The organism is Azonexus caeni, from assembly GCF_048146105.1.
Classification (GTDB): domain Bacteria; phylum Pseudomonadota; class Gammaproteobacteria; order Burkholderiales; family Rhodocyclaceae; genus Azonexus; species Azonexus aromaticus_B.
The window spans coordinates 1-191080 of record NZ_JBKJAD010000005.1; the positions used below are offsets into that span (position 1 = coordinate 1).

Genomic DNA, 191080 nt, shown 5'->3' on the forward strand with positions numbered 1-191080 from the left:
AGCGAGGGCGGTAAAAGGTAGCCGGTCTGGCGGTCAACAGGATGGAAACGGCTCATCTCTCTGGCTCGGTTCGGTTGGCTCGCTGCCATTATCCCATCAGGAAAGAGTTAGTCCGACAGGCTGCTAGCGCGGGGGACGTCCAACTTTCTCGACGACTTGCGTCGGCAACTATCCGGCCAGCCTCCCGCGGGAACGGAGAACTTCGTCGTTGGGCGCGACGTAGCGGTCACGGAAGGAAAAGTCGTTCTGAGAAATCGACTGATCGAACTGATTCAGTACACGCCCACTACCGAGAAAGTCCATCCCGAACCGATCCTGATCATTCCTGCCTGGATCATGAAGTACTACGTACTGGATCTGTCACCGCATAACTCGCTGATACGGTATCTGGTTGCGCAAGGGCATACGGTTTTTTGCATCTCCTGGAGAAATCCGGATGCTGAGGATCGAGATTTGGGCATGGATGAGTACCTGGAGTTCGGCCTGCATGCAGCGCTGGACGCTGTGACTTCCGTCGTCCCCGGGCATGGAGTCCACGCGGCTGGTTATTGCCTGGGCGGAACGCTACTGGCCATTGGTGCTTCAGCCATGGCGCGTGATGGCGATACGCGGCTGGTGTCGGTAAGCCTGCTTGCCGCACAGACGGACTTCAGCGAACCGGGCGAGCTGAGTCTTTTCATCAACGAGAGTCAAGTGGCGCTGTTGGAAGCCAGCATGGCTCAAACCGGTTATTTGACCTCCGACCAGATGAGCGGAGCTTTTCAGCTACTGCGTTCCTACGATCTCATATGGTCTCGCATGATTGACGAATACCTATTGGGCGATCGCCGGGCAATGACCGACCTGATGGCTTGGAATGCCGATGGGACTCGCCTCCCCGCGAAGATGCATTCGCAGTATCTCCGACGCCTTTACCTGAATAACGATCTCAGCGCGGGGCGTTATCCCGTCACGGGTCGCCCCGTTTCAGTGGGAGACATCGCTGTACCGGTGTTTTGCGTCGGCACTGCCTCGGATCATATTGCGCCTTGGCGCTCGGTTTACAAGCTGCATCTCCTGTCTTCGGCCGAGCTGACTTTCGTGCTGACCACTGGAGGACACAACGGCGGCATCGTGAGCGAGCCCGGCCGAGGTAACCGCCAATATCAAATCCATACCCGCGCGGCCGGTGATGGATACATGGCGCCGGATGAGTGGCAAGCGACGATGCAGACGCATCCGGATTCCTGGTGGCCCGCATGGTCGGCGTGGCTGCGAGAGCGTTCCGGTGATGTTGTTGCGCCTCCGCTCATAGGTGCTGAATCCAGTGGATACCCCACTGTTTGCGACGCCCCAGGGGAATATGTACGCAACTGAATAAGCGTATCCCGCGTCCGCTATTGCGACACGGTATACGCAATATCTGTTCGTCATCCCGTTCTACTCTGATAACTGGAGACATTCATGTACTCAAGAATCCTGGTTCCGCTCGACGGAAGTCCTACTGCCGATTTGGCGCTCCACCACGCTGCGGTGCTGGCACGCCTGAATGGCGCAACCATCGTCTTGCTGCACGTCATCGAGGAGATGAAGCACAGCAACGGCTTCGAGAGGCCGAGGATCTATATTGAAGAAGTGAGGCCGGGCTTCCTGGCGGCCGGGCAGAAGCTGCTGGACGAGGCGGCGCTGCGGCTGAGGCAGGAAGGCCTGGCGGTTGAGACCGTCCTTCTGGAAAGCAAGGGCGAGCGCGTCTCGGTGCTCATCGCTCAGCAGGCACTGACCACTCAATGCGAGTTGGTGGTGTTGGGTACTCACGGACGCCGGGGCGTGGACAGGCTGCTGATGGGAAGCGATGCAGAGCAGCTCGCTCGCATCGCACCAGTTCCGGTGATGCTGGTGCGCCAGCCCCAATCGGTCATTGCGACTGCAACCCCTGGGCAGGGTGGCACGCCAGCGTGACGAAGGTTCAGTCCACCGACCAAACTGAATGGAGGCTGAAAGTCGCAGCCCCCTTGCTGCTGCTATTGCTGAGCGCCTCCGCACAGGCCCAGTCCTGCCACCAGGACAACCCGCTGCGCTCAACGGGAACGCTCAATCTGCGGATCGACAACGACATGTTCGGCGGCATTGGACAAGACCAAGGGTACTCCAACGGGTTTCTCGCCAGTTGGGTTTCCCCCAACCTCGTGGACTATAGCGATGACCCTTGTCTACCGCGTCTCGTCCGTGGGCTGAATCGCTTTCTCACGATGCTCCAACCCCAAGGCTTCGACGAACAGAACATGACCATCGGCTTCGGGCAGATGATGTACACCCCGAACGACAAAACGCGCAGCGATCTCATCAAGGATGATCGTCCTTTCGCGGGCGCCTTGATGTTGAGCCTTGGCTATAACGCGAGGCGGGGCGATACGCTGCGCACTTCGCAACTCCGCGTGGGGGTGGTGGGGCCCTCCTCCCAGGCCAGGCAAGTCCAGAACTGGTGGCATGACACCGTCGGAGTGGACAGATTCAATGGCTGGAGACATCAACTGCGCGACGAACCCGTGCTGCAGTTGCTCCACGAACGCCGAACACGAGTCATCAGGCAAGAAAACGTCAGCGGTTGGGGTTGGGATCTGACCCGCCACTGGGGCGGCAGCTTGGGCAATTTCGCCACCTACGCGAATGTCGGCGGAGAACTGCGCTATGGCCTACGCCTGCCGGACGACTTAGGCACCGCACCGCTGCGCCCGGCTGGAGAAAACACCTCGCCCGTGCGTAAGACCGCTGGCAGCAACTGGAACGGGCACCTGTTCGTGGCACTCGACGGTCGCTGGGTTTTGCACGACATCACGTTGGACGGCAATACGTTCAAGTCCAGTCATAGTGTTGATAAACGGCCATTCGTGGCCGATGTGGGCTATGGCATCGCGATGACTCAGGGCAACTGGCGCATCGCGATAGCCCGCTACCACCGCACCCGCGAATTTCGTGGACAAAAGGAAATCCCGGTCTACGGAACGATCACCGTAGGACGGCGATTCTGATGCAGATCGATTCCTTGAACGCCATGCAAGCCACTCTGTTGCTGTTCATGACAAGAGCCTGGTTGCTTGTGGAGCTACCACGTCGACGCAGTACTGCCAATGCCGTCGTCATTAGCCAGTTGGCAAGGTGAACACAGCGAGCTGAACGATAAGGCACCCGCGCTCGATAAGAGACCAAGGACAACAAATAAGGAGATAAATGGATGCAACGACTCACCCTGGCCCTACCCGGCAATGAAGATCTGGCCCGCGGCATCGCGCAGGCATGCGGCAGCGAAGCCGGCCGCATCGAAACGCGCCGATTCCCCGATGGCGAGAGCTATGTCCGGTTGCATGGCGAACCTGCCGATCGGATCGTGGATGTGATTTGCACGCTGGCCCATCCTGATCCGCAGTTCCTGCTTCTGGCTTTTGCCGCTGACGCGGCGCGCGAACTTGGCGCGCAAGAGGTGAACCTGATCGCACCGTATCTGGCCTACATGCGCCAGGACAAGCGATTCCATGACGGAGAAAGCGTGACGTCGCGGTCCTTCGCACGTCTGGTCTCATCGACCTTCGACAAGCTGCTCACGGTGGATCCGCATCTGCACCGCTATCCGACACTATCAGCGGTCTACACGATCCCCACCATCACCTTGCATGCCGCACCACTGCTGGCCGACTGGATCGCGAATCATGTCGAAGAACCTTTGATCGTGGGCCCCGACGAGGAAAGCGAGCAGTGGGCCGGCGCCATCGCGTCCCGCATCGGCGTACCGCACGCTGTGCTTCGCAAGACACGCCATGGCGATCGCAGCGTGGACATCGATGTTCCCGACCTGTCGATCTGGCGCGGCAGAACGCCGGTGCTTGTGGACGACATCGCATCATCAGGCCGCACGCTCGCCGTCGCGGCGCGCAAGCTCGCCGAGCAAGGAATGCGCAAGCCGGAGTGCGTAGTGGTGCATGCCCTGTTCGCCGAGGATGCCTGGGCCCAATTGACACCGTTGTTTGCCCGAATTACGTCCACCGACGCAGTACCGCATCCGAGCAACCGGATTGGTCTCGCTTCGCTGATTGCCGACGCTCTCTCTAGCGGGAAAACCGATCCGCGAGGCTGATCTTTTTATCGATCCAACTATTTTCAAGGAGACCTGAAATGTCCTCTCAAGCTAACCTCGCAACCGATTGGCGTGCTGGTTACGGGCCCATCGCGCACAGGTCTGAAACCATCGAACGTATGCAGGCCCTAGTGCAACGTCTGGTCGCGCAAAGGCGTATAGCAGACGAAGCCTCGGCCCATGCGCTGCTGGCTGCAGCCGACCGGGTGGCCTGCACGGCCATGAGCGTAGTGGCGCATATGACCTATGCCCGGCGCATCGACCGAAGCGGCTGCCCACTGGGCTCCGATGATTTCAAACAAACGCCCGAAGGCCACACCGGCGGCTCGCTCAACATGGTGCCAGCCTTCGTGGGTTATCTGTTGGCCAACGCGCTGACCGGGACGACACGCGGCTGGCTCATGGGGCAGGGGCACTGCGTGGCCGCGATCGAGGCGGTGAACGCACTGACCGGCGATGTATCCGCCGCCCAGCGTGGACGCTACGACCGCAGCGAGGCGGGCCTGTCGCGTTTGATCGCGGACTTCTACTCCTATGCCATCGATAAGCAGGGTCGGCCCGCGGTACCGCTGGGTAGCCATGCCGGGCCGAACACGGCCGGCGCGATCTCCGAAGGCGGCTATCTGGGGTTCGCCGGGCTGCAGTATGTGCACACGCCGTTGCCGGGAGAAAGCCTGGTGGCATTCCTCAGTGATGGCGCTTTCGAGGAACACCGTGGCTCGGACTGGGCGCCGCGCTGGTGGCGCGCCGAGGACTGCGGCTTCGCCATCCCGGTCATGATTCTCAACGGACGGCGCATCGAGCAGCGCACCCAGATCGTGCAGGAAGGTGGCGCTACCTGGCTGGCCGAAGATCTGCGCCACAACGGCTTCGATCCCGTCATCGTTGATGGACGTGATCCGATGGCGATCGCATGGGCCATTGTTGAAGCCGAAGACACGCTGAGCGCCTTCGCCGCACGCTCGGATCGGCGCTATCCGGTCAAGCTGCCCTACGTGATCGCCGAGACGGAGAAAGGTTTTGGCTTCCCGGGCGCGGCGACCAATGCCGCCCACAACCTGCCGCTGAACGGCAATCCGCGCGAGGATGCGCAGGCACGCGAGGCCTTCAACGCAGGGGCTGCGGCGCTGTTCGTGCCCGAGAGCGAACTGGAAAACGCGCTCACCGTCCTTGCGAATCACGGCCAGAGCCAGCGCTCGCGCGAAAGCGAGCACCCCATGGCCCTACGCCATCCAGCGAGCCCTCATCTGCCGATGCCGGCCTGGGCGCCAACGGAGGTATCGGGCAGCGCCATGTCCGCACTGGACCGTTGGTTCGTGGAGCTGGTGCAGGCAAATCCACAGTTGCGCATCCGGATCGGCAATCCCGACGAACTGGCCAGCAACAAGATGGGGGCCACTCTGGCGCTGCTCAAGCACCGCGTCAACGTGCCCGAACCCGGCGTCCCGGAATCGACGGATGGCTCGGTGGTCACCGCACTCAATGAAGAAGCCGTTGCGGCCGCCGCCCTCGCCAACAAAGGGGGGCTGAACCTGATCGTCAGCTACGAGGCATTCGCGGTCAAGATGCTTGGATTGATGCGCCAGGAGATCATCTTCGCGCGTCGGCAGAAGGAGCTGGGCCAGCCGCCAGGCTGGATCTCCGTCCCGCTGATCGTCACATCCCACACCTGGGAGAACAGCAAGAACGAGCAGTCACACCAGGACCCGACCATTGGCGAAGCATTGCTGGGGGAGATGTCGGACACCGCACGCGTGTTGTTCCCGGTGGATGAAAACACGGCGTGCGCCGCGTTGCGAGCGGTCTACGCCAGCCGCGGCCAAGTGGCTTGTGTGGTGGTCTCCAAGCGCGACACGCCGAATCACTTCAGTGCCGCCGCGGCTCAATCGCTGATCGAGCATGGAGCAGCCCATGTAGCCGGCGATCCGTCCACCGCACAACTGCAATTCGTAGCGATTGGCGCCTACCAGTTGGAGGAAGCGCTCAAAGCCCATGCCCGCCTGGAGCACCATGGGCTTGCGTCGTGCATCACCGTGGTGGTCGAGCCCGGCCGTCTACGCATTCCGCGAGACGAACTTGAGGCCGCCTTCGTGCTCGGTGACGAATCCCTGCAAGCGCTCTTCCCGCCTCACCTGCCGCGCGTGTTGATAAGCCATACCCGCCCTGAGCCGATGCTGGGCGTGCTTCGCCGCATTGACAGCGGCCCTTCGAAGACGCGGGCTTTGGGCTACATCAACCACGGCGGCACCCTCGATGTGGCTGGAATGCTGATCGCCAATCGATGCACCTGGGTGGATGCCATCTATGCCGCTGCGCAAGTGACCGGCTGGAACAGTTCGCAGGCTGCTGCTGCCGCGACCGACGCGTGAATTTCAAGTGGTTCTGACACGGTCCGCAGTGACCGCGCCAGCTCCTGATTTCACAACCCACCAACAAGCGAGGAGACAACTTCATGCTCTCACTGACCAGCCTGGGCGGTGCCGGTACCGTCACCGGCTCCAAACACCTGATCACATATGGCAGTACCCGCATCCTGATCGACTGCGGACTTTTCCAAGGACTGAAGAACCTGCGCGAGCTGAACTGGCAGCATCTTGTCGTTGAGTCCAAGGACATCGATGCGGTTGTACTGACGCACGCGCACCTGGATCATTGTGGATATCTCCCCCGATTGGTGCTGAACGGGTTCCGCGGGAAGATTTTCTCGACGCCAGCCACACGGGACGTCGCCGAACTCATCCTGCTCGACAGTGCTTGGTTGCAGGAGAAGGATGCCGAGTTCGCCAACCGGAAGGGATTTTCCAAGCACAAGCCAGCCCTTGCCCTGTATCGGGTCCGAGATGCCGAACGCACGCTCTTGCAGTTCAAGCCCGTGCCACTGCATCAGGAGACGGTATTGCCGGGCGGTGCACGCCTGGTTCTACGCAGGGCCGGCCACATTCTTGGAGCGGCGACGGCGCAGATCGACATCGGCGGCAAGCGTTTGGTGTTCTCCGGCGACCTGGGCCGCTATGACGATGCGGTCATGCCTGATCCTGAACCCGTCACGGAAGCGGACTACATCATCATCGAGTCCACCTATGGCAATCGTCATCATGACCGTTCCGATGCCGTCGAAGCGCTAGGCGACATCATCGAGCGTACGACTCGCCGCGGAGGCACCGTAGTGATTCCCGCTTTTGCCGTAGGACGCGCGCAGTCGTTGATCTATGACCTATGGCTGTTGCGACAGCGCGGTCGGCTCCGCAACGTGCCCGTCTATCTGGACAGTCCCATGGCCACCAGCGCAACTGCGCTGCTGCACCGCCATGCCGACGACCACAAGCTCGCTCAACACGATTTCGAGACGGCATTCTCAGAAGTCACATACGTGCGCGACGTTGAAGAGTCCAAGGCGCTATCGGCGAATCGATACCCCAAGGTGATTATTTCCGCCAGCGGCATGGCCACCGGCGGCCGCGTGCTGCATCACATAGAAGCGTTTGGCGGTAGCCATCAGAACACGCTGCTGTTCTCTGGATTCCAAGCAGCAGGTACGCGCGGGCGCAAGCTGCTTGAGGGCGCTCGCGAAGTCAAGATCCATGGACGCTGGATGCCGATCAAGGCAGAGGTCGCCGAGCTTGCGATGTTGTCGGCTCATGCCGACAGCGATGAGCTGATGCGATGGCTGCGCGGCTTTACCAAGGCGCCGGAAAGAGTGTTCATTGTTCACGGTGAATCTGATGCCTCTGAGGCGCTGCGCGAACGTATCCAGCGCGAACTCAATTGGCACGCATCGGTGCCCATGCAAAACCAGGAGTTCGCCCTGTGAGTGCCCGCATCACGCCCCAGACACCCGCCTTGCAAGCATTGCGCATGCGACTGCATGCCCAGCATCAACCCGTCGTCTTGATGCGTACCGATTGCCATGTCTGCCGTGCCGAAGGGCTGGCACCGCGGTCACAGGTACTGATCATTGCCGGCGACCGCACTGTGCAAGCGCTACTGTACCAAATCGACAGCGATCTGCTCAAAACCGGACAGATCGCTCTGTCCGAGGCCGCCTGGGATGCCCTGGACATTCATGAGGGCGATCTTGTGCAGGTTCGGCATCCTCCGCTGCTCGAATCGTTGTCGGCCGTGCGTGCGCGAATTCACGGCCACCGACTGCAAACGACGGAGTTGCAGGCGATCGTCCGTGATGTGGTCGATGGTCGCTATACCGATGTCGCACTTTCGGCCTTCCTGACCGCAACGGCGGTACTGCCTCTGGATATGCAAGAGACCATCCATCTCACCCGTGCGATGGTCGATGTCGGGGATCACCTGCAATGGCAGGCTCCGATTGTTGTGGACAAGCATTGCGTGGGCGGATTACCGGGAAATCGCACCACGCCGTTGGTGGTTGCCATCGCCGCAGCCAATGGATTGGTGATGCCCAAGACCTCATCACGCGCCATCACCTCTCCCGCTGGCACCGCGGACACCATGGAAACGCTGGCTCCTGTAGACCTGGACCTGGATACGCTCAGAAAGGTCGTGGAGAAAGAGGGTGGATGCGTGGCGTGGGGCGGCGCGATGCACCTCAGCCCCGCGGACGACATCTTCGTGCGTATTGAGCGTGAACTGGATATCGACACGCAAGGACAACTGATTGCCTCGGTGTTATCCAAGAAGATTGCAGCAGGGGCGACCCACATCGTGATCGATATTCCGGTTGGGCCAACCGCAAAAGTCCGCAGCCGGGAAACTGCCGAGCATCTTGCGCATCACCTTTCGGAAGTCGCCGCGTCATTTGGCCTTGTATTGCGTTGCCTGTTTACAGACGGGAATCAGCCTGTCGGCAGAGGTATCGGCCCGGCGTTGGAGGCGCGCGACGTGTTGGCCGTATTGCGCAACGAGGCGGATGCGCCGCAAGACCTATGTGACCGCGTGGCGTTGGTGGCGGGCGCGGTGCTTGAGCTTGGCGGCGTCGCCAAAGAAGGGGAGGGACTTCGGTTGGCTCATGAGACGATCAGCAGTGGCCGCGCGTGGGAAAAATTTCAGAGAATCTGCGCGGCTCAGGGGGGATTTCGTGAGCCGCCCCAAGCTCTCTATGTCGAACCGCTTTTGGCAACCACTTCAGGCCGAGCAGTACACATCGACAACCGTAAGCTTTCTCGTTTAGCCAAATTGGCCGGTGCGCCTGAGAGTCCAGCCGCAGGGATTCAATTGCAGGTGCGCTTAGGTGACGAGATAACACGCGGACAACCATTGATGTTTTTGCATGCGCAAACCTCTGGAGAGATGGCCTATGCACTCGCATACGTACAAGGCATTGGGGACATTGTAAAGATTGAACCTTAGCGCCGTGGATAAACAGGGCTCTTGAATGCTCGGTCAAACACAGCCCGGCCTCTCGTTTGGAAAAGTTGAACGCCTACATCTCATGCTCAAGAACATATGAAAAAACATCGCTTAAAAGAAGTTTTCAACCTGCATCGCGTGGAGCAAACAGAAGGAGGTCGTCAGCGCCTGAATAGGAACATTGCTCATGGAACTGCGGCACCTGCGTTGCTTTATCGTTTTGGCCGAAGAACTTCATTTCACACGGGCGGCTGAGCGTCTTCACATTGAGCAACCTCCTCTGTCCCGCGCCATCAAGGAGCTTGAGGACGAGTTAGGCGCTGTGCTCTTCGACCGGGACCGCCGGGGCACCCGACTGACCGCTGCGGGTGCCGTGTTCCTGCAGGACACTCGCCGGCTATTCACCGTCCTGGAGCAGGCCCGCGAGAACGTCAAGGCTGTCGCGGCGGGCTTGCGAGGCAGCCTGCGCATCGCCGTATCCGACGGCGCGCTCGATCCCCGGCTGTCGGCGTTTCTAGCCCGTTGCCGTGCCGAAGAACCCGAGATCGAGATACGGATGTCCGAAGTGCCTTTGGCCGAGCAGTTGCGCGGCCTGCGCTCGGGCGACTTCTGCATCGGATTCGCTCATACCGCCGACGTCGGTGATGGCATCGTCGCCGAACCTATCTGGCAGGACCCGCTGGTGGTCGCCTTGCCAGCCCGGCACGCACTGCTCGTCCACAAGGAGGTTCCACTCCATGAACTCCGGGGGCATCCTCTTGTCCTGTGCGATCCCCAGGTGTGCGAAGGCTACTGCCGCGAGTTGGCGCGCCTCCTGCAGACCCAGGAACACAAACTGAATGTCGTTGAGGAGGTTTCCTCGCTGGACATGATGCTCACCTTGGTCGGTGCCGGCTACGGCGTGGGCTTCATGACGGCGACCAAGATTCCGGTCAGCCAGCGACCGGACGTGGTGATCCGTCCATTGGCGCTGGATACAGCCGTGATCACCACCTACCTGCTTCGACTCGAAAGCAGCAACTCATCGGCTTCGCTGGTGCGATTTATCGACCGCCTCCGGGACCCTTCGAGCGACTGACGCAACGGACCGCACCACTTAAGATTGGGCATCGGCACGAAGATTGCGTTCCGTTGCACTCATCAGCTCTGCCGCACTTATGCTGAGGGCAGCGGAGATTTTCAGTATCAATGCGAGCGTGGGCATGTGCTCCCCACGCTCGATCTTGCCCATATGCGAGCGAGCTATACCAGCCATGGACGCGAATTCATCCTGAGCGACTCCCTGCGCCAAGCGGGCAGCACGCACCGCTTGGCCGAAGGCCAGTGCCGGCTCGGCTTCATAGGTGGTTGTGCCAGGGGGGCGGCCCGGTTGAACGCTGCGCTTCTGCATCACCAGAAGCGTCGATCAATCGACCGAATTTAACCACGTTAAAGATATCTCTTTTGGCTATCATGGTGGCTCGCCTTTTTGATCCGATCGCTTTGTGGGGGCTCTCATGCACGACGCCACCAGCCAGTTTTCCTTTTCCAATTTCAGGCTTGCCATAGCGCCTGGCGTACCGTCATCGCATCTTTCGGCATTGCTTGCGTTGCAGCGTGCGGAAGAGCCGGAAGTCACCATTTCGTTTCATGAGGTCACAGCCGATGATTTGATTGCGGGACTTCGGGAAGGCCGCTACGACGCGGGCATGACGCTTGAAGGATCGAGCGATCCGTCGCTGAAAAGCCAACCTCTATGGACCGAGAACATGGCCGTCGCCATGCCGTTGCGCTTTCCCTTACTTGACCAGGCGAAGCTCACGATCGCCGAACTGTTGGACTACTCCGTCTTTCGCTGGCCTGCAGAGAATTGCCCTTTGCTGGATCAGCGGCTGCCTTCTCTTCCCGCGGTGAGTCAACAGAACATTCAGCGTGTCTCTTCCTTCGAGATGATCGCGCTATGGGTCGCTGCCGGCTACGGCGTCGGGGTATCCGCGCAATCGCGCATTGAGCATGCGCAGGGATGGGGCATTCACACACGGCCGCTGTCTGACGGACCCTACGAGATCGTGACCCACCTGCAGCGGCCCTGCGGACAAGCCGACGTTGTTTCAGAGCGGTTCGAGCGCAGAGCACTGCAGGTCGCCAAGAATGCTCCAACCTAGTCGAGTGCCAATGTCCTCGTTCTGCGTCTTCAGTTCAAGGTGCTACACGTGCATTAGGCATTCCACTCGCCAAGCAGCAGACATCACTCGCGCTCTATGACACGGAGCAGCGCCGTTCTACGCTTCGACATGGGGCCAAACGCCTTCGTGACCCCTTCAACGGGTTTCCCTGCCTGCAATGAGTCAAGGATGTCAGCCCAGTCCTGCATGATTACCTTGCGGGACTCCACAAACTTCGTGTGATCGTAGGGCGCGCGCGATGAGTCCTTGCTCTTTTTGGAATGAGCGAGTTGAAGATCGACCCGCTTCTCCGGATATCCCAACAGTCCAAGGATCGTCGTTGCGGTCGAGCGGAAGCCATGGGACGAAAACCGTCCGCCATAACCCATGCGCTTGAGTGCTTGATTGAGCGTCGTTGCCGACATCACTTGTCCCGGCTTTCTGTAGCTCGGGAACAATACTTTGCCGCCGCCAGTTAGAGCATGTAGTTCCCTAAGAGCGGCCACCGCCTGCCGTGACAGGGGAACCAGATGGGGGCGTCGCATCTTCATGCGCTCGGACGGAATCGACCACATGGCGTTGTCCAGGTCGAACTCTTCCCAGGAGGCCTTGCGCAGTTCTACGGTGCGCACGTAGGTCAAAGCCATCAGCTTGAGGGCGAGGACTGTCGTCTGGTAACCCCCTTCGTTGTCCACACGATTGAGAAAGTCCGGGATCTCTGCCCATGTCAACGGAGGGTTGTGGCGGACCTGAGGGCGCTTGACCAGTCCCTTGAGCAAGGCGGCAGGATCGTATTCGCAGAGACCTTGGGCAGCCGCATAACTGAAGATTTGCCCACACCACTGGCGGATGAGGATCGCCACAGTCTTCGCGCCACGAGCCGCCACATCCTTGATGATGGGGCGCAGATGTGGAGCCCTGATGCTGCTGATCGGCAACTTGCCAATCCGGGGGAAAACATCCTTCTCAAGGTAGCTGGTGACCTGGTTGGTGTAGTACTCGCTCCAGTGAGCATTGCTGACGATCCACTCCCGAGCAACGGTCTCGAACGTGCGTTCGTATGTGTCGGCCTGGAGGGCGATCGCCGCCTTTTTCTCCACGATGGGGTCGAGGCCCTTCTTGACCAACGCCTTTGCCCGGTCCCGTTCCGCACGGGCTGCCTCCAGCGTGACCTTTGGGTACACCCCGATTGAGTACACCTGTTCAGCGCCGCCCAGCCGGTAGCGGTACCACCAGAGCTTGGAGCCGTTGGGCTGAACGCGCAAAAAGAGGCTGCCTCCGTCCCGGAGTTGGTACACCTTGGGCCTGGGCTGCGCCGTTTCCACTTTGCGCGCCGAGAGAAGATTGAGTGCTGTGAGTGCCATGTGTATAACGCCTCCAGTTTGGCCCGTTACACACTCCATTACACACATGAGCACTGGATTTGTCCAGCTTTCAGAATCGCTCGATGGACGATCAACCCTTTAAAAACATAGACTTAGAGTTGTTCCATGGAGGTTGATAGACGCCAGTAGACCTCAATCGTAGTTATCGATCATCAATAACATGGCTGCTCCCTCAATCCATCCGCGTGTTCAGGCCCTGCTCGGCCAGTTCGGCGGCGCGCAGCACGGCGCGCGCCTTGTTCCGGGTTTCTTCCCATTCGGAATGCGGATCGGAGTCGGCGACAATGCCGGCGCCGGCCTGGACGTGCAGCTTGCCGTCCTTGACCACGGCGGTGCGGATGGCGATGGCCAGGTCCATGTCGCCGTTGAAGCCGAGGTAACCGACCGAACCGGCGTAGATGCCGCGCTTGACCGGTTCCAGTTCGTCGATGATTTCCATCGCCCGCACCTTGGGCGCACCGGAGACGGTGCCGGCGGGGAAGGTTGCCTTGAGCACGTCGACCGCATCCAGCCCTTTTTCCAACCGGCCTTCGACGTTGGAGACGATGTGCATCACGTGCGAATAACGCTCGATGACCATGCGTTCGGTCAGCTTGACGCTACCGATCTTGGCGACGCGGCCGCAGTCGTTGCGACCGAGGTCGAGCAACTGGGTGTGCTCGGCCAGCTCCTTGGCGTCCGACAACAGGTCTTCGGCCAGCGCCGCATCCTCTTCCGGCGAGGCGCCGCGCTTGCGCGTGCCGGCAATCGGGCGCACGGTGACGCGGTCGCCTTCCAGCCGCACCAGGATTTCCGGCGAGGCGCCAACGACGTGGTAGTCCTCGAAGTCGAAATAGAACATGTAGGGCGACGGGTTGAGGCTGCGCAGCGTCCGGTACAGCGCCAGCGGGCTGGCGTGGAAGGGCTTGGTCATGCGCTGCGACAGCACTACCTGCATGATGTCGCCGTCGGTGATGTAGTCCTTGGCCTTCTTCACCGCCTGCTTGAACGCCGCCTCGCCGAACACCGACACCGCCGGTTCCGAATGCGCCGGCTTTTCGGCGGGAATGGTCACCGGCTGGCGCAGCCCGGCGAGCAGTTCCTTGAGCCGGGCGCGCGCCTTCTGGTAAGCGCCGGGAAAGCCGGGTTCGGCATAGACGATCAGCGTCAGCTTGCCGGACAGGTTGTCGACGACGGCGATTTCCTCGGACAGCAGCAACTGGATGTCGGGCGTACCGATTTCATCCGGACGCTGGCTCTTGGTCAGCTTGGTCTCGATGTAGCGGATCGTGTCGTAGCCGAAGCAGCCGACCAGTCCGCCGAGGAAACGCGGCAGGCCGGTCGCCTCGGGCGCCCGGAAGCGCTTCATGTAGCTGTCGATGAAATCGAGCGGGTTGGCGTCGTGCTCGCGCTCGGCGATGCGGTTGCCGGTGAGCACCAGCACCTCGTGGCCGGTGACGACGATGCGCGTCGGCGACGCCAGGCCGATGATGGAATAGCGGCCAAAGCGTTCGCCGCCCTGCACCGATTCGAGCAGATAGGTGAACGGCCCGTTGGCGAGCTTCAGATAAATCGACAGCGGCGTGTCGAGATCGGCAAACGTTTCCAGCGTGACGGGAATACGGTTGTAGCCTTGCGCGGCGAGCGCGTTGAATTCGGTTTCGGTCATGGGATACCTCGGGTACGACAACGATGACGGGGTGCTGCAACTGGTTGCGCCGACAGACTCGGCGCCAGACGGGCGAGAGATTATGGACGCCAGGGGCGCCAACGAAGCTCGATGATCCAGTTGCGGGAAGCAGTCATTTGTCGTGAGGTCTAGAGAAGGCCCGGCCGGAGGCAGCGGGTGGAACGCAGTCTAGCGCATGCGCTTTGCCGCTGTCCACCCGGTCTCGCCTCAGACTTTGGCCAGTTCGCTGCGCAGGGCGGCGATGATCGAGTCGTAGCGGTGCGCGTCGCTGTCCTTGCCGGCGCCGTAGATGGCCGAACCGGCGACGAAGGCATCGACGCCAGCGCGGGCGATTTCGGCGATGTTGGCGGTGTTCACCCCGCCGTCGATCTCGAGGCGGATGCGCCGACCGCTGTCGCGTTCATAGGCGTCGAGTTTGGCTCGCGCCGCACGCGCCTTGGCCAGCGTGCCGGGAATGAACTTCTGGCCGCCGAAGCCGGGATTGACGCTCATCAGCAGGACGACGTCGAGCTTGTCCATGACGTAATCCATGTAATCGAGCGGCGTCGCCGGGTTGAAAACCAGGCCGGCCTGGCAGCCGGCATCGCGGATCAGCGACAGCGTGCGGTCGATGTGCTCTGAGGCTTCCGGGTGGAAGGTGATGATGTTGGCGCCGGCCTTGGCGAAATCAGGCACGATGCGATCGACCGGCTTGACCATCAGATGCACGTCGATCGGCGCGTCGGTACAGGGGCGGATCGCCTCGCAGACCAGTGGTCCGATGGTCAGGTTGGGAACATAATGGTTGTCCATCACGTCGAAGTGAATCCAGTCGGCGCCAGAGGCGATGACGTTGGCCACTTCCTCGCCCAGTTTGGCGAAATTGGCGGACAGAATGCTCGGTGCAATGACGAAATCCCTGGCTGACATGATGTTTCCCTGAAAACAAGAGACCAAATTATCCCATGAGCGCCCCCGACAAGTACCGCATCGAAATCATCCCTACCCCGCAGTTCATTCCCGAGCAGTCCGACCCCGACGACAACCGCTACGTCTTCGCCTACACGATCGCCATCCGCAACGTCGGCAGCGTGCCGGCGCAACTGGTGTCGCGTCACTGGATCATCACCGACGCCAACAATCAGGTGCAGGAAGTGCGCGGCCTCGGCGTCGTCGGTAAGCAACCATTGCTGCAACCAGGCGAGCGTTTCGAATACACCAGCGGCTCCTCGCTGACGACACCGATCGGCACGATGAAGGGCAGCTACCAGATGGTGGCCGAGGACGGCACGCATTTCGACGCCGAGATTCCCGAGTTCGTCCTGGCGATTCCGCGCGCGCTGCACTAAGGCGAAGCGGCCGCTGCCTGGTTCAAGCGCCCCAGGATGCTTGTCCAGGTTTGATCACCGCAGCACTCATGTGCCATTCCCGGCAGGACCAGCACTTCCGTGCCCGGCGGTAGCGCATGCAGCATTGCCGCGGGGGGTACATTTGTGTCGTTGGTACCGAATATCGCCTGCCGCAACACATCTGCGCGCCAGTGACGCAGCTTGGCAACATTCAAGGAACCGGCAAGCGGCGAATATCCGTGCAAGGCCGTCCAGCGCTCATGATCCAGTGGCGAAGCAAGCGTCACCACCCGCCGGACTTGCGGAACGCGCTCGGCGAGCAGCATGGCGAGGACACCGCCCCCCGAGTAGCCAACCAGACTGACACTGGCGATCGCCGGTCGACGCGCCAGCCAATCGGCAAGCGCATCAGCCATGGCCTGAACCACGCGCTCTGAATAACGCTGGCTGGTCCACCATTGCGGCGAGCAGACGGCATCGCCAACGCCGACGAAATAACAGGGGCGCCCCAGATATAGCGCAGCGCGCTCGTCCTGAACAAGGAGTTCAAGCGCCATGGGTTTGCGCGGGGTCGGGTCGGCGGCGACCACCTCGCCTCCCGCAACCCAGGGACGCCCATCACCTTCGATGTAAACATGAACGTGGCCACCTTGCTCGATCAGCCTTGAGCGCTCAAGCAGCAAGAGGCGAAACCCTTGCGCCGAAACGACTTCCTGACGCAAGGAAGCGCTGTCACGCAAGCTTTCGAAGCGGGCCTGCGAACCGGCACAACCGGCCACCAAACAACTGACCGAAAATGCCAGCAGAAAAGACAAAAAAGCTGGCGGGGTCGATCCCGCCAGCTTTTCTTTCAAAGGCGACACGGTTGCCGGATCAGAAGCTTTGCCGATACTTCAGTTCCAGCGTGTAATCGCGGTAGTCGCTATTCCCGACGACACCGTCGAGGTTGACGAAGAAGGAACGCTCGCGATCGATCTCCTTGCTGACACCGACCGCAACGCGACCATAATCACGCTGACCGTCCACGCCCTTCACCCGGAACACGGTGTTGGCCGGATCGGCAACGAATGCCGTGCGGATCGAGCGGCTATCGTTGCTGAACTCATGTTCCCAAGCCAGGCTACCATTGACCGACCAACCGTTGTTCAGCTTGCGCTCGGCGGCAAGGCCGAGCTCGGAAACCACGGAATCGATCGTGTTGTCTTTGTACAGAAGGGCCGGCGCGCCACCTTTTTCCCGATAGCCGTCAATCGCGACATTGGTGTAGTGCAACTGCCCGAAAGGCTTCAGGGTAGTCGCTTCGTTCAGGGCGATTTCCTTGGTCACACCAACCGAGAGATTCCACTGGTTGGCGTGCGTATTACCCGTCACCCCCACCCCGGCGGCGTTACGCTTGGTGTCGAGCGCCACCCGACCGTAACCGGCAACACCTTCCAGATACCACGAAGGAGAAAACTCGTAGGAACCATAGGCGGAAAGCATGTAGGTACTGGCGTCGGAACCGCTACCGGAAAGGCCGCTGACATCGGAGTCGGTATGCACATAACCGAGCGAGGCACCGAGCAGGAAGCTCTTGCTGATCTGCTTGTCGGCACCGATGGCAATGCTGTAAGTATCGGCACGATAGCCATTGACCCCATCATCGCGAGACTGGCGGGCTTCGCCGTAAGTTCCGCGAACGAAGAAACTGAGGTCGCTGGCCGAATCGGCACTCGCCCCGCCGCCATTCAAGCCGGCGCTGGCCTGCGCCGCATCGCTGATGTTGACGTTGTTACCGGCCAACGAAAGCCCGCCGGACGACGCGCGCAAGCCCTGGCGAACGTCGGCAATCCGGCTGAACAGGATGCGACGATACTGGGCGGCGCCGCGAACGATGGAGGAACGCGCGGCCAACAAGGTATGCGGTGCCATCTGATTGAGTTGCTTGAGCACAGCGGCGTTATTGCCGTTCGGCACCAGCGCTGAAAGCGACGACGACTTCAGCAAAGCCCCGCAAAGCGCCTTCGCCGGCCCGGTCGCGATGTTGCAATCGATCCCGACGACGGTACCCTGCCCTTGCGAAATCGCAGCGACGATCTTGGCCAGTTCCTGCGACAACGAACTCAATGCTGTCAGGTCATGATAGACGCTGCGCAATTGGTCGATATCCATTACCGTGCCGCCGGTCTGCAAGGATAGCCGCGTGTAATCGACCTCGGTCGTATCCCAATTAGGGACAATCGCGTACCCCTGAACCTTGGTCACCACCCCGGTAACCGGGTCCTTGACGAAAGCAAAGCCCGTCGCTGGATCTGCGCCAACGATGGCGATTGCTGCATTACCCTGGCTATCCGTGAAGCGCTGATTGACCACACTATGCAAAACGATGTGTTTCTGAGCCAACATCTGCTGCATTACGGCAGTATTTGCCGCAGCATTTGCATCGTAAATCGTCTGCCCTTGTGGCAAGCCCGTGGTAACCGGGGTACCGCTGGTGTCGATATCGCGATCCTCGTCGGTAATCATCAAGATTGAGGCCCCAGCGTTGTTACGGAATTGATAGTTACGCAACACGTAATCGATCATCCGGTAACCATCCTCGGTACCACCCGACGTGGCCAATTCCGGCGTCACCAAATTAAACTGGGAAGCAGACCCCCACACCGCATCGACACCGCTAGTCAGATTAAGATGCCGGTAAAGAGCGCTACTACTGGTTTCGCGCCCGGCTTCGCTGGCTGACGCCCCCTGGTATGCCCCCCCACCGAACCCACCCAATCCGTAACGGTTGACTGTCACGTTCTGAGTATTCAAAACATTGTCAAGGTTCTGGATGTACGAGCCAATGAACTGATTATGCTCTCCGGACATCGAGCCACTTTCGTCGATAGCAACCACCATGTCGATGGTGCTAGCGGCGTGGGCTGCCCCTCCCAATGCCGAAACCACCGCTGCACAAAGCAGATTACGCTTGAAACCCTTCATGAAGACTCCTCGATCAATGCAAAATATCACCGCCGAATAGCGACAGCCTCGGAAGATTTTTGCATTTATTTACATCTTGAACAAGACAGACGAAAGGCATAACGGATTTCAACGCAATGTTCGCAAATATTTGCAACACTTGACCGGAATGACCGAAACACGCTTGCTGAAACACAGCTACCGCCTGCTTACGCCGATCTACGACCTGGCCGTCGACCGGGCGACACGATCGCTGCGCCAGCACAGTCTGACCGGGCTTCCCGCAATGCCGGGCACCATCCTGCTCGCCGGGGTCGGCACCGGCCTCGATCTGCCCTATCTGCCGCCGCAGCACCGCTACGTCGGCATCGACCTGACCGGCGCCATGCTCAGGCGCAGCCTGCCACGTGTTGGCCGGCTCGATTTCCGTCCGGTGCAGGGGGACGTGCACCATCTGCCGTTTGCCGATGCCAGTTTCGACGCCGTCGTCGCCCACCTGATTCTGGCCGTGGTGCCACAGCCGGCGCTGTGCCTGGCGGAAATTTCGCGGGTGTTGAAACCGGGCGGCGAGGCGCTGATCCTCGACAAGTTCCTGCGCCGCAACCAGAAGGCACCGTTGCGGCGCCTGCTCAATCCGCTAGCGCGGCGTATCGCCACCCGGTTCGACGTGGTTTTCGAGGACTTGCTCGACGCCAGCCCCGGCCTCGCCCTGCGCGACGACCGCCCGGTCCTCGCCGGCGGCTGGTTCCGCCGCATCCGGCTGGTCCGGCGCTGAATCGTCGCCGAGGGCATCGGCGATCCACGCCTGGAGCAGCGTCCAGGTGATGGCCAGAACCACCGGTCCGACGAAGATGCCGATCAGGCCGAAGCCGAGCATGCCGCCGATGACTCCGGCAAAGATCAGCAGCAAGGGGAGATCGGCGCCGCGCCGGATCAGCATCGGGCGCAGGAAGTTGTCGAGGCTGCCGACGATCAGGCTCCACACCACCAAAAACACCGCCCAGCCGGTATCGTCCATCCAGAACAGCCAGCCGGCAGCCGGCAGCAGGACCAGGACCGGACCGACCTGGGCGATGCACAGCAGCAGCATAACCGCCGACAGCAGGGCGGCAAACGGCACGCCGGCCAGCGCCAGGCCGAGGCCGCCGAGCACCGTCTGGACCAGCGCGGTGACGCCGACGCCCAAAGCCACGCCACGGATCGCCTGACCGGCCAGGATCACCGAATTCTCGCCGCGCGCACCGGCCAGGCGGCGGCCGAAACGGCGCACCAGACGCGCCGCCGGTTCGCCGCCGGAATACATGATGGCGGCGATGGTGACGATCAGCAGGAACTGCACCAGCATGCCACCCAGGCCGCCGACCTGACCGAGCACCCACTTGCCGGTATCGGCGGCATAGGGCGTGACCTGGGCGATGATGCCATCGGTGCCGCCAGCGGCCAGTTGCGCCCACAGCCCGGCCAGCGTGGCACCGACCAGCGGCAGTTCGGCGATCCAGCGCGGCAGCGGCGGCAGGCCGTTGGCGATCAGGTGATCGGCGAGCGCGGTCAGGGTGCCGGCGTTGCCGGCGATGGTATCGACCGCCAGCCACAGCGGCAGCACCAGCAGCAGCAGCATGGCCAGCGTCATCAGCGCGATTGCCGGCGCCCGGCGGCCGCCGAAACGCGCTTCGAGCACCAGGAAACCCGGCCAGGTGGCGACGACGATCATCGCCGCCCACACGCCGGCGGCCAGGAAGGGCCGCAGCACCCACAGCGACAGGCCGCCGAGGCCGACGACAAAGAAGATGGCCAGCGTGTTGCGCGTCAGGTCGCGGTGGATGTCGCGCATCGCTTACGAGCGGTAGTCGGCGTTGATCTTGACGTAGTCGTACGAGAAGTCGCAGGTGTAGACCTTGGCCGCCGCGTCGCCGCGCCCGAGGGCGACACGCACGGTGATCTCGGCCTGCGCCATCACCCGTGCACCATCGGCTTCCTGGTAGGCGGCGGCACGGCCGCCGTTTTCGGCAACCAGCACGTCGTCCAGCCAGACCTTCACGGCATCGACATCGAGGTCGCTGATACCGGCATAGCCGACGGCGGCGAGGATGCGGCCGAGGTTGGGGTCGGAAGCGAAGAAGGCGGTCTTGACCAGCGGCGAGTGGCCGATGGCGTAGCCGACCTGGCGGCATTCCTCGACCGTTTTTCCTCCCTCGACGGCGACGGTGATGAACTTGGTCGCACCTTCGCCATCGCGGACGATGGCCTGCGCCAGCTCGACCGACACGGCAACGATCGCCGCCCTGACCTCGGCCCAGCCGGCGTCGCTTGCCGCTGCGAAGCTGGCACCCGACTGGCCGGTGGCGATCATCACGTAGGAATCGTTGGTCGAGGTGTCGCCATCGACGGTGATGCAGTTGAACGAAGCGTCGGCCGCTTCCTTGACCAGCTGGTCGAGCAGCGGCTGGGCGATGCCGGCGTCGGTGGCAAGGAAGCCGAGCATGGTCGCCATGTTCGGCCGGATCATGCCGGCGCCCTTGGAAATGCCGGAAATCGTGATTTTCCTGCCATTGACCTCGACCACGCGCGAGGCCGCCTTGGCCACGGTGTCGGTAGTCATGATGCCGTGCGCGGCGGCGTGCCAGTTGTCCGCCTTGAGGTCGGCGAAAACCGCCGGCAGGCCGGCCTTGATGCGCTCGACCGGCAGCGGTTCGAGAATGACGCCGGTGGAGAACGGCAGCACCTGTTCCGCCGCCACGCCGAGCAGTTCGCCGACCGCCTCGCAGGTCTGGCGGGCGGTCTGGCGGCCGGGTTCGCCGGTGCCGGCGTTGGCGATGCCGGTGTTGATCACCAGGGCGCGGATTTCCTGGCCGTTGGCCAGATGCTGGCGGCACAGCTGGACCGGCGCCGCGCAGAAACGGTTCTGGGTGAACACCCCGGCCACCGTGCAGCCAGCGTCGAGGGCGACCAGCGTCAGGTCGCGGCGGTTCTTCTTGCGGATCTCGGCCTCGGCGACGCCGAGACGGACGCCGGCCACGGCGTGAAGTTGATCGGCGGTCGGGGTGGCGTAATTGACGGGCATGGTAAGGGCTCCAACAGCATCAAGGCACCGCGAAGGGTGCCTTGGATCGGGTTACTCGAATTTCAGGACAGCTTGCCGTGACAGTGCTTGTACTTCTTGCCGGAACCGCAGGGGCAGGGGTCGTTGCGCCCGACCTTCGGCCCGTTCTCGACCGGCTGGTTCACCTCGCCGCTCTCGTCGGCGAGGGCCTCGTCGTAACCGGCATGCTGGTACTTGACGTTGCTGACATCGGCATGCGGCGCGGTTTCCTCGACGTCTTCCGGCGAGCGGATCTGCACCGTGAACACGACGCGGGTGACCTGGGTCCGCACCTGGTCGAGCAGGGTCTCGAACAGCTCGAAGGCTTCGCGCTTGTATTCCTGCTTCGGGTTCTTCTGCGCGTAGCCGCGCAGGTGGATGCCCTGGCGCAGGTGGTCGAGCGCCGCCAGATGCTCGCGCCAGAAGGAGTCGAGACTCTGCAGCATGACGTTGCGTTCGAACTGGCGGAAGGTTTCGCCGCCAACCATTTCGACCTTGGCCTGATAGGCCTGGGCCGCGCCTTCAAGGATGCGGGTGAGGATTTCCTCGTCGGTCAGCGTCGGCTCGGCCTTGACCCAGTCGGCGACCGGCGGCGCGATCAGCAGATCGGCCGCGAGTTCCTTCTGCAGCCCGTCCAGGTCCCACTGCTCCTCGACCGATTCGGCCGGCACATGCTTGCGGAAGATGTCGGCGATGACACCGTCGCGCATCGCGGAAATGGTTTCGGCGATATCTTCGGTTTCCAGCAGCTCGTTGCGCTGCTGGTAGATCACCTTGCGCTGGTCGTTGGCGACATCGTCGTATTCGAGCAGTTGCTTGCGGATGTCGAAGTTGCGGGCCTCGACCTTGCGCTGCGCCGATTCCAGCGAACGGGTGACGAGCGGGTGCTCGATCGCCTCGCCTTCCGGCATCTTCAGCTTGTCCATGATGCCGCGCAGGCGCTCGCCGGCGAAGATGCGCAGCAGCGGATCGTCGAGGCAAAGGTAGAAGCGTGACGAACCGGCGTCACCCTGGCGACCGGCACGGCCGCGCAACTGGTTGTCGATGCGGCGCGACTCGTGGCGCTCGGAACCGATGATGTGCAGGCCGCCGGCGGCCAGCACCTGGTCGTGCACCTTCTGCCACTCGGCCTTCATCTCGGCGACCTTGGCCTCGCGGGCTTCCGGCGCCAGCGACTCGTCGCCGCGAACGGCGTCGAGCAGCTTCTCGACGTTGCCGCCGAGCACGATGTCGGTACCGCGACCGGCCATGTTGGTGGCGATCGTGATCATCCCCGGGCGGCCGGCCTGGGCGACGATCTCGGCTTCGCGGGCGTGCTGCTTGGCGTTGAGCACCTGATGTGGCAGCTTTTCCTTGTCGAGCAACGACGACAGCAGTTCCGACGACTCGATCGAGGTGGTACCGACCAGCACCGGCTGACCGCGCTTGGCGCAGTCCTTGATGTCGGCGATGATCGCCGTGTGCTTCTCGTCGGCGGTCTTGTACACCAGGTCGTTCATGTCCTTGCGCACCATCGGCCGATGGGTCGGGATGACGACGGTTTCCAGGCCGTAGATCTGCTGGAACTCGTAGGCTTCGGTGTCGGCGGTGCCGGTCATGCCGGCCAGCTTGCCGTACATGCGGAAGTAGTTCTGGAAGGTGATCGACGCCAGCGTCTGGTTTTCCGACTGGATGGCGACGCCTTCCTTGGCCTCGACCGCCTGGTGCAGGCCGTCCGACCAGCGGCGACCGACCATCAGGCGACCGGTGAATTCGTCGACGATGATGATCTCGCCGTTCTGCACCACGTAGTGCTGGTCCTTGTGGAACAGCGTCAGCGCGCGCAGGGCGGCGTTCAGGTGGTGCATCAGCGTGATGTTGGCGGCGTCGTACAGGCTGCTGCCTTCGGCCAGCATGCCGGCGTCGGCCAGCAGTTGCTCGGCGTGCTCGTAACCGGCTTCGGAGAGATGGACCTGATGGCCCTTCTCGTCGACCCAGTAGTCGCCCTCGGCGTTTTCCTCGGCGGCGCGCGACAGTTGCGGCACGACGCTCTTCATCCGGACGTAGAGGTCGGTATGGTCGTCGGCCTGGCCGGAGATGATCAGCGGCGTACGCGCCTCGTCGATCAGGATCGAGTCCACTTCGTCGACGATGGCGTAGCCCAGGCCGCGCTGCACGCGCTGCCCGGCGCTGTAGACCATGTTGTCGCGCAGGTAGTCGAAACCGAATTCGTTGTTGGTGCCGTAGGTGATGTCGGCGGCGTAGGCGGCCTGCTTGGCCTCGTGGTCCATCTGCGACAGGTTGATGCCGACGGTCAGCCCGAGGAAACGGTGCAGGCGCCCCATCCATTCGGCGTCGCGACTGGCCAGGTAGTCGTTGACCGTGATGACGTGCACGCCCTTGCCGGAAATCGCGTTGAGGTAGGCAGGCAGCGTGGCGACCAGGGTCTTGCCCTCGCCCGTGCGCATTTCGGCGATCTTGCCGTAGTGCAGCACCATGCCGCCGATCAACTGGACATCGAAGTGGCGCATGCCGAGCACCCGCTTGCCGGCCTCGCGGACGACGGCAAAGGCTTCCGGCAACAGATCGTCGAGCGCTTCGCCGGCGCCGTACCGCTGGCGGAACTCCGCCGTCTTTGCCTGCAACTGCGCATCGGACAAGGCCGCGATCTGCGGCTCGAGCGCATTGATGCGCTTGACGGTCTGCGAGTATTGCTTGATCAGCCGGTCATTGCGGCTGCCGAAAATCTTTTTGAGTAGGCCGGATATCATCGCACTGGAATGGATTCTTGCGCCGACAGGCGCAATGGAGCCGGGATTCTAGCATGCCCGCCGGGAGCGACGGGCAGCACAGCATCGTACCGGCAAGATCGGGGTCAGCGCCGCTTCAGGCTGGCAAAATGCTCGCCCCGCTTGAGGAAGCTGGCCGGGTTCTGGGGCACGCCCAGCATGCGCACCTCGAAGTGCAGATGTGGCCCGGAGGAACGCCCGGTACTGCCGACGGCACCGATATTCTCGCCGCGGCGGACGATCTGCGACTCGGTGACCTTGATTTCGGAAAGATGGGCGTAGCGGGACAGCAGGCCCTCGCCGTGGTCGATATCGACCATGTTGCCGAACTCAGGGTGAAAGGAAGCCGCGACGACCACACCATCGGCGGCGGCCAGCACTGGCGTACCGGTCGGCGCGGCGAAATCCAGGCCATCATGGCGCGAACGCAGGCCGCTGAAAGGATCGTTGCGGTAACCGAAACTGGAACCCATCAGCGCATTCCTGACCGGCAGCGTCGTCGGCATCAGCCTTTCCTCGACCCGCTTCTCAAGCAACTTGAACTCCATGAAGCTGAGGTCGTCGGCCTTGCGATCGACTTCCGCGGCCAGGCGCTCGATTTCCTGCTGCAGTTCACCGGCCGACAGGGGCGCCGGGATGAACGGCCCACCCTGCCCCGGCTTGGTTTCGGCGGCTACGGCCGGACTCTTTTTGATCCCGGCGAGATCGGAGACGCGATTACCCAGCGAATCCAGTTGCAGCAGGCGCCCCTGCAGTTCACCGAGGCGGGTGGCCATCATGTTCAGGTTATTGGTGATGTAATTGCGTGTTTCCCGATTTTCCTGCTGCTGGATCGAAACCAGGACCCGCTCGACGATCGGCAGCCGGAAATGCAGCGACATCATCGAGAACAGCACCGACGACGAGAGGACAAGAAGCAGGAAAACAGCCACCGCGGCAAACACGTGACGGGGCATAATGGTGATCGTGCGCGCCGATTTCAGATGGCGCGAAACCAAGATGATCTGCACGTAACCTCCTATGTACAAAGCGCCGCAAGACTACCTCGACGCCGATGCTGCCGCGGGCCGCATCATGGCCCATGCCCGACTGCTGATGAAGCTGTCCAGCCAATTCGACGCGGTCGCCCCCGCCGCCCTGCGCCATGCCGCGCATGTCGCCAACTACAAGTCGGGGAAGCTCGTTATCCACGCCGATAACGGCGCGGTCGCCGCCAAGATCCGCCAGATGCACCGGCGGCTGTGCGACGAGTTATCCAAGAAAGCGCCCGAGTGTAGCGACATCGAGGTAAAAGTTCAACCTCGACAAAATCTCGACCGATCAAGCACTTCCACGATCAAGCCGATTTCCGGCGCGGCGGCGGCGACACTCGCCAGGACGACGGCCGCCCTACCGCCGGGGCCGTTGCGCAGCGCGCTGGACAGCTTGCTGCAGCGCGCTGCTAGACAGGAATGATGGCCAGGCGCTCGACGAACATCAGCGCGAAGACGAGCAAAGCGAACAGGATGCCGTAACGCAGCAGGCGCCAGCTGAAGGCGAGATATTCGCGGCGCCCGGTGAAGGCGTAAAGGACGACGCCGACCCCGACGGCGATGACGAGAACGACTGCCAGCAGGCGCAGCAGCCACATCGCGGTGTCAGGCGGTCTGCGCCAGCCAGCGCGTGACGCCTTGCGGCACGCTCGCCGACTCGGGAAAACTGACCAGTTCCCAGGCTTCCTGCTGCTGCAGGAGGGCGCGCGCCAATTGGTTGTTCAGCGCGTGACCGCCCTTGTGCGATGCATAGGCAGCAAGCAGCGGATGACCAAGCAGGTAGAGGTCGCCGACCGCGTCGAGGATCTTGTGCTTGACGAACTCGTCGCCATAACGCAGTCCGTCCTGATTGAGGACGCGGAATTCGTCGAGGACGATCGCGTTCTCCAGTCCGCCGCCCAGCGCCAGACCGTTCTCGCGCAGGTATTCGACTTCCTGCATGAAACCGAAGGTGCGCGCCCGCGACACTTCGCGGACATAGGAGTGTTCGGCGAAATCGATTTCCGCCTGCTGCGCCGAACGATCGATCGCCGGATGGTGAAAGACGATGGAAAAGCTCAGGCGATAGCCGTCGTAGGGCTCGAAGCGCGCCCACTTGTCGCCGTCGCGGACTTCGATCGGCCGGGTGACGCGGATGAATTTCTTGGCGGCATTCTGTTCCTCGATGCCCGCCGACTGGATCAGGAACACGAAGGGCGCGGCAGAGCCATCGAGGATGGGCACTTCCGGCGCATCGAGGTCGATCCAGGCATTGTCGATGCCGAGGCCGCAGAGCGCCGACATCAGGTGTTCGATGGTGCCGACCTTGACCCCGTCGCGCTCCAGGCAGGAACACATGCGGGTGTCGCCGATCAAGACCGCCTGCGCGGGAATATCGACTGGTTGCGGCAGATCAACGCGACGAAAGACGATGCCGGTGTCCGGTGCGGCCGGGCGCAGGGTCAGATTGACCTTGACACCGCCGTGCAGACCGACGCCCGAGGCATGAATGACCGTCTTCAGCGTGCGTTGCTTTAGCATGTTGGCAAGTGATTGAAATTACTGGGGAAGGCGGCGCATTCTAACACAATGCGCCGCCGCCCTTTTCAGAGAGAGCTTTTGTTACAGGTCAATCCGCCTGCTTGCGCAGGAAAGCCGGAATGTCGTAACGATCGACCCCGCTGTTGGCCAGCGCCTCGACGGTGACGTTGCGCTTCCTGACCACGGCCGGCACATCGGCAATCTGGTTGTAGTCGATCGCCGCGCCGCTGGTGAAGGAAACGGCATCGTGCGTGCCGGTGGCAACCGCCTCGACCATCGGCGTGTTGATCACTTCGAAGCTCTGGCGCTTGGCCGCTGCCTGGCCGAGGCCGGTGGCGACGACGGTGACGCGCAGCGCATCGCCCATCAGTTCATCGTAGACGGCGCCGAAGATGATGTGCGCGTCGTCGGCGGCGAAGGCCTTGACGGTATTCATCACCTCGTTGACTTCCTTCATCTTCAGGTTGCCCTTGGCGGCGGTGATGTTGACCAGCACGCCGCGCGCGCCGGACAGGTTCACGCCTTCGAGGAGCGGCGAGGCAACGGCCTGCTCGGCAGCGATGCGCGCCCGGTCGACACCGGCCGCAGCGGCCGAGCCCATCATGGCGCGGCCCATTTCGCCCATCACCGTGCGCACGTCTTCGAAGTCGACGTTGACCAGGCCCGGGTAGGTAATGATTTCAGCGATGCCACCGACCGCGTTCTTCAGCACGTCATCGGCCGCCTTGAAGCAGTCGTCGACGTCGGCGTCGTCACCCATGACTTCCATCAGCTTGTCGTTGAGGATGACGATCAGCGAATCGACGTGCTTGGAGAACTCGGAAATGCCGGCTTCGGCCGACTTCATCCGCTTGCCGCCTTCGAAGCTGAACGGCTTGGTCACCACGCCGACGGTCAGGATGCCCATTTCACGGGCGATCTCGGCGACCACCGGAGCAGCGCCGGTACCCGTGCCACCGCCCATGCCGGCGGTGATGAAGGCCATGTGGGCGCCGGTCAGCGCTTCGCGAATCTCGTCGCGGTGCGCGTCCGCCGCCGCCTTGCCGGCTTCCGGCTTGGCGCCGGCGCCCAGCCCGGTCTTACCGAGCGACAGCTTGCTCGACGCGGCATTGCGTGCCAGCGCCTGGGCGTCGGTATTGGCGGCGATGAATTCAACGCCGTTCACTCCTTCGCGGATCATGTGCTCGATGGCATTGCCGCCGGCACCGCCCACCCCGAACACCTTGATCACGGTGCCGAGTTCCTCTTCCTTCTCGATGATTTCAAACATGACGACCTCCTCTGAAAAGACTTTTCAACAAACAATCAGAAATTCTTGGAAAACCACTGCTTCATGCTGGAGAAGACATCCTTGATGCCCTGCTTCTCCTGAATCTTCAAACCGCGCTTGCGCTGCGCCTGCGCTTCCAGCAGCAGGCCGAAAGCCGTCGAGAAACGCGGGTTCTGGACGACGTCCGACAGACTCGCCTCGTACTTGGGATTGCCCAGGCGGACCGGCATGTGGAAGATTTCCTCGCCGAGGTCGACCATCCCCGGCATCACGCTGGCGCCGCCGGTGAGGACGATGCCCGACGACAGCACGTCCTCGAAACCGGCACGACGCAGTTCGTGCTGAATCAGCTCGAACAACTCTTCGACCCGCGGCTGGATCACGTCGGCCAGCGCGCGGCGGCTCAGCTTGCGGCTCGGCCGGTCGTCCACCCCGGCGACGTCGAGGTTCTCCGAAATGTCGGCGAGTTGCGCCAGGGCGCAGCCGTACTTGCACTTGATGTCCTCGGCTTCGCGGGTCGGCGTGCGCAGCGCCATGGCGATGTCGTTGGTGATCTGGTCGCCGGCGATCGGGATCACCGAGGTGTGACGGATCGCGCCCTGCGTCCACACGGCGATGTCGGTGGTACCGCCGCCGATGTCGATCAGGCAGACACCGAGATCCTTCTCGTCCTCGGAAAGGACCGCGTAGCTGGAGGCGAGCGGCTGCAGCACCAGGTCATTGACCTCCAGGCCGCAACGGCGCACGCACTTGACGATGTTCTGCGCCGCCGACACGGCACCGGTGACGATGTGCGTCTTCACCTCCAGGCGCATGCCGCTCATGCCGATCGGCTCGCGGATGCCGTCCTGGCCGTCGATGACGAATTCCTGGGTGAGGATGTGCAGGATTTCCTGCTCGGCCGGGATCGGCATCGCCCGCGCCGTCTCGATCACGCGTTCGACGTCGGCCTGCGTCACTTCCTTGTCCTTGATCGCCACCATGCCGTTCGAGTTGAAGCTCTTGATGTGGCTGCCGGCGATCCCGGTGTATACGTGGCTGACCTTGCAGTCGGCCATCAGTTCGACTTCCTGGATGACGCGGCTGATCGTGTGCACCGTCTCCTCGATATTGACCACGACCCCCTTCTTCAGCCCGCGCGAATCCTGCGAGCCCATGCCGATCACGCTCAGCCGTCCCTCGTTGTCGATATCGGCGACCAGCGCGACGATCTTCGACGTTCCGATATCCAGGCCAACCACCAGATCCTTGTTGTCCCTGCTCATAGTCTTACTTTCCCTTCCCATCGCCCGCGACCTTCATCGCGAAACCATTCGGATACCGCAAATCCACGACCGCCGGCAGCACCGGCAAATTCCCGACCATCGTCGGATAAACCTCGACAAACCGCTGCAGGCGCGAGCCCACCGTGAATTTCGGATGCTCGCGCCCGACTTCGATGCGCATCCCGTTGCCCAGGCAGACCTGCCAGGCCAGGCGCGGCGACAGACTGACCTGCACCGGCGTCTCGCCGATCGCCGAAAAACTCTTGCCGAAGCTCACGAATCGCTGCAGGACTTCCTGGGCAGTTCCCGGCGGGCCGACCAGCAAGGGCAAGCGCGCCATCTCGCTTTCCGGCAGCAGGGCGGCGAAGACCTCGCCGTGGCTGTTGACCATTTCCGCGTAGCCCTCGCCCCAGCGCGCCACCGGTTGATGCTCCTCGACCCGCACTTCCAGTCCGGCCGGCCAGATGCGCCTTACGTACGCCTTGCGCACCCAGGGCAGTTGCTCGAGCGCGACGCGCACGGCTTCCAGATCGAGGCTGAAGAAGTTGCCGCGCAGCGCCGACGGCAGCACCTGCTCGATCTCGCCGCGGCGCACATGCGCCAGCGGCTCGACGAAAACGACCTGCTTGACCGGCAAGGACGGCACCCGCACCACCCAGACCGCGCCGGCCGCCAGCAAGGCGGCGGCGCCGACCAGCAGCAGCAGGTCGGCGATCGCGTTGAGGAGTTGCGGTTTGTGCCACATTCATTGTCTCAGTCGTTGGCCGCCAGTTCGAGGACGCGGCGCACCAGCGCGGCGTAGTCCATGCCCGCCGCCCGGGCGCCCATCGGCACCAGCGAGTGGTCGGTCATGCCCGGCGCGGTATTCACTTCCAGGAAATAGTGCTTGCCGTCTTCGTCCATCAGGAAATCGACCCGCCCCCAGCCGCGCCCGTCGAGCATGCGGAAAGCTTCCAGTGCCTCGGCGCGTATCTGCATTTCCTGCGCTTGCGGCAGGCCGCAAGGACACAGGTAGCGGGTGTCGTCACGCTTGTACTTGGCTTCGTAGTCGTACCAGTCAGTCGCTGGCTCGATCTTGATGATCGGCAGCACCTGGTCGCCGACGATGCCGACCGTGTATTCGCCGCCCATGACGCCCTTCTCGGCAATCACCAGCGGGTCGTGGCGGGCCGCCTCGGCATAGGCGGCCTTCAACTCGCCCGGCGCCTTGACCTTGGTCACGCCGATCGACGAACCCTCGCGCGCCGGTTTGACGAACAACGGCAGACCCAGTTCTTCCTCGATTTCGGCGAAATCGGACGCCGCGTTGAGCAGCGCGTATTCCGGGATCGGCAGACCGGCCGCCTGCCACATCAGCTTGGTGCGGAACTTGTCCATGGCCAGCGCCGAAGCGAGGACGCCGGAACCGGTGTAGGGAATGTGCATCACTTCGAGCGCGCCCTGGATCGTCCCGTCCTCGCCGTGCCGGCCGTGCAGCGCGATGAAGGCGCGGTCGTAGCCTTTCAGGGCGTCGAGCGGCTGCTCGGCGGGATCGAAGGCGTAGGCGTCGATGCCCTGACCCTGCAGCGCGGCCAGCACGCGCGAACCGCTGTTCAGGGAAACCTCACGCTCAGCGGAGGTTCCGCCGAAGAGGACTGCAACCTTGCCGAAGTCGCTCATTTGCCTTCCACCAGTTTGCCGGGTACCGCGCCGATCGAACCGGCACCCATGGTCAGAACCACGTCGCCATCTCGGGCGACATCCATGATCGTTTGCGGCATCGCCGCGATCTCTTCGACGAACACCGGCTCGACCTTGCCGGCAACGCGCAGGGCGCGCGCCAGGGTACGGCCGTCGGCGGCGACGATGGGCGCCTCGCCAGCGGCGTAGATTTCGGCCAGACACAGCGCGTCGACCGTCGACAGGACCTTGACGAAGTCCTCGAAGCAGTCGCGGGTGCGCGTGTAGCGGTGCGGCTGGAAGGCCAGCAGCAGGCGACGACCGGGGAAAGCACCGCGGGCGGCGGCAAGCGTCGCCGCCATCTCGACCGGGTGATGCCCGTAGTCGTCGACCAGCGTGAAGCTGCCGCCGGCCGGCAGGGCGACTTCGCCGTAGCGCTGAAAGCGCCGGCCGACGCCCTTGAATTCGGCGAGCGCCTTGACGATCGCCGCGTCGCTGACGCCGACTTCGGTGGCGACGGCGATCGCCGCCAGCGCATTGAGCACGTTGTGCATGCCCGGCGTGTTGAGCGTGATCTCCAGACGCGACTCCGAACCGTTCACGCGGACACAGGTAAACCGCATCTGCGCCCCGTCGGCAACGACATTCTCGGCGCGGATGTTGGCATCCGGCGACAGGCCGTAGCTGACGATCTGCTTGCTCACCTGCGACATGATCGCCCGCACATTGGCGTCGTCCGCGCAAAGCACGGCGACGCCGTAGAACGGCAGGCGGTTGAGGAAATCGACAAAGGCGCCCTTGAGCCGCTCGAAGTCGTGGCCGTAGGTTTCCATGTGGTCGGCGTCGATGTTTGTGACCACCGAAATCACCGGCGACAGGAAGAGGAAGGAAGCGTCGGATTCATCGGCCTCGGCCACCAGGAAATCACCGCTGCCCAGCCGCGCGTTGGCGCCGGCGGCATTCAGGCGACCACCGATGACGAAGGTCGGGTCGATGCCGCCTTCGGCCAGGATGCTGGTCACCAGGCTGGTCGTCGTCGTCTTGCCGTGCGTGCCGGCGATGGCGATGCCACGCTTCAGGCGCATCAGCTCGGCCAGCATCTGCGCCCGCGGCACCACCGGGATGCGCTTGTCGCGGGCGGCGACGACTTCCGGGTTGTCTTCCTTGACTGCCGTCGACACGACTACCGCGTCGGCCCCGGCGATGTTGTCCGCGGCATGGCCGATAGTCACCCGCACGCCCTCACCTTCCAGACGGCGCGTCGTCGCGCTGGCGGCAATGTCGGAACCGCTGACCGTATAGTCGAGGTGGGCGAGCACTTCGGCGATGCCGCTCATGCCCGAGCCGCCGACGCCGACGAAGTGGATGTGTTTGACCTTGTGTCTCATTTGGCTGCTTCGATACAAAGATTGACCACGTCCAGCGTGGCGTCCGGCTTGGCCAGGCTGCGGGCCTTCTCGGCCATTTCCAGCAACTGACTGCGCGAATAATTGCGGATCAACGCCACCGCGTCCGGCGTCAGATCGCGCTGCGGCAACAGGAAGGCGCCGCCGACATTGACCAGGAAACGGGCATTGGCGGTCTGATGATCGTCCACCGCATGCGGGAAGGGCACCAGGATGCTGGCCACGCCGACCGCCGCCAGTTCAGCGATGGTCAGCGCGCCGGCGCGGCAGATCACCAGATCGGCCCACTCGTAGGCACCTGCCATGTCCTCGATGAAAGGTACGCAGTGCGCCTGCACGCCGACCGCCGCGTAGGCCGCCTTCAGGGCATCGATGTGCTTCTCGCCGGCCTGATGGACGATCTGCGGCTGCTGTTCGGCGGTAAGCCGCGACAGGCCTTGCGGCACTGTCTCGTTGAGCGCCTGGGCGCCCAGGCTGCCGCCGATCACCAGGAGGCGCAAGGCCCCGTCGCGACCGGCGAAGCGCTCGGCCGGCGGCGCCACGGCGGCGATTTCCGGACGCACCGGATTGCCCAGCCAGACGCCTTTCTTCAGCACCTCCGGGAAGCCGCTGGCGATGCGATCGGCAACGCCGGCCAGCACCCGGTTGGCCAGTCCGGCGACCGAATTCTGTTCGTGCAGTACCAGCGGCACGCCGCTCAGCGCCGCCATCATGCCGGCCGGGAAAGTGATGTAACCGCCCATGCCGAGCACCACGTTCGGCTTGACCTGGCGGATCGCCTTGAGGCCCTGCCAGAAACCGCGCAGGAGATTCACCGGCAGCAACAGCTTGCGCGCCAGCCCCTTGCCGCGCAGCGCGGAAAAATCGAGCCACACCATCTCGAAGCCGTGCTGCGGCACCAGTCGTGCTTCCATGCCCTGCGGGTTGCCCAGCCAGACCACGCGCCAGCCGGCGTCACGCATCTTGTGGGCGACAGCCAGGGCGGGAAAAATATGGCCGCCGGTACCGCCGGCCATGATGAGGATGGTTTTAGACATGGCACCCCCCTTCGCATTTGGCGCCTGCGGTTTGCCACAGCCTGTTTTGTCTCCGGCCGCGCTGCGCGCTTAACTTGCTGCGCAAGTTAGCCTGCGACGAAATCGCCAAGCACGGATTTTGGCTACGGCCGGGCTGCGCCCTTAACGTGCTGCGCACGTTAGCCTTCGCCGAAACAGGCAACGCGAACGTGGTCATAGTTTTCCACCTCTCATGAGTTGCCTGTTTTCCCAGTCAACCCGAAGCAGGATCGCCAATGCCACGCAGTTGGCGAGGATGCCCGAACCGCCGAAGCTCATCAGCGGCAGGGTCAGGCCCTTGGTCGGCAAGAGGCCGACGTTGACGCCCATGTTGATGAAGGACTGGACGCCCAGCCAGATGCCGATGCCCATCGCCACCAGCGCCGGGTAGAGACGGTCGAGCTGCACACACTGGCGGCCGATGGCGAAAGCGCGCTGGACCAGCACGGCGAACAGGGCAATCACGGTCAGGACGCCGACGAAGCCAAGTTCTTCGGCAATCACCGCGAGCAGGAAATCCGTGTGCGCTTCCGGCAGGTAGAACAGCTTCTCGACACTGGCGCCGAGACCGACGCCGAACAGTTCGCCACGGCCGAAGGCGATCAGCGAGTGCGACAGCTGATAGCCGCGGCCGAAGGCATCGGACCACGGGTCCATGAAGCCGAAGATGCGGTCGCGCCGGTAGGGCGAGACGATGATCATGATCGCGAAGGCGATCAGCAGGCCGACGATCAGCAGCACGAACATGCGCGCCTTCAAACCGCCGAGGAAGAGGATGCCCATGGCGATCGAGATGATGACGACGAAGGCGCCGAAATCCGGCTCCTTGAGCAGCAGGATGCCGACCAGCGCCATCGCCCCGAACATCGGCAGGAAGGCCTGCTTCAGGTCGTGCATGACGTTGATCTTGCGCATCGTGTAGTCGGCGGCGTAGAGGACGGCGAACAGCTTCATCAGCTCCGACGGCTGCAGGTTGGCGAAGCCGAGCGGCAGCCAGCGGCGGGCGCCATTGACGTCGCGGCCGATGCCGGGAATGAGGACGATCGCCAGCAGGACGACGCCGACCAGGAAAAGGACGGGCGCATACTTCTGCCAGGCGGTCAACGGCAACTGGAAAGCGACCGCGGCGGCAACCAGGCCGATGCACAGGAAGATCGCATGGCGGATCAGGTAGTAGGCCGGCTGGTGGTTGGTGAAACGGCCGGCCTCGGCGGTGGCGATCGATGCCGAATAGACCATCACCAGGCCGCCGAGCAGGAGCAGCAGCGCCGACCAGAGCAGGGCGTGGTCAATCTCCGCCATTTGCTGGCGCGGCGAGTTGAGCGCGGAGAGCATCACGGCTGCAAGCCTCCGACGGCGTCGATGAAGGCCTGCGCCCGGTGCGCGTAGTTGCGGTACATGTCGAGGCTGGCGCAGGCCGGCGACAGCAGCACGCAGTCGCCCGGCTCGGCGCGGGCGGCCAGCCAGCGCACGGCGGCGTCCATGTCGCCGACGATGACAGTCGGCACGCCGCAGCCTTCGATCGCCATGCCGATCGCCGCTGCGTCGCGGCCGATCAGCGCCACCGCGCGGCCATGCGCGGCAAGCGCCGCCTTCAGCGGCGAAAAGTCCTGGCCCTTGCCGTCGCCGCCGAGGACGATGGCGACCTTGCGCCCCATGCCCTCGATCGCTGCCAGCGTGGCGCCGACGTTGGTGCCCTTGGAATCGTCGACATAGAGCACGCCGCCGATCTCGGCTACCGTCTCGACGCGGTGCGGCAAGCCGCGGAATGCCATCAAGGGTTCGAGCAGGCGTTGCGGCGCGACACCGACCGCCTCGCCCAGCGCCAGCGCCGCCATTGCGTTGGCGACGTTGTGCAGGCCGGAAAGCTGCAGGTCGGCAGCGGCGACCAGTGCTTCCTTGCCGCGCACGATGGCGCCGTCGACATAGCCGTAATCGACCGCGCGCGGTGCCGGCGACAGGCCGAAAGTGACCATCTTGCGCCCGCAGCGGCCGTTGGCCATCGACCAATCGTCGTCGCGGTTGAGGATCATCGTTCCCTTGCCCTGGAAAACGCGCGACTTGGCGGCGGCGTAATTGGCCAGACTACCGTCGTAGCGGTCGAGGTGATCCTCGGAGATATTGAGCACGGTCGCCGCCGCGGCGTTCAGGTGATGCGTCGTTTCGAGCTGGAAGCTCGACAGCTCGACGACCCAGACCGCCGGCAGCGTCCCGGCGTCCTGCGCATCCATCAGCGCGTCGAGTGCCGACGGCGAGATGTTGCCGCAGGCAATCGCCGGCACACCGGCGCCGTTGAGCAGGTGGGCGGTCAGCGCGGTGGTCGTGGTCTTGCCGTTGCTGCCGGTGATGGCGACAATCCGCGAGTCGGGCACCTGTTCGCGCACGCCAGCGGCGAACAGTTCGATCTCCGAAATCAGCGGCAGGCCGCAAGCAGCGATGGCCGGCGTCGCCTTGGCGACGCCCGGCGACAGGGCGACCACTTCGCAGCCGGCGAAGGTGGTGGCGGAAAAGGCCCCGGCGAGCAGTTCAGCACCCGGCGCGACGGTTTGCAGTGCGTCTACGTTGGGCGGATTGTCGCGCGAGTCGGCGACGCGCACAAACGCGCCCTGGCGATGCAGCCACTTGGCCATCGCCAGTCCGGACTCGCCGAGTCCGATCACCAGAACGCGTTTGCCCTTGAGTTCCATCAGCGCAGCTTCAAGGTTGCCAGCCCGATCAGGACCAGCATGATGGTGATGATCCAGAAGCGGACGACAACCTGCGTCTCCTTCCAGCCCGTTTGTTCGAAATGGTGGTGCAGCGGCGCCATGCGCAGGATGCGCCGACCCTCGCCGTATTTCTTCTTGGTGTACTTGAACCACGACACCTGCAGCATCACCGACAGCGTCTCGACGACGAAAACGCCGCCCATGATGAAGAGGACGATTTCCTGACGGACGATGACGGCGACCGTGCCCAGCGCGGCACCGAGCGCCAGCGCGCCGACGTCGCCCATGAAGACTTCGGCCGGATAGGCGTTGAACCACAGGAAGCCGAGCCCGGCGCCGGCAATCGCGCCGAGCAGGATGCACAATTCGCCGGCCCCCGGCACATAGGGAATCAGCAGGTACTTGGCGTATACCGCGTTACCGGTGACGTAGGCGAAGATGGCGAAGGCCGAGGCGACCATCACCGTCGGCATGATCGCCAGACCGTCGAGGCCGTCGGTCAGGTTGACCGCGTTGCTGGTGCCGACGATGACGAAATAAGTGAGGACGATGAAACCGACGATGCCCAGCGGATAGGCGACGCTCTTGAAGAACGGAACGATCAGTTCGGTCTGCGCCGTCGACGTCGCCGAGAAGGCGAGGAAGAGCGCCGCACCGGCGCCGAGCACCGACTGCCAGAAGAACTTCCAGCGGCTGGCCAGCCCGTTCGGGTCACGATAGACGACTTTTTTCCAGTCGTCGTACCAGCCGATGATGCCGAAGCCGAGGGTGACGACGAGCACCGTCCACACGTACTTGTTGGACAGATCGCCCCAGAGCAGCGTCGTGACGCCGATCGCGATCAGGATCAGCACGCCGCCCATGGTCGGCGTTCCCGACTTGACCAGGTGCGTCTGCGGACCGTCGGTGCGCACCGCCTGGCCGATCTTCTTGGCCGCCAGCCAGCGGATGACGCCGGGGCCGGCGATGAAGGAAATGACCAGCGCGGTCATCATCGCCAGCACGGTACGCAGCGTGATGTAGTTGAAGACATTGAAAAAGCGAATGTCCTGCGCCAGCCATTGGGCAAGTTCCAGAAGCATCAGTGGTTCCCCCCGGTAGCGGCGGTGGCGGCCAGTGCATCGGCCACCCTTTCCATTTTCATGAAGCGCGAGCCCTTGATCAGCACCGTGGTGTCCGGACCCAGTTCCTTGTCGACGGCCGCCAGCAGCTTGTCGATATGGCAGAAGTGACGGGCACCTTCGCCGAAGTTGCGCACCGCCTGCTGGCTGGCCTCGCCCAGCGCGTACAGGCGATCGATGCCCTGGCTCTTGGCGTAGCCGCCGATCTCGTCGTGGTATTGGCCGCTGGCCTCGCCGATTTCGCCCATGTCGCCAAGCACCAGCAACTTGCGGCCGATGGTGGCAGCGAGCACATCGATGCCGGCGCGCACCGAATCCGGATTGGCGTTGTAGGTGTCGTCGAGGATTTCCGCGCCCTTGCGGCCAGCGCGCCGTTGCAGCCGCCCCTTGACGCCGGCAAAGCTGGACAGGCCCTCGGCCACCGCGGCCAGCGGCACGCCGGCAGCCAGGCAGGCGGCAGCCGCGGCCACCGCATTGCGCGCGTTGTGACGACCGGGAATCGCCAGCGTGAACTGGATCGCGCCTTCGGCCGCGGTCAGGGCGAGGGAAATTTCCAGGCCGTGCTGGTACACGTTACCGTGCACGTCGGCCGGATGGTCGATGGCGAAACTGCGCACGCGGCGGCCGCCGGCCATCTCACGCCACAGCGCGGCGTAGCCGTCGTCGGCGTTGATCACGGCGATGCCGTCGGCGGGCAGACCGGCGAAGATGCTGCCTTTCTCACGCGCCACTTCGTCGAGGTCGCCCATGCCCTCGAGATGGGCGCGCTGGGCGTTGGTGACCAGCGCCACGCTGGGCGCGCCGATGCCGACCAGGTAGCCGATTTCGCCGGGCCGGTTCATGCCCATCTCGATCACCGCCGCGCGGTGCCCGGCATTGAGGCCGAGCAAGGTCAGCGGCAGGCCGATGTCGTTGTTGAAGTTGCCGCGCGTCGCCAGCACCGCGTCGCCGAAGGCGGCGGCGAGGATGGCGGCGATCATTTCCTTGGTCGTCGTCTTGCCGTTGGAACCGGTGACGGCGATCACCGGCAGCGTGAATTCGGCCCGCCAGGCCTGCGCCAGACGACCCAGCGCGAGCCGCGTGTCGGCGACGACGATGGCCGGCATCCCGGCCGGCAGGCGGCTCTCGTCAGCCACCAGCAGCGCTGCGGCGCCGGCGGCAACGGCGGCGTCGAGGAAATCGTGGGCATCGAAGCGCTCGCCGCGCAAGGCAACGAAAAGCTGGCCGGCGGCAACCGCCCGGGTATCGGTGGACACACCGCGCACAGCGACGTCGGCGCCGCACAGGCGACCGTCGACGGCTGCGGCGACACGGGACAAGGACCAGTTCAGCATGCTTCCTCCTGCGGGGCAGAGCGTCCGGCCAGCGCCGCACGGGCCTGGGCCAGATCGGAAAACGGCAGGCGTTGGCCGGCGATTTCCTGATAGTTTTCGTGTCCCTTGCCGGCCAGCAGCACGACGTCGGCGACATCGGCGACGCTCACGGCGCGACGGATCGCCGTCGCCCGGTCGGCTTCGATTTCCGGTCTTTCCATGCCGCCGACGATGTCGGCGATGATCGCCGCCGGCGCCTCGCGGCGCGGGTTGTCGCTGGTGACGATGACGCGATCGGCACCGGCTTCGGCCACCGCGCCCATCTGCGGACGCTTGCCCGGATCGCGGTCGCCGCCGCAACCGAAGACGACGACCAGGCGGCCACCGCGCGCATCGGCCACCGGGCGCAACGCGGCCAGGGCGTTGTGCAGGGCATCCGGGGTGTGGGCGTAATCGACAACGACCAGCGGCTCGCCGCTGCCACCCAGACGCTCCATCCGCCCCGGTGGCGGCTGCAACTCGGAGAGACGGCGGCCGACCTCGGCCGGCATCACGCCAGCGTCGTGCAACACGGCGGCGACGGCCAGCAGGTTGGAGACGTTGTAGGCGCCGACCAGCGCCGTGTCGACCTGGGTCCGCCCATTCGGCAGGACGAGGTCGAAGCGCTGACCGCAAGGCGTGTCGACGCGGTTCTCGGCGCGCACCAGCGCCGGGAAATCACGCCGCGGCGGCTGCGCTGAATAGCCGATGACGCGCATCGCCGTCGTCTCGCGCATCAGGTGGATGCCGAATTCGTCGTCGAGGTTGATCACCGCGGTACGCAGGCGCGGCCAGAGGAAGAGCTTTTCCTTGGCGGCGGCGTAGGCGGCCATGTCGCCGTGGTAGTCGAGGTGATCGCGGGTCAGGTTGGTGAACACCGCGACATCGACGCGGGCGCCATTCATCCGCCCTTCCTCGATGCCGATCGAGCTGGCTTCGAGGGCACAGGCGGCCGCCTTGCGGGCACGGAAGTCGGCCAGGTAACGCATCAGCGTCGTCGCCTCGGGCGTCGTGAAGCCGGTTTCCTCCAGTTGCTCGGGAAAGCCGGCACCGAGCGTGCCGATGATGGCGCAGAGGCGGGGGTAGGCGTGGGCGATGCACTGGCTGATCGTCGTCTTGCCGTTGGTGCCGGTGATGGCGATCAGCGACAGCCCCTCGCTCGGATGACCGTACACGGCATGCGCCAGCGGACCAGCCAGCTCGCGCAGCGCGCCGACTTCCAGTTGCGGCACCGACCACGCTGCGTTCCACGCGAAGTCGCCGCCAGCCTGCCAGAGGACGGCGACGGCGCCGCGCGCCAGGGCATCCGGGATGAAACGCCGACCGTCGGCGAGATCGCCAGGATAGGCCAGGAAAAGATCGCCCGGGCGCACCTGGCGGCTGTCGTCGGCAACGCCGCTCGGCGTCACGCCGAGGCTTTCCAGTTGATCGAGCAGGGCGCGCGGGCTCATCACAGGCGTCCCTTTCCGTCATTCGTGGTAGCCACCTGCAATGGCGCATCCGGCGGCACGCCGAGCGTGCGCAGGGCACCGGCCATTACCTGCGCAAACGCCGGGCCGGCAATCTGGCCGCCGTAATACTGTTTGCCGCTCGGCTCGTCGATCATCACGGCGACGATCAGCCGGGGATCAGAGATCGGCCCGATGCCGACGAAGGAGGCGATGTACTTGTTGGCGTACACGCCACCTTCCAGTTTGTGCGCGGTGCCGGTCTTGCCGCCGACCCGGTAACCCGGCACCGCCGCCTTCGGCGCGGTGCCGCCGGGCTGCACGACCAGTTCGAGCATGGCCCGCATTTCGCGCGCCGTCTGCGCCGAGAACACCGGCGTACCGCGCACCACCGGCGCATCGACGCGCAGCAGCGACACCGGCACCAGATCGCCGTCGCGGGCGAATACCGAGTAGGCTCGTGCGAGCTGGATCAGGCTGAGCGAAATGCCGTGCCCGTAGGACATCGTCGCCTGCTCGATCGGCCGCCAGTTCTTCCACGGCCGCACCCGACCGGCGGCTTCACCCGGGAAACCGAGCGCCGGCTGGCGGCCGAGGCCGAGGCTGTCGAACATTTCCCACATCGACTCACGCGGCAGGCTGAGGGCGATCTTGGTGGTGCCGACGTTCGACGACTTCTGGATCACCTGGGCGACGGTCAGTTCGCCGTTGGCGTGGGTATCGCTGATCACCGAGCGGCCGACGGTGATCCGTCCCGACCCGCAGTCGATCAGCGAATCGTAGCGGTACTTGCCCTGTTCCAGACCAAGCGCGACGGTGAATGGCTTCAGCGTCGAGCCGGGCTCGAAGGTGTCGGTGACCGCGCGGTTGCGCAACTGCTCGCCGGACAGCTTGGCGCGATTGTTCGGGTTGTAGGTCGGCCAGTTGGCGAGCGCCAGCACTTCGCCGGTACGCGTATCGAGAACGATGATGCCGCCGCCCTTGGCTTCATGCTCGGCCACCGTCGCCTTGAGGTGGCTGTAGGCGAGGTACTGGATCTTGGCATCAATGGCCAGCGCGATGTCGCTGCCATCGCGCGGCGGCCGGGTGGCGCCGACATCCTCGATGATGTTGCCGCGGCGGTCGCGGATCACCGTACGCGCCCCGGGATGACCGCGCAGCGACTGCTGGAAGGCCAGCTCGACGCCTTCCAGGCCCTTGTCGTCGACGCCGGTGAAACCGACCAGATGCGCGGTCATCTCGCCCGACGGATAGTAGCGGCGGTATTCCTTTTCCTGGTGCACGCCCGGCAGCTTGAGCGCCCGCACCTGCTCCGCCACCTGCGGCGGCACCTGGCGCTGCAGGAAGACGAAGGTTTTTTCCGAGGCCAGGCGGGCGTCGAGTTCGCGCGGTTTGAGTTCGACCAACGCGGCCAGTTGGCGCTTCTGTTCCGCGTTCATGCTCCGGGCGTCGGCCGGGATCGCCCAGATCGAGCGCATCGGCGTGGATACCGCGAGCATGTCGCCGTGGCGGTCGGTCACCTTGCCGCGCGAGGCGGAAATCTCGATATCGCGCAAATAGCGCGAATCGCCTTTTTCCTGGAGAAAGTCGTTGTTGATCACCTGCAGGTAAAAGGCGCGCAGCAGCAGCAGCAGGAAAGCCACCATCAGGAGCAGGCCGACCATGCGCGAACGCCAGCCCTGCAGCGCCAGTTGCAGCAGCGGACTCTCGGTATAGCGGTGACCGCGTTGCGGCCGACGACGGACGACCATCAGCGCCCCCCCGCCGGTGCCGCCGCCACCGGCGGCAATACCATGTGCAGACGCTCACGCGCCGTCTTCTCGATGCGCGGATGGGTCGCCCAGGTGGACATCTCGATCTGCAACTGACCGAACTCGATGTCGAGTTGGCGCACTTTTTCCTGTTCCGCTTCCAGCGCCTGGAACAGCTTGCGTCCGCGGTGCTGGGCGGTGACCACGGCGAGTGCACAGACGACGACGATGAAGAGCAGGACGAGATTGACGCGGAACATCACAGCTTCTCCGCCACCCGCATCACCGCGCTGCGCGCACGCGGATTGGCCGCGACTTCGGCAACCGAGGGTTTGACCGCCTTGCCGATCAGACGCATCTTCGGCGGCGGCAGCTGGTCAGCGCGCAGCGGCAGGCCCTTGGGCAAGGCATCGGCAGTCGATTGGGCGCGCATGAAGTTCTTGACGATACGATCTTCCAGCGAATGGAAGGCGATGACCACCAGCCGACCACCCGGTTTCAGCAGATCGAAGGCCTGCGGCAAGGCTACCTCCAGCTGGCGGAGCTCTTGATTGATATGAATCCGTAGAGCTTGAAAGCTGCGCGTCGCCGGGTCCTGCCCTGGCTCACGGGTGCGCACGGCCTCGCGTACGAGGGCAGCGAACTGGCCTGTCGTGACAATGGGCTGTTCGACCCGAGCAGACACAACCTTCTTTGCAACCTGGAAAGCAAACCGTTCTTCGCCATAATCCCTGATAACCTCCGTTATTTCTTTCAATTCGGCCCTAGCCAGCCACTCCGCCGCCGTTTCGCCACGCGTCGTATCCATCCGCATGTCGAGCGGCGCATCCTGGCGGAAGCTGAAGCCGCGCTCCCCATCGTCGATTTGCGGCGACGACACCCCTACATCAAACAACACCCCATCCACCGCCGCCACGCCGGCCTCCGCAGCCGCTTCGGCCAGTTCGCCGAAAGCGCGGTGCACCAGCCGGAAACGCGGGTCGGCAATCGCCGAGCCGGCCTGGATCGCCTGCGGGTCACGATCGAGCGCGACCAGGTGGCCGTTCCCCCCCAGCGCTTCAAGAATGCGGCGACTGTGGCCACCACGACCGAAGGTCGCGTCCACGTACACGCCGTCTTTCTTGATTGCCAGGGAATTCACCGCCTCTTCGAGCAGCACCGTGACATGGGCGCCGCCGGAACTCACAGGACAAGGTCCCCCAGTCCCGCCGGCAGATCGCCGGTCAGCGCCTCGGCCGCCAGATCGTTCTGTTGCTGCCAGCCGGCTTCGCTCCAGATTTCGAAATGACTGCCCATGCCAACCAGGTACACCGTCTTTTCCAGTTGCGCGTAGGTGCGCAACTCGGGTGCGACCAGCAGGCGCCCGGCGCTGTCGGGCTCCTCGGTCCGCGCATTGCCGACCATTACCCGCTTGATTGCGGCCGCCCGTGGATCAAGGCTGGACGCCTTGAGGATCTGGTCGCGGATCGGCTGCCAGGCCGGTGCCGGATAAAGCAGCAGGCAACGATGCGGGTGCGCGGTCAGGACCAGCGACCCGGCGCCGGCCGCGAGCAGGGCGTCACGATGCCTTGCCGGAATGGCAAGCCGCCCTTTCGCATCCAGACTGAGCGCCGTAGCCCCCTCGAACATCCCCGTTTACCCACTTTTCAACACGTTTTCCCACTTTAGAGCATGCACTGATGGGCGTCAATAGAAAAACGGGGAATTTTTTCTTACGCAACAATGACTTACCGGGATTTTTGAAGACAAAATGCTGGGCAAAAAAGACTTAAAAATCAATGCACGAAAAACGTTAGTTAAAGTTAAACATTAGGAGTTTGCCCGGCAAGCCCAAGCCATCACGATGACATTTCCTGTGCGGCAAAAGCGGCATGAAAAAACGGCACATCGCTCCCCATCAGGGAACCATGTGCCGCCTGTGGCGCCCGTCGCCGAGGGCGCGTAAATGCCTTTACTTCTGCTGGCTCAAACGCTGCTCGAGCACGTTGAGCGGCACCGCGCCGGGCACCCTTTCGCCGTCGGCGAAGATGATGGTCGGCGTACCGGTGATATTTAGACGGCGACCGAACTCCAGGTTCCTCTTGATCGCCGTGGTATCGCAGTTATCCCGACCGCCCGGCGTCTTGCCGTCAATGATCCAGTCGTTCCAGACCTTGGCGCGGTCAGCCGAGCACCAGATCTGACGCGATTTCTTCAGCGAGTCCTCGGACAGGATGGGATAGAGGAAGGTATAGACGGTGACGTTTTCCAGCTTCTGCATGTCCTTGGCCAGACGCTTGCAATAGCCGCAATTGGGATCTTCGAAGGTCGCCAGCACCCGCTTGCCGTCGCCGCGCACCTGCTTGATCGCGCGATCGAGTGGCAGGTCGCTGAACTTGATCGCCGTCAGCTTGCGCAGACGCTCCTCGGTAATGTTGCGGTTGGTCTTCAGGTCAACCAGGTTGAGCGCATGCTGGGAACGGATCAGGTCGCCGCCGATCAGGATCGCCGTGACTTTCTCGTCGGTGTAGAAAAGATTGCCGTCGGCGTAAATTTCGTACAGCCCGAAATAACCGGCCTTGGTCACGCTTTCGACCTTGACCCCGAGCCGGGACTCGATGGCTTTCTGGATTTCGGCTTCATTCGCCGAACAGGCCGTCGAGATCAGCAAAAACAATACGGTGGACCAGGCCTTCAGCAACATCAAACTCTCCTAGAAGCCCCCAAGGGCGTAACGAACGAGGACACTCTTTGCGACCGGCAAACGGTTCGTAAAGTTCAGCCCCAGGTTGCGCAAGGGCCGCAACAGCGGCGATGGCGCGGCAAAAAGACGACGCAGCGCATCGGTGGTCGTCTGCATCAAGGTGATTTCCTCACGCCGCGCCCGCTGATAGCCCTGCAGGAAGCGCAGATCACCGATGTCTTCCCAGGCCTTGCTGGCCAGCAACCGATCGGCGAGCGCCTGCGCATCCTGGAAGCCCAGGTTGATACCGTGCCCCGACAGCGGATGGATGCCGTGACCGGCATCGCCAACCAGCGCCAGGCGCCGGGCGACTATTTCCGGTACCCGCATCAGGCGCAGCGGGAAAGCCTGCGCCGGGGTCAGCAGATCAAGCTTGCCGAGAACGCCGCGGCCGGCCAGCTCGACGCGCTCGCAGAGCGCTTCGGGCGACAGCTGGCAGAGTTCGTCGGCCAGCGCATCCGGCGCCGACCAGACGATCGACATGCGCTGCCCGGGCAAGGGCAGGTAAGCCAGCACCCCGTCATCGCCGAACCACTGCCAGGCGATGTTGCGGTGCGGCCGATCGGTCGCGAAGTTGGCAACGACGCCCTTCTCGCCGTAGTGCCGGTTGTGCGCCGGCAATCCGGCCGCTTCGCGAACCCAGGAATCGCGCCCGTCGGCGCCGACCAGCAGTGCCGCCGACAGGGTTTCGCCATCAGCCAGTCGCAACACCGCGACCTCATCGCGAAATTCCAGCGCCGCAGGTTTCTGCCCGATGAATAGCGCCAGGTTGGACTGACGCTTCAGGCCTTCCCACAACTCGCAAGCGACCAGCGACGATTCGAGAATGCACCCGAGATCGGCAACCCCCGTCTCATACGCGGAAAATTCAAGCGCCCCGCCGGCATCGCCAAACACCTTCATCGCCGCAATCGGCGCGATGCGCTGCCGATCGAGATGGCGCCAGGCGCCGATCGCATCGAGGAAGGCGACGTTGGCCGGACTGACCGCGTAGATGCGTGCATCCCAGCCATCTGGACGACGCGGCGGCTGCGCCTCGACCAGGGCGACGCGCAGCGCACTGTCGCGCAGGGCGAGCGCCAGACTGGCGCCGGCCAGACCGCCGCCGACAATGATCAGATCAAAATGCTGCATGCCTGCCCGGACAAAAAGTCTGGGTGTGAATCACACCGCTTCGCCACCGCCGGGCTTGCCTCCCTGGCGCGGCCGACGATTGTTCTTCGAACGCGGCCGATGCTTCTTCTGCGCCGCCGGGGCTGCAGCATTGCCAGGCTTGTTCTGGCGCGGTGCGTTATGACGCGGCTGCCCACCGCCACCGCCTGGTACCGGGCTGCCGGAAATCCGGTTGCCCGGCGCCAGCTGGATTTCCAGCTCGATGATTTCATCCCACTGTTCATCGCTGCGGTCACGCTCGGGAACCGACAACAGTTCGCGCAAGCGGCGCTTCAGGTCAAGCGGCTGGAACTCGGGCGGCTGCTCTTCGACGACGGTCTCGGGAAGCTCGGCATCGACGGCAGGCTCGGTTTCTTCTATCTGGGTATCGCTGTTCGGATTGTTCATTGCAAAGTAAAAAAGCGGAGTCCGTCAAAGACGGCCCCCGCATGTGGTGAGAGCTCGGTTATTTTTTCTTGCCGCCTTTTTTCGGGGCAACGGCCGCCTTGAAAGCCGTACCGGCAGTGAACTTCGGCACGACGGTGGCCGGAATCTTCAGAGTCGCACCGGTTTTCGGATTCTTGCCGGTACGGGCCGCGCGCGGCGCCGACTTGAACGTACCAAATCCGACGAGCGTTACCGACTCGCCCTTGGCAACAGCCTGGACAACCGCGCCGACGATGGCCGACAACGCCTTGTCTGCGGCCGCCTTGGTAATACCAGCTTCTTGTGCAGCAACTTCGACCAGCTCCGATTTATTCATCTAAGTGCCTCCTAGTTACCCAATCAAGTTAAGAAAACCGGCCGTCTGAACGGCAGCGGACTTAAAGTAGCACACCTTTTTCACTTCGTGTTGCCCGCCCGGCCTTAATCTGCGCCATTCGAGAGGGATTTTTGCATGCGGGATACGTTTCCCGGAAAATGTCGCATCGCCGCTTGGCGACAGGACATAGCACTCAACTATGTACTATATTTAAGCAATCAATTGGAACAATCACCACCCCGGTTCTAAGATCACCCCGGTCGTCATAACCAACCTCAAGGAGAAACCCATGTCCATCATCAATACCACGATCAAGCCCTTCACCGTCCAGGCCTACCAGGACGGCAAGTTCATCACCGTGTCCGATGCCGATCTGAAGGGCAAGTGGTCGATCTTCTTCTTCTACCCGGCCGACTTCACCTTCGTCTGCCCGACCGAACTCGGCGACATGGCCGATCTGTACCCCGAATTCCAGAAGCTGGGCGTCGAAGTCTATTCCGTCTCGACCGACACCCACTTCACCCACAAGGCCTGGGCCGACGCTTCCGACACGATCAAGAAGATCAAGTACGTCATGCTCGGCGACCCGACCGGCACCGTCACCCGCAACTTCGACGTCATGATCGAATCGGAAGGTCTGGCGCTGCGCGGCACCTTCGTCGTCAATCCGGAAGGCGAGATCAAGGTCGCCGAAATCCACGACCTGGGGATCGGCCGTGACGCCTCCGAACTGCTGCGCAAGGTCAAGGCCGCCCAGTACGTCGCCTCGCACCCGGGCGAAGTCTGCCCGGCCAAGTGGACGGAAGGCGCCGAAACCCTGAAGCCGTCCCTGGACCTCGTCGGCAAGATCTAATTCCCGCTGCCAGCAGTAACGAAAGACGGCCCGGCGCCAGCCCGGCCGTCTTTTTTCATTGGGCGACCAGGCGCCACAATGAGGTCACTTCGGCGGCGCGCGCCGCGTGCAGCGGATCGTCGCGATCCTGCGCCTTGCCGTGCCGCGGCCGGGTGTCGAGGCGAGCGGCGACGCGCAGGCCGGCGGCGGCGATCCAGCCTTCCAGTTCGCCGGGCGCGCGCAGCCCCAGATGTTCGGCCAGATCGGACATGATCAGCCAGCCCTCCCCACCCGGGCTCAGGTGTGCCGCCAGTCCAGCGAGGAAGCCGCGCAGCATGCGCGACTCCGGGTCGTAGACCGCGTACTCGACCGGCGAGGTCGGCTGTCCCGGCAGCCAGGGCGGATTGCAGACGATGAGCGGCGCCCGCCCCTCGGGAAAGAGGTCGGCCTCGACGATGCGCACCTGTTCGCGCAAGCCGAGTCTTTCGATGTTTTCCGCAGCGCAGGCCAGCGCCCGCGCTGCCATGTCGGTGGCGACGACCTGCAAGCCGCGCCGGGCGAGCACCGCCGCCAGCACCCCGGAACCGGTGCCGATGTCGAAGGCCAGTGCGCAGCCCGCCGGCAATGGCGCGCGGGCGACCAGGTCGACGTACTCGCCGCGCACCGGCGAGAAGACGCCGTAATGCGGGTGGATACTGCCGCCGACGGCGGCCACCGGGACGCCCTTCTTGCGCCATTCGTGGGCACTGACCGCGGCCAGCAGCTCGCGCAGGGCCACCACGCTGTTGCTGCCGTCCGGCTTGCCCCAGGCTTCGCGGCAAGCATCGCGCACGTCCTGGGCGCGGCGCAGCGGGAGCTTGTAATCGGGGCCGAGCGGCACCAGCAGACGGGCGAGCAGCGCGGCACGCTGGCCCTGCGTCGCACGATGGCGGGTGAAGGTCTCCAACGGCGTCGCCGCCGGCTGGCAGCGGAATTGCCGCTCGGCGCGCTGCGTCAGCGCCTGCAGCAGGCGCCGGGCGCTCGGCCAGTCGCCGCGCCAGAGCAGGGTTTCGCCGGCCAGCAGGCGGGACCAGGCGAGATCGGCGGACAGCGACTCGTCGACCACATCGACCGCAGCCGGCGGCGGCAGGCCGGCTTCGGAACGCCAGCGCGCGCTGCGCGGCCGGCCGGCATCGGACCAGGAGATTCGGGGCGGGCTGATTTCGGACATGGCGCATTGTAGGCCAGCCGCTTGCCCTTACAATCCTTCCACCCCAACCCGCCGGACCCCGACCATGCGCTTCTCAGGCACCGACACCTATGTCGCCCCGCGCGACCTGACCCTCGCCGTCAATGCCGCCATCGCCCTGCAGCGGCCGCTGCTGATCAAGGGCGAGCCGGGCACCGGCAAGACCCTGCTCGCCGAGGAAGTGGCCGGCGCGCTCGGCCTGCCGCTGTTCCAGTGGCACATCAAGTCGACGACCAAAGCGCAGCAGGGCCTTTACGAATACGACGCCGTCTCGCGCCTGCGCGACTCGCAACTGGGCGACCCGCGCGTCGCCGACATCGCCCACTACATCGTCCCCGGCGTACTGTGGCAGGCCTTCGAATGTGCGACGCCTTCGGTGGTGCTGATCGACGAAATCGACAAGGCCGACATCGAATTTCCCAACGACCTGCTGCGCGAGTTGGATCGCATGGAGTTCCACTGCTACGAGCTGCAGAAGACGATCCGCGCCCGCCACCGGCCGCTGATCGTCATCACCTCGAACAACGAGAAGGAACTGCCCGACGCCTTCCTGCGCCGCTGCTTCTTCCACTACATCAAGTTCCCCGACCGCGAAACGATGCAGCGCATCGTCGCCGTGCATTTCCCGACCCTCAAGCAGGAACTGCTGCGCGAGGCGCTGGAAGTCTTCTTCGAGCTGCGCGAGGTGCCCGGCCTGAAGAAGAAGCCGTCGACCAGCGAACTGATCGACTGGCTCAAGCTGCTGCTGGCCGAGGACATCCCGCCCGAAGCGCTGCGCGCCAAGGACGCCAAGGACGCGATCCCGCCGCTGCACGGCGCGCTGCTGAAGAACGAGCAGGACATCCACCTGTTCGAGCGGCTCGCCTTCATGGCGCGGCGCAAGGCCCCCTGAAACCGCGATGCTGGTCGACTTCTTCCTGCACCTGAAGGCGCGGCAGATTCCGGTGTCGACGCAGGAACTGCTGGCCCTGCTCGAAGCGCTGCAGGCGCGCCTGGTCGGGCCGGACATCGACGACTTCTACCTGCTCGCGCGCACGCTGCTGGTCAAGGACGAGAGCCATTACGACCGCTTCGACCGTGCGTTCGGCGAATACTTCAAGGGCATCGAGCAACTGCCCGGGCTGGACGCCGAGATTCCCGAAGACTGGCTACGCCTGGCGGCACGCCGCCACCTTTCCGAAGAAGAACGGAAAAAGCTCGAACAACTGAGCTACGAGAAGATCTTCGAGCGCCTGCGCGAGCGCCTCGCCGAGCAGAAGGAACGCCACGCCGGCGGCAACAAGTGGATCGGCACCGGCGGCACATCGCCTTTCGGCCACGGCGGCTACAACCCGGCCGGCGTACGCATCGGCGGCGACTCGGCCGGTAACCGGACGGCGATCAAGGTCTGGGAACAGCGCGCCTACCGCAACCTCGACGACCAGGTCGAACTCGGCACGCGCAACATCAAGGTCGCCCTGCGCCGGCTGCGCCGCTTCGCCCGCCAGGGCGCGGCGAGCGAACTCGACCTCGACGGCACGATCGCCGGCACCGCCCGCAACGGCGGCTGGCTCGACCTGCACCTGCGGCCGGAACGCCACAACGCGGTCAAGGTGCTGCTCTTCCTCGACGTCGGCGGTTCGATGGACGATCACATCCAGGTCTGCGAGGAACTGTTCTCGGCCGCCCGCGCCGAATTCAAGCACCTCGAACATTTCTACTTCCACAACTGCGTCTACGAGCACGTCTGGCGCGACAACCGGCGCCGCCACGACGAACGCCTGTCCACGCTCGACCTGATCCACACCTACGGCCGTGACTACACCTTGATCTTCGTCGGCGACGCGACGATGAGCCCCTACGAAGTGGACCACCCGGGCGGCAGCGTCGAACACTGGAACGAGGAAAGCGGCGCCGTCTGGCTGCAGCGCCTGGTCGCCGCCTGGCCGCGCGTCGCCTGGCTCAACCCGGTGAACGAGGAATACTGGCAATACACCCCGTCGATTGCCGCGATCCGCCGCCAGATCGGCGACGAGCGCATGTTCCCGCTCACCCTCGACGGCCTGGAGCGGGCGATGCGCCGGCTGACCAGCGCGCGCGGCTGAAACGGAAGAATCTGATGGAAAGCCGGCCGATAAGCCGGGTTCTGTTCCCCTCTTGCGAGGTTCGGCAATCATTCCTCTAGGCCTGCCGTCACCGACAGGCTCAAGCAACCTACCCGGAAGCAGCGCGGGCCACGCCTCAGCTTCCCTATTTGGTCTTGCTCCGGATGGGGTTTAGCGTGCCGTCGAACGTTACCGCCGACGCGGTGGGCTCTTACCCCGCCGTTTCACCCTTACCTGCCGGGTTGCCCCGACAGGCGGTCTACTCTCTGTTCCACTTTCCGTTGCCTTGGGTCTTGCGACTTATAGCACCCAGCCGTTAGCTGGCATCCTGCCCAATGGAGCCCGGACTTTCCTCCCGACACTTGCGTGTCCAGCGATTGCCTGGCCGACTTTCCGCGGCGGATTATACGTGGGATCGGCGCTCAGCTGGTTTCGCCGTCGGTTTCGACGACGATGTCGCGCACCCAGGCGCTGCGCCGATCGACGCGCGCCCGGCGTTCGCTCAGCACGAGCCCGGCGGCCGTCCGGAAGGGCGGCGTGGTGACGGGGGAGCGCCGGCGATCAAGACGGCGACGTTCGGAGGAAGTGGGCTGTTTCATGGCTGGCGACGCGAAGGATTGGGTAGTCATGAGAATATCATGAGCCCGCAAACAAGCTCAATCGACCGGCAGGGCGCCGCGATCGACCACCTTGCGCAGCACGAAACTGGTGTGCACGCCGGTCACTCCCGGGATGCGCGTGATCTTGTTGAGCAGCAGGTCCTGGTAGGCATCCATGTCGCGCACCACCACTTTCAACTGGTAGTCGGACTGCTGGCCGGTGATCAGCAGGCATTCGAGAACTTCCGGTATGCCGCCGATCGCCGCGTCCAGGTTGGCGAAGCGCTCCGGCGTGTGCTGGTCCATCGAGATGCCGATCAGCGCCATCAGGCTCAGCCCGAGCTTTTTCGCATCGAGCTGGGCGCGGTAGCCGGCGATGATGCCCGCCTCTTCGAGCGCCCGCACCCGGCGTAGACAAGGCGACGGCGAGAGGCCGATGCGGTCGGCGAGATCCTGGTTGCTGATCCGCCCATCACGCTGCAGGACGGCAAGAATTTCCTTGTCGTAGCGATCCATCTGAATAACGTTGCTCATAAACTCACCATCGCGCAATTTTCTGCCAAAACACAGCAAAATCATGCCACAAAACGCAAGCACCTGCCGCACAGTCTTGCGTAAGATTTCGCCATCGCAAACGTTTTCCGGAGCCGCATCATGGCGCAGCAAAAATCATCCAAGTACACCGCTTTCCCGCCCGTCGGCCTCACCGACCGCCAGTGGCCGAACCGCGTCATCACCCAGGCGCCGATGTGGATGAGCACCGACCTGCGCGACGGCAACCAGGCCTTGTTCGAGCCGATGAACGCCGACAAGAAGATGCAGATGTTCCAGACACTCTGCGCCATCGGCTTCAAACAGATCGAGGTCGCCTTCCCGTCAGCGTCGGAAACCGAGTTTGGCTTCGTGCGCCGCCTGATCGAGGAGCAGCACATCCCCGCCGACGTCACCATCGAAGTCCTCACCCAGGCGCGCGAGCACCTCATCCGCCGCACCTTCGAATCCTTGAAGGGCGCCAAGCAGGCGATCGTCCATGTCTACAACGCGACCTGCCCGAGCTTCCGCGATTTCGTCTTCGGCATGAGCAAGGCCGAGGTGGTGAAGATGGCGGTCGACGCGGTCAAGTTGATCAAAACGCTCGCCGAACAGATGCCGGAAACGAAGATCACCCTCGAATACAGCCCGGAATTGTTCACCGCCACCGAACTCGACTTCGCCAAGGAAGTCTGCGACGCGGTCACCGCCGCCTGGGGCGCGACGCCGGACAACAAGGTCATCCTCAACTTGCCGACCACGGTCGAGATCGCCACACCCAACATCTACGCCGACCAGATCGAGTGGATGCACCGCAATCTCGCGCGCCGCGACAGCGTCATCATCAGTCTCCACCCGCATAACGACCGCGGCACCGCCGTCGCTGCCGCCGAACTCGCCTTGATGGCCGGCGCCGAGCGCGTCGAAGGCTGCCTCTTCGGCAACGGCGAACGCACCGGCAACGTCGACCTCGTGACGCTCGCCCTCAACATGCACACACAAGGCGTCGATCCGCAACTCGATTTTTCGGACATCAACGCCGTTGCCCGCACCTACGAACACTGCACCCAGCTCCCGATCCATCCGCGCCACCCATACGTCGGGGATCTCGTTTTCACGGCCTTCTCCGGCTCCCACCAGGACGCCATCAAGAAGGGGTTTGCCGCTCAAAAGGCGGATGAGACTTGGTCAGTGCCCTATCTCCCGATCGACCCCGCCGACGTCGGCCGCTCCTACGATTCGGTGATCCGCGTCAACAGCCAGTCGGGTAAGGGCGGCATCGCCTACCTGATGGAGACCGAGCACGGCGTGCTCATGCCGCGCCGCCTCCAGGTCGAGTTCTCCGGCGTCGTCCAGAAGCACACCGACACGCACGGCGGCGAGGTCAACGCCGACGACCTCTGGCGCCTCTTCGCCGGCGAATACCTCGACGCCGAAACCCCGGTCCGCTACCGCGAACACCACCTGTTCGAGCACGGCAGCCAGCAGGGCATCCGCCTCACGGTGGACATCGGCGGCACGCCGCACATCCTGAGCGGCGAAGGCAACGGTCCGATCAACGCCGCCATGCACGCCTTGCAGGGCGCCGGCATCGAAGCGCAGGTGCGCAGCTATGAGGAACGTTCGATGGTGCCGATGGGCGAGGACGGCAATGCTCGCGCCGTCGCCTTCATCGAGATGGCGGCCAACGGTCGCGGCGAACGCTACGGCGTCGGCATCGACAGCAACATCGTCACCGCTTCGATCAAGGCCTTGATCAGTGGCGTCAACCGCCTCGGCGTCAACGCCCTCGACGCCGCCGCCTGAGCCGGCCAGGCGCTTGCCTCGGCATGGCAAGCGCCTGAATTTCCGGGACTTTCCTTGTCATCGTGGGCTTGGCGGCGTAGAATCCCGCCTTTGCCGCCGCCCACCGGTGACAGATTTCATCGTTCTGCCCGCGTAAATGCCGCCCCCTGCCGCCTTCGCCACGCGAAACTCCGGCAAGCCGAAACGCCCATTTCCTCGTTGCAAAGCGCCTTCCAACCGCCCGTCCGCACGGCCTTGTGCCAGCTTGCGCGACGTGCCGTAACCAATGGAAACGCATGGTTCGCATCCAGTTTGCGATCGACCTCGACTACGCATTGAATGCTCCCGGCGTGGATTTCGTCTTCAACATCCACGCCGCCCAGACCCCCAGACAACGCATCGTCAGTGAAAGCCTGCAACTGACTCCGACGCTGGCGCCGACTATCGTCACCGAACCGCACACCGCCGCCCGTTTCCTGCGGCTCCACGTCGACAACGGCCCGTTGCACGTCGCGTACCGGGCCACGCTCGACATCGACCTGCATCTCGGCGACCCGGACCACATCCCGGAAACGCCGGTCAACGAACTCCCGCTGGACGCACTGGCCTACATCTACCCCAGCCGCTACTGCCAGTCCGACCGTCTGGCGATGCTGGCGATCAGCGAGTTCGGCCATCTCCCCAAAGGCTACCGCCGCGTCGAAACGATCTGCCAGTGGGTCAACCGGCATGTCACCTTCCGCCCGGCCACCAGCAGTTCGACCACCTCGGCGATCGACACGCTGATCGGCCGGGTCGGCGTCTGCCGCGACTTCGCCCACCTGATGATCGCCATCTGCCGCGCCCTGAACATCCCGGCGCGCTTCACCACCGGCATCGACTACGGCGCCGACCCGGCGCTCGGCCCAACCGATTTTCATGCCTACGTCGAGGTCTTCCTCGATCAGCGCTGGTACATCTTCGACCCCTCGGGCACGGCGATCCCGATGGGTTTCGTGCGCATCGGCACTGGCCGCGACGCCGCCGATGTCTCCTACGCGACCATTTTCGGTAGCGTCAACTCGCCGCCGCCGCTGATCTCGATCAGCGCCCTTACCGAACCCGGACAAGCCTGGCAACTCCCGCAGCGCTGTCCGCAAGCCCTGTCGACCGATACCCCGGTCGCAACGCAGTCCGCCTGCGCAACCCACTGAAGGAGAATACCGCTTGGCCAAGGAAGAACTACTTGAAATGATGGGCGTCGTCGAAGACGTCCTGCCCGATGGACGCTTCCGCGTCACCCTGGAAAACGGCCACCAGATGGTCGCCTACACCGCAGGCAAGATGAAGAAGCACCACATCCGCATCCTGCTCGGCGACAAGGTCAGCCTTGAACTCTCGCCCTACGACCTGAGCAAGGGCCGCATCACCTTCCGTCACCTGGAAACCCGCAGCGGCAGCAGCGCCCCGCCGCCGCCCCGGCGCCGGCACTAAAACCGGTCTCAGCAATCCACGGGACGCCGCTTGCTTAGCGCGAATACGCCTTAAGCCGCGCCAAGTCTCCCGTCACTCCTCCTCGTCGCCGGCCGCCCCCGGCTTCTCGGCGACGAAGGCGAGTTCGCCGTTGCGCACGCGAAAGGCCCCGCGCAACTCGCCCATGCCATCCGCCGGTTCCTCCTCCAGCCGCGCCCAGGCTTCGCAGGTCCGCGACTCCGTGGCATACATGCGCTTGCCGACCTGGACGATGAAGGCGCCGGACGGCACCTGGTAGATCGTCACCCGCGTCTTGTCGGTAGCCGCCCCCAGACTGTGGCGACGGGTGCAGGCCGGCATGCGCGAGACGACCAGGTAGAGATTGACTTTCTTGTCCCAGAACACCGGTTGTTCGCGTACCAGCGTCAGCGTGTGCTCGCGCGTGCCGTCGATCTGCCACGAGGCACGGTCGTCGACGCAGGCACTCAGCACCGGCACAGCAAGCAGGGCTAAAAGCAGGGCACGCAGACGCATGGTCGGATTCCTCAGCGCATTTTCCAGGACAGCGACTCGCCCGCGCGCAGCGGAACGATGTCGTCGGTACTGATGTAAGGATAGCTTGCCGGCACCGTCCATGTCTCCTTGACCAGCGTGATGCTGTCGGTGTTGCGTGGCAGGCCGTACCAGTCCGGGCCGTGGCAGCTGGCGAAACCCTCCAGCTTGTCGAGCGCGCCGGCCTGCTCGAAGGCTTCGGCATACAGCTCGATCGCGGCATAAGCCGTGTAGCAACCGGCGCAGCCGCAGGCCGCTTCCTTGGCACCCTTGGCGTGCGGTGCCGAGTCGGTGCCGAGGAAAAACTTCGGGTTGCCGGAAATCGCCGCCGCGACCAATGCCTCGCGGTGCGTCTCGCGCTTCAACACCGGCAGGCAGTACCAGTGCGGGCGCACGCCGCCCTGGAAGATCGCGTTGCGGTTGTAAAGCAGGTGATGGACGGTGATCGTCGCCGCGACGTTGGCGGCGGACGAAGCCACGAACTCGGCGGCGTCCTTGGTCGTGATGTGCTCCATCACCACCTTCAGCTTCGGGAAACGCTGCGTCAGCGGCAGCAGCACGGTGTCGATGAAGACCTTCTCGCGGTCGAACAGGTCGACCGCCGGATCGGTGACTTCGCCATGGACCAGCAGCGGCAGGCCGACGCGCTCCATCTCGGCGAGCACATCGTAGGCCTTTTCGATGGCGGTCAGGCCGGCGTCGGAATTGGTCGTCGCGCCGGCCGGGTAGAGCTTGACTGCCTTGACGAAACCGGACGCCGCCGCCTTGGCGATCTCGCCCGGCTGCGTGTTGTCGGTGAGATAGAGCGTCATCAGCGGCTCGAAAGCCAGGCCGGCGGGCAGCGCGGCGAGGATGCGCGCACGGTAGGAGGCAGCCAGTTCGACCGTGGTCACCGGCGGCTTCAGGTTGGGCATGACGATGGCCCGGCCGAACTGGCGGGCGGTATGCGGCAGCACGGCGGCGAGCGCTTCGCCGTCGCGCAGGTGGAGGTGCCAATCGTCGGGGCGGATGAGGGTCAGTTGCATGGTCTTCTCTCGGTGGTTTGCGCAATTTTAGCAGCGCCGCGCGCCAGCGACGGCGGCCGTTTGCGCCGCCCGTCCCGCCTATTCCCCGGCCAGCACCGCTGGCAACGCCTTCTGTCCCGGCGGCAGCGGCGCCCCGCCGTCTCCCCGGACACGGCGTATCCAGATTTCGGCAACCCGCTCGGGATGGCGACGGCGGACCCAGTCGTAGATTTCCGGATCGCGCTCGCCGTCGTCGCCGACCAGGACAAAGCGCACCCAGGGCAGGCGTTCGAGGATCACCTCGATCTGCCGCGTCTTGTAGGCGAACTGGTCGAACAAGGGGTCGCTGCTGGCGTCGTCGGTGACCCGCTTGGTGATCAGGACGCCTGCCGGAAAACCGTTGCCGGCCAGGAATTCGTCTATCGTCTCGAACAACTGCCGGGGCGACGCCGACAGGTAGAACAGCGGCGCGCTCGCCGGCTGTGGGTTGGCGGCCAGCGTCCGCGCATAGAGCGCGGCCATGCCGGGAACCGCCTGCCGCTGCGTCGAATTCTTCAGGAAACTGTTGGCCAGCAGGCGGGGCTTGCTGGTCACTTCGGAGACCAGGATGGTGTCGTCGAGGTCGGAAATCATCCCCAGCCGGTTCGCCTGCGGCACCACCAGCAGGCGCCCGCGACCGACGCCCTTCGCGCTGCTGGCGGCGATCTCGTGCCAGCCCGCCGGCAAGACCTGCGAAGTCTGCAGCCGGAAATAACCTTCATCGTCGGTGCAGGTCCGCATGCTGGACTCGCCGACCGTCAGGTCGACCGGTACCCGCTTGCGTTCATCGTTGATCCACAACCGGAAATTGCGCCAGAGATTGCGCAGCCGACCATCGTCGGCGGCCGCCAACGGGCCGTCGCGGCTTTCGACGACGCGCCCTTCGATGGTCAGCGATACGCCGTCGCCGTAGGCCGGATAGACGCTGACCCGGTCCGCCCCGGCCGCCGCCGGCAAGGCGCACGCCAAGGAGAGCAGCCAGGCAAGGGCAAGGCGCCGGATGCCGCCGACGCTCGGCGCGAAAATCCCCGGCCGCCGCTTCACGCTCCCGCCCGGACGATCTCGAGAATGGCGCGCGCCGCCTGCGGGCGGGCCAGCTGGCCCTGGCATTCGCGCATGCGGGCAAGGCGCGCCGGATCGTCGAGCAGGCGGCGAATCTTGTAGACCAGCGCCGCCGTATCGACCGCTTTCAGCGCGCAACCGGCTTCCAGCAGGGTGTCGGCGTTGCGCTCTTCCTGGCCGGGAATCGGCGAGACGACGATCATCGGCAGGCGCATCGCCAGGCATTCCGAGGTGGTCAGGCCGCCCGGCTTGGTGATCGCCAGATCGGCCGCCGCCATCACGCGCTCGATGGTGCGCGTGAATCCCTGCGGATAGACGCGGCCCGGATGGCGGGCGGCGACCGCGCCGAGGCGTTGCAGCAAGTCCTCGTTGCGCCCGGCCAGGGCAACGATCTGCACCGCCGGGAAAGCCAGCGCCGCCTGCTCGGCCAGGCGGTCGATGCCGCCGACGCCGGCGCCGCCGGACATCATCAGCAGCGTCGGGCGCGCCGGATCGAGGCCGAGTTCGGCAGCGGCCGTCGCCCGCGCCGGCGGGGTGGCGAACTGCGGCATGATGGCGATCCCGGTGACGTGGATTTGCTGTTCCGGGATGCCGCGGGCGGCCAGGCGCACGGCAACTTCCTCGGTGGCGACGCAATAGCCGGCGATGTGCGGCTGCAGCCACAGGCCATGGACGTCGAAATCGGTGACGTTGATCCACACCGGCGGCGTCGGCAGGCCGGCGGCGATCCGCCGCGACAGCAGTTCGGCCGGCAAGAAATGCGTGCACACGATGGCGTCGGGCGCGACACGGGCGATCTCCGCGTCGAGGCGACGGGTATTGAGGCGCTCGACGTGGCGCCGCGCCGAATCCAGCCAGGAACTGCTCGGCGGATGATCGGTGCGCTCGTAGAGATAGGCCCACAGTTGCGGCGCCTTCTCGACCAGCTTGATATAGGCGCTGCCGTAGAACTTGCGGAAACCGTCGGAGACCAGGTCGAGCACGTCGAGATGGCTCAGTTCCAGTCCCGGCATTTCCTCGCCGGCGGCGCAGATTGATTGCGCGGCGCGGACATGGCCGGCACCGGCGGAGACACTGAGAACGAGAATGCGCATGCGGTTCTGGCCGGGACAGCCGGCGACGGTCGGGAAAGCGGTCGATTCTGGCAGTCGCCGGCGCGCCCTGTCAATGCATCCGGAATAAGCCGCTCAGTCCGCCGCCTTCAACGCCAGCGCGCGCTCGTAAAGGGCGTTCTTCGCCTCGCCGCTGATCGCCGCCGCCAGCTTTGCCGCCTGTTTGGTGCCGAGGCCTTCGTCGAGCAGCAGGCGCAGCACGCGCTCGCCTTCGCCGCTGGCGGCGTCGGCCGGCGCACCGGAGACGATCAGCACGAACTCGCCGCGCTGACGGTTGGGGTCGGCCTTGAACCAGTCGAGGGCGGCGGACAACGGCAGCGCGTCGACGTTCTCGAACAGCTTGGTCAGCTCGCGGGCGACGACCAGCGTGCGCTCGCCGAACGCGGCGGCCATCTCGGCGACGCTGTCGAGGACGCGGTGCGGCGCCTCGTAGAAGACCAACGCGTAAGGATGCCCGGCCAGTGCCGCGAGCGCCTGCTGGCGCTGGCCGGCCTTGCTCGGCAGGAAGCCGTAGAACAGGAAATGCTCGTCGGCCAGCCCGGCCGCCGACAGCGCGGTGGTCGCCGCGCACGGGCCGGGCAACGGCACGACCTTGCAGCCGGCGGCGCGGACGGCGGCGACGATGCGCGCGCCGGGGTCGGAAATCCCCGGCGTACCGGCATCCGAGACCAGGGCGACGGCCTCGCCGGCCTGCAATTTGGCGACGATGCGGGCGGCGGCTTCGTGTTCGTTGTGCTGGTGCGCCGGCAGCGTCCGGGCGCGGGCGCCGAGCTGCTTCAACAGCGGCGCGCTGTGCCGGGTGTCCTCGCAGGCAACCCAGGGCACGGCACGCAGGACTTCCTCGGCCCGCCGCGTCAGGTCGCCGAGGTTTCCCAGCGGCGTCGGCACGACGTACAATGCCGCGATCAATTCGTTTGTCATTTTCGGCGATGCAGGCAAAAACCAACGATACCACCGTCGCCCGCGGCCGCGAAGCCGAGAGCGAAGCAGCAGCCTACCTGGCGGGACGCGGCCTGCGCCTGCTCGAACGCAACTTCCGGGTGCGCGGCGGCGAAATCGACCTCATCATGCAGGACGGGCCGACCGTCGTCTTCGTCGAGGTACGCGCCCGCAGCCGCAGCGATTTCGGCGACGCCGGCGCCAGCATCGACGCCTTCAAGCAGGGCCGCATCGTCCTCGCCGCCCGCCACTGGCTGGCCCGCCACGGCGAATGCGCCTGCCGCTTCGACTGCGTGCTGATCGACGACGGCCGCCTGCGCTGGCTGCGCAACGCCTTTGCCGGCGACCATTGAAGCGACGCCGCACCGGCACGCTGAGGTAAAATCATGAGCCGATCATCTGAAAGAAGCCGTTCCATGGATTTGATTGCCCGCGTCGCCCAGCATTTCGAGGACAGCGCCCAGACCAAGCTCAACGCCGTCGACGCCCTCTCGGCGCCGATCGCCGCCGCCATCGAGACGCTGACCGGCGCCCTGCTCGAAGGCGGCAAGATCCTCGCCTGCGGCAATGGCGGTTCGGCGGCCGACGCCCAGCATTTCGCCGCCGAACTGGTCGGCCGCTTCGAGGCCGAACGCCAGGAACTGGCGGCGATCGCGCTGTCCACCGACAGCTCGATCCTGACCGCGGTCGGCAACGACTACGGTTTCGCCCACATCTTCGCCAAGCAGGTGCGCGCTCTCGGCCACGCCGGCGACGTGCTGCTGGCGATCTCGACCTCGGGCAATTCCGGCAACGTCATCGAAGCGATCAAAGCCGCCCACGAGCACGACATGCGCGTCATCGCGCTGACCGGCAAGGGCGGCGGCGAAATCGGCGAACTGCTCTCCGACGCCGACATCAACCTCTGCGTGCCGGCCGACCGTACCGCGCGCATCCAGGAAACCCACCTGCTGATCATCCACTGCCTGTGCGACGGTATCGACGCACTGCTCCTAGGAGTCGAATGACATGAAGAAAACCCTGCCCCTTTCCCTGCTTGCCCTCGCCCTGGCGCTGCCCGCGTTGCAGGGCTGCGTTCCCGCCGTCGTCGCCACCGGCGCCGCGGTCGGCGTGATGAGCATCCACGACCGCCGCAGCACCGGCACCCAGACCGACGACGAGACCACCGAATGGCGCGCCGCCGGCCGTGTTCCCGACCACATCAAAGCCGCCTCGCGGATCAACTTCACCTCGTACAACCGCCGCCTGCTGATCACCGGCGAAGTGCCGAATGCCGAAGCCAAGGCCACCGTCGTCGCCGAAGCGCGCAAGCTCGAAGGCGTGCGCGAGATCTACGACGAACTGACGATCGGCGCCAAGGCGACGCTGGTCAACCGCAGCAACGACAGCTTCATCGATTCCAAGGTCAAGGCCCGCCTGGTCGATAGCAACCAGATTTCCGCCAACCACATCAAGGTCGTCACCGAAAGCGGCGCCACCTACCTGATGGGACTGGTCAACGAGCGCGAAGCCAAGGTTGCCGTCGCCGTCGCCCGCACCACGGCCGGCGTGCGCAAGGTGATCAACCTGCTCGAAGTGCTTTCCGACGAGGACATCCGTCGCCTCGACGAGCAGGCGCTGGGCGCCCGCAAGGCGCCGCCGAACAGCCAGGCGCCGGTGGAAACCCGCTGACGTCAGGCTGACCGTTCCCGCCGACCGGACCACAACATGAACCTCGAAAAAGTCGTTTTCGGTTTCTTCATCGTCCTCGCGGCGACGCTCAACTTCGGCTTCTTCATCGGCGACATCGACCGCCCCGAGCTGCACCACGTCTATGAACTGGCGGCGGCACTGGTCGTCAGCCTGATCGCCACCGCGCTCAAGTTCGGCGACCGCACGCAGATCGGGGCCATCCACCTGGCGACCAGCCTGGTCGCCGACCTGCAGTTGATCGCCGCCGCCGTCACCTGGGGCATCGCCGTCCATGTCACCGGCGAAGGCATGACCGCCTCGGTGACCTCGAGCGTCGTCTCGCTGTCCGGCGGCGCGCTGTTCGCCAACATCGTCTCGGTCATCCTGCTCATCGTCGAAACCGTGATGCTGCGCCGCTGACGCGGAGGCAACGGTGCGCAACAACACCTTCTTCCTGGTCCTGCGGCGCATGCGCGCGCCGATCATCGCGCTGATCGTCATCTACGCGATCTCGGTCGTCGGCCTGACGCTGGTTCCCGGCATCGATGCCGCCGGCCGGCCGGCGCCGCCGCTGTCCTTCTTCCACGCCTTCTATTTCATCAGCTACACGGCGACGACCATCGGCTTCGGCGAGATTCCGAACGCCTTCTCCGACGCCCAGCGCTTCTGGGTCATCGTCTGCATCTACCTGTCGGTGGTCGGCTGGTCGTATTCGCTGGTCACGCTGATCGCGCTGCTACAGGACAAGGGCTTCCAGAACACGCTGACCGCCAACCGCTTCATGCGCCGCGTCCGCCGGCTCAAGGAGCCGTTTTACCTGGTCTGCGGCTGCGGCGAGACCGGCAGCCTGATCTGCCACAATTTCGACCGCATCGGCCAGGCTTTCGTCGTCATCGAAAAGGACGAGCTGCGCGTCGAGGAACTCGACCTTCTCGACTTCAAGACCGACACCCCGGCGCTGGCCGCCGACGCCAGCCTGCCCGACAACCTGCTGCTGGCCGGCCTGCAGCACCCGAAATGCCGTGGCGTGCTGGCGGTGACCAACGACGAACAGGCCAACCTGGCGATCGCCATCGCCGTCCGCCTGCTCGCCCCCCGGCTGCCGGTAATCGCCCGCGCCCGCAGTGCCTCGGTCGCCGCCAACATGGCCTCGTTCGGCACCCACCACATCATCAACCCCTTCGAGCGTTTCGCCGATCACCTCGGCCAGGCGATCACCGCCCCCGAACGCTTCCGCCTCGTCGAACTGCTGACCAGCCTGCCCGGTTCACCGCTGCCGCAACCGCACCGGCCGCCGCGCGGCCACTGGATCGTCTGCGGCTACGGCCGCTTCGGTCAGGCGGTCGCCGCCCGCCTGCGCCAGGCCGGGCTCACCCTGACCGTCGTCGACCCCACCGCGCCCGGCGGCGACGAGCGCATCGTCGGCGACGGCACCGAAGCCGCCACCTTGCGCGCCGCCGGCATCGAGCAGGCGGTCGGCATCATCGCCGGCAGCGACAACGACGTGAACAACCTGTCGATCGCCGTCACCGCCAGCGAACTGCGGCCGGCGCTGTTCGTCGTCACGCGCCAGAACCAGGCCGCCAACAACGCGCTGTTCCAGGCCTACGGACCGGAATTCGCGATGGTGCCGAGCCACATCGTCGCCCACGAAAGCATCGCCATCCTGACCACGCCGCTGCTCAGCCGCTTCCTCGCCGCCCTCGACCGCCGCGACGAAGCCTGGTGCCGCGCCCTGGCCGGCCGCCTGCAGGAAATCGGCGGCGACCGCACGCCGACCGTGTGGAGCATCCGCCTCAACGCCAGCGAAGCGCCGGCCGCCCGCCAGGCGCTGATGCACGGCCGCCCCTTCCGCCTCGGCGCCATCCTGCGCGACGCCAATGATCGCAGCAGCACTCTGCCGCTGAGCGTCCTGCTGATCGACCGCAGCGACCGCATCCACCTGCTGCCGGACGACGACTTCGAACTCAACGCCGGCGACCACCTACTCCTCGCCAGCCACCTCGGCGCCCGCCGCCGCCTCGAACTGGCGCTGCAGAACCTCAATGAACTGGCCTACGTGCTGGACGGCGAGACCCGCCCGTCCGGCGCGCTGTGGCGCATCCTCTCCCCTCGCCAGAAACCGCTGCCATGACCGATCCCCTCGCCCAGGCCCGTGAGCAATTCCTGCGCGGCGTCGCCGCTTTCGAGGCGGGCGACGATCTGGCCGCCCGTGCCGCCTTCGTCGCCGCACTGACGCTGGCGCCGGGGCGGCCCTCGGTGATGGCCAACCTGGCGACGACCCTGCTCCGGCTGCGCGACTTCGCCGCCGCCCGCGAACTGCTGCTGGAAATCGCCGCCGTCGAGCCCGACAACCGGGAAGCGCGCGTCCAGCTCGGCCTCTGCGAGGAAGCCCTCGGCCACTGGGCGGCGGCCGCCGCGGCGCTGGAAAGCGGCCTGCCGGCGACGGCCAGCCCGGAGCTGTGGCTGGTCTGCAGCCACTGCCATGGCCGGGCCGGCAATCTGCCGGCGGCGCTTGCCGCGATCAACCGCGTCCTCGCCCTGCTTCCTGAGCACGCGGAGGCGTGGAGCACGCGCGGCGGCCTGCTACGCGAACTCGGGCGGCTGCCGGAAGCCGCCGACGCCTACCGGCGCGCGCTGGCGCACGGCGGCGACCCCGAACTCAACCGCTACTACCTGGCCGCCGTCGGCGGCGACGCCCAGCCGGCGACGACGCCGAGCCACTACGTGCAGGCGCTGTTCGACGACTACGCGCCGGACTTCCAGCAACACCTGGTCGACGGCCTGCGCTACCAGGGCCACCGCCGGCTGATCAAGCCGCTGCTGCAGGCCGGCCGGCGCTACCCGGCGGCGGTCGACCTCGGTTGCGGCACCGGTCTCTGCGGCGAACTGCTGCGGCCGCTGGTCGACGCCATCGACGGCATCGACCTTTCCGCCGCCATGCTCGAACAGGCGCGTGGACGCGGCATCTACCGCCACCTCGAACGCCACGAGCTGAACGCCTATCTCGCCGCCCGCACGACGCCGGCCGACCTTTTCGTCGCCGCCGACGTCTTCGGCTACATCGGCGACCTCGCCCCGGCCTTCGCCGCCGTCCGCCGCCTGCTCCGGGCCGGCGGCTGCTTCGCCTTCACCGTCGAGCAACTGCTAGATGGCGGCGACTACACGCTGCAGCCCTGCCTGCGCTACCGGCACAGCGAGGACTACGTGCGCCGGCTGGCCGCGCAGCACGGCTTCACGATCCGCGAGCTGGCCGTCGACACCCTGCGCCACGACCAGGAAACGCCGATCCCGGCGCTCTACGTCTACCTCGCCTGAACGCCGAGCAGCCAGTCCGGCAGGGCGGTGCTCAGGAAGGGCAGCAGCGACAGCGTCAGCGCGCCGAGGAAGATCGCCAGCACCGCCGGCAGCACCGAGACGGCGATCTCGCGCACCGGCTTGCCGAACATCGCCGCCGAGAAATACAGGTTCATCCCGGCCGGCGGGCAGAGGAAGCCCATCTCCAGGTTGGCCAGGAAGATGATCCCGAAATGCACCGGGTCGATGCCGTAGGCGAGCGCCACCGGCAGCAGCAGCGGCACCAGGACGACGATCGCCGCGTAGATTTCCATCAGCGCCCCGGCCAGCAGCAGGAACAGGTTCAGCGCGATCAGGAAGCTCCATTTGTCGGGCAGCAGCGCCTGCACGCCGTCGATCGCCAGATCGGGGATGCCGGCATCGACCAGGTAGTTGGTCAGGCCGAGCGCCATGCCGAGGATCAGCATGATGCCGCCGATCACCTGCGCGCATTCGACCAGCGCCCGCCCGACGCCGCGCGCGTCGATCTCGCGCAGCAGCAATGACTGCGTGAGCAGCGCATAGGCGGCGGTCAGCGCGGCGCTCTCGGTCGGCGTCGCCCAGCCGCCGACCAGCGAACCGACGGCAACGACCGGCGCCAGGATTTCCCATTTCGCCGCCCAGGCGGCACGGCGGGCGGCGGCGAAATCGACCCGGCCGACCGCGCTCGTCGGCGCCAGCCCGTCGCGCTTCAGGAAACCGCCGACCAGCAGCAGGAAGACCACCATCACCAGCGCCGGCAGCAGCCCGGCGAGGAACATCGCGTTGATCGGCACGCGAGCGATGATCGCGTACATGATCAGCGGCACCGACGGCGCCAGCAGCACGCCGAGCGCGCTGGCGCTGGTCACCAGGCCGATGCCGCGCCGTTCGGGAAAGCCGGCGCCGACCAGCAGCGGCAGCAGCAGGCCGCCGAGCGCCAGGATGGTGACGCCGCTACCGCCGGTCAGCGCGGTGAAACCGGAACAGAGGACGGCGGCGGCGATCGCCGTGCCGCGCGCACCGCCGCCGAACAACGCGGTGAACAACGCGCCCAGGCGGGCCGCCGCGCCGGTGCGGGCGAACACCAGACCGGCCAGCGTGAATAGCGGCAAGGCCGGCAGCGAAGGATTGACGGTGATCTGGTAATGGCTGAGCGGCACCGCCGCCAGCGGCTGGCCCTCGCTCCAGAACAGCGCCAGCGCCAGGCCGCCGAGCACGGCGAAGACCGGTGCGCCGCACAGCAGCAGGAGCAACAGGGCGCCGGCGAACGGCCACAGCGCCAGCACGCTGCCGTCGTAGTGCCCGGCAAACCACCAGCCGAGCGCCGGCAACGCCCCGGCGGCGAGCCAGCGCCAGTTCGCCGCGCCGGCTAGGCGGCCGGCGAGACGGACGCCTAGCAGCAGGAAGCCGGCCGGCAGCGCCGCCATGAACCACCAGCCCGGCACGCCGTAGGCGATGGCGCGCGGCACCGCCATCTCGGCGACGACGAAGGTCCAGCTCGCCTGCGCCAGCATGCCGCAGACAAGGCCCGCGGCGAGCGCCGCGTAGGCTTGCGCGGCCCGGCGCAGGCGGGGATCGGCGGCGGCTGCGAAGCCGGCGCCGAGCGAACTGAGATGGCCGCCGCGCTCGGCGACCAACGCCCCGGCCATGGCCAGGACAAGACCGGCGTGCTGCACGAAGACCGGCGCATTGGCGATGCCGACGCCGAACAGCGGGCGCAGGACGATCTCGAGCAGCGGCAGGAGCAGCATCAACGCCAGCGCGCTGGCTGCCAGCCCGGCCTCGCCGCGCCGCATCACGTTGGCGAACACTTACTTCCTGCCGGCGCGATAGTTTTTCAGGTGGCCGACCACTTCGTCGAAGGTCGCCGCCGGCACCAAGGTGCCACGAATCTGCGGATATAGCCGGCCGGCAAGCGCCTCCCAGGCCTGGCGTTGCGCGGCATCGGGCACGTTCACCGCGAGCCCGCGCTTCTGCATCGCCGCCACCGCCGCGTCGACTTCCTTGCGCGCCTGGGCGCGGATTTCGGCGCCGGCCTTGGCGCCGGCCTCGCGCACCGCCTGCTGGGCGGCCGGGCTCATCGCGTCCCAGGATTTTTTGGTGACGATCAGCGCGCCGACGATGGGCGCCCAGTTGAGGTCGAGCATGTTCGGCGCGCTGGTGTAGATCTGCGTCGCCAGCGCGAAGTAAGGCGTGGACGGCACGGCGTCGATCATCCCGGTCTGGATCGCCGGCAGGATGTCGGCGGTTTCCAGCGGCACCGGCGTGTAGCCGAGCCGCTTCATGATTTCCTGCTGCTCGGCCTCGCCACCCCAGGCGAAGAACTTCATCGACTTGTAGTCGTCCGGGTGACGCGCCGGCTTCTTCGAGAAGAAGCGCACCCAGCCGGCGTCGCCCCAGGCGAGCACGACGAAGCCCTGGTCGAGGAATTTCTTCTCCATCGCCGGCCGCATCTTCTCGCGCACGTAATCGACCTCCTCCCAGCTACGGAACATCAGCGGCATCGCCTGCAAGGCGGCGATCGACGGTTCGATCTCGCGCAGCCCGACGACCGACAGCAGGCCACCCTGCAACTGGCCGATGCGCATGCGGCGCACCATGTCGGTCTCGCCGCCCTGGCTGCCGTCCGGGAAGACCAGGTACTTGCCGCCGCCCTGCGCCGTGCGCCAGGCTTCGCCGAGCGCCATCAACTGGCGGTGGTAGAGCGAGTTCTTGGGCGCCAGCGTGCCGATGCGCAACTGCTGCTCCTGGGCACGCAAGGGCGTCAGGGCGAGCGCCAGCAGGCCGAGCAGGACGAGGAATTTCTTCATGGGGTCTCCGGGTCAGAAGAGGTCGGGCGAACGTTCCAGTTGCCAGGCGGCGCGCCGGCGCATCACTTCGTTCTGCAGGGTGCGCGGACTGCCGGCCGCGTCGCGCACGGCGAGCGCCTGGCGCAGCAGGGATTCGAAAGCGCTGCGGTCGCCGGCGGGCAGCGCGATGGCTTCCGCCTTGGCCAGGAAGACGCCGGCGCTGTGCCCGGCGGCGCGGGCAATTGCGGCGTCGAACCAGCGCGCCGCCAGCGCCTTGTCGCCGCCGGGGCGGGCCGCCTCCAGCGTCGCCCGCAGGCTGCCGATGGCGCCGTCGCCCCAATCCGGGTCGGCGGCTTCGGCGAGCGCGGCGAGTCGGACGACCAGCGGTAGGTCGGCGACGATTTCCGGGTCGTCCTTGGCCAGCGCGATCCAGCTCCCCCAGGCGGCGGCCGCCCAGTAGGCGAGGCCAGCGTCGGCGCCAGTCAGCACTGGCGCCGTGGCAGGATCGGCGAGCGCCGCCAGGAATCCGGGATGGCGGCGTTCGAGCGCGTCCAGCGCGTGGCCGCGCGCCCGCCGGTAAAGCCGGGCGGCGCGTTGCCGCAAGCGCTCGGCGGCGGCGCTGTCCTGCGCCTCGACGCGATCCGCCGCAAAGGCGACGAAGGCGTAGGTGTATTCGGTCATCCGTGCCGCGACACTCTCAGCCAGCGCGGCGTGGCCAGGCTGCTGGGCGAGCACCGCTTCCGACAGCTTCAGGTAGAAGGGCGCCGCGTCGCGCGCCAGCTCGGGGTCGTCCTCGGCGCCTTGCGCCTGCCCGGCCAGTTCGTCGGCCAAGCTGGAAACCACCAGCGCCCGCGGCGAACAACCGGCCAGCGCCAACAACAGGCAGCCAAGGAGGCAGAACGAAAGGCGGCGGTAGGACGGGGAAGGAGCGACGGCGGAAGTCATCGCGGCAGCCTAGCCGGGCGATGTTACGACGCCATGACGACTGTAACAGTGCGTACCTGTCGCCCAGCGGGACGGCGATCCACGGCACAATGACCGCTCCTTGTCACGCCCGCCCCGCGATGTCCCAAATCCTGCCTCTTTCCGCCCTGCTCCTCGGTGTTGCCTTGCTGCTCCTCGGCAACGGCCTGCTCGGCACGCTGCTCGCCGTGCGCGGCGGCATCGAGGGTTTCGACAGCCAGACCCTGGGCGCCATCGGCGCCATGTATTTCGTCGGTTTCCTGGCCGGTACTTACCTCGGGCCGCGCATGATACGCCGTGTCGGCCATGTCCGCGCCTTCGCCTTCTTCACCGCCGCCATCGCCTGCGCCGCGCTACTCCACGAATTGCTCGCCAATGCCTGGGTCTGGGGACTGCTGCGCCTGGTTACCGGGATGGCCATGGTCGGCCTGTACACCACCGTCGAAAGCTGGCTCAACAGCCACGCCGCACCGGCCCAGCGCAGCCGCATCTTCGCCACCTACATGGCGGTCAACCTGGGCTCGCTGGCGCTGGCCCAGCAACTGCTGCACTGGGGCGACCCGGGCGGCCACGTCTTGTTCGCGCTGGCTGCGCTGTCCTTCTCCGCCGCCGTGATGCCGGTGGCGGCGACCCGCCTGGCCCAACCGGTGGTCGAGGAAGTGCAAGGCATCGGCCTCGCCACCCTCTACCAGCGGGCGCCGGTCGCCTGCGCCGCCGGTCTGCTCTCCGGCTTCGCCCAGGGCGCCTTCTGGGGGCTGGCGCCGGTCTGGGCCGACACCAGCCAGCTCGGCCACGCCGGCGTCGCCTGGTTCATGAGCATCGCCATCGTCGGCGGTGCCGCCTTCCAGTGGCCGATCGGCGTTCTTACCAATCGCCTCGACCGCGGCCATGTGATCAGCGTCATTGCGCTGATCGCCGCCCTCTGCGCCGGCGGCCTGCTGCTCGCCGCCGAACACGGCTTGTCGCTGGTGCTGGCGGCGGCTTTCGCCTACGGCGGTTTCGCCTTCGCCATGTACCCGCTGGCCGTCGCGCGCCTGATGGACCGCCTGGAAAAGCCCGAGATCATCGCCGGCAGCGGCAGCCTGCTGCTCCTGCACGGGATCGGCGCCAGCCTCGGCCCGCTGCTCGCCGGTACCCTGATGCACCATTTCGGCCCGCCGGCGCTGCCGCTCTGGTTCATCGCCATCCAGTGCCTGCTCGCCGTCACCGCCTGGTGGCTGGCCGCCCGCGCTCCCGCCGACATCGCCCAGCAGACGCCGCTGACGCCAATGGAGCGGACGACACCGGGGGTCATCGAGATGCTCGAGACGGAAACCGGCGCGCCAACGCGCTGACCGCACCGGGCGAGCCGCCAGGCGGCCGGGAGCGGCGGCGCGCAATCACGCCGGAAAAGCGGCGAGGCGTTGACCGCGGCTTGCCGGCGGCTCAGGCGGCCGCTGGCGGCGTTTCCGCCAGCAGGTGCAAGGTCCGCGTCGGGAAGGCGATTTCGGCGCCGTGCGCGGCGACGATGGCGGCGATCCGGAGCAGGATGTCCTGCTTGATCACGTGGTAGTCCACCCAGACCGTGGTCCGGGTGAAGGTATAGACCAGGATATCGACCGACGACGGCCCGAAGGCGTCGAGATTGACGATCATTGTCTGCGACTGCTCGATTTCCGGATGCTCCTGCAGCATGCGCCGGATTCCGGCGACGATGCCGTCGACCGCCGCCATGTCGTCGTAGCGGACACCGATGTGCTCCTTGATCCGGCGATGGCTCATGCGCGACGGATTCTCGACGGCAATCTGGGTGAAGATCGAGTTCGGCACGTAGAGCGGCCGCTTGTCGAAGGTGCGGATGCGCGTCAGCCGCCAACCTATGTCCTCGACCGTCCCTTCGAGTTCCTTGTCCGGCGAACGGATCCAGTCGCCGACGGCAAACGGCCGGTCGAGATAGACCATCAAGCCGCCGAAGAAATTGGCCAGCAGGTCCTTCGCCGCGAAGCCGACGGCGATGCCACCGATCCCGCCGAAGGCGAGAACGCCGGAAATCGAGAATCCCAGGCTCTGCAGGCCGACCAGCACGGCGGTGATCAGCACCGAGACGCGCAGCAACTTGCCGATCGCGTCGACCGTCGTCCGATCGACGCCCTCGCCGCGATCAATCTGCCGCTGCACGATGGCGCCCTGCATGTTGCCGATCAGCCTGACCAGGAACCAGGTCAGGCAGGCAATGACGCCGATCGTGCGCAGCGGATCGATGGCGTCGAACAAGGCGGCGTCCGCCTCGCCCTGGACGATGCGCGCGGCAAAGCTGAGACCGACGATCCAGGCCAGCAGCGGCAAGGGGCGGCGAGCCGCGTTGACCAGCGCCTCGTCCCAGGGATTGGCGGTTTGCGCGGTGCGAGCGGCAAGCCGGTCAAGCAGCCGACGCAGCAGGAAATTCCCGATGGCAACCAGCGAGACGACCAGGAAGACCTGCAGCGCCAGGTTCAGGGTGGTGTCGCCGCCGGTCAGGCGGCCCAGCCAGAAGTCAAATTTTTGCATCTCCGAAAACCTCGTGACGAAAGGAAAACAGCCTGCCATCGCCAGATGACAGGAATCGCCGGCTCAACGCGCGGCGCTGGCGGCGGCGACCGCCTCCAGAAACTCCCGCCCCCAACGCTCGACATCGTTGTGGGAGACGATCTCGTTGAGGCCGCGCAGACGCGATTCGCGCTCGACCGGGTCCATCTCCAGCGCCTGCCGCAGGCGTTCGCGCAGATCGGCCGGATCGTGCGGGTTGGTGAGCAGCGCGCCGTGCAGTTCGGCGGCGGCGCCGGCAAATTCGGAGAGCACCAGGACGCCGCGCCCGCCGCTCTGCTGCTGGGTCGCGACGTATTCCTTGCAGACCAGGTTGAGCCCGTCGCGCAGCGGCGTGATCCACATCACGTCGGCTTGCGCGTACCAGGCGACGACCTCCTCGAAGGGTAGCGGGCGGAAGAAGAAACGGATCGGCGACCAGCCCACCTCGGCGTACTGACCATTGACCCGGCCGACCGCCTGCTCGATCTGCAGTTGCAGCTCGTCATAGACCGTCATCTCCTTGGCGGCGGGAACGCAGACGACGACCAGCGAGACCTTGCCGCGCAGTTGGGGGTTGCGCTCCAGAAGATCGCCGAAGGCGCGGATCTTTTCCAGCGTCCCCTTGGTGTAATCGAGGCGCTCGACCGACAGCACCAAGCGCTTGCCGGCGAACTCCCGGCGGATCGCCTCCCGCCGCCCGGGCGTCTGCGGGTGCTGCAGGGCGCTGCCGATGCGCCCGAGATCGAGCCCCACCGGATGCGCGCCGAGACCGATCTGACGGCCATGCACCTCGATCCGGGTGGTCATCGTCTCGAGACCGACGGCGCAACCGTAACTCAGGTAACGCGGCGTGCAGGAGCGCCGTTCGAGCACCCGCAGCGAAGCGACACCGGCGGCGACATCGACGAAATTCTCCGCCTGGCGGGGAATGTGGAAGCCGATGTAGTCGCACTGCAGCAGGCTGCCGACGATCTCCCGGCGCCAGGGCAGGACGTTGAAGGCGTCGGCCGACGGGAAATAGGTGTGATGGAAGAAAGCGATCCGGAGGTCCGGCCGCAGTTCGCGCAGCGCCGCCGGCACCATCCACAGGTTGTAGTCGTGCAGCCAGACGGTCGCGCCCTCGGCGGCTTCGGCGGCGGCGCGCTCGGCGAACTTGCGATTGACGGCGAGGAAAACCTGCCAGTCCGCCTCGCGAAACACGGCGCGCTCCCAGAAAGTATGCAGGGTCGGCCAGAAGGCTTCCTTGGAGAAACGCTTGTAGAAGACGTCGACCTCGTCCCTCGACAGCGCCACGCGTGCCGCGCGCAGGCCGGGATAGGACTGGGCGTCGATCGTCGTATGCACTTCGAACGGCGGGTCCGCCGCTTCGTCATGGATGCTCCAGGCCACCCACGAACCGCGCTGCCCGCCGGCGAAGAAGGAAAGCAGCGTGGGAATGATGCCGTTCGGTGATTTCGGCCGGCGCTGCACGATGCGTCCGTTGATCCGGTGCTCCTCGTAAGGCAGTCGGTGATAGACCATCACCAGCTCGGCCCGTCCCCTTTCGGCGGCGACGCTTTCCGCATCGAGATAGCCGGGCTTCAGCAGCGAGAAATGCAGCACCGCTTCGAGGATGCCGCCGCACCCCGGGTCGCTGGCGTGATAGGCGTTTTCCAGCTCGCCGGTGGCGGCAAGCAGCGCCGGCTCCGAGTCGCCGACGCAGACCCCGCGAAAGCCCGCCTCGAACATCGCCAGATCGTTCAAGGTGTCGCCGGCAACCAGGACCTCGTCGGGGTCGACCCCGAGCAGTTCGACCAGCGCCTTCAGCGTACTGCCTTTGTTGACGCCGGCGGGCAGCAGGTCGAGATAGCGGCTTGCCGAATGCAGGACCTCGCAGCCGAGCCCACGAGCCGCCTCGACCAGCGCCGGAGTCACCACGTCGCGCTGACAGAAGTACGAACAGCGCCGCTGCTGCGGCACCTCCTGGCGTTCGAGTTCGGGAAAGGCCTGCATCGCCCCGGCGACCGCGCGTTCGCCCGGCCAGCGCCGGTCGATGGCGGACTGGATCGGCTGCACCGGCTGTAGCGAGCCGCCCTCGACGACGGTGGCGCCGACATCGCAGATGATGTAGTCGGGGGTCGGCACCAGCGGATCGGAGAGCAGCGGCATCACCGCTTCCAGCCCGCGCCCGGTGACGAAGACGAGCTGGATGTCCTGACTGCCTGCGACGAGTTGGTACAGGGTCTGGCGCTGCTCCGGCGCTCCGCCAAGAAAGGTTCCATCGAGATCTGTTGCCAACAACATCGTGCACTCCCGGACGCCCCCCGGAGCGGCAAGACCACAGGACATCGAAAATCAGCTTACCCCCGGATGAGGGCAAGGCAAAACATTTGAAACCAATGTATAGACAAACCGCAATTGACGAAGGTACAACAATATCGCATTGATTACAATGCTTTTTGCCAAAAAGCGCGCATCGAAAGCGCACACAATTACTTTTGTTGCAAATGTATTTTCGGCAATGGGAACGCCGTTCTTCCCCAGGAAGCGCCGACAGCATCCCGCTCGACAGACCCCAGGCACGACGCGAAATCGCCCGCGCCGCCAACGCTTGCCGGCGCGCAGCACGAGCGCACCCGGGCGCGGCGCAGACTGCCCGCCGCGCTACAATGCGCCCCATGAACTACGCCGCCCCCGCCTTCGAGACCAAGATCTGCGCACCGGACCAATTGGCCGCGCGCGCCGCCAAACTACCCCGGCCGCTGGTGTTCACCAACGGCTGTTTCGACATCCTGCACCGCGGCCACGTCACCTATCTGGCGCAGGCGGCCGCCCTCGGCGCCAGCCTGGTGGTGGCGCTCAATACCGATGCTTCGGTGAAACGGCTGGGCAAGGGCGACGAACGCCCGGTCAATGCGCTGGAGGATCGGCTGGCGGTGATGGCGGCGATCGACTGCGTCGCCCTCGTCACCTGGTTCGACGAGGACACGCCGCTGCAGCGCATCCTCGACTGCCGCCCGGAAGTGCTGGTCAAGGGCGGCGACTGGCCGGTAGATAAAATCGTGGGGTGCGCCGAAGTGCGCGGCTGGGGCGGGACGGTGCATTCCATCCCGTTCATCCACCAGAAATCGACGACCGCCCTGCTCGACAAGATCCGTCGTCTGTAGCGCCGCTCAGGCGCCGAGTGCCGCCTTCAGCGAGGCGACTTCCTCTTCCGATTCCTCGACGATGCTGGCCAGGGTGTCGGCGTCGAACAGCGATTCGAGCATCGAGGTATCGACTTCGCCGTCGTACTCCGGATCGCGCCAGCGCGAGGTGCGGTTGGCAATCTTGTTGGCGACGTAGAGGACGTCGGACAGGGTCTTGATTTCCTTGATCTCGCGCGGCGTCTCGTGTTCCTGGACGGCAAGCAGCACCGACTCCGGCGAACCGAGCGCCGAGAGCAGCGCGTGACCGATGCTGTCGTGCCAGCCGGCGAGCAGCGCGTGCAGCTCCGCCTTGTCGGCAACCAGTTCGGGGAAGCCGGCAGCGCGCGACATCAGGTAGAAGACGCCGATATCGTGCACCAGCCCGGTGAACATCGCCTCGTCGCCGTTGATCTTGGCGATCTTGCGCGCCAGCACGCGGGACAGCGCGGCGACGTGCGCGGTGTGTTCCCAGAGGCGGCGCGAGATGTCCTCGAACGGCTTCATCTGCTTCGAGCACAGCAACTGCTCCATGGCGACGGCGAAGGAGACGGTACGTACCGCCTCCATGCCGACCCGGATGATGCCGTTCTTGACGTCGGCGATCTCGCGCCCGGACGGATTGAGCGCCACCGAATTGGCCATGCGGATGATCTTGGTGCTCATCAGCGGCTCGGCGCCGACCAGCTTGGCCAGCTGCTCGACGTTCAGGTTCGGGTCCTTGAGCGCGCTGCGAACCTGGAAAGTGATGTCAAGAAAGGTCGGGAAGGTGATTTCCTTGCCCGACAGATCCCTGGCGATGTCTTCGAGAATCTTGAAGGTGACGGCCTTGCTCATGCGCGCTTGCCCCTGGCAGAAAAATCAGAACGGAATATCGTCGCCCAGATCGTCGAACGACGGCTTCGGCCGGTTCTTCGGCGGCGCCGGCGCGTAATCGGTCGGCTCGTCGTAACCACCGCCGCCACCGCCAGCGCCCTGTGCCGCCGGCGCGCCCATGCCCTGGCGCGAACCGAGCATCTGCATTTCGGTGCATTCGATTTCGGTGGTGTAGCGATCCTGGCCGTCCTTGTCCTGCCACTTGCGAGTCTTGATGCGGCCTTCCAGATACACCTGGGAGCCCTTGCGCAGGTACTGGCCGGCGATTTCGGCGAGCTTGCGGTAGAAGACGACGCGATGCCATTCGGTGATCTCGCGCTTGTCGCCGGTGTTCTTGTCCTTCCAGCTTTCCGTCGTCGCCAGGCGGATGTTGCAGACCGCGTCGCCGCTCGCCGTGTAGCGGGTTTCCGGATCGGCACCCAGGTTGCCGACGAGAATCACCTTGTTGACCGATGCCATCGTTATCGTCTCCTAAACAGTTTGGCCCGCCGGCGCCGCGCGCCGCGGGAATTTCATGGTGGCGGCGACCGCCAGCCAGAGCAGGGCGAGCACCGCGCAGGCGGAAAAGACAGCATTATCGCCGAAATGCTGCGCGATGTACCCGCCCAGCGCACCGCCGACGAACAGGCCGACCGCCTGGGTCGTGTTGTACACCCCGAGCGCCGCGCCCTTGGCCGCCGCTGGCGCGGTGCGCGAAACCAGCGAGGGCAGCGTCGCTTCGAGGATGTTGAAGGCGACGAAGAAGAGCAGCAGCCAGACGCCGAGCGCCAGCAGGCTGTCGCTGAACAGGAACAGTCCGCCCTGGACCAGCGCGGTGAGCCCGACCGCCGCCAGGAACACCGGCCGCATCTGGTCGCGGCGTTCGGCGGCGATGATCGCTGGCACCATGAAGGCGAAGGAGGCGACGACCGCCGGCAGATAGACCTTCCAGTGCTCGGCGGCGGCCAGCCCGCCGCGGTGTAGCAGCGCCTGCGGCAGGACGACGAACATCGCCATCTGGATCATGTGCAGGGTGCCGATGCCGAAATTGAGCTTGAGCAGCGCCGGATCGGCCAGCACCTTGCGCAGCGGCAGCTTGACGTGACCGGCCGGGCGCGGCACCGCCGGCACCGTCTTCAGCAGCAGGCCGATCGCCGCCAGCGCCAGCACGCCGGTCAGCACGAACAGGCCGCTCAGCCCGACCCAGCCGTAGAGCAGCGGCGCGCCGACCAGCGACAGCGCGAAGACCAGGCCGATCGACGAACCGATCATCGCCATCACCTTGGTCCGGTGCTCCTCGCGCGTCAGGTCGGCGGCGAGCGCGGTGACCGCTGCCGAGATCGCCCCCATGCCCTGCAGCACGCGGCCGGCGATGACCCAGTGCAGATCCGGCGCCCAGGCGGCGACGAAACTGCCGACGGCGAACAGCAACAAGCCGGTGACGATCACCGGCTTGCGTCCGACGAGGTCGGAAGCGATGCCGAAGGGAATCTGGAAGAGCGCCTGCGTCAGGCCATAGGCGCCGAGCGCCAGGCCGACCAGCAGCAGGTTGCCGCCGCCGGGAATGCTCGCCGCGTGCGCGGAGAACACCGGCAGGATCAGGAACAGGCCGAGCATGCGCAGGGCGAAGATCGAAGCCAGCGAAGCGCCGACGCGACGTTCGGCGGGGCTCATGCGGTCGGAAATGGCGGACATGGGAATTTGTTGCAATGCAGCGAGGAAAACGAGTTTAGCAGGTTTGCCCCGGCGCGGCCGCTGCCCCTACGCAAGGCCTAGGCCATAGGTTATAGTCGCGCCTTGTTGTTGTCATTATTGGCCAACGCTTTCACGATCGGGAGGGATCATGAGCAAGAAGAACAGCATCGGCAGGCAGGGGATTGCCGCCGGACTCGTCATTGCAACGCTGGGCTCCACTGGCTGCGGCAGCGCGACTCGGGTGTTCGATCCACCGCCGCCGCCGGCGATGGAGCAGGACGCCCAACCGCCGGCGCCGGTCACCGCACCGGCTGTTGCACCGGCTGTTGCACCGGCTGTTGCACCGGCTGTTGCACCGGCTGTTGCACCGGCTGTTGCACCGGCTGTTGCACCGGCTGTTGCACCGGCTGTTGCACCGGCTGTTGCACCGGCTGTTGCACCCGCTGTTGCACCCGCTGTTGCACCCGCTGTTGCACCCGCAGCGGCAACCCCGGCAGCGCCCGCCGTCGCCGCGACCGTCGCCCCGCCGGCCGTCGCCAGCGGCGCCCCGGCCAGTGCCACGCCCGCCACGGCAGCGCCGCCCCCGGCTGCCGCCCCCGCCGACCGCAGCCTGCAGGACTTCGTCGATGGCTGGCGCGATGCCTGGGTCGCCCGCGACGTCAACGCCTACTTCAAGCACTACTCCCCGGAATTCAAGGGGCAGGCAAGCAGTGCCGCAGAGTGGCGCAGCGCCCGCCAACGCGTGATCGGCCGCGCCGGGCAGATCGAATTGCAACTTGGCAAGCTGGAAATCCGCCGCGAAGGCGACGACCGCGCCTGGCTGACTTTCGAGCAGCGCTACAAGACGCAGTCGTACACCGATTCCGGCATCAAGCAGTTGCAGTTGCGCCGGGTCGCCGGGAAGTGGCAGATCGAACAGGAAGTGTTCTCGACCGCCAAGCCCTGACCCCAGCGGAAAGCTGTACATTCATACAGCCTTCCGTGCAAGACGCGCCGCTTTTGCGTATAGTTCCCGCTTCGTCCCAACCCCAGGTAGACCGGCGATGGAAACTCTCCGCATCCGCGGCGCCCGCACCCATAATCTCAAGAACATCAACCTCGACCTGCCGCGCGATCAGTTGATCGTGATCACCGGCCTGTCCGGTTCCGGCAAGTCCTCGCTGGCTTTCGACACGCTCTACGCCGAAGGGCAGCGCCGTTACGTCGAATCGCTGTCGGCCTACGCCCGGCAGTTCCTGCAGTTGATGGAAAAGCCCGACGTCGACCTGATCGAAGGCCTTTCGCCGGCGATTTCCATCGAGCAGAAGGCGACCAGCCACAACCCGCGGTCGACCGTCGGCACCGTCACCGAAATCCACGACTACCTGCGCCTGCTCTACGCCCGCGCCGGCACGCCCTACTGCCCGGACCACGACCAGCCGCTGGAAGCGCAGACGGTGTCGCAGATGGTCGACCATGTGCTGGCGCTGCCCGAGGACACCAAGCTGATGATCCTCGCCCCGGTGGTCGCCAACCGCAAGGGCGAGCAGCTCGATCTGTTCACCGAACTGCGCGCCCAGGGTTTTGCCCGCGTGCGCGTCGACGGCACGGTCTATGAGATCGACGCCGTGCCCAAGCTGGCCAAATCGACCAAGCACACCGTCGATGTCGTCGTCGACCGCCTGAAAGTGCGCGAGGACATGCGCCAGCGCCTCGCCGAGTCCTTCGAGACCGCGCTGCGCCACGCCGACGGCCGCGCCGTCGCGCTGGAGATGGATTCCGCCAAGGAACACCTGTTCTCCGCCAAGTTCGCCTGCCCGGTCTGCTCCTACGCCTTGCAGGAGCTGGAGCCTCGCCTCTTCTCCTTCAACAACCCGATGGGCGCCTGCCCGAAGTGCGACGGGCTGGGCGTCATCCAGTTCTTCGATCCCAAGCGCGTCGTCACCAACCCGGCGGCGTCGCTCGCCGGCGGCGCCATCCGCGGCTGGGACAAGAAGAACCAGTTCTACTTCCAGATCATCGAATCGCTCGCCGAGCATTACGCCTTCTCGGTCGACACGCCCTGGCAGGAACTGCCGGACAACATCCGCCAGCTGGTGCTCTACGGCTCCGGCAAGGAAGCGATCAACTTCCGCTACGCCAACGAGAAGGGCACCCGCTTCGACCGCAGCCATACCTTCGAAGGCATCATCCCCAACCTCGAACGGCGCTACCGCGGCAGCGACTCCAACGCCGTGCGCGAAGAGCTGTCGAAATACATCAGCAACTCGACCTGCCCGCACTGCAACGGCACCCGCCTGCGCGTCGAGGCCCGCCACGTGCGCGTCGGCACGCTGACGCTGCACGAGATCAACCGCCTGCCGCTGGGCGAGGCGCGCAATTACTTCAACTGCCTGCAACTGCCCGGCCACAAGGCGCAGATCGCCGACAAGATATTGAAGGAAATCACCGCCCGGCTGACCTTCCTGATCGACGTCGGCCTCGATTACCTGTGCCTCGAACGCTCGGCCGAAACGCTGTCCGGCGGCGAGGCGCAACGCATCCGCCTGGCTTCGCAGATCGGCTCCGGGCTCACCGGCGTCATGTACGTGCTCGACGAGCCGTCGATCGGCCTCCACCAGCGCGACAACGACCGCCTGCTGCAGACGCTCCGTAACCTGCGCGACATGGGCAACACCGTGCTCGTCGTCGAGCACGACGAGGACGCCATCCGCACCGCCGACTACGTGGTGGACATCGGCCCCGGCGCCGGCGTGCACGGCGGCTCGGTGGTTGCCGAAGGCACGCCGGCGCAGGTCGCCGCCAACCCGGCCTCGCTGACCGGCGCCTACCTGTCCGGCCTGCGCGAAATCGCAGTCCCGCAGAAACGCCGGCAACAGAACCCGGACAAGCAGTTGCAGGTGGTCGGCGCCTACGGCAACAACCTGCGCGACGTCACGCTGGAACTGCCGGTCGGCCTGTTCACCTGCGTCACCGGCGTTTCCGGCTCGGGCAAGTCGACGCTGATCAACGACACGCTCTACGCCGCGGCCGCCAAGCACCTCTACGGCTCCACCGCCGAACCGGCACCGCACCAGGAAATCGTCGGCCTCGACCTGTTCGACAAGGTGATCAACGTCGACCAGTCGCCGATCGGCCGCACGCCGCGCTCCAACCCGGCGACCTACACCGGCCTGCTGACGCCGATCCGCGAACTGTTCTCGCAGGTGCCGGAATCCCGGGCGCGCGGCTACGGCCCGGGCCGCTTCAGCTTCAACGTCAAGGGCGGGCGCTGCGAAGCCTGCCAGGGCGACGGCATGATCAAGGTCGAGATGCACTTCCTGCCCGACATCTACGTGCCCTGCGACGTCTGCCACGGCAAACGCTACAACCGCGAGACGCTGGAAATCCAGTACAAGGGCAAGAACATCCACGACATCCTCGGCATGACCGTCGAGCAGGCGCGCGAGTTCTTCGACCCGGTGCCGGTGGTCGCCCGCAAGCTGCAGACCCTGGTCGATGTCGGCCTCTCCTACATCACCCTCGGCCAGGCGGCGACCACGCTGTCCGGCGGCGAGGCGCAGCGAGTCAAGCTGGCGCTCGAACTGTCCAAGCGCGACACCGGCCGCACCCTCTACATCCTCGACGAACCGACCACCGGCCTGCACTTCGCCGACATCGAACTGCTCCTGAAAGTGCTGCACCGCCTGGCCGACCACGGCAACACCATCGTCGTCATCGAACACAACCTCGACGTGATCAAGACCGCCGACTGGATCGTCGACCTCGGCCCTGAAGGCGGCGGCGGCGGCGGCCGCATCCTGGTCGCCGGCCCGCCGGAACAGGTCGCGAAATGCAAAGCCAGCCATACCGGCCGCTTCCTCAAGCCGCTGCTGGAGAAAAAATGATCAAGCCAACAGCCACTCAAGGGCTTGCATTTGTACGGGAATCCCGCACAATCCAGCCATGCGCACGGTAGTCGAAACACCGACCTTTCAGCGACAGGCCGGCAAACTCTGGTCGGAAGAGGAAAGACTGGAATTCATCGACTGGATTGCCAGCAACCCACTGGCCGGCGATGTCATTCCAGGAGCCGACGGCGCACGCAAAGTACGCTGGAGCCGAGCAGGCTCCGGCAAATCCGGCGGGGTTCGGGTGATCTACTTCAACCTGACCGACGCAGAAGTGGTATTACTGATCGCAGCATATGCAAAGGCAGAACGAACCAACATGACCCCTGCCGACATCAGAAAGGTCGTTTGAAATGGACAAGAAAATGGACATCGAGCGTGTAGCCAGCGCCATCGAAGCCGATGCCGGCGAAGCCTTACCCGACCTGCGCCAGGCACTCAAGGAAGCACAAGCCGGTATCGGCCGCGTCACCACGCCGGCGCAAATACTGGTGCGCCAGGCCCGGGAAAAATCCGGCCTGACTCAAGCCGCATTCGCCGAACTGATTGCCACACCGGTAGCGACACTCCGCGATTGGGAACAGGGCCGCTTCGTCCCTCCAGGTGGGGTGCTCTGCCTGTTACGTCTGATCGAAAAACATCCCGAACTCACCCGCGAACTGGCCGCCTGAAAGCAACATAATGAGTGACTACAAGGAATTCAAAGGCAAGCAGGGCATCGTTCGCCTGATCAACGCCCTCGGCTATTCGCGCGACGGCCTTGCTTCGGCCTGGAAGAACGAAGCCGCCTTCCGCGAGGAAACCCTGCTCGCCGCCGTTGCCATCCCGCTCGCCATTTTTCTCGGCCAGACCGGCGTCGACCGCGCGCTACTGATCGGCAGCATCCTGCTCATCCTGATCGTCGAAATCCTCAACTCCGGCCTCGAAGCCGTGGTCGACAAGGCCTCGCCGGAAAAGCACGAACTTGCCAAGCGCGCCAAGGACATGGGCAGCGCCGCCGTGCTGCTGTCGCTGGTCAATGCCGCCGTGATCTGGGCCTGCGTGCTGTGGCCGGCGGGATGATCCCGCAAGGGAAATAACCGGAGTCACCCCCTGCCAACGGAGGTCGCCGAATGGAGCGGATCAAGCTGAGCCAGGCCTTCACCCTGATCGAACCGGGACCGGTCGTTCTGGTGACAACGCAGGACGGCGAAAAACCCAACATCATGACCATTTCCTGGACCATGGTCATCGACTTCAGCCCGCGCTTCGCCATCACCACCGGCGCATGGAACCACTCCTACGCCGCGCTGCGCAAAACCGGCGAATGCGTGATCGCCATCCCGACCGTCGATCTCCTCGACCAGGTGGTCGGCATCGGCACCTGCTCCGGCGCCGACACCGACAAGTTCGCACGCTTCGGGCTGACCCCGGCAGAAGCCAGCCAGGTCGCCCCACCGCTGATCCGCGAATGCCTGGCCAACATCGAATGCAAGGTCATCGACATCGTCGAACAACACAGCATCGTCATCCTGGAAGGACTCGTCGCCCACCTCGACGGCACACGCCAGGAAAGGCGCACGCTGCACGCGGTGGGCGACGGCAGCTTCATCGTCGACGGGCAGCGCCTGGAACGCAAGCAGATGATGGCCGCCAAACTGCCGCCAGGCCTTTGATCCGCTCGCCGGCCGCGCTAACATCGCCGCTTTCATGCCGATGTCAAACCAAGGAGCGCAAGCGTGGCACACGACCTGAAAGCTGCGCCGAGCGGGGCACGAAGCATACCCGGTGATCGAATGGCAAAGCCCGCCCTGCCCCACCTCGCCCTCGCCGCGCTGCTTGCCGCCAGCGGCAGCAGCGCGCTGGCCGAACCCGTCGCCTGCCCGCCGAGCATCACGGTCAGCGAAACCCTGAGCGGCGCCGCCCCGGAACCCTGGACCGCCCGCTACGACAACACCAGCCGCAAGCTCGCCGGGGTCGGTTTTTTCGACGGCCACCCCGACGAACAAAGAAGCCTCGCCCCGAGCACCGACTCCACCGGCAGCAGCCCCGTCGCCACCTGGAAATTCGGCAGCAACCCGACGCCAGTCTGGCTGAGCTGCCGCTACCAGGACAGCGCCGTCACCCTGACACGACCGCTACCGGCCTACCGGGAATGCCGCGTTACGCACGGGCCGTGCGGGATCGTCCGGTTGATTGAGTGTCGGTGATTCGGCTGATTCGGTAATTCATCGCGTTACAGATCTGCCGCCCAACGTTCGAGTTAGCCATCAGGCAGGTCATTTCGATGGCATGGAAATAGGGACAAAACCGCCATCGTTGGCGCCACGAACGTACCTTCCGGCAGGGACTACCTTAACGCCAGCACTAGTGAGATGCACAAAGATGCGCTCGGCTCTCCCACTTTCACCAAGACCGAAACTGACAACCACCTTTCCTAATTCCGAGGCAAGATGAATTTGACGGAGATGACCAAGATTCCCGTAATGAACGAGGGCGGCAGACTCAATACGGGAAAGGGGAATAGAAAGCTCCTTTTTGAATTGGTGCATGCCATTGCGGTTCCAAGTGATGAACGATATTGCACTGCGTGTAAGGACCACATTGCAGGGCTCAAGATCTGCCACTTGCGACCCGGACGACGTTACGCCAAATAGGGCTCCATCCGAGAAAGACACCTCGGAGCTTTCGATTGCCATGGCCGAGAGTGCGCGCGAATCTAGAGGAGGAGAATCGGATGGAACGCTTGCGCAGGCAGACAAGACAAGAAGGCTTAGTAGAAGGATCGGGCGCATAGTCTGATGGCTAACGTTCGACGTAACCGGCGACCGGAGGCCGCAGGCCGGAGGGAACCTGCCAGCGTAGCTGGCAGGGCGTCCGGTTGGCGGAGGGGTTGGGCCTCTGGTGGTTGAACGAGCCGCGATCAGCCATGAAGTAAACGCTCCATAAGGTCGGCGCCTAACCGTCGCGGGCCAAGGCGGTGGGGGTTGTCACTCGCAGCCTCGCGGCAAGAGGCAAGGAACAATTCCCCGACAGAGCCCGCAGATGAGAGACCAAGTGCTTCTCGCACTTCGAGGCAAGCAGATGCGCTCTCGAATAGAGCTTCGCCCTGAGGAGAAAGCAGGTGCGGCGCAAGGCCGTGCGGGTTGAAGCGGGAATTGAAAAAGATGTTTTCGCCGGAAGCGACCACTTCGGGAAGTATTTCAATCAACGACTCACGAAGATTGTGTTCTGCCCTCTGGAGCAACTTTTCACCTTCGGCTTGACGGTCTCGTTTCATTGCGGAGTGGGCATGCGGGAGATCATGTGTCGAGAGCGGATTTCAAGAGGCCCAACAGTTATTCACGAGCAGAAATGTCCGGGTCATTACTAATAATACGGACACGATTGGATCGCTCGTAAGGCTTTGAATGACATGGAGACTATCCGAAGCCGGTCTCCTTATCAATCTAGCAATCATACGGACAGACCCAACGTCCGCTATGCGACACTTTCGTGAGAGACAGCTTGTGATCGCGGGTTGTCATTGATATCCGAAGCCTCAAAGGCTATTTTGGCCGACCGCCTGCCCGTTCCTCCCTGATCCAAACGGTATTTCATTATTCGCCGCCTCCGCTCGCACAGCGTCATTCCAGCTCAACCAGCCGCCCCTGCAACACGAACCACACCGCCAGCCTGAGCGGTAGCGGGTCGTCGGCGAACAGCCTGGCGTAGCGTTCGAGTTGCGGGCGGAAGCCTTCGGCGCGGGCGGGGAGTTCTTCCAACGGGGCGTGCACGGTCTTGTAGTCGACGATCCAGCGGGCGCCGTCGGCGATGAAGACGCGGTCGATCACGTGTTGCGCCAGGCTGTCGCCGTCGCGGCTGGTCCACGCCTGTTCGGCGGCGGCTTCGGGGTGGGCGGCGAGCAGCCAGCGGCCGGTTTCCGAGCTCAGCGTCGTGCTCAATGCCGCCTGCGCTTCGGCGGCGCCGCTGGCGGCTTCGTCTTCGGCAAAGCCGCGCGCCTGCAGCCAGCGCTGCCAGCCGGGGAGCAGGCTCGGCAGGCGGTCGACGGGCCAGGCGGCGAGGCCTTGTTGGGCGATCAGTTCGAGGCAGCGATGGACCAGGGTGCCGACGGCGATTTCCAGCGTGTGCGCCGCTTCGTCCGGCAGTGCCGCCGGGTTGTCGGCGCCGCGCGGGGCGGCGGATGGCGTGGCGAGGATATCCGGGACGGCCGGCGCGGCGAGACGCAGCAGCGGCGGCACGAAGCTGGCGGCATCGATGCCGACAGAGGTATCGCCGGTGATCGGTTCGGCGCCGGCAAAAAGCGGCTGCACCTGCGGCCAGAGGAGTTTGAGGAAGCTGCCGGCGGGCGGCTCGCGCAGGCCGTCGTCGGTTTTCTCCGAGACGGCGGCGATGCCGATCAGGTGCAGGCGGCGGATGGCGCGAGTGGCGGCGACGTAGAGCAGGCGCTCGGTTTCGTGCGCGTTGCGGCTGGCTTCGAGGCGACGCAACGTGTCGTACAGCGTCGGCCCGCTGGCGGCTTCGCCGCGTGCCCGCAGCGGCGCGACGAGCAGGCGCTCGCGGCCATCGGCGCCGAGCACTTCGTCCCACAGCAGCAGCGCGCTGTCGCTGCCGCCGGTGTCGCGGTGCAGGCCGGGGACGATGACGGTATCGAACTCCAGCCCCTTGGCCTTGTGGATGGTCATCATCTGCACGGCGTCGCCGAGCGGATCGGCCGGCGCGTAGAGTTCGGCGGCGCGGGCGGCCAGGGTGTCGAGGTCGAGGCGGCCGGCGGCGGCGAGTTGTTCGAGCAGATCGAAGAAGGCTTCGACATCGGCCAGCGCGGCGGGCTGATCGAGGCAGTGCGGCCCACCGAGCATCAGCCAGACGCCTTCAAGCCAGCGCCGCGGCGGCTGGCGGTCGCGTTCGGCCAGCGCCAGGGCAAGCACGCCGCGCAGGTGGAGCAGGCGCTGGCGGCCGTCGGCGCTGAGCGCAGCGAGGCGGTCCGCGTCGTGCAGCAGTTGCCAGACCGTGCGTTCGCTGTCGCCGGCGGCCAGCGCGTGCAGGTCGGCCAGGGTGAGGCCGCACCACGGGGCGCGCAGCACGGCCAGCCAGTGCACGCGGTCGGCGCGGTGGATCAGCGCGCGGTACAGGGTGAGCAGGTCCTGGACATGCTGGCGCTCGGCCAGGCCTTCGATCTCGACCGCCTGGAAGCGCAGCTCCGGAGCGCTGCGGCGCAACTCGCCGACCAGCGCGTCGAGGTGGCGGCGGGCACGGACCAGGATGGCGACCTTGCCGTCCGGCTCGGCGCGGCGGGCGGCCTGGATCAGGTCGCGGGCGAGGCGCGCCTCGGCAGCGCCACCGTCGCCACCGGCGCCAACCACCAGCGGGTGCACGCTGACGCCGCTGTCGGCGAGCGGCTCGCGCGTCGCCGCCGATTCGGCGTAGCGCACGGCGCCGGCGGCGGCATCGTCGGCGGGCGGGAAGATGGTCGGAAAACTGGCATTGACCCAGTCGACGACGGCGGGGTGCGAGCGGTTGTTGCGGAACAGGCGCAGGTGTTCGAGGCGCAGGTCGCCGATGCCGCGTTCGCGCACCTTGAGGAAGAGGCCGACGTCGGCCTTGCGGAAGCGGTAGATCGACTGCATCGGGTCGCCGACCACGAACAGCGTCCGCCCGTCGTCCGGCGTCCAGCCGCGCATCAGCTTCTCGAGCAGGGCGACCTGGGTCGGGCTGGTGTCCTGGAATTCGTCGACCAGCAGGTGGCTGATCCGGTAGTCGAGCGCCTGCGCCAGGTCGGTCGGCGCCTCGTCGTCGCCGAGCGCCAGGCTGGCGCGGGCGGCGATCTCGATGAAATCGACCTCGCCGGCCTCCTGAAAGACCAGCCACAACTGGCCGGCGGCAAGACGCAGCAGGCGGGCGAAGACTTCGACGGTGGCCCATTCGGCGTCGGCAAAGCGCGGCGACGGCAGCGCCGCCAGCCCGGCCAGCGCGTCTTCCAGCCCGGGCACGGCGGCCAGCTCGGCGAGCAGCGCGACCATCGCCTGCTTCGCCTCGGCAAATTCCTTGCCGGCCGGGAAGCCGACGTTCTTGTTGAGCGCCTTGCGCAGCGTCCCCTCGCCGGTCAGCAGCAGGCCGGCCAACGCCTGCCAGGCGGGCAGGCAATCGAGGTCGGCGGGCAGCGGCTCGCTCCAGTCGAGCAGGGCCGGGAAAACTGCCGGCACATTGCTGGCGGCGAAACGCGCCAAGGGCATCAGGCGCGTCTGCCAGGACGCGTCGAGCAGCACCGCGGCGCGCCTGAGATCGGCGGCGAACAGCGCGGCGAAACCGGCTTCGACCTCGCCGCGCGGCAATCCGCCGTCGACGCGGGCGGCGTGCTGCAGCCACTGGTCGCGCCGGCCGAGCATGTCGACCAGCAGGCGTTCGAGGCGGCCGGCGTCGTTGTCCATTGCCGCCAGCGCGGCGGCCACCACCTCGGCGTCGGCGTCGCCGGCTTCGACCATTTCCAGCGTCCGGCGCGCCGCCAGCGCGTAATGCGCTTCGGCGTCGTCGGCGACGCCGGGCTGTGCGCCGAAGCGCGAGAGGAAAGGCATCTGCCGGGCGAGCGAGGCGCACAGCGCGTCGAGCGTGGTGACGCGCAGGCGGCCGGGATGATCGAGCAGGCTCCAGCCAAGTTCCGCGTCACGGGCCAGGACAGCGAGCGCCCACTTTCGTGTCGCCGCCTTGTGCTCTGGCAGATCGACCGGCGCGGGCTGGGTGGCGGCGGTGAGGCTGCCGAGGATGCGGTCGCGCATCTCGGTCGCCGCCTTGTTGGTGAAGGTCAGCGCCAACACTTCTTCCGGGTGGTCGACGGTGGCCAGCAGGCGCAGCGTGCGCTGCGTCAGCAGCTCGGTCTTGCCGGCGCCGGCCGGCGCCTCGACGATGAAGGAGGCGAGGTCGAGCGCCCGCTGGCGGGCGGCTTCGTCTTCCTGCAGGCGGTCGAACTGCGCCATCTCAGGGCGCCTCCGCCGGCAACGGGCGCGCCAGGCGCCGGATGTCGCCGAGACGGCGGGCCCAGGGCTTGGCGGCGCGCAAGCTGGCCGGCACTTCGCCGAGCGCCTGGCTGGCCGCCGCGGCGCTGGGGAATTGTCCATAGAGCAGGGCGTACCAGCGCTGCCCGCCGCGCTCGAAGGCAAGCAGGGCGACCGGCCGTTTCCAGGCGTAGCGCGCCGCCAGCGCGCGCACCTCGGCCTCGCTGCTCGACGCGAACACCTGCAGGCTCGCCGCCTCGTCGCCCAGCGCGCGCCAGCCGGCATCCTCGGTCAGCGCCCGGGCGATGTCGGGCAGGTCGCCGGCCGGCGCCGCTTCGGCCACCGGGGCGGCAACTGGCGGTCTGGCCTTGGGCGCTGCGCCCGGCTCGGGCGCGATCCAGCCGGCGGCCTGCGCCTCGGCCAGGTTGCTGGCGGCTCCCTGGTGGCCCTGCGCCGCGGCCCGCTGCCACCACTGCGCCGCGCCCTTGATATCGTAGGCGTACATGTGCAGGTAGTTGCCGAGCTTGAACTGGGCTTCGGCGTGGCCGCCTTCCGCCGCGCGCTTGAGGTAGAACAACCCCCGCCGGTCGTCGCGGGCGACGCCGAAACCGACGAAATGTTGCTGCGCGAGCTGGTAGTCGGCAGCCGGATCGGCGACGGCGGGGTCGGCGCCGAGCACCGGCAGAGAGGAAAGCATCAGAAGGCAGGCGGCGAAAGCCAGGGAAGAACGCATGCGAAAAAGCGGCGCGAAGCCGGAATGCTGAAACACGCGACATTGTAGGGCGTGTTCATCGCTAGCTGCTGAAGACAGTTCGACGCCTCTCCCTGCGGGCTTCGCCGTGACGAGCAGGACGCGGTGCTACAATCTTTTGCACCGCAGCAATCGCCTCCGGATACCGCCATGCACCCTCGCCTGATTCTCGCCGAACTGGAAGAACACCCACTCCGTCACCGGCTCAACAATGAATTCCACGCCCGCCCGGCGACCGCGCTGGCCGGCGCCGTGCTGATCTCGCACCTGGTCTTCAAGCACAGCGCGACGACCGTCGCCGCCGAACGCGAAAACCTGTCGAAACTTTGCCAGGGGCACGTCTGCAACGCCATCGACAGCTCGGAATCACACCTGATGATCGAGACCGGCGCCTTCCGCATGCGCTGGGAGCTGCATACCGAGTTCTCGACCTACACCTTCTTCCGCGACCTGAATTCCGACGAAACTCTGCCGGCCGACGCCACCGCGTTCGACGCGGTGCATCCGGAATGGTTGTCCGGCATTCCCGGCAAACTGATCGTCGCCACCCAGGTCGAAGTCCGGCCGGCCAGCGAGCTGTCGCCCGACGCGGTGCTCGCCGGCCTGACGCCGAGCGGGCGCACGCTCGGCGGCGCCCGCGTCGCCGACGACGCGGCCTGGGTGTTCACCGACTTCAAGATCGACAACGGCTTCTCGCGTTTCCTGGTGATCAACGAGAACATGACGCAGCGCCAGACCGGGCGCACCGTGCAGCGCCTGGTCGAGATCGAGACCTACCGGATGATGGCGCTGCTTGGCCTGCCGATCGCCAAGGAGGTCGGCGCCTGGCTGTACGGCGGGGAAAAACGGCTGGCCGAACTGATGGAACGGATCGGCCAGGCGAAGACCCCGGAAGACGAACGCGACGTGCTCGCCTCGCTGTCAGCACTGGCTGCGGAAGTCGAAAATTCGGTGGCCCGCACCACCTTCCGCTTCGGCGCCTCGCGCGCCTACCACGGCCTGGTCAGCCAGCGCATCGAGGAACTGCGCGAAACGCGCATCCCCGGCCTGCCGACGCTCGACGAATTCATGCAGCGCCGCCTACTGCCGGCGATGAAGACCTGCGAGGCGATCAGCCGCCGCCAGGAGGAGCTGTCCGGCCGGGTTGCACGCAACAGCCAGCTCCTGCGTACCCGCGTCGACATTGAACTGGAGCGGCAGAACCAGGAACTGCTGACCCAGATGAACCGCCGGGCAAAACTGCAGTTGCGCCTGCAGGAAACGGTCGAGGGGCTGTCGGTGGTCGTCCTCACCTACTACGGTTCGCAACTGATGCAATACCTGGCCAAGGGCACGAAGGAAGTGCACCACCTCAACACCGACGTCATCACCGCCGTTTCGATCCCGCTGATCGCCGGCCTCGTCGCCTGGGGCACCCGCCGCATGCGGCGCAAGCTGGCGGCCGAGGAAGCCGCCGGCTGAGCCCGCTTCAGGCTGCCGCCAGGGCCGCGCGCAGTTGCTCGAAGACCACCGGCTTGGCGAGGAAGCCGGTCATTCCCGCCGCCTCGCACTGGGCGCGATCCTCGGCGAAGACGCTGGCGGTCAGCGCGATCACCGGCACCGGCCGACGCTCGTTGTCGCGCTCCCAGGAACGGATCTGGCGGGTCGCGGCGAAGCCGTCGAGGACCGGCATATGGCAATCCATCAGCACCGTCTCGTAGGCGTGCGGCGCCGCCTGCACCGCGGCCACCGCCGCCGCCCCATCGCCGACGCTGTCGTGGGCGACACCCAGCTTGTCGAGCATGGCTTCGACGATGCGCCGATTGACCGCGTTGTCCTCGACCACCAGCACCCGCGCCGGCAAGCGGTCGGCGGCGCTGGCGCCAGACTCGGCCGCCGTCGGCAACGCCTCGGCGCTCGCTTCGAGGACGATCTCGAACCAGGCTCGGGTTCCGATGCCCGGCGTGCTGTCGATGCCGACCTCGCCGTCCATCAGGTGGGCCAGTCGGCTGACGATCGACAGGCCGAGCCCGGAGCCACCATAGGCGCGGGTCGAAGAGGTGTCGACCTGGGTGAAGGGGGTGAACAGCCGCGCCTGCGCTTCCGAGGGAATGCCGATGCCGGTGTCGCAGACCTCGATGTGCAGGCGGACCTGGTTGCCCGCCTGGCGGAAGGAAGCGATCACCTCGACGCCGCCGCGCTCGGTGAATTTGAGGGCGTTGTGGATCAGGTTGGACAGCATCTGCCGAACCCGCACCGGATCGCCGAGGCAAGCCGGCGGCTCACCTTCCGGCCATTGGCCGACCAGCGTCAAGCCGCGGCGGACGGCGTTTTCGGCGTACAGACGCAGGCTGTCCTTGACCAGCATGCCGGGCAGGAAAGACTGGCGCTGCAGCAACATGCGGCCGGCCTCGACCTTCGACAGGTCAAGGATGTCGTTGAGCAGGACAAGCAGGGTTTCGCCGGATTCCATGATGACCCGGGCGTAATCGAGACGTTCGGCGTCGCTCATGGTCGGCGACTGCAGCAGTTGGGCCATGCCGAGGATGCCGTTGAGCGGCGTCCGGATTTCGTGCGACATCGTCGCCAGGAAACGGCTCTTGGCGACGTTCGCCGCCTCGGCCGCCTCGCGTGCTGCAACCAGTTGGCCGACGCGGTCGGCCACCGTCTGCGACATGACGTTGAAGGCGGCGCCAAGCTGACCAAGGTCGTCGCGCCCTTCCGGCACCCGCGCCGGCGTCAGGTTGCCCTCGGTGACGGCACGGCTGGCCGCCATCAGCGCGCCCAACTGGCGCGTCATCAGGAAACCGATCAACATCAGCAGCCCGGCCGAGAGCAGGAGCTCGCCGAAGGCGATCAGCATGCCCTGGCCGGCCAGGCTGTTGCGGGCCTTGATGATCGGGCCAAGGTCGATGCCGAAATGCAGCATCCCCAGTTGCTGCCCGGCCATCACGATCGGGCTGACGACGTCGAAGGTCGGCGGCACCTCGCTCTGGTCAAGGACGAAATCGGCGTCGCCCACCGGCAGCGGCGTCTCCGGCTTGATGCCGCTGGCGGCCAGGCGCCGCCCGGCGGCGTCGGTCACCGCCAGGTAGCGCAGGCTGCGCGTCGCCCGGCTTTCGTCGAGCACCGCCTGCACCGTTTCGTAATCGTCCTGAGCGAGCGGCGCCACCAGCGCCGCCTGCAGCACCGGCGCGAGTTGTTCGCTGTAACTGCGCGCCTGCTCGCCCATGTGGGTATGCAGCAGACGCAAGCTGTTGCTGACCAGCAGGAACAACATCGTCGCCTCGACCAGCAGCGCCAGCACCAGCAACTTGCCGCGCACCGTGCGCAGCATCGGCAGGCGGAATTCCATCAGCGTTCCCGCAAAGCCTGGCGTACCTCGTTCGCGTAGGGCGCCATTTCCAGCAGTTCGCGGTCACCGATGGCGCGGTAGCCGCCCAGGCGATAGCGTTCGAAATAGGCGCGGGCTTCCGCCGTTGCCGCAAACGCCCACAGCGCATCGAGGATTTCCGCCCGACGCCGGGCCAGACGCGGCGCCAGCAGGTAGACGCGGCCGGCCAGCGGCAGGCTTTCGGCGAGCACGCGCAGACGCTCGCGCATCTCCGGCTTGAGGTTCTGGAAATTGGCCAGCGAGACCGTCGCCGCCGACGCTTCGCGGCTCAGCACCTGGTGCACGGCGCTGTCGGAAGCGCTGACATAGCGCAACTGGACGTCGCGCACGTCGTTGCGGTGCAGCCAGTGCGTTCCCCACAGCGTCACCAGCGACGACGGCGACAATCCCATCACCGTCGTCCCGGCGAGGTCTGCCGGCTGGCGATAGGCGCTGTCGGCGGCAACCACCATCAGTGCCTTGAAATCCGCCTGGTAGGTGAGTAGCGGCAGGAAGCGCGCGTCGCTCTGCAGCAGGTAAGCCTGGTGGCCGGTGGTGATCGCGAGGTCGTAATTTCCGGCCAGCGCGCGCCGGGCGAATTCGGTGAAGTCCGGCGCGGTGACGATTTCCACCGGCTGGCCGAGACGCTCGACGAGAAAGTCGCGCAGCGGCTGGTACATCTGCAGGATGACGCGTGCGCTCGAATGCGGCGCGACGCCGATGCGCAGCACGGCGGGGGCTGCCCGGGCCAGGCGCAAGGCCAATGGCGCCGCCAGCATGCCGAGCAGCAACGATCGTCGGTTGATCATCGCCCCCTCCCGGCGCGTATTGCCAATTAATCAAAAATGCCAAAAACGAATGCCATGATACCGCAGACTGCCCCCGCCGGCACTGGCGGCAGCGCTCCGGGGCAGTGGTTTATAATCCGCTTTTTGCTTTCGGGACCACGACCGTGACCGCTCCGCTCTTCGCCTCCTCCATCACCAGCCTGCCGCTGCTCTCCAAGGGCAAGGTCCGCGACATCTACGCGGTCGACGCCGACAAGCTGCTGATCGTCACCACCGACCGCCTGTCGGCCTTCGACGTCATCCTGCCCGACCCGATCCCGAAGAAGGGCCAGGTCCTGCAGGCGGTGGCGAATTTCTGGTTTGCCAAGCTCGGCCACATCGTCCCCAATCAGTTGACCGGCATCGATCCGGAATCGGTCGTTGCCGAAAATGAACGCGAGCAGGTGCGCGGCCGCGCCGTCGTCGTCAAGCGCCTGAAGCCGCTGCCGATCGAGGCCGTCGTCCGCGGCTACGTGATCGGCTCCGGCTGGAAGGATTACCAGGCGACCGGCGCCATCTGCGGCATCGCCCTGCCGGCCGGTCTCAAGCTGGCGCAGAAGCTGCCGGCGCCGATCTTCACGCCGGCGACCAAGGCCGAAGTCGGCGATCACGACGAGAACGTCTCCTTCGAACAGGCCGCCGCCAACTGCGATGCCACGCTGAATGCCGCCCTCGCCGGCACCGGCAAGACCGGCGCCCAACTCTGCGGCGAAGCGCGCGACGCCGCCATCCGCCTCTATCAGGAAGCCTCCGAATACGCAGCAACGCGCGGCATCATCATCGCCGACACCAAGTTCGAGTTCGGCATCGACGCCGCCGGCACCCTGCACCTGATCGACGAGGCGCTGACCCCGGATTCGTCGCGCTTCTGGCCGGCCGACCAGTACGCCGAAGGCAGCAACCCTCCGTCCTACGACAAGCAGTACGTGCGCGACTACCTGGAAACCCTGGACTGGAACAAGAAGGCGCCGGGACCGGCGCTGCCGGCGGAAGTCGTCGCCCGCACCAGCGCCAAGTACGTCGAAGCCTTCGAGAAGCTGACCGGCCAGACGCTGTAAACCGGGCACGGGCCGGGAACCTCCGGCCCTTGCCAATGGTCTGAAGGGGTGTCCGCATCGTTCAGGAGTTCGACATGCACGCCCCTTCAAGCTTCCACAGTTTCGGGCACGACCTGCCGGCGATTCGCCGCGTCGATGCCCGCGCCCCCAGCCGCTGGCTGGAAGCCGGCTGGCAGGACATCCGCCGGACGCCGATCGCCTCGCTCGCCTACGGCCTGCTCTTCGCGCTGGGCGGCGACCTGATCATCCTTGCCCTGCTCGAACACCCGCACCTGCTGGCGCTGTCGATTTCCGGCTTCTTCTTCGTCGCGCCGCTGCTCGCCGCCGGCCTTTACGAGCTGAGTCGCGCCAGCGGCAACGGCGAAAAGCCGATCTTCGTCGAATCGCTGCGCGTCTTCCGCCACAACTTCCAGTCGCTGGCGCTGTTCGGCCTGCTGCTGGCACTGATCGCCACGCTCTGGGAACGTTTTTCGGCGATCTCCTTCGCGCTGCTCGGCGCCACCTCGGCCAACTCCGCCAGCGTCTATCTCAACGAACTGCTGTTCTCCGGCGAACACCTGCTCTTCAGCCTGACCTGGCTCGGCCTCGGCGCGCTGCTCGCCGCCTTCGTCTTCGCGCTGACCGTGGTTTCGGTGCCGATGATGGTCGACCGCGACTGCGACCCGGTGACCGCGATGGCCACCAGCCTGCGCGCGGTCGTCGCCAACCCCGGCCCGCTGGCGCTGTGGGCGCTGCTGATCGTGATCCTGACGCTGACCGGCTTCGCCACCCTGCTCTTCGGCCTGGTCGTCCTCATGCCGATGCTCGGCCACGCCTCGTGGCACGCCTACCGCGAGCTAGTAGAATAGACCGCTTGACGCCAAACACGGGGCGGCAGCGACCGCCCCTTTTTCTTGCCCCCGCGAAAACCATGACCGCCAACAATCCCCTGCTCGATTTCACCGACCTCCCCCGCTTCGACCTGATCCAGCCGGAACACGTCAAACCGGCGATCACCCAACTGCTGGCCGATGGCCGCGCTCTGGTCGACCGCCTGACCGCCGACAGCACGCCGGCCACCTGGGCCGACTTTGCCGGTGCCCTGAGCGACGGCCTGGAAGGTTTCGGCCGCGCCTGGGGCGTCGTCGGTCACCTGCATTCGGTCAACGACGTGCCGGCCTGGCGCGAGGCCTACAACGAGATGCTGCCGGAGGTGTCGCGCTTCTACACCGAGCTCGGCCAGAACCTGAAGCTGTTCGACAAGTACCGGGCGCTGAAGCAGAGCCCGGAATACGCCACGCTCTCCGCCGAACGCCGGAAGATCGTCGATAACGAGATCCGCGATTTCCGTCTCGGCGGCGCCGAACTGCCGGAAGACCAGAAACCGCGCTTCCAGGCGATCATGGAAGAGCTGTCGCAGCTTTCCGCCAAGTTCTCGGAAAACATCCTCGACGCGACCAACGCCTTCGCCGAAATCGTCACCGACGAGACGCTGCTCGCCGGCCTGCCCGACTACGCCAAGGACGCCGCCCGCGAAGCCGCCGAAAAAGCCGGTGTTGAAGGCTGGAAATTCACCCTGCACGCGCCGTCCTACGGCCCGCTGATGCAGTACGCCGACAACCGCGAACTGCGCGCCCGCATGTACCGCGCCTACGCCACCCGCGCCGCCGAGATCGACAACGGCTACTCGAAGCCGGAATGGGACAACGGCCCGATCATGAAGCGCCTGCTCGAACTCAAGGCAGAGGACGCGGCCATGCTCGGCTTCAACAACTTCGCCGAAGTCTCGCTGTACACCAAGATGGCCGACACGCCGGCACAGGTGCTCGACTTCCTGCGCGACATGGCGAAGAAGGCCAAGCCCTTCGCCGAGAAGGACATCGCCGAACTGAAGGCCTTCGCCAAGGACGAACTCGGCCTGACCGACTTCCAGCCCTGGGACGCCGCCTACGCTTCCGAAAAGCTGATGCAGGCGCGCTACGCCTTCTCCGAGCAGGAAGTGAAGCAGTACTTCACCGAACCCAAGGTGATCGCTGGCCTGTTCACGGTCATCGAGAGCCTGTTCACGGTCAAGGTCAAGGAAGACAAGGCGCCGGTCTGGCACGAGGACGTGCGCTTCTACCGCATCGAAACGCCGGCCGGCGATCTGGTCGGCCAGTTCTACATGGACCTTTACGCCCGCGAAACCAAGCGCGGCGGCGCCTGGATGGACGAGGCGCGCTCGCGCAAGCGCGCCGCCGACGGCATCCAGAAGCCGATCGCCTACCTCAACTGCAACTTCGCCCGCCCGGTCGGCGGAAAACCCGCGACCTTCACGCACGATGAGGTGATCACCCTCTTCCACGAAACCGGCCACGGTCTGCACCATCTGCTGGCGCGCGGCGAGGAACTGGGCGTTTCCGGCATCCACGGCGTCGAATGGGACGCCGTCGAACTGCCGAGCCAGTTCATGGAAAACTACTGCTGGGAATGGGATGTGCTGCAGGGAATGACCGCCCACGTCGACAGTGGCGAGCCGCTGCCGCGCGCCTTGTACGACAAGATGCTGGCGGCGAAGAACTTCCAGAGCGGCATGATGACCGTGCGCCAGCTCGAATTCTCGATCTTCGACATGCGCCTGCACTACGAGCTTACTGGCAAAAACAGCGACCCCGCCGGCAACAAGACGGTGATGGACCTGCTTGACGAAGTCCGCCGCGAGGTCGCCGTCCTGATCCCGCCCGAGTGGCACCGTTTCCCGAACAGCTTCTCGCACATTTTCGGCGGCGGCTACGCGGCCGGCTACTACAGCTACAAGTGGGCGGAAGTGCTGTCGGCCGACTGCTACGCGGCCTTCGAGGAAGCCGGCGATCCGTTCGACCCGGTGGTCGGCCGGCGTTTCCTCGAGGAAATCCTGTCGCGCGGCGGCGAACGCCCGGCGCTGGAGAATTTCAAGGCCTTCCGCGGCCGCGAACCGAGCCCCGACGCACTGCTTCGTCATAGCGGTATGATTGCTGCCTGATTCCGCTCGGAGAGGCCCATTCATGTCCAGACTTCTCGTTCTCTGCCTGCTGCTGTGCTGCGCCGGTGCCCAGGCGCAGGCTTATCGATGGACCGATGCGCAGGGGCGCACGGTGATTTCCGACGAACCGCCGCCCGGTCAGGCGCGCAACGTCGAGAAGGCAGGCGGCAAGGCGCAGGCGGACGACGGCCTGCCCTTCGCCACCAAGCTGGCGGCGCAGAAACATCCGGTGACGCTGTACACCACCGCCGACTGCATCGACGAATGCCGCCAGGCGCGCGAACTGCTGCAGAAGCGCCGGGTTCCCTTCACCGAGACGATGGCGCAGACAGCAGCCCAGTTCGACGAACTGAAGGCGCTGGTCGGCGACACCTTCGTACCGTCGCTCAAGGTCGGCCTCCGTTCCTTCCGCGGTTACAACGGCGCGGCCTACGACAACCTGCTCGACCTCGCCGGCTACCCGCCGCTGCCCGGGAAAAAACCTTGAAGATCGCCTCGTGGAACGTTAACTCGCTGAAGGTCCGCCTGCCGCACCTGCTCGACTGGCTGGCGGAAGCGACGCCCGACGTCGTCTGCCTGCAGGAACTCAAGCTTGAGGACGCCAACTTCCCGCGCGCCGAAATCGAGGCCGCCGGCTACCACGTCGCCTTCTCCGGGCAGAAGACCTACAACGGCGTTGCGCTGCTCGCCCGCTCGCCGATCGAGGACGTCGTCTGCGGCAACCCGCATTTCCCGGACGAGCAGAAGCGCCTGATTTCCGGCACTGTAGATGGCGTACGCGTCGTCGGCGCCTACATGCCGAACGGCCAGGAAGTCGGCTGCGACAAGTATGAATACAAGCTGCGCTGGCTCAACGCGCTGGCCGAATGGCTGGACGGCGAACTGCGACACTCCCCGCAACTGGCGCTGTGCGGCGACTACAACATCGCCCCCGACGACCGCGATGTGCACGACCCGGCACGCTGGCGCGACTGCATCCTGGTTTCCGAACCGGAGCGTGCCGCCTTCCGCCGCCTGCTGGCGCTCGGCCTGTGCGACAGCTTCCGCCTGTTCGAACAACCGGAAAAGACCTTCTCGTGGTGGGATTACCGGATGCTCGGCTTCCAGAAGAACCTCGGCCTGCGCATCGACCTGATCCTGCTCTCCCAGCCGCTCGCCGACAGATGCACGGCAGCCGGCGTCGACCGCGCGCCACGCAAGCGCGAACGCCCGTCCGACCACGCCCCGGTCTGGGCAACACTCAGTTGAGCCAGACAGCTTCCAGCGTGGACCGCGCCACCCTGCTCGGTCTCTATCCCGCCCTGGCCAACCTGCCGCCGGCCCGGCTCGACCGCCTGCTGCAGCCGTCGGCACTGTTCCAGCTTCCCGCCGGCGCCTGCGTCTTCTCCGAGCATCAGCCCTGCGCCGGCTTCCCGCTGCTGCTCGACGGCAGCATCAAGGTCGTCAAGCAGGCCAGCAGCGGCCGCGAACTGCTGCTCTACCGGGTCAGCCCCGGCGGCTCGTGCATCATCTCCTCGTCCTGCCTGCTCGGCCACACCGACTACAACGCGCGCGGCATCGCCGAAACCCCGCTCACCCTGCTCGCCCTGCCGGTCGGCGAATTCGGGCGGCTGCTGGTCGAGCACGCGCCGTTCCGCGATTTCGTCTTCCACCTGTTTTCCGAGCGCATCGGCGAACTGATGCAACTGGTCGAGGAAGTCGCCTTCGCCCGCCTCGACCAGCGCCTGGCCAAGCTGATCCTGGCCCGCCAGGCCGATACGCTGAACATCACGCACCAGCAACTGGCCGACGAACTGGGCAGCGTGCGCGAGATCGTCAGCCGCCTGCTCAAGGGTTTTGCCGCCCAAGGGCTGGTCAGCCTCGGCCGCGAACAATTGACGGTGATCGACCGCGACGGCCTGAACAAGCTTGCCGCTGTGTGACCCAGGTTACATACTGCGTGGCGCGGCGCGGCTAAATTGGCACCGTCCACTCACCTCTTGGAGAACACATCATGAAAAGCAATGTTGGCGGCATCGACAAAATCCTGCGTATCGTGGCCGGCATCGCCCTGATCGCCTGGGCGCTCACCGGCGGCCCGGTCTGGGCCTGGATCGGCGTCGTTCCCCTGGCCACCGGCCTGATGGGCTGGTGCCCGCTCTATCCGCTGATCGGCCTCAATACCTGCCCGCTGAAGAAGGACTGAGAGACTTCCGCCCCAAACGAAACCCGCTACGGCGGGTTTTTTATTTTGCCGTCAGCCCCTGGAGAACTGCGGCCAGTTGCCTGAGCGCTATTGCCATTTCCTCCGGCGTGTAGGCTGCAAAGCCCATCAGAAAGCCGGGGCAGCCGCCGCCACCAGCGGATAACGGGCTCAGCCCGAGCAGTTCGATGCCCGCCCGCTGGGCGGCGGCGACCGCCGGCGCCTCGTCGATGCCGGCACGCAGGAAGCAGGGCATCTGCATGCCACCGGCTGGCACTTCTGCCGTCACGAAATCGCCCAGGTGTTCGTCGACCAGGCGCGCCAGCCGATCGCGGCGGGCGGCATAGACGCTGCGCATGGCGCGCACGTGGGCGCCGAAATGCCCGCCTTCGATGAAACGCGCCAGGGTCAGTTGGGCGATCGTCGCGTTGTGGCCGTCCTGCAGGCTGCGCGCCACCGTCATCGGTGCCACCAGCGCCGGCGGCAGCAGCATATAGGCGATGCGCAGGCCGGGAAACAGGGATTTGGTGAAGGTACCGATGTAGATCGTGCGCTGCTCGTCGTCCAGCCCCTGGACGCAGGCGGTCGGCTTGCCGGCGTAGTGGAATTCGCTGTCGTAGTCGTCCTCGATGATCCAGGCCTGCTGCCGGCGCGCCCAGTCGATGACGCCCAGGCGCCGCGCCAGGCTCAGCGTCGTGCCGCTGGGAAACTGGTGCGAGGGAGTCAGGAACACCGCCCGGGCGTTCGCCACCGCGTCCAGGTGGCCGACCTGCATGCCGTCGCCGTCCAGCGGAATCGGCACGCAGTCCAGACCGGCTGCGTCGAAAGCCTTGCGGGCGCCGTGATAGACCGGGTCCTCGACGCAGATGCGCTCGCCGACATCGAGCAGCACCGTGGCGCACAGGCTCAGGGCCTGCTGCGAGCTGGTCAGCACCAGGATGCGCTCGGGCGCGGCGCGGGCGCCCCGTTCCAGGTTGATGTAGTCGGCAATCGCCCGGCGCAGGCTTTCCATACCCTGCGGGTGGCAATGGGCCAGGGCGCGCGCGCCGTGCTCCTTCAACACCAGGCGCTGCAGGCGCTCCCAGACGGGCAGCGGGAAATTCCGGGTTTCCGGAATGCCCGGGGCAAAGGGGCGGGCGGTCAGCGATTCGCGCACACCGCCGCCGGCCAGCATGGCGCTGCCGCGCTGGCTGAGCGCCGCCGCCGCCGGCTGGCCCGGCCGCGATGACGGTGGCTGCCGCGGCACCCGCAGCGCCTGCGCCGACACGAAACTGCCGCTGCCGACCCGGCGCTCGATGAAACCTTCCGCGTGCAACTGGCCGTAGGCCGCTTCCACCGTGTCGCGCGACACCCCGAGCGATCGGGCCAGGGCCCGCGAGGCCGGCAGGGGCCGTCCGGCATCGAGGGCGCCGTCGAGGATCAACTGGCGGATCGCCCGCTGGATGCGCACATGCCGGGGCAGGGCCTGGTGGGCAGGGTCGCCGAGCCAGGCTTTGACCGATTCGAGTTGGGCGTGGCGGAACAATTGGCCGGGTATCCAGTGATTAATTGGCGGGATTCGCCCGGCCATTCTAGCGCTATAACTGGGACTTTCCAGGCGGATCGTCGATCCCCTTTTTTTCCGGAGCCGTCCCATGAGTCCATCGCCCTCGCCACTACGCCTCAACGACCTCACCCACCCCGTCGTCGCCGCCCTGATCTCGGTCATCGTCAATTACGGCGGCACCTTCATCCTGGTCTTCCAGGCCGCCCAGGTGGCCGGCCTCAGCCCGGCGCTGACGGCGTCGTGGGTGTGGTCGATCTCGATCGGTGTCGGCGTCACCGGCATCATCCTGAGCTGGCTGGCCCGCGAGCCGATCATCACTGCCTGGTCCACGCCGGCCGCCGCCTTCCTGGTCACCGCGCTGGCGGTCACCCCCTACGCCGAAGCGGTCGGCGCCTACCTGATCTCGGCCGCCGCCTTCGTCGCCCTCGGGCTGTCCGGCTACTTCGAGAAGATAATCCGGCTGATTCCCCAGGGCGTCGCCGCCGGCCTGCTCGCCGGCATCCTGCTGCAGTTCGGCGTCAAGGCCTTCGCCGGCCTCAGCGTCGATCCGCTGCTGGCCGGGCTGCTCATCGTCGCCTACGTGGTGCTCAAGCGCTTCACCGCGCGCTATGCGGTGGTCGGCATCCTGGTGCTGGGGCTGGGTTTCCTGCTGTTGCAGGCGCGTGTCGATCTGTCCGGACTGGAATTGCGGCTGGCGGCGCCGCTGCTCACCGTCCCGGCGTTTTCGCTGAACGCCCTGCTCAGCGTCGCCCTGCCGTTGTTCCTGATCACCCTCACCGGCCAGTACATGCCGGGCATGCTGGTGCTGCGCAACGACGGTTTCCGGACCAGCGCCAACCCCATCGTCACCATCACCGGGCTGGGTTCGCTGCTGATGGCCCCCTTCGGCTCCCACGCCTTCAACATCGCGGCGATCACGGCGGCCATCTGCACCGGCCGCGAGGCCCACGAAGATCCGGCCAAGCGCTGGCTGGCCGGCATCGCCGCCGGCGTCTTCTACATCCTGGTCGGTGTCTTCGGATTGACCCTGGCCGCCGTCTTCATGGCCTTTCCCGCCACCTTCATCACCACCCTGGCCGGGCTGGCCCTGCTTGGCACCATCGGCGGCAGCCTGACCAACGCCCTGGCCGATGCCAAAACCCGCGAAGCGGCGCTGATCACCTTCGTCGCCGCCGCCGCCAACATCACCCTGCTCGGCATCGGCGGCGCCTTCTGGGGACTGGTCATCGGCCTGCTCGCCCACGCCGTATTGAACGGCCGTCTGCCCCGGCTGTCGCGCCGGGCGCCGGCCTGATCGGCAGCAACCCGCCCTAGCCGATCGAGGCGGTCCGAGGCAGCACAAAACCGTCCAGTTTGTAACGCGAATGGCGGCCGGGATGACCCGGACCGCCATTTCATTGGTTCATTCGGAATTTACCCAGCTTATGGCGCATTGCATGCGCAACCTTACGCCATAACCAGGCCATCGCGCTTCATGTGGCGCAGCAAAACCGGAGCAGGAAATCGCAAGGCGGGGAAAGCATCAAGCGTCGGGCGCGCGGCGGCCGGCTTCCCAGAGTTGCAGGGCGAGCTTGCGCTCCTCGCCCCAGCGGTAGTTGCCGCTTTCGCCGCTGTCGCGGATCACCCGGTGACAGGGAATCAGGAAACCGATGTCGTTGGCCGCCAGCGCCGAGCCGACCGCGCGCTGGGCGCGCGGCGCGCCGATCCTGCCGGCGAGTTGCCCGTACGACAGCACTTCGCCCGGCGGCACGCGGATCAGGGCTTCCCAGACCTTGAGCTGGAAGTTGCTGCCGCGCAGTTGCAGGTGCAGCGGCACGCCGCTCACCAGTTCGCCGAAGATGCGCTGTAGCATGGCCGCTGCCCCTTCGTCCGAACGCCGCATTGCGGCGCGCGGCCATTCCTCGGCCAGGGTGGCGAGCGAGGCGGCGCCATCGTCGCCGATAAAGGACAGATGACAGATGCCGCGCCCGTTCCAGGCCAGGAAGGCGATCCCGAACGGCGTCGGGCCGCTGCCATAATCGAGGGTGACGCCCTCGCCGCCGCGCTGGATTTCGCCCGGCGTCATTGCCTCGCCGACGATCATCAGGTCGTGCAGCCGGCCGTTGCCGCTGAGGCCGGCGTCGAGCGCGACGCTCAGCGTATCGGCGGCAGCGCGCAGGCGGCTGCGGGCGTATTCGCGGGTCAGGTGCTGGACGAAGCGCTTCGGCGAGATGCCCGCCCATTCGGCGAAAACGCGCTGCAGATGGGCCGGGCTGAGGCCGACGACGGCGGCCAGTTCGGCCAGCGTCGGCTGGCTGCGCGCGTGGCGGCGCAAATGGACGATGGCCCGGGCGACGATGTCGTAATGGCGGCAGGCGGTGGCGAGATCGTTCATGACGTTTTCTCCCGCTGGCCGATGCCGGTGACCAGCGCGGTGCCGGCGAGCACGGTGAGGCCGCCGACCAGGGTATGCCAGCCGACCTGCTCGGCGAGGAAGACGACGCCCCAGAGGACGCCGAACAGGGGAATCAGGTAAGTGACGGTCAGCGTGCGCACCGGGCCGATTTCGGCGACCAGCCGGAAATAGAGCAGGAAGGCGACGCCGCTGCACAGGACACCGAGCGCAACCACTGCTGCCAGCACACCAGGTGGCGGCATCTGTTCAGGCAACGGCGAAAGCAGCGCCAGCGGCGCCAGGTAGAGGGTTGCCGCCGCCAGGTTGCCGAAAGCGCCGGCGTGTGGTTCCAGATTGCCGATCCGGCGGGTGTACTGGCTGGCGATGCCGTAGCAGACGGCGGCGCCGATCCCGGCCAGGACGGCCAGTCCGCCGCCGGCCGGCAGGGCGCCAACCTCGACCCCGGCGAGCAGCGCGACGCCGGCAATGCCCAGGGCGAGACCGCCCAGCACGCGCGGTTCCGGCCAGCTACGGGCGAGCAGGGCGCCGATCAGTGCCGCCCAGATCGGCGCCGTGGCGTTGAGCACGGCGAGCAGCGAAGCCGGCGTCAGGCGCGCGGCGTAGGCGAAGAGCAGGAAGGGCAGCGCCGAGTTGAGCAGGCCGAGGACCAGGAAGGCGCGCCAGTTGGCGCGTAGCGCCAGCGGCCGGCGCAGGATAAGAGCGACCGCCCACAGGAAGAGCGCCGCCAGCCCGACGCGGAAGAAGACCAGCCAGGCGGCGCCGAGCACCGGCGCGGCGATGCGCATGAAGAGGAAGGAAGCGCCCCAGATCGCGGCAAGCAGGACGAGGCGGAACAGGTTGGCGGAGGACATGGGCCGCAGTATGGCAGCGCCGGCAAGCGGCGCAATCCGATTCTTGCGCCGCCGTTCAGCCGGCCAGGAAGTTGGCGATGCGCACGTAGTCCTCGACCGGCAGGTCTTCCGGGCGCAGCGTCGGGGCGATGCCCAGGGCGGCGAAGCCGGCGTCGTCGAGGATGCCCTTGAGGTTGTTGCGCAGCATCTTGCGGCGCTGGGCGAAAGCGGCCTGAACCAGCGTCGACAGGCGTTCCGGATTCTTCGCGGTGAGCTGCTCCGGGGGTTTCGGGATCAGCCGGACCACCGCCGAATCGACCTTGGGCGGCGGGTCGAAGCTCTCCGGCGGCACGTCGATCAGCCACTCCAGCCAGAAGCTGTACTGCAGCATCACCGACAGCCGGCCGTAGTCGGCGCAGCCGGGTTCGGCGACCATGCGCTCGACGACTTCCTTCTGCAGCATGAAGTGCATGTCGCGCACCTGCTGGCCGTAGCTGGCGAGGTGGAAAAGGAGCGGCGTCGAGATGTTGTAGGGCAGGTTGCCGACCAGGCGCAGGTCGCTGCCGATGCTGGCGAAGTCGAAGGCGAGCGCGTCGCCTTCGTGGATGGCAAGGCGCTCGGCCGGATGCTGCTTTTTCAGGCGGGCGATCAGATCGCGGTCGATTTCGACGACGTGCAAGCGGTCGACGCGTTCGAGCAGCGGCACGGTGATGGCGCCGAGGCCGGGGCCGATCTCGACGACGGTATCGCTGCGTTTGGGATCGATCGCCGAAACGATGGCGCCGATGATGCCCTGGTCGATCAGGAAGTTCTGCCCAAAACGGCGACGTGGAATATGTTTCATCAGTGGTCGCCGTTTCAGAGAAGGCTAACGCGCCGCAGGCGGGTTATGCCGGAACTAAAACGTTTGCGGGCGACGTGTCCCTTCATTGCTGCTTCCTTTGTGCCATGCGCGCCGCTTCGCTGACCGCGGCGAACAGGCTGCCGGGGTCGGCCTGGCCGGAAGCGGCGAGGGCCAGTGCGGTGCCGTGGTCGACCGAGGTGCGGATGATCGGCAGGCCGAGCGTGACGTTGATGCCGTTGCCGAAGGTGGCGTACTTGAGCGCGGTCAGGCCCTGGTCATGGTACATCGCCAGCACGGCGTCGCCGCCGGCGAGCACCGGCGGGGTGAACATGGTGTCGGCGGGGTGGGGGCCGGAGAGTCGCAGGCCTTCCGCGCACAGCCGGGCGAGCGCCGGTTCGATGATGTCGATTTCCTCGCGCCCGAGGTAGCCGCCCTCGCCGGCGTGCGGGTTCAACCCGGCGACCAGGATGCGCGGTTCGGCGATGCCGTACTTGCCGCGCAGATCGGCGTCGACGATACGCAGCGTGCGTTCGAGCAGGTCTGCGGTAATCGCCGCCGGCACGTCCTTCAGCGGCAGGTGCGTGGTGGCCAGCGCGACGCGCAGCGGGCCGCGATCGGTGTCGCCGGCGAGCATCATCACCACCAGCGGCGTGCCGGTTTTTTCGGCGAGGTATTCGGTGTGGCCGGTGAAGGCGACGCCGGACTCGTTGATCACGCCCTTGTGCACAGGCGCCGTCGCCATCGCGGCGAATTCACCGGACTGGCAGCCGGCCAGCGCGCGATCGAGCAGGGCCAGCACATAGCGGCCGTTGGCGGCGTCGAGAACGCCGGCCTCGGCCGGCGCGGCGAGCGGCAGATGGATGAGGTCGAGCGTGCCGGGTGCGGCCGGAACAGCGGGTTCATAGTCGCGCAGGACGATGTCGAGGCCGAGTAGTCCGGCGCGTTGGCGCAGCAGATCCCGATCGCCGAGGACGACCGGACGACCGACGCCGGACCAGCCGGCAAGCTGCAGGCAGAGTTCGGGACCGATGCCGGCCGGCTCGCCGCTGGTGACGGCGATCACCGGTAGGATCATTGTTGCTCCAGGCGGTTTTCGACGTAGGTACGGTCGCGCAACTGGCGCAACCAGTCCTGGTAGGCCTCGTCGAGCTTGCGCTCGCGGATCGCCTGGCGGGCGACCGAACGCTGGCGCTCGGAAGATACGTCGCGTTCGCGGCGCTCCATGACCTGGATCAGGTGCATGCCGAACGGCGACTTGATGACCTGACTGAGTTCGCCGGGTTTCAGCGCGTCCATCGCCCGCTCGAAATCGGGCACGGTATCGCCCGGATTGAGCCAGCCGAGGTCGCCGCCCTTGGCGGCGGAACCGTCCTGGGAAAAGATGCGCGCCTGCTCGGCGAAGTCCATGCCATTGACGATGCGTTCGCGCACGGTTTCCAGGCGATGGCGGGCGTCGGCTTCCGACATCACTTCGTTGGTCCGGATCAGGATGTGACGGGCGTGCGTCTGTTGCACCGAGGCCGGCTGGTTGGCACCGCGCCGTTCGACCAGCTTGACGACGTGAAAGCCGGCCGAGGAACGCAACAACTCGCTGACGCCGCCAGCTTGCAGCTTGCCGGCGGCTTCGGCGTAAAGGACCGGCAGGCGGTCGAGCGGCCGCCAGCCGAGGTCGCCGCCCTGCAGGGCATCCGGAGCATCGGAGAAGGCGGCCGTCAGTTCGGCGAAGTTTTCCCCGGCGCGCGCCCGGGCCAGCGCCAGTTCGGCGCGCTGACGCAACTTCTGCAATTGTTCCGGGGTCGCCGATTCCGGCGCCCGCAACATGATGTGCGCCAGCCGGTACTCGTCGCCGCCGCCGTTGGCCGCCTGGTTGGCGAGGTAGTTCTCGATCTCGGCGTCGGAAACGGCGAGGCGGCTCTCCACCTCGCGCTCGCGCAGGCGGGCCATGATCATCTCGCCGCGGATTTCCTCGCGGAATTCGTCGTAGCCGATGCCGTCCTTTTCCAGCGCGACGCGGAACTGGGGCAGCGTCATGTTGTTGTTGGCGGCGATGCGGCCGATCGCCTGGTCGAGCTGGGCGTCGTCGATGCGCAGGCCGCTTTCCTTGGCGTAGGCGAACTGCACCTGCTCCATGATCAGCCGTTCGAGCATCTGCTTTTCCAGCACGTCCTGCGGCGGGATCGGCGTGCCCTGCTTCTGCAACTGGCGCAGCGCGACATCCAGACGCGAGCGCAGTTCGTTGCGGGTGATCGCGCCATCGCCGACGACGGCGACGATGTAGTCCGCCTCGACGGCTTCCGCCGGGGCGGCCTGAGCGGCCGGAACGAACAGCGAACACAGGGAAAGGAAAAGGATGAGGGTCTTGGACATGGTGGTCATGGGTTGGCGATCAGGTTGCCGTCGACGGGCAGTTCGTTGGTTTTACCATAACCCGGGATGCTACGCCGCAACAGACCGAGCGGATTGGAACCGATACTGGTGAAGTCCTGCAGTTCGAGCTGCAGGTAATAACTGGTGTTGGCTTCGCCGGAAGTCGCCGCCAGACGCTGCACGACGCCGCGCATGGCCCAGCAGCCGGCGTTGTATTCGAGGCCGCCGATGGTCTCCAGGGTCTGGTGGTCGCGCAGCGAGTAGTTGAAGCGGCCGACCGCGTACCAGCGCGGCGCCAGCGGCCACTGGCCGGCGAGGTCGACCTGGTCGACGACCGACTTGTTGGTCAGCGGATCGCGCGTATAGCGGTAGCTCGCCGACAGTACCTTGCCGTAATCGGGCTGGAAGCGGACACCGGCCGAGAAGCGGTCGTTGGTACGCGCCTCGTAGTTGTATTCCCAGGTCGCCTCGGCATAGGTCTTCGGCGCGACGAGGCCGGTGACCGAGGCGATCAGGTTGGAGAAATTGTCCGGCCGCGAGGTCTCGCCGGGCAGGGTGACGCGCTGCTTGGCAAAGTAGTAGCGCTGACCGATCATCGCCTTGAAGCGCTCGGCACCGGTTGTGCCGTCGAGGATGCGGGTGGTCAGTGCCGCTGTCAGCTGGTGGGCGTCGTTGATCCGGTCGTAGCCGCTGTAACGGTTTTCGGAGAAGACCTGGGCGAAGTTGAAATCGGACAGCGCGGTGTCGAAGACCGGAATCTCGCTCTGGTCCTTGTACGGGATGTAGACGTAGTAGAGCCGCGGCTCCAGCGTCTGCAGGAAACGGTGACCGAGGAGGTCGAGGTCGCGCTCGAAGACAGTGGTGGCATCGAGCGAGAAGGTCGGCAACACCCGCGTGATATTGTCGGAGCCGCCGCCGTTGAGCGTCGCCCGGTCGATCGCGTAGCTGCTCATGTGCAGGCCGAGCTTGGGCGTGATCTGGTAGGCGGCGCCGATCACCGGGTAGCTCAATTGCGGATAGAGGACGAAACGGTCGCCGCGGTCCTTGTTGGCGTGATCGTCGTGGGTGAAACGCGAATACTGGCCGAGCATCGTGAAGTCGAAACCCAGCAGGTCCGGCTTGTAGCCGAGCAGATTCAGTTGCGGCTCAAGGAAGTAGGGACGGGCCACCGGATTGGCTGCGTCGGGCTGCAGCGTCTGGTAGCGCAGCACCTGCAGCGAGCCCTGCCACCACGGACTGGGCGCGTAATTGAGCGAAGCCCGCCGCTCGAGCTGCACCTGCGAGGTCTGCAGCAGGCGCGACGACATGTCTTCCCAGTAGGTGTCGTCGGAAACGCCGTTCCAGTTCAGGGCGCCGGTGAGGTCGTCGGTGAAACGCTGCAGGTGACGGATCGAGTAAGCGTAACGGCGAGTGTGATCGCTCGCGTCGTCGCCCAGGTACTCGCCGCGCCACTCGCCCTCGCTGCGCTCGCTCAGGTAACGCGTTTCCAGGCCAAGCTGGGTGCCGCGCTTGCTCATGTAGCGCGGATAGAAGGTGGCGTCGTAGTTGGGCGCGATGTTCCAGTAGATGGGCAGACTGATGTCGAGACCGGTCTTCGTCGACTGCTTGAACGACGGCGTCAGCAGGCCGGAACGCCGCTGGCTGTTCATCGGGAACCAGGCCTTCGGCGCGTAGAACAGCGGCACCCCCTTGAACCACAGCGAGGCATCGCTGGCGTTGCCGTAGTTCTCGTTGTAATCGAGGTCGATCTCGCCGGCCTTCAGGTACCAGTCCGGTGACGCCGGCTTGCAGGTGGAAAAGGTGCTGTTGTCGAGGCGCATGCGGTTCTCGCCGGCGAACTCGATACGTTCGGCGGTGCCCTGCGCAGTGATCTGGCGCGGCGCTGCCTGCTCGGTCGGCAGACCATAGACGTTGGCGACATTGAGCATCATCGGCGCGCCACTGTTGGCGCCGCTGACACTGGCCACGGTGACGACGTTCTGGTTGGTCTCGTAGACGCGGCTGGCGACCTCCTTGGTCACCGAATACCGCGATTCCTCGGCGAAACCCAGCTGGTCCGACAACTTCATGCGCAGGTGCGTCGTCTCGATCTCGGCACCATCCTGCAGCAGCACGACCTTGCCGCTGGCATCGACCTCGTCGTCGAGCGGCTTGTAGGTCAGGCGGTCGGCACGCAGTTCCAGGCCCGACTTGCGCAGTTCGACATTGCCTTCGGCAACAGCCAGTTCAGAAGCTTGACCTTCCAGATGATCGGCAGTGAGGAAGAGCGGCAGCGGATCGTCAACGCTGGACAGGGGCACCAGACCGCCGGCAGCGGCCAGCTTCGGAGCCGTCTTGCGCCTCGCCAGCAGGTTGAAACGCTTCTCCAGACGCAGCGGCACGGCACCGATGGCTGCGGCAGCGCTTTCGGCCTCGCCCGTGTTCGCCTGGGCGAACGGAACGCCGGCAAACAGGCAACAGACCAGCGCGGCAATCGGACGTCGGGAAAAACCAGTCATCGGGGCATTCTGGAGGTGCCGGGACCGGAAAGGCCGATGCCCGGGTGTTAAAATCGCGCCATTTTACAACGAACATTCCCCTACTCGATGTCGCGCGATCAACTTGTTACCGACTGGGTTGCCAGTCGCTTCCCCGGGCAGTCCGTCTCCATCACGCCGGCTTCCGCCGACGCCAGCTTCCGCCGCTACTTCCGTCTGAGCTGGCCGGACGGCAGCACCCGCATCCTGATGGACGCGCCGCCGGAAAAAGAAGACTGCAAGCCCTTCATCAAGGTCGCCGGCCTGCTCGCCAAGGCCGACCTGGCGGCACCGCGCATTCTCGACCAGGACCTCGAGAACGGCTTCCTGGTGCTCACCGACCTCGGCCGCATCGGCTACCTCGACGCCCTCAACGCCGATCTCTCGCTGGCCGACCTGCTGATCCGCCCGGTGCTCGACGTGCTGGTCAAATGGCAACTGTCGTCCACCGCCGCCACCCTGCCGCCCTACGACGCGCCGCTGCTGCGCCGCGAACTCGACCTCTTCCCGGAATGGTTCATCGGCCGCCACCTCGGCATCGAACTCGACGCCAACGACAAACTGATGCTCGACCGGACCTTCAAGTTCCTGATCAACTCGGCGCTCAACCAGCCCAAGGTCTTCGTCCATCGCGACTTCATGCCGCGCAACCTGATGGTCGTTGAAAGCGCGCAGACGCTAACGCCGGGCATCATCGACTTCCAGGACGCGGTCTACGGCCCGATCACCTACGACATCGTCTCGCTGTTCCGCGACGCCTTCATTTCCTGGGAGGAAGAGCAGGAAATCGACTGGGTCGTCCGCTACTGGGAAAAGGCCCGCGCCGCCGGCCTGCCGGTGCGCACTGACTTCGGCGCTTTCTGGCGCGACTACGAACTGATGGGCCTGCAGCGCCACCTCAAGGTGCTCGGCATCTTCTGCCGCCTCAACTATCGCGACGGCAAGGACAAGTACATCGCCGACCTGCCGCGCTTCATGACCTACGCCAAGAAGACCGCCAGCCGCTACCTGCAACTGAAACCGCTGCTCAACCTGCTCGACCGCCTCGACGGCCAGACCGAGCAGATCGGCTACCGCCGCTAAACGCCGATGAAAGCGATGATCCTCGCCGCCGGCCGCGGCGAACGCATGCGGCCGCTGACCGACCACACGCCGAAACCGCTGCTTGAGGCCGGCGGCAAGCCGTTGATCGTCTGGCACCTGGAGAAGCTGGCCGCCGCCGGTTTCCGCGAAGTGGTCATCAACCACGCCCACCTCGGCGAAAAGATCGAAAACGCGCTGGGCGACGGATCGCAGTGGGGACTCAGTATCGCCTACTCCCCGGAACCGCCGGGCGCACTGGAAACCGCCGGCGGCATCGCCCGCGCCTTGCCGCGGCTCGGCAACTCCCCCTTCCTGGTGGTCAATGGCGACGTCTACTGCGACGTCGCTTTTCCCGCCTTCGCCGGTCGCGCCTGCCCGCCCGGCGGCGCCCGCCTGCTGCTGGTCGACAACCCGGCGCACCACGGCGGCGGCGACTTCTCGCTGAGCGGCGAACGGATCGTTCCAGCCGATGGTGAGCAAACACTCACCTACGCCGGCATCGGCGTCTTTTCGCCGGCCATGTTCGACCATGTGCCGGCCGACCAGCCGATGAAGCTGCGTCCGCTGCTCGACGCGGCGATTGCCGCCGGCACGCTGACCGGGGAACGCCACGCCGGCCGTTGGGTCGACGTCGGCACACCACAACGGCTGGCCGAGCTGGATACCGAATTGCGCGCAGCACAGGCAGATTGAATTCCAATAGCATGGCGCTTTCAGCCCCTGGAGGAATGCCGCGATGACCGACTCACCCGTTTCCCGCCAGCACCACGCCAGCTTTGAAGGCCTGCGCCAACTCGACGACGCCGGCAACGAATACTGGCTGGCCCGCAAACTGGCAACAGCACTGGATTATTCGCAATACCGACACTTTCTTCCCGCCATCGAACGCGCCAGGATAGCCTGTGAACAAAGTGGCCAAGCTCCTTCCGACCATTTTGAGGATGTCCTCACAATGGTCGACATCGGCTCGGGGGCAAAACGGCAGATCGAAGACATCCGCCTCTCCCGCTATGCCTGCTACCTGATCGTCCAGAACGGCGACCCCTCGAAGCCGGTCATTGCCAACGGCCAGACTTACTTTGCCATCCAGACCCGCCGCCAGGAACTGGCGAACGACACCGCCTTCGGGCAACTGAGCGAAGACGAGAAGCGGCTCGCCATCCGCAACGAACTCGCACAACACAACAAATACCTTGCTGCCGCTGCCGCCGAGGCCGGCGTCGAAAGTGGCCTCGACTTCGCCGTTTTCCAGGACCATGGCTATCGCGGCCTGTACGGCGGGCTCGGTGCCAAGGCCATCCACGCTCGAAAAGGCTTGAAGAAAAGCCAGAAAATCCTCGACCACATGGGCAGCACCGAGCTGGCCGCCAACCTGTTCCGCGCCACGCAAACCGAGGAGAAATTGCGCCGCGACGGGGTCAAAGGCAAGCAGGAGGCGAACCAGACCCACCTCGCCGTCGGCCGAAAGGTGCGCGAGACGATCAGGGAACTCGGCGGTACCATGCCGGAAGACCTGCCGACGCCCGAGCGCAGCATCCAGCAAATCGAGACCGCGCAGCAAAGAATCACCAAGAAAGACAACGACTGAATGACTCACGCCCACTTCATCGCCCGCCGCCGGCGCCTGCTGCAGACCATAGGCGACGGCGTCGCCATCATCCCGACGGCGCCGGAGGTCGTGCGCAACCGCGACGCGCACTATCCCTACCGTTTCGACAGCTACTTCTGGTACCTGTCGGGCTTCCCGGAGCCGGAGGCGGTGATCGTGCTGATCGGTGGCAAAAAACCGAAGTCCATCATGTTCTGCCGCGACAAGCACGAGGAACGGGAAATCTGGGACGGTTACCGCTACGGTCCGAAAGCAGCGAAGACGGCCTTCGGCTTCGACGCCGCGTATTCGATCGAACAACTGGACAAAAAACTGCCCGAACTGCTGGTTGACCGCGACACGCTGTGGCACGCCGTCGGCCACGACGAGGTCTGGGATGCGCGCATCGCCAGGGCGCTGAACGCGGTGCGCGCGCAGGCCCGCGCCGGCAAGCGGGCGCCGCGCGCGATCCACGACCTGCGCACCGAACTCGACGCCATGCGCCTGCTCAAGGACGACGCCGAACTGGCCACCATGCAGCACGCCGCCGACATCGCCAGCGCCGGCCACGCCCGCGCCATGCACGCCTGCCGGCCGGGCATGGCCGAGTACGAGCTGGAAGCCGAACTCTCCTACGAATTCCGCAGACGCGGCGCCGACGGCCACGCCTACACGCCGATCGTCGCCGGCGGCGCCAACGCCTGCGTGCTGCATTACGTCGACAACAACAAGCTCCTGAACGACCACAGCCTGGTGCTGATCGACGCCGGCTGCGAAGTCCAGGGCTACGCCGCCGACATCACCCGCACTTTCCCGGTCAATGGCCGCTTCACGCCGGCCCAGAAGGATGTCTACGAGATCGTGCTGGCCGCCCAGGCCGCCGCCATCGCCGCCACCGCGCCCGGCCGCCACTTCATGGAAGCGCACGACGCCGCCGTGCGCGTGCTGACGCGAGGCCTGGTCGATCTGAAACTACTGACCGGCGACATCGACACCCTGATCGAGAAGGGCGACTTCCGTCGTTTCTACATGCACCGCACCGGCCACTGGCTCGGCCTGGACGTGCATGATGCCGGCGAATACAAGATCGGCAACGACTGGACGACGCTGCAGCCGGGCATGACCATCACCGTCGAACCCGGCCTGTACATCCGCCCGGGCGCCGACGTGCCGGCGGCGCTGGCCGGCATCGGCATCCGCATCGAGGACGATGTGCGCGTCACACCATCCGGTTGCGCGGTTTACACCACGGCGCCGAAGACGGTTGCCGAAATCGAGGAGGTGATGCGCCATGACTGAACCCGTCGCAACCGTCGATACCCTGATCATCGGCGCCGGCCCGGTAGGCATGACGCTGCAACTGGCGCTCGCCGCCGGCGGCCGGCAAGCGCTGCTGCTCGACCGGCGGGCGCCAGCCGCATTGCAGGCCGACCCGCGCGCCCTGGCGCTGTCGCACGGCGCCCGCGAACTGCTCGAACAACTTGGCGGCTGGCCGACGCGGGCGGCGACACCGATCGAGACGATCCACATCTCGCAGCGCGGCGGCTTCGGCCGCACCCTGATCGACCGCGCCGAACATGACCTGCCGGCGCTCGGTTACGTCGTCCGCTACCGCGACCTGGCCAGCGCGCTGGCCGCCCGTCTGGCCCCGGACGCGCTGCGCGCCGAAGTGGAAATCCTCGCCATCACGCCGGACCGCGACGGCGTCACCGTCGCCCTGCGCGAACAGGGCGTCAGCCGCCGTCTGCGCGCGCGCACCCTGGTACACGCCGAAGGCACGCCTTGGGACGACCCGAGCACCTTGCTCGGCGACTACGAACAGCATGCGGTGATCTGCGAAGTGACACCGACACCGGGCCACGGCCGGCGCGCCTGGGAGCGCTTCACGCCGGACGGCCCGCTCGCCCTGCTGCCGCTGGGCGACGAATACTCGATCGTGTTCACGCTGCCACCGGCCAAGGCCGACGCGGTGATGGCGCTCGACGACAAGGCCTTCATCGCCGCCCTCGAAACCCAGTTCCAGCGCGGCCTGCGCTTCGCCAAACCGGGACCGCGTAACCGCTTCCCGCTCGCCCTGCGCATGCGCGAGACGCTGGTCAGGGAGCGCGAAGTCTGGGTCGGCAACAGCGCCCAGACGCTGCACCCGGTATCCGGCCAGGGCTTCAACCTCGGCCTGCGCGACGCCTGGCAGCTGGCCGAAGTGCTGCTCGACGGCGACGATCTCGGTCGCTACCCTGGCCGGCGCCGCCTCGACCGCCGCGGCGGCGCCCTGTTTACCGACCAGGTCGTGCGCGCCTTTTCCAACGATTTCCCGCCCCTGCGCGCGGCGCGCGGCCTCGGCCTGCTTGCCCTCGACCTCTGCCCGGCGGCACGTCGTTTCGTCGCCCGGCGGATGATCTGGGGCGCCCGCGCCTGGCCCTGAAACCATCGCGCCAGACCGGGCGGAATGCCGCGGCGGCGGGAAATTCGGGTTAAAGTTCGGGCTGCCCGTCACCGAAGCCCCGCATGAACCCCAGTACCGCCTGGTTTCTCGCCTGCCGCCCGAAAACCCTCACTGTATCGCTGTCGCCGGTACTCGTCGGCACCGCCATCGGCTGGCATGAAGCCGGACACCTGCTCTGGCTGCCGCTGCTCGCCGCGGCGCTCGGCGCGGCGCTGATCCAGATCGGCACCAACCTGTTCAACGACGTCGGCGACTACCTGCGCGGCATCGACCGCCCGGGGCGCTTCGGTCCCCGGCGCGCCACCGCCGAAGGCTGGCTGACGCCGGCCGCGGTGCGCGTCGGCGCCTGGATCAGCTTCGCGCTGGCCTTCCTCTGCGGCGTCTATCTGGTCGTCCATGCCGGCTGGCCGATCGTCGTCATCGGCCTCTGTTCGCTCTACGCCGGCTGGTCCTACACCGGCGGACCGCGGCCGATCGCCTACGGCCCGTTCGGCGAATTCTTCGTCCTCGTCTTCTTCGGCATCGTCGCCGTCGGCGGCAGCCACTACCTGCAGGTACCGGCCTGGTCGGCGCTCGCCCTGCTCGCCGGTAGCCTGCTCGGCCTGCACGCGGCGGCGGTGATCACCGTCAACAACTACCGCGACCTCGACACCGACCGCGACGCCGGTCGCCGCACGCTGGCGGTCCGCCTCGGCCGCCCCGCCACCTGCCGCCTCTACATCGCGGAAATGTTGCTACCCTACCTGCTGCTCGCCCTGCTTGCCGCACCGCTCGGCGCTTACGCCGCCCTGCCCCTGCTCACCCTGCCGCTCGCCCTGCTGCTCTGCCGGCGCTTTCTCGGCACGCCGCCCGGCCCGGCCTTCAACGGCATCCTCGCGGCCACCGCGGCACACCAACTGGGTTTCGCCGCGCTGCTCGCGCTGGCTTTCATCCGCCCCTGACCCTTCGCTCTGCCAGGAGACCCCATGACCACCGACATCGAAGAAATCCACCGCGCCATGCGCGAAGCCGACTGCCTGGCGACGCCGGCCGAAGTGAGCGCCGCGCTCGACCGCATGGCCGGCGAGATCACCACCGCGCTGGCAGACAGCAACCCGCTCGTGTACACGGTGATGAACGGCGGCCTGATCTTCGCCGGCCGGCTGCTGTCGCGCCTGCACTTCCCGCTTGAGACGTCCTACCTGCACGCCAGCCGCTACGGCCAGCAACTGAAAGGCAACAGCCTGCTCGACTGGCGCGTGCGGCCGACCCAGGACCTGAAGGGGCGCACCGTGCTGGTCCTCGACGACATCCTCGACGAAGGCCACACACTGCAGGCGATCTGCCAGCACCTGCGCGACGAAGGCGCCGCCCGCGTGCTGACCGCAGTGATGGTGCACAAGGTGCACGACCGCAAGGCCGTGCCCGGCATGCGCGCCGACTTTTCCGGCCTCGACATCGCCGACCGTTACCTGTTCGGCTGCGGCATGGACTACAAGGGCTACTGGCGCAACGCGCCGGGCATCTACGCGCTCAAGGGGCACTGAGCGGGCGGCTCAGAACTCTACGGCGAGGCTGGCGCCGACGCCGTGTTCGCGGCGCCCGGCAGCGAATTGCCCGGTGTAATCGATCCCCAGCCTGGCCGTCGGCGACAGCGTCACCCGCAGGCTGGCCGCCACGGCCAGCGCATTGCGCGCCAGCGGCACCCCGGCATTGACGAAACGCGCTCCGCCGGCGAAGGCCAGGCGGCTTTCCGGCGTCAGGTCGCCGGCCGCATGCTGCCAGGCCAGACTGGCCGACCATTGTCCCTTGCTTGCGCCCAGTTCGACATCCTGCGCGGCGCGCAGCCCCAGCGAGCCAGTGGCAACCGATTCGCTGCCGGCACGCCCCGCCAGATTGAACGCGCCGCCGCCCTTTTCGCTGAACGCCTCGCGCCGTAGACCGGCGAAGGCCAGGTCGGCAAACGGCGCCAGCTGCGTCCGGCCGGCGGCGAAGTCGTAAGCCAGTTCGCCGAAGACCTGCCAGTCGTCGGCCGTGTAGTGAGCGCTTGCACTAGCCTGCGGCAGATGGCGCCGCGTGGTCAAGGCGTGGTGTCCGTAGCCCGCGCCAAGACGCAGGCCCAGCTTGCCCCGGCGCGTCCCGGCATGGACCCCGAGCCGGTAGCTGCCGGTATCGGCACGGGCGTTCACCGTCCTGACGCCGCCGTTCTCGTGGCCGACCAGGAAGCCGAGCGTCCAGCCAGCGTCGAGCAGGCTGTCGCCGCCGACGAAAAAGCCGTCGCCATCGTTGTCGTAGCCGGCGGCATTGCCATCGCCGTCAGCCCGGCCGCGCCGCCCGTACACTTGGCCCCAGGTGCGCGGCGCGCTCGCCGACTGCGTTTCGACCAGACGCAGACGATCCAGCGCCGCATCGCGCTGAACCTGACCGGCGGCGAGCAATACGCCGCCGGCGGTCGGGTGGATGTCGCCGGAGAGCGCCGCGAACAAGGGGCCGGCGACAAAACCGGCGGGTGCGGCCAGCACCTGCGCGTACAGCGGATTGGCCGGCGCCAGACTGTCGATGCCGGCGGCGGTCTGCCGCTCGTTGAAGTTGCGCCCGGCGCTCGCGAAGGGCAGACGTTCGATGTCCAGGGTGACGCGGTCGGCGGCATAGCTCAGGCGGGGCCGGAAGAAGGCATAGGGCGACAGCGCGCCGGCGAACTGCCCTTCGATGCCGCCCCCGGCGCTCAGGAAGGTATAGGCATGCCGACCGGCCGCGGCGGCGACGAAGGTCTCCAGCGCGGCGCCGGCGTCCGCGGCCTGCACGCCGACCTGTCCGCCGGTCAGGGTCGCCTTGCCGGCCACCGCCAGGAGATCGGAACGCCCATCGCCGCTGATTTCGACGGCGAGCAGCGAGCCCGACTCGAAGCGCGCGTCGCCGGCAACGCTCAGGGTACCGATCGACGCCCCCGGCGCCACCGTGCCGCCGGCCTGCGCCAGCAGCGAGCCGACCCGACCGTTGCCGCCCAGGATGCCCTGGCCGTAGACCGCAACGGCACCGCTCAGCGCGCCATCGACGCGCAGACGCCCGGCCTCGACCCGGGTTTCGCCGCCGTAGCTGTTGTTGCCGGTCAGCCGCAGCTCGCCGGCACCGCGCTTGGTCAGGCCGTTTTCATAGGTCGCGGCGAGCAGGCTGGCGATCCGCGCTTCCTGGACGAGGTACTCCTGCGCCAGCCCCTGGACCTTGGCCGCCGCCACTTCCCGGGCCAGCGTCTCGTCGTCCGGATAACGGCTGGCGAGGAAACGCTCGAAGCGCGCCAGATCGGGCCCCAAGGGCAACCAGGCCTCGATCTTGCCGTACTCCTTGACGATCGTCGAAGCCAGCGGATCGTTCTCGACCGCTGCCAGCGCCGTCCAGAAGCCGGCGTAGGGCGGCGTCGCACGCGCCACCATCAACTGCCGGGCAAGCACCCTGGCCTGGCTCGCCAGCGGTCGATATTCCACGTAAAGGCGTTCGCTCAGGCTCGCGGTATCGACGCTGGCCCAGCCGTTTCCCCACCCCATGTCGATCTTGCGTTGTCGCCAGGCCGCAATCTCCACCTGCGCTTCCGCCTGACGCTGGCGCAGCGCGGCATCACCGATGTCGTTGGCCCAGACATCGAGCGTGCCGGCGGGCAGCTCGGCGACCAGGCGGCTCATCAACTGGCCGGGACCGTCCATCGCCTTCTGCAGGTCGATCAGCCCCCAGCCGTAGACTTCGTCGACGCCGGGCGCCCCGAGGTCGCGCGCCGTCGTCTTGAGGATCTGCGCGAGATCGCCGTTGGCAAGATAGGGATAGCGCCCCTTCAAGACCCCGATGGCGCCGGAAACGAAGGGGCCGGCCATCGACGTGCCGCTTAACGCCTCGTAGGCGGCAAGCGGATCGCGTACCGGATCGCCGGCATGCAGCCCCGAGATGTCGCCGGTCGCCACCGAACTGTTGATGGCGCTGCCGGGCGCGGCGACGCAGTAATACCTGGTGTAGCCGCAGATCGTCGAAAAACCGCTGGCCTGCAGGCCGCTGGCGGTACGCGCCAGACTCATCGTCGTGATCCAGTTGTTTTCGATCCCGGGAACGAAGCTCGCCAGACCGGCCATCGCATCGGGCTGCTGGCCGCTTTCGTTGCCGGCCGAAAACTCGACGACGATGCCGCTGCGCGCCGCCTGCAGCGCGCCGTCGTAGGCGCCGCCGGCCGGCGTCCCGAGCAGGGACTGGATTTCGAGGAACTGCTTGCCGGCATCGACGAACTGCCAACCGCCGCCCCAGGTGATGCCGATTCCCCAACTGTTGGTGATGACATCGACCCGGCTGTCGATCATCGCCCGCCAGGCCGCCAGGTAGGTGCCGCCGTCGTTGCCGCGGACGATGCCGTCCTCCGGTCCGGGATCGCCGACGTCGGCGGCGAAGATGCGCCCGGCGAAGGCCACCCCCTGCATGACGCCGGGGCGACCGGCGACGGTGTCGCGGTTCGCCGCCGCAATGCCGGCGACGTGCGTGCCATGCGTGGCAATCCCGCCATAGCCGTTGATATAGAGTTGCCCGTCGTAGACGAAGGGTTCGCCGGCGCGGAATGGCAGATAGGGGTCGTCGTAGGTACGGATGCCGCGTGTGGTGATGAAGCTCAGCTTGGGATCGCCGGCAACGCTGGCGGCAAATTCGGGATGGGCGTTCCATACCGGCTGGTCGAGCACGCCGATGCGCGCGCCCAGGCCGGCGTAACCCTGAGCATAGGCGTATTCGGCACGAATCGCGGCGAGGCCCCAGTTGCCGTTGAATTCGGCATCGGCCCGCCAGCTTGCCGCTGCCTGCTCGCGATCCGCGCTCAGACTGCCGTCGGCGGCGTGCCAGGATTGGGCGAGCGCCGCCCGCGCCGGCAGCAAGCCGGCGCAGACCAGCAGCAGAATGCCGGTCGATCGGTAAGCACCGCGCAGACCTTGCCCCCGAGCCGCTATTTCCGCAGACATCATTTCCCCTTTTGCTTCCGCCATCCGGCCCTTGCCGACATTCCCCGATGCCTGGTGCGCCGCTCCCGGCGACGACATTACCATGGCATTGCCGGGCGCCGCCACCGGATAGCACTGTGCCAGGATAGGCCGCGACGAAGATCCCGGCATGCCGGCAAACGCCGGCAAGTCCGAAACTGACTATTTTTTAGGCAGCGATTCAGCTATAATCCGCCCCTTCCCCGTTTGTCCCGCCCCCGCCCGTTCGCCCATGGATTTCGTCGGTTTCACCCTGCGCAACAATCTCTTCGTTGCACCCATGGCGGGTGTCACCGATCGCCCCTTCCGCCAGTTGTGCAAGAAGCTGGGCGCCGGACTGGCGGTGTCCGAGATGGTGACCTCGAACTCGCTGCTCTACGGCAGCGCCAAGACGCTGCGCCGGGCCAACCACGTCGGCGAAGTGGCGCCGATCTCGGTGCAGATTGCCGGCGCCGACCCGCAGATGATGGCCGAAGCGGCGAAACACAACGTCGATAATGGCGCCCAGATCATCGACATCAACATGGGCTGCCCGGCCAAGAAGGTGTGCAACGTGATGGCCGGTTCGGCGCTGATGCAGGACGAGCAACTGGTCGGCCGCATTCTCGACGCCGTCGTCGCCGCCGTGCCGAATACCCCGGTGACGCTGAAATTCCGCACCGGCTGGAACCTCGCCAACAAGAACGCGCCGACCATCGCCCGCATCGCCGAGAGCGCCGGCGTGCGCGCCGTCGCCATCCACGGCCGGACGCGCTGCCAGCAATACACCGGCGAAGCCGAGTACGACACCATCGCCATGGTCAAGACGCTGATCCGGATTCCGGTAATTGCCAACGGCGACATCACCACCCCGGAAAAAGCCAGATACGTCCTCGACCACACCGGCGCCGACGGCGTCATGATCGGCCGCGCCGCGCAGGGCCGCCCCTGGCTGTTCCGCGAGATCGAACACTATCTGAAGACCGGCGAGCACCTGCCGCCGGCCAGCGTCGCCGAGATCCACGGCATCCTCCTCGCCCACCTCGAAGACCTTTACGACTTCTACGGGCTGGAAACGGGCGTCAAGGTCGCCCGCAAGCACATCTCCTGGTACACCAAGGGACTGGTCGGTTCGGCCGCCTTCCGCCGGGAGATGAACACCTTGCCGACCATCGAACAACAGAGGCAGGCGGTCGACGAATTCTTCCGCCACCAGGCTGCAGCAGGGGAACACCTGCATTACGAAACGACGGACCATCAGGATAGGGAGGCGTTGGCAGCATGAGCCAACATGACTTGGGGCGGTGCGTGATCAACGCACTGGAGCAGTATTTCCGGGACCTCGACGGCGAGAAGCCGGCGGCAATCTACGACATGGTCCTGAAGAGCGTCGAAAAGCCGATGCTTGAACTGGTGCTGGCCAAGGCCGGCACCAACCAGACGCTGGCGGCGGAGATGCTGGGCATCAACCGCAACACGCTGCGCAAGAAACTCACCGAACATCAACTTCTGTAAATCGCCATGACCATCAAGCAAGCGCTGATTTCCGTCTCCGACAAGACGGGTGTACTCGAATTCGCCCAGGGCCTCGCCGCGCAAGGCGTCAAGCTGTTGTCCACCGGCGGCACCGCCAGGATGCTGCGTGACGCCGGCCTCGCCGTCACCGAAATCGGCGACTACACCGGCTTCCCGGAAATGCTCGACGGCCGCGTCAAGACGCTGCACCCGAAGGTGCATGGCGGCATCCTCGCCCGTCGCGACCTGCCGGAACACCTGGCGACCATCGCGGAGCATGGCATTCCGACCATCGACCTGGTCTGCGTGAACCTCTACCCGTTCGCCGCCACCATCGCCAAGGCCGGCGTGACGCTGGCCGACGCCATCGAGAACATCGACATCGGCGGCCCGGCGATGGTCCGCTCCTCGGCCAAGAATTACGCCGGTGTGGCCATCGTCACCGATCCGGAAGACTATGCACCGTTGCTTGAAGAAATGCAGGCCAACGGCGGCGCCCTGCAACTCGGCACCCGCTTCAACCTGGCCAAGAAGGCTTTCACCCACACCGCCCGCTACGACAGCATGATCGCCAACTGGCTGACCGGCCTCGACGCAGGCGCCGAAGCCCAGCCGGAAGCCGCCGCGCCGATCCCGGCCGTCTTCCCGGCCAAGCTGCAACTGGCCTTCGACCGCGTCGAAACCCTGCGCTACGGTGAAAACTCGCACCAGTCCGCTGCCTTCTACCGCGACACCAGCGCCCTGCCGGGCAGCATCGCCAATTACACCCAGTTGCAGGGCAAGGAACTGTCCTACAACAACATCGCCGACTCGGACGCCGCCTGGGAATGCGTCAAGGCCTTCGAAGCCCCGGCCTGCGTCATCATCAAGCACGCCAACCCGTGCGGCGTGGCGGTCGACAGCCAGTTGCTGCGCGCCTACGAAAAGGCCTTCCTGACCGATTCGACCTCGGCCTTCGGCGGCATCATCGCCTTCAACGGCGAAGTCGGCATCGACATCGTTGAAGCCATGAACCAGCGCAAGCACTTCGTCGAAGTGCTGATTGCCCCCTCCTTCACCGCCGAAGCCAAGGCCGCCCTGGCCGCCAAGGCCAACCTGCGGGTGCTGGTCGTGCCCCTGGGCCGTGATCTGAACAAGCTGGAACTGAAGCGCGTCGGCGGCGGCCTGCTGGTGCAGACCGCCGATGACTTCACCGCCCAGGTCAAGGACCTGAAGGTGGTGACCAAGGTGCAGCCCACCCTGCGCCAGATCGAAGACCTGCTCTTCGCCGAGCGCGTCGCCAAGTTCGTCAAGTCCAACGCCATCGTCTTCTGCGGCGGCGGCATGACCTTGGGCGTCGGCGCCGGCCAGATGAGCCGCGTGGACTCCACCAAGATCGCCTGCATCAAGGCGCAGAACGCCGGCCTCGAACTGAAGGGTTCGGTCGTCGCTTCGGATGCCTTCTTCCCGTTCCGCGACGGCCTGGATGTGCTGGCCGAGGCCGGCGCCAAGGCGGTCATCCAGCCGGGTGGCTCGATGCGCGACGAGGAAGTCATCGCGGCGGCAGACGAACACGGCATCGCCATGGTCTTCACCGGCGCCCGCCACTTCCGCCATTAATTTCGTTCTCGGTACGCCCGTGACTTTGTCGACTTCGCCTTGCCGTGCTGATAGCACTGTCTGCGGCTCGTCTTCGCGTCACGAGCGCCCCGTGAACGAAATCACGCTCTGGTATAACAAGGAAAAACCATGAAACTACTGGTTATCGGCTCCGGCGGTCGCGAGCACGCCATGGCCTGGCGCCTGGCGCAGACGCCCGGCCTGCAGAAGGTTTACGTCGCGCCCGGCAACGCCGGCACGGCACGCGAGCATGAACTGGAGAACGTGAATATCACCGATCCGGTGGCGCTCGCCGATTTTGCCGAGCAGAACAAGGTGCACCTGACGCTGGTCGGCCCCGAGGCGCCGCTGGCGGCCGGCGTGGTCGATATCTTCCGTGCCCGCGGCCTGAAGATCTTCGGCCCGACCAAGGCGGCGGCGCAGCTCGAATCCTCCAAGGATTTCGCCAAGCGTTTTATGGCCCGCCACAACATCCCGACCGCCGGCTTCGAGACCTTCTCCGACGTCGCCGCTGCCCACGCCTATGTGGACAATCGGGGCGCCCCGATCGTCATCAAGGCTGACGGCCTCGCCGCCGGCAAGGGCGTCGTCGTCGCGATGAGCCTCGACGAAGCACACGCCGCGATCGACGACATGCTGTCCGGCAACAAGCTGGGAGTGCAGCACAATGAGGCCGGCGCCCGCGTCGTCATCGAGGATTTCCTCGACGGCGAGGAAGCCAGCTTCATCGTCATGGTCGACGGCAAGAATGTCCTCGCGCTGGCCTCTAGCCAGGACCACAAGCGCATCTTCGACGGCGACCAGGGCCCCAACACCGGCGGCATGGGCGCCTATTCGCCCGCCCCCTGCGTGACGCCGGAAGTGCACGCCAAGGCGATGCGCGAGATCATCCTGCCGACGGTACGCGGCATGCTCGCCGACGGCATCCCCTTCACCGGCTTCCTCTACGCCGGCCTGATGATCGGCAAGGACGGCTCGGTCAAGACGCTGGAATTCAACTGCCGCATGGGCGACCCGGAAACCCAACCGATCCTGATGCGCCTCAAGTCCGACTTCGTCAAACTGCTCGAGCACGGCATCAACGGCACGCTCGACCAGATCGAAGCCGAATGGGACCGCCGCGTCGCACTCGGCGTCGTGCTCGCCGCCGCCAACTATCCGGAAACGCCGAAGAAGGGCGACGTGATCGTCGGCCTGCCCAAGGGCAACAGCTTCGGTGACGACTGCCACGTCTTCCACGCCGGCACCGCCGACCAGGACGGCCAGGTCGTCACCAACGGCGGCCGCGTGCTGTGCGTCACCGCGCTCGGCGAAAACGTCAGGCTCGCCCAGAAAGCCGCCTACGAAGCCGCCGCCCAGATCAGTTGGGACGGCCTGCAATACCGCAAGGACATCGGCCACCGCGCGATCAGCCGCTGAGCGCGGTTGCCGTCAGCAAACCGGCATCGGGGCTGCTGCCCGGATGCCGGTTTTTTTATTCGCTTTGCGGGTATTGGCTTTTCTGAAGCGCTGTTTTCCGCTGTTGGCCGGCGGGCTGCCTTGGTTTCTGACGCGCCGTTTTTCTTCCCGGACGGACGGGCGTTTGGTTTTCTGAACCGCTGGGTTCCGCGCCTGACGCGCGGGCGTACTTTTTCTTGTTTGGCCAAGAAAAAGTAGCCCAAAAGAAGGCCACCCCCAGGTCGGCGCCGGGCTACGCCCGGTCCCTTGCGCTACTCGGCAGTCCGGGCGGCTGGCTAAACTCGCCGCTACGCGGCTCAGACAACGCCAGCCGACTTCCCCCGGACCGCCTGCGTTGCTCAGCGCCTCTCAGGGGGACCCCGAAAAGCGTCTCTGCTGCACGGCCAAGGTTTAAACCCTGTTTGTTTCCGTTCCGCTCGGTTTTCCGGGCCCCTTGGGAGGCGCCGAGCAACGCAGGGCCTGGCGGATAAAGGGCGAGCACTGTCTGAGCCGCGCAGCGGCGAGTTGCGCAGCCCCCGCCAGGTCCGAGTAGCGCAGGGGACCCGCGTAGCGGGCGCCGACCTAGGGGTGGCCTTCTTTTTGGCTACTTTTTCTTGGCCACGCAAGAAAAAGTACGCCCGCCGGTCAACGGCGGAAAACAGCGGTTCAAAAACCAAACACGCCCACCAGTCAGAAGCGGACAACAGCGGTACGAAACCCTGAACGCCAGGAAATAACCGGGAAAAGCTGCGCCCGAACGAGCCGGCGGCCAAGAACTCAGTCAAACGTCCGCAACGACAAACTCACCGAAAGCTGCGCCCCGACCCAACCCAGCACCGCCCCGACCCCGGCCAGCGCGCCGATTTCGGCGAGCGTCGGGGCGTGCAGCGCGAAACTGGCGCCGTAGAGGGCGGCGAGTTCGCCGACTGGACCGGCGAGCAGGCGCAGGGCGCCGATCACCAGAGCGGCGGCGAGCAGGCCGCCGAGGGCGCCCTGCAGGGCGCCGAAGTAGTAGAAGGGACGGCGGATGAAGGCGTCGGTGGCACCGATCATGCGCGCCACTTCGATTTCCGCCGCCTGGGCCATGACCTGCAGGCGGATGGTGTTGAAGGTGACGGCGATCAGGCCGGCGCCGAAGAGGCCGGCGAGCAGCAGCAGGGCCAGCTTGCCGAGGCGCAGGAAGGCGTCGAAGCGTTTGATCCAGGCGGCGTCGAGCTGGACGTGGGCAACCCTGGGCCAGTCGGCGAATTCGGCGCGCAGGGCTTCCAGGGTTTCTGGCGAAGTATCGCGCGGTTCGACGATAAAGGCGTCGGGCAAGGGGTTACGCGGCAGGCTGGCGACGATTTCCGCCATGTCGCCGTTTTCCTTGAGCCGACGCAACGCTTCGTCGCGCGGCACGAAGGTGGTGCGAACGCCGGGCTGGGCACGCAGGCGCTGCTCGATCTCGGCGACTTCGGCCTTGCTGGCGCCAACTTCCATGAAGACGCTGACCTGCTGCACGGCGCTGGCGTCGCGGCCGAGGTCGCGCAGGCTGTCGAGGGCGACGTAGCCGAAGGCGGGCAGGGTCAGGGCGATGCCGATGGCGAGGAGCGACAGCAGGGTGTTGAGCGGTGCCGCGAAGAGGCGACGGAGGGCCCGCCCGAAAGCGGCGCGATGCTGCGACAGCCAGCGTCTCATACGACTCTCCCGTGATCGAGGCGCAAGGCGTTGTCGCCGCAGTGTTCGACCCAGGCCTGGTCGTGGGTGGCGACGACGACGGTGACGCCGACGCGATGGAAGTCGGCGAACAGGTCGCGGATGTCCTGCGCCGACTCGCGGTCGAGGTTGGCGGTGGGCTCGTCGGCGAGCAGCACGGTCGGCCGGTTGACGACGGCGCGAGCAATCGCCAGGCGCTGCTGTTCACCGCCGGAGAGGGCGATCGGGTGAGCTTTCTCGCGTGCCAGCAGGCCGACCTTGTCAAGCGCCGCCTGGGCCCGGCGCACCGCCTCACGGTACGGCAGGCCGGCGATCTGCAGCGGCAGCAGCACGTTGTCGAGGGCGCTGCGGTCGAAGAGCAGCTTCTGGTCCTGGAAGATCAGCCCGAAGTGGCGGCGCACGTAGGGAATGGCGCTACGGCGCAGGGCCGACAGGTTCTGCCCGTTGACTACCAGGCTGCCGGAGGTCGGCCTTTCGATCGAGGCGATCAGCTTGACCAGCGTCGTCTTGCCGGCGCCGGAGTGGCCGGTGATCAGCACCAGTTCGCCGGCGCGGATCTCGAAGCTGACGCCGTGCAGCGCTTCGAAGCCGCCCGGGTAACGCTTGGTCAGTTGGCTGGCGACGATCATTGGTCGAACAGGGCATCCACGAAATCGCGCGCCGAGAAGGGGCGCAGGTCGTCGATCTGCTCGCCGACGCCGATGAAGCGGATCGGCTTCGGGCATTGCCGGGCGATCGCCGCGACGACGCCGCCCTTGGCGGTGCCGTCGAGCTTGGTCAGGACGAGGCCGGTGACGTTGACCGCCTTGTCGAAGGCCTTGACCTGCTGCAGCGCGTTCTGGCCGATGTTGGCGTCGAGCACGAGCAGGGTTTCGTGCGGGCCTTCCGGCTCGACCTTCTGGATCACGCGGCGGACCTTGGCGATCTCGTCCATCAGGTGCAGTTGCGTCGGCAGGCGGCCGGCGGTATCGGCCAGCACGATGTCGATGCCGCGGGCGCGAGCGGCCGACACGGCGTCGAAGATGACCGCCGCCGGGTCGCCCGATTCCTGGGCAATCACCGTCACGTTGTTGCGCTCGCCCCAGGTCTGCAGCTGTTCGCGGGCGGCGGCGCGGAAGGTGTCGCCGGCGGCGAGCAGCACGCTCTTGCCCTGGTTCTGGAAGTACTTGGCGAGCTTGCCGATCGACGTCGTCTTGCCGGCACCATTGACCCCGGCGATCATGATCACGTAGGGTTTGTGGGTACTCACATCGAGCGGCTGCTCGAGCGGTGCCAGGGTAGCGTACAGCGCGTCGGAGAGCGCCCGCTGGATCGCCTCGGGCGTTTCCAGCTTGTCGCGCTTGGCCGCCTTCTTCAGTTCGTCGAGCAGGTGGGTGGTCGCCTCGATACCGACGTCGGAAGTCAGCAGCAGGGTTTCGAGTTCTTCGAGCAGTTCGTCGTCGACCTTGCCGCGCGCGAAGATCGACTTGAGCTTGCCGCCCCATTGGGCGCGGGTCCGGGCCAGGCCCTTGAACAGGCGTTCGCGCCACGAGGGAGCGGCCGCGACCTCGGCCGGCGCGGCGGTCTTGGCGTCGGGCGCGGATTTTTTCAGGAAACTGAACATGGGTGTTAAGGTCTCAGGCCTTGCTGACAGGCGGACAGTCAGCCGTTAAGATGCCGTCCGGATCGATGCAGAAACAGCGCTGAATTCTAGCAGAAAGCCCCCCTCCCCATGACCCTGCGACACCTCATCCCCTTTTTGCTTGCCCCCTGGCTGCTCGGCACAGCCCTCGCCAATCCCTACGAAACGACGCTCGACAACGGGCTGCGCGTGATCGTCAAGGAAGACCGGCGGGCGCCGACCGCCGTGCACATGGTCTGGTACCGGATCGGCAGCATGGACGAGGTCGACGGTCAGTCCGGCGTCGCGCACGCGCTCGAGCACATGATGTTCAAGGGCACGCCGAGCGTCGGCCCGGGCGAGTTCAACCGCCTGGTGGCGGCCGCCGGCGGTCGTGACAACGCTTTCACCAGCCGCGACTATACCGCCTACTTCCAGCAGATTCCGAAGGAGAAACTGGGCGAGATGATGCAACTCGAAGCCGACCGCATGCGCCACCTCAATGTCGATCCCAAGGAATTCGAGCAGGAAATCAAGGTCATCATGGAAGAGCGCCGCATGCGCACCGACGACGACCCGGACGCCAAGCTGTTCGAGCAGATGAACGCCGCCGCCTTCCTCGCCCATCCCTACCGGCGGCCGATCATCGGCTGGATGGACGACCTCCAGAACATGACCGCGGCCAACCTGAAGGCCTGGTACGACACCTGGTACGTGCCGAACAACGCCTACGTCGTGGTCACCGGCGACGTCGACCACAAGGCGGTGTTCGAACTGGCCCGCCAGCATTACGGCGCACTCGAGGCGCGGCCGCTGCCGGCGCGGCGCGGCATCGTCGAGCCGCGCCAGGAAGGCGCACGGCGGATCACGGTCAAGGCGCCGGCCGAGCTGCCGTCGCTGATCCTCGCCTACAAGGCGCCGATCCTGCGCGACCCGAAGCAGGACCGCGACCCCTACGCGCTGGAAATCCTCACCGCCATCCTCAACGGCCACGACGCCGCCCGCTTCAACAAGAAACTGGTGCGCGAGGACAAGGTCGCGTTGTCGGCCGGCGTCGGCTACGACAGCACGGCACGCGGCCCGGGCCTGATCTTCCTCTACGGCACGCCGTCGGAAGGGCGCAGCGTCGCCGAGCTGGAAGCCGCGCTGCGCGCCGAGATCGACCGCATCCGCCGGGAGGGCGTCAGCGAGGCCGAGCTGAAGCGGACGCGCGCCCAGTTGATCGCCGGCCAGGTCTACAAGCTCGATTCGATGTTCGGCCAGGCAATGGAAATCGGCCAGACCGAGGCGGTCGGCCTGTCCTGGAAGGACGTCGAGACGATGCGCGAACGCCTGCAGCAGGTCAGCGCCGCCGACGTGCAGGCGGTGGCGAAGAAGTATTTCGACGACGACGGCCTGACCGTCGGCATCCTCGACCCGCAAGCCCTGGACGGCAAGCCGCGCCGCCCGGCCGTCGCCACCCGTCACTGATGAAACCCGCCATGAAACGACTGCTCACCGCCGCCTTCACCCTGATCGTTGCCGCCGCCGCGCAGGCCGGCGTGACCATCGAGCAATGGACCACCGGCAACGGCACCCGGGTCAATTTCGTCGCCGCGCCGACCCTGCCGATGCTCGACGTGCAGGTCGATTTTGCCGCCGGCTCGATGTTCGACCCGGCAGGCAAGTCCGGCTTGGCCGCGCTGACCCGCGGCGTGCTCGACCTCGGCGCCGGCGCCCGCGACGAAACGGCGATCGCCGAACAGCTCGCCGACCTCGGCGCCCAGCTCAGCGGCAGCGCCGACACCGACCGCGCCAGCGTCACCCTGCGCACGCTGACCACCAAGGACAAGCTCGATCCGGCGCTGGCCGTGCTGCGCGACGTACTGCACCAGCCGCATTTCGACGCGGCGATCTTCGAGCGCGAGAAGGCGCGCACCATCGCCGGCCTCAAGGACGCCATGACACGCCCCGACAGCATCGCCGGCAAAGCCTTCTGGGAGGCGCTCTACCCCGGCCACCCCTACGGCCGCCAGGCGTCGCCGGAAAGCGTCGCGACGCTCAGCCGCGACGATGTCGCCGCTTTCCACGGCCGCTTCTACAACGCCGCCAACGCGCAGATCTCGCTGGTCGGCCAGCTGACCCGGCAGCAGGCGGAAGCGATTGCCGAGCAATTGAGCGCCGCCCTGCCCGCCGGCACGCCGGCCGAACTGCCGCCAGCGCCGGCAGCGGCCCGCGCCGCCGTCAGCGCGATCGGCCATCCGGCCAGCCAGGCGCACATCTACCTCGGCCTGCCGGCGATCGAACGCGGTCACCCCGACTACTTCCCGCTGCTCGTCGGCAACTACACGCTCGGCGGCGGCGGCTTCGTCTCCCGCCTGGTCAAGGAAGTCCGCGACAAGCGCGGCTTCGCCTACAGCGTCTATAGCTACTTCGCCCCGCTGCGCCAGACCGGCCCCTTCCAGATCGGTCTGCAGACGCAGCGCAAGCAGGCGCGCGAGGCGATCCGCGTCGTCCGTAGCGTGCTCGGTGAATTCGTCGCCCAGGGTCCGAGCGAGGAAGAACTGGCCGCCGCCAAGGCCAACCTCAGCGGCAGCTTCCCGCTGCGCCTGGACAGCAACGCCAAGCTGCTCGCCAACGTCGCAGCCATCGGCTTCTACGGCCTGCCGGCGGATTACCTCGAGCGCTACCGCGAGAAGGTCGAGGCGGTCACCGCCGCCGAGGTCAAGGCCGCCTTCGCCCGCCACGTCGTGCCGGGCAAGCTGGTCACCGTCACCGTGGCCGCCGATTGAACACGGTCCGCATCGTCGGCGGCGAACTGCGCCGCCGCGTCCTGCGCTTTCCCGACAGCGAAGGCCTGCGGCCGACGCCGGACCGCGTGCGCGAGACGCTGTTCAACTGGCTCGGCCAGGAACTCGACGGCTGGCACTGCCTCGACCTCTTCGCCGGCAGCGGCGCCCTCGGCTTCGAGGCGGCGTCGCGCGGCGCCGCCCGCGTCGTGATGATCGAGAAAGCACCGCGCGTCCTCGCCGCGTTGCGCGAAAACCACGCCCTGCTCGGCAAGCCGCCAGCGATCGAGTTGCGCCGCGACGATGCGCTACAATACCTCGCCTCGACCAAGGCCAGCTTCGACCTCGTCTTTCTCGACCCGCCCTACCACCAGGGCTGGCTGGAAAAACTGGCACCGAAGCTGGATGCCATCCTCAAGCCGGATGGCGCGCTGTATGCCGAGGCGGAACATCAGATCGAATCGCTAGGCGAGTGGCGCACGGTGCGCCACGGCAAGGCGGGCGGCGTCCATTACCACTTGTTGCGGCGAGCGACCGATTGAACAAACTGAACCACCGCGTAGCGATCTACCCCGGCACCTTCGACCCGATCACGCGCGGCCACGAGGATCTCGTGCGCCGTGCCGCGACGCTGTTCGACAAGCTGATCCTGGCGATCGCCGAGAGCCCGTCCAAGCAGCCGCGCTTCACGCTGGCCGAACGCGTCGAGATGGCGCACGAGGTAGTCGGCGATCTGCCCAACATCGAGATCGTCGGCTTCAACACGCTGCTCATGAGCTTCGTCCATGAGCGCGAGGCGAAGGTCATCGTGCGCGGGCTGCGCGCCGTGTCCGACTTCGAATACGAATTCCAGATGGCCGGAATGAACCGCAGCCTCTACCCCGAGGTCGAAACGGTATTCCTCACCCCCGGCGAGCAATACATGTTCATTTCCGCAACGATGGTAAGGGAAATTGCGCGACTGGGCGGTGATGTAGGAAAATTCGTCCATCCTTCAGTAGAAAAGCGCCTGCGGGCAACAACCACTGCTTAAACGAGAGAGGAACAACTGACATGTCCCTGATTATTACGGACGAGTGCATCAACTGCGACGTGTGCGAACCGGAATGCCCGAACGAGGCGATTTCCCAGGGTGACGAAATCTACGTCATCGATCCGGGCAAGTGCACGGAGTGCGTCGGTCACTACGACGAACCGCAATGCGTGCAGGTCTGCCCGGTCGATTGCATCCCCAAGGACCCGGCCCACGAGGAAACCGAGGACCAGCTCTGGGCCAAGTACGAGAAGCTGACCGGCAATCCGCGTCACTGAGCCCAGGCGGCGCCGGCCCGGCGCCCCCCTGAAACGCCCGCCACCGTCGCGGGCGTTTTCTTTTGTGGCTGGCGGTTCAGCGCACCAGTTGCGGGGCGCCGCAGGAAAGATCGAAGGTGGTGACGTCGGCGATGCCGATCTGGATGCCGAGCAGCGACAGGACCGGCGCAATCAGGCTGTCGAGCAGCGCGAAGACCGGCGTCAGCAGCGTGATCAAGGCCTCGACTACCTCGCCCAGGCCGAGCTTGATGCCGAGCAGTTCGACGTCGAGCACCGCCCCCATGCCGGAGAGCAGGATCTCACCCAGGCCGGCGGTCGTCAGCCCGTGGATGCGCTGCGTGTTGCTGCCGTCGAACGGGCCGGTGAATTCGAGGTCGCCGCTGGCGCCGGGCAGGTCGACCTGCAGCCGTGCCGTCGCCTTGACCAGGCCCAACACGTTGAGGATGGTCGCCGGGGTCACCGTCGCCGCCACCGAGCGGTTGGTCATCGCGTCGGGATTGACGTTGCCGACGTAGGCGCGCACCGCGCTCGACGCGGCGCCGACCTGGACGATGCTGGCGTCGCGCGGATAGCGGCAGTCGATGTCCTTGAGCCAGGCCTCGCCGGCGCCGATTTCCAGGTAGAGCGGCAGACGCACCAGGCCACCGAGCAGTTCGCCGACCAGCAGGTCGAGCTTGAGCCGCCACTGCGCGGTATGCACCGAAGTCCGCCAGTTGCCGCTGGCGTCCTGGCCGGCCGGACCGATGGCGATGCCGGGCGATTCGATCATGGTCAGCGCGGCGTCGAGCTTGACCAGCCCCGGCAGGTCGATGCCGAGCACCGGGATGTCGATGAAGTGCTCGCGGTTGGCCACCTGCGCCGCCAGCGTCACCAGTTGCATCAGGTTGATCTTGGCTTCCGCCGCCTGGTTGCCGGGCGCCAGGTCGACGTTGATCAGGTCGGAAAGCTTCAGGTTGAGGTTGCCGTCGGCCCGCAGGGCCAGCAGGTCGAGCGTCTGCACGACGGTGGCGTCGAGGCCGAGGATGCTCGAGCGTTCGAGCGCGCGCGCCGACAGTTCGAGCAGTTCGCCGACGGTCAGGTCGAGCTTGAGCAACTCCTCGACGGTGCCGACCGACCCGACCACCTTGACCAGGTCGAGCAGGCGGATCGAAGTATTGACCAGCCCCTGGTAACCAATCGCCGACAGGTTGAGCGAGGTGTTGAGCAGCTTGCCGAGCAGCGCGTTGAGCAGCACCGATTTCTCGGTATCGATGTCGAGCAGCGAGGTGCCGACCGACAGCGCGGCGATGTCGTTGCGCATGGCGACGGCGCTCGCCGTCACCTGCCGGCTGCCGAGCATGAAGAAATACGGCTGCTGCGTCGTCACCGTCACCTGCACCGCGTTGTATTCGGCGGCGCTGCCGCCCGGCGTGAATTCGCGGGCATCGACGTCGTAGTGGCCGAGCACCGTGCCGAGCGTGTTCTGCTGGGCACCGGGCACCGGGAACTGGTTCAGGGCGGCGGCGTCGAGGGCGATCGCCTGCGCCGCGGCGAGGTTATTGACCGCCGACAGGGCGGCGGTGTCGGCCACCGTCTGCAGCTCGCGGCGGGTATTGAAGAGACTGCCGAGATCGACCGCCAGCAGGGCGGCACCGATCACCATGGTCAGCGCCACGGCGGCCATGACGCTGACCGCGCCGCGCTGGGCGCGCGCTGCCCGGGGCAGTGCTCTCATCGGAAGTCTCCGCCGCTGCTTCAGCGCGAAGTACCGACCGCGGCGGCAGTCGCCGGCTGGTCGATCTGGCCAACCGTGGTCGGCTTCTTGAAACTGTCGAGGTAACGCTGGTAGTTGCGGCTGGCAACCTCGCCCTGCACCGGTTGCAACTGACCGGCAGCGAGCCCGGAACGCTGCAGGTCGAGCAGGGCCTCGGTGGAGGCGCCGATGGCGATCTTCGCCGGTGCTGCGGCCGGCGCCGGGGCTTCCTCGTCGGCGGCGAAAGCCGGCGACAGTAGCAGCCCGCAAGCGATGGCGAGCAGCGATTTAGGGTATTGCATTGCGTCTCTCCTTGAGCGCCCGATGCGCCAGGCAGGCCTTGACGTAGCCCTGCAGCAGTTCGAACGAAAGGGGTTTGGAAAAAACCGTGATTTCCGGCGACAGACCGCCGCGTGCTTCTATCTCTTCCGGCTCCATGCCGCTGACGACGACGACGTTGAGGCCGCTGAGCACCGGGTCGGCGCGCAGCACCTTGATGATCTCGAAACCATCAACGCCGGAAATGCGCAGGTCGGTAATCAGCAGGTCGGGCGGCCGGCGGCCGATTTCGACCAGGGCTTCGAAGACGCTGCTGACAAAAATGAAACGGACCGGCAATTTCCACGCCGGCAGCGTCAGCCGGTAAAGCTGCAGCATGTCCTCGTCGTCCTCGAGCACCAGCACCGAGAACTCGCCGCTGTCGTTGGCCGCCGGATCGGCTGCCGGCGCCGGCGTCGCGGTGTCGCCCAGGCGTTCCTTGATCAGCGCCTGCACCGAGCTGAGCGGCAGGCGACGGTGGCCGCCGTCGGTCTTCCACGCCTTGAGGACGCCGGCTTCGACCCAGAGCTGAACGGTGCGCAGCGAGACGTGCAGCATTTCGGCCGCCTCACGGGTGGTGCAGAAGACTTCCGAGCCTTCGGGACTATTGAGTTTTCGCTGTTTATTCATTTTGTCTCGATTACCGTGGTTGATCGGTTGAAATTGGGGCTAAAACGCCAAGGCTTTCAATATTAGCGTCATTTCACCATTTCCACGCGATCGCCGTCGGTAAGCGGCTTGCCGGGTTCGCCGCCGGCCCGGCCCATGCGAACAGCATCGCTGCGCACCGAGGCGCGCTGGGCCTCGGCGAAACCGTGCTTGTCCATCAGTTGTTCGGCGCGCTCGCCCTGCCCTTCGAGCAGCAGGTAGAGCGCCAGATTGGCGGCGACCTGGCGGTTGTCCGGCGCCAGTTCGGAAGCCTTGAACAGGTTCAGGCGGGCGGCGGCGCGCTCGCCGCGCAGCAGTTGCAGGTAGCCGAGATCGTTGAGGATGCGCGCGTCGATCGGCGCCAACCGGGCCGCCTCGCGCAGCGACGCGGAAGCCTGCGCCAGATCGCCCTCGGCGGCGGCGATCAGGCCGAGGCCGTGATGGGCGCCGGCCGACGTCTCCTGCTCCAGCAGGCGCCGGTAGCAGTCGCGCGCCTGGGCGTAGTCGCCGGTGTGGCGCAGGGCGTCGGCGCGCAGCAGGAGCGCCCGGCGGTCTTTCGGCCAGCGCTGCTCGAACAGGTCGAGGTGGGCGAGCGACGCGTAATAGAGGCGCTTTTCCTGCATGCTGGCGATCAGCTCGAGGTAGAAGTCCGGGTTGTTCTCGTCGCGCCGCGTCTCCGTCGCCGTTTCGCCGGCCGGCGCCGGGTTCTGGGCGAAGGCCGGGGCCGCCAGCAGACAGGCGAGACAGAGCAGCCAGTGCAAGTGTTTCATGCCATGCCTCCCAGGGCCTTGATCACCGAAACGAAACCCGGCCCGGCGGTGACGATGATCAGCGCCGGCAGCAGGAAGAGAACCATGACGATGACCATGCGCGTCGCTAGCTTGCCGACGTATTCCTGCATCTGGAAGCGCTTGCGTTCGGTGAGACGTTGCGAGAACTGGCGCAGCGGTTCCTGCACCGCGGCGCCGTAGTAGTCGGTATGGCAGATCAGGGCGACCAGTTCGCTGAGGTCGTCGACGTCGAGCTGGCGGGCCATCAATTGCAGCGCCTCGCCGCGCGTGCGGCCGCTGCGGATCGACAGGCTGACCGCGCCCAGCTCGTTCGACAGCACTGGCAGGCCGAGCCGGGAATCGCCGGCGAACAGCGTGATTGCCTGCTCGAAGCTGATGCCGACGCTGTGCATCATGCGCAGGAAATCGACGAACACCGGCAGCTCCTCGGCGAGCAGCGTCATCCGCCGGTGCGCCAGGTAGCGCAGCAGGAAGCGCGAACCGAGGAAGACCAGGATCGCCAGCGCCACGCCGCGCAGGCCGTCCTGCAGGCTGCCGGCGAGCAGCGCGTAGCCGCCGAAACCGAGCAGCACGGCGAGCAGCGTCAGCCAGCGCGCGCTCTGGAAAAAGACCAGCGCGTGCAGGCCGCGGTAGCCGGCCTGGATCAGCAGGCGGCGGTCCTCCGAATCGCTCTCGCTGCCGGCGGCGCCGGGCAGGCGTCCGGAGAAGAGGAGGAGCAGCTTCTCGGCCAAGCTCAGTTCCTCGGCCTCGCGGATAGCCTCGCTGCCTTCGCCGGCCGGCGCCAGCATCTGGTCGAGACGGGCGAAGCGGCGCTGGCGCAGGATCTTGCGCTGGGCGGCGAGGAACAGGCCATAGACCAGCCCGCCGACACCGAGGACGGCGAGGGCGACGCTGGCGGCGACCAGCCAGGGCAGAAGGGCGGCGTCCATGCTCAATCGATCCTCGCCATGCGGAACAGCAGCGCCATCCCGGCAATCTGCATGGCCAGCGCGCCGAGCAGGATCTTGCGGCCGAACGGGTCGATCCACATGCCGAGCAGGTAGCCCGGGTTGGAAGCCAGCGTCAGCATCGCCACGACCACCGGCAGGGCGCTCAGGATCCACGCGCTGGCCCGGGTTTCGGCGGTCATCGCCTTGAGTTCCTGCTGGCTGCGGCGGCGTTCGCGCATCGTCGTCGACAAGCGTTCGAGCACGGCGTGCGCATTGCCGCCGTAGCGGATGCCGAGGTGGAAGACGGAAGCGACGAAACCGAGTTCGCGGATCGCGTAGACGTCGGCCACCTGCATCATCGCGTCTTCCAGCGACTGGCCGGCGCGGGTGCGCAACAGCACCTGGCGGGTGATGGTCAGCAGCGGGTCGTCGCATTCCTCGCTGGCGTTGCGGAACGCCAGTTCAAGGCTGCAGCCGACGCTGAGGATGCGCGACACGCTCTCCAGGAAGACCGGCAACTGGTCGACCACCTGCTGCCGGTAGACAGCGATCCGCCACTGGACGAAGCTCCACAACAGGAAGGGATAGACGATCAGGATGCCGGCCAGCGCGTAGGCAAAGCCGAACAGCAAGTCGCCGAACAGGAAGAGGACGACGCCCGGCGCCAGCAGCGCGCCATAGACCAGCGGCGTTTCCGGCAGCCCGGCGCGCTGCAGGTAACGCTCGAACCACGACGGAATCCAGCCGCTCGCCGCCACCGGCGCCTTGCCGTCGAACGGCGCCTCGTGGCGGGCCAGCACCTCGCTCAGCCGCCGGCCACCGCCCGGAGCCCGCCGCACTGCCCCGCCGAGGAGGACGAAAGCGGCGGCCAGCAGGCAAAAGCTGGCGGCGAGGACGAGCCAGACCAGGTCAGGCACCGTTGCCTCCCGGCCGGCCGGCGAAGGCGGCGTAGCGTTTCAGTTTCAGCGACTGCGGCTTCCAGCCGGTGACGAAAGTGCCGTCGCGGCCGTTGGCCGCGGGCTCGAAGCGGAACAGCTCCTGCATGGCGACGACTTCGTCCTGCATGCCGGTGATTTCGCTGATCGACATCACCCGGCGGGCGCCGCTCGGCAGGCGGGCGAGCTGGACGATCAGGTCGATGGCGCCGACGATCTGCCGGCGCAGGTTGAACTCGCTGCCCTGCCAGCCGCCGAAGTGGAGCAGCATTTCCAGGCGGTGCAGGCATTCGCGCGGTGAATTGGTGTGGATCGTCGACATCGAGCCGTCGTGGCCGCTGTTCATCGCCTGCAGCATCTCGACCGCTTCGCCGCCGCGTACCTCGCCGACGATGATGCGGTCCGGGCGCATGCGCAGGCTGTTGCGCAGGAGGTCGCGCGGCGTCACTTCGGCGACGTTCTCCAGCCCACCGGGGCGCGATTCGAGGCGGACGACGTGTTCGTGCAGCAACTGCAGTTCGGCAGCGTCCTCGATGGTAATCACCCGCTCGCCCTCGCGGATGTACTGGGCCAGCATGTTGAGGAAGGAGGTCTTGCCGGAACCGGTGCCGCCGCTGATCAGGATGTTGCAGCGCATTTCGGCGGCATGCGCCAGGAAATCGAGCATTTCCTGGTTGAGCGTGCCGTAGGCGAGCATGTCGGAAGCCTGCAGCGGCTTGCTGCGGAACTTGCGGATCGACACCACCGGCCCGTTCAGCGACACCGGCGGAATGATCACGTTGAGCCGGCCGCCGTTGGGCAGGCGGGCGTCGACCATCGGGCTGCCTTCGTCGACGCGGCGACCGAGCGGCGCGATCATGCGCTGGACGATGCGCATCAGATGCCTGTTGTCGATGAAGCGGACGCGGCTCTTCTGGAGCAGGCCGTTCTTCTCGATGAAGACTTCCTTGTAGCCATTGACCAGGATGTCGGCGACGGCGTCGTCGTTCATCAGTTCCTGCAGCGGGCCGAGGCCGGTCAGTTCGTCGTTCAGTTCCTTGACGATGACCTGGATGTCGGTGACGTTGAGCGGTACCCGGTTGGCGGCGACGAAATCCTCGACCTCCTGGGCGACGAAACGCTGGGTGACGTGCGGCGCCCAGGTCGCGAAATCGACGCCGAGTTCCTCGATGCGTTCGACCAGGCGCTGGTGCACCACCGCCTTGATGTCCTGGAATTCGTCGGACTGGCGGAAATCTCCGCGCGGGTCGCCGCCGAGGGCGAAATCGAAATCCATGCCGTCAGCCTCCGATCAGGCCCTGCAGGCGCCGCCGCCAGCCGCCGCCGCTCGGCATGGCAGCCGCCGTGCCGCCGCTCTCGCGGGCGGCGAGGTCGCGCAACACGTTGACGTAGGGGTCGTTGGGCGCCAGCTCATAGAGCAGCTTGCCCTGGTTGGCACAGGCGATCAGCCGCTCGTTGCGCTGCGGCAGGTCGGCGACCCAGTGCAGTTGCAGGTGCTGGGCGAGCTGCGCCGAACTCATTTCGATGCGCGTGTCGTACTTGCCGGTGAGCAGGCCGATGCGTTCGGTCTCGACGCCGCGCTCGCGGAAACTGGCCAGCATCTGGCGCGCCGAGAAGACCGAGGCGATGCTCTGCTCGCTGATCAGCAGGGTGCGGTCGCTGACGCCGAGCGCGTAGAGCAGCAGGTCGGTGCCGGCGAAGCCGCCGAGATCGACGACCACCACCTTGAAGTAGGACTTGAGCAGGCTGAGCAGCGTCATCGCGTCGACCGGCGAGACGTCGCGCAGCTCGGCCAGGTTCTGCGGCAGCGAGAGTAGCGAGAGGCCGCTCTTGTGGTGGGCGAAGGCCGAGTTGAGCAGGGCGTGGTCGAAGCGGCGCAGGCTGCGCACGGCGTCGCAGAAATTGAAATTGACCTTGGTGTCGAGGTAGAGCGCGGCGTCGGCGGCCGGGAAGCCGAAATCGAGCAGCAGCACCGGCTCGCCGGGCATCACTTCCTGCTTGAGCAGCAACGCCAGATGCACCGCCGCCATCGAGGTGCCGACGCCGGGCCGGGCGCCGAGCAGGCTGATCATGGTGCCGCTCGATTGCGCCGGCAGTTGCGGCGACTGAGCGAGCACCTGGCGCAGCGAGCGGCAGATGATTTCCGGTGCCGACTGCAGCTCGACGAAATCGCGGGCGCCGGCGCGCATCGCCTCGATGATCAGGCTGTTGTCGGCGCGCTGCGCGAAGCCGATGATCCACAGCCGCGGATAGACCGACAGCAGCTTGCCGGCGAGATCGGCGGCCTGCGCCAGCCGGCTTTCGGCGAATTCGATGAAGACCACGTTGGTCCCCATCGAACCGACTAGCTGGACCAGGACGTCGCTGTTCCAGTGCAGCCAGACCGACACCCCCTGGCTCTGTATGGCTTCGCTGAGCGCATTGAAATGAGCTTCGTGCTCGGTCACCACGATGAAGCGTTGTTCCATGCCTGTTCTCCGTCGGCTTACTTGGAAAATCCGGTGTAGCGGGTATTCACATCCTGATCGGACAGCAGCCAGTCGCGCCACAGCCCGGATTCGCGGTTCGCCAGTTCCTCGCCCGGCATCGGTCCGAGGTCGGTGCCCGCCGCCAGCGGCCGCACCAGGCGCGGCGTGACGATGAACAGCAGTTCCTTGTCCTCGCGCGACAGGCTGATGCTCTTGAAGAAGGCGCCGAGCAGCGGCAGGTCGCCGAGGCCGGGAATCTTGTTCACGTTGCGCATCATCGCCTGGCTGACCAGGCCGCCAATGACGAAGCTCTCGCCGTTGCCCAGTTCGATGCTGGTGGTCGCCCGCCGCGTGCTCAGGCTGGGGACGCTGACGCCGTTGATGGTGATGCCGTTCTCGAAGTTGAGGTCGCTGACTTCCGGCGCCACGGTGAGCGCGATGCGGTTGTCGGCGAGCACGGTCGGCGTCACCTGCAGGCGGATGCCGTAGGGCTTGTACTGGATCGTCGTCTGCCCGAGCGCCTGCGGCACCGGCACCGGGAACTCGCCGCCGGCGAGGAATTCCGCATCGCGGCCGCTCTGCGCGACCAGCGTCGGCCGCGCCAGGGTACGGGCGAAGCCGTTGCCCTCGAGGACGCTGACGACGCCGAGCAGGTTCTTCTTGGCGTTGCCGACCAGCAGGTTGAGCGCCTGGTTGATCGGCAGTTCGGCCTCGGTGCTGATCGCGCCGTTGCTCATCTGCACCTTGCTCAGGCTGCCCGGCGCATAGCTGCCGAAGGTGAAGCCCGACTTGTTGGAAAGGATGCTGAGACCGGCCTTGTTGAGGATCTTGCGGCTGAACTCGACGACCCGGACGTCGATCTGCACTTCGCCGCCGAAGCTCATCACGCTGCGGTCGACCACCGCCGGCTTGGCGTCGCCGGCACCGTGCGCCGCGTACTCGCGAGCCACCGCCTGCGCTGCCAGATCGCTGGCGGTGCCCGAGAGCACGCTGAGGTCGCCGGCCGCCTTCAGCTGCAGTTCGCCGGCGCCTTCCGGCGGCAGCGCCACCGCCTTGTTGACGCGCAACGGGTAGCGGTCCGCCGTCTTTTCGCCGCGCTGCCAGACCATCAGCGTGGTGACGCCGGGCTGGTTGCCCTGAATCACGAACTGGCGGTTGCCGATCACCTTGACCGCGGCCACCGCTTCATTGCCGACCGCCAGCCGGCTGACCGTCTTCGGCGTATCGACCAGGCGCTGCCCGCCGGCGGCAAGCTCGATCTCGCCGCTCGCCGGCAGGGCCTCGGCGACGGCGGCCGGAGCGATCAGCAGCGCCGGCAACGCCAGCGTCAGGCTGGCAGCCAATTGAAGGTAGCGGAAACTCGTCTTGTTCATTGCCCAGCCCCATTCCGATTACTGACCTGCACGCTGGTCTCCTTGAGCCCGTGCATCACCTTGACCGTCGGTGCCGGCGCCGCCGGCCTGCCCGCGACGCCGGCCGACGGCTTGGCCGGCAGCGGGACGGCGCCAACCTTACCGGCCAACTCGCGCAGGCTGAGCGCCTGCGCCGGCGCCGACAGCAACGCGGCAGGCGCCGCCTGGCCGGGCGGCGCGGCTTCCGGCGCCGCCGCCGGGGCGGCATCGAGCGGACGCAGCGCGAGCAGCAGGCGGCCGGCTTCGGCGGCCAGCGCCAGCCGTTCGACATCGGCCAGCGGCACGGCGAGGACGGCGGTACGCGGCGTCTCGGCGACATTGCGCATGGTGCTGCCGGTCTTCTTCGCTTCCGGCGCGTCGAGCCCGCCGAAAGCCAGGATGCGCAGTCCGGACAGCAACAGGCGGGCCTGGCTGTCGGCGATTTCCTCGTTGTTGCGGCGGAAGGTGGCGAAGACATCGACCAGATCGCCCGGCGCCAGCCGGTTGCCGACGGCGACCACTTCGTCCACCTTGATCGCCACCGCCCGCTCGCCGGGCTGCAACTGTTTCAGCGACGGCGTCGCCGGCCCTTCGATGCGTTCGGCAAGCAGCGGCTCGCCGGCGGCGAGGTCAACCGGCACGGTCTTGCCGAGCACCGCCTCGACCGCCGCGTAGCTGCCGGCCGGGCGCGACGGGAAGGCCATCAGTTGCAGGTGTTGCGCCGTCAGCAGCGTGCCGGCGGGAATCCGCTGCGCGGCCACCACCACCTGCTGCATCGGCGCCGGCTGCTGCGCCGCCATGTCCTTGCTGAGCACCCATGCATACGCCGCCAGCCCGATGGCCGCGACGATCAGCAATGCCCCCACTATCCTTTGCGTCTTGCCCAATTTGCCTTACTCCCTGAGGACTCCAAAGCAATCAATAAACCGCGTCGAGCTGTACCATGGCCTGCCCGGTCAGCCGTTCCGGCAGCGCGACCCCCAGCGCCGGCAGCGCCGGGACCAGCGGGTTGGCGGCGTAGTCGTAGGCCAGCTCCACCTTCAGGCAGACGTAAGGCGTCGCTGCGCAGAGCGCCGCGCTGACCTGCGGTTCGGGAGCCTTGTCGCCGAGCCAGGCGAGGCTTTCGGCGGCCACCGTGCGCGCCAGATCGACGCGCGCCGTGACGCCGCCGACATCGCGCACCGCCGCCCGCGCCCCTTCGTTGGCGGCCTGTACCAGGGAGTGCTTGACGGCAAAGATGACGCCGTAGGCGACGATGCCGTACATGACGATGAAAAACAGCACGAACACCAGCGCGAACTCGATGACCACCGCCCCGCGCTGGGCATTCCGACCAGCCCTCTGCGACACCATGCACTCCCCCGACTACGGCAGCACGGACCCGAGATCCAGCCACCCCCACAACTGCGGCAGCAGCGCCACCGCCAGACAACTTCCGTAGGGAATTCGCCCCCGCAACACACCGGCCACCCGAACTCCCGGCAAACCGCCCGGCTGCATCAGCAGCAAGGCCAGCCCCCCGGCCAGCAGCGAGCCGTACAACAAGGCCCCGGCCAGCAGCGGCAAACCGCCCAACCAGCCGATGACGGCCAGGAACTTGACGTCTCCCGCCCCCATCCAGCCCGCTGCATACAGCGGCAGGAAACAGAACAGCGCCGCCACCGAAGCCACTGCCGCATCGAGCGGCGAACCGCCGAAAGGCATTGCGCCGCGTACTGCCAGATGCACCACCCCGAAAGCAAACCCGAACACCAGCCAGGCGTTCGGCAAGCGCCGGTGACGCCAGTCGGCAAAGGCCAGCGCCCCCGCCCAGAAACTCAACAACAATTGCGCAGCCAGCGACACGCGTCCGCTCTCAAGAAACGGGCGCGACGCCGACGCCGGAACGATCCATCAGGGCAGGGCGTCCTTGATCGAATCGAAAACTGCTTTGAGCTTGGTACCGACGTCGGTAACCGAAAGAATGATCGCCACGGCGATCAGGGCGGCAATCAGCCCGTACTCGACAGCGGTTGCACCTTCTTCATCTTTAACGAATTTCTTGATCGAATCCCACATGACACGCTCCATAAAATTTTCAAAAAAATATGATTTATTAATTTGCCGCAATTATTCTCTTTCCGGCTTGATTGTCAAGCCCCGACCTCCTTGAGCAGTTGTGCCGGACTGAAGGGTTTCACCAGGTAACGATCCGCCTGCGCCTGGTAGCCGCGTTCGATGTCGCTTTTCTGGCCGCGGGCGCTGACCATGATCACCCGCGTCGCCCGGGTCAGCGGGTCCTGCTTGATCGCCTGACAAATCTGGTAGCCATCGACGCCACCGGGCAGCATGACGTCGAGGATCAGCACGTCCGGCTTGAAGCTGCGCGCCGCCAGCAGCGCCTCCATGCCGTTGGCGACCTCGCGCAATTCGACGCCGAGCGGCTCCAGGGTCAGGCGGATGAGCAGGCGCAGGTCGGCCTGATCCTCGACGATCAATACCCGTTGCAATGCCTTCACCGTCCGCTCCCGCCAGATTCGCCGAGAGCGTCGGCCGCCGGCAGCCAGAGGACGACGGTCGTCCCTTGCCCGGGCGCGCTGACCACCTCGACATCGCCACCGAAAACCGCCATGTATTCCTTGACCAAGGACATGCCGAGACCGGAACCGAGGATGGCGCCACTCGGATCGGCGCGGTAGAAGCGCTCGAAGATGCGTGCGCTCTGCTCCGGCGTCATGCCGATCCCCGGGTCGCTGATGGCGACGCCGATGCAGGCGCTTTCCGCCTCGCCGCGGCGCAGCGCGTTGACCCGGATGACGCCGCCGCCCGGCGAATACTTGACGGCATTGCTCAGCACGTTGATCAGGCACTGCTGGAACTTCTCGGCGTCGATCCTGACCTTGGGCAGATCCTTCGGCCAGTCGAACTCCAGCTTGTGGGTCGGCGCCGGCACGTACTGCGCGGCGACCGCGTTGAGCACGACCGGGGTGATTTCCTGGACCTGCATCTTGAAACTCTTGCCGCCGCGCGCCTCGATCCGCGACAGGTCGAGCAGCTCGTTGACCAGGTTGATCAGGTTGCGCGTCTGGCGATGGATGCGCTCGAGCAGGTCGCGCTGCATCGCCGGCTCGAATTCGCGCGACAAGAGCAGCTCGGAGAAACCGAAAATGCTCGCCATCGGCGTCCGCAGTTCATGCGCCGCGGTCGACAGGAAATCGCTCTTCATCCGGTCCACCTCGCTTTCGCGGGTGATGTCGCGCAGGTAGATGACGCGACCGTGGATACCGCCGGCACCGTCGGGGATCAGCCGAGCCAGCCAGCGGATCACCGTCTTGTGCGGGCGTTCGAGCTGGAGCAGGCCGTCGGCGCCCTCGCCGACTTCGGCGAAACCCGGCGAGCCACCGCCCAACTGGGCGATGTGCAGGTCGAGTTCGGCCAGCGGCCGACCGACCACCAGCCCGGCCGCCAGGCCGGTCATGCCGGCGAAGGCGGGGTTGACGAAACTGACCCGCCCCTGTTCGTCGGCGAAGACGAAGCCATCCGGCCCCAGGGTGAGGATCGCATCGCGTTCGCGGTTGCTGCGCAGCAAGGCCGCCTCGCTCGCCTTCTGCGCCGCGATGTCGCTCAGAACGCCGGCGGCCGACGCCGCGCCGGCCGCCGGCGTGGCCCGCAGGTACAAGGCGAACCAACGCCAGGCATCGTCGCGGCAGCGCAGGCGCAATTCGCAGGAAAGATCGCCGGCCGCCCCGTCGGCCAGCGCGGCAAAGAAAGCCGAGACACTGTGACGCTCATCGTCGTGCACGAAGCTGGCCAGTGTCTTGCCCAGCGCCTCGTCCATGCTGTGCCCGGTCAGTTCCTGCCAGGCCGGGTTGAGAAAACTCAGCCGCCCGGCGACATCGCTGCGCAGGATTACCTGCGTCACCCCTTCCACCACCGAGCGGTAGGCTTCCCGGCTGCTCAGCAGCTCCGCCTGCGCCGCCTTGTGCGCCGAAACGTCGGCCAGCGCGCCGATCATGCGCGACACCCGGCCGCCGTCGTCGCGGCTGGCGACGCCGCTCTGCTGCACCCACAGGTAGTCGCCGCGCTTGTGCCGCAGGCGGTGCTCGCAGAGGAAGATTTCACTGTGCCCCGACAGGTGTTCGTCGAGCGCCGCCGTGACGCGCGCCAGATCGTCGGGATGGACCCGCGTCAGCCAGGTCTCGGCGTGTCCCGGCGTCTCGTCCTCGGCAAAGCCGAGCAGGCTCTTCCAGCGTGGCGAGTAATAGATGCGGCCGCTGTCGAGCTGCCAGTCCCAGACCCCGATGTCGCAGCCCTGCAGGGCGATGCGCAGGCGTCCCTCGCTGTCGGCCAGACGCCGCCTTTCCTCGGCCAGGCGTTCGGCCGCCCAATCGACGCGCTGCGCCAGCCGGCCGAGCGGCGCCCAGGGCGCCAGCCCGGTGCGCGCCGCCGGATCGCCGTCACCGAGCCGCTGTAGCACCCGCTCGATCCTGGCCGCCCGCCAGAACACCACGCAGCAGAAAAGAACGAACAGGACGAGGAGCAGGAGGCTGGTGATCATTGCATCAGGATAAGACAAAGCTGCCGCTTCGTGCACTTCACCCTCGGCCAGCGCGGCGACGGCATGCATGGGGAAGAGCGCCAGCGCGGCACGGACGAAACAGCGCCATCGCCGCAGCAAATTTTCATTTTTACCGCTTACCGTGCGCAATTTCACGAAAACCCCTAGAGCAAGATTGCAATTCCGCATAATTTGATTATCATGTCGCAACAATTTGCATTGTGCATTGTTTGTACTGTTTTTGAAACTCAAGTATGCATAACTGCAAAACAGAATTGTCTACGGGCAATGCATGCCACCCGGTGTGGCGTTTTTCAATCAGTCAAGGAGTAACAAACATGGCAATTCAAGAACTTGGCAAGACCGAAATCGAAGCCGTCTCTGGCGGCACCCTGACCCTGGACCTGCATGCCGACGTCGGCAGCCTCCTGGGCGGCCTCCTGGGTCCGGTCTTCAGCCTCGTCGGCGGTCTGGTCGCTCCGACCTTCAGCCTGGTTGGCGGCCTGCTCGGCGCGGTCACCGGTCTGCTCGGCGGTCTGCTGAGCCGCTAAAAAAACAATTTCACCAGTTTTCGTTCAACACAAGGAGTAGCAACGTGGCAATTCAAGAACTCAGCAAGACTGAAATCGCTGCCGTTTCCGGTGGCGCCCTGGATCTCGGCGGCCTGCTCGGCGGCATCCTGAATCCGGTCCTCGGCCTCGTCGGCGGCCTGCTGACCCCGGTGCTCGGCCTGGTCAGCGGCCTGCTCGGTACCGTCACCGGTCTGCTGGGCGGCCTGCTCGGCGGCCTGTTGGGCAACTGATCGGGTCATTTCGACCTGACGAAAATCCAAGGAGTAACAACATGGCAATTCAAGAACTCAGCAAGACTGAAATCGCAGCCGTTTCTGGCGGCGCTCTGGATCTCGGCGGCCTGCTCGGCGGCATCCTGAACCCGGTCCTCGGCCTGGTCGGCGGCATCCTTGCCCCGGTGGTCAGCCTGGTCAGCGGCCTCGTCGGCACCGTCACCGGCCTGCTCGGCGGTCTGCTTGGCGGCCTGTTCGGCGGTTCCTGCCAGTAATCCGCCCGGGCAGCGCGAGGCGGATCCCTGAACGACCTGCCATCTCCCGCCTCGCGTCTGCTCTCCCGACAGCTTTCCTGACCAATTCCCGGCGCCTTCAGTGGCCTCGATTTCGGCCGTCCCGAAAAATCCCAACAGCATCCAGCGCCAACCGAATTCATTCAGCATGGCCAACCAGCCCCTGTTCCGACGCGCCGCGCTCGACGCGCAAAAACCCAAGTCCTGCGGCGAAATCCTGCTCGTCCGCCCACTCAGCTACCGCCTGTTGAGCCTGGCCGCCCTGGTGTGCACGCTGGCCATCGTCGCCTTGTTCACCTGGGGCAGCTATACCAAGCGCAGCAGCGTCACCGGCCAGCTGGTACCAAGCGCCGGCCTGTTGCGCATCTATCCGCCGCAGACCGGCATCGTCGGCAAGAAGCTGGTCGCCGAAGGCCAGTCGGTCAAGGCCGGCGACACCCTTTACCTGATTTCCAGCGAGCGCCAGAGCAGCACTCTGGGTTCGGTCTTTGCCAGCGTCAGCGAGCAGCTCGGCGCGCGCCAGGAATCGCTGACCCGCGAACTCGAACGCACCCGGCAGCTGCAGCGCGAGGAACAGGAAGGCCTGACCCGGCAGGTGGCGGCGCTGCGCAGCGAACTGGAGAAGATCGACAGCCTGCTCGAAGGCCAGCGCGCCCGCGTCGCCCTGGCCGAGGAAACCAGCGGCCGCTACCAGTCGCTGCTGGAGCAGGATTACATCTCGCGCGAACAGCGCCAGCAGAAGCGCGAGGAACTGCTCGACCAGCAGACCCGCCTGAAAAGCGTCGAGCGCGAGCAGATTGCCCTGCGCCGCGAACTCGGCACCCGCCAGGAAAGCCTCGACGCCTTGCGCTTCAAGCACGCCAACCAACTGGCCCAGATCGAACGGGTCATTTCCTCGACCAGCCAGGAGCTGAGCGAAAGCGAGGGGCGCCGCATGCTGGCGATCACGGCGCCGATCGACGGCACCGCCACTGCGGTGATCGCCGAAGTCGGCCAGGCGGTCGATGGCCGGCGCCCGCTGCTCAGCATCGTCCCCGCCGGCAGCCAGCTCGAAGCGCAGTTGTACGCGCCGAGCCGGGCGGTCGGCTTCGTCCGCCCGGGCGCCCAGGTACTGATGCGCTACCAGGCCTATCCCTACCAGAAGTTCGGCCACGCCCGCGGCACCGTCGTTTCGGTGGCGCGCACCGCGCTGCCCGGCAGCGAGATTTCCAGCCTGCTGGCGCCGGGCGCCGAAGCCCAGGGCAGCGAGCCGCTCTACCTGATCAGCGTCGCCCTCGAACAGCAGAGCATCAATGCCTACGGCGTCGCCCAGCCGCTGCAGGCGGGCATGCTGCTCGAAGCCGATGTCCTCCAGGAAAGCCGCAAGCTCTACGAGTGGGTGCTCGAACCCCTGTTCAGCCTGAGCGGCAAGCTCTGATCGTCCGTCACCTCACTTCCGGTCCCCCATGTCCTTCCTCGACAACGTTTCCTTCGGCCTGCGCCGCAAACTGCCGCTGATCCTGCAGACCGAGGCGACCGAATGCGCGCTCGCCTGCATCGCCATGGTCGCCGGCTACCACGGCCTGCGCACCGACCTCGCCACGCTGCGCCGCATCTTCCTGGTCTCGATCAAGGGCAGCACGCTCGGCCACCTGATGCAGATCGCCCACTCGCTGAAGCTGACGACGCGACCGGTCAAGCTGGAACTCGAAGACCTGCCGCAACTGCGCCTGCCCTGCATCCTGCACTGGAACTTCAACCACTTCGTCGTACTCAAGGCGGTCGAGCGCAACACGGTGACCATCCACGACCCCGCCTTCGGCCTGCGCAAGCTGAGCCTCGACGAGGTTTCCGGCCAGTTCACCGGGGTTGCCCTGGAACTGTGGCCGAACCCCGAGTTCAAGCCGCTCAGCTTCCGCCAGCGCATCCGCCTGCGCGACCTGCTCGGCCACGTCACCGGGCTGTTCCGCTCGCTCGGCCAGATCCTGCTGCTCGCCGTCTCGCTGGAAATCTTCGCCCTGGTCAGCCCCTTCTTCCTGCAGTGGGTGATCGACAACGTCGTCGTCTCCGGCGACCGCGACCTGCTGACCACGCTCGCCCTCGGCTTCGGCCTGCTGATGCTGCTCCAGCAGGGGATCGGCACGCTGCGCTCGTGGGTCATCATGCACATGTCGACGACGCTCAACCTGCAATGGCGGGCCAACATCTTCAGCCACCTGCTGCGCCTGCCGGTCGATTACTTCGAGAAACGCCACCTCGGCGACGTCGTCTCCCGCTTCGGCTCGATCGACGTCATCCAGAAGACGCTGACCACCGCCTTCGTCGAGGGCATCCTCGACGGTCTGATGACCGTCGTCACGCTGGTCATGATGTTCATCTACAGCCCCTCGCTGGCGTGGATCGCGGTCGGCGCCATGGCGCTCTACGGGATCGTCCGCTGGCTCTGGTACCGGCCGCTGCGCAACGCCACCGAAGAACAGATCGTGCATGCCGCCAAGCAGCAGAGCCACTTTCTCGAGACGGTGCGCGGCGTGCGCAGCATCAAGCTCTTCCAGCGCCAGGAGGAGCGCCGCTCGACCTGGCTCAGCCTCCTGGTCGACCAGATCAACGCCGATCTGCGCAACCAGAAGCTGCAGATCTTCTACCGCCTGATCAACGGCATCCTGTTCGGCGTCGAGCGCATCCTGGTCATCTGGCTCGGCGCCAGGCTGATCCTCGACGGCAACTTCACGGTCGGCGCGCTGATGGCGTTTTCCGCCTACAAGGACCAGTTCGATTCGCGGGTCAGCGCCCTGATCGACAAGCTGGTCGACCTCAAGATGCTGCAACTGCAGGGCGAGCGCCTGGCCGACATCGTCCTTGCCGAGCCCGAAGCAAGCGCGCCGCCGCTGCCGGCGACGGCGCGGCAAGCAACGCCGGAAGCCTCGATCGAGCTGCGCGGCCTGCGCTACCGCTACGCCGACGGCGAACCCTGGGTGCTCGACGGCATCGACCTGCGGATCGAACGCGGCGAATCGGTCGCCATCGTCGGCCCGTCCGGCTGCGGCAAATCGACGCTGATCAGCGCCATGCTCGGCATCCGCACGCCGAACGAGGGCGAAGTCCTGGTCGGCGGCGCCAGCGTCGCCCAGGTCGGCTTCGAGGCGCTGCGCGGCATGGTCGGCACCGTGCTCCAGGACGACGTCCTGTTCGCCGGCTCGATCGCCGACAACATCAGTTTCTTCGACCCCCGCCCGGATTTCGCGCGGATCGAGGAATGCGCGAAGCTGGCGGCGATCGACGACGACATCCAGGCGATGCCGATGGCCTACAACACGCTGATCGGCGACATGGGCGCCGCCATCTCCGGCGGCCAGAAGCAGCGCGTCCTGCTCGCCCGCGCCCTCTACAAGCAGCCGGCGATCCTCTTTCTCGACGAGGCCACCAGCCATCTCGACATCTCCTGCGAAAAGCGGGTCAACCAGGCGATCAAGCGGCTCAACATCACCCGCGTCATCGTCGCCCATCGCCCGGAAACCATCGCCAGCGCCGACCGCGTCATCGTCCTCGACGCCGGCCGCGTGCTGCGCGACCTGCCGGCGGCGCAGCTCGACCTCGGTCGCATCGCCAGCGGAGGTGGCTGGTGAGCCTGCGCCGACTGACCGGCCTGCTCGCCGGCATCGCCCTGGCCGGCGCCGCGCTGGCAGCAGCGCCCGACCCGTTCTCGACCGAAGCGCGCACCGCCGCCAGCGCCAGCCGGGCGCTGGGCGACGAGGCCGAAACCAATCCCTGCCAGTTCGGCCCGCTGCCGACGCCGCTCGAACTCACCGAAGCGATCGAACGCGCCCTCTGCCAGAACCCGCAGACCCGCGCCGCCTGGGGCGAAGCGCGCACCCAGGCGGCCCTGCTCGGGGTCGCCCGCGCCGCCTACCTGCCCAGCGTGGCGGCCAGCGCCAGCTATCTGGCGCAGAAATCGAGCAGCGCCTACGAGGGCAAGTACGAGGTGCTCGACGCTGAAACCCGGCCACGCACCCGCGCCGGCAGCCTCAAGCTGAGCTGGACGCTGTTCGATTCCGGCCTGCGCGCCGCCAACACCGACCAGGCCAGCGCCCTGCTCGACGCCGCCAACGCCAGCCACGACCTCACGCTGCAGCGGGCGCTGCTCGACGCCGCGCAGGCTTATTTCGACGTCCAGATGGCGCAGGCCCTGCTGCGCGCCGCACAAGCCGCCGAGACGGCGGCCGGCAAGAGCCACCAGGCGACCGAGGCCAAGTACGCGGCCGGTGTCGGCGCCCTGACCGACAAGCTGCAGGCGGCGGTCGCCCTGTCCGATGCCCGCCTCAAGCGGGTCACCGCCGAAGGCGAGCTACAGAACGCGCTGGGCAGCCTGGCCACCGCCCTCGGCCTGTCGCCGGACACGCCGCTGCGTCTGCCCGAACGGCAGGTCGCGCTGCCCGGCCCGGCGCCGCGCAGCGTCGGCGAGCTGTTCGAGGACGCACGCAGCCACCATCCGGCGCTGCTTGCCGCGCGCGCCGAACTGGAAGCGGCCGAAGCGCGGGTCCGCGCCACCCGCGCCGAAGGCCGGCCGACCCTGGTGTTTTCCGCCGAAGCCAGCGAACGCCAGCAGGACAAGCACATCCCGATTTCCGGCTACCCGCCGACCGGCGCCGTCTTCCGCGACAGCGCGCTGGGCATGCAGCTGAGCATCCCGCTGTTCGAAGGCTTCGGCCGCGGCTACAAGGTGCGCGCCGCCAGCAGCCAGGTCGAGGTCAGGGCGGCCAAGCTGAACCAGCTCGAACAACAGGTCGCGCTTGAGGTCTGGAAGAGCTACCAGGCGCTGAACACCCGCCAGGAACACATCGCCGCCGCCAGCACGCTGCTCGACAGCGCGCGCCGTTCGTTCGAGGTCGCCGAAGGGCGCTTCCGCGCCGGCGTCGGCAACATCCTCGAACTGCTCAGCGCGCAGAGCGCCGTCGCTTCCGCCGAACAGCGGCGCATCGAAGCCTACGCCGGCTGGCAGGGCGCCCGCCTGAAACTGGCGGCAAGCATCGGCCGGCTCGGCCTGTGGGCGATCAGGTAAGCGGCGACGGCGCGGCCAGCGCCAACTGGTTGCGGCCGCGGTGCTTGGCCTCGTACATGGCGGCGTCGGCGCGCTTGAGGACGGCGTCGACGCTCTCTTCCGGGGCCCCGGAAAACAGCGTCAGACCGATGCTCGGCGAGCTGTCGTAGCTGCATTCGCCGAGCCGGTAGGGCTGGCCGAGGGCAAGCAGGATCTTGTGACCAACCGCCTGCGCGTGCTTCATGGCGACCTCGTCTTCCGCCGAGAGCAGCGGCAACATGACGATGAATTCGTCGCCGCCCAATCGGGCCACCGTATCCATCCGCCGCACGCAGGCCTGCAGGCGACGCCCGACCTCGATCAACAGCAGGTCGCCGCAATCATGGCCGAGGCTGTCGTTGAGTTCCTTGAAGCGGTCCATATCGATGAACATCAGCGCGCCGAGCGAGGCCTGGCGGCGGTTCTGGACGATCGCCTGTTCCATGCGGTCGACCAGCAGGCGGCGGTTGGGCAGGCCGGTCAGGGTATCGAACAAGGCCAGCCGCCGGTATTCCTCCTCCAGCCGCTTGCTCTCGGAAATATCCTGGAAGGCGCCGACCAGGCGCAGTGCCGTGCCATCTGCCGCGCGCTCGACCACCTTGCCGCGATCCATGACCCACAGATAGTTGCCGCTGGCGTGGCGAATCCGGTATTCGAGGGCGAAGGACGGCGCCCGCTCCAGGCAGGCAGCGAGAGCGGCAGCGTGCGCCGGCCGGTCGTCGGGATGGATCAGCGAACTGACGGAGGTGATTTCGTGCTCGTGCGCGGCTTCGTCCAGCCCCAGGATGCGGCTCCAGGCGATGTTGTGGCGGGCCGTCGCACTGCCCACTTGCCAGTCCCAGATGCCTTCGCCGGTGGCGTCCATGACGTGGCGCAACCTTTCCTCACTGTCGCGCAGCGCCAGTTCGGCCGCCTTCTTGGCGTCGATGTTGCGGTAGGTACCGACCAGCGACTGCCGATTGCCCGACTTGCCGTAGATGTTGAACCACTTCCAGCCGCCCTTCAGCGTGCGCAATCGGACGTCGGCCTCGAAGGCCGGGCGCTCGCCGGCCAGGTAGGCCGCCCGCGCCTGCTCGATGACGGCGCTGCAATCGGCGTGCGCCAGTGCCGCCCAGCCGGCAACCTCGCCCGCCGCCTCGCCGTTGGCGCAGCCCAGCGGCTCACTCCAGCCGGCGGCGACGCGCACCTGGTCGCTCGCCAGATCCCAGGACCACAGGCCCTGGTCGGCGCCGGCCAGGGCCAGCGAGAGATGACGCTGCAGGCGGACGCGATGCAGGATGTTGGCGATGCGCAAGCGCACCAGGTTGGGCTTGAACGGCTTGGTGATGTAGTCGTCGGCGCCCATTTCCAGCGCGCTGCACTCGCTCGCCAGGTCGTCCATGGCGGTCAGGAAGATCACCGGCGTGCCGTTGAACGACGGCAGCTTCTGCAACTCGGCCAGGGTTTCGAAACCGTTCATTCCCGGCATCAGCAGATCGAGCAGCACCAGGTCGAAACGCCGCTGCGGGAAGATTTCCAGCGCCTGTGCCCCGGACTCGGCGGTCACCACCTCGTAATCGATGCCGAGCGCCATCTCCAGCAATTGCAGGATGGCCGGCGTGTCATCGACCGCCAGCACGCAAGCCTTCTCGTCATCAAGCAGGAGGTTTCTGAAAGGCACGCTCGCTCCGCTACCTGAAAAATGAATTAACGCCGCAAAACTGATACGTCATACTAAAGGCGAGTCAGGGCAAAACTCAAGCTCTGCGTGAGCGGCCCGAACAGGTCTTCAATTAGACCGCCGTATAGCGGCACCCACTGACAGACCAGAATCAGCAGCGCAAGTTTCAGGACCAGTCCCGGCAGGTAGTGGCTCAGCCAGACGCTGGCCGGCGCGGCCGCGCAAGCCGTCGTTCGCCGGCGATAGAGACCGTGCAAGGGAGAAGGGGCGAAGGTCTGGTGGTTCTTGAGCATGATCTTTCCTTTACATCAACACGTTGGAAAGACCATCACGCGAGCGCCCGCTGGAGTTTTCGGGCAGGTCCCGGCAGATGGCCGAGATCTTGGGCTGGGCAACCCCGCTATCTGACAAGCGCCAGACCGGAGGCTTTGCGTCCCTGCGTCGCCGCAGGTTTGCCGTTGATCACGACTGCATCCTAGATCGCAAATACAAGTACGTCAACTACTTTTATCGTTTATTCGATTAATAATCACAAAAACAACATCCAGCATTCCGCTGCTTGCCAAACGAATAAAATGAAACTTGGTTTTCATGTATGGCATTTAATTGATGTATACGTATAATTTGAAAACACGACTTTCAATTAACTCTGACTGCAACTTCTTTCCTCGTCAGAGCAAGCCCCAGCGCGCAAGGAGTTCAAGCCATGTCAGCCGCCATCAGCATCGCCAAAGCAGCTTCCGTCACCGGCCAGGTTTTCGCCATCTCGCCCGACGGCAAGGTTCGTCCCTTGCACCCCGGCGACCCGCTCTTCCCCGGCGAGAAGGTGGTCACCGCGCGCGACGCGCAAGCCGTCGTCAAACTTGCCGACGGCCGGGAAATCAGCCTGGAGCGCAGCGAAAGCCTGCAACTCGACGGCGACGTCGCCGGCAACAGCAGCCAGGACGACAGCGCAGTGGCGGCGAACAGCCCCGGCGCCCGCGAACTAACGGCGGCGCTCGCCGCCAACCGGCCGCTCGACGACCTGCTCGACGAGGAGGCCACGGCCGCCGGTGAAAGCGGCGCCGCCAGCGAAGGCGGCCACAACTTCGTGCAGTTCCAGCGCATCGTCGAGAGTATCGGCAGCAGTGACTCCGCCTACCGCTTCGGCGCCGGCGACCGTTACGCCCTCGCCGAGCGCCAGAACGGCGACCTGACCCCGGCCGAGCCGGACACCACGCCGCCCAACGGCGGCGCCGCGCCGACCGTGACCATCGTCGAAGACGCCAACAACGACGGTTTCATCAACCGCGCCGAACTGCAGGGCGACGTCGACATCCGCGTCGCCTTCGACGGCAAGCTGGTCGATATCGGCGACACCGTCCGCGTCAATGCCAACGGTCTCATCATCGACGTCGTCGTCAACGCCCAGGACAAGGCCAACGGCTACGTCTCGCTGAGCGTCCCGCCGACCGCCCATGGCAGCACCTTGACCGTCGAGGCGGTGATCCTCGACCCCGCCGGCAACAGCACCCTGCCCGGCCAGGACAGCGCCAAGGTCGACACCAGCAACCTGCAGGGCCTCGCGGTAACCATCGTCGAGGACGCCAACAACGACGGCTTCATCAACAAGGCCGAACTCAGCGGCAAGGTCGACATCCGCATCGACCTGCCGCCCGAAACCATCGCCGGCGATCTCCTGACCGTGCGCGTCACCGGCAACGCGACGCGCAGCATCGTCCTCTCGCAGGCCGACATCGATGCCCACCATGTGCTGATCGACGTCGACGCCCCGGCCAACGGCACCCGCATCGAGGTTTCCGCCCAGGTCTCCGACCCCGCCGGCAATCTCTCCAACACCGCCGGCGACAGCGCGACGCTGATGATCGGCGACCTCGCCGCGCCCACCGTCACCATCACCGAGGATGCCAACGGCGACGGCTGGCTCAACGCCGCCGAGCTGCAGGGCAACGTCGATGTCCGCGTCGACCTGCCCGACAGCGCCCGCGCCGGCGATAGCCTGCTCGTCTCGGTCAATGGCGTCGCCCGCCTGCCGGTGCTGCTCACCGCCGCCGACATCGCCGCCGGTCATGTCGCCCTCGCCGGCATCGCCAGTCCCGGCGACGGCCATACGCTGACCGTCGTCGCCCAGTTGCGCGATCCCGCCGGCAACCTCAGCCCGAGCGGCAGCGATGCCGTCACCGTCGATACCACGGTCTACAAGAATCTGGCCGTCGAAATCACGGAAGACCGCAACGACGACGGCTTCATCTCGATCGCCGAACTGCAGGGTAACGACATCGACGTTCGCGTCACCCTGCCCGCCGGTGCCGCCGTCGGCGATTCGCTGACCGTCTCCGGCAGCGGCAACGTCGATCAGGTGATCACCCTGACCGCCGCCCATCTCGCCGCCGGTCACGTCGATCTCAAGTTCAACCCGACCGCCGACAATACCGACTTCGTCGCCACCGCCCGCATCACCGACATCGCCGGCAATGCCGCCGGTCCGGTCAGCGACAGCGCCCGCCTGCTGCTCTCCGAGCCCGGCGCCCCCATCGTCGCGATCACCGAGGACGCCGACAACAACCGCTGGATCAGTGCCGCCGAGCTCAACGGTGAGATCGACGTCAGCATCACCTTGCCCGGCACCGCCCGCGTCGGCGACAGCCTGCTCGTCTCGATCAACGGCGTCGCCCAGGCCCCACACGTGCTGACGCTCGCCGACATCAACCGCGGCAGCATCGCGCTGGCCGTCGCCAATCCGGGCGAAGGGCAAAGCCTTGAAGTCACCGCCCAGGTCCGCGACCCTGCCGGCAACCTCGGCAAGACCGGCAGCGACAGCGCCACCGTCGATACCATTCCGCCCAACGGCGGCAAGGCGCCCACCGTCACCATCACCGAAGACGCCGACAACAACGGCTACATCAATGCCGCCGAACTCAACGGCGACGTCGATGTGAAGATCGCCTTCGACCCGGCCAAGGTCGACGCTGGCGACATCGTCGTCGTCAGCAGCGGCACGATTACCCGGGAAATCACCGTCACCGCCGCTGACCTCACCAAGGGTTACGTCACCACCGCCTTCGCCGCGCCGCCGTCCGGTGACAGCATCGTGGTCAGCGCCCGCATCGTCGATCCGGCTGGCAACAGCACCCCGCCGGGCAGCGACAGCGCGATCGTCGACACCGACGCGCCGAACAAGGGCGATGCACCAACCGTCACCATCGTCGAAGACGCCAACAACGACGGCTTCATCAACCGTGCCGAAGCGCAAGGGACGGCCGACGTCCGCATCGACTTCAAGCCGGCGCTGGTCGAGGTCGGCGACATCGTCCGCGTCACCGACGGCAACACCACCCGCGAGATCGTCATCGACGCCGCCAGCAAGGCGGCCGGCCATGTCCTGACCGACTTCCCGATTCCGGCGCCGGGCAACACCCTGGTCGTCAGCGCGACCATCGTCGATCCGGCCGGCAACAGCACGCTGCCCGGCCAGGACAGCGCCAAGGTCGACACCAGCAACCTGCAGGGCCTTGCCGTGACCATCGTCGAGGACGCCAACAACGACGGCTTCATCAACCGCGCCGAACTCAGTGGCAAAGTCGATATCCGCATCGACCTGCCAGCCGAGGCCATCGCCGGCGATCTCCTGACCGTGCGTGTCACCGGCAACGCGACGCGCAGCATCGTCCTCACGCAGGCCGACATCGACGCCCAGCATGTGATGATCGATGTCGATGCCCCGGCCAACGGCACCCGCATCGAGGTGTCCGCTCAGGTCTCCGACCCGGCCGGCAATCTCTCCAACACCGCCAGCGACAGCGCCACGCTGATGATCGGCGACCTCGCCGCACCCACCGTCACCATCACCGAGGATGCGAACGGCGACGGCTGGCTCAACGCCACCGAGTTGCAGGGCGACGTCGATGTCCGCGTCGATCTGCCCGATACCGCCCGTGCCGGTGACAGCCTGCTGGTCATGGTCAATGGCGTTGCCCGGGCGCCTGTCTTGCTGACGGCTGCCGACATCGCCGCCGGCCATGTCGAGCTCGCCGGCATCGCCAGTCCCGGCGACGGCCATACGCTGACCGTGACCGCCCAGTTACGCGACCCCGCCGGCAACCTCAGCCCGAGCGGCAGCGATGCCGTCACCGTCGATACCACGGTGTTTACCGGTCTCGCCATCGAGATTGCCGAGGACCGCAACAACGACGGTTTCATCTCGATCGCCGAACTGCAGGGTAACGATATCGACGTCCGCGTCACCCTGCCCGCCGGCGCTGCCGTCGGCGATTCGCTGACCGTCTCCGGCAGCGGCAACGTCGATCAGGTGATCACCCTGACCACCGCCCATCTCGCCGCCGGTCATGTCGATCTCAAGTTCAACCCGACTGCCGACAACACCGACTTCGTCGCCACCGCCCGCATCACCGACATCGCCGGCAACGCTGCCGGCCCGGTCAGCGACAGCGCCCGCCTGCTCCTCTCCGAACCCGGCGCGCCGCTCGTCGCGATCACCGAGGACGCCGACAACAACGGCTGGATCAACGCCGCCGAACTCAACGGCGACATCGACGTCAGCATCACCCTGCCCGGCACCGCCCGTGTCGGCGACAGTCTGCTCGTCTCGATCAACGGCGTCGCCCAGGCGCCGCATGTGCTGACGCTTGCCGACATCAACCGCGGCAGCATCGCCTTGGCCGTCGCCAATCCTGGTGAAGGACAAAGCCTTGAAGTCACCGCCCAGGTCCGCGACCCGGCCGGCAATCTCGGCAAGATCGGCAGCGACAGCGCCACCGTCGATACCATCCCGCCCAACGGCGGCAAGGCACCGACCGTCACCATCACCGAAGACGCCGACAACAACGGCTACATCAACGCCGCCGAGCTCAACGGCGACGTCGATGTGCAGATCGCCTTCGACCCGGCCAAGGTCGACGCTGGCGACATCGTCGTCGTCAGCAGCGGCACGATTACCCGGGAAATCACCGTCACCAGTGCCGATTTGAGCCGCGGTTACGTCACCACCGCCTTCACCGCGCCGCCGTCCGGCGACAGCATCGCGGTCAGCGCCCGCATCGTCGACCCGGCCGGCAACAGCACGCCGCCGGGCAGCGACAGCGCCATCGTCGATACCGACGTGCCGAACAAGGGCGATGCGCCGACCGTCACCATCGTCGAGGACGCCAACAACGACGGCTTCATCAACCGTGCCGAAGCGCAAGGGACGGCCGACGTCCGCATCGACTTCAAGCCGGCGCTGGTCGAGGTCGGCGACATCGTCCGCGTCACCGACGGCAGCACTACCCGCGAGATCGTCATCGACGCCGCCAGCAAGGCGGCCGGCCATGTCCTGACCGACTTCCCGATTCCGGCGCCGGGCAACACCCTGGTCGTCAGCGCGACCATCGTCGATCCGGCCGGCAACAGCACGCTGCCCGGTCAGGACAGCGCCAAGGTCGATACCAGCAACCTGCAGGGCCTCGCCGTCACCATCGTTGAAGACGCCAACAACGACGGTTTCATCAACAAGGCCGAACTCAGCGGCAAGGTCGACATCCGCCTCGACCTGCCGGCCGAGGCCATCGCCGGCGATCTGCTGACCGTGCGCATCACTGGCAACGCGACGCGCAGCATCGTCCTCACGCAGGCCGATATCGACGCCCAGCATGTGCTGATCGACGTCGATGCTCCGGCCAACGGCACCCGCATCGAGGTCTCCGCCCAGGTCTCCGACCCCGCCGGCAACCTCTCCAACACCGCCAGCGACAGCGCCACGCTGATGATCGGCGACCTCGCCGCACCCACCGTCACCATCACCGAGGATGCCAACGGCGACGGCTGGCTCAACGCCGCCGAGTTGCAGGGCGACGTCGATGTCCGCGTCGATCTGCCCGATACCGCCCGCGCCGGCGACAGCCTGCTGGTCATGGTCAATGGTGTTGCCCGGGCGCCCATCGTCCTCACCGCGGCCGACATCGCCGCCGGCTATCTAGATTTGAGCGGCATCGCCAGCCCCGGCGACGGCAACACGCTGACCGTGACTGCCCAGTTGCGCGATCCCGCCGGCAACCTCAGCCCGACCGGCAGCGATGCCGTCACCGTCGATACCACAGTGTTTACCGGCCTCGCCATCGAAATCGCCGAGGACCGCAACAACGACGGTTTCATCTCGATCGCCGAACTGCAGGGCAACGACATCGACGTCCGCGTCACCCTGCCCGCCGGCGCCGCCGTCGGCGATTCGCTGACTGTCTCCGGCAGCGGCAACGTCGATCAGGTGATCACCCTGACCGCCGCCCATCTCGCCGCCGGCCACGTCGATCTCAAGTTCAACCCGACCGCCGACAACACCGACTTCGTCGCCACCGCCCGCATCACCGACATCGCCGGCAACGCTGCCGGTCCGGTCAGCGACAGCGCCCGCCTGCTGCTCTCCGAGCCCGGCGCCCCCATCGTCACCATCACCGAGGATGCCGACAACAACCGCTGGATCAGTGCCGCCGAACTCAACGGCGACATCGACGTCAGCATCACCCTGCCCGGCACCGCCCGCGTCGGCGATAGTCTGCTCGTCTCGATCAACGGCGTCGCCCAGGCGCCGCTCGTCCTGACCCTGGCCGACATCAATCGCGGCAGCATCGCCTTGGCCGTCGCCAATCCCGGCGAAGGTCAGGAAGTCAGCGTCAGCGCCCAGGTCCGCGACCCGGCCGGCAACCTCGGCAAGATCGGTAGCGACAGCGCGATCGTCGATACCATTCCGCCCAACGGCGGCCAGGCACCGACCGTCACCATTACCGAAGACGCCAACAACGACGGCTACATCAACGCCGCCGAACTGAACGGCGATGTCGATGTGCAGATCGCCTTCGACCCGGCCAAGGTCGATGCCGGCGATATCGTCATCGTTTCCAGCGGCACGATCACCCGCGAAATCACCGTCACCGCCGCCGACAAGGCCAACGGTTACGTCAGCACCGCCTTCCCGCCGCAAGCACACGGCACGATACTGACCGTCGAGGCGCTGATCCGCGATCCGGCCGGGAATGCGACGCCGCGCGGTAGCGACAGCGCCGAATTCCGCACCGCGCTGATCATCGACGACCTGACGGTCAGCGTTTCCGAGGAAGGCCTGGCCAAGGGCCTGCCCGACAACCTCGGCCTGCCTGCCGACACCACCGACTCGGCGGTTGTCAGCGGCTCGCTGGTCGTCGCCAACGGCACCCCGGCGCTCAGCTATTGCCTGCTGGCGCCGAGCGATGAACTTTGCTCGAACGGCGTGCGCATCGTCTGGTCCGGCGACGGCACCGAAGCGTCGCCGCTGGTCGGCCGCGCCGGCCCGCTCGGTCCGGAAGTCATCTGCGCCAAGGTCGATGCCCAGGGCAACTACGAAATCCGCCTGCTGCAAGCGGTCGACCACCTCGACAGCAGCGGCGAGGACATCGCCGCCCTCAACTTCACGGTCAAGGCCAGCGACGGCAACCAGCAGCACAGCGCGACGCTGACCCTGAACATCGAGGACGACGCGCCGCTCGCCCGCGACCAGAGCTTCCGCGTCGGCGATGGCGACGGCGCTGACACCAACCTGATGATCGTCCTCGACATCTCGTCGAGCATGAACGAATGTGCCTGCGTCAAGGACCTGGCCGGCAAGGACCTGAGCCGCCTCGACCTCGCCAAGCTGGCGATCAACGACCTGCTCGACCGTTACGACGGGCTGGGCGACGTCATGGTCCGCCTCGTCATTTTCGGCAACGACGGCCAGGCGATCGGCGACCGCTGGCTGACCGTGGACGAGGCGCGTGCCGCGCTGGCCGGCATCAGCGTCAGCGGCGAAGCGTCGAACTACGACGCGGCACAGGCCACCGCCAGCCAGGCTTTCGCCGATCCCGGGCGCATCGATACGGCGCAGAACGTCTCCTATTTCTTCTCCGACGGCGAACCGACAATCGACAGCAGCGGCCACCCGTTCAACTACACCGGCCAGTTCGATCCCTTCCTCGGCGACGGCATCGACCAGGGCGAAGAACTCGCCTGGCAGGCCTTTCTCGCCCAACACCAGATCGTCTCGCAGGCGATCGGCGTCGGCCCGCGCGGCATCATCATTCCCGACCAGTTGAACCCGATCGCCTGGGACGGCAGCAATGGCTGCAACCTGAACAGCAACTGGATCGGCGACTTCAACGAGATGGCCTGCGTTTTTGCCGACACCGTCGACGGCCCGACGACGCTCACCGGCAGCCTCGGCGGCTTCGGTGCCGACGGCGGCCACGTCGCCAGCCTGAGCATCGGCGGCTACAGTTTCGCTTACGACGCGCAGACCAACACGCTGACCGCCAGCGGCAGCTCGGACAGCGTCACCGCCTACCAGTTCGATCCGGTGGCGCGCACCCTGACGCTGACCACGGTACAGGGCGAGACGCTGCGCATCGGCCTCTGCGACGGCAGCTTCCGCTACCACGTCGACGAAACACCGGTACGCGGCAGCCACACCAACCTCCAGTACACGCTGGTCGATGGCGACGGCGACAGTGCCAGCGGCACGCTCGGCTTCGTCGGCACCGGCGTCCCGGCCAACGTCGCGCCGGTGGCCGGCATCGAGACCGGCAACAACCTGCTCGGCATCATCGGCCTCGAAGCGCTCGACCTGATCGACCTCGGCACCCGCACCCGCTTCACCGCGCTGGACGCCAACAACGACCTGATGCGCGTCGAAATCGCCTACCGGGCGCTGGTCAATCTCGGTCCCTACCATCTCCAGGCCTCGCTCGCGCTGGCCGCCGAACTCGGGCTGCACGTCGAGATCACCAACGATCCCGGCCTGCTCGGCCTGGTCCTGCCCAGCTCGACGCTGGTCATCACCGCCGCCGACGGCGGCACCATCGACAACCTGGCACTCAACGAACTGCTCGGCACGGTGCACTACGAACAGTCTTTGCTCGACGTCAGCGTGCTCAGCGCGACCAGCATCACCGCCACCGACAGCCACGGCCTGAGCAGCACGGCGAACGTCGGTTCGCTCGCCGAAGTCAGCCTGATCCATAGCCCGGACAGCGATCCGCGCCTGGTCGAGGGTGGCGACGGCGCCGACAGCCTGCAGGCGATCGCCGCCGGCAGCCGCCTCTATGGTCACGGCGGCGACGACCTGCTGCAGGGCGCAGGCGGCAGCGACCTGCTACGCGGCGGCGACGGCAACGACGGACTCGACGGCGGCGCCGGCATCGACCTGCTGATCGGCGGGCGCGGCAACGACATCCTGATCGGCGGCGCCGACAGCGATGTCTTCCGCTGGGAGTTCGGCGACCAGGGGACGGCCGCCGCACCGGCCACCGACGTCATCGTCGATTTCAACGCGACAGCGACGGTCGGCGCCGGCGGCGACGTGCTCGACCTGCGCGACCTGCTGCAGGGCGAATTCCACGACGGCAGCGACCTCGGCAATCTCGAACAGTATTTGCAGATCGAGACTGCCAGCGACCACACGCTGATCCGCATCAACCCGCTCGGCGACGGCAGCGCGCCGACCCAGCAAGTGATCCTCGACGGCGTGGACCTGTCGGCCGGCGGCCTCCATGCCGGCACCGCCCAAATCCTCGAAAACCTGATCCAGCAGGGACGCCTGCTGGTCGATTGAACCCTTGGTACTAGGAGAATCCGCATGAACACCGAACTCATCTGCAAGAATGGCCAGGACATCCGCGAACTGCGGAATCAACTCGGCCTCAAGCAAAGCACCTTCTGGAAGCGCATCCTGGTCACCCAGTCGGGCGGCTCGCGCTACGAAACCGGGCGCACCATTCCCAAGCAGGTGCTGCTGCTGATCCATCTCGCCTACAGTCCGCTCAAGGAGTCGGAAGCACTGCTCAAGCAGTTGCACGCCGGCAAGCCGGTGCCGATGCTGCGCGAGATCAGCGAGCGGCCGCGCGTCCGGCGCAGCCATGGCGGCCGCGCGCCAAGCATGGTCCAGGCCGGAGCCTGCTGAGCGATGACCCGACTCAAGACCCTCCCCTGGCTGCTCGCCAGCCTCGCCCTGCCGCTGCATGCCCAGCAGCCGGCAGCCCCGGAAGTCCAGCAGGCGCTGCGTCAGGTCGCCCAGCAGGCGGTGCAGAAAAGCCCGGAAGTGACGATCAAGTGGCGCAACTACAAGGCCGCCGAAGAAGAAGTCGGCGTCGCCCGCGGCGGCTACTTCCCGAAACTCGATCTGACGGCCGGGGCCGGTCGCGAGAGCCTGGAAGTGCCGGGTTCCGCCAAGGACACCTACACCCGGCGCGGTTACGCGCTGACCTTGAGCCAGATGCTGTTCGACGGCTTCGCGACGCGCAGCGAAGTGCGCAAGCTGGGCAAGGCCAAGCTGGTGCGCTACTACGAGTTGCTTGAAGCCTCGGAGAACGTCGCCCTCGAAGCCAGCAAGGCCTACGTCGACGTGCTGCGCTACCGCTCGCTGGTGGCGCTGGCCGAAGACAACTACGTCCGCCACAAGGCGACCTACGAGCAGATCAAGGCGCGCACCGCGTCCGGCGTCGGCCGCCGGGTCGATCTCGAGCAGGCGGGCAGCCGGCTGGCGCTGGCCGAGGTCAACCTGACCACCGAGACCGCCAACCTGCATGACGTGATGGCGCGCTACCAGCGCCTGGTCGGCGAACTGCCGGCGGCAACGCTGACACCGCAGCAACTGCCCGGCGCGGCGCTGCCGGCGAGCCCGAAGGCGGCGCTCGACGTGCTCTACAAGCGCAACCCGACGCTGCTGGCAGCGGTCGAGAACATCGAAGCCGCGCAGTACGACGTCGAAGGCCGGCGCGCCGCCTACATGCCGCGCATCGACCTGCGGGCCCGCACCGAGACGACCAAGAACTACCAGGGCGTCAGCGGCGACCGCGACCAGAACGTCGCCGAAGTCGTGATGTCGTGGAACCTGTTCAACGGCGGTTCGGACACCGCGCGCGAACGGCAATACGTCGAACGCAAGCACATGGCGCTGGAAATGCGCGAGAAGGCGTGCCGCGACACCCGGCAGACGCTGCTGATCGCCTACAACGACGTGCAGCGGCTGAGCGAGCAGAAGGCCAACCTGACGACCCAGGTGGCGCTGCTCGAAAAGACGCGCGACGCCTACCGCGACCAGTTCAACGTCGGCCAGCGCACGCTGCTCGACCTGCTCGATACCGAAAATGAACTGCTCTCGGCGAAGCGCTCGCTGGTCAATGCCGACACCGACCTGACGCTGGCCTACCTGCGCAGCCAGGCCGGCATGGGCTCGCTGCTCGAGTTCATGGGCCTGCAGAAGCTGGAGACGGCGACGCCGGAAGCCAGCGAACTGGCCGAAGTCGACGCCGCCACGCTGTGCCCGCCGGAGCCGGTGGCGCTGACCAGCACGCCGCGCGCCGATCTCGACGCCCGGGCGCAGGACATGCTGGGCAAGAAACCGCCGGTCGTGACGCCGCCAGCGCCCGCCAGCGACGCCGACGTGCAGGCGCGCATCCGCGCCTGGGCGCAGGCCTGGTCGGCAAAGGACTACACCGCCTACACCGCCTTCTACGCGCCGGGCTTCACCCCCGACCGCGGCCTCTCGCGCGATGCCTGGGATCGTCTGCGGCGCACCCGCATCATGCCGCGCGAACGCATCTCGGTGACGGTGGACAAGCTGGACGTGCAGATGCACGGTGCCGACCGGGCGACGGCGCAGTTCGAGCAGACCTACCGCTCGAACCTCTACAACGACCGCGTCCTGAAAACCCTGCAGATGGTCCGCCAGAACAGCCAGTGGCTGATCACCGGCGAAACCGCCGTGCCCTGCCGCGGCAACACGGTCGGCGGCTGCAGCCCGGGGCAACGCTGAACCTGGAAAGCGGCTTGGCCGCCCGTCAGCCAAGCCGCTGGAGCCTGCTCATGAAAATGTCGCGCCTGCCATCGACGACCCAGCAGCCAACTGCGGAAGCCATCGAGCGGGCAACCCAGGCCCTGTTCGCCAGCCGGCGCCGGGTGGAGCCGATCGAAGGCGTGGACAATCAACGCGAACGTTCGCCGCAGCAGGAATTAGCCGCTTTCTGCCTAGCCGGGCCGCCAGTTGAGCGGCGGCGCCGGGGGGCGGATGGCGGTGACCCGGATGCGCTCCGCCAACGCTACGACACGCGCAGCCGACGTCCCGGGACGATCAACGAAAAAGCCTGAGCCGGCGGCAGCTTCAGCCGCCGATGGTGTAGCGCAGCAGCGCCAGCACGAACAGCGTGTAGCCGGCGGCCACCAGGTCGTCGGCCATCACGCCGAAGCCGTTCTTGACCTTCTCGTCGAACCAGCGCGCCGGTTGCGGCTTGCTGATGTCGAACAGGCGGAACAGCAGGAAGGCCGCCAGTTGCCAGAGCCAGCCCGGCGGGGCGAGCAGCAGCACGAACCAGAAGGGGACGATCTCGTCCCAGACGATGCTGCCGTGGTCGGGTTCGCCGAGCGCCCGGCCGGCGACCTCGATGAACCAGATGCCGGCCAGGTAGGCGACGGCGAACAGGAAGAGCAACTGGCCGTCGCCGAAGTGGGGACGGAACAGGATGAAGCTGGCCCAGGCGAACAGGGTGCCGAAGGTGCCCGGCGCCCACGGCGCCAGCCCGCTGCCGCAGCCGCAGGCGAAGAAATGCGCCGGGTGGGCGAGCAGGAAGCGGACGCTGGGCGGCCTAGCCAAAGTGATCGTACCCCCGGCGTGCGATGTCCACCGGCTGGCCGTCCGGGTCGAAGACCTCGACCGTACCCGGCGTCCCGGCGACGATCTCGCCGATCGGCCAGAGCGGCAGTTCGAGCGCCGCGGCGAGCGCCGCCACCTCCGGGCTGCGCGCTGCCGGCACGGTGAAGCACAGTTCGTAGTCGTCACCGCCGGCCAGTTGGCAGTCGAGGGCAAGGCGGCGCAGGTCGGCGTCGTAACGCTCGCCGCTGCCGACCAGGTCGCGCAGTTGCGGCAGTTGCACGAGGCGGACGGCGGCGGCACAACCGGAACGTTCGGCGATGTGGCCGAGGTCGGCGAGCAGGCCGTCGGAAACGTCGATCGCCGCGCTCGCCAGGCCGACCAGCGACTGGCCGAGGGCGAGCCGCGGACGCGGCTTTTCCAGGGCGGCGATGCACAGCCGCGGCCAGGGTTCGGGCAGGCTGACCCGGCCCTGCAACTGGGCGAGGCCGAGCGCCGCCAGCCCGGGCCGGCCGGACACCCAGATCTGGTCGCCGGGACGGGCGCCGTCGCGGCGCAGAGCGCGTCCCGGTTCGACTTCGCCGAGCGCGGTGACGCACAGGTTGAGCGGGCCGCGCGTGGTATCGCCGCCGATCACGTCGACACCGTATTCCTTGGCGCAGGCGAAAAAACCGTCGGCAAAACGCTCGATCCACGCCGCGTCGGCCGCCGGCAAGGCGCCGGCCAGCGTCACCCAGCGCGCCGTGGCGCCCATCGCCGCGAGGTCGGACAGATTGACGGCGAGCGCCTTCCAGCCGAGGTTGCGGGGATCGGTATCGGCCAGGAAATGGGTGCCGGCGACCAGCATGTCGGTGGTCACCGCCAGTTGCTTGCCGGGCGTCGGCTGGACCAGCGCGCAGTCGTCGCCGGGGCCGAGCACCGCCGACGGCGTCGGACGGGCGAAGTAGCGGTCGATCAGCGCGAACTCGCCCGCCATCGCCTTACTTGCCGCGCCGGCGCGAAGCGACTTCGTCCGGGCGGACGATGGCGGCGATCTTGTCGAGCACGCCGTTGACGTACTTGTGGCCGTCGGTACCGCCGAAGGACTTCGCCAGCTCGATCGCTTCGTTGATGATGACGCGGTAGGGCGTCTCCGGATGATTGACCATCTCGAAGGTGCCGAGCATGAGCAGCGACGCTTCGACCGGCGAGAGTTCGCCAAAGGGGCGGTCGATATGGCTGGCGATGCGCTCGATCAGCGCCTCATGCTGGCCGATGACGCCGCGCAGCGTGCCGACGAAGAACTCGCGGTCGGCCTTGGCGAAACCTTCCATTTCCGGCGCGTAGGCTTCGATGGCGGCTTCGTCGGCACCGCCGACGCGCCACTGGTAGAGGCCCTGCAGAACGAATTCGCGGGCGCGGCGACGGGCCGACTTGGGCGGCGCCTTGGGGGTTTGTTCCTGCTCAGTCATTGCTCAGCGCTCCTTGCAGGTTGGCCATTTCGACGGCGGCCTGGGCGCAATCGGTGCCCTTCGGCTGCATGCGGACTTCGGCCTGTTCGTCGGTGTCGCAGGTCAGGATGCCGTTGGCGATCGGTACGCCGGTATGCAATTGCAGTTCCATGATGGCGCGGCAGGCGTCGTTGGACACCACTTCGAAGTGATAGGTGTCGCCGCGGATCACCGCGCCGAGCGCGATCAGCGCGTCGTACTGGGCGGTCTGCGCCATCGTCTGGAGGACCAGCGGGATTTCCAGGGCGCCGGGGACGGTGGCGATCGCCATGTCCTCGTCGGCGACGCCGAGCCGCTTGAGTTCGGCGACGCAGGCGGAAAGCAGGCCTTCGCAGATGGGCAGGTTGAAACGGCTCATGACGATGCCGATGGCCAGGCCATTGCCGTCGAGGTTGCTGTCGAATTCGAATACGTTGTCAAAACGGGACATGGCTCAAAGCTCCGCGGGTGAGGTGACGAAACCGGTGACTTCGAGGCCGAAACCGGTCATGGAGGGCATCTTGCGCGGGCTGGAGAGCAGCCGCATCTTGCCGACGCCGAGGTCGCGCAGGATCTGTGCACCGATGCCGTAGGTGCGCGGGTCCCATTTCTGTTGCGGGCGCGGCGTGCCGGCCGCTTCCTCGCGGGTCAGGCGCTCGATCAGCGCGGTGCCGTCTTCCGGACGGTGCATGAGGACGATGACGCCGTGGCCGTTTTTGGCCAGCGCCGCCTGCGCCTGGTCGATCGAGTAGGACTGGTGGCTGCTCGCGGGATCGAGGAAGTCGAGGACCGACAGCGGTTCGTGCACGCGGACCAGGGTCTCGCCGCCAGCCGGAATCTCGCCCTTGACCAGGACCAGGTGGGTGCCGCCGCCGGCGCGGTCGACGTAGGCGTGCAGCGCGAATTCGCCGTGCGCGGTGGCGATGGTCTTGCTGCTGACGCGCTCGACCAGGGTTTCGGAAGCGGCGCGGTAATGGATGAGGTCGGCGATGGTGCCGATCTTCAGGCCGTGCTGCTTGGAGAACTCGATCAGTTCGGGCAGGCGGGCCATCGTGCCGTCGTCGTTCATGATCTCGCAGATCACCGCCGCTGGTTCCAGGCCGGCCATGCCGGCGAGGTCGCAACCGGCTTCGGTGTGGCCGGCGCGGACCAGGACGCCGCCGTCGCGGGCAGTGATCGGGAAGACGTGGCCGGGCTGGACGATGTCGGCCGGACTGGCGTTGCGTGCCACGGCGGTGCGGATGGTGTGCGCCCGGTCGGCGGCCGAGATGCCGGTGGTGACGCCTTCGGCGGCTTCGATCGAGACGGTGAAGGCGGTGCCGAACTGGGTGCCGTTGCTACGCGCCATCTGGCTCAGGCCGAGGTGGCGGCAGCGGGCTTCGGTCAGCGTCAGGCAGACCAGGCCGCGGCCATACTTGGCCATGAAGTTGATCGCTTCCGGCGTGACGTGCTCGGCGGCCATGACCAGGTCGCCTTCGTTTTCACGGTCTTCCTCGTCGACCAGGACGACCATGCGGCCGGCCTTCAGTTCGGCGACGATTTCTTCGGTTGAGGCAATGGCGGGATGCGGGGGCATGGAATTCCGGTAAAGAGGGGAAAGGGGGCTATTTTCGCAGAAAGCGACGGAGCCGGGGGCTCAGCCGCCCTGCCCGGCCCGGTGGGCCTTGACGAAGTCGATCACGGCATCGGCCGGCAAGGGCCGGCTGTAGAGGAAACCCTGGACGAAATCGCAGCCGAGTGCGGCCAGGAAATCGCGCTGCCCTTCGGTCTCGACGCCTTCGGCGACCAGTTCCAGCCCCAGCTTGTGGCCGAGGGCGACGGTGGCGGCGCAGATGGCGGCGTCGTTGCTGTCGGTTTCCAGGTCCTTGACGAAGGAACGGTCGAGCTTGAGGCGCTGGATCGGCAGGTGCTTGAGGTAGGCGAGCGAGGAATAGCCGGTACCGAAATCGTCGATCGCCAGCATCATGCCCATGTCCGACAACTGGTCGAGAATCGACAGCGTCAGTTCCGGGTTCTGCATTGCCGTGCTCTCGGTGATTTCGAGTTCGAGGTCGGCGGCGCTCAGGTCGTAGCAGGAGAGGACGCCGCGGATCAGGGCGGGCAGGTTCTCGTGGCGCAGTTGCTGGGCCGAGATGTTGACGGCGACGCGCAGGCGGTCGATGCCGGCGTCGCGGAAGCGGCGCACCTGGCGGCAGGTTTCCCAGATCACCCAGTCGCCGAGCGGCTGGATCAGGCCGCTGTCCTCGGCGATGCGGATGAAGCGGGTGGGCGGCACGTCACCGAGCTCGGGGTCGTGCCAGCGGGCGAGCGCCTCGAGACCGGAGATCGCGCCGTTGCGGGTGTCGATCTGCGGCTGGAAGTGCAGCGCGAACGGCGAGTGTTCCGGCGTCACCGAGGCCAGCGCCCGGCGCAGCGCGTTTTCCAGGCGCAGGCGTTCGCCGGCCGCCTCGTTCATCGAGCGGGCGTAGAACTGGTAGTTGTTGCGACCGGCGTCCTTGGCGTGATACATCGCGACATCGGCGTTGCGCAGCAGGGTCTCGCGGTCGCGGCCGTCGGTCGGGTAGAGGCTGATGCCGATGCTGGGCGTCGCGAATAGCTGGTGCGGGCCGATCACGTGCGCCTCTTCGGCCAGCCGGTGGCGCACCTTGCCGGCCAGCGAGACCGCCGCCATCGCGCTGTCGATGTCGGGCTGGACGACGACGAACTCGTCGCCGCCGAGGCGGGCGACGATGTCGCTGGCGCGCACGCAGTCGCGCAGGCGCAGGGCGACGCTCTTCAGCAGTTCGTCGCCGACCGGGTGGCCGAGGGTGTCATTGACCGTCTTGAAGTGGTCGAGGTCGATCAGCATCAACGCCACCTGGCGACCGTCGCGCTCGGCGCTGCGGATCGCCAGTTCGAGCTGCGATTCGAAGGCTAGCCGGTTGGGCAGGCCGGTCAGCGGGTCATGGTAGGCGAGGTGCAGCAGTTTCTGCGTCGCTTCGACGCGTTCGCCGATGTCGGCGTAGGTGGCGACATGGTTGAGCAGCTTGCCGCTGGCGTCGCGCACCTCCGAGACCACCGCCCACAGCGGATGGATGCTGCCGCTGCGGTGGCGGTTCCAGATTTCGCCGGACCACACGCCGTCGGCGCGGATCGCCTGCCACATCGCCGCGTAGTAGTCCTTGCTCTGGCGCCCCGAAGAAAGCAGCGACGGGTCGCGGCCGACCACTTCGTCCAGGCGGTAGCCGGAGAGATGGCAGAAGGCGGCATTGACGGCGACGATGCGGTTGTCGGCGTCGGTGACCAGCGCCGCCTCGCTCGACTGCAGCAGCAAGCGGTGCAGGACGACCGGGGCGAGCGCGGCCAGCGACTCGCCGATGGCTTGTGCCTCGTCCCGGTCCATGGCGACGCTCAGACGTTGAACAGGAAGTTCAGCACGTCGCCGTCCCTGACCACGTAATCCTTGCCTTCGGCGCGCATCTTGCCGGCTTCCTTGGCGCCGGCCTCGCCCTTGTACTGGATGAAGTCCTCGTAAGCGATGGTCTGGGCGCGGATGAAGCCGCGCTCGAAGTCGGTATGGATGACGCCGGCCGCCTGCGGCGCGGTATCGCCGGCGTGGATGGTCCACGCGCGCACTTCCTTGACCCCGGCGGTGAAATAGGTCTGCAGGCCGAGCAGGGTGTAGCCAGCACGGATCAGGCGATCGAGGCCGGGCTCGTGCAGGCCCATCGATTCGAGGAATTCGGCCTTGTCGGCGTCGTCGAGGTCGGCGATCTCGGCTTCCATCGACGCGCACAGCGCGACCACCTGCGAACCTTCTTCCGCGGCATGCGCCTCGACCTTGGCCAGCAAGGCGTTGTCGGCGAAGCCGTCCTCGGCGACGTTGGCGGCGTAGAGCACCGGCTTGGCGGTGATCAGGCAGAAGGGCCTGAGGCTGGCCCATTCTTCCTTGGAGAGGTCGAGCGCGCGCACCGCCTTGCCCTGGTCGAGCTGGGCGAAGCATTTTTCCAGCACGGCGACCAGGATCTTGGCTTCCTTGTCGCCGGCGCTGGCCGGGCGCTTGTAGCGGTTGAGCGCCTTTTCGACGGTGGCCATGTCGGCCAGTGCGAGTTCGGTATCGATCACTTCGATGTCGCGGATCGGATCGACGCTTCCGGAAACATGCACGACGTTCGGGTCGTCGAAGCAACGCACGACGTGGACGATGGCGTCGGTTTCGCGGATGTTGGCGAGGAACTGGTTGCCGAGGCCTTCGCCCTTCGACGCACCGGCAACCAGGCCGGCGATATCGACGAATTCGACGATCGCCGGCTGGACCTTCTGCGGCTTGACGATGGCCGACAGCGCTTTGAGGCGCGGATCGGGCACCTCGACGATGCCGACGTTGGGCTCGATGGTGCAGAACGGATAGTTGGCGGCTTCGATGCCGGCCTTGGTCAGCGCGTTGAACAGGGTGGATTTGCCGACGTTGGGCAGACCGACGATACCGCATTTCAAAGACATGTTCTTTTCCTCAGACGGCTTTGCCGTGCAACTGTTGCTGGGCGCCGGGGTAGTCACCGGCGGCGATGCGGGGCCACGCCAGCAGGCTGCGCTGGAGGGCGTGTTCGATGTCCGGCGCTTCTTCCTTGTGCGGCGGGTGGAGGACGAAATCGACCACCTGCTGGGCCAGGTTGAGCGTACGCGGATGGCCGATGCCGAGGCGCAGGCGCCAGAAATCCGGCGTTCCCAGTCTGGCCTGGATGTCCTTCAGGCCATTGTGGCCGCCGTTGCCGCCGCCCTGCTTGAGGCGGATGCCGCCCGGCGGCAGGTCGAGTTCGTCATGGATGACGAGGATCTCGGCCGGCGAAATCTTGTAGAAATTGGCCAGCGCCGCGACCGCCTGCCCGGAGCGGTTCATGTAAGTACTCGGCTGCAGCAGCCAGAGTTCGCCGGCGCGCGCCGCCCTGCCGAAGAACTTGGCCTGCGGCGCCAGGCTGACGCGCAGTTGCTCGGCCAGTCGGTCAACGAACCAGAAGCCGACGTTGTGCCGGGTGGCTTCGTATTCCGGACCTGGGTTGCCGAGGCCGACGACGAGACGGGGCGTGGTCATGGTGACTTATGCGAAAAGGCCGCCGGGGCAATTGCCTGCGGCGGCCAGTATAGCGGATTGACGAAAATTACTCGGCGGCTTCGCCTTCGTCAGCCTGCGCACCGCCCTTGCCGACGATGCTGACGACGATCGGATCTTCGTCACCGTGCTTGACCAGGGAAACACCTTGCGGCAGGGCGATCTGGGAAGCGTGGATGTTTTCGCCGACCTTCAGGGCGCCGACGTCGACCGTCAGGTATTCCGGCAGGTCCTTGGCCAGGCAGTGGACGTCCAGTTCGCCGATGACGTGGTTGACCAGGCCGCCACCGAGCTTGACGCCCGGCGCGTTTTCTTCGTTGACGAAGTGCAGCGGCACCTTGATGTGCAGCTCATGGTCGGCGTCGACGCGCTGGAAGTCGATGTGCAGGACCAGCGGCTTGTAGGCGTGCTTCTGGAAATCGCGCAGCAGGACCTGTTCCTTCTTGCCGTCGATCACGAGGTTGATGATCGAGGAATGAAAGGCTTCCTTCTTCAGCTTCAACAGCAGGTCGTTGTGGTTGGTCTCGATGGCGACCGGGGCGGCGTTGCCGCCATAGACGATACCCGGGACGGTGCCGGCGCGACGCAGGCGGCGGCTCGCACTCGTTCCCTGCAGATTGCGCACGTTGGCGATGACTTCGAATTGCATGGTGTTACTCCACGATGGATTCCCGATCCGCGACCAGACCGGGAAGGTTGAAAAAACTCAATCGATGAACAAGGACGACACGGAGTCGTCATTGCTGATGCGGCGGATCGTTTCGGCCATGATGTCGGCGACGGAAAGCTGGCGGATGCGCTGGCTGGCGGCGGCATCGTCGCGCAGCGGAATGGTGTCGGTGACGACCAGGGCGTCGAGGTCCGAGGTATTGACGCGCTCAACCGCCGGACCGGAGAGGACCGGGTGAGTGCAGTAGGCGTACACCTTGCTGGCGCCGTTGGCCTTCAGCGCGGTGGCGGCCTTGCACAGGGTGCCGGCGGTGTCGACCATGTCGTCCATGATGATGCAGGTGCGACCCTTGACGTCGCCGATGATGTTCATCACTTCGGAAACGTTGGCCTTCGGGCGACGCTTGTCGATGATCGCCAGGTCGCATTCGAGGCGCTTGGCCAGCGAGCGGGCGCGGACGACGCCGCCGTGGTCGGGCGAAACGACCATCACGTTCTCGTAATTCTGCTTCTTGATGTCGTCGAGCAGGATCGGCAGCGCGTAGATGTTGTCCACCGGGATGTCGAAGAAGCCCTGGATCTGTTCGGCGTGCAGGTCCATGGTCAGTACGCGGTCTACGCCGGAGGCGACCAGCATGTTGGCGACCAGCTTGGCGGCGATCGGCACGCGCGACGAGCGCGAGCGGCGATCCTGGCGGGCGTAACCGAAGTAGGGAATGGCGGCGGTGATGCGGCCGGCCGAAGCGCGCTTCAGCGAATCGACCATGACCAGCAATTCCATCAGGTTGTCGTTGGTCGGGGCGCAGGTCGACTGGATCACGAAGATGTCGCGACCGCGCACGTGTTCCTGCAGTTCGACGCTGACTTCACCGTCCGAGAAACGGCCGACGTTGGCACGACCGAGATCGACGTTGAGATGCTTGGCGACGTCGGATGCCAGCTTGGGGTTGGCATTGCCGGTGAAGACCATCAGGCTGTTATAGGCCATTTCCGCATTCCTCCGGGCTCCGCGCGCGCCGCGAAGGCCCGATACAATGAAAATCGGGCAGGCCTAAGACCTGCCCGAAGGGAAACTGGCAGAGGAGGAAGGATTCGAACCTTCGAATGCCGGAATCAAAATCCGGTGCCTTGACCAACTTGGCGACTCCCCTGCGGTTCGTTCGGACGGGGTGTCGTTCGAACGAGGCGCGAATGATACAGGAGGGTTTTACGGAAATCCAGCCCTATCGTGCAATTTCTGCCAAGGGATGTTGCGTCAGCCCGTTGGCGACCCAGCCGATCATGCCTTCCGGCATTCCGGCGCAGGCTGTCGCAGCCGCATCCTCGCTGCCGAAGGCGGCGAAGACGCAGGCCCCGGAGCCGGTCATCATGGCGTCCGGCGCATGTTGGCGCAGCCAGGCGAGGTGGCTGGCGACGGCGGGAAAAGCGGCGCAGGCGACGGCTTCCAGGTCGTTGCCGCCGATCCCCGGCCGCCAGTCGGCGGGGCGCATTGCCGGCGTGTCGCGACGCAAGTCCGGCGAACCGAAGATCGCCGCCGTCGGTACCAGCACCGGCGGTTGCAGAATGAGATAGGCGGCTGGCGGCAAGTCGAGATCGGTGAAGGTCTCGCCGACGCCTTCGGCGAAACAGTTGCGGCCGTGGACGAAGACCGGCACGTCGGCGCCCAGCGCCAGGCCGAGCTTTTCCAGTTCGCCGCGCGGCACACCGGTTTGCCACAGGTGGTTGAGGGCAAGCAGGACGCTGGCCGCATCCGACGAACCGCCGCCGAGACCGCCGCCCATCGGCAGCGTCTTCTCGAGATGGATCGTCGCCCCCTGCCGGCAGCCGGTGTGCGCTTGCAGCAAGCGGGCGGCGCGCACCGTCAGATCGTCGTCCGGAGCGACGCCCGGCGTCGGTGTCGCCAGCTCGATGCTGCCATCGGCGCGCGGCGAGAAGCGCAGCCAGTCGCAGCGATCGATGAAGCGGAACACCGTCTGCAGCAGGTGGTAACCGTCGGCGCGGCGGCCGACGACGTGCAGGAAGAGGTTGAGCTTGGCCGGCGCCGGCCAGCGGCTGTGCCAGTTCCATTCGTTCATGGCAGGGCTTTCCAGGTTTCGATGCGCAGCCGCAGTTCGAGCACCGCGTTGCTCGCCGTCAGGCGCATCGGCGGCGCCGCCGGATCGTCGTCGGCGTAGGCATAGTCGACGCGCCAGCCGGCTTCGTCGAGGCGCAGCGGACGGTCGAAGGCGTCGCGCTCGAGACGACCGCCGGGGCCTGCGCGGCCGAGCAGCCAGCCGGCGAGGCGGCCGATCGGCAGCGCCTGGCCGGTGACTTCGGCGAGCAGTTGTTCGGCGTCGGCAGCTTCGCGGGTCTGGCCGTCGCTGGTGATCAGCCGCGCCTGGCCGCCGCCGCTGTACAGTTCGGCGACGCCGATGCCAAGCGGGTTGGCGAGCAGCAGACGGTCGCCGTCCCGGCTGTGGGTCCAGTCGAGGCGGCCGCCCGTGCTCTCGCTGCTGCCGTCGGCCTGACGGGTGAGCAGCGCAAAGCGGCCGGCGACGGCGAAATTCTCCAGTTCCCCGCGCTGCGGCAACGGCCCGGCCGGCAACTGGGCACAGGCAGCGACGAGCAGCGCGGCGCAGCAGCCGATCAGACGACGGATCAAGGCAGGTACTTCTTGATCACCGCGCCCAGCGTCTTGTTGCCCGGCGCATTGCGCTGCGCCTCCTGCAGCAGCCGGCGCGCCTCATCCTGGCGACCGGCCTGCCACAGCACCTCGGCCAGATGAGCGGCGATTTCCGGATCGGGCTTGACCCGGTAGGCGGCCTGCAAGGTCTGCAACGCGGCATCGAGCTTGCCCTGGCGGTACTGCAGCCAGCCCAGGCTGTCCATGATGAAAGGGTCTTCCGGCGCCAGTTCGACGGCCCGGGTGAGTAGCGGCTCGGCTTCGTCGAGGCGGACGTTGCGGTCGGCGAAGGAATAACCGAGCGCGTTGAGCGCGTGGGCGTGGTCCGGGTGCTTCTTGAGCAGGCGGCGCAGGTGGAATTCCATCGGCTCGTAAAGACCCAGCCGCTCGGCGGTCAGCGCCGCGTCGTAGAGCAGGTCGGGGCTGTCGGGATCGGTCTCCAGGGCCTTGCGCAGCGTCGCGTAGGCGGCGTCCTCGCGGCCGCCGTCGCGGTGCAGCTGGGCTTCGGCCAGCACCAGCTGGGCCCGCTCACCGGGCGTCGCGCCGCGCGTGTCGCGCAGCAGGCGCAGGGCCTCATCGTTCTTGCCCTGTTCGAGCAGGATCGTCGCGATGCGGGCGCGCGCCGCGACATACCGCTCGCCACTGATGACGCGCCGGTAATGCTCGATCGCCTGCTCGTTCTGCCCGGCTTCCTGGGCAATCTGGCCAAGCAGGTAATGAATGCTGCCGCGATCGGCGAAAGGCGTCGCCAGCAGGCGTTCGAGCAGGGCGATGCCGGCTTCGCGGTCGCCGTGCTGCAGGGTCAGGATGGCGGCGGGGTAAAGCACCGCCGGCTCCTCCGGGAAATCCTTGAGCAGCCGTTCGTATTGCAGCCGGGCGTCGTCCAGGCGCTTTTCGGCGACCAGCATCTGGGCCAGCGCCAGACGGGCGTCGCGCGCCGTCGGATGGGCATCGACGAAGCGCCGGAGCCCCCCGAGTCCCTTCTCGGCATCCTGACGCGCCACCAGCTTGGCGCGGGCGATCGCCGCCAGGTCCCAGTCCGGCTTGCGCGCCAGCGCCGCTTCCGCCTCGCGCAGCGCCCGCGCTTCGTCGCCGGCGGCGAGCGCCGCCTGGGCCAGCGCGAAACGCGCTTCCGGCAATTCCAGATAAGGTGGCAGCACGGCGTCGAGCAGGCGGAGCACGGCCTGCTTGTCCGGGATGCGCGCCAGCATGCGGTTCAGGTGCAGCAGGTTTTCGTTGAGGTTTTCCTTGTCGCTCGCCAGCAGGGCGACCAGATGCGGCTGCAACTGATCGACCTGGCGGGCATGGACGAGCAGTGCCAGTTGTGCCTGGCGGGCGGCACTCGATTCCGGCTCAACGCTCAGCCACAACTCGACCAGCGCCAGGGCGCGGGCGTTGTCGCCAGCGAAACCGGCGACCTCGACGGCGCGCGCGATGACCTTCGGGTCACGGGTGCGCTCGGCGAGGTCGGCCCAGGCCTGCACACTGAGTCCGACCGCCCCCTGGCGCAGCGCCAGTTCGCCGAGCAGGACCTGGAACACGGTGCGCCCGAGCAGATCTTCGCTAGGCGGCGGAGCGGCCCATGCCGGCAGGCCGATGGCCAGGGTGAGGGCGACGACGAGTTGCTTCGGGGACATGGCGGCTTTCCGATTGGCGTGCGTATTTGAACGCATAATAACGAAGTAGTTTGCGATGTTATTTGGGAATCGACGGGGGAACAAGCGATGCCGGAGTTGCCGGAGGTTGAAGTCTGTCGCCGGGGGATCGCCCCCGAGCTGGAAGGCGAGGTGGTACGCGCCGTCGTGCAGCGGGCGGCGAAGCTGCGCCAGCCGATCCCCGGCGAATTGCGCGAGCTGCTGCCAGGCTGCCGCATCGTCGCCGTGCGCCGGCGCGGCAAGTACCTGCTGATCGACTGCCGGCGCGCCGATGTCGAGGGCACGCTGATCATCCACCTCGGCATGTCGGGCAATCTGCGCTTCGTTCCCGCCGACCTGCCGCCGGAGAAACACGATCACTTTGACCTCGTCCTGCCCCGGCAGACGCTGCGCCTCGCCGATCCCCGGCGTTTCGGCGTCGTTCTCTGGCAGCCGGGACCACCGGCAACGGTCGAGCGTCACCCGCTGCTCGCCGTACTCGGCATCGAGCCGCTCGCCGACGGCTTCACCGGCGACTGGCTGCACGCGGCCCTGGCGCGGCGCCACGGCCCGGTCAAGCCGGTACTGATGGACAGTCACATGGTGGTCGGCATCGGCAACATCTACGCCGCGGAAAGCCTGTTCCGCGCCGGCATCTCGCCGCTCCGTGCGGCCAGCCGGATCAGCCGCCTGCGCTGCACCAGCCTGGTTGACGCCATCCGTGCCACCCTGAGCGACGCCATCGCCGCCGGCGGCAGCAGCATCCGCGACTACGTGCACAGCGACGGCGGCGCCGGCTGCTTCCAGATCCAGGCCGGCGTCTATGACCGCGCCGGCGAACCCTGCCTGCGCTGCGGCGGCGCCGTCCGGCAAATCCGCCAGGGCGGCCGCAGCACCTATTACTGCCCGGCCTGTCAGCACTGAAAGCGCGCAGCAGCGCTGGCCACTTATGCTAAATTGGATACTCGTACTGTCGCCGGAACCTCCGTCATGTCGCTTGCCAATCAATTTGCCGCCTATTCCGCCTGGCGGACGCTGCTCTCCAACGATATCGCCGAGTTCCAGCACTGGCTGGCGGACAATGAACTGTCCGACGGGCAGATCGACCTCCGCCTCTCGCAACTGCAGGAAAGACTGCGCGAAGACCGGCTCAACGTCGCCTTCGTCGCCGAGTTCTCGCGCGGCAAGTCGGAACTGATCAACGCCATCTTCTTTGCCGAGTACGGCAACCGGATGCTGCCCTCGTCGGCGGGACGGACGACGATGTGTCCGACCGAACTGCTGTTCGACGCCAGCAAGCAGCCCTGCATCGAGCTGCTGCCGATCCAGACCCGCGCTTCCAACGCCAGCGTCAGCGAGTACAAGCGCCTGGCCGACGAATGGACGCAATTGCCGCTCGATGGCGACTCGCCGGAAGACATGCAGGCCGCCCTGCGTCACGTCAGCGAGACGATCCGCGTCACCCCGGCGGAGGCCGGCGAACTCGGCTTCGAAGTCGGCAAGGGCGAAGCCGATCCCTACCGGATCGGCGCCGACGGGCTGGTCGAGGTGCCGCGCTGGCGCCACGCGCTGATCAACTTCCCGCACCCGCTACTCAAGCAGGGCCTGGTCATCCTCGACACGCCGGGGCTCAACGCGATCGGCGCCGAGCCCGAACTGACCCTGTCGCAACTGCCGAACGCCCACGCCGTGTTGTTCATTTTGGCCGCCGATACCGGCGTCACCCAGTCCGACCTGACCATCTGGAAGGAACACATCGCCGGCAGCGGCAACGCCCGGCGCGGCCGCATGGTGGTACTAAACAAGATCGACGGGCAATGGGACGAACTGAAGACGGCGGCGGCGATCGACGCCGAAATCGCCCGTCAGGTCGATAGCTGCGCCGCCATCCTCAACCTGCCGGCAACGCAGATCTTCCCGGTGTCGGCGCAGAAGGGCCTGGTCGCCAAGATCAACGACGACGCCGCGCTGCTCGCCCGCAGCCGCCTGCCGGCGCTCGAGGAGGCGCTGTCCGGCGAACTGATCCCGGCCAAACGCGAAATCGTCTGCGAAAGCACCGACGCCGAATTCGGCGATGTCGTCGCCCGCGTCCGCGCCCTGCTCGACTCCCGTTTCGCCGGCCTGCGCGAGCAGCTCGCCGAACTGGCCGAACTGCGCGGCAAGAACCGCGGCGTCGTCGAATACATGATGGGCAAGATCCGCGCCGAGAAGGAGGAATTCGAAGCCGGCCTGCAACGCTACTACGCCGTGCGCAGCGTCTTCTCGACGCTGACCAACAACCTCTTCGGCCACCTCGGCATCGACCGCCTGCGCCAGCTCACCGGCGAAACCCGCGAGAACATGCTCGAAGCCCGCTTCTCGAAGACCCTGTCGGACGCCATGGGCGGCTTCTTCGCCCGGACCCGCGAGGCGCTCGCCAAGTCGAACGGCGAGATCGCCGAGATTCTCGCCATGATGGACGCCGTCTACAAGAAGTTCGCCGTCGAACACGGCCTCAAGCTCGGCGCCCCGACGACCTTCTCGCTGCTCCGCTACGAGCGCGAGATCGACCGCCTGCAGGCCTGGTGCGACACCCATCTCAACACCGTCGTCACGCTGCTCACCCACGACAAGCGCAACATCACGCAGAAGTTCTTCGAGGAAGTGGCGATCCAGGTCCGCCGCGCCTTCGAGCGCGCCAACCGCGACGCCGAAGTCTGGCTGCGGGCAATCATGGCGCCGATGGAAACCCAGGTTCGCGAGCACCAGATCCAGTTGAAGCGCCGTCTGGAAAGCATCAAGCGCATCCACCAGGCGACCGACACGCTGGAAGACCGCATCGCCGAACTGGACAGCGTCGGCAAGACGCTCGAAGAGCAACTGGCGATGCTGGCCGACATCGAATACCGCGTCCGTGACCTGATGACGCCGGAACAGATGGCCGAACTGCGCGCCGCCTGAACGCGGCCCGCGCTCAGCTACCGAAGCCGACGATCTCGCGCGGAATCTGGTCGAGCGGCAATTCGCGGCCGACACCGCCGAGCTTGAACGCTTCCTTCGGCATGCCATAGACGACGCAGGTCGACTCATCCTCGCCGATCGTCGTCGCGCCGGCGTCGCGCATTTCCTTGAGGCCGCGGGCGCCGTCGTCGCCCATGCCGGTCATGATGATGCCCAGCGCGTTGCGGCCGGCGACCTGGGCCACCGAGCGGAACAGCACATCGACCGACGGCTTGTGCCGGTTGACCAGCGGCCCGTCGCGCACCTCGACCAGGTACTGGGCGCCGTTGCGGCGCAGCATCATGTGCCGACCGCCCGGCGCGATCAGCGCCAGCCCGGGGTGCACCCGGTCGCCGTCCCTGGCTTCGCGGATTTCCATCGCGCACAGCCCGTTCAGGCGCTCGGCGAACATCGCGGTGAATTTCTCCGGCATGTGCTGGACGATGACGATGCCAGTGGTCACCGCCGGCAGGCGAGAGAGCACCGCTTCGAGCGCCTGCGTGCCGCCGGTCGAGGTGCCGATGGCGACCACCCGGTCGGTCGTCCCGTACATCCGCGCCCCCTGGTGCGGGGTGCTGGCCAGCATGGCGTCGGCCGACTGCTTGGGCGCCACCGCCAGCGGGCTGCGCGCGGCGCCGGTCATGCTGCGCACGACGCGCATGTTGGCGCGCGCTGCCGACTTGATCGCCGAGATGATGTCGTTGCTCGAATCCTCGAGGAAGGATTTCAGGTTGAGTTTGGGCTTGGTGATGATGTTGATCGCGCCTGCCGCCAGCGCCTCCATCGTCACCTGCGCCCCCTTGTCGGCGAGCGACGAGCAGATGATCACCGGCGTCGGCCGCTCGGCCATGATCTTCTTCAGGAAGGTCAGACCGTCCATGCGCGGCATTTCGATATCGACGATGAAAACGTCGGGCCACTGCGCCTTCAGCTTGTCGATCGCGAAGACCGGATCCTGCGCGGTGGCGATCACCTCGATCGAGGGTTCGCGGCTGATCGCCTGGGTGATCACCTGGCGCACCAGCGCCGAATCGTCGACGATCATGACCTTGATCTTGTTCATTGTTGTTCCTTGGAAAAATCCTGGGCACCGGGCAACGCCAGCCAGACATGCCCGCTGGCGAGATCGAAAGTCAGCCGCCGCCGCCTGGTGCCACCGACGTGCTCGCGCGTCACCCGAAAGCCCTGGGCGGCCAAGGCCTGGCGTGTTGCCTCGACGTTGCGTTGGCCGACTTCCATGTTACCAGCGCTGCTTCCGGCGAACATATTGCCGCCGCCGAGGAGCTTGATTTGGCAATTGGCCGGCGCAACGCGACGCGAACGCAACTCGTACACGAAGCGCTCGATCGCCTCGTCGGCATAACGACAATCCGGCAACGAAGCCGGCGGCCGCGTGCGGCCCGGCAGCAGGATGTGACACATGCCGCCAAGGCGGTGCTGCGGATGCCAGACGGTAACGGCAACGCAGGAACCGAGCAGGGTACCGATGCGGAGCGGTGCCGATGCAAAATGGAATTCGCCCGGATGGAGGAAGACTTCCGGACGCGCGAGACAGGAGGACATGACGGCGACTCAGCGAGCGCGTTGATAGATGGTCGGACGCTGGGCAACGAAGTCGTCGGTGACACCGAACAGCGATTCCGAATGACCGATCACCAGATGCCCGTCGCGCTTCAGGTAGGGCATCAGGTTGGCCACCACCTTGCGCTTGGTCGGGTTGTCGAAATAGATCATCACATTGCGCAGGAAGATCAGGTCGAAGATGCCGATATCCTTGCGCGGCGTCAACAGGTTGTTGTGCAGGAAACGCACGCGCTGGCGCAGTTCGCGGACGATGAGCAGGGTGCCCGCCTGCTCGCGGATGCCTTTCAGGCAGTATTTCTTGAGCATCGCCGGCGGAATGCCGCTGATCCGGTCGAGCGAATAATGCCCCTGCTCCGCCTTGCGCAGCACGCGCGTGCTGATGTCGGTGCCGACCACTTCCCAGGGCGCTTCGCCCAGCGTATCGGCCAGCACCATGGCCATCGAATAGGCCTCCTCGCCGCTCGACGAGGCGGCGCTCCACACCCGGAAAGGCGTGCCCCGCGACTGGCTGGCGCAAGTGCGCAGGAAATCGAAATGCTTCGGTTCGCGAAAGAAATAGGTTTCGTTGGTGGTGATCAGGTCGATCATCAACTGCAGTTCGCCCGCGTTCTCTTTTTCCCGGACGAACTTGTAATAGTCGGCGAAACGGGTAAAACCGAAGTGCTTCAGGCGTTTGCCAAGGCGACCGACGAGCAGCACCTTTTTCGCATCCGCCAGGCTGATGCCGGCCAGCTCGAAAATCAGGCGCTGGAAATTGGCAAACTCGGCGGGCGTGATATCCACGCCGTCAGGTTGGGAACTGGGCATCGCGGCTTTCCGAAGGTGGTGTCGAACGGATATTGTGCACGCCGGGCTTGCCGCTGCAAACCCGGCGGCATGACCAGAGTCAGGCGACGGCGCCGGGTTCGCCCTGGTTGATGGCGGCGATCACCGCCACCTCGTCGAGCGACAGGATGCGCTCGACGTCGAGCAGGACGACGAAACGGCCGCCGACCTTGCCCATGCCGGAAATGAAGTCGGTGCGGATGCGCGTCCCGAAGGTGGGCGGCGGTTCGATATCGCCCGGCGCGATTTCCAGCACCTCGGATACCGCATCGACAACGACCCCCATCTGTTGAGCGTGGGCCCCCGCGGTCTCGGCAATCTCGATGATGACGATGCAGGTGCGCTTGGTGATTTCTCCGGCACTGCGGCCGAAACGCACCGACAGGTCAATCACCGGCACGACGGCGCCGCGCAGGTTGATGACGCCACGGATGAAAGGCGGCACCAGCGGCACCTCGGTGATCTGGCCGTACTCGATGATCTCCCGGATGGCGAGAATGCCGATGGCGAACATTTCCTCGCCGAGCAGGAAAGTCAGGTACTGCTGCTGCTCGGTGTCGCCGGCAACGACCGGCGGCTGGCCGGACGTTGCCTGAACGGGATGCAGGTTTTGAGTCATGGCGAACCCCCCGAGCGCTCAGAAGCGGGCAAAGCTGCTGTCATCGAGCGAGCCGGCGAAATTGGCCGGCGCCGCTTCGGCCTGACGACGCCCAGCGCTGCGCGTCGCCGGCGTCGATCCGCCACGCCGGTTGGCAGTGCCACCCGCAGCCCGGTTGCCGAGGTTGAAGAAGGCCATCAATTCCTGCAGGTTGCCGGCCTGCGACGACATCTCCTCGGCGGTCGCCGCCAGTTCCTCGGACGCCGACGCGTTCTGCTGGGTGATCTGCGACAACTGGCTCATCGCCGTATTGACCTGGTTGACGCCGACGCTCTGCTCTTCCGACGCGGCGGTGATTTCCTGCACCAGATCGGCGGTCTTCTTGGTCGCCGGCACGATCTCGTCGAGCAGCTTGCCCGCCTTCTCGGCCATGCCCACCGAATTGACCGCCAACTGGCCGATTTCCTGCGCCGCCACCTGCGAACGCTCGGCCAGCTTGCGCACTTCCGCGGCGACCACGGCGAAACCCTTGCCGTGTTCGCCGGCGCGGGCGGCTTCGATCGCCGCGTTGAGCGCCAGCAGGTTGGTCTGGTAGGCGATGTCGTCGATGATGCCGATCTTGCGCGCAATCTGCTTCATCGCGCCGACCGTCTCGCTGACCGCCTCGCCACCGGCCGCCGCCTTGCTGCTGCCATCGGCCGACATGCCGTCGGCGACCTTGGCGTTCTCGGTGTTCTGCTGGATCGACGAGGTCATCTGCTCGACCGACGCCGAGGTCTCCTCGACCGACGCCGCCTGTTCCGAAGACGCCTGCGACAGCGACTGCGCCGTCGACGACACCTGGACGGTGGCCGAGGCCAGCGTCTCGGCGGTGTTATTCACCTCGGAGATGGTCTGCGCCAGCTTGGCGACGGTGTTGTTCAGGCTCTGCTTGACCTGGTCGTAAGCGCCCTGATACTCGCGGCTGACCTGCTTGGTCAGGTCGCCTTGCTCCAGCGCCTGGGCAACGTAGATGGTGTCCTTGAACGCGGTATCGACCGTATCGGAAAGCTGGTTGAGCAGTTCGGACAGGGTCTTCGGGAAGCCGGCCTTGCCTTCGAGCGGAATCTTCACCGAGAAGTCGCCACGGTTGGCGGCAGCGGTGAGATCCTGAATTTCGCTGACGATGCGCTTGAGGTTGGCACGCAACTGCTCGATGGTGTCGTTGATGAATTTCTTCTTGCCCGGGAATTGCTCCAGCGGCGCTTCGAGGTTGCCTTCGCCGAACGCCTGGACGCAGGCCATCGCCTTCTTCTTCACCGCGATGTGGCCGAAGACCATCTCGTTGGTGCCCTCGGCCATCGCCTTGAACGAGCCCTGAAACTTGCTTTCGTCGATCTTGACGTCAATGTCGCCCTTGTCGTGCTCGGTCGACATGTGGCTCATCTCGTCGATCAGACGCTGGATCGTCTCGCTCATGTGCTTCATCGCCGCCATCAGGCTGACACTGTCGCCACTCTTCAACTCGATCTTGCTGCTCAGGTCGCCGGCGGCGATCTTGTTCGCCACTTCGGCCGCGAAGTCCGGCTCGCCACCCAACTGGCGCAGCAGGTTGCGGGTGATGAAGAGGCTCAGGAAGGCAACCGTCGCCAGCGTCAGCAGGACGATGACAAGGGCCAGGGTGGTGGCGCTGTCGCGGGTCGCGGCAGCTTCGGCGGCGGCCTTCTTGGCCAGCTCGTGGTTGTAGTCGAAATGCTCGTTCATCACCTGGTCGACCTGACGGGCGATGGCGGCGTTCTTCTCGAGCAGTTCGGGGGCCTGTTCGTTCTGGTTCTTGCGCGACAGTTCGAGGACGGGCTCAATGCCGGCGACGAACTGGGCAAAGAGCGCCTTTTCCTGTTCGTAAATGGCCCGATCGCGGTCGTCGGAAATCGCCGACGCATATGCTTTCAGGGCATCTTCCGTCAGTTTCAGGCTTTCCTTGATCGTCTGCTCGATGTCCGCCATCTTGGTCGAGTCTGTGTTCATGACGTGGCGATCGATGCGGATGCGCAGGCGGGCGAAATTCGACCTGACCGCATCCAGCGTGGCCATACTGGGCACTGAATTGACCGAGGCGTAGTTGGCGGCGTCGAACACCTTGCTCATCTGCTGGTAGTTGAGCGTGGCCAGCAGCAGGATGCCGAGCAACGCGGCGCCAGCAAGCAAGATCATTTTCTTGGCGACGGTGAGTTTCATGAGAGTCTCCGATTCAGAAACGGTGGGGTGAGTTGTTGGTGGAGTAAGGACAGGCCGCTCAATCGACAGCGGCCAGGTGGTTGATCTGGCTGGCGCGCCGGCTTTCCCGGCGACTGACCCGGCTGACCAGGCCGGGAACATCAAGGATCAGGGCGACCTGGCCGCTGCCCAGAATGGTGAAACCGGCGACGCCCTGCAGGCCGTTGAAGACGGCGCCGAGCGGGCGGATCACGGTCTGGTATTCGCCCTGCAGCGCATCGACGACGAGGCCGGCACGACGCCCCGCATAATTGACGACGACGACGTTTTCGCGCAGCACCGGTTGCAGCAGGAAGGCCAGTTCCGCGTCAACCTCGGGCATCCCTTCGGCCAGTACCGTCGGCTCCGGCGCGGCCGGCTCGGGCATGTCGAAGAGTTCGCGCAGACGGATGAAGGGCAGCACTTCGCCGCGCAGGTTGAGCTGGTCGCGCCCCTGCGCCGCCTTCAACTCGTCCTGAGAGAGTTCGACACATTCGACGACCATCTCCAGCGGCACGACGAAGGACGAGTTGCCAACACCGACCAGGAAACCGTCGATGATCGCCAGCGTCAGCGGCAGACGGACGCGGATCGTCGCGCCGAAGCCTTCCTCGCTGTCGATCTCGATGCTGCCGCGCAGCGCGGTGATGTTGCGGCGCACGACGTCCATGCCGACGCCACGCCCGGACAGGTTGTTGACCTGATCGGCGGTGGAGAAGCCAGGTTCGAAGATCAGCGCGTGGATTTCGTCGTCGCTCAGTGTCTGCTCCGGCTTGACCAGGCCGCGTTCGATCGCCTTGGCGAGGATCTTCGCCTTGGGCAGGCCACCGCCGTCGTCGCCGACCTCGATGACGATGCTGCCCGAATCGTGGTAGGCGTTCAGGCGCAACGTGCCGTGCGCCGGCTTGCCGCGGGCGAGGCGGACGTCGGCGGCTTCGATGCCGTGGTCCATCGAGTTGCGCACGAGATGGGTCAGCGGGTCGCCGATCTTCTCGATCACGGTCTTGTCGAGCTCGGTTTCGGCGCCGGAGATTTCCAGGCGGATGTCCTTGCCGAGGTCGCGCGAGACGTCGCGGACGACGCGCTGGAACTTGTTGAAGGTGGCGCCGATCTGCACCATGCGCAGTTGCAGCGCCGAATCGCGGATGTTCTCGACGAGCCGGTTGAGCAACGACGCGGCTTCCAGCAGTTCGGCCTGGCCACTGCCCTGGGCGGCGAGGTTGATGCCGGCGCTGGCGATGATCAGCTCGCCGATCAGGTTGATGTGTTCGTCGAGCTTGTCGGCATTGACGCGGATCAGCGCCGCGTCGCCGGCCTTGCTTTCCTTGACCTGCTTCTGTTTCTGCAGCGCAGCTTCGACCACCGCCGGCTGGACGACGTTGCGGGCGACCAGCACGGCGCCGATTTCGGCCCCGGCAACGCCTTCCTGGCGCGCGTCGGCCTGAGCGCTGAGCGCCTGTTCCAGTTCGTGGCGGGTCAAGGTGCCGCAGCGGACGAGGATTTCGCCGACGCGCATGTCTTCCTCGGGCAGGCTGAGGATCAGGTCGAGGTATTGCGAGACCTTGCTGTGCGGCGGCAGGATGCGCACCTGAGCGTCGTCCTGGACGAATTCGAAGGCGCCTTCAATGGTCGCCTTGTCGGCCGTGCTGCGGTAGTTGATCTCGAAACCGAGGTAGCAAGCTTCGGGGTCCATCTCGGCGGCGCGCGGGATGTCCTCGCTCAGGGTGACGATCGAGGCAATCTCGCCGAAGGTCGTCAGGTAGCGAATGAAAGACAGCGGGTCCATGCCGTTCCTGAGGACATCCCGGGAGAAGCGCAGCGAGATGTGCCAGTTGTCGGTCTCGACACCTTCGCCGCCGCCTTCGCGGGTCAGCGGCGTGGCGTGCTCGACGACCTGGGCGGCGGCTTCCGGCGGCGCGCCGTGGATCGCCTTGAGCCGGGCGATCAGCGCCGTCGAGCGCTGCTGTTCGTCGTCACCGGGCGCACTGCCGGCAGCGAGGTGGTCGATCAAGGTGCCGATGTGATCGCCCACTTCCAGGAAAAGCGCCACCAACTCGTCGTCCATCGCCAGCACGCCGGCACGGACTTCGTCGAGCACGTTTTCGGCGGCGTGGGTAAAGGCGACCAGATGATCAAGACCGAACAGGCCGGCCGAACCCTTGATCGTGTGGGCGGCGCGGAAGATCGCGTTGATCAGGTCGCTGTCGTCCGGCGCCTGTTCGATCTGGAGGAGCGCGGCCTCCATGTTGTCGAGCAGTTCGCGGCTTTCGATGACAAAGGTCTGCAGGGCGTCGTCAAGATTCATGGTCGCTCACTCGGAAGAACGGATCAGCAGGGGATCGCCGAATTGGCCGGCCAGGGCACACAGGTCGATCAGTTCGAGCACCGGATCGCTGTGCCGGACGAAGCGCACTTCCTTGCCGAGGGTGGCCGCCTCGCGCTTGGCCATCAGCATCAGCTGGAGGCCGGCACTGTCGATCTCGGTGACGCCGGAGAGGTCGACATCGCCACCCGCGCCCTCGGGAATGGCGGCGATCAAGGCCAGCAACTGCGTCTTGCAGTCCTCGGCGGTGAAGATCGTGAATTCGCCGACGATGTTCAGGGCGGGGGGAATTTCGGCTGCGGCAGTCATCGCGCGCTCCCGGCTCAGGGCAGGATCAGCTTGGAGACGGCGGCAAGCATCTGCGCCGGCACGAAGGGCTTGACCACCCAGGCCTTGGCACCGGCAGCCTGACCGGCCGCCTTCTTGTCGGCGCCGGCCTCGGTGGTGAGCATGATCACCGGCGTGAACTTGTAGGCCGGCAATTGCTTGGCCGCCTTGACGAAGCTGATGCCGTCCATGTTCGGCATGTTCACGTCGCTGATGATCAGGTGGATCTTGCGCCCGTCGAGCTTGCCCAGCGCGTCCTTTCCGTCGCAGGCTTCGAGCACGTCGTAGCCGGCGGCCTTGAGGGCGATGGCGACGACCTGGCGCAGCGACGCCGAGTCATCGACGATGAGGATGGTTTTGGCCATGTTGTATCTCCAGTCAGAAGAAAGTGATGCCGGATTCTTCCGGCGCCCGGCGCGCAGCATTGCCGCGATGGACCGCGTGCTGCTCCGGCGTGGTGTAGGTTTGCGACAGTTCGCTCAGCCATTGCTCGGCGTCGATCGAACCGCCCTGGGCGACCTCCTGCCGGCTGTCGCCGATGTGCGTGTGCAGCTTGCCGATGTCCGAGCTGACGTGGCCGAGCATCTGGCTGACGCGATCCTGGAACTGCAGGGCGACCAGGACCTCGGCCACTTCCTGGGCCACTTCCAGATTCTGCTGGCGCAGCGCCGCGGAAGACTCGGAGAGGGCGGTCGCCGCGCCGCTGAAACGCTCGACGACGCTCTCGATGACCGCCCCGGAGTGATTGACCAGCGCCTCGTCCTGCTCGGCGTACTGGCGGGAAACCCGCTGCGCCTCGGCGATCGCGTGGTTGACCGTATCGACGGTGCGGCTGATCTTCATCCCGGTGTCGCCGGAGAGCGTGGACAGCTTGCGCACTTCGTCGGCGACCACCGCGAAACCGCGCCCGACGTCGCCAGCGCGGGCCGCCTCGATGGCGGCGTTGAGCGCCAGCAGGTTGGTCTGCTTGGCGATTTCGGCAACTTCCCTGGCCATCCGGCTCAACGTCTCGGTATGACTGGCCAGCGCGCCAACTTCAGCGAGCAGGCTTTCCTTGGTGCCGAGCGCGGTGCGCAGCGAAGCGATGATGGCGTGCAACTCGTCCTGCGCCGAATTGAGCAGTTGCAGCAGGTTGCCGTCGCCGGCCGCGGCCTCGCTGCCCGCGGTTGCCTGCTGCAGGCGTTGCGAGATGTCGGCGAAGCGGGTGCTCAGCGAAACCGCGGCGTCCTCGGTATGCGAGCGGGCGGTTTCGATCTGCCCGGACCAGATCGGCAGCAGATCGAGACAGAGCCGGTCGAGACCGCTCAAGCCCTGTTGCGCCAGGCGTTCCGTCTCGTCACGGCAAGCAGCGCTAGCTGCCTCGTAGCGAGCGGCATGCGCCCGCGCCTGGCGGGACAGCGCAAACCAGCCGAGCCCCAGACAGGCGAGCAGGAAGCCGCCGGCAATCGCCGCCTCGGCCAGCGAGCCCGGCATCATGGCGACAACGCCAAGCAGGCCGATGAGTCCGATCGGCCAAAGGTCGATGGGGCGGGCGTGAACTGCCGGAAGGGGCGATGCTGAGTCCTGCCTCATGGTCCAATTCCTCGGTTGCACAAAAGTAAAAACATCTCTGATTAGGTAACGCAAAACAACAGCGCCATAATACTATTTTTAATAATAGTGTCAAATATATTATTCGACGCCATGAATTTTTTGCGCGCGCCGGTACGCTCGCCAGACAAGACGGGGACGAAGAAGAGACACGAAAAAGCCTTGGACAGCGTCGAAAAAAGGCGTGAGATTCCGCCAGGCGTGGCGCGACGACAGCCTTCCGGGGCACCGCAGGGCACACCGGGGAAACTCAGGATCTGTCGAGGCGGGCAGCGCGGAATCGAGACGGCTTCGGGAACGCTGCGCTTGCCGCGCCGCTGCGCTATGTGTCGCTGATGAAGTTGCCTTGAACCATTGTCTTACCCCGCATCACGATTTGTCTTGTTCTGATTGGCAGCGCCACCGCCTTGCCCGTCAGCCTTCGAGGGCGGACTGGGTGCGAACCACTATAACGAAGGTAATAAACCGGTGCAATGGTTTTCCCTAGGGAAACGCTGAACAATTCACCGAGCCCTGGAGAATGAAGCAGGTGAAGGTGATTTGAGCGGGAAGTGGGCTGATTTTTGTGGTCCGGTACGGGGATTCTCGTGGCATTTTGTTCATTTTCCGTTTTCAGGACGCACCTTGGGTGTTGGCCTCGAGTAGCCAACGACGTGCCAGCACCAGATTGGCAAAGCCAAACAGCGAGAAGAGCTGAGCCGTGTTCTTGGCCAAACCACGGTAGCGCGTCTTGCGATGACGGAAGAGGTTCTTCACCACATGGAACGGATGTTCGACCTTGGCACGGATACTGGCTTTGGCGTGTTCGATCCGTTCAAGCAGATCTCCCAGCGACGTCCCCGGCAGGGCCTTGCGCTTGCCCGGACGCATCGCCACATGCCAGGTCACCGGGACTTCCTGACTCTCTGCCCGCTTCTCGATACCTTGGTAGGCGGCATCACCAAAGGCATCGGTTTCGTCACCATGCAGGAGCGCCTGGGCCTGAGTGATGTCGCTCACGTTGGCGGCGGTGCCAATGACCGTATGCACCAATCCGGACTTGGCATCGACGCCGATGTGCGCCTTCATCCCGAAATGCCATTGACTGCCTTTCTTCGCCTGGTGCATCTCTTCATCCCGTTTCCCTTCCCGGTTCTTGGTCGAGGGTGGCGCGGCGATCAGGGTGGCATCGACTATCGTGCCTTCACGCAGCAACAGACCTTTCTCGGCCAGATGCGCGTTGATGGTATTGAAGA

174 protein-coding genes, 1 tRNA gene, 1 other RNA gene, 1 pseudogene and 1 riboswitch are annotated in these 191080 nt (G+C 66.1%); of the genes and pseudogenes, 71 read left to right on the forward strand and 106 right to left on the reverse strand.

Annotation, left to right across the window (positions count from 1 at the left end; genetic code table 11):
* Nucleotides 1-120: 120 nt before the first annotated feature.
* The 8 genes from ACLIIZ_RS07475 (at nucleotide 121) to ACLIIZ_RS07510 (ending at nucleotide 10511) form a co-directional block, all read left to right on the forward strand.
* Nucleotides 121-1356, forward strand: coding sequence for a PHA/PHB synthase family protein (locus ACLIIZ_RS07475; RefSeq protein ID WP_465221441.1), 1236 nt, complete (start codon nucleotides 121-123; stop codon nucleotides 1354-1356).
* Between the two features lie 87 nt (nucleotides 1357-1443).
* A complete protein-coding gene (locus tag ACLIIZ_RS07480) occupies nucleotides 1444-1938 on the forward strand; it encodes a universal stress protein (RefSeq protein ID WP_018715727.1) in 495 nt (164 codons plus the stop codon).
* A 53-nt stretch (nucleotides 1939-1991) separates the two neighbouring features.
* Nucleotides 1992-3008, forward strand: a complete 1017-nt coding sequence (locus tag ACLIIZ_RS07485; RefSeq protein WP_241123573.1) for a lipid A deacylase LpxR family protein — start codon at nucleotides 1992-1994, stop codon at nucleotides 3006-3008.
* Nucleotides 3009-3211: 203 nt separating this feature from the next.
* Nucleotides 3212-4108: a ribose-phosphate pyrophosphokinase gene (locus ACLIIZ_RS07490; RefSeq protein ID WP_003050021.1), complete on the forward strand. Its 897-nt coding sequence runs from the start codon at nucleotides 3212-3214 to the stop codon at nucleotides 4106-4108.
* 38 nt (nucleotides 4109-4146) lie between these two features.
* The gene (locus tag ACLIIZ_RS07495; RefSeq protein WP_020307802.1) at nucleotides 4147-6477 is read left to right on the forward strand and encodes a phosphoketolase family protein; all 2331 of its coding nucleotides are present in this window, start codon (nucleotides 4147-4149) and stop codon (nucleotides 6475-6477) included.
* A gap of 83 nt (nucleotides 6478-6560) precedes the next feature.
* Complete coding sequence (locus tag ACLIIZ_RS07500; protein WP_020307801.1) at nucleotides 6561-7919, forward strand: MBL fold metallo-hydrolase RNA specificity domain-containing protein; 1359 nt, start codon at nucleotides 6561-6563, stop codon at nucleotides 7917-7919.
* The gene (locus tag ACLIIZ_RS07505; protein WP_020307800.1) at nucleotides 7916-9433 is read left to right on the forward strand and encodes a thymidine phosphorylase family protein; all 1518 of its coding nucleotides are present in this window, start codon (nucleotides 7916-7918) and stop codon (nucleotides 9431-9433) included. Before ACLIIZ_RS07500 ends, ACLIIZ_RS07505 begins: the two co-directional genes overlap by 4 nt.
* A gap of 187 nt (nucleotides 9434-9620) precedes the next feature.
* A complete protein-coding gene (locus ACLIIZ_RS07510) occupies nucleotides 9621-10511 on the forward strand; it encodes a LysR family transcriptional regulator (protein WP_003050005.1) in 891 nt (296 codons plus the stop codon).
* 18 nt (nucleotides 10512-10529) lie between these two features.
* On the opposite strand, the gene ACLIIZ_RS07515 is transcribed toward ACLIIZ_RS07510, so the two are convergent.
* Nucleotides 10530-10823, reverse strand: coding sequence for a helix-turn-helix domain-containing protein (locus ACLIIZ_RS07515; protein WP_003050003.1), 294 nt, complete (start codon nucleotides 10821-10823; stop codon nucleotides 10530-10532).
* Between the two features lie 106 nt (nucleotides 10824-10929).
* On the opposite strand from ACLIIZ_RS07515, the gene ACLIIZ_RS07520 reads away from it, so the two are divergent.
* A complete protein-coding gene (locus ACLIIZ_RS07520) occupies nucleotides 10930-11577 on the forward strand; it encodes a substrate-binding domain-containing protein (protein ID WP_020307796.1) in 648 nt (215 codons plus the stop codon).
* 83 nt (nucleotides 11578-11660) lie between these two features.
* Here the strand turns inward: ACLIIZ_RS07520 and ACLIIZ_RS07525 are convergent, their stop codons facing one another.
* The 3 genes from ACLIIZ_RS07525 to rpe all read right to left on the reverse strand — a co-directional run bounded on the left by ACLIIZ_RS07525 (nucleotide 11661) and on the right by rpe (nucleotide 15540).
* Complete coding sequence (locus ACLIIZ_RS07525) at nucleotides 11661-12941, reverse strand: tyrosine-type recombinase/integrase (RefSeq protein WP_003060765.1); 1281 nt, start codon at nucleotides 12939-12941, stop codon at nucleotides 11661-11663.
* A gap of 193 nt (nucleotides 12942-13134) precedes the next feature.
* Complete coding sequence (gene trpE, locus ACLIIZ_RS07530) at nucleotides 13135-14610, reverse strand: anthranilate synthase component I (protein ID WP_416691496.1); 1476 nt, start codon at nucleotides 14608-14610, stop codon at nucleotides 13135-13137.
* Between the two features lie 228 nt (nucleotides 14611-14838).
* The gene (rpe, locus tag ACLIIZ_RS07535; protein ID WP_416691497.1) at nucleotides 14839-15540 is read right to left on the reverse strand and encodes a ribulose-phosphate 3-epimerase; all 702 of its coding nucleotides are present in this window, start codon (nucleotides 15538-15540) and stop codon (nucleotides 14839-14841) included.
* A gap of 35 nt (nucleotides 15541-15575) precedes the next feature.
* On the opposite strand from rpe, the gene apaG reads away from it, so the two are divergent.
* Entirely contained in the window at nucleotides 15576-15959 is a 384-nt protein-coding gene (apaG, locus tag ACLIIZ_RS07540; protein ID WP_416691498.1) for a Co2+/Mg2+ efflux protein ApaG, read from the forward strand.
* Here the strand turns inward: apaG and ACLIIZ_RS07545 are convergent.
* Nucleotides 15956-16813, reverse strand: a complete 858-nt coding sequence (locus ACLIIZ_RS07545) for an alpha/beta fold hydrolase (RefSeq protein WP_416691499.1) — start codon at nucleotides 16811-16813, stop codon at nucleotides 15956-15958. The two genes, apaG and ACLIIZ_RS07545, sit on opposite strands and share 4 nt — an antisense overlap.
* Nucleotides 16814-16832: 19 nt before the next feature.
* Entirely contained in the window at nucleotides 16833-18923 is a 2091-nt protein-coding gene (locus ACLIIZ_RS07550; RefSeq protein WP_416691500.1) for an autotransporter family protein, read from the reverse strand.
* Between the two features lie 163 nt (nucleotides 18924-19086).
* Here ACLIIZ_RS07550 and ACLIIZ_RS07555 point away from each other — a divergent pair, with 163 nt between their 5' ends.
* Nucleotides 19087-19677, forward strand: a complete 591-nt coding sequence (locus tag ACLIIZ_RS07555; RefSeq protein ID WP_416691501.1) for a class I SAM-dependent methyltransferase — start codon at nucleotides 19087-19089, stop codon at nucleotides 19675-19677.
* 21 nt (nucleotides 19678-19698) lie between these two features.
* On the opposite strand, the pseudogene ydiK reads toward ACLIIZ_RS07555, so the two are convergent.
* The 4 genes and pseudogenes from ydiK to ACLIIZ_RS07575 all read right to left on the reverse strand — a co-directional run.
* Nucleotides 19699-20733: pseudogene (gene ydiK, locus ACLIIZ_RS07560) on the reverse strand (AI-2E family transporter YdiK); the annotation flags it as partial.
* A 3-nt stretch (nucleotides 20734-20736) separates the two neighbouring features.
* Entirely contained in the window at nucleotides 20737-21963 is a 1227-nt protein-coding gene (gene argJ / locus ACLIIZ_RS07565) for a bifunctional glutamate N-acetyltransferase/amino-acid acetyltransferase ArgJ (protein ID WP_416691502.1), read from the reverse strand.
* 62 nt (nucleotides 21964-22025) lie between these two features.
* Entirely contained in the window at nucleotides 22026-24731 is a 2706-nt protein-coding gene (gene secA / locus ACLIIZ_RS07570) for a preprotein translocase subunit SecA (protein WP_416691503.1), read from the reverse strand.
* Nucleotides 24732-24835: 104 nt separating this feature from the next.
* Nucleotides 24836-25759, reverse strand: coding sequence for a M23 family metallopeptidase (locus ACLIIZ_RS07575; protein WP_416691504.1), 924 nt, complete (start codon nucleotides 25757-25759; stop codon nucleotides 24836-24838).
* A gap of 10 nt (nucleotides 25760-25769) precedes the next feature.
* Here ACLIIZ_RS07575 and ACLIIZ_RS07580 point away from each other — a divergent pair, with 10 nt between their 5' ends.
* Entirely contained in the window at nucleotides 25770-26204 is a 435-nt protein-coding gene (locus ACLIIZ_RS07580) for a DciA family protein (RefSeq protein WP_416691505.1), read from the forward strand.
* Here ACLIIZ_RS07580 and ACLIIZ_RS07585 read toward each other — a convergent pair.
* The 21 genes from ACLIIZ_RS07585 to ACLIIZ_RS07685 all read right to left on the reverse strand — a co-directional run bounded on the left by ACLIIZ_RS07585 (nucleotide 26191) and on the right by ACLIIZ_RS07685 (nucleotide 46973).
* Entirely contained in the window at nucleotides 26191-26379 is a 189-nt protein-coding gene (locus ACLIIZ_RS07585) for a hypothetical protein (RefSeq protein ID WP_374324442.1), read from the reverse strand. The genes ACLIIZ_RS07580 and ACLIIZ_RS07585 overlap by 14 nt on opposite strands.
* Nucleotides 26380-26386: 7 nt before the next feature.
* Complete coding sequence (gene lpxC / locus ACLIIZ_RS07590; RefSeq protein WP_416691506.1) at nucleotides 26387-27301, reverse strand: UDP-3-O-acyl-N-acetylglucosamine deacetylase; 915 nt, start codon at nucleotides 27299-27301, stop codon at nucleotides 26387-26389.
* An 88-nt stretch (nucleotides 27302-27389) separates the two neighbouring features.
* On the reverse strand, nucleotides 27390-28571 hold the full coding sequence (gene ftsZ, locus ACLIIZ_RS07595) for a cell division protein FtsZ (RefSeq protein ID WP_416691507.1): 1182 nt from the start codon (nucleotides 28569-28571) through the stop codon (nucleotides 27390-27392).
* A gap of 35 nt (nucleotides 28572-28606) precedes the next feature.
* Nucleotides 28607-29836: a cell division protein FtsA gene (ftsA, locus tag ACLIIZ_RS07600; RefSeq protein WP_416691508.1), complete on the reverse strand. Its 1230-nt coding sequence runs from the start codon at nucleotides 29834-29836 to the stop codon at nucleotides 28607-28609.
* 4 nt (nucleotides 29837-29840) lie between these two features.
* Nucleotides 29841-30581: a cell division protein FtsQ/DivIB gene (locus ACLIIZ_RS07605; protein WP_416691509.1), complete on the reverse strand. Its 741-nt coding sequence runs from the start codon at nucleotides 30579-30581 to the stop codon at nucleotides 29841-29843.
* A gap of 8 nt (nucleotides 30582-30589) precedes the next feature.
* Entirely contained in the window at nucleotides 30590-31495 is a 906-nt protein-coding gene (locus ACLIIZ_RS07610; RefSeq protein WP_416691510.1) for a D-alanine--D-alanine ligase, read from the reverse strand.
* Entirely contained in the window at nucleotides 31492-32883 is a 1392-nt protein-coding gene (gene murC, locus ACLIIZ_RS07615) for a UDP-N-acetylmuramate--L-alanine ligase (RefSeq protein ID WP_416691511.1), read from the reverse strand. Before murC ends, ACLIIZ_RS07610 begins: the two co-directional genes overlap by 4 nt.
* A complete protein-coding gene (gene murG, locus ACLIIZ_RS07620) occupies nucleotides 32880-33938 on the reverse strand; it encodes an undecaprenyldiphospho-muramoylpentapeptide beta-N-acetylglucosaminyltransferase (protein WP_416691512.1) in 1059 nt (352 codons plus the stop codon). Before murG ends, murC begins: the two co-directional genes overlap by 4 nt.
* Nucleotides 33939-34130: 192 nt before the next feature.
* Nucleotides 34131-35291, reverse strand: coding sequence for a putative lipid II flippase FtsW (ftsW, locus tag ACLIIZ_RS07625; protein ID WP_416691648.1), 1161 nt, complete (start codon nucleotides 35289-35291; stop codon nucleotides 34131-34133).
* Nucleotides 35291-36643: a UDP-N-acetylmuramoyl-L-alanine--D-glutamate ligase gene (murD, locus tag ACLIIZ_RS07630; protein ID WP_416691513.1), complete on the reverse strand. Its 1353-nt coding sequence runs from the start codon at nucleotides 36641-36643 to the stop codon at nucleotides 35291-35293. The genes ftsW and murD overlap by 1 nt, the downstream gene beginning before the upstream one ends.
* Nucleotides 36643-37746 carry a phospho-N-acetylmuramoyl-pentapeptide-transferase gene (mraY, locus tag ACLIIZ_RS07635; protein ID WP_416691514.1) on the reverse strand — a complete coding sequence of 368 codons (1104 nt, stop codon included), beginning with the start codon at nucleotides 37744-37746 and terminating at the stop codon, nucleotides 36643-36645. Before mraY ends, murD begins: the two co-directional genes overlap by 1 nt.
* A complete protein-coding gene (locus ACLIIZ_RS07640) occupies nucleotides 37746-39119 on the reverse strand; it encodes a UDP-N-acetylmuramoyl-tripeptide--D-alanyl-D-alanine ligase (RefSeq protein WP_416691515.1) in 1374 nt (457 codons plus the stop codon). The genes mraY and ACLIIZ_RS07640 overlap by 1 nt, the downstream gene beginning before the upstream one ends.
* Nucleotides 39113-40588: a UDP-N-acetylmuramoyl-L-alanyl-D-glutamate--2,6-diaminopimelate ligase gene (locus tag ACLIIZ_RS07645; protein ID WP_416691516.1), complete on the reverse strand. Its 1476-nt coding sequence runs from the start codon at nucleotides 40586-40588 to the stop codon at nucleotides 39113-39115. Before ACLIIZ_RS07645 ends, ACLIIZ_RS07640 begins: the two co-directional genes overlap by 7 nt.
* On the reverse strand, nucleotides 40588-42336 hold the full coding sequence (locus tag ACLIIZ_RS07650; protein ID WP_416691517.1) for a peptidoglycan D,D-transpeptidase FtsI family protein: 1749 nt from the start codon (nucleotides 42334-42336) through the stop codon (nucleotides 40588-40590). Before ACLIIZ_RS07650 ends, ACLIIZ_RS07645 begins: the two co-directional genes overlap by 1 nt.
* Entirely contained in the window at nucleotides 42336-42596 is a 261-nt protein-coding gene (ftsL, locus tag ACLIIZ_RS07655; protein ID WP_416691518.1) for a cell division protein FtsL, read from the reverse strand. Before ftsL ends, ACLIIZ_RS07650 begins: the two co-directional genes overlap by 1 nt.
* Complete coding sequence (rsmH, locus tag ACLIIZ_RS07660; protein WP_416691519.1) at nucleotides 42596-43522, reverse strand: 16S rRNA (cytosine(1402)-N(4))-methyltransferase RsmH; 927 nt, start codon at nucleotides 43520-43522, stop codon at nucleotides 42596-42598. Before rsmH ends, ftsL begins: the two co-directional genes overlap by 1 nt.
* The gene (mraZ, locus tag ACLIIZ_RS07665; protein WP_374324476.1) at nucleotides 43519-43965 is read right to left on the reverse strand and encodes a division/cell wall cluster transcriptional repressor MraZ; all 447 of its coding nucleotides are present in this window, start codon (nucleotides 43963-43965) and stop codon (nucleotides 43519-43521) included. The genes rsmH and mraZ overlap by 4 nt, the downstream gene beginning before the upstream one ends.
* Before the next feature lie 322 nt (nucleotides 43966-44287).
* Nucleotides 44288-45019, reverse strand: a complete 732-nt coding sequence (locus tag ACLIIZ_RS07670; protein WP_416691520.1) for a DsbC family protein — start codon at nucleotides 45017-45019, stop codon at nucleotides 44288-44290.
* A 9-nt stretch (nucleotides 45020-45028) separates the two neighbouring features.
* The gene (locus ACLIIZ_RS07675) at nucleotides 45029-46192 is read right to left on the reverse strand and encodes a UbiH/UbiF family hydroxylase (protein WP_416691521.1); all 1164 of its coding nucleotides are present in this window, start codon (nucleotides 46190-46192) and stop codon (nucleotides 45029-45031) included.
* Nucleotides 46193-46222: 30 nt separating this feature from the next.
* On the reverse strand, nucleotides 46223-46618 hold the full coding sequence (locus tag ACLIIZ_RS07680) for a hypothetical protein (protein WP_416691522.1): 396 nt from the start codon (nucleotides 46616-46618) through the stop codon (nucleotides 46223-46225).
* A gap of 58 nt (nucleotides 46619-46676) precedes the next feature.
* Nucleotides 46677-46973, reverse strand: coding sequence for an HU family DNA-binding protein (locus ACLIIZ_RS07685; protein ID WP_416691523.1), 297 nt, complete (start codon nucleotides 46971-46973; stop codon nucleotides 46677-46679).
* Nucleotides 46974-47262: 289 nt separating this feature from the next.
* Between ACLIIZ_RS07685 and ahpC the strand changes: the two genes are divergently transcribed.
* Nucleotides 47263-47826: an alkyl hydroperoxide reductase subunit C gene (gene ahpC / locus ACLIIZ_RS07690; protein WP_416691524.1), complete on the forward strand. Its 564-nt coding sequence runs from the start codon at nucleotides 47263-47265 to the stop codon at nucleotides 47824-47826.
* A 55-nt stretch (nucleotides 47827-47881) separates the two neighbouring features.
* On the opposite strand, the gene ACLIIZ_RS07695 is transcribed toward ahpC, so the two are convergent.
* Nucleotides 47882-49015 carry a methyltransferase gene (locus ACLIIZ_RS07695; RefSeq protein ID WP_416691525.1) on the reverse strand — a complete coding sequence of 378 codons (1134 nt, stop codon included), beginning with the start codon at nucleotides 49013-49015 and terminating at the stop codon, nucleotides 47882-47884.
* Between the two features lie 64 nt (nucleotides 49016-49079).
* Between ACLIIZ_RS07695 and ACLIIZ_RS07700 the strand changes: the two genes are divergently transcribed.
* Nucleotides 49080-49925, forward strand: coding sequence for an AAA family ATPase (locus ACLIIZ_RS07700; RefSeq protein ID WP_416691526.1), 846 nt, complete (start codon nucleotides 49080-49082; stop codon nucleotides 49923-49925).
* 7 nt (nucleotides 49926-49932) lie between these two features.
* Entirely contained in the window at nucleotides 49933-51117 is a 1185-nt protein-coding gene (locus ACLIIZ_RS07705) for a vWA domain-containing protein (RefSeq protein WP_416691527.1), read from the forward strand.
* Nucleotides 51118-51131: 14 nt separating this feature from the next.
* Here the strand turns inward: ACLIIZ_RS07705 and rnpB are convergent.
* The 3 genes from rnpB to ACLIIZ_RS07720 all read right to left on the reverse strand — a co-directional run bounded on the left by rnpB (nucleotide 51132) and on the right by ACLIIZ_RS07720 (nucleotide 52238).
* An RNA gene (gene rnpB, locus ACLIIZ_RS07710) (RNase P RNA component class A) lies at nucleotides 51132-51510 on the reverse strand.
* A gap of 29 nt (nucleotides 51511-51539) precedes the next feature.
* A complete protein-coding gene (locus ACLIIZ_RS07715; RefSeq protein WP_416691528.1) occupies nucleotides 51540-51746 on the reverse strand; it encodes a hypothetical protein in 207 nt (68 codons plus the stop codon).
* 27 nt (nucleotides 51747-51773) lie between these two features.
* On the reverse strand, nucleotides 51774-52238 hold the full coding sequence (locus ACLIIZ_RS07720) for an Lrp/AsnC family transcriptional regulator (protein ID WP_416691649.1): 465 nt from the start codon (nucleotides 52236-52238) through the stop codon (nucleotides 51774-51776).
* A gap of 132 nt (nucleotides 52239-52370) precedes the next feature.
* Here ACLIIZ_RS07720 and leuA point away from each other — a divergent pair, with 132 nt between their 5' ends.
* The 3 genes from leuA to infA all read left to right on the forward strand — a co-directional run bounded on the left by leuA (nucleotide 52371) and on the right by infA (nucleotide 55505).
* A complete protein-coding gene (gene leuA / locus ACLIIZ_RS07725; protein WP_416691529.1) occupies nucleotides 52371-54053 on the forward strand; it encodes a 2-isopropylmalate synthase in 1683 nt (560 codons plus the stop codon).
* Nucleotides 54054-54328: 275 nt separating this feature from the next.
* A complete protein-coding gene (locus ACLIIZ_RS07730; protein WP_416691530.1) occupies nucleotides 54329-55225 on the forward strand; it encodes a transglutaminase-like domain-containing protein in 897 nt (298 codons plus the stop codon).
* Nucleotides 55226-55238: 13 nt separating this feature from the next.
* Entirely contained in the window at nucleotides 55239-55505 is a 267-nt protein-coding gene (gene infA / locus ACLIIZ_RS07735; protein ID WP_416691531.1) for a translation initiation factor IF-1, read from the forward strand.
* Nucleotides 55506-55577: 72 nt separating this feature from the next.
* Here infA and ACLIIZ_RS07740 read toward each other — a convergent pair whose 3' ends face one another.
* The 5 genes from ACLIIZ_RS07740 to rsmI form a co-directional block, all read right to left on the reverse strand.
* Nucleotides 55578-56018, reverse strand: coding sequence for a hypothetical protein (locus ACLIIZ_RS07740; protein WP_416691532.1), 441 nt, complete (start codon nucleotides 56016-56018; stop codon nucleotides 55578-55580).
* An 11-nt stretch (nucleotides 56019-56029) separates the two neighbouring features.
* Nucleotides 56030-57061 carry a dihydroorotase gene (pyrC, locus tag ACLIIZ_RS07745; RefSeq protein ID WP_416691533.1) on the reverse strand — a complete coding sequence of 344 codons (1032 nt, stop codon included), beginning with the start codon at nucleotides 57059-57061 and terminating at the stop codon, nucleotides 56030-56032.
* A 78-nt stretch (nucleotides 57062-57139) separates the two neighbouring features.
* Nucleotides 57140-58123 (reverse strand): phosphatase domain-containing protein, encoded by a 984-nt coding sequence (locus tag ACLIIZ_RS07750; RefSeq protein WP_416691534.1) that lies wholly within the window; start codon nucleotides 58121-58123, stop codon nucleotides 57140-57142.
* Nucleotides 58120-59235: an MGDG synthase family glycosyltransferase gene (locus ACLIIZ_RS07755; protein ID WP_416691535.1), complete on the reverse strand. Its 1116-nt coding sequence runs from the start codon at nucleotides 59233-59235 to the stop codon at nucleotides 58120-58122. The genes ACLIIZ_RS07750 and ACLIIZ_RS07755 overlap by 4 nt, the downstream gene beginning before the upstream one ends.
* A gap of 93 nt (nucleotides 59236-59328) precedes the next feature.
* Nucleotides 59329-60174, reverse strand: coding sequence for a 16S rRNA (cytidine(1402)-2'-O)-methyltransferase (gene rsmI / locus ACLIIZ_RS07760; protein WP_416691536.1), 846 nt, complete (start codon nucleotides 60172-60174; stop codon nucleotides 59329-59331).
* 8 nt (nucleotides 60175-60182) lie between these two features.
* On the opposite strand from rsmI, the gene ACLIIZ_RS07765 reads away from it, so the two are divergent.
* The 6 genes from ACLIIZ_RS07765 to ACLIIZ_RS07790 all read left to right on the forward strand — a co-directional run bounded on the left by ACLIIZ_RS07765 (nucleotide 60183) and on the right by ACLIIZ_RS07790 (nucleotide 65181).
* The gene (locus ACLIIZ_RS07765; RefSeq protein ID WP_416691537.1) at nucleotides 60183-60545 is read left to right on the forward strand and encodes a YraN family protein; all 363 of its coding nucleotides are present in this window, start codon (nucleotides 60183-60185) and stop codon (nucleotides 60543-60545) included.
* Between the two features lie 63 nt (nucleotides 60546-60608).
* Nucleotides 60609-61199 (forward strand): phosphoheptose isomerase, encoded by a 591-nt coding sequence (locus tag ACLIIZ_RS07770; protein WP_416691538.1) that lies wholly within the window; start codon nucleotides 60609-60611, stop codon nucleotides 61197-61199.
* A 1-nt stretch (nucleotide 61200) separates the two neighbouring features.
* Nucleotides 61201-61863 (forward strand): BON domain-containing protein, encoded by a 663-nt coding sequence (locus ACLIIZ_RS07775; RefSeq protein WP_416691539.1) that lies wholly within the window; start codon nucleotides 61201-61203, stop codon nucleotides 61861-61863.
* Nucleotides 61864-61899: 36 nt separating this feature from the next.
* Entirely contained in the window at nucleotides 61900-62283 is a 384-nt protein-coding gene (locus tag ACLIIZ_RS07780; protein ID WP_416691540.1) for a DUF6394 family protein, read from the forward strand.
* Nucleotides 62284-62296: 13 nt separating this feature from the next.
* Complete coding sequence (locus tag ACLIIZ_RS07785) at nucleotides 62297-63997, forward strand: potassium channel family protein (protein ID WP_416691541.1); 1701 nt, start codon at nucleotides 62297-62299, stop codon at nucleotides 63995-63997.
* Nucleotides 63994-65181 carry a tetratricopeptide repeat protein gene (locus ACLIIZ_RS07790; RefSeq protein WP_416691542.1) on the forward strand — a complete coding sequence of 396 codons (1188 nt, stop codon included), beginning with the start codon at nucleotides 63994-63996 and terminating at the stop codon, nucleotides 65179-65181. Before ACLIIZ_RS07785 ends, ACLIIZ_RS07790 begins: the two co-directional genes overlap by 4 nt.
* Here ACLIIZ_RS07790 and ACLIIZ_RS07795 read toward each other — a convergent pair.
* The 3 genes from ACLIIZ_RS07795 to ACLIIZ_RS07805 are packed head-to-tail and all read right to left on the reverse strand — an operon-like array spanning nucleotide 65169 to nucleotide 68915.
* Nucleotides 65169-66992 carry a TRAP transporter large permease subunit gene (locus ACLIIZ_RS07795; protein WP_416691543.1) on the reverse strand — a complete coding sequence of 608 codons (1824 nt, stop codon included), beginning with the start codon at nucleotides 66990-66992 and terminating at the stop codon, nucleotides 65169-65171. The genes ACLIIZ_RS07790 and ACLIIZ_RS07795 overlap by 13 nt on opposite strands.
* On the reverse strand, nucleotides 66993-67991 hold the full coding sequence (locus ACLIIZ_RS07800) for a TRAP transporter substrate-binding protein (protein ID WP_416691544.1): 999 nt from the start codon (nucleotides 67989-67991) through the stop codon (nucleotides 66993-66995). It abuts the gene before it with no gap.
* A gap of 12 nt (nucleotides 67992-68003) precedes the next feature.
* Nucleotides 68004-68915: a TRAP transporter TatT component family protein gene (locus tag ACLIIZ_RS07805; RefSeq protein ID WP_416691545.1), complete on the reverse strand. Its 912-nt coding sequence runs from the start codon at nucleotides 68913-68915 to the stop codon at nucleotides 68004-68006.
* A 119-nt stretch (nucleotides 68916-69034) separates the two neighbouring features.
* On the opposite strand from ACLIIZ_RS07805, the gene ACLIIZ_RS07810 reads away from it, so the two are divergent.
* Entirely contained in the window at nucleotides 69035-70267 is a 1233-nt protein-coding gene (locus tag ACLIIZ_RS07810) for an MFS transporter (RefSeq protein ID WP_416691546.1), read from the forward strand.
* Nucleotides 70268-70358: 91 nt separating this feature from the next.
* Here the strand turns inward: ACLIIZ_RS07810 and ACLIIZ_RS07815 are convergent, their stop codons facing one another.
* Both ACLIIZ_RS07815 and ggpS read right to left on the reverse strand, forming a co-directional pair.
* Entirely contained in the window at nucleotides 70359-71459 is a 1101-nt protein-coding gene (locus ACLIIZ_RS07815; protein WP_416691547.1) for a mechanosensitive ion channel family protein, read from the reverse strand.
* 63 nt (nucleotides 71460-71522) lie between these two features.
* Nucleotides 71523-73760: a glucosylglycerol-phosphate synthase gene (gene ggpS / locus ACLIIZ_RS07820; protein ID WP_416691548.1), complete on the reverse strand. Its 2238-nt coding sequence runs from the start codon at nucleotides 73758-73760 to the stop codon at nucleotides 71523-71525.
* A 374-nt stretch (nucleotides 73761-74134) separates the two neighbouring features.
* Between ggpS and ACLIIZ_RS07825 the strand changes: the two genes are divergently transcribed.
* Nucleotides 74135-74623, forward strand: coding sequence for an adenylyltransferase/cytidyltransferase family protein (locus ACLIIZ_RS07825; protein ID WP_416691549.1), 489 nt, complete (start codon nucleotides 74135-74137; stop codon nucleotides 74621-74623).
* 6 nt (nucleotides 74624-74629) lie between these two features.
* On the opposite strand, the gene ACLIIZ_RS07830 is transcribed toward ACLIIZ_RS07825, so the two are convergent.
* From ACLIIZ_RS07830 to ACLIIZ_RS07840, 3 genes are read right to left on the reverse strand one after another with little or no spacing between them, the layout of a single operon-like run.
* Nucleotides 74630-75478 carry an HDOD domain-containing protein gene (locus ACLIIZ_RS07830; RefSeq protein WP_416691550.1) on the reverse strand — a complete coding sequence of 283 codons (849 nt, stop codon included), beginning with the start codon at nucleotides 75476-75478 and terminating at the stop codon, nucleotides 74630-74632.
* A gap of 24 nt (nucleotides 75479-75502) precedes the next feature.
* Nucleotides 75503-75976, reverse strand: coding sequence for a single-stranded DNA-binding protein (gene ssb / locus ACLIIZ_RS07835; RefSeq protein WP_416691551.1), 474 nt, complete (start codon nucleotides 75974-75976; stop codon nucleotides 75503-75505).
* Between the two features lie 12 nt (nucleotides 75977-75988).
* Nucleotides 75989-77191 (reverse strand): MFS transporter, encoded by a 1203-nt coding sequence (locus tag ACLIIZ_RS07840; protein WP_416691552.1) that lies wholly within the window; start codon nucleotides 77189-77191, stop codon nucleotides 75989-75991.
* A gap of 148 nt (nucleotides 77192-77339) precedes the next feature.
* Here ACLIIZ_RS07840 and ACLIIZ_RS07845 point away from each other — a divergent pair, with 148 nt between their 5' ends.
* The 7 genes from ACLIIZ_RS07845 (at nucleotide 77340) to ACLIIZ_RS07875 (ending at nucleotide 83249) form a co-directional block, all read left to right on the forward strand.
* Entirely contained in the window at nucleotides 77340-78137 is a 798-nt protein-coding gene (locus ACLIIZ_RS07845; protein WP_416691553.1) for a L,D-transpeptidase Cds6 family protein, read from the forward strand.
* A 97-nt stretch (nucleotides 78138-78234) separates the two neighbouring features.
* Entirely contained in the window at nucleotides 78235-81057 is a 2823-nt protein-coding gene (gene uvrA / locus ACLIIZ_RS07850) for an excinuclease ABC subunit UvrA (protein ID WP_416691554.1), read from the forward strand.
* Between the two features lie 58 nt (nucleotides 81058-81115).
* Nucleotides 81116-81412: a DNA-binding protein gene (locus ACLIIZ_RS07855; RefSeq protein ID WP_416691555.1), complete on the forward strand. Its 297-nt coding sequence runs from the start codon at nucleotides 81116-81118 to the stop codon at nucleotides 81410-81412.
* Between the two features lie 13 nt (nucleotides 81413-81425).
* Nucleotides 81426-81731, forward strand: coding sequence for a helix-turn-helix domain-containing protein (locus tag ACLIIZ_RS07860; RefSeq protein WP_416691556.1), 306 nt, complete (start codon nucleotides 81426-81428; stop codon nucleotides 81729-81731).
* Between the two features lie 10 nt (nucleotides 81732-81741).
* Nucleotides 81742-82122 carry a diacylglycerol kinase gene (locus tag ACLIIZ_RS07865; RefSeq protein ID WP_416691557.1) on the forward strand — a complete coding sequence of 127 codons (381 nt, stop codon included), beginning with the start codon at nucleotides 81742-81744 and terminating at the stop codon, nucleotides 82120-82122.
* A 50-nt stretch (nucleotides 82123-82172) separates the two neighbouring features.
* Complete coding sequence (locus ACLIIZ_RS07870; protein ID WP_416691558.1) at nucleotides 82173-82715, forward strand: flavin reductase family protein; 543 nt, start codon at nucleotides 82173-82175, stop codon at nucleotides 82713-82715.
* 120 nt (nucleotides 82716-82835) lie between these two features.
* Nucleotides 82836-83249 (forward strand): STY0301 family protein, encoded by a 414-nt coding sequence (locus ACLIIZ_RS07875; RefSeq protein WP_416691559.1) that lies wholly within the window; start codon nucleotides 82836-82838, stop codon nucleotides 83247-83249.
* A gap of 69 nt (nucleotides 83250-83318) precedes the next feature.
* On the opposite strand, the gene ACLIIZ_RS07880 is transcribed toward ACLIIZ_RS07875, so the two are convergent.
* Together ACLIIZ_RS07880 and ACLIIZ_RS07885 are read right to left on the reverse strand one after the other, a co-directional pair.
* Nucleotides 83319-83591 (reverse strand): hypothetical protein, encoded by a 273-nt coding sequence (locus tag ACLIIZ_RS07880; RefSeq protein ID WP_416691560.1) that lies wholly within the window; start codon nucleotides 83589-83591, stop codon nucleotides 83319-83321.
* A 253-nt stretch (nucleotides 83592-83844) separates the two neighbouring features.
* Nucleotides 83845-83970 carry a hypothetical protein gene (locus ACLIIZ_RS07885; RefSeq protein ID WP_416691561.1) on the reverse strand — a complete coding sequence of 42 codons (126 nt, stop codon included), beginning with the start codon at nucleotides 83968-83970 and terminating at the stop codon, nucleotides 83845-83847.
* Nucleotides 83971-84163: 193 nt separating this feature from the next.
* Between ACLIIZ_RS07885 and ACLIIZ_RS07890 the strand changes: the two genes are divergently transcribed.
* On the forward strand, nucleotides 84164-84412 hold the full coding sequence (locus tag ACLIIZ_RS07890; protein WP_416691562.1) for a hypothetical protein: 249 nt from the start codon (nucleotides 84164-84166) through the stop codon (nucleotides 84410-84412).
* Between the two features lie 253 nt (nucleotides 84413-84665).
* Here ACLIIZ_RS07890 and ACLIIZ_RS07895 read toward each other — a convergent pair whose 3' ends face one another.
* Both ACLIIZ_RS07895 and ACLIIZ_RS07900 read right to left on the reverse strand, forming a co-directional pair.
* The gene (locus ACLIIZ_RS07895) at nucleotides 84666-88010 is read right to left on the reverse strand and encodes a UvrD-helicase domain-containing protein (protein ID WP_416691563.1); all 3345 of its coding nucleotides are present in this window, start codon (nucleotides 88008-88010) and stop codon (nucleotides 84666-84668) included.
* A 1-nt stretch (nucleotide 88011) separates the two neighbouring features.
* Nucleotides 88012-88761: an SPOR domain-containing protein gene (locus ACLIIZ_RS07900; protein WP_416691564.1), complete on the reverse strand. Its 750-nt coding sequence runs from the start codon at nucleotides 88759-88761 to the stop codon at nucleotides 88012-88014.
* A gap of 168 nt (nucleotides 88762-88929) precedes the next feature.
* Here ACLIIZ_RS07900 and ACLIIZ_RS07905 point away from each other — a divergent pair, with 168 nt between their 5' ends.
* A complete protein-coding gene (locus tag ACLIIZ_RS07905) occupies nucleotides 88930-90240 on the forward strand; it encodes a DUF3422 family protein (protein ID WP_416691565.1) in 1311 nt (436 codons plus the stop codon).
* 7 nt (nucleotides 90241-90247) lie between these two features.
* Here ACLIIZ_RS07905 and ACLIIZ_RS07910 read toward each other — a convergent pair whose 3' ends face one another.
* Both ACLIIZ_RS07910 and ACLIIZ_RS07915 read right to left on the reverse strand, forming a co-directional pair.
* The gene (locus ACLIIZ_RS07910) at nucleotides 90248-92113 is read right to left on the reverse strand and encodes an ATP-binding protein (protein ID WP_416691566.1); all 1866 of its coding nucleotides are present in this window, start codon (nucleotides 92111-92113) and stop codon (nucleotides 90248-90250) included.
* Nucleotides 92113-92940: a phosphate/phosphite/phosphonate ABC transporter substrate-binding protein gene (locus ACLIIZ_RS07915; protein WP_416691567.1), complete on the reverse strand. Its 828-nt coding sequence runs from the start codon at nucleotides 92938-92940 to the stop codon at nucleotides 92113-92115. The genes ACLIIZ_RS07910 and ACLIIZ_RS07915 overlap by 1 nt, the downstream gene beginning before the upstream one ends.
* Nucleotides 92941-93083: 143 nt before the next feature.
* Here ACLIIZ_RS07915 and ACLIIZ_RS07920 point away from each other — a divergent pair, with 143 nt between their 5' ends.
* The 7 genes from ACLIIZ_RS07920 to ACLIIZ_RS07950 all read left to right on the forward strand — a co-directional run bounded on the left by ACLIIZ_RS07920 (nucleotide 93084) and on the right by ACLIIZ_RS07950 (nucleotide 99181).
* Entirely contained in the window at nucleotides 93084-94016 is a 933-nt protein-coding gene (locus ACLIIZ_RS07920) for a phosphoribosylaminoimidazolesuccinocarboxamide synthase (RefSeq protein WP_416691568.1), read from the forward strand.
* A 74-nt stretch (nucleotides 94017-94090) separates the two neighbouring features.
* Complete coding sequence (locus ACLIIZ_RS07925; RefSeq protein WP_416691569.1) at nucleotides 94091-94864, forward strand: DUF2189 domain-containing protein; 774 nt, start codon at nucleotides 94091-94093, stop codon at nucleotides 94862-94864.
* 62 nt (nucleotides 94865-94926) lie between these two features.
* Nucleotides 94927-96996, forward strand: a complete 2070-nt coding sequence (locus tag ACLIIZ_RS07930; protein WP_416691570.1) for a M3 family metallopeptidase — start codon at nucleotides 94927-94929, stop codon at nucleotides 96994-96996.
* Between the two features lie 22 nt (nucleotides 96997-97018).
* Nucleotides 97019-97483 (forward strand): glutaredoxin family protein, encoded by a 465-nt coding sequence (locus ACLIIZ_RS07935; RefSeq protein WP_416691571.1) that lies wholly within the window; start codon nucleotides 97019-97021, stop codon nucleotides 97481-97483.
* Entirely contained in the window at nucleotides 97480-98244 is a 765-nt protein-coding gene (gene xth / locus ACLIIZ_RS07940; RefSeq protein WP_416691572.1) for an exodeoxyribonuclease III, read from the forward strand. Before ACLIIZ_RS07935 ends, xth begins: the two co-directional genes overlap by 4 nt.
* Complete coding sequence (locus ACLIIZ_RS07945; RefSeq protein ID WP_416691573.1) at nucleotides 98241-98918, forward strand: Crp/Fnr family transcriptional regulator; 678 nt, start codon at nucleotides 98241-98243, stop codon at nucleotides 98916-98918. The genes xth and ACLIIZ_RS07945 overlap by 4 nt, the downstream gene beginning before the upstream one ends.
* A 71-nt stretch (nucleotides 98919-98989) precedes the next feature.
* Complete coding sequence (locus tag ACLIIZ_RS07950; protein ID WP_298399699.1) at nucleotides 98990-99181, forward strand: YgaP family membrane protein; 192 nt, start codon at nucleotides 98990-98992, stop codon at nucleotides 99179-99181.
* Between the two features lie 40 nt (nucleotides 99182-99221).
* On the opposite strand, the gene pdxR is transcribed toward ACLIIZ_RS07950, so the two are convergent.
* On the reverse strand, nucleotides 99222-100703 hold the full coding sequence (pdxR, locus tag ACLIIZ_RS07955) for a MocR-like pyridoxine biosynthesis transcription factor PdxR (RefSeq protein ID WP_416691574.1): 1482 nt from the start codon (nucleotides 100701-100703) through the stop codon (nucleotides 99222-99224).
* Nucleotides 100704-100812: 109 nt separating this feature from the next.
* Between pdxR and ACLIIZ_RS07960 the strand changes: the two genes are divergently transcribed.
* Nucleotides 100813-102018 (forward strand): benzoate/H(+) symporter BenE family transporter, encoded by a 1206-nt coding sequence (locus ACLIIZ_RS07960; RefSeq protein ID WP_416691575.1) that lies wholly within the window; start codon nucleotides 100813-100815, stop codon nucleotides 102016-102018.
* A gap of 228 nt (nucleotides 102019-102246) precedes the next feature.
* Here the strand turns inward: ACLIIZ_RS07960 and ACLIIZ_RS07965 are convergent, their stop codons facing one another.
* The 6 genes from ACLIIZ_RS07965 to ACLIIZ_RS07990 all read right to left on the reverse strand — a co-directional run bounded on the left by ACLIIZ_RS07965 (nucleotide 102247) and on the right by ACLIIZ_RS07990 (nucleotide 109658).
* Entirely contained in the window at nucleotides 102247-103098 is an 852-nt protein-coding gene (locus ACLIIZ_RS07965) for a bifunctional helix-turn-helix domain-containing protein/methylated-DNA--[protein]-cysteine S-methyltransferase (RefSeq protein WP_416691576.1), read from the reverse strand.
* The gene (locus tag ACLIIZ_RS07970; RefSeq protein WP_416691577.1) at nucleotides 103095-103970 is read right to left on the reverse strand and encodes a DMT family transporter; all 876 of its coding nucleotides are present in this window, start codon (nucleotides 103968-103970) and stop codon (nucleotides 103095-103097) included. Before ACLIIZ_RS07970 ends, ACLIIZ_RS07965 begins: the two co-directional genes overlap by 4 nt.
* A gap of 55 nt (nucleotides 103971-104025) precedes the next feature.
* Nucleotides 104026-104793, reverse strand: coding sequence for a 16S rRNA (adenine(1518)-N(6)/adenine(1519)-N(6))-dimethyltransferase RsmA (rsmA, locus tag ACLIIZ_RS07975; protein ID WP_416691578.1), 768 nt, complete (start codon nucleotides 104791-104793; stop codon nucleotides 104026-104028).
* Between the two features lie 82 nt (nucleotides 104794-104875).
* The gene (pdxA, locus tag ACLIIZ_RS07980) at nucleotides 104876-105868 is read right to left on the reverse strand and encodes a 4-hydroxythreonine-4-phosphate dehydrogenase PdxA (protein WP_416691579.1); all 993 of its coding nucleotides are present in this window, start codon (nucleotides 105866-105868) and stop codon (nucleotides 104876-104878) included.
* A complete protein-coding gene (locus ACLIIZ_RS07985) occupies nucleotides 105865-107169 on the reverse strand; it encodes a peptidylprolyl isomerase (protein ID WP_416691580.1) in 1305 nt (434 codons plus the stop codon). The genes pdxA and ACLIIZ_RS07985 overlap by 4 nt, the downstream gene beginning before the upstream one ends.
* Nucleotides 107166-109658: an LPS-assembly protein LptD gene (locus ACLIIZ_RS07990; RefSeq protein WP_416691581.1), complete on the reverse strand. Its 2493-nt coding sequence runs from the start codon at nucleotides 109656-109658 to the stop codon at nucleotides 107166-107168. The genes ACLIIZ_RS07985 and ACLIIZ_RS07990 overlap by 4 nt, the downstream gene beginning before the upstream one ends.
* Nucleotides 109659-109745: 87 nt before the next feature.
* Between ACLIIZ_RS07990 and ACLIIZ_RS07995 the strand changes: the two genes are divergently transcribed.
* From ACLIIZ_RS07995 to ACLIIZ_RS08025, 7 genes are all read left to right on the forward strand, one after another.
* Nucleotides 109746-110759, forward strand: a complete 1014-nt coding sequence (locus tag ACLIIZ_RS07995) for an aminoglycoside phosphotransferase family protein (RefSeq protein WP_416691582.1) — start codon at nucleotides 109746-109748, stop codon at nucleotides 110757-110759.
* Between the two features lie 6 nt (nucleotides 110760-110765).
* Entirely contained in the window at nucleotides 110766-111452 is a 687-nt protein-coding gene (gene murU / locus ACLIIZ_RS08000) for an N-acetylmuramate alpha-1-phosphate uridylyltransferase MurU (protein ID WP_416691583.1), read from the forward strand.
* Between the two features lie 43 nt (nucleotides 111453-111495).
* Entirely contained in the window at nucleotides 111496-112347 is an 852-nt protein-coding gene (dinD, locus tag ACLIIZ_RS08005) for a DNA damage-inducible protein D (RefSeq protein WP_416691584.1), read from the forward strand.
* Nucleotides 112348-113646, forward strand: a complete 1299-nt coding sequence (locus ACLIIZ_RS08010) for an aminopeptidase P N-terminal domain-containing protein (protein ID WP_416691585.1) — start codon at nucleotides 112348-112350, stop codon at nucleotides 113644-113646.
* Nucleotides 113639-114769, forward strand: a complete 1131-nt coding sequence (locus tag ACLIIZ_RS08015; protein ID WP_416691586.1) for an FAD-dependent monooxygenase — start codon at nucleotides 113639-113641, stop codon at nucleotides 114767-114769. Before ACLIIZ_RS08010 ends, ACLIIZ_RS08015 begins: the two co-directional genes overlap by 8 nt.
* An 83-nt stretch (nucleotides 114770-114852) precedes the next feature.
* Nucleotides 114853-115731, forward strand: a complete 879-nt coding sequence (gene menA, locus ACLIIZ_RS08020; RefSeq protein WP_416691587.1) for a 1,4-dihydroxy-2-naphthoate octaprenyltransferase — start codon at nucleotides 114853-114855, stop codon at nucleotides 115729-115731.
* A 24-nt stretch (nucleotides 115732-115755) separates the two neighbouring features.
* The gene (locus ACLIIZ_RS08025; protein ID WP_416691588.1) at nucleotides 115756-116316 is read left to right on the forward strand and encodes a hypoxanthine-guanine phosphoribosyltransferase; all 561 of its coding nucleotides are present in this window, start codon (nucleotides 115756-115758) and stop codon (nucleotides 116314-116316) included.
* A 9-nt stretch (nucleotides 116317-116325) separates the two neighbouring features.
* Here the strand turns inward: ACLIIZ_RS08025 and ACLIIZ_RS08030 are convergent, their stop codons facing one another.
* A complete protein-coding gene (locus ACLIIZ_RS08030) occupies nucleotides 116326-119751 on the reverse strand; it encodes an autotransporter domain-containing protein (protein WP_416691589.1) in 3426 nt (1141 codons plus the stop codon).
* A gap of 250 nt (nucleotides 119752-120001) precedes the next feature.
* Between ACLIIZ_RS08030 and dusB the strand changes: the two genes are divergently transcribed.
* The 4 genes from dusB to purD all read left to right on the forward strand — a co-directional run bounded on the left by dusB (nucleotide 120002) and on the right by purD (nucleotide 124281).
* Complete coding sequence (gene dusB, locus ACLIIZ_RS08035) at nucleotides 120002-121033, forward strand: tRNA dihydrouridine synthase DusB (RefSeq protein WP_416691590.1); 1032 nt, start codon at nucleotides 120002-120004, stop codon at nucleotides 121031-121033.
* Complete coding sequence (locus ACLIIZ_RS08040) at nucleotides 121030-121263, forward strand: Fis family transcriptional regulator (protein ID WP_028994262.1); 234 nt, start codon at nucleotides 121030-121032, stop codon at nucleotides 121261-121263. Before dusB ends, ACLIIZ_RS08040 begins: the two co-directional genes overlap by 4 nt.
* Nucleotides 121264-121269: 6 nt before the next feature.
* Nucleotides 121270-122862: a bifunctional phosphoribosylaminoimidazolecarboxamide formyltransferase/IMP cyclohydrolase gene (purH, locus tag ACLIIZ_RS08045; RefSeq protein WP_416691591.1), complete on the forward strand. Its 1593-nt coding sequence runs from the start codon at nucleotides 121270-121272 to the stop codon at nucleotides 122860-122862.
* A gap of 129 nt (nucleotides 122863-122991) precedes the next feature.
* Nucleotides 122992-124281, forward strand: a complete 1290-nt coding sequence (gene purD, locus ACLIIZ_RS08050) for a phosphoribosylamine--glycine ligase (protein ID WP_416691592.1) — start codon at nucleotides 122992-122994, stop codon at nucleotides 124279-124281.
* A 795-nt stretch (nucleotides 124282-125076) separates the two neighbouring features.
* Here purD and ftsX read toward each other — a convergent pair.
* Genes ftsX through ftsY form a run of 3 tightly spaced genes read right to left on the reverse strand, consistent with a single transcriptional unit; the run spans nucleotide 125077 to nucleotide 127597 of the window.
* Complete coding sequence (ftsX, locus tag ACLIIZ_RS08055) at nucleotides 125077-125976, reverse strand: permease-like cell division protein FtsX (protein WP_416691593.1); 900 nt, start codon at nucleotides 125974-125976, stop codon at nucleotides 125077-125079.
* Nucleotides 125973-126623: a cell division ATP-binding protein FtsE gene (locus ACLIIZ_RS08060; protein WP_416691594.1), complete on the reverse strand. Its 651-nt coding sequence runs from the start codon at nucleotides 126621-126623 to the stop codon at nucleotides 125973-125975. Before ACLIIZ_RS08060 ends, ftsX begins: the two co-directional genes overlap by 4 nt.
* Nucleotides 126620-127597 (reverse strand): signal recognition particle-docking protein FtsY, encoded by a 978-nt coding sequence (gene ftsY, locus ACLIIZ_RS08065; protein WP_416691595.1) that lies wholly within the window; start codon nucleotides 127595-127597, stop codon nucleotides 126620-126622. Before ftsY ends, ACLIIZ_RS08060 begins: the two co-directional genes overlap by 4 nt.
* 108 nt (nucleotides 127598-127705) lie before the next feature.
* Here ftsY and ACLIIZ_RS08070 point away from each other — a divergent pair, with 108 nt between their 5' ends.
* From ACLIIZ_RS08070 to ACLIIZ_RS08090, 5 genes are read left to right on the forward strand one after another with little or no spacing between them, the layout of a single operon-like run.
* Nucleotides 127706-129064: a M16 family metallopeptidase gene (locus ACLIIZ_RS08070; protein ID WP_416691596.1), complete on the forward strand. Its 1359-nt coding sequence runs from the start codon at nucleotides 127706-127708 to the stop codon at nucleotides 129062-129064.
* 11 nt (nucleotides 129065-129075) lie between these two features.
* Nucleotides 129076-130365, forward strand: coding sequence for a M16 family metallopeptidase (locus ACLIIZ_RS08075; protein ID WP_416691597.1), 1290 nt, complete (start codon nucleotides 129076-129078; stop codon nucleotides 130363-130365).
* Nucleotides 130362-130904 (forward strand): 16S rRNA (guanine(966)-N(2))-methyltransferase RsmD, encoded by a 543-nt coding sequence (gene rsmD / locus ACLIIZ_RS08080; protein WP_416691598.1) that lies wholly within the window; start codon nucleotides 130362-130364, stop codon nucleotides 130902-130904. The genes ACLIIZ_RS08075 and rsmD overlap by 4 nt, the downstream gene beginning before the upstream one ends.
* A gap of 5 nt (nucleotides 130905-130909) precedes the next feature.
* Nucleotides 130910-131395, forward strand: coding sequence for a pantetheine-phosphate adenylyltransferase (coaD, locus tag ACLIIZ_RS08085; RefSeq protein WP_416691650.1), 486 nt, complete (start codon nucleotides 130910-130912; stop codon nucleotides 131393-131395).
* Between the two features lie 20 nt (nucleotides 131396-131415).
* On the forward strand, nucleotides 131416-131673 hold the full coding sequence (locus tag ACLIIZ_RS08090) for a YfhL family 4Fe-4S dicluster ferredoxin (protein ID WP_374324649.1): 258 nt from the start codon (nucleotides 131416-131418) through the stop codon (nucleotides 131671-131673).
* A 76-nt stretch (nucleotides 131674-131749) separates the two neighbouring features.
* Here ACLIIZ_RS08090 and ACLIIZ_RS08095 read toward each other — a convergent pair whose 3' ends face one another.
* From ACLIIZ_RS08095 to ACLIIZ_RS08165, 15 genes are all read right to left on the reverse strand, one after another.
* Nucleotides 131750-133387, reverse strand: coding sequence for a TadG family pilus assembly protein (locus ACLIIZ_RS08095; protein WP_416691599.1), 1638 nt, complete (start codon nucleotides 133385-133387; stop codon nucleotides 131750-131752).
* Between the two features lie 20 nt (nucleotides 133388-133407).
* Nucleotides 133408-133707, reverse strand: a complete 300-nt coding sequence (locus tag ACLIIZ_RS08100; RefSeq protein WP_416691600.1) for a DUF3613 domain-containing protein — start codon at nucleotides 133705-133707, stop codon at nucleotides 133408-133410.
* Nucleotides 133694-134353, reverse strand: a complete 660-nt coding sequence (locus tag ACLIIZ_RS08105) for an excisionase family DNA-binding protein (protein ID WP_416691601.1) — start codon at nucleotides 134351-134353, stop codon at nucleotides 133694-133696. Before ACLIIZ_RS08105 ends, ACLIIZ_RS08100 begins: the two co-directional genes overlap by 14 nt.
* Nucleotides 134354-134421: 68 nt before the next feature.
* The gene (locus ACLIIZ_RS08110; RefSeq protein ID WP_416691602.1) at nucleotides 134422-135141 is read right to left on the reverse strand and encodes a tetratricopeptide repeat protein; all 720 of its coding nucleotides are present in this window, start codon (nucleotides 135139-135141) and stop codon (nucleotides 134422-134424) included.
* Nucleotides 135138-136091 carry a type II secretion system F family protein gene (locus tag ACLIIZ_RS08115; protein WP_416691603.1) on the reverse strand — a complete coding sequence of 318 codons (954 nt, stop codon included), beginning with the start codon at nucleotides 136089-136091 and terminating at the stop codon, nucleotides 135138-135140. The genes ACLIIZ_RS08110 and ACLIIZ_RS08115 overlap by 4 nt, the downstream gene beginning before the upstream one ends.
* A gap of 2 nt (nucleotides 136092-136093) precedes the next feature.
* Nucleotides 136094-137008 (reverse strand): type II secretion system F family protein, encoded by a 915-nt coding sequence (locus ACLIIZ_RS08120; RefSeq protein ID WP_416691604.1) that lies wholly within the window; start codon nucleotides 137006-137008, stop codon nucleotides 136094-136096.
* Nucleotides 137001-138302, reverse strand: coding sequence for a CpaF family protein (locus ACLIIZ_RS08125; protein WP_416691605.1), 1302 nt, complete (start codon nucleotides 138300-138302; stop codon nucleotides 137001-137003). Before ACLIIZ_RS08125 ends, ACLIIZ_RS08120 begins: the two co-directional genes overlap by 8 nt.
* 4 nt (nucleotides 138303-138306) lie before the next feature.
* Nucleotides 138307-139494 (reverse strand): hypothetical protein, encoded by a 1188-nt coding sequence (locus ACLIIZ_RS08130; protein ID WP_416691606.1) that lies wholly within the window; start codon nucleotides 139492-139494, stop codon nucleotides 138307-138309.
* A 17-nt stretch (nucleotides 139495-139511) separates the two neighbouring features.
* On the reverse strand, nucleotides 139512-140867 hold the full coding sequence (locus ACLIIZ_RS08135) for a type II and III secretion system protein family protein (protein WP_416691607.1): 1356 nt from the start codon (nucleotides 140865-140867) through the stop codon (nucleotides 139512-139514).
* Nucleotides 140864-141742, reverse strand: a complete 879-nt coding sequence (cpaB, locus tag ACLIIZ_RS08140; protein ID WP_416691608.1) for a Flp pilus assembly protein CpaB — start codon at nucleotides 141740-141742, stop codon at nucleotides 140864-140866. Before cpaB ends, ACLIIZ_RS08135 begins: the two co-directional genes overlap by 4 nt.
* Nucleotides 141743-141803: 61 nt before the next feature.
* Nucleotides 141804-142235, reverse strand: coding sequence for a TadE/TadG family type IV pilus assembly protein (locus tag ACLIIZ_RS08145; protein ID WP_416691609.1), 432 nt, complete (start codon nucleotides 142233-142235; stop codon nucleotides 141804-141806).
* Between the two features lie 15 nt (nucleotides 142236-142250).
* A complete protein-coding gene (locus ACLIIZ_RS08150) occupies nucleotides 142251-142730 on the reverse strand; it encodes a prepilin peptidase (RefSeq protein WP_416691610.1) in 480 nt (159 codons plus the stop codon).
* Between the two features lie 48 nt (nucleotides 142731-142778).
* Entirely contained in the window at nucleotides 142779-142943 is a 165-nt protein-coding gene (locus ACLIIZ_RS08155) for a Flp family type IVb pilin (protein ID WP_374324678.1), read from the reverse strand.
* 74 nt (nucleotides 142944-143017) lie between these two features.
* Nucleotides 143018-143383 (reverse strand): response regulator, encoded by a 366-nt coding sequence (locus ACLIIZ_RS08160; protein WP_416691611.1) that lies wholly within the window; start codon nucleotides 143381-143383, stop codon nucleotides 143018-143020.
* A complete protein-coding gene (locus ACLIIZ_RS08165) occupies nucleotides 143380-145491 on the reverse strand; it encodes a PAS domain-containing sensor histidine kinase (protein WP_416691612.1) in 2112 nt (703 codons plus the stop codon). The genes ACLIIZ_RS08160 and ACLIIZ_RS08165 overlap by 4 nt, the downstream gene beginning before the upstream one ends.
* 269 nt (nucleotides 145492-145760) lie before the next feature.
* Between ACLIIZ_RS08165 and ACLIIZ_RS08170 the strand changes: the two genes are divergently transcribed.
* The 6 genes from ACLIIZ_RS08170 to ACLIIZ_RS08195 all read left to right on the forward strand — a co-directional run bounded on the left by ACLIIZ_RS08170 (nucleotide 145761) and on the right by ACLIIZ_RS08195 (nucleotide 151537).
* Nucleotides 145761-145973: a hypothetical protein gene (locus tag ACLIIZ_RS08170; RefSeq protein ID WP_416691613.1), complete on the forward strand. Its 213-nt coding sequence runs from the start codon at nucleotides 145761-145763 to the stop codon at nucleotides 145971-145973.
* A 44-nt stretch (nucleotides 145974-146017) separates the two neighbouring features.
* Nucleotides 146018-146224: a hypothetical protein gene (locus tag ACLIIZ_RS08175; RefSeq protein ID WP_416691614.1), complete on the forward strand. Its 207-nt coding sequence runs from the start codon at nucleotides 146018-146020 to the stop codon at nucleotides 146222-146224.
* A gap of 41 nt (nucleotides 146225-146265) precedes the next feature.
* Nucleotides 146266-146481 carry a hypothetical protein gene (locus tag ACLIIZ_RS08180; protein WP_416691615.1) on the forward strand — a complete coding sequence of 72 codons (216 nt, stop codon included), beginning with the start codon at nucleotides 146266-146268 and terminating at the stop codon, nucleotides 146479-146481.
* Nucleotides 146482-146647: 166 nt separating this feature from the next.
* Nucleotides 146648-147916, forward strand: a complete 1269-nt coding sequence (locus ACLIIZ_RS08185) for an HlyD family secretion protein (RefSeq protein ID WP_416691616.1) — start codon at nucleotides 146648-146650, stop codon at nucleotides 147914-147916.
* A 28-nt stretch (nucleotides 147917-147944) separates the two neighbouring features.
* The gene (locus ACLIIZ_RS08190; RefSeq protein ID WP_416691617.1) at nucleotides 147945-150104 is read left to right on the forward strand and encodes a peptidase domain-containing ABC transporter; all 2160 of its coding nucleotides are present in this window, start codon (nucleotides 147945-147947) and stop codon (nucleotides 150102-150104) included.
* Entirely contained in the window at nucleotides 150101-151537 is a 1437-nt protein-coding gene (locus tag ACLIIZ_RS08195) for a TolC family protein (RefSeq protein ID WP_416691618.1), read from the forward strand. Before ACLIIZ_RS08190 ends, ACLIIZ_RS08195 begins: the two co-directional genes overlap by 4 nt.
* Here the strand turns inward: ACLIIZ_RS08195 and ACLIIZ_RS08200 are convergent.
* Both ACLIIZ_RS08200 and ACLIIZ_RS08205 read right to left on the reverse strand, forming a co-directional pair.
* On the reverse strand, nucleotides 151530-153215 hold the full coding sequence (locus ACLIIZ_RS08200; RefSeq protein WP_416691619.1) for a two-component system response regulator: 1686 nt from the start codon (nucleotides 153213-153215) through the stop codon (nucleotides 151530-151532). The two genes, ACLIIZ_RS08195 and ACLIIZ_RS08200, sit on opposite strands and share 8 nt — an antisense overlap.
* Nucleotides 153216-153268: 53 nt before the next feature.
* Nucleotides 153269-153508, reverse strand: a complete 240-nt coding sequence (locus ACLIIZ_RS08205; RefSeq protein ID WP_416691620.1) for a hypothetical protein — start codon at nucleotides 153506-153508, stop codon at nucleotides 153269-153271.
* Between the two features lie 94 nt (nucleotides 153509-153602).
* Nucleotides 153603-153682, reverse strand: a riboswitch (cyclic di-GMP riboswitch).
* 239 nt (nucleotides 153683-153921) lie between these two features.
* Here ACLIIZ_RS08205 and ACLIIZ_RS08210 point away from each other — a divergent pair.
* The 4 genes from ACLIIZ_RS08210 to ACLIIZ_RS08225 are packed head-to-tail and all read left to right on the forward strand — an operon-like array spanning nucleotide 153922 to nucleotide 165362.
* The gene (locus tag ACLIIZ_RS08210) at nucleotides 153922-162828 is read left to right on the forward strand and encodes a retention module-containing protein (protein ID WP_416691621.1); all 8907 of its coding nucleotides are present in this window, start codon (nucleotides 153922-153924) and stop codon (nucleotides 162826-162828) included.
* 24 nt (nucleotides 162829-162852) lie between these two features.
* Entirely contained in the window at nucleotides 162853-163176 is a 324-nt protein-coding gene (locus tag ACLIIZ_RS08215; protein WP_416691622.1) for a helix-turn-helix domain-containing protein, read from the forward strand.
* Between the two features lie 3 nt (nucleotides 163177-163179).
* Nucleotides 163180-165030 (forward strand): TolC family outer membrane protein, encoded by a 1851-nt coding sequence (locus tag ACLIIZ_RS08220; RefSeq protein ID WP_416691623.1) that lies wholly within the window; start codon nucleotides 163180-163182, stop codon nucleotides 165028-165030.
* Nucleotides 165031-165044: 14 nt separating this feature from the next.
* Nucleotides 165045-165362 (forward strand): hypothetical protein, encoded by a 318-nt coding sequence (locus tag ACLIIZ_RS08225; protein WP_416691624.1) that lies wholly within the window; start codon nucleotides 165045-165047, stop codon nucleotides 165360-165362.
* A 13-nt stretch (nucleotides 165363-165375) separates the two neighbouring features.
* On the opposite strand, the gene ACLIIZ_RS08230 is transcribed toward ACLIIZ_RS08225, so the two are convergent.
* The 14 genes from ACLIIZ_RS08230 to ACLIIZ_RS08295 all read right to left on the reverse strand — a co-directional run bounded on the left by ACLIIZ_RS08230 (nucleotide 165376) and on the right by ACLIIZ_RS08295 (nucleotide 177387).
* Entirely contained in the window at nucleotides 165376-165870 is a 495-nt protein-coding gene (locus ACLIIZ_RS08230; protein WP_416691651.1) for a phosphatidylglycerophosphatase A family protein, read from the reverse strand.
* Complete coding sequence (gene thiL, locus ACLIIZ_RS08235; protein ID WP_416691625.1) at nucleotides 165857-166837, reverse strand: thiamine-phosphate kinase; 981 nt, start codon at nucleotides 166835-166837, stop codon at nucleotides 165857-165859. Before thiL ends, ACLIIZ_RS08230 begins: the two co-directional genes overlap by 14 nt.
* Nucleotides 166838-166841: 4 nt before the next feature.
* Entirely contained in the window at nucleotides 166842-167312 is a 471-nt protein-coding gene (nusB, locus tag ACLIIZ_RS08240) for a transcription antitermination factor NusB (RefSeq protein WP_416691626.1), read from the reverse strand.
* A complete protein-coding gene (ribH, locus tag ACLIIZ_RS08245; RefSeq protein ID WP_374324715.1) occupies nucleotides 167305-167781 on the reverse strand; it encodes a 6,7-dimethyl-8-ribityllumazine synthase in 477 nt (158 codons plus the stop codon). The genes nusB and ribH overlap by 8 nt, the downstream gene beginning before the upstream one ends.
* Nucleotides 167782-167784: 3 nt before the next feature.
* Nucleotides 167785-168906, reverse strand: coding sequence for a bifunctional 3,4-dihydroxy-2-butanone-4-phosphate synthase/GTP cyclohydrolase II (ribBA, locus tag ACLIIZ_RS08250; RefSeq protein WP_416691627.1), 1122 nt, complete (start codon nucleotides 168904-168906; stop codon nucleotides 167785-167787).
* A 60-nt stretch (nucleotides 168907-168966) separates the two neighbouring features.
* Nucleotides 168967-170712 (reverse strand): putative bifunctional diguanylate cyclase/phosphodiesterase, encoded by a 1746-nt coding sequence (locus ACLIIZ_RS08255; RefSeq protein WP_416691628.1) that lies wholly within the window; start codon nucleotides 170710-170712, stop codon nucleotides 168967-168969.
* Nucleotides 170713-170720: 8 nt separating this feature from the next.
* Nucleotides 170721-171812, reverse strand: a complete 1092-nt coding sequence (ychF, locus tag ACLIIZ_RS08260; protein ID WP_416691629.1) for a redox-regulated ATPase YchF — start codon at nucleotides 171810-171812, stop codon at nucleotides 170721-170723.
* 10 nt (nucleotides 171813-171822) lie between these two features.
* The gene (gene pth, locus ACLIIZ_RS08265; protein WP_416691630.1) at nucleotides 171823-172401 is read right to left on the reverse strand and encodes an aminoacyl-tRNA hydrolase; all 579 of its coding nucleotides are present in this window, start codon (nucleotides 172399-172401) and stop codon (nucleotides 171823-171825) included.
* 67 nt (nucleotides 172402-172468) lie between these two features.
* On the reverse strand, nucleotides 172469-173068 hold the full coding sequence (locus ACLIIZ_RS08270; RefSeq protein ID WP_416691631.1) for a 50S ribosomal protein L25/general stress protein Ctc: 600 nt from the start codon (nucleotides 173066-173068) through the stop codon (nucleotides 172469-172471).
* Between the two features lie 57 nt (nucleotides 173069-173125).
* The gene (locus ACLIIZ_RS08275) at nucleotides 173126-174076 is read right to left on the reverse strand and encodes a ribose-phosphate pyrophosphokinase (protein WP_416691632.1); all 951 of its coding nucleotides are present in this window, start codon (nucleotides 174074-174076) and stop codon (nucleotides 173126-173128) included.
* Between the two features lie 86 nt (nucleotides 174077-174162).
* Nucleotides 174163-174239 (reverse strand) — tRNA-Gln (locus tag ACLIIZ_RS08280).
* Between the two features lie 72 nt (nucleotides 174240-174311).
* Nucleotides 174312-175163: a 4-(cytidine 5'-diphospho)-2-C-methyl-D-erythritol kinase gene (gene ispE / locus ACLIIZ_RS08285; RefSeq protein WP_416691633.1), complete on the reverse strand. Its 852-nt coding sequence runs from the start codon at nucleotides 175161-175163 to the stop codon at nucleotides 174312-174314.
* The gene (gene lolB, locus ACLIIZ_RS08290; protein WP_416691634.1) at nucleotides 175160-175729 is read right to left on the reverse strand and encodes a lipoprotein insertase outer membrane protein LolB; all 570 of its coding nucleotides are present in this window, start codon (nucleotides 175727-175729) and stop codon (nucleotides 175160-175162) included. The genes ispE and lolB overlap by 4 nt, the downstream gene beginning before the upstream one ends.
* On the reverse strand, nucleotides 175726-177387 hold the full coding sequence (locus tag ACLIIZ_RS08295) for a tetratricopeptide repeat protein (protein WP_416691635.1): 1662 nt from the start codon (nucleotides 177385-177387) through the stop codon (nucleotides 175726-175728). The genes lolB and ACLIIZ_RS08295 overlap by 4 nt, the downstream gene beginning before the upstream one ends.
* Nucleotides 177388-177474: 87 nt before the next feature.
* On the opposite strand from ACLIIZ_RS08295, the gene mutM reads away from it, so the two are divergent.
* Nucleotides 177475-178308, forward strand: a complete 834-nt coding sequence (gene mutM, locus ACLIIZ_RS08300) for a bifunctional DNA-formamidopyrimidine glycosylase/DNA-(apurinic or apyrimidinic site) lyase (protein WP_416691636.1) — start codon at nucleotides 177475-177477, stop codon at nucleotides 178306-178308.
* A 66-nt stretch (nucleotides 178309-178374) separates the two neighbouring features.
* Nucleotides 178375-180324 (forward strand): dynamin family protein, encoded by a 1950-nt coding sequence (locus ACLIIZ_RS08305; RefSeq protein ID WP_416691637.1) that lies wholly within the window; start codon nucleotides 178375-178377, stop codon nucleotides 180322-180324.
* A gap of 13 nt (nucleotides 180325-180337) precedes the next feature.
* Here the strand turns inward: ACLIIZ_RS08305 and ACLIIZ_RS08310 are convergent, their stop codons facing one another.
* The 10 genes from ACLIIZ_RS08310 to ACLIIZ_RS08355 form a co-directional block, all read right to left on the reverse strand.
* Nucleotides 180338-181426 (reverse strand): protein-glutamate methylesterase/protein-glutamine glutaminase, encoded by a 1089-nt coding sequence (locus ACLIIZ_RS08310; RefSeq protein WP_416691638.1) that lies wholly within the window; start codon nucleotides 181424-181426, stop codon nucleotides 180338-180340.
* A complete protein-coding gene (locus ACLIIZ_RS08315; protein ID WP_416691639.1) occupies nucleotides 181423-181926 on the reverse strand; it encodes a chemotaxis protein CheD in 504 nt (167 codons plus the stop codon). Before ACLIIZ_RS08315 ends, ACLIIZ_RS08310 begins: the two co-directional genes overlap by 4 nt.
* A 9-nt stretch (nucleotides 181927-181935) precedes the next feature.
* Nucleotides 181936-182754: a CheR family methyltransferase gene (locus ACLIIZ_RS08320; RefSeq protein ID WP_416691640.1), complete on the reverse strand. Its 819-nt coding sequence runs from the start codon at nucleotides 182752-182754 to the stop codon at nucleotides 181936-181938.
* 79 nt (nucleotides 182755-182833) lie between these two features.
* Entirely contained in the window at nucleotides 182834-183391 is a 558-nt protein-coding gene (locus tag ACLIIZ_RS08325; RefSeq protein WP_416691641.1) for a chemotaxis protein CheW, read from the reverse strand.
* An 18-nt stretch (nucleotides 183392-183409) separates the two neighbouring features.
* Nucleotides 183410-185587 carry a HAMP domain-containing methyl-accepting chemotaxis protein gene (locus ACLIIZ_RS08330; RefSeq protein ID WP_416691642.1) on the reverse strand — a complete coding sequence of 726 codons (2178 nt, stop codon included), beginning with the start codon at nucleotides 185585-185587 and terminating at the stop codon, nucleotides 183410-183412.
* A 58-nt stretch (nucleotides 185588-185645) separates the two neighbouring features.
* Nucleotides 185646-187910 (reverse strand): chemotaxis protein CheA, encoded by a 2265-nt coding sequence (locus ACLIIZ_RS08335; RefSeq protein ID WP_416691643.1) that lies wholly within the window; start codon nucleotides 187908-187910, stop codon nucleotides 185646-185648.
* A 6-nt stretch (nucleotides 187911-187916) separates the two neighbouring features.
* Complete coding sequence (locus ACLIIZ_RS08340) at nucleotides 187917-188237, reverse strand: STAS domain-containing protein (protein ID WP_416691644.1); 321 nt, start codon at nucleotides 188235-188237, stop codon at nucleotides 187917-187919.
* A 14-nt stretch (nucleotides 188238-188251) separates the two neighbouring features.
* Nucleotides 188252-188620 (reverse strand): response regulator, encoded by a 369-nt coding sequence (locus tag ACLIIZ_RS08345; RefSeq protein WP_416691645.1) that lies wholly within the window; start codon nucleotides 188618-188620, stop codon nucleotides 188252-188254.
* Between the two features lie 13 nt (nucleotides 188621-188633).
* A complete protein-coding gene (locus tag ACLIIZ_RS08350) occupies nucleotides 188634-189827 on the reverse strand; it encodes a methyl-accepting chemotaxis protein (RefSeq protein ID WP_416691646.1) in 1194 nt (397 codons plus the stop codon).
* Between the two features lie 630 nt (nucleotides 189828-190457).
* Nucleotides 190458-191080, reverse strand: a 623-nt coding sequence (locus ACLIIZ_RS08355) for an IS5 family transposase (protein WP_416691647.1), incomplete at its 5' end; no start/stop codon positions are given.

Coding starts and splice junctions, on each gene's coding strand:
- ACLIIZ_RS07480 (WP_018715727.1), top strand. CDS start 1,444: ATGTACTCAAGAATCCTGGTTCCGCTCGACGGAAGTCCTACTGCCGAT.
- ACLIIZ_RS07490 (WP_003050021.1), top strand. CDS start 3,212: ATGCAACGACTCACCCTGGCCCTACCCGGCAATGAAGATCTGGCCCGC.
- ACLIIZ_RS07495 (WP_020307802.1), top strand. CDS start 4,147: ATGTCCTCTCAAGCTAACCTCGCAACCGATTGGCGTGCTGGTTACGGG.
- ACLIIZ_RS07500 (WP_020307801.1), top strand. CDS start 6,561: ATGCTCTCACTGACCAGCCTGGGCGGTGCCGGTACCGTCACCGGCTCC.
- ACLIIZ_RS07510 (WP_003050005.1), top strand. CDS start 9,621: ATGGAACTGCGGCACCTGCGTTGCTTTATCGTTTTGGCCGAAGAACTT.
- ACLIIZ_RS07515 (WP_003050003.1), bottom strand. CDS start 10,823: ATGCAGAAGCGCAGCGTTCAACCGGGCCGCCCCCCTGGCACAACCACC.
- ACLIIZ_RS07520 (WP_020307796.1), top strand. CDS start 10,930: ATGCACGACGCCACCAGCCAGTTTTCCTTTTCCAATTTCAGGCTTGCC.
- ACLIIZ_RS07525 (WP_003060765.1), bottom strand. CDS start 12,941: ATGGCACTCACAGCACTCAATCTTCTCTCGGCGCGCAAAGTGGAAACG.
- trpE (WP_416691496.1), bottom strand. CDS start 14,610: ATGACCGAAACCGAATTCAACGCGCTCGCCGCGCAAGGCTACAACCGT.
- rpe (WP_416691497.1), bottom strand. CDS start 15,540: ATGTCAGCCAGGGATTTCGTCATTGCACCGAGCATTCTGTCCGCCAAT.
- apaG (WP_416691498.1), top strand. CDS start 15,576: ATGAGCGCCCCCGACAAGTACCGCATCGAAATCATCCCTACCCCGCAG.
- ACLIIZ_RS07550 (WP_416691500.1), bottom strand. CDS start 18,923: ATGAAGGGTTTCAAGCGTAATCTGCTTTGTGCAGCGGTGGTTTCGGCA.
- argJ (WP_416691502.1), bottom strand. CDS start 21,963: ATGCCCGTCAATTACGCCACCCCGACCGCCGATCAACTTCACGCCGTG.
- secA (WP_416691503.1), bottom strand. CDS start 24,731: ATGATATCCGGCCTACTCAAAAAGATTTTCGGCAGCCGCAATGACCGG.
- ACLIIZ_RS07580 (WP_416691505.1), top strand. CDS start 25,770: ATGTACAAAGCGCCGCAAGACTACCTCGACGCCGATGCTGCCGCGGGC.
- ACLIIZ_RS07585 (WP_374324442.1), bottom strand. CDS start 26,379: ATGTGGCTGCTGCGCCTGCTGGCAGTCGTTCTCGTCATCGCCGTCGGG.
- lpxC (WP_416691506.1), bottom strand. CDS start 27,301: ATGCTAAAGCAACGCACGCTGAAGACGGTCATTCATGCCTCGGGCGTC.
- ftsZ (WP_416691507.1), bottom strand. CDS start 28,571: ATGTTTGAAATCATCGAGAAGGAAGAGGAACTCGGCACCGTGATCAAG.
- ftsA (WP_416691508.1), bottom strand. CDS start 29,836: ATGAGCAGGGACAACAAGGATCTGGTGGTTGGCCTGGATATCGGAACG.
- ACLIIZ_RS07605 (WP_416691509.1), bottom strand. CDS start 30,581: ATGTGGCACAAACCGCAACTCCTCAACGCGATCGCCGACCTGCTGCTG.
- ACLIIZ_RS07610 (WP_416691510.1), bottom strand. CDS start 31,495: ATGAGCGACTTCGGCAAGGTTGCAGTCCTCTTCGGCGGAACCTCCGCT.
- murC (WP_416691511.1), bottom strand. CDS start 32,883: ATGAGACACAAGGTCAAACACATCCACTTCGTCGGCGTCGGCGGCTCG.
- murG (WP_416691512.1), bottom strand. CDS start 33,938: ATGTCTAAAACCATCCTCATCATGGCCGGCGGTACCGGCGGCCATATT.
- ftsW (WP_416691648.1), bottom strand. CDS start 35,291: ATGCTCTCCGCGCTCAACTCGCCGCGCCAGCAAATGGCGGAGATTGAC.
- murD (WP_416691513.1), bottom strand. CDS start 36,643: ATGGAACTCAAGGGCAAACGCGTTCTGGTGATCGGACTCGGCGAGTCC.
- mraY (WP_416691514.1), bottom strand. CDS start 37,746: ATGCTTCTGGAACTTGCCCAATGGCTGGCGCAGGACATTCGCTTTTTC.
- ACLIIZ_RS07640 (WP_416691515.1), bottom strand. CDS start 39,119: ATGCTGAACTGGTCCTTGTCCCGTGTCGCCGCAGCCGTCGACGGTCGC.
- ACLIIZ_RS07645 (WP_416691516.1), bottom strand. CDS start 40,588: ATGAGCCCGCGCGCCCTGCTCGATCAACTGGAAAGCCTCGGCGTGACG.
- ACLIIZ_RS07650 (WP_416691517.1), bottom strand. CDS start 42,336: ATGGTCGTCCGTCGTCGGCCGCAACGCGGTCACCGCTATACCGAGAGT.
- ftsL (WP_416691518.1), bottom strand. CDS start 42,596: ATGTTCCGCGTCAATCTCGTCCTGCTCTTCATCGTCGTCGTCTGTGCA.
- mraZ (WP_374324476.1), bottom strand. CDS start 43,965: ATGTTCGAGGGGGCTACGGCGCTCAGTCTGGATGCGAAAGGGCGGCTT.
- ACLIIZ_RS07670 (WP_416691520.1), bottom strand. CDS start 45,019: ATGTTGCTGAAGGCCTGGTCCACCGTATTGTTTTTGCTGATCTCGACG.
- ACLIIZ_RS07675 (WP_416691521.1), bottom strand. CDS start 46,192: ATGCAGCATTTTGATCTGATCATTGTCGGCGGCGGTCTGGCCGGCGCC.
- ACLIIZ_RS07680 (WP_416691522.1), bottom strand. CDS start 46,618: ATGAACAATCCGAACAGCGATACCCAGATAGAAGAAACCGAGCCTGCC.
- ACLIIZ_RS07685 (WP_416691523.1), bottom strand. CDS start 46,973: ATGAATAAATCGGAGCTGGTCGAAGTTGCTGCACAAGAAGCTGGTATT.
- ahpC (WP_416691524.1), top strand. CDS start 47,263: ATGTCCATCATCAATACCACGATCAAGCCCTTCACCGTCCAGGCCTAC.
- ACLIIZ_RS07695 (WP_416691525.1), bottom strand. CDS start 49,015: ATGTCCGAAATCAGCCCGCCCCGAATCTCCTGGTCCGATGCCGGCCGG.
- ACLIIZ_RS07700 (WP_416691526.1), top strand. CDS start 49,080: ATGCGCTTCTCAGGCACCGACACCTATGTCGCCCCGCGCGACCTGACC.
- ACLIIZ_RS07705 (WP_416691527.1), top strand. CDS start 49,933: ATGCTGGTCGACTTCTTCCTGCACCTGAAGGCGCGGCAGATTCCGGTG.
- ACLIIZ_RS07715 (WP_416691528.1), bottom strand. CDS start 51,746: ATGACTACCCAATCCTTCGCGTCGCCAGCCATGAAACAGCCCACTTCC.
- leuA (WP_416691529.1), top strand. CDS start 52,371: ATGGCGCAGCAAAAATCATCCAAGTACACCGCTTTCCCGCCCGTCGGC.
- ACLIIZ_RS07730 (WP_416691530.1), top strand. CDS start 54,329: ATGGTTCGCATCCAGTTTGCGATCGACCTCGACTACGCATTGAATGCT.
- ACLIIZ_RS07740 (WP_416691532.1), bottom strand. CDS start 56,018: ATGCGTCTGCGTGCCCTGCTTTTAGCCCTGCTTGCTGTGCCGGTGCTG.
- pyrC (WP_416691533.1), bottom strand. CDS start 57,061: ATGCAACTGACCCTCATCCGCCCCGACGATTGGCACCTCCACCTGCGC.
- ACLIIZ_RS07755 (WP_416691535.1), bottom strand. CDS start 59,235: ATGCGCATTCTCGTTCTCAGTGTCTCCGCCGGTGCCGGCCATGTCCGC.
- rsmI (WP_416691536.1), bottom strand. CDS start 60,174: ATGACAAACGAATTGATCGCGGCATTGTACGTCGTGCCGACGCCGCTG.
- ACLIIZ_RS07765 (WP_416691537.1), top strand. CDS start 60,183: ATGCAGGCAAAAACCAACGATACCACCGTCGCCCGCGGCCGCGAAGCC.
- ACLIIZ_RS07770 (WP_416691538.1), top strand. CDS start 60,609: ATGGATTTGATTGCCCGCGTCGCCCAGCATTTCGAGGACAGCGCCCAG.
- ACLIIZ_RS07775 (WP_416691539.1), top strand. CDS start 61,201: ATGAAGAAAACCCTGCCCCTTTCCCTGCTTGCCCTCGCCCTGGCGCTG.
- ACLIIZ_RS07780 (WP_416691540.1), top strand. CDS start 61,900: ATGAACCTCGAAAAAGTCGTTTTCGGTTTCTTCATCGTCCTCGCGGCG.
- ACLIIZ_RS07790 (WP_416691542.1), top strand. CDS start 63,994: ATGACCGATCCCCTCGCCCAGGCCCGTGAGCAATTCCTGCGCGGCGTC.
- ACLIIZ_RS07800 (WP_416691544.1), bottom strand. CDS start 67,991: ATGAAGAAATTCCTCGTCCTGCTCGGCCTGCTGGCGCTCGCCCTGACG.
- ACLIIZ_RS07805 (WP_416691545.1), bottom strand. CDS start 68,915: ATGACTTCCGCCGTCGCTCCTTCCCCGTCCTACCGCCGCCTTTCGTTC.
- ACLIIZ_RS07810 (WP_416691546.1), top strand. CDS start 69,035: ATGTCCCAAATCCTGCCTCTTTCCGCCCTGCTCCTCGGTGTTGCCTTG.
- ACLIIZ_RS07815 (WP_416691547.1), bottom strand. CDS start 71,459: ATGCAAAAATTTGACTTCTGGCTGGGCCGCCTGACCGGCGGCGACACC.
- ggpS (WP_416691548.1), bottom strand. CDS start 73,760: ATGTTGTTGGCAACAGATCTCGATGGAACCTTTCTTGGCGGAGCGCCG.
- ACLIIZ_RS07825 (WP_416691549.1), top strand. CDS start 74,135: ATGAACTACGCCGCCCCCGCCTTCGAGACCAAGATCTGCGCACCGGAC.
- ACLIIZ_RS07830 (WP_416691550.1), bottom strand. CDS start 75,478: ATGAGCAAGGCCGTCACCTTCAAGATTCTCGAAGACATCGCCAGGGAT.
- ssb (WP_416691551.1), bottom strand. CDS start 75,976: ATGGCATCGGTCAACAAGGTGATTCTCGTCGGCAACCTGGGTGCCGAT.
- ACLIIZ_RS07840 (WP_416691552.1), bottom strand. CDS start 77,191: ATGTCCGCCATTTCCGACCGCATGAGCCCCGCCGAACGTCGCGTCGGC.
- ACLIIZ_RS07845 (WP_416691553.1), top strand. CDS start 77,340: ATGAGCAAGAAGAACAGCATCGGCAGGCAGGGGATTGCCGCCGGACTC.
- uvrA (WP_416691554.1), top strand. CDS start 78,235: ATGGAAACTCTCCGCATCCGCGGCGCCCGCACCCATAATCTCAAGAAC.
- ACLIIZ_RS07855 (WP_416691555.1), top strand. CDS start 81,116: ATGCGCACGGTAGTCGAAACACCGACCTTTCAGCGACAGGCCGGCAAA.
- ACLIIZ_RS07860 (WP_416691556.1), top strand. CDS start 81,426: ATGGACATCGAGCGTGTAGCCAGCGCCATCGAAGCCGATGCCGGCGAA.
- ACLIIZ_RS07865 (WP_416691557.1), top strand. CDS start 81,742: ATGAGTGACTACAAGGAATTCAAAGGCAAGCAGGGCATCGTTCGCCTG.
- ACLIIZ_RS07870 (WP_416691558.1), top strand. CDS start 82,173: ATGGAGCGGATCAAGCTGAGCCAGGCCTTCACCCTGATCGAACCGGGA.
- ACLIIZ_RS07875 (WP_416691559.1), top strand. CDS start 82,836: ATGGCAAAGCCCGCCCTGCCCCACCTCGCCCTCGCCGCGCTGCTTGCC.
- ACLIIZ_RS07880 (WP_416691560.1), bottom strand. CDS start 83,591: ATGCACCAATTCAAAAAGGAGCTTTCTATTCCCCTTTCCCGTATTGAG.
- ACLIIZ_RS07885 (WP_416691561.1), bottom strand. CDS start 83,970: ATGGCTGATCGCGGCTCGTTCAACCACCAGAGGCCCAACCCCTCCGCC.
- ACLIIZ_RS07895 (WP_416691563.1), bottom strand. CDS start 88,010: ATGGCGCAGTTCGACCGCCTGCAGGAAGACGAAGCCGCCCGCCAGCGG.
- ACLIIZ_RS07900 (WP_416691564.1), bottom strand. CDS start 88,761: ATGCGTTCTTCCCTGGCTTTCGCCGCCTGCCTTCTGATGCTTTCCTCT.
- ACLIIZ_RS07905 (WP_416691565.1), top strand. CDS start 88,930: ATGCACCCTCGCCTGATTCTCGCCGAACTGGAAGAACACCCACTCCGT.
- ACLIIZ_RS07910 (WP_416691566.1), bottom strand. CDS start 92,113: ATGGAATTCCGCCTGCCGATGCTGCGCACGGTGCGCGGCAAGTTGCTG.
- ACLIIZ_RS07915 (WP_416691567.1), bottom strand. CDS start 92,940: ATGATCAACCGACGATCGTTGCTGCTCGGCATGCTGGCGGCGCCATTG.
- ACLIIZ_RS07925 (WP_416691569.1), top strand. CDS start 94,091: ATGCACGCCCCTTCAAGCTTCCACAGTTTCGGGCACGACCTGCCGGCG.
- ACLIIZ_RS07930 (WP_416691570.1), top strand. CDS start 94,927: ATGACCGCCAACAATCCCCTGCTCGATTTCACCGACCTCCCCCGCTTC.
- ACLIIZ_RS07935 (WP_416691571.1), top strand. CDS start 97,019: ATGTCCAGACTTCTCGTTCTCTGCCTGCTGCTGTGCTGCGCCGGTGCC.
- ACLIIZ_RS07950 (WP_298399699.1), top strand. CDS start 98,990: ATGAAAAGCAATGTTGGCGGCATCGACAAAATCCTGCGTATCGTGGCC.
- ACLIIZ_RS07960 (WP_416691575.1), top strand. CDS start 100,813: ATGAGTCCATCGCCCTCGCCACTACGCCTCAACGACCTCACCCACCCC.
- ACLIIZ_RS07965 (WP_416691576.1), bottom strand. CDS start 103,098: ATGAACGATCTCGCCACCGCCTGCCGCCATTACGACATCGTCGCCCGG.
- ACLIIZ_RS07970 (WP_416691577.1), bottom strand. CDS start 103,970: ATGTCCTCCGCCAACCTGTTCCGCCTCGTCCTGCTTGCCGCGATCTGG.
- rsmA (WP_416691578.1), bottom strand. CDS start 104,793: ATGAAACATATTCCACGTCGCCGTTTTGGGCAGAACTTCCTGATCGAC.
- pdxA (WP_416691579.1), bottom strand. CDS start 105,868: ATGATCCTACCGGTGATCGCCGTCACCAGCGGCGAGCCGGCCGGCATC.
- ACLIIZ_RS07985 (WP_416691580.1), bottom strand. CDS start 107,169: ATGACCACCATGTCCAAGACCCTCATCCTTTTCCTTTCCCTGTGTTCG.
- ACLIIZ_RS07990 (WP_416691581.1), bottom strand. CDS start 109,658: ATGACTGGTTTTTCCCGACGTCCGATTGCCGCGCTGGTCTGTTGCCTG.
- ACLIIZ_RS07995 (WP_416691582.1), top strand. CDS start 109,746: ATGTCGCGCGATCAACTTGTTACCGACTGGGTTGCCAGTCGCTTCCCC.
- murU (WP_416691583.1), top strand. CDS start 110,766: ATGAAAGCGATGATCCTCGCCGCCGGCCGCGGCGAACGCATGCGGCCG.
- dinD (WP_416691584.1), top strand. CDS start 111,496: ATGACCGACTCACCCGTTTCCCGCCAGCACCACGCCAGCTTTGAAGGC.
- ACLIIZ_RS08010 (WP_416691585.1), top strand. CDS start 112,348: ATGACTCACGCCCACTTCATCGCCCGCCGCCGGCGCCTGCTGCAGACC.
- ACLIIZ_RS08015 (WP_416691586.1), top strand. CDS start 113,639: ATGACTGAACCCGTCGCAACCGTCGATACCCTGATCATCGGCGCCGGC.
- menA (WP_416691587.1), top strand. CDS start 114,853: ATGAACCCCAGTACCGCCTGGTTTCTCGCCTGCCGCCCGAAAACCCTC.
- ACLIIZ_RS08025 (WP_416691588.1), top strand. CDS start 115,756: ATGACCACCGACATCGAAGAAATCCACCGCGCCATGCGCGAAGCCGAC.
- ACLIIZ_RS08030 (WP_416691589.1), bottom strand. CDS start 119,751: ATGTCTGCGGAAATAGCGGCTCGGGGGCAAGGTCTGCGCGGTGCTTAC.
- dusB (WP_416691590.1), top strand. CDS start 120,002: ATGGATTTCGTCGGTTTCACCCTGCGCAACAATCTCTTCGTTGCACCC.
- ACLIIZ_RS08040 (WP_028994262.1), top strand. CDS start 121,030: ATGAGCCAACATGACTTGGGGCGGTGCGTGATCAACGCACTGGAGCAG.
- purH (WP_416691591.1), top strand. CDS start 121,270: ATGACCATCAAGCAAGCGCTGATTTCCGTCTCCGACAAGACGGGTGTA.
- purD (WP_416691592.1), top strand. CDS start 122,992: ATGAAACTACTGGTTATCGGCTCCGGCGGTCGCGAGCACGCCATGGCC.
- ftsX (WP_416691593.1), bottom strand. CDS start 125,976: ATGAGACGCTGGCTGTCGCAGCATCGCGCCGCTTTCGGGCGGGCCCTC.
- ACLIIZ_RS08060 (WP_416691594.1), bottom strand. CDS start 126,623: ATGATCGTCGCCAGCCAACTGACCAAGCGTTACCCGGGCGGCTTCGAA.
- ftsY (WP_416691595.1), bottom strand. CDS start 127,597: ATGTTCAGTTTCCTGAAAAAATCCGCGCCCGACGCCAAGACCGCCGCG.
- ACLIIZ_RS08070 (WP_416691596.1), top strand. CDS start 127,706: ATGACCCTGCGACACCTCATCCCCTTTTTGCTTGCCCCCTGGCTGCTC.
- ACLIIZ_RS08075 (WP_416691597.1), top strand. CDS start 129,076: ATGAAACGACTGCTCACCGCCGCCTTCACCCTGATCGTTGCCGCCGCC.
- ACLIIZ_RS08090 (WP_374324649.1), top strand. CDS start 131,416: ATGTCCCTGATTATTACGGACGAGTGCATCAACTGCGACGTGTGCGAA.
- ACLIIZ_RS08095 (WP_416691599.1), bottom strand. CDS start 133,387: ATGAGAGCACTGCCCCGGGCAGCGCGCGCCCAGCGCGGCGCGGTCAGC.
- ACLIIZ_RS08100 (WP_416691600.1), bottom strand. CDS start 133,707: ATGCAATACCCTAAATCGCTGCTCGCCATCGCTTGCGGGCTGCTACTG.
- ACLIIZ_RS08105 (WP_416691601.1), bottom strand. CDS start 134,353: ATGAATAAACAGCGAAAACTCAATAGTCCCGAAGGCTCGGAAGTCTTC.
- ACLIIZ_RS08110 (WP_416691602.1), bottom strand. CDS start 135,141: ATGAAACACTTGCACTGGCTGCTCTGTCTCGCCTGTCTGCTGGCGGCC.
- ACLIIZ_RS08115 (WP_416691603.1), bottom strand. CDS start 136,091: ATGGACGCCGCCCTTCTGCCCTGGCTGGTCGCCGCCAGCGTCGCCCTC.
- ACLIIZ_RS08125 (WP_416691605.1), bottom strand. CDS start 138,302: ATGGATTTCGATTTCGCCCTCGGCGGCGACCCGCGCGGAGATTTCCGC.
- ACLIIZ_RS08130 (WP_416691606.1), bottom strand. CDS start 139,494: ATGGAACAACGCTTCATCGTGGTGACCGAGCACGAAGCTCATTTCAAT.
- ACLIIZ_RS08135 (WP_416691607.1), bottom strand. CDS start 140,867: ATGAACAAGACGAGTTTCCGCTACCTTCAATTGGCTGCCAGCCTGACG.
- ACLIIZ_RS08155 (WP_374324678.1), bottom strand. CDS start 142,943: ATGTGGGATTCGATCAAGAAATTCGTTAAAGATGAAGAAGGTGCAACC.
- ACLIIZ_RS08165 (WP_416691612.1), bottom strand. CDS start 145,491: ATGCATGCCGTCGCCGCGCTGGCCGAGGGTGAAGTGCACGAAGCGGCA.
- ACLIIZ_RS08170 (WP_416691613.1), top strand. CDS start 145,761: ATGGCAATTCAAGAACTTGGCAAGACCGAAATCGAAGCCGTCTCTGGC.
- ACLIIZ_RS08180 (WP_416691615.1), top strand. CDS start 146,266: ATGGCAATTCAAGAACTCAGCAAGACTGAAATCGCAGCCGTTTCTGGC.
- ACLIIZ_RS08185 (WP_416691616.1), top strand. CDS start 146,648: ATGGCCAACCAGCCCCTGTTCCGACGCGCCGCGCTCGACGCGCAAAAA.
- ACLIIZ_RS08190 (WP_416691617.1), top strand. CDS start 147,945: ATGTCCTTCCTCGACAACGTTTCCTTCGGCCTGCGCCGCAAACTGCCG.
- ACLIIZ_RS08205 (WP_416691620.1), bottom strand. CDS start 153,508: ATGCTCAAGAACCACCAGACCTTCGCCCCTTCTCCCTTGCACGGTCTC.
- ACLIIZ_RS08210 (WP_416691621.1), top strand. CDS start 153,922: ATGTCAGCCGCCATCAGCATCGCCAAAGCAGCTTCCGTCACCGGCCAG.
- ACLIIZ_RS08215 (WP_416691622.1), top strand. CDS start 162,853: ATGAACACCGAACTCATCTGCAAGAATGGCCAGGACATCCGCGAACTG.
- ACLIIZ_RS08220 (WP_416691623.1), top strand. CDS start 163,180: ATGACCCGACTCAAGACCCTCCCCTGGCTGCTCGCCAGCCTCGCCCTG.
- thiL (WP_416691625.1), bottom strand. CDS start 166,837: ATGGCGGGCGAGTTCGCGCTGATCGACCGCTACTTCGCCCGTCCGACG.
- nusB (WP_416691626.1), bottom strand. CDS start 167,312: ATGACTGAGCAGGAACAAACCCCCAAGGCGCCGCCCAAGTCGGCCCGT.
- ribH (WP_374324715.1), bottom strand. CDS start 167,781: ATGTCCCGTTTTGACAACGTATTCGAATTCGACAGCAACCTCGACGGC.
- ribBA (WP_416691627.1), bottom strand. CDS start 168,906: ATGCCCCCGCATCCCGCCATTGCCTCAACCGAAGAAATCGTCGCCGAA.
- ACLIIZ_RS08255 (WP_416691628.1), bottom strand. CDS start 170,712: ATGGACCGGGACGAGGCACAAGCCATCGGCGAGTCGCTGGCCGCGCTC.
- ychF (WP_416691629.1), bottom strand. CDS start 171,812: ATGTCTTTGAAATGCGGTATCGTCGGTCTGCCCAACGTCGGCAAATCC.
- pth (WP_416691630.1), bottom strand. CDS start 172,401: ATGACCACGCCCCGTCTCGTCGTCGGCCTCGGCAACCCAGGTCCGGAA.
- ACLIIZ_RS08270 (WP_416691631.1), bottom strand. CDS start 173,068: ATGCAATTCGAAGTCATCGCCAACGTGCGCAATCTGCAGGGAACGAGT.
- ACLIIZ_RS08275 (WP_416691632.1), bottom strand. CDS start 174,076: ATGGCCTATAACAGCCTGATGGTCTTCACCGGCAATGCCAACCCCAAG.
- ispE (WP_416691633.1), bottom strand. CDS start 175,163: ATGAACGAATGGAACTGGCACAGCCGCTGGCCGGCGCCGGCCAAGCTC.
- ACLIIZ_RS08295 (WP_416691635.1), bottom strand. CDS start 177,387: ATGTCCCCGAAGCAACTCGTCGTCGCCCTCACCCTGGCCATCGGCCTG.
- mutM (WP_416691636.1), top strand. CDS start 177,475: ATGCCGGAGTTGCCGGAGGTTGAAGTCTGTCGCCGGGGGATCGCCCCC.
- ACLIIZ_RS08305 (WP_416691637.1), top strand. CDS start 178,375: ATGTCGCTTGCCAATCAATTTGCCGCCTATTCCGCCTGGCGGACGCTG.
- ACLIIZ_RS08310 (WP_416691638.1), bottom strand. CDS start 181,426: ATGAACAAGATCAAGGTCATGATCGTCGACGATTCGGCGCTGGTGCGC.
- ACLIIZ_RS08315 (WP_416691639.1), bottom strand. CDS start 181,926: ATGTCCTCCTGTCTCGCGCGTCCGGAAGTCTTCCTCCATCCGGGCGAA.
- ACLIIZ_RS08320 (WP_416691640.1), bottom strand. CDS start 182,754: ATGCCCAGTTCCCAACCTGACGGCGTGGATATCACGCCCGCCGAGTTT.
- ACLIIZ_RS08325 (WP_416691641.1), bottom strand. CDS start 183,391: ATGACTCAAAACCTGCATCCCGTTCAGGCAACGTCCGGCCAGCCGCCG.
- ACLIIZ_RS08330 (WP_416691642.1), bottom strand. CDS start 185,587: ATGAAACTCACCGTCGCCAAGAAAATGATCTTGCTTGCTGGCGCCGCG.
- ACLIIZ_RS08335 (WP_416691643.1), bottom strand. CDS start 187,910: ATGAATCTTGACGACGCCCTGCAGACCTTTGTCATCGAAAGCCGCGAA.
- ACLIIZ_RS08340 (WP_416691644.1), bottom strand. CDS start 188,237: ATGACTGCCGCAGCCGAAATTCCCCCCGCCCTGAACATCGTCGGCGAA.
- ACLIIZ_RS08345 (WP_416691645.1), bottom strand. CDS start 188,620: ATGGCCAAAACCATCCTCATCGTCGATGACTCGGCGTCGCTGCGCCAG.
- ACLIIZ_RS08350 (WP_416691646.1), bottom strand. CDS start 189,827: ATGAGGCAGGACTCAGCATCGCCCCTTCCGGCAGTTCACGCCCGCCCC.